The sequence below is a fragment of the Halalkalibacter oceani genome (assembly GCF_023715705.1).
Taxonomy (GTDB): Bacteria; Bacillota; Bacilli; order Bacillales; family Bacillaceae_D; genus Halalkalibacter; species Halalkalibacter oceani_A.
In genome coordinates this window covers 1-230686 of record NZ_JAMBOS010000001.1, presented here as the reverse complement: position 1 = coordinate 230686, position 230686 = coordinate 1, and the positions used below count along the sequence as shown (strand labels likewise).

Here is a 230686-nt window from a genome sequence, read left to right as displayed (position 1 = left end):
GAAGGAGACGAGCGTCACGACGCCGATCATAAAGCCACGGCTTAAAATCTTCCACGTCAGGCCGCGGGCAAACACTCCCTCCGTCGGGCTTCTCGGCGGACGCTTCATCACATCTCCTTCAGCCTGATCCATTCCGAGCGCCATCGCCGGCAGCCCGTCCGTGACGAGATTGATCCAGAGAATCTGAATCGCCACTAACGGCAGCGGCATTCCGAGCATCATCGCAAAGAGCATCACCAGAATTTCTCCAACATTGGACGCCATCATATAACGGATAAATTTGCGGATGTTCTCGTAAATGTTCCGTCCTTCCTTAATCGCCGCTTTAATCGTCGCAAAATTATCATCACTTAAAATGAGCGAGGAGGCTTCCTTCGCGACATCCGTACCAGTGATTCCCATAGCAATGCCGATGTTTGCCGCTTTGATCGCCGGGGCATCATTAACCCCGTCACCCGTCATGGCGACAATATGACCCTTCGCCTGCAGCGCCTTGACGATTTTCAATTTATGCTCGGGCGACACACGTGCGTAAACCGCGACATCGTCAACGACCTGCTCCAGCTCGGCGACGCTCCACTTGGATAGCGTTGCGCCATCAAGCACCTTACCGCCCGCTGTTAAAATCCCGAGCTGCCCGGCGATCGCCGCCGCCGTGCCTTTATGGTCCCCGGTGATCATCACCGTTTTAATCCCGGCTTGGCGGCACTCCCTAATCGCGTCTTTCACCTCCGGTCGCGGCGGATCAATCATTCCCTGCAAGCCGATGAAGATTAAGCCGCGCTCCGCCTCAAATGCCTGGCGGCAATCCTCGGCCTGGTCGAGCGGGCGATAGGCGATCGCAATCGTCCGCAGCGCCTGTCCCGCCATCTGATTCACAACCTGGCCGACTTCATTTTTCCTCGCTGCGGTTAGCGGCTCCTCGGCCGTCCCGTAGACGAGGCTCCTGCATTGGGTAAGCACGACATCGGGAGCCCCCTTCGTTATCACGTAACGCCGCCCGTTACGCCCCTTCACAATGACCGACATCATCTTTCTCGTCGAATCAAACGGAAATTCCTTTTCGCGTGAAAAATGCTGCGAAAGCTCCTCTTTTTCGTAGCCGGCCTTCATCGCCGCGACAACGAGCGCCCCTTCTGTCGGATCACCGTCAAGCACGTATTCCTGCTTCTGCCTGCGCAGCAGACCCTGCTTTTCTGTCCGCAGCTCAAGAGTGGCGTTGTTGCACAGCCAGCCGTAGCTCAGCAGCTGCTGAAGCCTGCGGCTCTGCTGAGGATCAGCCTGCTTGCCATGCTTAAAAAACTTCCCTTCAGGCTCATAGCCGCCGCCCGTCACTTCCCATGCGGCGCCACCGACCCACAGATGGGTGACGGTCATTTTATTTTGCGTTAAGGTGCCTGTCTTATCTGAGCAGATCACCGACGCACAGCCGAGCGTCTCAACAGCCGGGAGCTTTCGGACAATCGCCTTGCGTTTAATCATCCGCTGCACGCCGAGCGCCAGGGCGACGGTGACGATCGCCGGCAGGCCTTCCGGAATTGCCGCAACAGCAAGCGAGACACCCGCTAAAATCATCGTATAAAGCGCGTGACCCTGAACCACTCCGATCAGGACGACTAAAGCGGTCAGCACGAGCGCGACGGCGATTAAAATTTTGCCCAATTGTTCAAGCCGCCGCTGCAAAGGCGTGACAAGCGTCGTCGTTTCCTGCAGCAAATGAGCGATTTTCCCCATTTCTGTCTTCATTCCGGTCGCGACAATGACCCCGATTCCACTCCCCTGTGTTACAAGCGTTCCCATAAAAGCCATGTTACTTTGATCGGCTATTTCAACATTGTCCGGCACGAGCAACTGCTCCGTTTTATAGACAGGAACAGATTCGCCTGTCAAAGAAGACTCTTCAATCCGCAGACCGCTTGTCTCAAGCAGCCGAAGATCGGCTCCAATCCGGTCCCCGCTCGTCAGCTTGACGAGATCTCCCGGGACAACCTGGGTGGAGAGCACCTTGACCCAGCTCCCGTTTCTCAGCACCGTCATTTGCGGCGCTGACAGCTCCTTCAACGCATCGAGCGATTTTTCCGCCTTGCGCTCCTGAACGAAGCCCAAAATCCCATTTAAGAGGACGATCACCATAATCGTCAAAGCGTCGATATACTCGCCCAGCAAGCCTGAGATCAAGGTGGCCGCCAGCAGGACAAGGACCATAAAGTCTTTAAACTGGCCGAAAAAGACGAATAGCGCCGAAGGGCGTTCCTTTTCCTCCAGCTTGTTTCCGCCATATGTGCGAAGCCGCTTCTTCACCTCCTGCTCTGACAGCCCGTCATGCTTATCCACTTGTAATGTGTGCAGTACGTCATTTTCCGGCATTTGATACCACTTCATTGCGACACCTCTGTTTCCCCATGATAGAACGGCTCATGTTTTTTCTGTTTTTGTTGTGAAGCTGGCCTTATACAAGCCATCTTATTCAGTCAAATTGAAAAACATGCTATACTCGGATAAGCAATTCATTATCGCAATTTATATGCTGCTTACATAAGGAAGGATGAAGAAGCCATGTCATTTGATGGATTTATGACAAGGGCGATCACAAACGAGCTCTCCCATTTGTTGACGTCAGGAAGAATTTCTAAAATATATCAGCCGTTTAAAACGGAACTGCTTTTTACGATTCGCGCCCAAGGAAAGAATCACCAGCTCCTGCTTTCGGCCAATGCCAATTTCGCGCGCATTCATGTAACGACCGAGAAGTATGACAATCCGGCGGTACCGCCGATGTTTTGCATGCTGCTGCGCAAGCATCTTGAAGGAAGTCTGATTGAAAGCATCGAACAGCTTGAAATGGAACGGATCATCATTTTCACCGTGCGCAGCAAAGACGAGCTTGGCGATGAATCATTCAAAAAGCTCTATGTCGAAATTATGGGGCGGCACAGCAACATTACGCTCGTTGATGCCGAGTCGGGACTTATTTTGGACAGCATCAAGCATATCAGCTTGTCTCAAAGCAGCTACCGGACCGTGCTTCCGGGCCATTCGTATAAGCTGCCGCCCAACCAGGAGAAAGCCGATCCATTTGCACTGGATGAGGAGCAGCTGTTACGTCGAATGGATTTCAACGCCGGGAAAATCGACCGCCAGCTCGTCGAACAAATTGCCGGCCTTTCCCCGCAGCTCGCTGCTGAAATGCTGTACCGCACCGGCTCTGTCGTTAATAAAACCACGTTGCCACAAGCCGTGCTTGAGGTCATTTCCATGGCACGCGAGCACCGTTATCAGCCGGAAATGCTCGTCACAAAGCAGGGAAAGGAACTGTTTTCACCTTTTTCTTTGCAGCATGTTGACGGCGAGAGAAGACACTTCGCCACAGTCAGTGAACTGCTCGACCGCTTTTATTTCGGCAAGGCCGAGCGCGATCGCGTCAAGCAGCAGGCCCATGATCTCGAACGCTTTCTCCGCAACGAAAAGCAAAAAAATGAGAAGAAAATCAAGAAGCTCGAAAAAACGCTGAAACAGGCCGAGCAGGCCACGCTCTATCAAAAGCTCGGCGAACTGCTGACCGCTAATCTCCACCTCGTCCCGCGCCATGCGAAGGAGATCGAGGTGATTGACTATTATGACGAAAATGCGGGCAAGATCATCATTCCGCTCGATCCGCAAAAAACCGCCTCGCAAAACGCGCAAAGCTACTTCAAGCGTTATAACAAGGCGAAAAACTCGCTGAAAGTCGTCGAAGAGCAAATCAAAAAAGCCGAAGAGGAAATCGTTTATTTTGATCAGCTCATTCAGCAAACTGAATCAGCCGCGCCGCGGGATATTGAGGAAATCCGTGAAGAGCTAATGGAGGAGGGCTATCTTCGCCGCCGTCACGCGCCGAAGAAGAAAAAGAAAGAGACGAAGCCGCAAGTCGAGCAGTACCGCTCTTCCACCGGAATTGATTTTTTTGTCGGCAAGAACAACAAGCAAAATGACTATGTGACCAACACGCTCGGCCGCCAGGATGAGATTTGGCTTCATACGAAGGACATCCCCGGCTCTCACGTGCTGATCCGCAGCACCGACCCTGACGAGAGGACCTTGCAGGAAGCGGCCACCGTCGCCGCCTACTTCAGCAAAGCGCGCCAGTCAAGCGCTGTGCCGGTTGACTATACGCGCATCCGCCATGTCAAAAAGCCGAACGGGGCCAAGCCGGGCTTTGTCATTTATGAACAGCAGACAACGCTGTTCGTCACCCCCGATGAAGATCTCGTCCGATCATTGCGGAAATAAAGAAAAAAAGCTTGAGACAAAACTAGCTTTGGACCTACTGGCAATGGCTTCACACGTCACAAGCCCGTTGTGAGAAACCCACTCACAACGGGCTTTAAAAGATCGTGGCGGTTCCACTCATTGCTTAAAGGCTGTGACAAAAAGGTAAAAAAGCAACCTTTTGTCACAGCCTCTTTGATAGAAGGATTTGTCACGATCCAGAGCCTCGAACCCGCTCCGGGCATGGGGGGCCCACTTTCCGCAGGAGGGCGTAGAACGAACCGGCACGCCGGTGGATGTCAACCTGCCCTCTCCTCCTGCAGGAGTCGACCCTCCCATCCCGTCCGCTTTGTCTAGTTGAAAAACAGGAAAGTTTCCTTCTCTTCAAATAAGAGACAGATGTCCAGTTTTTTTACAATATAAGTGAAAAAAGGACAGGAGTGAATGAGAAATGAGGTCAAAAAAGCCGGAAGATTAACTCTTATTTATTTTTTTGAAGGTATACCGATAATAGAATGTAATTCCACTATATATTCCGTGCTGTTTCGGACATAAAAAAAGAGGAACCTTTTTTGATTCCTCCTAGTCAGTCTTCTCCAAGGAGACAGCGGCTTCGGCTTACACGCGCGACAAGGAAAGAAACCCATTTCCGGCTCGCTTTAAAACCCTGTGCTGCCCCGCTCGCTGCTTCAGAAATAAAAAAAGAGGAACTGCCCCTCTTTTTTTATTTCCTTACTTTAATCCAGTCTGTAGAGGCTGGGTCTTTGCGCCATTCAGCAAGGCGTTCCTTTTCTTCTTCGGTCAGCGTGCCGTTTTCCATCGCGACTTTCAGCAGCTCAGAATAAGAGGTGAGAATGTACGTTGGCAGCTTGGCTTCCTTGAGCGCCTCTTCCGCTTTTTTGAATTCATATGTAAAAATAGCGACTACACCAACGACTTCGACACCATTCTCCCGCAGTGCTTCGGCGGCCTGAATGACGCTGCCCCCGGTTGAAATCAAATCTTCCACAAGGATCACTTTCTGTCCCGGCTCAACTTTTCCTTCAATTTGATTCTGCTTGCCGTGTCCCTTCGCGCTTCCCCGGACATAGATCATCGGTAGTTCCAATGCTTCACTTAACAGGGCAGCGTGTGGAATGCCGGCTGTTGCGGTGCCGGCAATGACATCGACATCCATCTTTTCTGTTTTCACATAGTCGACAAAGCCTTGAATGATCGTCCGGCGAACTTCCGGGTACGAGAGCGTCAGGCGGTTGTCACAATAAATCGGCGACCGGATACCCGATGTCCATGTAAATGGTTGATTTGGGCGGAGATGAACCGCTTCAATGTCTAATAAATAACGGGCAATACGTTCTCTCATGCTTTTCCCTCCCACTCGTTTTTCATCTCTTGGTAGACTTCATACGGGCGCTCTGCCGTCGTGATGCTTCTTCCGACCACAATTGCCGAACTTCCAAGCCGGTACGCTTCTTTCGGGGTGACGATCCGGATCTGGTCACCGGCCGCATCCTCTTTTCTACGGATGCCGGGGCAGACCGTGTAGAAATCCGGGCCACAGGCTTCATGAATCAGCGGCACCTCCTGCGCCGAGCAGACGACACCTTCGATTCCGCTCTCTGCGGCTGATTTTGCATAAGCGCGGACAACATCCTGCAAAGGCTCGCCAATTAGCAGCTCTGTCGCAAGCATCTCCGCATCCGTGCTTGTCAATTGAGTGACGGCGATCAAAAGCGGTCGTTGCTTGCCGGCAGGCGTCCCTTGCTCCAGTCCTTCACGCGCCGCCGCCATCATTTTCTTTCCGCCGGCCGCATGGACATTGACAACATCGACCTCAAGCTCAGCAAGGCTTCTCATCGCCCGCGAGACCGTATTCGGAATATCGTGCAGCTTCAGGTCTAGAAAAATCTGATGCCCTGCCTGTTTCAGCTCTTCTACCACTGCGCGTCCTTCACGGTAAAATAATTCCATTCCGACTTTCAAAAAAAGCCGCTCATCACCAAACTCAGCTAACAGCTGATGACGTTTTTCCTTACTATCAATATCTAACGCGATCATAAGGGGACGTTGCATGCTTCCTTCCAGCTCCCTCCAATAAGATCTGTGATGTGTTCGACTCCAAGCTCATCTAAGCGAAGGGGGAGTTGCTCAATAATCGTCGGACATACTAACGGGTCGGTGAAATTCGCCGTTCCAACGGCGACTGCGCTCGCTCCAGCCAGCATGAATTCAATCACGTCATCGGCCGTTTGAACGCCGCCCATGCCGATAATCGGTAGATCGACGGCCTGACTCACCTGGTGAATCATCCGGATCGCAACAGGCTTGACGGCCGGTCCTGACAAGCCGCCATAGCCATTGGCTAAAATCGGCCGGCGTGATTTCAGATCAATCCGCATCCCCAACAATGTATTAATCATGGAAAGCCCATCCGCTCCGGCAGCCTCCACCGCCTTGGCGATGCTGACAATATCAGCGACATTTGGCGATAGCTTGACATAGACAGGCACAGCTGATACATTCTTTACTTCACGGGTCAACTCCGCGGCCACCTCGGGAATCGTTCCAAAGGCAATCCCACCCTGCTTAACGTTCGGACAGGAAATATTCAGCTCGATCGCGGCGACGTTGGCGGCTTCAGAAAGCCGGGCCACTGTTTCTACATAATCATCAATATTCGTCCCGGCAACATTGGCGACGATCGGCACATCATAGCGCTCAAGCCACGGCAGCTCATTGGCGAGCACGGATTCGAGCCCCGGGTTTTGCAGGCCGATCGCATTCAGAATTCCACTGGCGGTTTCGGCGACACGCGGCGTCGGGTTACCGAAGCGCGGCTCCAGCGTCGTCGCTTTGATCGCGATCGCCCCTAATTGAGCTAAATCAAAATAGTCCGCATATTCTTTTCCGAAGCCGAAGCAGCCTGATGCCGGCATGATCGGATTTCGCATCGTTAAACCAGGCAAATTGACAGCTAAACGGTTCATAGCACTACCTCCCCTACAGCAAAGACAGGTCCATCCGTACACACTTTCCGGTAGCTTGTACCCGCTTCATCCCCTGCAACATGACAGACGCAGGCAAAGCAGGCGCCAATCCCACAGCCCATCCGTTCCTCAAGCGATAAAAACGCCCGTTGATCGGCATATAAAGTCGAAAGAGCCTCAAGCATTGGCGTCGGTCCACAAGCATAAAGTGTATCACATTCCAGCGATTCGCGCGAGATCACATCTGTGACAAATCCTTTCGTGCCCCGCGTTCCGTCAACGGTCGCGACATAGGTCGGTCCCAGTTCTTTAAATTCCCGCTCATAAAAGACATCATCCGCCGACTGAAAGCCGAGAATATGAATCACATTGACGCCACGTGCCAGCAGCTGCTTTGACAAATAATAGAGAGGAGGGACGCCTACCCCTCCACCAATCAACAAGGCTGTTTCCCCGCGCTCTGTCGCCTCAAGTGGAAACCCATGACCAAGCGGTCCAAGCACGTCGAGCGCCGTCCCCGCTGTCTTGGCTGCGAGGCGCGCTGTTCCTTTCCCTTCAATCCGGTAGAGCATTTTGACCTGCTTCCGTTCAAGGTCGACATCGCAAATACTGACCGGTCTGCGCAACAGTAAATCGTCTGTTTCACTGACGCGAAGATGAAGAAATTGTCCAGGTTCTTTCATTAAGCCGGCAAGCTCACCTTCACATGTTAATTCGACGACATTTCTTGTCAGCTCTCTTTGATTGATGATTGTTAGTATGCCTTTTTTCATCGTTGTCCCTCCTCTAGTATTCTCACATCTGCATTTGCGGCATGCATTCTGACGAAAACGTAATCGATTCAAGCACGCGGAGCAGCGCCTCTGCCGTATCAATTGACGTTAAGCAGACGATGCCGTTTTCTACCGCTTCCCGACGGATGCGGAAGCCGTCCCGCGCCGGCTGTTTTCCACGCGTCAGCGTATTGATGACAAACTGCGCTTCCCCCTGCTGGATCACATCGAGCAAATGCGGCTTCGCTTCGCCAATTTTGTTGACGACCGTCACCGGAATGTTTTTCTCCTTAATATAGCCTGCCGTTCCAGCCGTGGCCAGAATATCAAAGCCAATCTGGTGGAATCTCTCCACGAGACTGAGCGCCTCTTCCTTGTCTTTGTCGGCAATCGTAAATAAGACTGAACCATGGGTAGGAATCGCCATTCCTGAGGCAATCAGGCCTTTATAGAGCGCCTTTTCAAGCGTCTGGTCACGGCCCATGACTTCCCCGGTTGATTTCATTTCCGGTCCGAGCGTTATATCAACGCGACGGAGCTTGGCAAAGGAGAATACCGGCACCTTCACCGACACCTCACTTGCTTCTTCCTGATAGCCTGTTTCATAGCCAAGCTCCGGCAGGCTTTTGCCGAGCATCACCTTCGTCGCAATATTCGCCATCGGCACGCCGGTAATTTTGCTTAAAAACGGCACGGTCCGGCTTGAGCGAGGATTAACTTCAAGCACATACACTTCGTCACGGTGCCAGACAAACTGAATGTTCAACAGGCCGACGATGCGCAAACCCCGCGCAATCGCAATTGTCCGCTCGATCACCTTCTGCTTCAGATCATCAGGAACGGTTTGCGGCGGATAGACGGCGATTGAGTCGCCTGAATGCACACCCGCACGTTCAATATGCTCCATCATTCCCGGAATAAAGACGTTCTCACCATCGGAAATTGCATCGACTTCGAGCTCTTTCCCGGTTAAGTAGCGGTCAATCAATACAGGATGCTTCGGATTGACGTTGACGGCATTCGTCATATAGTTGAGCAGCTCTTCTTCCTTGTAGACAATTTCCATCGCCCGGCCACCAAGCACATAGGATGGCCGCACGAGCACCGGATAGCCGATTTCCGTCGCAATCGCCACCGCTCCTTCGACCGACGTCGCAGTTTTTCCCAGCGGCTGTGGAATATCAAGCGCCAGCAGCGTCTGCTCGAACTTGTCACGATCCTCGGCGCGGTCCATGCTTTCCAGCGACGTCCCGATAATTGGCACGCCTCGGGCCTCAAGATCAGCGGCAAGATTAATCGCCGTCTGGCCGCCAAACTGAACGATCACCCCTTCCGGCTGTTCGAGCTCAAACACATGCATCACATCTTCAACGGTTAACGGCTCGAAATACAGCTTATCTGACGTGCTGAAGTCCGTTGAGACGGTTTCCGGATTGTTGTTCATAATAATCGCTTCATAACCGGCTTCCTTGATCGCCCAGACTGTATGGACGGTCGCATAATCAAATTCGATCCCCTGTCCGATCCGGATTGGGCCGGAGCCGAGGACGAGAATGCTTTTCTTGTCCGTCCGCACCGATTCATTTTCCTCTTCGTATGTTCCGTAAAAATAAGGGGTTTCCGATTCGAATTCCGCCGCGCATGTGTCAACCATTTTGTAAACAGGACGAAGGCTGTTCGCCGCGCGAAGCTCGTAAACCGCGCGTTCCTCCATCTGCCAGAGGCGGGCAATCGCCAAATCGGAGAATCCACGTTCCTTCGCTCTCTGCAATACGTCGAGATCGCCTTTTTTTCCGGCCAATTCCTCCTCAAGCTTCATCATCCGCGCCAGCTTCTGAATGAAAAAGCGGTCAATTTTCGTCCGTTCGATCAGCTCTTGTACGGTTTCTCCGCGGCGCAGCAGCTCAGCAAGCGTAAACAGCCGTTCATCATCGGCTTTTTCAATCCGCTGCAAAAGCGCCTCCGTTGGAGCTTCAGCAAGCTTCTTATTATAGAGATGGTCATAGCCGGCCTCCAGAGAGCGAACGGCTTTTAACAACGACTCTTCCAAATTGCGGCCGATCGCCATTACTTCACCGGTTGCTTTCATTTGCGTACCGAGCGAACGGTTGGCAGCATCAAATTTATCAAACGGCCAGCGTGGAATTTTCGTTACCACATAGTCGAGCGCCGGCTCAAAGCTGGCATAGGTTTTCCCGGTAATCGGGTTCATCAGCTCATCGAGACTGTAGCCGACGGCAATTTTCGCCGCCATCTTAGCAATCGGGTAACCGGTCGCCTTTGAGGCGAGCGCCGAGGAGCGGCTGACGCGCGGATTGACTTCGATAATATAGTACTGATCGCTGAACGGATCATGGGCAAATTGCACATTACAGCCGCCTTCGATACCGAGCGCGCGGATAATCGTCAATGACGCGTTACGGAGCCGCTGATAATCGCGGTCGGTTAACGTCTGACTTGGAGCAACGACGATCGAGTCACCTGTATGGACGCCGACCGGGTCGATATTTTCCATATTACAGACGACAATCGCCTGATCCTTCGCGTCACGCATCACTTCATATTCCACTTCCTTGAAACCGGCGATGCTTTTTTCAATCAGACATTGCGTGACAGGACTGTACTTCAATCCACTTGTAACGATCTCTTTCAGCTCTTCTTCCGTATGGGCAATCCCACCGCCCGTGCCGCCGAGCGTATAAGCCGGCCGGATAATAACAGGGAAGCCGATCTGCGCGACAAATGCTTCCGCCTCGGCAAGAGTGTGGACGATTTCGCTTTCCGGTACCGGCTGCTCCAGCTCATTCATCAAGGTGCGGAAGAGGTCGCGGTCCTCAGCCTTTTGGATCGCCTCAAGCTTCGTTCCGAGCAGTTCAATTCCGTAATCGGCCAGAATTCCTGATTGCTCCAGCTCCATCGCCATATTCAGACCTGTCTGTCCGCCAAGCGTCGCGACAATTCCGTCCGGACGCTCTTTACGGATGATCCGGCTGACAAATTCAAGCGTAATCGGCTCAATATAGACGCGGTCGGCCATCGTCGTATCCGTCATGATCGTCGCCGGATTTGAATTGATCAAAATAACCTCATAGCCCTCTTCTTTAAGTGCCTGACAAGCCTGTGTTCCAGCATAATCAAATTCCGCCGCCTGCCCGATGACAATCGGTCCCGAACCAATCACTAATATTTTCTGAATATCTTCACGCTTCCCCATTGCTCCCTCTCCCTTCTCTATTACGCAAGTACTCGTGTTTTCTTTTCCGTTTCCATCATTGTCACAAATTGATCAAACAACGTGTTTGCATCCTGCGGACCCGGTGAAGCTTCCGGATGATATTGGACGCTGAACGCCGGTGCGTCAAGATGCTTGACTCCTTCGACCGTTCCGTCATTGACAGCGACATGCGTCAGCTCAAGACGTGTATTGACTAATGAATCCGGATCAACGGTATAGCCGTGATTTTGCGCGGTAATATCAATTTTGCCTGTCGCCAGCTCACGTACCGGATGGTTCGAGCCGCGATGGCCGAAGCGCAGCTTGCTCGTTGTCGCGCCGCACGCCAAAGCGAGCAGCTGATGACCGAGACAAATGCCGAAAATCGGCACGCGGCCAAGAAGCTCCTGAATCATCGTAATCGCACCGGGCACATCGACCGGATTTCCCGGACCGTTGCTCAGCATCACACCATCCGCACCGAGGCGGATGATTTCCTCTGCGCTCGTATTGTACGGAACGACGACGACATCGCACTGTCTGGCAATCAGCTCCTGTAAAATGCCGTGCTTCATCCCGAAATCGACGAGAACAACGCGATTTCCGCGTCCGGGCGCATGATAGGCATCCTTTGTTGAGACGAGCGCAACCTGATTGGTCGGCATCGCCGTCTGGCGCAGCTCGGCGGCAATCACCTGTGGATCGACCTCCAAGGAACAGATCCGTCCTTTCATCGTTCCATGCTCGCGGATCAGTCTCGTCAGCTTTCTCGTATCGATTCCGGCAAGACCTGGAATTCCCTTTGCTTCAAGGAGCGTGCCAAGTGATTCCTCCTCCTTCCAATGGGAAGGTTCCGCTTCATATTCCTTTACGACCAAGCCGTGAATCGCCGGTGTGATCGATTCAAAGTCATCGCGGTTAATGCCGTAGTTTCCAATGAGCGGGTAGGTCATCGTCACAATTTGCCCGCAATACGACAGATCGGACAAAATTTCCTGATAGCCTGTCATTCCCGTGTTAAAGACCACCTCACCGCTCATCTCTTTGTCAGCCCCGAAGCCTTCACCGATAAAAACGTGTCCATCCTCTAAAATAAGCTGCTTTCTCATGCTTTCACCTCTTCCTTATGAAAGACAAGCTTCCCGTCAACAAATGTATAAAGCGGCCAGCCTTGGCACACCCAGCCATCAAACGGCGTGTTTTTTCCTTTTGAGAAAAACGCTTCCTTATCAATCGCTTTTTCAGTCGTTACATCAATCACCGTGACATCGGCCACACCGCCATCTGTCAGCACCCCGGCAGGCAGAGAGAACGCTTCGGCCGGTTTCACCGTCAACCAGTCAATCAGCTGCTTCAACGTTGCTTTTCCGCTTTTTACCATGTGGGTATACAAGAGCGGGAAGGCGGTTTCCGAGCCGACAATGCCAAGCGGGGCCCGTTCCATTCCAGCTGCCTTTTCCTCCTCGCGATGAGGGGCGTGGTCGGTCGCGATGAAATCAATCGTCCCGTCAAACAACCCTTCCCACAGCGCCGCCTGATCCTCTTTCGAACGGAGTGGCGGATTCATTTTAAAATTCGGGTCAAGGCCTGGAATATCATCCTCGCACAGCAGGAGGTGATGCGGTGATACCTCGGCCGTGACGCGAATGCCAGCGCGCTTCGCATCGCGGACAACGCGGACGCTTTCCTTCGTGCTAATATGGCAGACATGATAATGGGCGCCCGTCGCTTCAGCGAGCAGGACATCACGGGCAATATGTACAGATTCACAAATCGACGGGATTCCTTTCAAGTTATGCTTGGCGGCATAGTTACCATCGTGAACATAACCGCCGTGAATCAGTGTATCCTCTTCACAATGGGCGACGATTGCCATGTCAAGCTCGGCCGCGCGTGTCATCGCCTGCAGCATCTGATCAGCCGATTGAATGCCTACACCGTCATCGGTAAAAGCGAACGCCCCGGCTTCCTTCAAAGCGGCAAAATCGGTCAGCTCCTGACCAAGCTGTCTGATCGTGATCGAGGCATACGGGAGAACGCGGACACAGCCCGTTTCTTCCATCTTTTTGCGAATTTGACTAAGCGTTTCCGCATGATCCGGGACAGGGCGTGTATTTGGCATCGCACAAATCGTCGTGAAGCCGCCCGCCGCTGCCGCTTTCGATCCGGTTGCGATTGTTTCCTTCGCCTCTCCGCCCGGCTCACGCAAATGGACATGGACATCGACCAGACCCGGCGCGACGAGCTGACCTTCCACATCAATCACTTCCTCCGGCTCACCCGGCTTTTGAAAATAAGTCCGTCCTTCCGTAATAAAAACATCCTGCTGCTTTAATGAACCGTCCTGCTGTAATACGAAACCGCCTTTTAATTGAATTGTCATGTCATTTCCTCCTCTTAAATTAGGTTAACGTGTCAGCGCCCGCTTCAATACAGCCTGGCGAACAGCGACCCCATTTTTCATCTGTTTAAAAATCCGCGAACGCTCTGCTTCGACAAGCTCACTCGCCAGTTCAACATCGCGGTTGACTGGACCCGGATGCAGAATAATTGCTTCTTTTTTCATCCTTGTCTCCCGCTCCAGCGTCAATCCATATTGCCTGTGATACTCCTCCTTCGACCAGCGCATCCCGCCATCGTGGCGTTCATGCTGAATCCGCAGCAGCATCATTACATCGGCCTGCACGAGCGCCTCATCAAATGGAAGATGGTCATACTCTTCAGTAAAGCCAGCCATCCATTCCACAGGTCCGGCGATGCGAACATCGGCGCCAAGCCGCTTTAATGCACGCGCATTTGAACGCGCGACCCGGCTATGGCGCAAATCCCCGGCAATGACGACTGTCAGACCGGCAAACTGACCAAATTCCTGCTGGATTGTCACTAAATCAAGCAATGACTGCGTCGGATGATGCCCGCTGCCATCGCCGGCGTTAATGATCGGGATCGCTATGTGCTCACGCAAGTCATGGTAAAATTCATTTTCCGGATGGCGAATCACGACGGCATCAACGCCGATCGCCTCAAATGTTTTAACTGTATCGAGCAATGTCTCGCCTTTTTGGACACTTGAATGCTTGGCGTCGAAGGAAAGTACCTCCAGACCGAGCTTCTTCTCAGCGACCTCAAAGCTGTAACGGGTCCGCGTACTCGGTTCAAAAAACAAGTTTGCGACAAACTGTTCTGGCTCGCCCCGCCATGACTTTCCATAGGAAAACTGCTCGGCTTCCTCCAGCAATGTTGTAATTTCGCTAACCGGGAGAAGATCAAGTGACAGCAATTCCTGACGCAGCTGCGGCTCATTCCTTTTCACGGTGATCATCGACATCAGCCTCCTTGAATTTTTTTATTTGAGGAAAGGGGCAATGGCTTCATTTGCTACTCGCCCACAACGTGAAAAACCCTGAGAGCGATCTCTCAGGGTAGCTCGAAGCAAACAGCCGTGGCTGCACATGCCCCAAGCACCCTTTGAGGTCTCTCTGAACCACATTAAAGGGGCTTCCATATTTGCTTTAGGCGACTTCCTCATTTTCCTCTTCTTCCTGGAACATCGGCTTTTTGCTGTAGCTTGCTGCTTTATCCGGCAGCACAAGATGCAGGATGATCCCGACAATTGTCGCCAGCGCCATTCCCGGAATTTGCATATCCTCAGAAACCTGGATAAACGCTCCGCCAACTCCGAGGACGAGGATCACAGAAGAAATGATCAAATTCCGCTTCACGCCAAGATCAATCTGGTTATCGATCAGCATCCGTAAGCCGGAAGAAGCGATCACCCCAAAAAGCAGGATCGACACACCACCCATTACTGCTGTCGGAATCGTCGAAATAATCGCCGATATTTTCCCAATAAAGGCAAAGCAGATCGCCATTACAGCGGCGCCGGCGATGACGAACACACTGAACACACGGGTAATCGCCAGAACGCCGATATTTTCTCCATAGGTTGTATTTGGCGGACCACCGATCAGGGAGGCGATCATCGTCGCTACACCATCGCCCAAAATTGAACGATGCAGCCCAGGCTTTTCGATAAAGTTTTTGCCGACGACCTTGCTAAGCACCATTTGATCGCCGATATGCTCGGCGATAGTCACAACGGCAATTGGGGCGATAATCGCCACGATTTGCCAGTTGAATTCTGGAACATACGTCACAAACGGGACAATCACTCCCGGCATCGCCAGCCAGCTCGCCTCGCCAATCGGCGTCAGATCGACAATCCCGAAAAAGTAGGCTGTCACATAACCGCCGATAATTCCGAACATAATCGGGACGAGTCCGAAGAAGCCTTTAAAAAACATCGAAGCGATGACGGTAATCGCGAGCGTGATCAAGGCTACGGTGAAATGGAGCGAGCTGTAGGCTCCATCAACATTCATCGCCATATCAATCGCCGTCGGCGCCAGGCCGAGCCCGATCACAATAATGACGGGACCAACGACAATCGGTGGTAAAATTTGCAGGATCCATTTGACGCCACTTTGCTTAATTAAAAGCGCAACGATCCCGTAGACCAGACCGGCAAAGAAGCTTCCAATCATTGCTCCCTCAGGACCCCCGAGCGCTGTCGCTGAGATGATCGGAGCGATAAAAGCGAAGGACGATCCGAGATAGGCCGGGATTTGGCCTTTCGTAATCAACAGATAAGCAAGTGTCCCAAGCCCGCTTGAAAGCAACGCAACGGCCGGACTTAAATCAACTAAAAACGGAACAAGAATCGTCGCGCCGAACATCGCGCATAAGTGCTGAAAGCTTAAAATAAACCATTTATCGACTCTCGGTATCTCACGAATTCCTACATTTTCCTGGTGTTTCATGTTCCTTCCCCCCACTTTTTCTCTCTCCTTCTCACAAAAAACCCCTCTCTGCAGCAGACAGAGAGGGGTTCGCGGTCTTCACTAAGGCACAGCAAGACCAGGGAACGCACTCTTGTCAGCCTCACAGGACTGAGTTAAAGAGAACATTACGTTTGTTATTGTTTTTCTTCAATTGTTACTTGATCAAGCTCATCGACTTCGCTCAGCTTGGCGACAATCAGTTCACTCTTTGAAGTCGGGACGTTCTTCCCGACATAATCAGGTCGAATCGGCAACTCCCGGTGGCCGCGGTCAATCAGGACAGCCAATTGAATCTGTTCAGGTCTTCCTAAATCAATCAGCGCATCAAGAGCTGCGCGCACGGTACGACCGGTATAAAGAACATCATCGACCAGAATGACCTTCATTCCACTAATATTGACTGGAATATCCGTCCCTTGGATGATCGGTTCCTCGCTTTTCGACTTTACCGTTAAATCATCGCGATAAAGCGTAATGTCGATTTCACCGACCGGGATCGACGCCCCTTCAATTTGTTCAATTCGTTCAGCTAGACGCTTCGCCAAGTAAATTCCTCTCGTTTTGATGCCAACGAGGACGCAATTCTCAATACCTTTATTGCGTTCAATAATTTCATGGGCGACGCGGGTAATCCCGCGGCGGATCGCCTGTTCATCTAAAATGATCCGTGTCATGTTCACACCTCCAGCTTACCTCAGATCAGAAACGAAAAAACCTCTCATGTCCAAAAGACATGAGAGGTGAATGTACGTTACCTACGCTACCTGTACGTTCGTTTCCTTCTCAGCCTCACGGGACTGTAGTTAAAGGACATTTAGTTCTCGTTCAGTATGCACGATCTCAACCGTGATGTCAATCCTTTTTTCAGCAGGCTCCCGCAAAACATGACAAATTGTCACATCGAGCGCAAATAGCGGAGCACTTCTTCCATTTCCGGCGGAATAGGTGCTTCAAACTCCAGCTCCTGCCCTGTCCGGGGATGGACAAAGCCAAGCACCGCGGCATGAAGAGCCTGTCCTTCAATATCGACCGTTTTCTTCTTCGGCCCGTATTTCGGATCGCCGACTAATGGAAACCCAATGTACTTCATATGAACGCGAATTTGATGCGTCCGCCCTGTTTCCAGCTCACACTGCACATAGGTGTGATTGGCGAAGCACTCCAGCACGGTAAAATGAGTAACGGCTTCACGGCTGTTCTCATCCGTTACCGCCATACTTTGACGGTCCTTTTTATCTCGCCCGATCGGCGCATCAATCGTCCCATGCTGATGAGGAATCACTCCATGGACGATCGCTTTGTAAAGACGTTTCGTTGTTTTCGCCTTTAATTGCGAAACCAACGATTCATGGGCACGGTCATTTTTCGCGACCATCAGCAATCCTGACGTATCCTTATCAATCCGGTGAACGATCCCCGGGCGGATCACCCCGTTGATCCCCGATAAATCCTTGCAATGATACATCAAAGCATTCACGAGCGTCTGTGAGTAATGCCCGGGTGCCGGATGCACAACCATCCCGCGGGGCTTATTGACCACAATCACATCTTCATCCTCAAACACAATATCGAACGGAATGTTTTCCGCCTTAATTTCCAGCGGCTCGGGTTCGGGTACCGTTAACGCAATCTGATCGCCCTCCGTTACTTTGTAATTGCTTTTTACCGCTTGATCATTGATCGTCACTGCGCCTTCTTTAATCCACTGCTGTACTTGGGAACGCGACCACCCTTCGAACGTCGTCAGCAGCTTGTCAATCCGCTCTGCTTCCTGTTCGGCCGTCACTGTCCAATTGTAAACTTCCATTACTTTTTCTCCTTCTTCTCGCGGCGCTCATCACCGATCATCTTAATAAACAGCAGCCCTACACCGATACATAATGACGCATCGGCAACATTAAATATCGCAAAGTCATAACCGAAAATATATGTATCGACAAAGTCAACGACCTCACCGCGAAAGAGACGGTCAATAAAATTGCCAATCGCCCCGCCAAGAATCAGCCCTAAAGCTGTCCCGAACAAACGGCTGTTTTTCGCTTCCTTTTGCATATAGTAAATAATACCGATTACGACGATCGTCGTAATAATATAAAAAAACCACATCTGGCCCTGCAAAATTCCAAAAGCAGCACCTGCATTGCGATGCGACGTGAAATAAAGCACATTTTCAATAATGGTCAACCGTTCCCCAATTTCCATTCGTGTATCAACGATCCATTTTGTCAGTTGATCAATCAGTATAACCGCGACTGCTAAAAGGTAATATTTCAAAGCTGGTCCTCCTGTCCATGTCTTTCCACCCTATAGCATTATAGCACAAAAAGGTTGGAACCAAAACGCTTAAGAAAAACGCATAGCGTTCTTTCTTAGAAGCGGCGTGCGGAGCCGTTCCATCATTTAAGGACGGCTGAAAACAGGGTTCTTTCCGCCATCCGCGTAACGCGTGAAGCCGGCGCTTTAGCACAAATCATCCCGAAAATTTTTATAAAGAAAGAGCAGAGGCTGAGGGACAATCATCGCCTCAGCCCTGCTTCCTTCATTTGTCGCCATTTACGTAATGATTTAAATGGACATTGTGCTGGACGTCAACCTTATCACTTCCGGTATAGCCCTCAATTCCAGTTGACAAAAATCCTTCGATTTCTTCGACATACCCAATCGATTCATCTTCCTCGTCTAGCGAGGCATCCTCATAAGTCATCGCATTATCATTAAAACGGGCCACCGATTGATACGCATCCTCGGCGTCAAATTCGGTCTCGTCGTCGCGCCCGTCAAATTGATAAGCAGAAAACCCTTTTACTACATCCTCTTCAGCTGGACGGCCACGATTTTCCTGCGTGGCGGCGGTCACAATGGTCCGCGCTGTCGGATTTGCCTCAAGTCGCTCGAGCGGAATCGTTTGTCCTGTCGCTTCACAAATGCCGTATGTCCCGTCGGCAAACTTCTGCAAAGCATGTTCCACTTCTTCATGCTCACGCTCGGCGTGCTCAAGCAAAGCATAATCCTTTTCCCGCTCATATAAATCGGTCGCCGCATCGGCAGGATGGTTATCATATTGCGAAAGCTCCCCTGTCAGATCGGACAATGCCTGATGTGTTTCATCACCAAACTCCTGCTTAATGATTTTTTCAAGTTCCACTTTACGTTCGACTAGCTGCTGTTTGATCTGTCGATAATCCGTCACTGCTGTCTCTCTCCCTTTAAATAGGCCTGAACATCCAACGAGCGAATGCTCTTTTTTAGTGTGACCAACAATCATGCAAATAGTCGTTAAGAAAAGCACATAGCGGCCTTTCTCAAACATCCCCGAAATTCAAGAAAAGAGGCTGGGAAAAAAGGTACAAAAGCAACCTTTTTTCCCAGCCTGATTCAGATGACCAGCGCTGATCTAATTAAACGTTTTGATAATGCGTAGACACCGTTTCGGCACATGACGAACATAAAGTAGGATGCTCGCTGTCAGAACCGACCGTTGTCGATACGACCCAGCAGCGCTCGCATGTTTCGCCTTCCGCCTGCTGAACAACAATCGCCAGATCTTCAAACACCGCTGCTTCACCTGGCGCTTCGCCGGCTTCACCCGCAAGTTTAACCGCTGAGACGATAAACAGCTTTTCTAAAGACGGGATGGAGCTGAGCAGCTGACGGACGGCGCCGCTTGCATAAATCGTAATCGCTGCTGTCAACGATTTCCCGATTTTCTTCTCATTTCTCGCCTGCTCCAATGCTTTTAACACATCGTCGCGGACAGACATGAAATGGTTCCATTTTGCCAGCAACGCTTCGACATCCGTGAACGTTTTGGCCTCAGGCATATCGGTTAACTGCACACTTTCCTCGCTCACACCCGGAATATGTTCCCACACCTCATCGGCTGTATGAGACAAAATCGGTGATACTAATTTCGTTAACGCGACAAGCACGTCATACATCACCGTTTGAATCGCCCGGCGGGCAGGATGATTGGCATGCTCAATATAAAGCGTATCCTTCGCCATATCCATGTAGAAGGAGCTTAATTCAATCGTACAGAAATTGTGGATCGTATGGTAGACAGTCGAAAACTGATAATGCTCATAGCCCTGCTTCGCTTTTTCAACGACTTCGTTGAGCTTAACGAGCATAAACAAATCAACCTCACCGAGCTCCTCCGTCGCCACGCGGTTCACTGCCGGATCAAAATCATGCAGATTTCCAAGTAAGAAGCGGAACGTATTACGGATTTTCCGGTATGTTTCGGAGACCTGCTTTAAAATCTTATCCGATACACGGACATCGGCCTGATAATCAACCGACGCGACCCAGAGGCGCAAAATATCGGCACCAAGCTGCTTCATCACATCGTTCGGCACGACGACATTCCCGATTGACTTACTCATCTTCCGCCCTTCACCGTCAAGTGCAAAGCCATGACTCAGCACGCCCTTATACGGGGCTTTTCCAGTGACGGCAACGCTTGTCGACAAGGAAGAGTTAAACCAGCCACGGTACTGATCCGAGCCTTCCAAATAAAGGTCAGCCGGACGGACGAGGTCGGCCCGTTCCTCTAACACCGCCTGGTGCGAGGAGCCAGAGTCAAACCAGACGTCCATAATATCCATTTCTCTCGTAAAGCTGCCATTCGGGCTATGCGGTGACGTAAAGCCTTCAGGTAGAAGCTGCTCCGTTTCCCATTCGAACCAAATGTTCGAGCCGTGCTCGCGGAACAAGGCGGATACATGATCAATCGTCTCATCCGTAATGATCGGCTCGCCATCCTCTCCGTAAAAGACCGGAATCGGCACACCCCACGCCCGCTGTCTGGAAATACACCAGTCCCCGCGGTCGCGCACCATATTGTAAAGGCGGGTTTCCCCCCATTTCGGCAGCCATTCGACTTCCTCGATCGCTTTAAGCAGCTCAGGACGAAATTGCTCGATCGAAGCAAACCATTGCGCCGTCGCCCGATAAATGACCGGCTTTTTCGTCCGCCAGTCATGAGCGTAGGAGTGAGTGATGAAGGTCAGCTTCAGCAAAGCGCCGATCTCATCCAGCTTTTCGGTGATCGGCTTGTTCGCCTGATCGTAAAACAACCCTTCAAAGCCCGGTGCTTCGTCCGTCATATTCCCTTTGTCATCGACAGGGCAAAGTACATCAAGGCCGTACTTCTGACCGACAAGATAGTCCTCCTCCCCGTGTCCAGGAGCGGTATGCACACAGCCGGTACCGGCGTCGAGCGTAACATGCTCGCCGCACATCACAAGCGAATCGCGCCCGTAAAGCGGGTGCTCGGCCTTGACGTATTCAAGCGCCTTTCCTTTAAACGTCTTCAGCACTTCCACCTGTTCCCATTCCAATTCTTTTTCGAGCGACTCAAGCAGACCGGCAGCGACAACAAACTTCCTGTCTGCGACCTTCACAACGTTGTAATCAAGATCAGGATGAACGGAAATCCCCAAGTTTGCCGGAATCGTCCAAGGCGTCGTCGTCCAGATGACGATCGCTTCATCTCCTTCCAGCACATCATTTCCTTCCTTTACCTGGAACGCTACATAAATTGACGGAGAGCGCTTATCATGATATTCGATCTCAGCTTCGGCAAGGGCTGATTCTGACGAAGGGGACCAGTAAACCGGCTTTTTCCCTTTGTAAATATAGCCCTTTTTCGCCATTTCACCAAACACCTTGATCTGCTGGGCTTCGTATTCTTTTTCCAGCGTCACATACGGATTCCACCAGTCACCGCGTACCCCTAAGCGCATAAATTGCTCGCGCTGACGCTCAATTTGCTTTTTCGCATATTCTTCGCACAGCTTGCGGAATTCAGCGACGCTCATCGCCTTGCGGTTGACCTTTCCGCTCTTCGTCAACGCCGTTTCAATCGGCAAGCCGTGCGTATCCCAGCCCGGCACATAAGGCGCATGGTAGCCGCTCATTGATTTATAGCGGACGATAAAATCCTTTAAAATTTTATTAAGCGCATGTCCCATATGAATATCGCCGTTCGCATATGGCGGTCCATCATGCAAAACAAATAACGGACGTCCTTCGGTACGCTGCTGCACCTTTTGATAAATATCGCTTTCCTTCCAAGTTGCTTGTCGTTCCGGTTCCCGGTTCGGCAGATTTCCCCTCATCGGAAAATCGGTTTGTGGCATTAGCAATGTTTCTTTATAATCCATTCTCTTTCCTCCTGTATCGTTAATCACTTCATTCGGTTCATCGTCGGACTTCACTCATTCTGCGGTTCTGCACTGCGCACAGAATTCCATGCTTAGTTGCTATCTTTCAGATAGCAACTAAAAAAAACTTCCCGTCCCTGGTAAGGGACGAGAAGTTAACCCGCGGTACCACCCTCATGGGAGAATTGCTCCCACTCAAGTATTCGTAACGTGAATGACCCGTTGCAGCCTACTGTCCTTTTCGGTGCAAAACTAAAGGGTGATTTTCCAAAGCGCGTTATGACCGGGCTTCCACCATCCCCGGTTCGCTAGTCACACCTTCGCCTTGTACTCGTCCCTCTCGCTGTTTGTTTCCTATTCGTAATGGATATTATTATATGTCAGCCATTTCAGAAGTGCAAGAAAATCATTCAACTGATTCTTCTTCGGCAACCTCATCCCACTCATCAGCCTTCAGCATTTCCATCTGCGCCTCGATCAGCATTTTAAACCGCATTTTGTAGACAGAGGCCTGCTTTTTCAGCTCCTCCATCTCCATCATGATCTTTCGTGACTTTGCCAAGGCGTCATTGATGATGCGATCGGCATTCTTTTCCGCTTCCTTCACAATTAATTGCGCTTCCTTCTGCGCATTGCGGCGGACTTCCTCGGCGGACTCCTGCGCCACTAATATTGATTTATTCAGCGTTTCTTCGATATTTTTAAAATGCTCAAGCCTCTCATCCAATTCCGTAACCTGTTCAAATAATTCTTTTTTCTCGCGTAGGACAGCTTCATAATCTTTGATGATTTGGTCTAAAAACTCATTAACCTCATCTTCATCATACCCTCGAAATCCTCTGGTAAATTCTTTGTTATGAATATCTAAAGGAGTTAAAGGCACATTCGTCACCTCCGGCTAATCATGAAATACAATGCATTTCTTTGTTGATTCGACAAACTCTTTTCGAAACCCTGCTTCAATAAGAGGTTTACTGTAACCTCTCGTAACGCACTCTGATTTTATCCCTTTTCGTCCGGCCTTCAATCGCTTTCAGCCGGGCCCTTCCAAAACTGCGCATAGATATGTAGTCCCCTTCCTCGACGGGGAAAGACGGCTGATCGACAACTTTCCAATTGACCTTCACCAACCCTTTCTCAATATAGGGAAGGACCTTTGTTCTTGAAAGGCGGTACATCTGGGCGAGCACGACATCGAGCCGTAAAGAGGAAACCGTTGCTGTCGCTTCCTCCCACGTTTCAGCAGGCTTAGTATGCTCAACGACAGGAATTTCTTTCAGCTTTACATTCGCTTTTCCAACGGTAGCAAGATTGGCTTGTACATAGTTGGCGACTTCTGACGTTACAAGCAGTTGAACGGCGTCATCATTCAGATAAATATCGCCGAACTTCTCCCGTTTCAACCCAATGTTCATTAACGCGCCGAGTACGTCGCGATGCTCAAGTGTCACAAATTTAGCCGGATACTCGATTGAAAAAAGCGTTACTTGGTAATCATCGTCGTCCGGCGTGATATAAGGCGGCGTCAAAAGACAGCGGCGGCGTTCCGCCAGCGGATGACCACCTGAAAAAGACAACGACACATCGTCATTGGCGCCGATCACCGATTCAACAATCTTCTGCTGCCTCGGATCAAGAAAGTCGGTCAGCCTTATTTGGTGACGAATTTCTACATCCTCCTGCCATTGCAGTACCTGATCGATAAACGGCTTTTCCTCCGGACGAAAATGCTGATACACCGACATTGCACATCTACCTTTCTACTCTACGTCAGACCGAAGAGAGCCGCCACTCCGGTTCGTGCCAAATTGAGAACGATGATGGCGACAATCGGCGATAAGTCAATCATCCCAAGGGGCGGAACAAAGCGCCGGAACGGCTCTAAATACGGCTCAACCACTCTTCCAAGAAATTGTCCGAGTGAGGATTCCCGAGCATTCGGAAACCACGAGAGCAGAATATAGCCTATGATCAAAAATGAATATAAATACATCAATTGAAGTAAAAGAGCACCAAGTGTTTGCATAAATTCACCACCTTCTCTTAGCCATTACGACTGAAAATGCTCCTGCATCATTTCCGTGATGGAACCTGAGACATCGACATTATCAGGGGTACAAAGAAAAATATTCGTCCCGAGCTTTTGAATATCTCCTCCAATAGCATACACGGTTCCACTTAAAAAATCGACTACCCGTTTCGCCTGCTCATGGGAAATCCGCTGTAAATTAATGATGACCGCCTTGCGCGCTTTCAAATGATCAGCAATATCCTGCGCTTCATCATATGTTCGCGGCTCCAGCAAAATAACCTTTGAAGCCTTTTGCACGCTTTGCAGGCTGACGACGTTTTGGGATGACTGTCCTTTGCCGCGGCTGCGGCTTCTCCCTTCTTCTTCAGGCTCCCCATAGGAATCGTCTACAAGCTCCTCAACTTGCTGAACCTCATCCTCCAATTCAAAAAAACGCTTGAACTTCGACTTCATTCCCATTTTCATTCTCCTCCCTTATCTATCTGCTTCTCTTCCGACCAAGGCAGAACCTATTCGAATGAAGGTCGCGCCTTCTTCAATCGCAACTTGATAATCATTGGACATTCCCATTGAGAGCTCCTGGCATGGAGCATGAGGCAAATTCAAGGCGCTGACTTCTTCCTTCAGCAGTCGCAGTCTGCGAAAAACAGCACGGGTTTCCTCCGGCTCTTCGACAAACGGGGCCATTGTCATCAACCCAACGACTTGCAGGCTTTGATAAGCCTCCAGTTCCCTGATAAAAGGGATAACCTCCGCCGGCGCAAGGCCGGCCTTTGATTCTTCGCCTGACACATTGACCTGGACGAAGCATTTCAATTGTTTTCCATGCTCCAGACGCTTGTCCAGTTCCTTGGCAAGTGAGATTCGGTCAAGGGAATGAAGATAATCGATTTTGTCGATCACCTTCTTTACCTTCTTCGACTGAAGCGAACCGATAAAATGCCATACGGCCTCACCTTGTAAAGAATCCCACTTTTCGCCCAGTCCTTCCGCCCGGTTTTCGCCAATATGAACGAAGCCGGCTGACAATGCCTCCTGGGCAGTTTGCACACTTACATATTTCGTCACCGCGACGATATTGATTTCGTTTGGATCCCGGCCACAACGGGCACAAAGTTTATCTATTTCTGCTTGGATTGCTTCTCCGTTCTGTTTTACCGACACTGCTTCCGTCACTCCTCATCGCCCCGTAGTCCAATAAAGCTCATCATTCTTCCCGTCTTCCCGCCATCAGCCCGATGTGAGAACATCCGGGCATCGCCCGCGGTACAAACTGAGCTCAATGCGATATGCTCGGCACGTACCCCGGCTTCAAGCAGGAGCTGCTTGTTGACGAGCCTGAGATCGAGCATATATTTATCATTTCCGCAAGCTGTATACGTTCGCTCCGCTGTTGACGGCAGCGACTGCCTGACCGCTTCAATCACGCCCCGATCAACCTCATAGGCGCTTTGGCTGATACACGGTCCGATCACGACGTGAACATCAGCAGGGTCCACGCCTTCATCAGCCTGCCAGCGCTTGACCATGGCCGGGGCGATTCTTTTTACCGTACCGCGCCAGCCAGCATGGGCCAAGCCGATCAACCGCTGATCGGGCGCCAGAAAAAACAACGGTACGCAATCGGCGTACAAGCTGGTCAACAAGAGATTTTCATCTGCGGTATAGAGCGCATCCGTTCCGGCAATCGCGGTTTCCAATGCCGTCGCCCCCTTGCCGGCATCAGCCAGGCCGACCTTTTTCACGCTTGCCTCATGCACCTGCTCGCTGCCGACCCAGCGCGTAAGGGGAAATGCCAACTGTTCGGCCAGCCTTTGGCGATTTTGTTTAACTGCTTCCTGATCGTCTCCAACATGAAAACCAAGATTAAGGCTGCTGTAAGGGCCGGTACTGACCCCGCCCTCCCTCGTGGAAAATCCAGCAATCAGGGAAGGGATCGTTTGCTGCCAAGGTTCAATGATGAAGTGCATGACGGATTGTTGAACAAATGGTTCGATGTCCATCCCTCCCTGCTATTGATGTCATAGTCTTATACCTCTTATCTTATCACAGGTTGAAGCTTACAAGAAACGACTTTCTTCCCAATCAGAGCTTACGGACTGTCGAAGACTGTTCAAATGTATACCTTTTTTTCCCAAACCCGCTCGGTGCCTCGACAAGAATCACATCCGATCCAATGCGAATGATATTTTCCCACGGAATGGTGACCTCCGCTGATTCCTTGCCAAACAGCCCCATCATTTTCCCGGTTCCATTAATAACGAGCGCCTCAATTTGTCCACTGTTTAAATTGATCTCCAGATCAGTCAGCTGTCCCAAGCGTTTTCCATTTTCCATATTGACAATATCTTTCACTTGCAATTCTGAGATTTTCATCATGCCGCTCACTCTCCTTCATTGTCCATACCCTACTATATGCATGGTTAGCAGCGATTTATGATCCAGAGCTGAATTGACTCAAGCCTGCGCCGACCGTGATCTATTCGGCGCCGACCGCTTTTCCCCATTTTCCCACCGCGACAAAAAGGCAGCCCCTCCGCGAAAACCGGACTGAAGCTGCCTCGTAAACATTCTATTCGTTAAATTTGCGCGTGTTTATTCATTTGTTGAATGGCGCCCTTTTCCAAACGGGAAACCTGAGCCTGGGAAATGCCGATTTCCTCGGCTACTTCCATCTGGGTCTTCCCCTGGAAAAATCTCATGTTCAGAATCATTTTTTCCCGGTCGTTCAACCGGACCATTGCTTCCCGTAATGCAATTTCCTCAACCCAGTTGACATCCTTATTGCGCTCATCACTAATTTGATCCATGACAAAGATCGGGTCGCCGCCATCATTGTAAATCGGCTCAAATAAAGAGACCGGGTCCTGAATCGCATCAAGCGCGAAGACAACATCCTCTTTCGGCACATCCAGCACCTTGGCGATCTCCTGGACGGTCGGTTCTTTTTCCCGCTTTTTTTCTGCCATCAGCTGGTCGCGCACCTGCAGCGCCTTGTAGGCGATATCACGGAGGGAGCGTGAGACGCGAATCGGGTTATTATCGCGCAAGTAACGCCTGATTTCCCCGATAATCATCGGAACAGCATATGTAGAGAACTTCACGTTTTGACTCAAATCAAAGTTATCAATCGACTTCATTAATCCGATGCAGCCGACTTGAAACAAATCATCAACATACTCTCCCCGATTGTTGAAACGCTGAATTACACTAAGGACGAGACGAAGATTGCCGTTGACCAATGTCTCTCTGGCACTTGTTTCACCACTCTGTAATCGTTGAAAGAGCTCACGCATTTCCGTGTTCTTTAAAACAGGTAATTTTGACGTGTCTACACCGCATATTTCTACTTTGTTTCGTGTCAATTCTTTCCCTCCTAGTCGTGGGAGATGATGTCAAATAAAGTATCTCCGCTGGCAAAAAAAATATGCACGGTCATTCGATGAGAAGAGTTGCTCATCAAGGACCGTGCACGTCGTGACAAGAAAAAATACAAGGAAAAAATTTCTCGAACCCGTTTAGACCATTTTATTAAATTCTTTTTGAAGCCGCTTAATAATCCGTTTCTCCAGCCGGGAAATATACGATTGGGAAATCCCTAATAAATCAGCGACATCCTTTTGTGTCTTTTCCTCTTCGCCAGCTAGTCCAAAGCGCATCTCCATAATCTGCTTTTCGCGGTCATTAAGGGTGTGCAGCGCTTTTACGAGCAGCTTGCGGTCGACTTTTTCCTCAATTCCTTTCGTAATAATATCGTCTTCTGTTCCGAGCACATCGGAGAGCAGCAGCTCATTTCCATCCCAATCAATATTCAGCGGTTCATCGAATGAGACCTCGGAGCGCGTTTTGTTATTTCTCCGCAAATACATCAGAATTTCATTTTCAATGCAGCGCGAGGCATATGTAGCCAGCTTGATTTTCTTTTCCGGGTTGAATGTGTTCACCGCTTTAATCAGCCCGATCGTGCCGATGCTGATCAAGTCCTCGATATTAATCCCGGTATTTTCAAACTTACGCGCTATATAAACAACAAGCCGCAAATTTCGTTCGATCAGCATCGAGCGGACCGCTTTGTCGCCTGAAGGAAGCTTTTTTAAGAGGATCGCTTCCTCCTCCTTTGATAGCGGCGGCGGAAGAGCTTCACTTCCCCCTATGTAATAAATTTCATCCGCCTTCATTCCGAGCTTATACATGATTTTGTACCAAAGTAATGTTGCTTTCAGCTTTAACATGACGAGCCTCCTCTATAGTTTCATTATGCTAGTTTCTCCCTGTCGCCTCCGACAACCAACCTCGGATGGACAATACATTGAAAAGCTCCTTCAGCAGACAGCTCCTTATCTTGTATGCCCAGCAAAACATTAGTTGTGTCATAACGCTTTCCTCCCTGGGTAACGACGACTCGATCGGGTCTGATTCCGGTTAAAAAGGGAGAGGACTGTCCAATAACCCGGTATGGAATGATGCAGGCGCGCTCCAACAGCCGGCTGTCGCCTTCCGCAGTGGAAGACTGTTCATGAAAATGAAGCAGCTGGGCGAGTGCCTCCCGGGAAAAAAAAGGCTGCAACAGCTTGGCCTCGATGATCATCACCGGCTTTTTTGTCAGCGGATCGGAAAGCTGGTTGCCGCTGTCAACAAGACCCGTGGCCGTAAACGTATGGCCCGCTACTGTCATTTCCACTTCCGCCAGCTGATCGTAACGGACTTGCTGCCATTCCGCTAGCTCAAACTGCTTCTTCGAAAACCACCAAACGAGCGGAAAGCCAATTATTACAAAAAACCAGCTGATTCCGCTGCCGGCGTACCCTTTTGAAGCGGCAACCGAAGACAGCAGGTCGATTTCCGTCTGCCAAAAGAAGTGAAGGGCAAACAGACCGCCGCCGGCCATGAATGTGACAAAATAAAACATAAGCAGCGATTGCAAAAACGTCCGCCACCGTTTATAGCCGAAAGCAATCAGCACGATCAGCGCCGAATAAAGAGCCTTCATCCACGGCTGGTAAAACAGGCTGGTCCAAGATGTAAACATAAGAAACACAACGAGTGACGCAAATAGCGCGGCGAGAATAAGCCGTTTTTGCCTATACCGCCTTTTTAGAAGCAGAGCGGTTAGCATCAGCAGCAAATAATCGATACAGAGGTTAAGAAACCAAATGGCGTCAAGATATAAGGTCATGGCCACCCTCTCATCCTAAAACATTCTCTTTAAGCGAGTATATCTACATCCTATTAAAAAGTCTGTCATTTCATGACAAGCTGACGGTTGTTATTTTCAGAGATTTTTAATAAATTTGTCAGCATTTTTCTTCACCGGGAAATGATCAGCAGATGACAGCTATCTTTGGAAAGGGAAAGGGTCAGACGTAAGCACAGCTAAAAGAGGGCGGGATAAAAGGTAAAAAACTGCCTTTTATCCCGCCCTCTAAGCAATGAGCGGAGCCGCCGCTATCAGATAAAACCGAGCGAATTCTTCCTGCTCCTTGCCTCATGAATCGAGCAACTGTCCAACGTTCCGTTCCTTTTCGTCAAAGGCGGCTACACGCTTTGACGCGAATTGTCTTTCAACTCCCTGATCGTCCTCGTCACTGAAATTTGGTCAGGATCAGTTCGCAGCTCAATCAGACAAGGGGTCTCAAATGTCAGCGCTCGCCTTATCGCCGGGAGAAACTCTTCATTATTCTGAACTAAAATGCCTTCGCCGCCAAACAGCTCCATCAGCTCGGCAAAATTAGGATTGGACAGATCGGTGGCGATGACCCGCTCCGGAAAATTCTTCTCCTGATGCATTCGTATTGTCCCGTACATATTATTGTTGAACACTAGAAAGATAATCGGAATCTTGTTCCGCACGGCTGTTTCAAGCTCCTGAATCGTCATCATCGCCCCGCCGTCCCCGGCAAAAGCAATCACAGGTCGTTCCGGACAAGCCAGCTTCGCCCCGATGGCAGCCGGAAGGGCGTAGCCCATCGCCCCGGAGGTCGGCCCAACAAATGTCCCTTCACGCTTATAGCGGTAATACCGATACATCCAGCCAAAGAAGTTTCCAGCGTCACTCGTTAAAACCGCCTCGTCCGGGAATGTCCGGCAAATGTCGTACATAACGCCTTCCAAATTGACAAACTCCTCTTCCCTGACCGGCTTTGGCGTCGAAAACTCCACATAGTTTCTCCTCCCGTCAGCAAGAAAGTCAGGATCGGCGTTCGCCTGGTAGTCCTGTTCAATTTCAGACAGTAGATCGGTCAAAAACTGCTTGGCATCACTGACAATTCCGAGCGTCGGACGATAAGATTTAAACAGCTCCTCTTCTGAAATGTCAACATGAATTAATCGTTGTTTGTCAGTTAGCAAGGTATAATTTTGCGTTGTAATTTGTGAAAAGCGTGTTCCTACCGCCAGAACGAGATCAGCTTCTTGGACAAGCCTGATCAAATAATCTGGTGTGCCAAGACCGAGCGAGCCGACATAGTGGGGATGTTGATTTGGAAAGGCATCGAATCTCCGAAATGACGTGACGACCGGACAATGAAGTACTTCTGCTACTTTAACGAGTTCAGCGGCAGATTTCGTATGAGTTACCCCGGCTCCAGCAATAATTACCGGGCGCTTCGCCTGTTCCAAAAAGCGCCTCGTCTCTTTCATCGCCTCAGCAGCAGGCCGGGGCTTTGCCGACACGGATAAACCCGTGAAATTCATGTCCGCCACCTTGTCTAACACATCGACCGGCAGTGAAATCAACACCGGCCCGGGCCGGCCTGATCTGGCAATATGAAAGGCTCTGTGAACAAGCTCAGGCACCCGCTCAGGCTCTCTTAATTCCGTCGTCCATTTTACGACATGCTTAAAATACTCCGCCAAATCAATTTCCTGAAATCCTTCTCTTCCTCTAAAGCCGCTTTCAACCTGTCCGATCAAAGCAACCAGTGGCGTCGAATCCTGATAGGCCGTATGAAGACCAATTGACAGATTTGTCGCTCCCGGACCACGTGTTGCGAGGCAAACCCCGACTTTACCGGAGGCTTTCGCATACCCTTCCGCCATGAAAGCGACCCCTCCTTCCTGCCGGCCGCTGATTAGCTCGATCTCCGAATCATACATGGCGTCCATCACACTCAAATAGCTTTCCCCCGGCACACAAAAAGCTTTCTCCACTCCTTCCCGCATCATCACTTCCACGATTGCTTTTGCAGCTGTCATAGTTTTCGTTTTCGTCACGTTGATCGTCTCCCGTCTCCTATTTTGAAGTCAGTTTTTCAAGCCTCCACCGAGCCAAAACGGCTGATTCCTCTTTCTGTCCTCTTCGTTTCATCGCGCGACCGGCGCTTGTTCATCGACTTAGTTCACTCCCTGTTTCTTTGTCTGGTTAATATATTCTGCAAAGCTTTGGTTTATCAGGGATGTCACCGTGAGACATACATAATCGGCTCCCCATTCTTTGCGCATGACCGCTCCTTTCACATCCTTCGTATGAATCCCTACCTTAATTCCTTGTTTGCGCGCGGCTTCTTGAATCACATCAACCGCTTTCAGCAATTCCGGATGGTCGATACTCCCCTCATAACCAAGGGAAACCGATAAGTCAGTCGGTCCGATATAAACGAGATCAATTCCGGCGACGCTAAGAATGTCGTCGATATTTTCCAAAGCTTTTTTACTTTCGATATGAATGCATACGAATGATTGCTCGTTAGCATGCCGCAAATAATCGGAGACAGGAACAGTCCCATACCGGGCCGCCCGCATCGAAAAAGCGGCACCTCGTTTTCCAAGCGGTGGATATTTCACAGCCTGAACAACCTGCTCAGCCTCCTCCCTCGTATCCACTTGCGGCACATGAACCCCGTGAGCTCCCCGGTCCATTGCCTTTAAAATTTCCTCCGGGCTGCTTGACACTACCCGGACGATCGGCGTTGCGCCGGCATGCTCGGCAGCGATAACCATCTGTTCAATATTCTCTGCTGACAGCATCCCATGTTCATTGTCAATGACGACGACATCAAACCCGTTATAGGCTGCCATTTCTACCATTGAAGTCGCAGGAAAGCCGATGAATACCCCAAATGCTGTTTGCTTTGTGTGACGTAACTGAGCTTTTAATTGATTTTGAAACATCGAATCTACTCCTTTTTTATGAGGTTAGGTCATTTTCAAGTTTTTTCTCTATGCCGGAGCGGTGAACCCTCTTCGTTCTCCTCGATTGTAAAACGACGACTGTGAGCAGGAGCGCGATCCCGGCAAGATCCGTCCACAGCCCGGCAAAAATTAACGTAAACGAGCAAGCGAGCAAAAGAATTCTCTCAAACCATCTCGTATGATCCATAAAGTAGCCAACGACCGCCGTGCCAAGCGCAAAGACGCCGATTACAGCGGTAATAAAGGCTAAAATTGCCGATAAATACTCATCTGTTTGCAGAAGCAAGACCGGCGAATAGACAAAAATATACGGCACGATAAAGCCGGTTATCCCAAGGCGAAAAGCAGTCCAACCGACTTTAGACGGGCTTTCCCCTGCTATACCTGCTCCAGCATAAGAGGCTAGCGCGACCGGTGGTGTAATCGCTGATAAACAGGCGAAATATAACACGAAGAAATGTGCCACAATCGGTTCTACGCCCAATTGCGTAAGGGCGGGAGCAGCAACAGTCGCTCCAACAATATAACAGGCGGCCGTCGGCAGTCCCATTCCAAGAATGATCGCGGTCAGCATTGTCAGCACTAACGTTAAGAAAAGCTGTTCATTCGAAATGACCAGAATCAAGTTGGCTAATTTCAGACCAACTCCGGTTAGTGATACGACGCCAATAATAAAGCCGACAACAGCGGTTGCTATCGCGACAGAAATCGCCCCTTTCGCCCCCATTTCCAGCGTTCTCACTAATGATTTCATATTCATTCTCGTAGACTTTCTCAAAAAACTAACAGCATAGGTAGCGACGATGGAATAGAAAGCCGCATATACGGGGGTATAGCCGGCAAACAGCATAAATAAGAGTAAGCCAATCGGCAGCAAAAGATGTCCCCGCTCCAAAACTATCTTTTTGACATCGGGCAGCTGCTCCTTCGGCACACCACGCAAGCCTGACTTAAGCGCTTCAAAGTGCACCATAAACCAGAGAGCAGTGAAATATAGAATAGCTGGTATAATCGCCGCAATGATAATACTCGTATACGGGATTCCGAGAAACTCAGCCATAATGAAAGCCGCCGTCCCCATAATAGGTGGTGTAAACTGTCCGCCTGTTGAAGCAGTCGCTTCCACTCCGGCTGCAAATCGCCTTTTATAGCCGATCTTACTCATCAGAGGAATAGTAAAAACCCCGGTCGTGGCTACATTGGCCACGGCACTTCCATTGATCATTCCCAACGATCCGCTCGTCAATATCGAAACCTTGGCCGGACCGCCTGCCCGATGGCCGGCAAGCGCCATAGAGGCATTGGTGAAAAACGCCGACAGCCCCGTGCCATTCAGAAACGCGCCAAACAGGATAAATAAGAAAATATAGGTCGCCGACGTTCCTAACGCAATCCCGAAAATCCCTTCACTGCCGATATACATATGCTCGATTAAAGTTGTCAAACTGTAGCCACGGTGAGTCAACCCTCCCGGCAAATAAGGGCCCAGATAGGCAAAACCTAGAAACAGTAGGGCTAAGACAGGCAGTTCAATCCCAATACACCTTCTTGTTGCTTCAAGAACAGCGACCATTGTAATAAAGCCCATCACGAGATCAAGCGTCGTCGTGGACATCCCCCTGATCGCGATCGTTTCAAACATCACGACTAAATAACCGGTGGAGACAGCAGCGACTATCGCAAAAAGATAATCAAAAACAGTCGGTTTATCTTTTCTTGATTTCTTTCTTCCCGGGTAAAGCAAAAAAATCAACACTAACGTAAAGGCTAAGTGCATGGCGCGATGCTGGGTGCTTACCATCGGAAAAGCAGCCGTAAATAAATGAAAAGCTGACATCGCCACTGCGATTGCGGTGATGAGCAAACCTGCTTTTCCTTTTATATCGCGGTAGCGTGTTTCGATATCAAATTTTTTCGAGATGGCTTCAATATCCACTTTCCCGTTCTGATCAGGGTTCTTCTCACCTTGTTCCTTTAGCCTGTTTTGATCCATTCTTTCACCTCTTTTCCACTCATTTCTGCTTGATCAGTAGATTCATAAGTGCTCAAAGCCATTTCGCCAACCCTGAGCACCGAACAGTGAGAATGTAGTTATTGATTTACTTCTAAGCCATGTTCCTCAAAAAATTTAACGGCACCGTCATGGAGAGGAATCGTCTGGCCTTCCAAAGCGTCGTCTAAATCAATATGACTGGCGACACTATGCGTCTCCTCCAGGAAATCAATATTGTCATAAATGACGGTTAACATTTCATAAACAAATTTATCAGACAATTCGGCACTTCCATGCAGCCAGTTCGCCACGGCAAACGTTTCAATTGGCTCCGGCTGGTTCGGATACGTATCTGCCGGGATCGTGTATGGATAATACGCTTCGTTCACTTCTGCCAGCTTTTCAACGGTTGCTTTATCGATTTCAAGAATTTGATAATCGCCGGTACTTAATATATCGAGCATATTGGAACTGCCTAACGCGGCGATCAGATTGGCACCGTCCGCCTGTCTGTTCCTCATCAACTCAACTGCCTGCGACTCACTGACATATTCAGGAGTGATGTCATCATAGGTTAAGCCAACGGCTGCCACGAGATCCTGACTGTTTATCTCGGTAGCGCTGCCGGCAGCTCCGACGGCGATTGTCTTACCGGCAAAATCCTCGACCGAATTAATTCCCGCATCACTTCGTACAACAAACTGCATAACATTTGGGTAAAAATAAGTGATTTGCCTAATGTCCGTTAAAGCGTTCCCTTCAAATTGACCGGTGCCATTATACGCTTCGGCCGCCACCCCTGCTTGAGCGATGCCTAATTCAGCCTCCCCTTTTTGAATATTTTCAAGGATTACCGGGGAACCTGGGGTCGACTGGGCATTCGTATCAATATCAGGAAATTCATTTCCCATTAGCTGAGCAATGGCGTTAGCCAGCAAAAAATACGTTCCTCCGCTCGTCGCTCCGGCCACCGTCAAAAATTGCGGATAGTCATGTGAAGCGCTTTCATTTTCTGAATTACCATTTCCCGCTTCACCTTCACTAGCAGATTCATTTCCACCACATGCAGCCAGGAAAACACTTACTACGAGCATCATAACAAGCAAAAAAATCGATTTCTTTTTCATTAAAAGACCTCCTTGTATGATCATGTTTTTTCAGGAAATGGTAAACTATTACGGCTTAAGATGTCTGTTGGCTTATCACCCCCATCTCAGGTTGAATCGCAGTTGTCTTTTTGCTTTAAGACATTGGCTGCTGTCCTCATAATGTGTTTTTTCATTACTTCTTCTGCGGCGTCGGGATCTCGTTCCTTAATCGCCTGATAGATGTCATAATGCTCGCTGAATCCTTCTGCGACTTCACTGTCATGCTTTAAAGCTCTTTTTCGAAAGGCATTATCAAAGGCTCTGACATTATTAACGGTCTGCAGCAAAATTGGATTTTTTGCGGCTTCCCTGATCTTCATGTGAAAGTTAAAATTCACCTTCAGCAATCTTTCCGCTTCCTTTGCTTCTGTCAGTTGCTTCATAATCGCTACTTGCGCTTCCAATTCCTTTAATTCATCCTCTGTGATCTTTAATGCTGCCAGCCTCGAAGCCAATCCTTCTAAAATCGCTTTTAACATCATAAACTCCTCGATCGACGTATCCACCAATTCGGATACATACGTCCCTTTGCGCGGGACCGTTACGACTAATCCTTCATAGCTCAGTACTCTAAGTGCTTCTTTTACAGGGGTGGTACTGATCCCTAGCATTTGCGAAAGCTCCCGTTCCTTGAGATGATCTCCCGGTTTGCAATGTCCGGAAAAAATCGCTTCCCGTAAAAACTCCAGGGCAACATCCCGTAACGATTTAATGTTTCTTGTTTTTAAATTGGCCTGTTTTATCATTTCTTCAAAGCGCATCCTCCACCACTCCTATGTACCTTCTAAAAAATTTCATATCTGATATATCAGTGTTCACCCTTTTAAGCAGCTGCTAAAAATCGTTCTGTAAAAAAGGAACTTGATAGTTCTTCCCAAGCTCGGACAACTCATGAAAGATCGCTTCACTGAGGGTGATTCCTTCCTGATCGGCCCTCTCTTTTTTCATCTGTTCAATATCGCCCGGCATCAACACCTGCTGAAATCCCTCTGCCGGCGAACCCTCTCTTGTTTGTCTGATCCGTTCATCCATCAGCTTCTTAAATGAAGCAATATCCATAAACCGTTCAATATCAAATACGATAAAAATATGACCTAGCTGTTGCGGTTCACTCCCGCTGTACATGAGCGGTATATCTTCCCCAAACAGGGACCCTGTCATCACGCCGGTCATAATGTCAATCATCATCGCCAGTCCAGAGCCTTTGGCACCGAATGGCAATAAAAAACCGTCCAATGCATCCTGCGCGTCAGTAGTTGGTTTTCCGTCTTTCGTGATCGCCCACCCTTCAGGGATACTCTCTCCGTTTTTGGAAGCGAGCGTTATTTTCCCCCTGGCGACGGTGCTCGTTGCCATATCGAGGACAACAGGATGCTCATTCGTTGGTACAGCGATACATAGCGGATTTGTTCCTAATGTCGGGTTTCGCGCCCCCCAGGCAACCATTAAGGGAGAAGCGTTTGTCATGACGATTCCGAGGCAGTTTGCTTCCGTCGCCATTTTTGCAAAAAAGGAGGCGGTTCCAAAATGATTCGAATTTCTGACTCCGCTTATGCTGAATCCGTACAATTTTGCTTTTTCAATCGCTTTTTCCATCGCGATTTTGCCGGCATATTGTCCCCAGCCGTTATGAGCATCATATAAAGTTGTCGCTTTGGAGTCTTTGATCACTTCTAGATTTGTTTTATTCTCAATCAACCCTTTTTCCAACCGTGTAAGATAGTCTGATAATCTCGTTACTCCATGAGAGTCAACCCCAATTTCATTCGCTCCTACCAGACTTTCTGCAATCACCGCCGCCTCGCTCTCCGGCAAAGAGGCGGCAATAAGTACCTCCTTGCAAAAGGCTGTCAGCTCCTTGGCGCTAATACGGTACATAGGCATTCTCCTCACTTATTTTCTCGTTTTTTCATATATGATATATCACAATGGTCAATTTGACTCCTTCCTGCTCAGCTTATACCCCTTCAAATGAGGTCAGCTGGTCTCTACATGCCGTACTAAAATGTCAATTCTTCAGGTTCCGATAATATTTCGATTCCATTCTGCTGTTTTGCTTCAGGCAGCATGCTTTCTGAAATCCAGATATCCTCGACATCGAGCGTATTGTTAATCCGGACAAGCCGGACCTGCGACAGATCGAACGCATTGCACGTTTTAATCCCGGCCTGAACAGCTAACTTTTCAGTCCGAAGAAACATCGGTATTTTGACTGCTTTGACGACCGTGCTTGTCAACGCATTAAAGTAGCCTTTTTCCCAGCAGATTTGATCAAAAACGTTCTTTGTCGTTACGTCGGCGTACCCGATTCCATTCACATTTCCATGTGTTTTTTCCGTTAAATCAAGCACCACAACCCGGCTAACTCTTGTACCGGTTGGACTTTTTTTAAACGGTGTAGGATAGCGTCCGGTAATTTGCGGATCCATCCCGCTTCCGGAAATATCCTTGCCTATTTCATTGACGACAAGAACATCAATTGGGTTCAGCAGCAGCCTCGCCATCAATGATTTGGCCTCAAGCAAAAGCTCCGGTTCGACCTCCACCAGCTTTTCTGCCGGCACGACCACGATCCGGGCCGGACGATCATAGGCATTTTCAATCGATGCTACCCCAAAAATAATCGGTGCCTTCCTCAGGACAATTTCCGCCATTTCCTGAACATGCTTTGCCATATGGCCGAACCCAAACTGGTGAGCGGAATCTGCTCCCTTTCTCTTCCCAAGTCCGATCGTGATCATCTTCATTAAACCACTTTCAAAGGGGCCGTCAAACGCTGTATGGGCCTTAATCCGGTTTATTACTATGATTTTATCAGCGTTGTAAGCAAGCTTATCTGTATAAATCTGCAGACCGTTCGCTAATTCCCCAACTTCTACCACTTCCATACTTGAGCGGATTGGCGCCCCGACAGTCTCCTCTGTGATGCCTAAATCAGCTAATACTTCTTTCTGCCCTTCAGCGGTCGCTCCGCCGTGACTTCCCATCGCCGGCACAATAAAAGGAAATGCCCCTAAGCTTTCGACCAATGTGACGATGGCTTTGACAATTGCAGGAAGTTCCGCGACACCGCGGCTGCCGACCGCGATCGCAACTTGATCACCCTGCTGTATCCGCCCGCTGACTTCCGCCTTGGCGACAGCATCATCGACGGCCTTGGCAATCTCTTTTATCTCTGGCGCTTCAAAATGCTGCCTTATTTTCACCATTCGTGGTAATGGCACTTGATCTAGCAATTCCTCTATTTCCTTCATGACTCCCCTCCCAAAAAAGCGCTTTCATTCTATTGCGGATGGTGGCAATTTTGCTATTGTGCTTCTCCTGCCAAACAGCCTCTGCCGATTCTACTTAGATCGTTCCGCTCCTTTCCTGTTTTATTATATTACATTTATATTGTAAGACGAATAAAAGATGTTTGTCAATTCAAAAAATTCATTTCTCTTCCATTTTAGGTCGAAGCCTCCATAAACCCGCAAGCCTTCTTTCAAGCGGCCTCCATACAAAAAAACGCAACTTCGACGGATAATCCCGTAAAGTTACGCTTTTGCCGGCCTGCTTTATCGAAGTGCAGCCATTTGGAAAAATGATTAAGAGCCTGAAATCATATTATCTATAAGAGAAAAAAGCTCCAGCTAAGCAGGCGGAGCTTTTTCCTCTTCACCGTGTCCATCCCGTTTTCTTTAACGGTTCCGGTTGCGGCGGTTGCGTAAAAAGGTTGGTATATCAAGCGTGTCTGTCGGCTCAGGTGCCGGCTGACTTGGCTGATTGAAGCGGTTTTCCTTTACTCCTTCATCATGTGATGAGGATGGCGTGCCTTTCACCGGCTTCGGAGCGGAAGGTCGCTGATGCGGCTTGCTTTCTACTTCTTCAAAGCCCGTTGCAATAACTGTAACGAGAATTTCATCCTTCAAATTCTCATTAATAACCGAACCAAAAATCATGTTCACTTCAGAATCAGAGGCTGCCGATACAATTTCCGCTGCTTCATGCACTTCGTATAGAGACAAATTGGAGCCGCCAGTAATATTCATCAGCACACCTTGGGCGCCATCAACCGACTTCTCAAGCAACGGACTGGAGATGGCCTTTTTCGCCGCCTCACTGGCACGGTTTTCCCCAGTGGCAATACCGATTCCCATTAAGGCCGAGCCTTTATCGCTCATAATCGTCTTTACATCGGCGAAATCAAGGTTAATCAATCCAGGTGTTGCAATCAGGTCGGAGATCCCTTGTACCCCTTGACGCAACACGTTATCAGCTTCTCGGAAAGCTTCCAGCATCGGTGTATTTTTATCGACAATCTCTAAGAGACGGTCATTCGGGATCACAATTAGTGTGTCAACCTTTTCTTTTAAAGATGCAATTCCGGCAGCAGCCTGAGTCGAACGCTTGCGGCCTTCAAACGTAAACGGACGCGTGACAACCCCTACTGTCAGCGCGCCGAGATCCTTGGCGACCTCTGCAATGACAGGAGCAGCACCCGTACCGGTCCCACCGCCCATTCCGGCTGTAATAAATACCATATCAGCACCTTGTAATACTTCTTCAAGCTGCTCGCGGCTTTCCTCGGCAGCCTTCTTGCCAATTTCAGGGTTTGCCCCGGCACCAAGACCTCGCGTCAGCTTTCCGCCAAGCTGCAGCTTTGCCTCAGCCTTTGATAGATGAAGAGCCTGGGCATCCGTGTTCACAGCGATAAATTCGACGCCCTGCAAACCGTTCTCAATCATTCGGTTGACGGCGTTGCTGCCACCGCCGCCAACGCCAATTACTTTTATCTGTGCTAATTGATCCATATCCATTTCGAACTCTAACATATATAAGGTCCTCCTAATCAGACTGTGTATCTGTCGTCACTACTCAAAAAAGACTTTAAACCAGTTTTTCACTTTTCCTTTAGTTTTTTGTTTTGCTTGTGAAGGAGCTGACGTCTCCTGCTTCTCCCGCTTTGGAGGAGGCGTGGAGTCGGGAGAACTGACAGCTGCTGCCACTTCCCGGCCCTGCACTTTGAAATTTTTATAAGCAAACTGAATGAGGCCAACCCCCGTTGTATACTGGGGCTCTCTGACACCGAGATAATCAGGCATGGCCATTCGTACATTGCCCTGGAAAAGCTCACTGGCAAGCTCCAGTATTCCTGGCATCATCACCGTTCCTCCTGTCAGCACATAGCCGCTCGGAAAATCACGGTAACCAAGACGGTTAATTTCACGGTAAATCAATTCAAAAATTTCTTCGACTCTTGGTTCAATGATATGAGCCAGCTCATACTGCGTACAATCCTCCGCTTCAGCACGGCCGATCGCCGTCATTTGAAAATGCTCGTCCTCTGAAGCATCATCAATATACGCATGACCATGCTTGACTTTAATGCGCTCTGCTTCATCTGTCGAAACTCGTAAACCGATGGCAATATCATTTGTAATATGGTCTCCACCAACCGGAATAACGGATGTCGCCTGCAATGTACCTTGTTCAAATATTGAAATTGTCGAAGAACCTCCGCCTATGTCAACCAGGCAGACACCGAGGCTCTTTTCATCCTTGGAAATAGCAACCGTACCTGTCGCCAACGGCTGTAAACAAATATCAGCGACCTGCAGCCCTGCCCGCTCAACACAGCGAAGAAGATTATGTAATATCGTTTTCGATCCGGTAATAATGGTTCCTTCCATTTCAAGCCGTACACCGATCATCCCGCGTGGGTCATTAATTTCATCCAAGCCGTCCACGATAAATTGTTTAGGGATGACATCAATGATTTCTCGTTCGGGTGGAACGGATACAACTTGGGCGGCGTCAATGACGCGTGCAATATCCTCGTCGCCGATTTCCCGATCCGAGTTTGAAACAGCCACCACTCCATGACACGGTTGGAGCTGCACATGATTGCCATTGATGCCGACAATCACCTGTTTAATAGAAAGCCCCACCATCCGCTCCGCCTGATCAATCGCCTGACGTATCGAGCGCACTGTTTCATCAATATCAACAATGGAGCCTTTCTTAATACCGGTCGATCCGGCTTTTCCGACTCCAATGATGTTCATTGTTCCATTTGACATTTCCCCAATAATCACTCTGACATTGGATGTACCGATGTCCAAACTTACGTAAATCTCGTTGTTGTTCAATCTGTGGCACCTCCTTGTGTACTCACGTTCATTCCATCAAGCTCTATATGATTTCGTCTTTTCGTTTTACATGTACCTGCGTGACTAGCTAAAATCCGCGAGGTTACTAGACTTATTCAACATAGAACTCTGTTATCCTTTTCAAAACGTTGATTTTCTTAATTTTTTGTTTTTATGCTCACTTTTCTATTTCATTACTCATTATGATGCTGCTTTGTCTGCCAATTCGCCAGCAGCATCCGTCGAATTACTGCAAGATTGTTAAAAAGACGAACACCGAAAGCAAAAATAGCTGCTAAGTATAAGTCTACACCAAGATGAACACCTAGAAAAGCTAAACCTGCTGCCAAGAGAATGTTAAAGAAAAAACCTGTCACAAACACATTTGAGTCAAATGTCTCTTGCAAATAAGCGCGGATCCCGCCAAATAATGTATCCAACGCCGCCAAGACAGCAATTGATAAATAGCTCGTGTATTCAGCTGGCACGCGAAAATCCGTCATAAGACCTAAAATAATCCCAATTAAAAGCCCAATGATTGGCAACCACATTCTTCTATTCCTCCTTCACTTCCTCCATGTAGCGCACCCTTGGTGTTTGATCGTAGGCTGGCAGCTCCAACTCTTCTACTATTTCGAACGTCACCGAGAAGCCTTCTATCTCAAAATATTCGACTGATTCGGAAACAACCATCTGATTTTGGAGCGTTTCCGCCTTTTCAGATAGTACTTTTACTTCAATTGGAAGTGGTGGAAGACGTCTGCTATTTAAATGAGTCATGTTGTTCACATCGCGAAAGGCCGACGTTGAGATGATTCGCTCATTTTCAACCGCGATGCTTTCGGCGCCGTAAATATTTAATTCATTGATTAAAAAACGGAAAACATCCGCAGGAGGCGTTCTTCTCGCCTGTCCAAAAAACTGCTCGTGATAAAGTGAATCAATTGTGACAATCAGGCCGGGTCCGACCGTTTCTTCCAGGCCGGCCTCCTTGCGCAAGGCGGCAATTTGTTCGGACAGCACATCCGAAATATCGTCCTCCCGATTGTGAAGTGTCTGTTCATATTGCGCAAGCAGCGCCTGCGCTTTCTCGATTTCACTATTTAATTGCTGATGTCTTTCCTGCTCCGCCATCAGCTCGCGGCGCAGCTCCCGGACATCTCGCGTATCTCTGACAACCGGTTCCTGTGTTGTGTGAAACTGAATCGCCAGCATAAAGCCAATTAGAAACGTGATAATCGTAAAGATCCATTTCTGTTGCAACTCATCACCTTCCCTCTGTTAAATGAGGGCTTAACAAGACATAGTCCTTTTTCTGCATCCGCACACTGATTTCATCATTCACTAGCTGATCCTTCACTCCGCCATACAGCGAAAGCGCTGCTTCTAAGTGGTCGGGGTCCCCTATCGCCGTGACGACAAACGGCGCTGACGATGTATGGCCGTCTATACGGATCACCGGGCCAACGCATTGAATGTAGGATTGATGTGAAAGCCGGTACCCGTTTATCGCAATCGCTTCCGCTCCGGCGACATAAAGCTCGTGGACGACCCGTTGAATATGAAACTCATGAACAATATAATCATTCGGATTCGCTCCGTCCGGCATGTAGGAGGCATCCTCCAATGCGACTTCAATCCCCGGCCCTTCAACCGGAACCTGGCCGACAATTTTGCGGAGCCGCTCCAGATCCTCAAGTAAATTTCTCGTCTTCGCCTCTTGTTCTTCATCTATTGACGATAAGCTATACTCCAGCTCCCGCACCTGTTCCTGGTACAAACGTAATTCCTCGGCAAGCGATCTATTCGCTGCCTGTTCCAAAATGATCTGATTTCTCAGATCATCCTCATACTGCCATTGACGCTCATAGCCCGGTATAGCAGCAGAACGGCTTTCAGATGTTAATTCATAGCTTAAAGCGATGATAAAACCGGTCACAAGTAAGACGAAGGATAGAATAATATGTTTACCCTTCACCTTCACTGTCGTCTTCCTCCTCCTCTACCACAAACTCCTCGAAATAAGGACTCATCCGCATATGAAGAATTCCTTTTTTTTCTGGATCAAGATCACTTACAATGGAGGGATAAGGGGCAATTTTTTCTGAAAATCCCCTGATGGTGGAATGAACCTCATTCCCATCAGTCATATATAAGACAAGAGCAAGCGGATCACTTTCATTCGGTGTTAAAAAAATCTCCGAAATGCGCTCAATCAATTGCGGAGGAACTTTGGACAGTTCGGCCGCCATTTCCGCAAGCGCCTCTCCCTGCTCAAAATTCATCAACAGCGGCGCGTCAGCCGGATATTCCTGTCTCGGCAGTTCAGCTAAATAGCGCCCTGTTTCAAGAATCGGATAATAGTGCTCATTCGCATACAAATAGCCGATTCTCGCATGCTCACGCACGACAAGATTGACGGTATTAAACCATTTCCGCTCGACAGACGCTGCCGAAATTTCATCATCGTCCAGCAGCCGGTCGATGATCGCCGCTTTATCTAAATTCCAAATGCTTGTCCCGCCCTTGATTCCACTTAATTCTACTACTTTCTCATCGCTGACAAACTGGTTTCCCTCGACCGTTACATTCTTCACATGGCTAAGAGGCGACTGGAAATAAACCATAACAAGAAGCAACAAAAAAAAGAAGGATAAAAAAAACAGCAGGCGCCTGTTAGCACGCTGTTTCCGCTGTTCTTTCAGCGTAGGAATCCGTTCATTTATCGTTACAACCTTTTCCTTACTCATGATTCACTCCCCGTTCTGTCCCTTCAGCCGCTTTTTGTCTCGTTGAGCTCACACCTATTGTAACATATCCTTACGCTTAAAAAGTGGACTTTTCATTTCTTTCATTGCGCCCGATCATTTCCACTTCGGTATGCAGTTCAATCTGATAGCGCTCTTTAATTGTCGCCTTCACATGAGCAATGAGATCAAGGACATCCTGTGCTGTCGCGTCTCCCAAATTGACGATGAAATTAGCGTGCATCGTTGATATTTGCGCGCCGCCGATTTGATAGCCCTTCAAGCCCGATTCCTCAATCAATTGCCCGGCATACTGCGGGAGCGGATTGCGGAACACACTGCCGCAAGTCGGATGCTTCCATGGCTGGGATTCACGGCGATAATCTTTATTCGCCTGCATTTTTTTCACAATTTCCGTTTTTTCTCCGCGCGTTAATGCAAATTCAGCCTCAAGGCAAATTCCTTTTTCCTTTTGCAGCCTTGAAGTCCGGTACGAGAAATCCATCTCCTCATTTGCAATCCATTCCAGCCGTCCATCGGCAAATAAAACCCGCGCTCTCGTCAAAATTTGCGAAATGTCGGAACCGTGCGCACCAGCATTCATGAACACCGCTCCGCCGACTGAGCCGGGAATCCCCCCGGCGAATTCCAGTCCGCTTAACCCTTGACGGCTAATCACAGTGACAAGTTTTATAAGCGGATAGCCGCCCCCAGCCCGGACCAGTTCACCATCAACCGTCAGCTCATCGAGCCCTTTGCCAAGCTTAATCACAACCCCTTCAATTCCGTCATCGGCGACAAGCAGGTTGGAGCCTCTGCCAATGACCCGCCACGGAACGTCATGCTCTGCAATGACCTCCATCAGCCGTTTCAATGCGTCCAGGCTGTACGGCTCAATTAAGACGTCGGCCGGTCCCCCTATTTTCCATGTTGTATGATTGGCCAATGGTTCCTGTTGTTTGATCAAACCAAGCTCTTCCTGCTCCATCAGCTCTATCAGTTGCTTTATCATGTTCATCCCTCATTTCATTCGTCGCACAATCTCTTCTATTTGTATGCTGTTGCCCAGGTTATCGTGAAACCTCGCTCAGGACATCATACAGCCGCCGGGCCGCATCCGGAACACCGAGTTCTTTCGCGGCAGCATGCATACTGTTCCACTTCGTTTCATCGGTCAGAATGCGGTCAATATCTTCAAGCAGCGTCGTTCCGCTCAGCTCCTGCTCCTTGCGAACAAGCGCCGCCTCATTCTCCGCAAGCGAACGCGCATTTTTTTCCTGATGGTTGTTCGTCACATACGGACTTGGGATCAGGATGCTCGGCAGGCCCAACGCCGTAACTTCGGCAAGCGTCGTCGCCCCGGCCCGCGCGACAATTAAGTCAACAGCCGCGAGCACATCGGGCATATTATGAATAAATGGCTTAATGACGACATTATCAGGCTGCTTCCCTTTTACCGCCTCGCCGACAGCATCAAAATGCACGCTTCCGGTTACATAGACAACCTGATATGGCTTTTGTGAAAAGCTCTCAATCACTGACAGAAAGGCGTCATTGATCGGCCGCGCTCCACGGCTGCCGCCGACAATCAGCACCGTCTTTTTTAACGGATCAAGACCGAGTGACTGCTGGCCGGCGCTGCGGTTTACATTCTGGACTTCGGACGCCCGCGGATTTCCGGTAAAGATCACTTTCTCTTTCGGGAAGAACTGTCCCGCTTCTTCAAAGCAGATCGCCACCCGGTCAACGTAGCGGCTTAAAAATTTATTCGTGAGCCCAGGTACACTATTCTGTTCATGGATTACCGCCGGGATGCCCATTTTCGCCGCCGCATAGACAACAGGCCCGCACACATATCCCCCGGTGCCGATCACGACATCGGGCTTGAACGCTTTAAGCATTTTCTTGACCTGCGTCGTTCCTTTTAAAAATCTCATAATCGTTTTGACGTTATCAAATGACACCTTCCGTTTAAACCCCGTTATATGAATCGTCTGAAACGGAATGTTCTCGCGCGGTATAATTTCACTTTCCAGCCCTTTCTCTGTTCCTATGTATAAAATCTCCGCATCGCGATCTTGTTTTTTAATTTCATTTATTAATGAGAGAGCCGGATAAATATGACCCCCGGTTCCACCACCGCTAACAACTACTTTCATCCGTTACCTCCAACTGTATAATTCAAGCACAAAGCAGATTCCCATTGTATCCACTATTTCCATTTTATCACGAACATAACTTGGATTATACCGTGAACCTATGTAATCTTTTCGATTTTCATTGTTTGATGTCAAAAGGCTGTGAACCTGCATCGCGGGCTGCAACCTCATTTCGCTCTCACCGCTTACAGGTGTGGCACAAGGGAAAGCAGCCCTTTTGCCACACCTGTTCACACCCGGATATGCCGGCTGATATTTAGCAGCACGCCTAACGAGACAAGCATCAACGTCAATGATGAGCCGCCATAGCTGAGCAGAGGTAATGTGATCCCTGTTACCGGCATCAGCCCGGTGACAACGCCAATATTAATCATCACCTGGATCGCAACCATCGAAATAATCCCAACCGCAAGGAAGCTGCCAAATAAATCCGGCGCCCCTAAGGCGATCCGAATGCCGCGCCACAGTAAAATTCCAAATAAGCAAAGAACAATTGCCCCGCCGATGAAGCCGAGCTCCTCGGCCAAAATCGCGAAAATAAAGTCGGTTTGCGGCTCTGGTAAATAAAAATATTTCTGCCTGCTTTCACCGAGCCCCATCCCCATCAGTCCGCCTGGTCCGATCGCATATAGCGACTGAATGATCTGAAAGCCGCTTCCTAACGGATCGGACCACGGATCCAAAAATGAAGTGATCCGCTGAATCCGGTAGGGAGCTGAGGCGATCAGGGCGACAAACCCCGCTACTCCGAGCAGGCCAAGCCATAAAAAATGGCTTAACCGCGCTCCGGAAACAAAGATCATGATCACACATGTGCCGACCATCACCGCTCCGGTGCCAAGGTCGGGTTGAAGCATAATCATGCCAAAGGCGAGCAACACAAGAGACAGAGAGGGAAGAAGCCCCTTTTTAAATGAGACAATCTTCTTCTGGTTTTCAGACAGAAATTTGGCAAGAAAGACGATCATCGCCATCTTCATAAACTCCGATGGCTGAATCGAAAATGCGCCTACCCCGAGCCAGCTCCTTGCCCCGCCCCGCACCAAACCGACTCCGGGGATCAGAACGATTACGAGCAGCAAAAAACAAACGATCAAAATCAGCTTGGCCCATGTCCGCCATGTCCAATAGTCGACTTTCATCATGAACAGCATCGCCACAACTCCGACGCTTGAGAAGAAAAGCTGGCGCTTGGCGAAGAAAAATGAATCGTCAAAACGATATGTCGCCCAGGCTTCGCTGGCACTGTAGACCATCACTAGCCCAATGACGAGAAGAGCTATCGTGGTTGCAAATAATACATAATCAGGTGTTGCTTTTGATTTGGCCACTGAAAACACCTCAATCCACCGCAATTTAAGTCAGGTCTCACCTTAAATGTATGCGTGGACAAAGCAAAACATGTCCCATAAGAAAACCCGCTATGCGGGGTTTCTTAGTAGCGGCGTGCGGAGCCGTTACAACGGTTTTTGTTCTTGATGAAAGCTGGGGTCTTTCATCGAGAACGTAACGCGCGAAGCCGACGCCCTTCATTGAGTTATCCCAATAGTTTTTACACGCTATGCGGGGTTTCTTAGTAGCGGTGTGCGGAGCCGTTACAACGGTTTTTGTTCTCGATGTAAGCTGGGGCCTTTCATCGAGAGCGTAACGCGCGAAGCCGACGCCCTTCATTGAGTTATCCCAATAGTTTTTACACGCTATGCGGGTTTTCTTAGTAGCGGCGTGCGGAGCCGATGCTCCTCCTCAAATCCACCTGCAACCTTTTATCCTTTCATATGCGCTGATGCCTAAGAGACCCCTGAAAAATCATGACGAAAAAGCTGCTGAAAAAGTGAAAATCGTACTTTTTCAGCAGCTGCTCCTATAAAGGCTTTTTTCTCCCCTTTAAGAGATCCCACTTCGAATTTAGCCGTGAAGGGCCATAACCGCTTCAGCGAAACGGCTGCCGCGCTCTTCAAATGTTTTGTATTGATCCCAGCTCGCGCAGGCAGGTGACAGCAGAATCACATCATTTTCCTCGGATTGCTGATACGCTTTCTTCACCGCGTCTTCCACCCATTCAGCGAACAGAACCGTTTCGATTCCGGCCGCTTTCGCCGTCTTGGCGAGCTTATGCTTCGTTTCACCGAACGTAATAAGCGTACGAACATTTTTCAACGAAGGAATCAGCTCGTCAAATTCATTGCCGCGGTCAAGACCGCCGGCAAGCAGAATAATCGGCTGCTCAAAAGCCTCCAATGCTTTTTGCGAGGCAAGAATGTTCGTCGCTTTCGAATCATTATAAAAGCGTCGGCCATTCACTTCCCGGACAAATTCAAGCCGGTGGGCGACACCGCTGAAAGAAGTCAGCACCTTAACGACTTGCTCTCTCTGTGCACCCATGCTGAGAGCTGCTCCAATCGCCGCCAAAATATTTTCAATGTTATGCGCGCCCGGTAAGACGATCTCATCGGTATGAATAATCGTCTCGCCCCGATACGAGATGACCTGATTTTGACAGGAGACGCCTTCCGGAAGCTCGCGCTTGAGCGAGAACGGCAGCAGCCGGGCCGTGCTTGTTGCCGCGACCGCCGCGACAAGCGGATCATCGGCATTATAGACAAAAAGGTCCTCTTCCGTCTGATTTGCGGTGATTTTTGCTTTCGCCTGTACATAAGCTTCCTTCGTGCCGTGATAATCGAGGTGAGCATCAAACAGGTTTAACAGGACGCTCACTTTTGGCTTAAAGGATGTCGTTCCCTGCAATTGAAAGCTTGAGACTTCAAGAACGAGAACATCGTCCGCGCTCGCCTGCTCAGCGACTTCACAAGCTACCGTCCCAATATTGCCGGCGATCAACGGTGTGCGCGCTCCGCCCTGCAGCATTTCATAAACCAAGGTCGTCGTTGTCGTCTTACCGTTTGAACCAGAAATTGCAATAATTTCCGCTTCGCTCAATGCGTAAGCAAGCTCAATTTCTGTCACGACTTCTATTCCTCTTGCCTGCGCTGCCTGAATGATCGGGTTCGTATAAGGAATGCCCGGGTTTTTGACGATAAGCTCAAAGCCCTCGTCTAATAACGACAATGGGTGTTCGCCACAAACGACCGACACACCTTCCCGTTCCAATTGCTTCGCCTGCTCATTTTCGTCATAGGGCTTCGCATCATTCACAACGATCTCAGCTCCAAGTCTCAGTAAAAGACGAGCTGCCGCTTCACCACTTTTGGCCAGGCCGAGGATCAGTATTTTCTTTTGTTGAAATTGCTCAGCTGATTTCATGCTACATCCACACCTCTATATAAATTCCAATGACCGCCAAGACCATCCCGACAAACCAGAAGGTGACAACAACCCGCCATTCTGACCAACCCGATAGCTCGTAGTGATGATGCAACGGACTCATTTTAAAAACACGCTTTCCTCTTGTTTTAAATGAAATAACTTGAATAATGACCGATAATGTTTCAATCACAAAGACCCCGCCGATAATAATCAGTAAAATCTCCAGCTTCGTCATAATCGCGATCGCCGCCAACGCTCCTCCAAGAGCAAGCGAACCGGTATCACCCATAAACACTTTAGCCGGGTGAGCATTGAATACAAGAAAGCCCAGCACTGCACCGACAACGGCCGCACTAAAGATCGACACATCTATCAGTTCAAGATTCCAGGCCAAAACGGCAAATGCACCAAAGGCGACAGCTCCTGTACCCGCAAGCAATCCGTCCAGTCCGTCGGTCAAATTAACGGCGTTCGATGCGCCGACGAGCATCACGATGACAAGCGGCAAGTAAAACCAGCCGAAGTCAAGCGAAAGCGACGTCGCCGGAATCGCTACCTCCGTCGACAATCCCATTTGTCTGAGACCGAAATAAAACAGGATGGCAATCAGCAGTTGACCGGCAAGCTTCTGTTTCGAGGTCAACCCTAAATTCCGCTTTTTGACTACCTTAATATAGTCGTCAAGAAACCCAACAAGTCCGAAGCCGACCGTTACGAGCAGAAGAAGGGCGATCTCCTGACTGAACGCCAAAAAGCGCAGCGAAATAAACAAGGAGGCAAACAGAATGGAAAGAACGATCACGATTCCTCCCATTGTCGGTGTCCCGCTCTTCTTCTGATGGGATTTCGGACCCTCTTCCCGGATGCTTTGCCCGAATTTCAACCTTCTTAAAAACGGAATAAAAAGGGGCGATAGAATGACTGCGATGACAAATGATAAAACTAATGTCAGCAATAATACGCGCTCTAGCATTCATCATTCCCCCTTTCTATCGTCTGATAAGCGTCAATCACATCTTCCAATTTCATTCCTCTTGATGCTTTAAACAAAATCGCCGTTCTGGCATCAGCAAGTGTTCGTATGTAAGCGGCCGCTTCATCCTTCGAGCGTGCCCAATGAATGACCAATCCTGCCGTGGTACTTTTGATCGCTTCAGCCGCGATCCACCGTGCTTTTTCGCCAATGCAAATAAGGTGGGTCAGCGGTTCGGAAATCACTTCGGCTACCTTTCGATGCAGCCTTTCCTCATCGGCTCCAAGCTCATACATATCGCCGAGAACGGCTATCCTTTTTTCAAACCCCGGCAATCCTTTGACCGTTTCAATTGCCGCCATCATTGAGGTCGGGCTTGCATTGTACGCATCATTAATAATCAGCTCTCCCAGCTTTCCCCGCTGCTTCTCAAGCCGCATTCCCGTTAAGGCTACAGACTCAAGTCCGCGCCGGATCACCTCCTGTGGCACGCCAATTTGGTGCGCTGCCGCAATGCAGAAGCCGGCATTCTTTACATTATGCTCACCGAGCAACGGCAGTGAAAAGTGGCCAAGATCAGCAAATACAAAAGAATAGCCTGCCTGGCTTCCTTTCACCTCTGTTAGAGTGGCGGCACATTGCTCAGAGAAGCCGACCGTACAAGTCGCCTTTTCCCGGTAAGGCTCGAGCAGCGGCTCATCTCCGTCAATGATCACACTGCCGCCTTTTTTCAGTCCTGTCACAATCTCCATTTTAGCTTTGGCGATCCCTTCCCGGCTGCCAAGCTGCTCTAAATGGGAATCGCCGATATTGGTCACGATTGCCACATCCGGCCGGGCGATTTCACTTAATAAGGCGATTTCGCCAAAGCCGCTCATGCCCATTTCCAAAATGAGGTACTCACATGTTGCTGGCATCGCTAAGATCGTTAATGGCAAGCCAATATGATTGTTATAGTTTCCCTGTGTTTTATATGTGTTCTTGTGCAAAGAAAGAACAGCAAATAACAAATCTTTTGTCGTCGTTTTGCCGTTGCTGCCGGTCACTCCAATCACGACCGGATCAACCTGTTGGCGATAGGCTTTGGCCATCTGCTGCAGCGCGACGAGCGTATCCTTGACAAAATAGAGCTGAAAGTCATCGGGCAGCTGCTCAGGCAATGGATAATCCACTTGCCATAATGACGCTGCCGCTCCCCCTTCTATTGCCTGAAGCAGAAAGTCGTGACCGTTGAAGCGATCGCCGACGAGCGGAACAAACAAGGAGCCAGGCTCCAGCTTCCGCGTATCGGTCGCAACAGAACGAAAGCCTTCTTCCCGCTCCTCTGCCTCTAATCTGGTGGACTCGAACAGCCCTTGTAATAAAGCTGGACTTAACATGAAGACATCCGCTCCTTTATCGCCCGTCTCGCTACTTCGCGATCATCAAAGTGAATCGTTTTGCCATTTAGGATCTGGTATGTTTCATGCCCTTTTCCGGCAATAATGACGATATCTCCCGTCCCGGCTTCCGCCACCGCACGTTTGATTGCTTCTTCCCGGTCCAAAATCACCTCATACGTCCCTTCTTCTACGCCGGTCACCATATCGGCAATGATCGCTGCCGGCTCCTCAGAGCGCGGATTATCAGAGGTGAAAATAGCCTTGCTCGCATAGTCAACAGCGATTCTGGCCATAACTGGCCGCTTTGTCCGATCCCGGTCACCGCCGCAGCCGACGATCGCTATCATGTCTTTCTTCGCAAATTCACGCACGGTTTTTAATATATTTTCAAGACTGTCGGGTGTATGGGCGTAATCGACAATAACCGTATAATCCTGCCCTTCATCCACCGTTTCAAACCGCCCGGCCACGCCTTTCACCTGTTCGAGGCTCGCTTTGATTTTTTCAAGCGGTTCTCCGAGTACGAGAGCGGCCGTCGCAGCGGCAAGCGCATTGTAAACGCTGAACATCCCGATCAGCCGCATCGAAACCGTCACTTCCTCGTTAAAGGCCGTTAACCGGAAGGATGTCCCTGATGCCGAAATACGGATGTCCGTCGCCTTCACATCAGCCTGTTCCTTAATCCCGTACGTGACGACGGTTGCTGCTGTCATTCTGGCAAGCTCCTGTGAAGCGGCATCGTCGGCATTGAGGACGGCAACCTTATCACTGAACGTATTTCCTAATTGAGCAAATAAAAGACCCTTTGCGTATAAATAGGCATCAAGCGTATCATGATAATCAAGATGGTCCGGAGTTAAATTAGTGAAGACGGCGACGTCGAAATCACAGCCGCGCACTCTCCCCTGATGCAGAGCGTGGGAAGAAACCTCCATCATCGCCCGATCGACCCCGGCCTCTGCCATTTCAGCAAACAGCTGCTGAAGCGTAAGCGATTCTGGCGTCGTATTTCTAGTTTCATACTGCTCGTTTCCAATCTTTGTATACATCGTTCCAATTAATCCTGTTTTCTTTCCGTCATCCTGCATGATTTGCTCAAGCAGATGAGTGACCGTTGTTTTCCCGTTTGTGCCGGTGACACCGATCAATTTTAGTTTCTTTGTCGGATTATCATAAAAATGGCAGGCAAGCTGAGCCATTGCCCGCTTCGTATCACTGACAATAATAACGGGAACCGAAACCGGCAACGGCCGTTCCGCAATGATCGCCACCGCCCCGCGCTCCTCAGCCTGCTTCGCATAATCATGCCCGTCAACCGTATAGCCTTTCACACAAAAGAAAGCCGTCCCTGCTGTTACCTTCCTTGAATCCATCTCCAAAGAATGGACAACCGGGTTTTCCGTGATCTCATTGGCCTGAAACCGTAACGGTGCTATTAAATCTTTTAATTTCATCATGTCCAAAACCTCTCAATCCATCATTTCGCACTCTAGTTGGCATGTGCACACTAGGATTATTTTAGACGTTCTCTCTCTATTTGTCACCCATATAAAGGCGGATTGTCGATCCTGTTGTCACTTTTACGCCCGGCTCGGGAGACTGGGCCAGTACATTTTGCCCTTCACCCTCCACTTCGAGCTGCAGCTCATAATAGGAATCGAAGATCTCTCTTTTCGTTCTCCCGATTAGATCCGGCACCTCAATCAACGGTTCATCGCTCCAGACAAGCTCTTTTTCAATTTGTGTTTCACGCGGCTCGACCCCCATCGCTCTCAAGCTGTCGCCGATAATTTTTCCAACAATTGGCGCCGCAACAATTCCGCCAAATTGCAGGGTGTCCTTCGGATTATCAACCGCGACATAGACGACGATTTGCGGGTCATCGGCAGGGGCAAACCCGATAAACGAGACGATATGGTTATTTTCCAAATAACGCCCATCCTTGGCTTTTTGCGCGGTTCCCGTCTTCCCGCCGACGCGGTAGCCATCAACAAAGGCTCCTTTCCCCGTACCAAGCGCGACTACACTTTCCAGCGCGTATCGTAGCTTCTCTGATGTTTCCGCGGAAATTACCTGGCGCTTTGCTGTCGGTGTCTGAGCCTCGACGATTTCTCCTGTCAGCGGATCGATCCATTCCTTCGCCAAATAAGGCTGGTACAAATAGCCTCCATTGATGGCAGCGGACACGGCAGTGACCTGCTGAAGCGGTGTTACAGCCACCCCCTGGCCGAAAGCGGTCGTCGCCTGCTCAAGCGGGCCGACGTTTTCCCGATTAAACAAAATCCCGGTACCTTCCCCCTGTAAATCAATTCCTGTTTTTTCACCAAAACCGAAATCCTCAATGTAATCAAAGAGCCGATCTTTACCAAGCCGTTCTCCCAGGACGACGAAGCCCGGGTTACACGAATTCTGGACGACTTCTAAAAACGTCTGCTGTCCATGTCCGCCTTTTTTCCAGCAGCGCAAATTTCTTCCTGACACTTCAATATAGCCCGGATCATAGAATGTGTCGCGCTCCAGATCGACCTCCCCTTCTTCCAGTGCGGCGGCCAATGTAATAATTTTAAAGGTTGATCCTGGCTCGTACTGCATCCAGACAGGCTTGTTCTGGTTATAAATTTCCGGTGGGACCTCCTGAAATTCTTCCGGGTTATAATGCGGGCGGCTGCTCATCCCAAGTATTTCTCCCGTATTCGGATTCATCGCGATTGCAATCGCCCCGTCCGGGTTATAGGTTGCTTCCGCTATATCGAGCTCCCGCTCGATGATCGTCTGCACCCTGCTGTCAATCGTCAGCCTCATGTCAAGCCCGTTAACCGGAGCCGTATATTCATCAGCTAAATTCGGCATCCGGTTACCTTTCGCTGTCGAAAAAAAGGAAACATGCCCTTTCTCCCCTTTTAATTGTTCATCATAATACAGCTCAAGGCCGGTCAGGCCCTGATTGTCAATCCCGGCAAAGCCGAGCACGTGGGAAAGATAGCTGCCAAATGGATAGTGCCTTTTACTATCTTCGGCAATATAGACACCGGCTAAACGCAAGGCGCGCACTTCACTTGCTTTTTCCTTCGTAATTTTCCGTCCTTCCGGATTGATCCGGACGATTGATTCCTTTTTTGTGACCAGTTCATATGCTTTTTTGTGGTCCATATTCAAGACCGCAGCCAGCTGTTCCGCTGTCTCGACAGGGTCTTGGACTTGGCGCGGCACGACAAGAATTGAGGGAGCACTTACATTTGTAGCGAGCACAACATCATTCCGATCAAGAATTTCTCCCCTTTTCGCTTCAAACGGAACATCGCGGCTCCAGGAGTCCTCCGCCCGATCGGTCAACCAGTCGCCCAGCGCAAATTGCACATATCCAAGTCTCAGTCCAATGATAAAGAAGACAGCAAGTCCAGCAAAAAGCACAAAAATAAGGCGTTTTCGTACTGTTACATTCGACACTCGCACAATGATCCCCCCGTATCTCTGTTCTTGTATCAGCGTATGCTTGTACGCAGATGATTAGAACAGCACGGAGGGACACCTGTCTCGATCAGTTTACCGATTATTCAATTTGACCTTCCAGCTCTTCCTGCTCCCCTTCACTCGTCTCATCTTCCTCACCGGTTTCCTCTGCTTCTACATCCCGACTCGGAGGCGCAAGTTCAATGACAAAGAAATCTCCTTCATTTATCGCTCTTCCAGGCTCAACATTTTGCGTCGTCACAAAGCCGTGACCGAAAATCGTCGGCCGCATCCCCATTACTTCGGCAAACTTTCGCACGTCGCGATTGGACCAGCCTGTCATATCCGGCATCGTCGCTTGTTCACTATCTGTCCGCAGCATTACTTTCTCTCCCGGCAGGATGCCTTTCCCTGCCACCGGCTGCTGGGCAGTAATCGTCCCGCCATTGCCGAGGATGACCGGCTCGATCCCCTCCGCAGTCATTTCCTCTTGAACCTTTGCAAGTGGCTGACCTACATACTGATTCGTCACATAGCCTGTCGCGATCTCTTCTTCGATTTCTTCCAACGTCGGTGTAATGTTTAAATATTGCAGACTGTGCTTCATTATCGTATTGAAAATCATTGCCGTCGGCTCACTGCCAACCTCATAGTTCTCAATATTAGGACGCTTGACAGCTACATAAACCATGACACGCGGATCCTCTTTCGGTGCCATCCCGAGAAATGAGAAAATATTTTCCCCGTGGCCGCGGATGATCGAACCATCCTCGTTTCTGATTTGCGCCGTTCCTGTTTTCCCGACGACATCGAACCCTTCCAAATAGTAAGGGCGGCCTGTCCCCGCTGGTGAGGTGACAACCTGCTCAAGCAAGTCAATCACTTCAGCAGCCGTTTCTGCGGAAATTGGCTCACCGACTACTTTAGGTTCATTTTTTTGGACAACTGTATCCGTATTCGGGTCGACGATCCGGTCAATAATATAAGGCTTCATCATCTTTCCTTCATTAGCAATCGCTGTCGCCGCCTGAATCTGCTGAATCGGTGTCAGCGCAGTCCCCTGCCCTAAAGCGGTTGTTGCCGCGTCAATTCGGTACTGATCAGCTATTAAACTCGTAGCCTCATTCGGCAAATCAATTCCCGTCGGCTCATAGAATCCGAAGCGCTGCCAATACTCATACAGCTTTTCCCTGCCGAGCACCTCGAGCGCGATCTTCGAGAAGGCAACATTCGAGGAACGCAAAAGCCCTTCATTATACGTGATGACGCCCCAGCCGCGGCCGCCGTTATGATCTGGGATTGAATCAGGACCGATCTGATAGCGACCGGACTGGTACGTGTCTTCGCCTCTATATACCCCTTCTTCAATCGCCGCCGCCAATGTGAACATCTTTACCGTTGAGCCAGGCTCAAACCGGTCGGAGACAGCATAATTCGTATAATTTGTAATATCCTCATAATGATTCGGATTGAAGCTCGGCCGATTACTCATTGCCAGAATTTCTCCGGTTTTCGGATCGGCCACAATCGCGATCATCTTCTCCGGGCTGTATTCCTCCTCAACCTTCGTCATGACTTGATCTAGCGCGGTTTGAATGTTGGAATCAAGCGTTAGATAGACATCGTGACCGTTCTTTGCCGGGGTGATGGTCTGCTTAGGATCAGGCAGCGGAATCCCTTTGCGGTCACTTTGATATTGAATCACGCCGTCCGTTGGCCGAAGCTGCTCATCGAGGCTGCGTTCAAGCCCCATTCGCGCCGTCGCCATATCACGCTCTGTATAGCCGATAACATGCGAAGCATACGTTTGTTTCGGATAGTAACGCCGTGGTTCCTCTCTGAAAAATATCCCTTCAAGCTGGAGGGAACTGATTTCCTCCATTCGTTCATGCGTCATATTTTTCGCCCCTGAACCGAGCTCGACCTGAAAGCGGTCGGAGGAAAGTAGGGAGGTCAACTCGTCAACCGGCATATTAATATACGGTGAAAGCTTTTCCGCCGTGGCGCGCGGGTCCTTGACATAGCTTCGCTGCTCCTCGTCCAGAATCGCAAAAGCGGTATAAGAATTCAGCTCCGTTGCCAGCACACCGCCGGAACGGTCATAAATCGTCCCCCGGACCCCTTTTAATACTTGCGAACGCGTCCAACGATCCTTACCGAGAGCCTCCAGATCCGTGCCGTTTACTTCCTTACTTGTTTGAATAAAGATAAACCGGCCCACCAATACAACAAAAATGACCAGCACACATAACAAAAGAACAACCGCCCGCTTATTCATCACATTCCGCTTAATTTCCAAATTACTCACCTCATCCCATAACGTGATGTTCGAAAAACACCTGCGCGGAGCCAGGGCCCTCCTGCCATTCGGCTAAGAGGACCGCTATATTTTATCGATTTCTACATCCGCGCTTCTTCCTTTTACGAGGAAAAACTAGCCCTGTAGCAAGAGCTAGTTATTCACGACTTTCACTTTATTGTCATCCAATGTCATTCCGAGTTCCTCAGATGCGAGATAGAGAATCCGGTCAGGCGCGCTAAGCTCCACTACCTGTAGGGAGAGACCTTCATTCAGCTGGACCTGTTCAGCAATCAACGCTTCCAGCTCGTACACTTCCTGATTCGTCCCGTAAATCGTCGCGTAGTTATGTACAATCATACTTACCATAAGAAAGGTGCAGGCGACTATGAAACCAATGATTAGTTTTTCGCCAAAGGTAACATTCATTCGCACCCGGCGAACACGCGTTTTCGTTTGAACCTGCTGTTGCTTTTGCTCTTGATACTTACGTGCAACCATACTCATCGAACCCCTCCTTGTTATTGTTTTTCTGCTACGCGGAGTTTTGCAGAGCGCGCGCGGTTATTCGCTTGCAGCTCGTCCTCCGAAGCGACAATCGGCTTTTTGTTGACAAGCTTCAGGACCGGTTCATACCCAGCAGGAACAACCGGGAGACCTGGTGGTAAATCAGGGCCTTTGCTATTCTCCTTAAAGATTTCCTTACAAAGACGATCCTCAAGTGAATGAAAGGTAATGACGGAGAGACGCCCGCCTTTGTTAAGCAGCGAAATCGCATCCTCCAGCGCTTCCTCAAATGCACCCAGCTCATCATTCACGGCAATCCTGATCGCCTGAAAGGTCCGCTTCGCCGGATGCCCCCCCTTGCGTCGGGCCGGTGCCGGAATCGCTTCTTTAATGATCTCGACCAGTTCTCCGGTCGTTTCGATCGTTTTTCGTTCCCGATAAGCCTCGATCTTCCGCGCGATCTGCTTGGCAAAGCGCTCTTCGCCGTATCTGGCAATGATCGAATAGAGCCGTTCAAAGGACCACTCGTTCACCACCTCAAAAGCGGTCAGGGAAGCCGTCTGATCCATTCTCATATCCAGTTCAGCATCCTGATGGTAGCTGAAGCCGCGTTCAGCTTCGTCCAGCTGCGGACTAGAAACACCTAAATCAAATAAAATACCGTCAACGCCCGTTACACCATGCTTATGTAATTCCCGCTTCAAAAAGCGAAAGTTGCTGCGGATAAAGGTGACGCGCCCTTCAAATTCCGCTAAACGTCCCTTGGCAACCTCCAGCGCTTTGTCGTCCTGGTCAAAGGCATATAAATGACCCTGCGGTGAAAGCTGCGAGGCGATTAGCGCGGAATGTCCGGCTCCGCCCAGCGTGCAGTCAACATAAATACCATCAGGCTTAATATCCAGCCCGTCTACCGCTTCTTGCTTTAAGACTGTTACATGTAGAAACAATTCATCACCTCCATGACTGAAACCATGATCCTCTTCCTGCTATTTAGAGGTCAAAATCAACAATATTTTCGGCAATTTCGCTAAATGAATCCTCGGATTCAGCGAAATACGTTTCCCAATTTTTCTTGCTCCACACTTCCACCCTGCTTGACACTCCGATAATCACACACTCTTTTTCCAATTGAGCAAACTCACGCAGAGGAGAAGCAATATTTACCCTTCCCTGTTTATCCAGTTCGCATTCGGCTGCGCCTGAAAAAAAGAAACGAGTAAACGCCCGCGCATCTTTTTTTGTAAAGGGCAATTCTTTCAGTTGGTTTTCGAGCTTCCGCCATTCTTCAGGAGGATAGACAAATAAACATCGATCCAGTCCACGCGTCATCACAAATGATGATCCGAGACCTTCGCGAAATTTAGCCGGAATAATCATTCTCCCTTTTTCGTCTACGTTATGGTGATACTCCCCCATAAACATCCCGAATCCAACTCCCCCCACTTCCTACCCTTAAGTTACCACAACCCTCCACTTAGCACCACTGTAAATTTTGTTTTCTCCACAAAAAAAACTTGCTTATAAAAAGCAAGTTTTTTCGTTCTCATTCTTCCGACAGAAAAAAGAAACAATTATTTACAAATAAAAGAGCTTATGTCTCATATCTAAAGTTACATTAGTCGACAATAATCGGCGAAATTCCTCAATCCCGAGCAAATTCACAAATAAAATCGGATGAAAGACCCGCTCCTGCGGATGCTGCAGCGGGAACAGCCACCGCTCTGCCTCGGCAAATTTTTCAAGCATATGTTCATGCTGTTGTCGAACGAAATGTGCCATTCTTTTTTCTAAAAACTTCAGTTGATCCTCAATAATCAGAGCATTTTTTTCACCGAGCGCTGCCAATGTGACATCCATCTCTTCGGCCAACGCCCGCAATGGACGATGATAGCTCAGCATTTGCTCACGCACCTGTTGTGCAACTTCGTGAACCGGATAAGGATTCTGCTCGGCTAACCACGTCTCACGGATCTGCTCCATACCGCCGCTTAAAAATGGTTCAATTTCATAATCAAACTGGTCGAGCCATTTCTGAACTGCGGACGGAACGATCGTTCCCTGATAACGCGGGATGACGGGCGGCACCTTCCAATCAAAATGATGAAAAACTTCCTTTAAGGTAGCCCAATATAATAATTCACCAGGACCCGAGACAAAAGCAAGCACAGGCAGCAGCCATTCCTGCATTAACGGTCTCGTCACGACATTGTTGCTGAAGCGCTCCGGCTCCTGCTGCAAAAGCTCGCGCAGCTCACGCTTTGAAAAACGCAACTTGCTCCCGCGCACGACAAAGCTCTCATCCTGATAATCGAGTCGCTTCCGCTCGCCATTCACTTCGAGAAAGAGATGGGCATTTTCTGCTTCGGTCACAACCGGGGTGCCGTAACCCGCTTCAGCAAAGGCTTGCGCTCCCCTTTTCTGGGCGGCTTGAACGTCCTCAACTTCCTCGATCAGCCGTTCAAAGTAAGGAATCTCCAACCGGCGAAGCAGCGGATCATGAGCATCGAGCAGCAATAACCCTTCATGACCGAAAAACCAGTTCATTACCTTTTGAAAGAAGCTGACATAGGTTATTCCTTCCTCAAGAAACCCTTCAAGCTTCCCAAGGAGTGTCTTTGTATAGGCGGTTTCCGGCAAGGAAGCGACGACCGTCCGCAGCCACTGCCTCAGCTGCTTTTGCTCGAGTCGCAGCTTAGACGCTGAATTAGCCGCCCCACCATCGTCCAGCATATGTTTTTTCCACTTTTTATTTTTTTCAATATAGACATATCGTATTTCGTCAAGGTCATGATCTTCACCGGCAATCCAGAACACAGGGACGACTGGAAGCCCAAGCTCTTTTTCCTGCTGCTTTGCGATAAGCAAAACAGACATCGCTTTATACACAGTAAAAAGCGGTCCCGTCAACAGACCTGCTTGCTGCCCCCCTACGACAACGAGGGAGTTGGCTTGTTTCAGCTTTTCAATTTGTTGAGCGGCCTCTTCGTGATAAGACAGCTGGGCATGAACTTCCGTAAAGTATTCAGCCAACTGCTCCCTGTGAAAAGAACGGGAAAGCAGCTCTGCCGCTCTTTGCTTATACTTTTCTCGATCAAGAAAAGCATAGTCTAAAAAAGGCAAACATCGCTCCTTCCCTTCACGATAATCTTTCAAAAAGCCGGACCCGGATGAAAGATTCACTTCTCCAACTCTCATATGTAAAGACGTCCCTTCGTATTGCTAAATTCTTACCTCATCATAGCAAAAACTTTTGTGATCACCAAACATTATGAACTGGATCAGCTACTCAGGATGTAATCAGGCGCGAGATTAGTCCATAGCCACTCAGTACTAAGTAAAGGAAAAAGAATAGCAGGAAGTTAACGCGCCAGATTCCCTTTAACAGCTTGCGTGTATAAATATCTCCAGCCGCCTGCCAGTGAAGCCAGGTGAAAACCATCGCAATAAAAAAGAAAATCGCCAAAATCATCCATAAAAAAGAGCGCCCCCAAAGCTCGTACATGATAAAATAAACAGCCGCCATAAATAAGACCACACTTCCATCGGAGGCGACCCGTATGGCTCTTGCTTTCTTTTTTGTCAGTTTTACCGTTATCAGATAGAGTACATACCAGCCCAGCAAAGGCAGGGTAATGACTGTCGCGATAAACCATGAAAGAACCTGACTCAATCGTCTCCCTCCCTTCTTGCAGCATCTTCTTTTGCGATAATCGCTTTGTTAACAAAGTCCAGGACCGGCACGGCAAGCTGCTTTTGTCCGGCAAGCCTGACGAGATAGCCGGTAATACTTGAGATTTCTGTCCGACGCCGATTGGAAAGATCAACGAGCATGGACGACGTATTCGCCGCTGTCTGCTCGCAAACACGGACAACGTGAGCCCATCTTTTTTCGTCATCTTCACGCTCCAACACCTGCATTACTTCACTAAATATCGCCTTCATCATCTCTTTCGCTGCTTCGTTTTTAACGAGCTCGCCGTTTTTTACTGCCAGCAACGCGGTCAGTGGATTAATGCAGGCATTGACAATCAGTTTTTGCTGCAGTATATCGAGCCAGTCATCTTCATAATCAATCGGAAACGCCTCTTTATCAGCCCCCGCCACGAACAGTTCATCAAGGAGCTCGGCTCCTTTTCTGACGTATCCCCATCTCAAGCGGCCACGGCCGGTATGGCGGACGGTCTGATCATTTTCCCGTACGGCTCCATGCTCCATTACCCCAACGGCGACAGTCGCAATTGGCAGGTCCGCCAAGTATTCGATATGGGACAGCCCATTTTGCAAAAATAAAATCGCGAAAATCCGCTTCTCCCTCAATTGGAAAAGCACGTCTTTCACACTGTATGATTTCACGGTCAAAATCACGACATCGAGTTGATCGGTTTCCGTTAAATCGGCTAATGCTTGTGCTTTAACCGGTTTCAGCCGGGTCGCCCCATATGAATCGATCAACTTCAGCCCGTGTCTGTTGATTTTTTCCGCTTGTTCCTTTCGCTGTGTCAATAAGGTAACATCGTGCTTGTGGCCCGCCAGATAATAGGCCGCGAGCAGCCCGATTGCACCCGCCCCGACAATCGCAACCTTCATGCGTTCTAAACCCCTTCTTCTATCAACTAGTTTCACTTATGAAAATTGTACCATATTACTAGCCTTTCATGCCTATCGTTTATATTCTGATTATTGGAATTATTCCTGTTATGCTAGAAATTTTTGTTTTTTTAAACGCTTTCCCACCGACTTGTAGTAAAATAAAAGGGTAAAGACATAATCATTGGAAATCGGGAGGAATGCTAAATGGGAAATCATGAAGTGACACGCTTATTGGTGAACTACAAAACATTAGAAGAATTCAAGAACTTCCGAGAGTTCGGGGCTGCTGAACTTTCCATGAAAGATGATTTAGAAGCGAATATTATTGAAAATGATAGTGAATCACCGTTCTACGGGATTTATTTTGGTAAAAAACTGGTTGCCCGCATGAGCTTGTATAAAATCGAAGCGAAATTTGACCGTTATTTCGAACCGCCGCAGGATTATTTGGAATTATGGAAATTGGAAGTGCTTGAACCATACCGCAAGAAAGGGTACGGAAAAGCGCTCGTCGATTTTGCCAAATCGTTCAATTTGCCGATCAAGACGAATGCCCGTCAAGGCTCCGGCGGTTTTTGGAATTATATGGGTTTTGAGCCTGTTACATACCAGCCGGCGCGCGACCGCGGAGAAAGCCCGTATGTCTGGTATCCGGCAGGTGTCCAGGAACAGCAGGAAAACACCTCTCCGGTCAACGTCGAGTCAAACGAAGAGCTTTAAAGAAGTCAGCCGGCCGGCAAAGAGAGAGACGATGACAAAACGGGTTAGCATGTAGTAGCAATCGCTCTACTTTGCCTTCATCCCGTTGCTTAGGGGCCGGGGAAAAAGGTTAAATCACCTTTTCCCCGGCCCCTCTACGTTTCTATGCTCTGTGCACAGATCACTGCCCTACGATTCTGCGGCATGCTGATAGCCCGACATTTTTCTGGCGCGATCCATGATCGACAACAACGCGCGGTAATCTTCAGCCATGATCCGTTTATCTTCTTTTACTTTTTCTAGTTCCTGCTTTAGCGCTTCATTTTCTTTTTGCAGGCTTTCCACATCTTTCGCTACAGCCTGCTGCTGGTTTTGATGATAATCGTGTAAAAAGTCAAGCACCTGCTCCATCGTCAACGGCGCCGGCGCAGCATTTGTCCCGACGGTCACGACCTCGCTCTCCCGCTTTTGCTCCGCCTCTTGTTCTGTCTGCTCAGCTGGGCTCTTTTGAACGGTCAGCTCCTCACTGGCTTCCTCCTGCCATTTGCTCTCCTGGACCGCTTTTCCTTTCTTATTTTTCGTGCGCTGCTTCTTTGCGAGCGCGATTGCCGATTCATATTTTTTCCGGATCGTTGAGTTCCAACGGAAACCGCAAGCCGCACTTGTCCTTGAGAGCCGCTCGGCAATTTCCTCAAACGCGGCAAGCTGAGTGCTTCCTTCCCTGATATGTCTGAGAACAACTTCAGCTAAAATTAAATCTTCATCTGCAGTCCATGCATCTTGTCGGATTGTGGTCATAGAATTAGCCCCTCCCTAAAGTTTCGTTGCTTATACTGTATGCATCTACTAGAGTAGAAAGACGTACAATTAAGAAAAACGCCAAAGGCATTTCCCCGCTCAAGCTGAGTTAGTTTATCCTGTCTGAGTCTTTCAACAAAAAATTATGCCATTCTATTAGAATTATGACCAATTGTTGATAATGTATTCACTTTCTCATAAGGAGGGCTGTTTATCGGCATACAAAAAAGAGGGGATCCAAAAGGTTTCGCTTAACCTTTTGGATCCCCTCTCTAATTGAATCCAATGATCAATTATTTGTTAATAACTTCCTGGCCTTTGTAAGAGCCACACTCTTTACAAACACGGTGCGCAAGCTTTAATTCTCCACACTCAGGACACTTCGTCATGCCAGGTACTGCTAACTTATAGTGAGTACGACGCTTATTCTTACGAGTTTTAGACGTTCTTCTAAAAGGTACTGCCATCATTCCCACCTCCTTACAGAATTCAATTCTTCAATACCAGCATATGACTGGCTTTATGAAATGAAGGCCGAGCAATGCCGGAGCTTCGATTTTCCTATTCCTTATCAAAAAACTTCGCTAAATCAGCAAGCCGCGGATCAATCCGGTTTTTCTGCTGTTCTTCCGTGACAAGCTCCCAATCCGTTCCTGATGGTGGTGCCTGACGCTGCGCCTCATCATCGGCATAAACCTGAATCGGAATTTCAAGCAAAATCCGTTCCTTCACGTAAGGAAGCAGATCGATCGATTCCCCTTCAATCGGGTGAATATCATCATCTTCCTCATCCGCGATCCACTCATCCGCCGAAGGATGAAAGCGTTCAGAAACGTTCAAGTCAATCGGAAAACGGACATCTGCCAACGTTCTTGCACAAGGCAGAATTAATTCACCTGATAAATGAAGCTTAAATGTCCAAAGCGAACGGGAAAACGTCACCTCTCCACGAACGTCAATGGGAGAGACAGCGCGAATTTCCGCATTTTGTTCTTTTAAGCTCGTCAGATCAACGGTTTCCTCAAATGTAAACGGCTTATGCTTAGCAGCCTGAAGCTGCTGAAGAGACCATTTCATGATCAATCACCTCTAAGACAACAAAATTAAGTATAGCTCTCCGCCTTTTTTTTGTCAACCTTTTTTCTTTACAGCGGTTTGTCTATAATAAACATAGCATTTATCCTCTTTCGAGCATGAGGTTTATTGTAGCATGTCCTCCTATGTGTGTAAAGAATAGCGGGAAGAGCGATCCCGAAAGGAAGTGTTGGAATGAAAGCAGTTGGTATTGTCGTCGAATATAATCCTTTCCATAATGGCCATCTCTATCATGTGACAGAAGCAAAAAATCAGACAGGAGCTGACCTTGTCATCGCTGTGATGAGCGGCTCTTTTTTGCAGAGGGGAGAGCCCGCTCTCTGCTCCAAATGGTACAGAACGGAAATGGCGCTGGCCAATGGCGTCGACATCGTCGTCGAACTTCCGTATCTATACTCTACCCAAAAAGCCGAATTATTTGCAAAAGGAGCGGTGACCATTCTCGCGGAGATGGGTGTCGACTTTCTCAACTTCGGCAGTGAAAGTGGGGAAATCGACCGGTTTTATTCATTGGTCGAGACGATGGAGCAGTATGAGGAGGCATTTAACCGGCTTGTGAAAGCGAGGATGAAAGAGGGGCTAAGCTACCCGCGGGCGACAGCCGAAGCATTTAAACAGTTGGAGCTTGATCCTGCTACACTCAGCCTTCAGGAGCCGAACAATATTTTAGGCTATCATTATGTGAAAGCGATCCGCGAAGGGAATTACGCGATTCAGGCTTCGACAACGCCGCGTAAGCAGGCCCACTACCACGAGCAAACACTGCCACAAAGCGCGATTGCGAGCGCGACAAGCATCCGTCAGGCATTGTGTGCGGACAAGGAGAATGGCCTGTCGCAAAGCAAGCATGTGATGCCGGAGGCGACTTTCCGGCTGCTGAGCGACTATCAAAGAACCTACACGCTCTTACATACATGGGAGCATTATTTCCCGCTCCTTCATTATAAAGTGATGGCAAGTCCGATTGAGAGCCTTCGTGCTAGCTATGAATGTGAGGAGGGTCTGGAATACCGGGTGAAGGAAATGATGATGACGGCCGTTTCCTTTGAGGACTGGATGACAAAAATGAAAACAAAGCGTTACACATGGACCCGCCTGCAACGGCTGGCAACCCATCTTCTAACCAATACGACGAAGGAGGAGATGAAAGCGGGACTGGCCACGCCGCTGCCGTATATTCGTCTACTCGGGATGACTGCTGCCGGTCGGCGTTATTTAAACGATACGAAAAAACAGCGGCAGCTCCCGCTCGTCACCCGCTTTCCAAAAGGAGAAGCGGTGATGTCCCGGCTGGAGGAGCGTGCCACTGCCATTTATTTATCTGCCCTGCCGAACCGGATCAAAGCCGAACAGATTCAGCAGGAGTTTAAACGCTCGCCAATCCGCCTTCACTAGGAACGTGCCGGCAAATTTTCCAAAAAGGATAGCGCCTCATCAAATGTATCAATCGGGATAATTTTCATCTCGGTGCCGATATCGGCAGCGGCCGCCAATGCTTCCTGATAATTGGAGTCAGGCGCGCCGTTTTCGTTAGGGGCTAGGAAATACTCCGCCCCTTCCTTATCAGCTGCGACAACCTTTTGAGCGGCACCGCCAATCCGGCCAACCTGCCCTTCTTCATTAATCGTCCCCGTTCCGGCGATCGCATACCCTTTTGTCAAGTCTTCTTCATGCAACTGATTGTAAATTTCAAGCGCAAACATCAATCCGGCCGATGGACCGCCGATCTGGCTCGTATCAATATGAACATCAGGGGTAAACGTCAGTTCACGATCGGTTATAGGCTCGGAAATGCCGATCCCGACCCGCTCTGCGGTCAGCCCGAATTCCTCTGGAAATGGCGCGAAGCCGAGTTCAACCACCTCAACACGTCCCTCACGCTTCACGGACAGCCGGACCTGATCCTCAGCTGTTTTCCCATTGAGCAGTTCAATCAGCTGCTCGGCTGTTTGCACCGGTGTTCCGTCGACTTCGACAATATGATCGCCCCGCCGGAGTACGCCGTCTGCCGGCATTCCTTCAATTAACGTGGTCACCAGTACTCCTTTATGTACATAGTCAATGTCTTTTTCGGCATGCTCATAGGCGACGATTTTCGCCGTTTCCTGTGAATTCGTCATCGCCATTAATTGCCGATGCTCATACTGTTCATCCGTTTCCCCTTCAAAGCGGAGCTGCTCTTCCGGGTACAACATTCGATACGGACTGAAACGGGCCCAAACATAGAAAAATAAATTGGCTTTTCCCATTTGCACCGTTGTCAGCATAAAGGAGCCGTCCTCCCTATAGCCATCCTCCACTTCGATCACCTGATCGAGGGCCAGTGCGCCGCCTGGCTGCGAATAATAATACGGAAGCTGAAAGAAATGGATAAAAAGCAAAGCAGCCAGTAAAAAAATCCATCTTTTCTTAAGTAACGGTTTTGATTGTGTCATTGATGCCTTTCCTCCCACTCGCGAATACATTGTTTGATTGCGGCCATCTTTTCTTTTGTTGCTGCTTCTCCACAGGCAATCAGCTGTTCAACCCCGGAAAAATCAAGCGAGCTTGAATGCTTGATGATCGGCCTGATCATCACGGAGCTGTTCATCTCCTGCGAACGGACCATTTCACGCGCCATAATATCCATGCTCTGCATCATCACATCATAGATGGTCGCGAGCTCCGGGTCCGTGCGGAAATAGGATACATCAACGGCGATCGTAATATCTGCTCCCATTTCTTTTACAACAGATACCGGAACGCGGTCAATCACCCCGCCATCGACGAGCATCCTGCCGTTCCATTCTTCCGGGACGAAAATACCCGGAATCGCAATGCTCGCCCTCACCGCCGTGGCGACGTCGCCTGAACGGATGACGACGCGCTCGCCTTTTTTAATATCTGTCGCGACGATCGCCACGGGCGGTTCAAGCTCCTCGACATGTTTGTGCTTGGCCAGAAGTCTGATCAGCTCTTTGACCTTTACCCCCATCACGAAACCGAGCTTCGGCACCGTTAAATCAAGATAGTATTTCCGTCGAAATAAGGTTGCGAACCTTTCCAAATGGGCCACCGATTGACCAGCCCCATATAAGCTGCCGACCAACGCCCCCATACTGCTCCCCGCTATCATATCAATCGGGATGTTTTCATTTCGAAGCGCCTTCAGGACACCGATATGAGCATAGCCGCGTGCTCCGCCTGACCCTAAAGCGAGACCGATTTTAGGACGCATCTGTTTCACCGCCATCTCCCCACTTTAATCAGAACTTATTTTCAATGATATGGTCTATTATGGGCTTGTATACGTATAGTTAAATGAACGGACATGTTTTCTTATTCATGTCTCACGTATGCTTATGTACATGAAGGAGGCCATATATTGATGTCCTTATCCATCACCAAAACCTTTTTGCTTGCCATGGCGAGCATGATATTAGCAGCTTCGTTAATGCTCTATCCAAAGGAATCGCTCGATGCTTCGATTCGTGGTATGGAGATGTGGTGGGATGTCGTTTTTCCATCTTTGCTGCCCTTTTTTATTGTTTCAGAGCTGCTAATCGGCTTTGGCGTCGTCACCTTCATCGGTTCCCTGCTAGAACCGCTGATGCGGCCTTTTTTCCGTGTTCCCGGCGTCGGTGGCTTTGTCTGGGCGATGGGGCTTGCCTCAGGAAATCCGGCCGGAGCCAAAATAACCGCCCGGCTGCGTCAGGAAAAAAAAGTGACCAAAATTGAAGCGGAGCGGCTCGTCTGCTTCACCAACTCATCCAATCCATTATTTATTTTCGGGGCGATCGCCGTCGGCTTTTTCCACAACGCCTCATTAGGCATCATCCTTGCCCTCGCGCATTACATTGGCAACATTTGTGTCGGGCTGTTAATGCGGTTCCACGGACGCGATGAAGAGGCCAAGCAGTCTGGTGAGCGTCCTCCCTTCCGCGGTCTGTCCCATGCGCTAAAGCTGATGCACGAGGAACGCATCCGCGATGGCCGGCCGATCGGCAAGCTGCTTGGTGATGCTGTTCATTCTTCTGTCCGGACGCTTTTAATGATCGGAGGGTTTATTATTTTGTTTTCCGTATTGAACAAAATTTTAAGCCTCGTCGGAATCCAAGCCGTACTTGCTTCGTTTTGTTCTATTATACTCGCTTTTTTTCAATTACCAAACGATTTGAGCATTCCGCTCATCTCCGGCTTGTTTGAAATTACATTAGGAGCGCAAATGGTCAGTCAAGTGACAAATGTTGATCTGCTACCGCAAATCATCGTCACAAGCTTTTTTCTTGCATTCAGCGGCTTTTCGATCCAGGCCCAGGTCGCCAGTATTTTAGCGGAAACCGACATTCGCTTTAAACCGTTTTTTATCGCCCGCATCTTTCACGGCTTTTTCGCTGCAGTTCTCGTCTTTCTCCTGTGGAAGCCGGTATATGTCAATCAGCAGGCCGGCTCCGATGCCTGGCCGAGTCTGCCCGTTTTTCTCGACGCTTCTTCCGACCAGTGGATTCAAACGGTTTGGCAGCCATTCAGCCAATATGGTTCGCTTTTTACCCTTTTGATGCTCGTCACTTTCATTTTATTAACGGCGTCGCGCTCATTAAAAAGTGAATAAAAGGAAGAGCCTGAGCCAAAAGGGGGTCTATGGTCCTTTTGTCTCAAGCTCGATGCCGCTGCCATATTTATCAACCACTGAATTTCTTCTTTAAGGCAGCCGCGACAACCTCGGGAACAATATCGGAGACATCGGCATCATATTTGGCCACCTCTTTGACAATGCTTGAGCTTAAATACGAATAATTATTGTTCGTCATCATGAAAAATGTTTCAATCTCCGGCCCAAGCTTCTTATTGATCGAAGCAGCCTGCATCTCATATTCAAAATCGGATACAGCCCGCAGTCCGCGAATAATTGTTCGCGCCTTTTTTGTTTTCATGTAATCGATCAACAGGCCACTAAACGCATCGACTTCGACATTCTCAATATGCTTCGTCGCTTCCCGAAGCAGGGCGAGTCGTTCTTCGACCGAGAAAAGCGGCTGCTTGTTACGATTATGTAAGACAGCGACAATTACCTTATCAAACACCGCCGCCCCTCTTGAAATAATATCAATATGTCCTAACGTGACAGGATCAAAGCTTCCTGGACACACGGCAATACTAGTCATCGATACTTCCTCCTTCATCCGTATAATTGTAGATCGTAATCGTAGTGTCTCCATATGTTTCGCTGCGCTGTTTGCTCACATCGCCGATGCAATCAGGCAATTCCAGCGCACGGTCGTGCTCACATACGATCGTACATGCTGGCTCAAGCAGATTAAAATCCTGAAGAATCCGGATTTCATTAACGAGATTCTGCTTCGCATAGGGCGGATCGAGAAACACATGGGAGAAGGTCAGCTCTCTTTTTAATAACGCTTTCAAGGCCCGCGCCGCTTCGTTTCGATACACTTCAGCCTGGTCGGTCAGCTCACAGCTCGCTAAATTCTGCTTGATCACTTCCACCGCTTTACGGTTTTGATCGATAAAAATCGCCTGCTCAACTCCCCTGCTCAATGCCTCAATTCCAAGTCCCCCGCTACCCGCATAAAGATCAAGGGCCCGTCCTTCCGTGAAATACGGTCCAATCATATTAAAGATCGCTTCTTTCACCTTATCCGTCGTCGGTCTCGTCGTACTGCCGGGCACCGCCTTTAAAGGCAGTCCTTTCTTATTTCCAGATATGACTCTCATGCCATCTTCACCTGCTTCTTTTCCGAAATTACCTCTTTCATCCTACCATAAAAAAGAGTCGTTATCCTCTTCTGCACTTCATTCGTTTTTTATGTATGAAGCGGGCGCAATTCGTCCATACTGACAGTAGTAGCACTCTTGTTAGTGTTACGACAACCGCGGAGAAGGCTTACGTTTCCCCATAAGTTCTTCCTCCGGTTTCTCCTCTCCCATAGCCTACAAGCATATGAATATATGCATATAGGCACCTCACAAGGACATCCTTGTGAGGTTTTTTTTCTCGACAAAACCGGCAAAATCTGCTACATTTTCAGCTAGAATCGAAATTGACAGAAAGTAGGCATGAGCATGATTCAACGCTTTATTTTATTAGGAGAAGGCTATACGGACTTATATGAACTGTTTGAAATCGCCCGCACGAACCGGCACCGGCTTGAGCGTCTCGTTCAGCTCGATACGGTCATATCCGGACGGAAAAAGTCTTCGCTGGTCGTCATCTTACAACCCGCGGAACCAGGGAAGCTGATGCCGCTCTATCTATCACTGGAAGGCGTTTATCCGCCGGAAGAAAAAGAAACAGAGCGCTATCAGCTGTTCGAGCAGCTCTCCCGTGAACTTGACGCCCCGATTCATCGCCTTGAAGTTAAGCCTTCCGCGGACTTTAACGAGCTTGAGCTTTATTTTCAATATGTAATCGGCGTTCTTCGCCTCAACCGTTTTATCCCGCCCCTTCAGTAGCAAGGAGGGTCTTTTCTTTCCTCCTACAAAAAAGGAGCTTGAAACAAAAGGGGAACTATTTCCTTTTGTTTCAAGCTCGAAGCAGTGTGCGCAGAATGGAGCCGCTGCCATCTTTTTCTCTCTTTTCAAGTTTTACGAAGAGGACATCACGTATTTACCTACATGAGGGGAGAGCCACCGCTCCTGAAATAGACTTTCCACGACCTTCCTTCTCTGCTACTAATATGTTTTTATGACAATGCTTTTTGATTCCGTTGTTGTTCCGCACGAAAGCGCCGGCTGGCGGGTGGAATCACTTTCTTTTTGACGAGCAGCACATTGCCAAGCAGCAGCAATGCCGAAATCAAAAACAGACCGCGCACTCCCGCCGTGGCGACAATTGAACCGCCAAGTACCGGGCCAAGCATATTCCCTAAATACATCGCGCTGTTTGAAAAGCCGTATGTCCGGCTCTCCATTCCGCCCGGGGCGTGAAGTCGGATGAGCGTATTGGCACAAGGCAAAAGCCCACCTAAACAAAGTCCTACAAAAAAACGTAAGCAGATCAGCTGCCAAATTTCCGTCACGAACGCCAGCGGAATCGAAAAGCAAGCGGCACCAAGCAGAGCATAAATCAACACTTGATGCGCACCGACCTTGTCACCGAGCCTGCCAAGCTGTGAGGATCCGAGCATATTGCCAAAGCCAAGCACGGAAACGGCCAAGCCGGCAAAGAGAGCAGCCTGTTCCGGAGAGGTCAGCTCTTCGACAAAGATCGAAAGCAGTGGGTTAACGCCCATAATCGCCAGCTGAATAAAAAAGATCACGAAATAAATCGCAAGGACGGGCCGATGCCCGGTAATCTGCTTCCATTCCTGCCATGTATTCGTCTTCTCTTTGACCTCTGCCGGGGTAAAGGATTCCCTCACGAAAAAAAGCACGACTAGCGTTGCCAGCAGCAGTCCCGCTCCCGTTACAAAGAAAATCATCCGGAAACCGAAAGCCTGCGCCAGGACCCCGCCGATCAACGGGCCACATATCGCGCCGGCAACTGTTCCCGCCTGCAGAAATCCGAGCGCATGTCCCGCCTTCTCCTTCGGCGTATTCGTCGCGACAAGGCCGATTGAAGCAGGAATAAATCCGGCAATCACGCCATTCGCAAGTCGCAGAAGAAGAAGAGATACCGGCCCTGTCGCAAAGCCTGTTAAGCTGATAATCAAAGCCATGCCGAAGCCGGATCGCAAAATCATCATTTTCCGTCCGTATCGATCAGCTAAGCGTCCCCAAAATGGGGAAAATAAAAATGCCGTCAAGAAGTTCGCTCCGAAAATAACGCCGGCCCATAGCCCGATGGCCCCGGGGTCGCTTACACCGAGCTCCTGCAAATAGAGAGGAAGAAAAGGCATAATCATCGTCATTGCACTCATCACAAGAAATTGACAGATCATTAAAATATATAAATTTCGCTTCCACCCGCTCATTCGAATCACTTCCTTATTTCCATTGTATATTTCGTATGACGAAATATACAACCCGCTTCTCCTATGTTTAGTAAAGAGATTGAGCCGGTTTCCATCCATTTCTTCAATTTTCCTGCCATTTAGGCAACGGTTGATTTTCGGGAAACAACAGTATTTCCATTACATGAGAGCATGTACATCCAGCGCTGCTGACATAGCCCTCGCTCTCCGCGGGAAACTGGTTATTTCATTTCCTCCTGGCTTTTTTGGTATCGGCTCTTCGACCTCGCTGCTGGGATGAGGGGCCCCAGGCGGGCGTTGAACAAAGCTAAAAGGGGCTCGAAAGAAATTCATAGAGACAATAGTTGTTTTTGCTGACATAAATCTGAGAAAACTGGCAACATGGCACCGGAGGAACAGCAAACCGACAGGGCCGTCTCCGGAAAACCATATGAAAAATACAAAAACGACTTTGAGCGTCCTATCTCAAAGCCGTTTTCTACGGATCTGAAGAGTGTCCGTAAAGCTTGGACACTCTTAAATCCCCATTTTATAATCATATTCCTTTGCTCTGTCAGGCTTTGCATTTTGAAACTCCGTCGCAATAAACGGTCGCATTGACGGCTTTACTTCACGAACAAAATGAAAGGATTCCAGCTTCTTGATTGTGTCTTCCACTTTTTCCTGATCGCAATAAAAGACGACATACTTCATTTTTTTTGAGACATAGTGAACATGTCCAAACCGGCGTAATTGTCTGGCGAATTTAAGAGAAGTCAGCCACACGGCAATCCCCTGGCGCTTTGAACTTAGCATAGTTTATCTCCTTTTATTCATCTCTTTCTACTGTAACATGGACCGTTTCTGCTCTTCAATCTTCTTTTTGCCGGCTTTCTTAACCGCCACAGCTGCAGCTGCCGCCGGAACCGCAGCCGCCGCTGCATGACATCGAATCAAAGAAAGGATTGCCAGTCGGTACTTTTATCGTCGGGGATACCGCGCGGGCTATGATCTCACTAACCTCATTCAGCAGTGACTCCAGCTCACGCTCCGCCTTTTTAAAAGCGACTACAGTTGGCATGACATCCATTTCACGCTTCCGCTCGCGAATCTCCGTGGAGATCCGCTTATAGTCAGGATGGTACTTCCCGAAGCGCTGCACATCCTCATACTGCTCTTTAATAGCGTTAAACTGCCGGATGCACTCCTGGGCTTCTTTATCTTCTTGCAATTCATTTTTCGTGCGTTTATACTCTGAAAACGGCTCTGATAAGAGAATCGCTTGACTTAACGCGTCCGTTTCTTCCATTAATTCCAATGTCGACATGGTTACAAGCATCACCACACCTCCTCCCCTGCATTATACCACGTCTTGTGAAAAAAACGAATGATTCAACCAGGCATCCCGACTGATTCCTTTCCCTTTCAAGACCCCTGTCCTTAGCATTGACAATCCGCTTATCTATGACTATAATTCATTCGACTTATGTAAAAATGAGAGAAGAAGGGGCGTACACAGTGAAGATTGTTACCTTTAATCCGTTTCGCACGATCGGCATTCCGGGCATTAAGTATGTCAAGCCTGAGCATATGTTTAAGGAACGTGCCAAAATTGCGGAAGCTGATATTTGCCTTTTCCCTGAAAACTGGCAGGTTAATGCACTCGTTTACGGGATGAAAAAGAGCATTTTTCCAAGCATTCAGTCCATCCAGCTTGGCTTTAATAAAATCGAAGTAACCCGCGCACTTTGGAGCGTCTGTCCGGAGCATGTGCCAAAAACGGTTATCCTTGGCCGGAACGACGACAATATTAATCGCGTTTTCGCTGAATTTCCGTTTCCTTTTGTCGCCAAAGAAATTCGTAATTCAATGGGCAGAGGCGTTTTTTTAATCGAGGATCATCAGCAGTTTTATCAATATGCCGAAAACAACCCTTACTTCTATGTACAGGAATATTTGCCGATTGACCGTGATTTGCGGATTTGCGTTGTCGGTGATGAGGTGATTGCCTCCTATTGGCGGATCAATGAGCGCAATTCTTTCCGCAATAATGTCGCCCAGGGCGCCCGGATTTCGTTTGAGGATATTCCGGAGGATGCGGTAACCCTTGTCCAGCAGACGGCCAAACAGCTTGGCATCAATCATGCCGGCTTTGATCTCATTTCTGCCGGAGGCAAATTTTATTTTCTGGAATTCAACACGCTTTTTGGCAATCAGGGCTTTCAGCAGCTGGGCGTCTCCGTCGAACAGCATATTTACAAGTATATTAGCGCGCTTGTTAAAGAGTAACGGAAAAGGTTGAATCAAACCCGTATGGAGAGCGATCATTTTTCACAGCCGAAACTGTAATGGTATGCTCTCCCGGTGCTAATCCTTCAATGATAAATGCCGCTTCGAACAAGGTCGCAACATGCTCATCATCGACATATAACCGCAAATGGCCTTCACCTTGCTCGTGCAAAGATCCAGCCTTTTCCTCTGAAAGCATAAAATCATTGAGAAAGCATTCGACATAGATCCTTTCATCTTTCACCTGATGGGTCACAACCAGCTCCTGCTCTGACTTAATTTCAATCACTTCAACATTTTGCAATGGTGTGACACGGATCGAAGACGAATGAACCTGCTGATCGGCCGCCTCAACATGAAGACTGACTGCACAGATTGTGCTGAAAATAAGAATTGTTAGCCACATCTGCTTCACTCAGCTCACCCCTTCCCTACTGATAGGGTTCCCTGCCGCAAACGGACTATTCGACGATTTTACTGTCCGGCCTGCGCTTGCGCCACTGTCGCCTGCCCCATCCTCAGCATCTCAATCATCATCATCGCCAATCCAAGCTGATTTTGCATTTTCTCGACCCGCTGCGGCAATGTCCGGCCATAAAAATAGTTAGCTTCTTTCTCCATCGCCTGCAATTGTCCCGGATCTCTCGCTAAGCGGCGATACCAGACCGGATGCTGTCTGACATATTGTCGCAGTTCGGGCGAAGCTTGCAGCACTTGCAGCACATCACGTCTCACTTACTCCCCCTCCTTCTTAATCGCGGCGAAATGAAAATGGATGGTCCTGCGGTTTCTGGGAAGGCTGATTCGTCGGCCGCTGGAACGTCTGAATCACGTTTTGGACATTTGCCAGCACCGAGCTGAATTGAGCCAGATGATTTTGCAAGTCCTGAACGTTCATCCGCCGAATCAGGCCCATCACCTGTCCAAGCGTATCAGAAGCCGTTGAAGCTGAGGCTGTATGTGCGGCCGTTTCTTCTTCCGCTGTTTCCTGGGCATGCGAAGTGTCAGCCTTCACTGAACGGTAGGTTTGCCACTGCTCATGCTCGGCTCCCAATACCGACCATTCTTCAAAAATCGTTTGAAGCGAGCGCCGGTTGGCTTTCACTTCGGTAATGAGCGCCGGATGCTGTTTCATAAACTCTTTAAATTGCTGAACAGAAGGGTGTAATTCCTGATTTTTCTCCATTAAATTCACCTTCTTTTTCCTGTCATACTATAGCTTACAAATGAGCCTAGTCCTTGGTTCGCCCATTTTTTAAATTTTTTTGTGACCGGGACGTGAGAGAATGGATCTTGCCGGCAACGGCTCCGCTCATTTAAAAGAAGATGCTAAGACGAAGGCGAAATTGAGTAGTAGAAACATGGCAGCGGCTCCGTTCTGCGCAAATTTGCACCGAAGAAAATCACTTCGGTACAAATGTTAAAAACTTGCGCAGACTCCGCTCCCTGCTTAAAGAGATGTGACGTAAGGAAGAGCCTTGGTCTTTGCAATGGCTCCACTCGCTGCTCCTCTGCCAGGAGAAAACCATTCCTGGCAGACCTCAAAACCTTGCAGCGGCTCCGCTCATTGCTAATAGAAGCTGCCCCGGTCGGGGCAGCTTCTATAAATCAAAGGGGGTCATGAAGTTTTGGGTGTAGTAATCCTGATAGACGCCGACGCCGAGGTGGGTAAATTCTTCATGGAGCAGTGTCGCCCGGTGGCCTTCACTGTTCAGCCAGCCTTCGACGGCCGCTGCTCCGTCTACATACTTCGCGGCAATATTTTCTCCAACCGCTCTAAAGGGAATTCCCCCGTTTTCAAAACGGTCGCCAAGCTCACCGTAGGTCGGCGATGTGTGGGAAAAATAATTTCCCTGATTCATATCCTTACTGTGCAAATAAGCGACGTTCGCTACCTCGTCATCCCATTCAACTGGAGCGAGTCCATGCCGGTGCCGGATCAGATTGGTCAGATCAAATATTTGTCTCGCCTCTCCTTTTTCAATCTCGGCCCATTGCTGTGCCGACAACTCGGGAGCGACCGGCAAATCTCCGCGATATGTCACAGAATAAGGGCGCTGCAAGAGCAAGACTTCTTCCGTCAACAACCGGACACTTGAAAGCTCTCCAGTAAACGTATCAAAATATAGCTGAAGCCATTGATCATCCAGCTGAATGAGCGGACGCATGCGCAAATCTTCATCCGATAACTGAAAACGGAAGCTCCAGTTGACATCGACTTCCCTGGAAAACGAAAGATCGGCGTTTATTTCAGCGTAGGTTTCACCACTGTCGAGAAAGCCTAAATCCTGTAAAAGGTTGCCGGCGATAAAGGCCGTGACAACCTGCGCCTCGTCGACGCCAATTTGCATGTAGGACAATTCGGATAAAGGATAAATCCACCAATCATAGCCATAGGCGGAAGGATCTATTCGCGCCGGCTCACCATACTGCTGCCTCACTTCCTCCTCTCGCATTCCGATCAGGCCAATCGCATCTATGCTCGGGCTGTGATTTTCTTCTGCTGCTAAAAGCTCTTCTCTATCTCCAGTTTGCTCTTCAGGCTCCTCAACAATCTCTGTCACCTCTGAAGAAGAGCCAAACCATTCCTTGATTTGCTGCGCAAACATCGTTTCAAAAGCAATCAGAAAAACAAATAAACAGATCCCGATTCCAACAACAAAGCCCTTTTTCAAGTCAACCCTCTCCTTTTTGCTGCGGCTACTTCTACCTCTTATCTATTTCGAAGTCTTGGCCCTGACTCCTTTCACTAACAATGTAACCTTCTGTCTTTCTCACGATGACCGTGTCGAATCACCCGGCAGCCGCCTCGTAAAGCCAGATTTCCACCCGAAGGTCTTACCCTTTTTTTCCACATTTCAATCTCCATAAAACATTCACCATTCAAACGTTGCAACCGAAGCTTTTTCATACTATCATAAGTAGAGTACATATAATGAATTGGAGGCGTATTCGTAGTGAAATTCGAGCATATAGGACTTGCAGATAAAGAATTTAAATTTGAAACGGTTCGCTACGCTGCAGAATCGATCGGTCTTGTTCACGCAGGACAGTGGGATTACGAGCGGGTCATGTTTGACTACAAAATTGTAAATCAGGATGACATTTATTACCTGCGTTTGCCGGCTTATGCGATTAAAGGGGATATTCCGCATGATGATACGATTATCAAGCTGATGACACCTATTCTGGGTAAACACTATTACCCACATGGTGTCGAATATGAAGGAGAAACCTTCCCGCAGCCAATCATTGACAAATGCAATAAGAAGCTTGAGCTGTTAAAGAAAATGCTTGAGGAAAACGAGAAATAAGAAAAAGGCTGTCCCGCTTTCATGGGTCAGCCTTTTTAAAAACGCGCGGAACGTTACTGTCTTTCCCTGATTGTAACAATGCGCAGCCCTTCATTTCCACCGCGGATCATCTCGTAACGGACGTTTCTCTCAATTATTTTGTCTTCCGTCCGCTCATGTAAAATAACTTTTTCATACGCATCGGCATGAATTTCATCAATTTCATCGACATACACTTTATCAATACGGAAGCTATCTAACGTTTTCGTCGTCTGTTCACTGTGAAGCTCTTCAACATAGCGGCGTAAGGAATGGTAATAGCTGTTATTCGTAATTAAGTATGACTCCATCCGATTAAAGTCACCTGTATTAACGGATTCAACCATCGTTTCCTTATAAGCTCTGGCAAAAGCCGTCACCTCTGCCGTGAGGTCTTCATCTGCTTCAACCAAATGCTCTGGCTCTGTTGAAAAACAGGCCGTACATAAAATGGATATGGACATAATAAATGATAGTACGAGTAGCTTTTTCACGTTAAAACCCCTTGTTTGTTTATCTCTATTTCTCCAGTCTTGCTGATTATAGCATACATCGAGAGCTTAGGTCCGCAGGAGTGAAGAAAGTAATGTGAACACGAAAAAAATTTAAAACGCTTGTCACTGTTAAATATTTCTGCTTCATACTATAATAAAGATAGCTTGTATTGTGTATGAGAGGAGTCCCAAATTGGCAGCACTACTGACAAAACGAACATTTCTAATATTGCTTTCAATTATCATCTTAGTTGTATTAGCCTACTTTATTTTACCAGTCTCTCTACCGCTGATTACAGCCTTTGTGACCGCTCTGATTTTGTCACCTGCTGTTTATATGCTGCAAAAGCGGGCTAAGGTGAAACGAAACATAGCCGTTATGATTATTTTCACCCTGTTTGTTTGTTTTATCGGATTATCAGGCTATTACTTAACGACGCAGGTTGTTACGCAAAGCACCGCCGTTGTTGAAAACCTGCCGCAATATATTAATGATCTAAATCGCGCCTGGTTAAACATGCAACGCAATTTAGAAAATGAATACGAAAACTTACCTCCTGAAATTGTACAGGAAATTAATATTCAGGTCACGAGAGCACTAAATGAAATGCGGGCGACGATCAGTGACCGTAATTTAATCAATGATATCGCTTCGGTCATTTCCAGTATCCCGGGATATCTTGTTACGTTCCTTGTTTATTTAATCGCCTTATTTTTGTTTATGCTCGAACTGCCAAGCTTAAAAGTAAAACTGTTTGCTTACCTTTCCGACAAAACGAAAGAGAAGGTCAATTTTATGACATCCCGTCTTCGTTATGTCGTCTGGGGCTTCATTAAAGCACAGTTCCTAGTCAGTATTATTATCTTTATTGTTTCGCTGCTCGGTCTTTTGCTCATTGCACCCGAAGTTGCGTTACTGATGGCTTTTATTATTTGGATTATCGACTTTATCCCGCTCATCGGTTCCATTGTCATTTTAGCCCCATGGGCCATTTTTCAATTAGTGGCTGGCAATATCGCGATCGGTACACAATTGCTCATTCTTGCCGCGATTCTGCTTATCATCCGGCGGACAGTGGAGCCAAAAGTAATGGGGCAGCAGATTGGCCTTTCCCCACTGGCAACCTTAATTGCGATGTACCTCGGTCTCATGCTGTTCGGGGTCATGGGCTTTATCATCGGGCCGCTGATCGTGATTGCCTTTACGTCTGCAAAGGAAGCCGGGATTATCAAAATGAACTTTAAAGTATAGGAAAGAAAAAGCTGCTGAAAAAGTATGATTTACACTTTTCCAGCAGCTTTTTCGAGTTCAATGGCCTCTGTGAAGCCATTGCCGATAGGTCCAAAGCTAGTTTTGTCTCAGGCTCTCAATAGTACGGGGAGATCATCAAGTAGACGACGACTCCTGTCAGGCTGACATAGAGCCAAATCGGCATCGTCCAGCGCGCGATTTTGCGGTGGCGTTCATTTTCCAGATTCCATGCCCTGGCGACCGCTGTTAAAGCAAGCGGTACAATAACGGCAGCAAGGATGATATGGGTAATCAAAATAAAGTAATACAGTCCCGCCATGAAGCCTGTCCCTCCATATGGAGTGGAAGGCGAGAGGAAATGATACGTTACATACGTAACAAGAAACAATGTCGTCGTAACAAAAGCGGCATAAATAAAGCGCCGGTGGACGGTGATATTTCTTTTTAAAATCGCTGCAAGAGCCGCTACTAAAAATAAGAAAGTAAAGCTGTTAAAGATCGCATTCATCATCGGCAAAATCGTGACATCGAACGCAGTGAAATTTTCGTATCCAGGCAGTCCGGACAGAATAACGACCAATCCGTTCACAAGAATGGTAATCATAATAATAGCTGGTTTATAATTGCGTTTTTTATGGGGACGGTCGATTGCCGTTTCCTTCATATGAATCACTCCTTTTCTCTTTCTTTCCTATTATACATGACCGGCAGCCGTTGCTAAAATTAAAGCATTTACAATCTTATGAACATGACAGAGGGCATCCAAAAAGCGTTCGCTTTCGGATGCCCTCTAAAATCAGCTTAATATTTCACAACACCAAGAAGTAACATTAGCGCAGCAATTGTCGGCATCGTAACAAAGATTCCAGATACCATAAATGCTGTCGCCCAACCGTGATCCTTATCTTTCAGATGCATGAAGAACAGCAACTGAAGCGCAAGCTGGATAACAGCTAAAATCAAGATGAACGGCACGGCAAATGTTCTTGGAATAATATCAGCACTCACCGCTAAAAAAGCAATAATCGTCAAAAAGATCATTAACGCAAACACAATAATTTGCCGACGAATCTCTTTGTTCGTTTTACGCTTTTCTTCTTCTGTCATTGCACTTTTCTCAAATGGTTGACTTAAGTTATCTGCCATACGATCAACCTCCTACTCCCATAAGATAAACGACAGTGAAGATGAATACCCACACTACATCGATAAAGTGCCAATATAACGAGGCGACATAAAATTTAGGAGCATTTGTTAACGTAATTCCGCTCTTATTATAGCGAATGAGGAGCGTCATAATCCAGAACAATCCAAAGGTTACATGAGCTCCGTGCAGACCAACCAATGTGAAAAATGATGAAGAAAATGCACTTGTCGTATAACCGAATCCATGAAGGACATACTCATAGAACTCAAAAATTTCGAATCCTAGGAAGCCAAGTCCGAGCAGGACTGTAATCCACATCCAGATTTTAAAAGTGCCGAAATTATTTTTCTTCATAGCAAACATTGCCAGCACACTCGTCAAACTACTTGTTAAAAGAAGCATTGTCATAATAAAGACTAAAGGGAGCTGGAACATCTCCTGAGAAGATGGACCATCAGCAATCCCATTTCTTAGCCCTAAGTACGTTCCAAAGAACGTTGCAAACAGAATTGTTTCACCACCAAGGAAGAACCAGAAACCGAGAAACTTGTTTTTCCCTTCCAATGTCGCTCTCTCAGGATGCGAAGGAAGCCCTTTTGAAGTGTCAACTGCACCCGCCATTTCTTAGTTCCCTCCTTTCGACTGCAAATCAGCTTTAATCGTTTCCACAGGAATATGATAGCCGTGGTCTTCTTTGACTGAACGAATAAACATACAACCGAATGTAATCGCCAAACCGCCAACCGCTACAATCCAAGGATTAATAAGCGGATTTTCCATGTTTAGCATGATAAAGCCAAAACCAGCAAAGTAAAGACCAACTGCCATAATTAATGGTAAAATGGAGCCGTTCGGCATATGAATCTCACCTAGCGGTTCAGCCGGCTTCATTGTCCCGTCACCATGCACCTTTTCGTAGAAAAGTGGATCCAAAGAACGAATCTGTGGAGTTTGTGCAAAATTATACTCAGGTACTGGAGTTGGAATTGACCATTCAAGTGTACGAGCATCCCAAGGGTCAGCAACTGTGACGCGCTCTCCTTTGTACGCAGAGTAAATGATGTTAATTACCAGGATAATGACCGCTGTTGACATGAAGAATGTCCCGATCGTACTGATAAAGTTAAAGGCATCAAGCCCTTGGTCGCCAAGATACGTGTATACACGACGCGGCATACCCATTAGTCCTAGCAAATGTTGAACAAAGAATGTTAAATGGAAGCCGATATAGAAAATCCAGAAAAACAGCTTACCAAGCGTTTCATTCAACTTATGACCGAACATTTTCGGATACCAGTAAAATAATCCGGCAAATAATGCAAGAACGATACCACCAACGATAATGTAATGGAAGTGAGCAACAACAAAATATGTGTCATGATACAGGTAGTCGACCGGCGCCATCGCAAGCATAACCCCTGTGACCCCACCAAGTACGAATGTCGGTACGAAAGAAGAAGCAAACAGCATCGCTGTATTAAATGTAATCTTCCCGCCCCACATCGTGAAAAGCCAGTTAAAGATCTTAATCCCGGTCGGAACGGCGATTGTCATCGTCGCCACCGCAAAAATGGAGTTTGCAACAGGTCCCATACCCACTGTAAACATGTGGTGAGCCCAAACCATGAAGCCTAGGAAGGCGATGATCATTGTCGCAAATACCATCGCTGTATAACCGAACAAACGCTTTCTTGAGAAGGCCGGAATAACTTCTGAAATAATACCGAAGGCCGGCAATACAAGAATATATACCTCAGGGTGACCAAAAATCCAGAAAATATGCTGCCAGAGTACAACGTTCCCCCCCATGCTCGGTATGAAGAACTGCCCATCAAAGAGACGGTCAAGCATAAGAAGAGCAAGGCCAGCAGCAAGTGGTGTGAAAGCAAATAAAATCAATGTTGATGTAACAAACGATGTCCAGACAAACAATGGTAAACGCATCATTGTCATACCAGGAGCACGCATGTTCACAATCGTTACTAGAAAGTTAATCGCTGATACAAGCGTACCAATACCCGCTACTTGAAGACCGAGCACGTAAAAATCCAACCCAAGTCCGGCATAATCACGGCTTGATAACGGAACATACGCTGTCCAACCAGCATCCGGACCGCCGCCAAAGAACCAGCTTGTGCTAAGCAAAAGTCCACCGGCCATGAAAATCCAGAAGCCAAGGGCGTTTACAAATGGAAACGCCACATCCCGCGCTCCGATTTGGAGGGGAATCACAAAGTTCATAAACCCGAATAACAAAGGTGTAGCCGCTAAAAAGAGCATGATTGTACCATGCATCGTAATGAATTCGTTAAATGTTTGCCCACTTAAGAAATCCATTTGAGGATACATGAGCTGGATCCGCATAAAAAGCGCCATTACACCAGCTTTAACAAAGAAAAGCGCCCCGGCGATCAAGTACATTATACCAAGTTTTTTATGATCAACCGTTGTTAACCAATCCCAGACGACGCTTTTTTCCTGTTTATGTGTAGCCAAAGGGTTAACCTCCTCTTTTTTCAATTTGTCTTTATTGTTCATTCACAGATAGCGAACGAAGGTAAGCAATAAGTGCTTCCATTTCTTCGTCACTAATTTGCGGGAAAGAAGGCATGTTATTCCCTTGCTTCAATGACGCCGGATCACGAATCCACGCAGCAAGATTTTCATCATCATTTTCAAGATAACCCGCAATAACCTCACGATCAGCAAAGTTCGTCAGCGCCGGCCCAGCAGCAGTACCGGTTCCACCGACAGCGTGACAGCTAATACAGCTTAAGCCGTCAGCGCCGAAAAGCTCGCGACCTTGCTGAGCAAGGGCATCCGTCGGCTCTTCAACTTCAGCCTGCATGTTTGCAACCCATTGATCATACTCAGGTCGCTCCAAGGCGATGACTTTGAAGTCCATCAAGGCATGAGCAGGACCACAGAGCTCGGCACACTTCCCTTTATAAGTGCCTGGCTCATCCGCTTCTAACCAAATAGAGTTCGTAATACCAGGAATCGTGTCAATCTTACCACCTAATGCCGGAACCCAGAAGGAGTGCATAACATCTTGTGCATGCAATTCAAATAGCACCTTCTCACCGACAGGTATGTACACTTCCTGACCAGCAGTAAATCCTTCATTTTCATAATCAAACTGCCACCAGAACTGGTGACCTGTTACTTTAATTTCGACAGTATTCTCCCCAACTTCAGGATCCGGTTCGTCATCTGCCATCATAAATGTTCCCGTAATTGTTGGAACAGCTAAAATGATTAGCAGGATAATGGGAATAACTGTCCATGTGATTTCCAGTGCCGTACTCCCGTGAACTTGTTTAGGAAGCTCATCGTCACCAGCTTTACGACGATACTTTGCAAGGATAATGAAAAAGATTGCAAATACGACAATTGTGACAAATGCCATAATATACAAAGATAAAAGCATTTTGTCAAAAATCCATTGTGACTGCGGCCCCTTTGGATCGAGGGCAGTTAAGTTTGTTTCTCCCAGACAGCCAGTTAGCAAAAAGACTAACAATGAGAGAGGTAGAAAACGCCATACGGTTTTCCTTAGTTTCATCTGACAATCCAACCTCACTTTCATAACGTAGCTCATCACTACAAATAGTTATATCTATAATCATCGTTCCTTCACTTAAAAGAGGTGAACAATGACCATTAGAACAAATAGAATGGTTAAGTAGTTTAATGAGTAGACAAACATCAGTCTGGCCCATTTTATATCATCTTTCATCTTAAAGCCGGCAATGCCAAGAACTAACCAGCCAAGCCCAAGCACAGCGGCCACGATTGTGTAAACAGTGCCAAAGGGATAGAGCATAAGAGAGACAGGCAACAATGCTGCTACATAGACAACTATTTGACGCTTTGTCATCGCAAACCCGGCAACAACTGGAAGCATCGGAATTCCGGCAGCCCGGTACTCTTCGACGCGCTTCATTGCCAGTGCGAGAAAATGCGGCGGTTGCCAGAAAAACATAATAAAAAATAACAGCCATGCATAAGAATGAAGGCTTCCATCAATCGCCGCCCAGCCAATAAGTGGCGGAACAGCACCTGAGAAACTACCTACAATCGTATTAAGGGTTGTCGTGCGCTTTGTCCACATCGTATATAAAACGACGTAAATAAAAAGCCCGATCAGACCAATGACAGCAGCAGTCGGTGTCGTCAAAGCAAGGAAAACAAGTCCAAGAGCCGCCTGCAATAACCCAACCAGTAAAACATGATTGGCTGAAAACCGTCCAGTTACTGTCGGACGTTCTTTCGTTCGTTCCATAATATGGTCAATATCACGATCAATATAGTTATTTAATGTACAGCCTCCTGCCATTACAAGCGCTGCACCTAACAAACCAAAAACCATGGCATCCAAATGTGCTCCGATTCCATTGCTTGTATACACAGCTGCTAAATAAATACCGGCAAATGTCGTAAGTAAGTTGGAAGTTACGATTCCTTGCTTGGCAAGTACTAAATAATCTTTCCACGACCTTTGCTGCGTAGTGGCAACTGGTGGCTCTGACATCACATCCGTTGCTTCAAAAGCAGTATTGGTCTTATTCATCAAATCTTCACCCCCTTTGTAGAATTAACCTTCTTTAATACTCTTCTACAAAAAATAAATTAGGCGAATGTTAGCTCCCCTAATATCTGTCACAATCACATTATATATCAAATTCTACTCCGTTTCATTAAAATCCTGAGTTTCACATTATCTTCACATTTGCTGTAAATGCCATAAAAATTTCACTCAGGCTAAATTGACTTTTATGTCCGATATTCTATAAGATCAATTTGAGCGATCTAATGCCCTTGCCTACTCTAGCATATTTTTCACCAATTTTATAGAGGGTATTCAAAAAGGTTTGTTTTCCTTTTTCGGCTTACATTTCGAAATAGAAAGAAAGGTGGAGTGAATGCATAGAAAATTAAAGATTTATGGCATTCTGACCTCAATTGGTATTCTTATCGTCCTCCTTCAGGGAGCACTTGTTACAAAAACGGGATCCGGTGAAGGATGTGGAGCAACCTGGCCGCTCTGCTTCGGCGAAGTGATCCCGACAAGTCCGGCAATCGAAACGATTATCGAATACAGTCATCGGATCGTTTCCGGCCTGGTTGGCGCGATGATTATCGTCCTTGCCATCTGGTCGTGGAAGCAGCTGAAGCATGTCAAGGAAGCGCGGCTGATGGCCATTCTATCCGTCATCTTAATTATTTTCCAAGGTTTGCTCGGAGCCGGCGCGGTCGTATTCGGTCAATCCAACACGATTCTCGCCCTTCATTTCGGTATCTCAGCGATGTCACTCGCATCCGTCGTGCTTTTAACCATTCTTTCCTTTGAAGATGGAAAGGAGCGGCCAGTGACCGTGCACGTAACTAAACGATTTAAAGCCTTTTTCTTTATTGTCATTACATACTGCTATGCTGTTATTTATACAGGAGCGTATGTAAAGCATACCGAAGCTACCCTATCCTGTGCCGGCTTTCCCCTTTGTAACGGACAACTGTTCCCGGGATTAACCGGTCCTGTCGGCGCTCATTTCATCCACCGTGTTACGGGTATTCTTCTTTTAATCCTTTTATTCGTGATGATGGTCTGGGTGCTGCGTCATTACAAAACGCAGCGGTTGCTTGTCTGGATCAGTGTGATCTGCTTCCTGCTTGTTACAGCGCAGCTCATTAGCGGAGTATCCGTCGTCTTTACACAAAATCAGATTTTGACAGTCGGCTTGATGCACGCTCTCATTATCTCAACATTATTTTCCGCCCTTTGCTACCTTGCAATGATTTTATTTCGCAAGCGGGCGTATTGACCAGTTCCATGAGGATATCCTGCGGCCTGTAAAGCCGAGGGTATCCTCTTGTCATTCATACCCATTATTGTTTATTCTTATACCGCTGGCGAAGGTCGCCTGAGCATGAGAAACGGGTGAGACAAAACTGGCTTTGAGCTACCTCATTACAAAAAAGCTGCTGAAAAGTGAAAATTGAACTTTTTCAGCAGCTTCCAGTTCCGTATATTGCGTAAGAGCTGGGCAAGGATACAAATAACCTTTGTCCCGGCTTGAAGCAAGGCGCAGAGCTTTTCTCCTCTTATTGGACAGGAGTGACTTCGATCAGCAAATCCCCTGTTAAAATCGGTTCACCGCTTTCCACATAAACATTTTCAACGACACCATCAAACTGAGCCTGAACTGTCGTTTCCATCTTCATCGCTTCGGTAATCATCAGGTGATCACCTTTTTTGACTTTGTCTCCTTTTTCAACGAGCGTTTTTACAACCGTTCCCGGCATGGAAGCGCCGATTTGATTTGGATTGCTCTGATCGACTTTTGGACGGGCGATTGTTTTTGTTTCAACATTAAGATCCTTGATCACCACTTCACGCGGCTGACCGTTCAGCTCAAAGTAAACAATCCGGGTGCCATCATCCTTCGGCTTAGAAATCGAAACGAGCTTCACAATCAGCGTTTTTCCTTGTTCAATTTCCACTTCAATTTCTTCCCCGAGACGCAGCCCGTAGAAAAAGGTTGGCGTATCCAACACCGAAACATCGCCAAACTGCTGCCGGAATTGTTCAAAGTCGAGAAATACCTTAGGGTACAGTGCATATGACAGCAGATCATGGCTTGTTATTTGACGGCCGAGCTTCTCAAACAGCTCCTTCTGGATCTGTTCAAAATCAACTGGCGGCATTGATTCCCCCGGCCGGCCTTCCAGTTGTTTGCGTCCTTTTAAAATAATGTCCTGCAGTTTTTTTGGAAAGCCTTGATATGGCTTGCCGAGCTGACCTTGAAACAGTTCCACAACGGAATCCGGAAAGTCGAGTTTATCTCCTTTTTCATACACATCCTGCTCTGTCAAGTCATTTTGCACCATGTATAACGCCATATCGCCGACCACTTTCGACGATGGTGTGACTTTGACGATATCGCCGAACATGTCATTAACCGTACGGTACATTTTCTTTACTTCATTCCAGCGCGAGCCGAGACCAACCGCTTTCGCCTGCTGCTGGAGGTTGCTGTATTGCCCGCCCGGCATTTCATGCTCGTACACCTCCGTATGCGGCGCATTCATCCCGCTTTCAAAGCCGGCATAAAAGGAGCGCGTCCCTTCCCAAAATTCAGCGAGCTGCTCGAGCGCGTCGATATCGACATCAGGCTGGCGCTTCGTCCCGCTGAGCGCATAATATAAGCTGTTCGCACTCGGCTGCGACGTCAGACCGGCCATCGAGCTGACCGCCACATCGACGATGTCCACTCCGGCTTCTATTGCTTTCGCGTACATGTACACGCCATTCCCGCTCGTATCATGAGTATGAAGATGAACCGGGATATCCACCGCCGCTTTCAGCTCCGTAATCAGCTGATAGGCCGCTTCCGGCTTTAACAGACCGGCCATATCCTTGATCCCGAGAATATGGGCCCCGGCCTGCTCCAGTTCCTTCGCCAAATTCCGGTAATAAGCCAAATCATATTTCGGGCGAGCCGAATCGAGAATATCTCCCGTATAGCAGATCGCGGCTTCCGCCACCTTCCCACTGTTACCGACGGCATCAATTGCCAGCCGCATCCCCTCGACCCAGTTTAAGCTGTCGAAAATGCGGAAAACATCAATGCCAGCCGCCGCTGACTTCTCGACAAACTCTTCGATGACATTGTCAGGATAATTCGTGTATCCGACCGCGTTGGAAGCGCGCAACAGCATTTGGAACAACAAATTCGGCATTTGCTTGCGCAGCGTCAATAGCCGTTCCCACGGATCTTCATGAAGGAAGCGCATCGTTACATCGAACGTCGCCCCGCCCCACATTTCCATCGAAAACAGATTTGGCAGCATCCGCGCTGTCGGCTCAGCGATTTGCTTCAAATCATGGGTTCTGATTCTCGTCGCAAGCAGTGATTGATGAGCGTCGCGGAACGTCGTATCCGTCAATAAGACATTGCTTTGCTCCTTGACCCACTTCGTCAGTCCTTCGGCGCCGTGCTCATCAAGCAGCTGTTTTGTTCCGGCCGGAATCGGTTCCGTATATTTGAGCTTCGGCACAACAGCCTTTGTCAGCACCGGCTTTTTCACTTTTTCCAGCCCTGGATAACCGTTGATAATCGTCTCGCCGATAAAGGACAGCATCTTCGTCCCGCGGTCTTTCCGCTTTGGAAAGACAAACAGCTCAGGTGTCGTATCAATAAAAGATGTATTGTATTCGCCCGAAAGGAAATTCCGGTGCGTCACGACATTTTCCAAAAAGGCAATATTGGTTTTAATGCCGCGAATTCTAAATTCCTTCAGATTCCTCACCATTTTCGCCGCGGCGCTTTCGAAGGTCAGCGCCCACGTCGAAACCTTAACGAGCAGCGAATCATAATAAGGCGTAATCACCGCTCCCTGAAAGCCGTTGCCGGCATCAAGCCGCACGCCGAACCCGCCGCCGGAGCGGTACGCATTAATCCGCCCTGTATCCGGGAGGAAGCCATTGCCCGGATCCTCCGTCGTCACCCTTGACTGGATCGCGTAGCCGTGGCAGATGATGTCATCTTGCTGTGGAATACCGAGCCGCGGGCCATGGAGAGGCTCGCCGTCAGCGATAAAAAGCTGCGACTGGACGATATCGATGCCCGTGATCATTTCGGTGATCGTATGTTCCACCTGCACGCGCGGATTGACTTCTATAAAATAAAACTCTCCACTTTCGGTCACGAGAAACTCAACCGTTCCGGCATTCACATATTGGACGTTTTTCATTAATTTTACAGCCGCATCGCAAATATTTTCCCGTACCTCATCAGACAGCGAGACACTTGGCGCTACTTCTACTACTTTTTGATGGCGGCGCTGCACCGAGCAATCGCGCTCATATAGATGAACGATTTCACCATGCTTATCGGCAAGAATCTGCACTTCAATATGCTTCGGATTTTCGATAAACTTCTCGACGTAGACTTCATCATTGCCGAAAGCAGATTTCGCTTCGGACTTGGCTCGTTCATACGATTCCTGCAAATCAGCGGCCGACTTGACGATTCTCATTCCCCGTCCACCGCCGCCAAGCGAGGCTTTAATAATAAAAGGATAGCCGTGTTGATCAGCGAATGCCTGAACATCGGCGATGCTGTTTACCGGTCCGTCACTTCCCGGGATGACGGGAAGGTCGGCTTTGATTGCCTGCTGCCGCGCCTGAACCTTATCGCCAAACATCACGAGATGCTCTAATTCCGGCCCGATAAAAATAATCCCTTCTTCCTCGCAACGTTTCGCAAATTCGATATTTTCAGATAAAAAGCCATAGCCCGGATGAATCGCATCCACTTCCTGCAGCTTGGCAATTTCAATGATCCCCTCAATATCGAGATAGGCGTCGATCGGTTTTTTCCCTTCACCGACCAAATAAGCTTCATCTGCCTTATAACGGTGAAAGGCTCCTGTATCCTCTTTAGAGTAAATTGCCACCGTACGAATATGTAATTCTGTACACGCCCGGAAAATCCGAATTGCAATTTCTCCCCGGTTTGCTACGAGCACTTTCTTAATCGTCGTTAAACCCTCCATAAAGGCCTCCTCTTCTACTCTCTTTTGTCTACCCTGATTGTACAATTGTTTTCTTAATAACTCAAGTAACAGCACTCTTTCCTATGGTATGTCTGTACTTCGAGCTTCTTCTTAGTATAAGTAAGCAGCAGGAAGAATTGCAATCTATTTTTTTATTTTTCTGAATTGTAATCGCTTTCTATCCTCTAACAAAAAAAGAACCAAGCTAGTGAAACAGCTTAGTTCTATCTACGCATGGATGCTTCGTGCAAGTCCGCCAGCTTTCGCTCAAGCTCTCCAAGAATTTGCTTTCCTGCCTCTGGATCAATAAGACCTAGACGAGTGGCGAAATCAATTTCCCGGGACAAACCGAACATCTGTGTATCAAGCACCTCTTCATAAAGAGGACATTGAGGCATGGTTAAATTCTCCAATTGGACTTCAATTAACTGCCGAATCTTTTCCGCATCTGCTTTCAGAAGGGCGAATGCTTTTTCATTTTGTCCAGTCACCATTTCTGCTGACATCTTGACCCCTCCTTCATCTGAAAATATCCTTGTCTTTAATAGTATCTTTTTCCCTACAAAATTGCAATGATTTTCACTGTAAAGGTTGTCTTTTCCCCAATCAGGCCCGTTCATAAGGAACACGCTCAGCATCCCTTCTTAGAAAATACTGAGCTGATATTTCTTGGACAGCTTCTCAAGCAGTTTCATCCCGACTAAACTGTTCCCTTTGTCATCAAGAGCCGGGCTGTAGATCCCGATTCCAAGCCGGTACGGAACAGCCCCGATGATTCCGCCGGAGACGCCGCTTTTCGCCGGAATCCCGACTCTGATCGCAAATTCACCTGAGGCGTTGTACATGCCGCAAGTGACCATAAATGTCTTAACCAGCCTGGCGATATCCCTTTCCATAATCGGCTCTTTTGTATCAGGATGAATCCCGTCATAAGCGAGTGAATAGCCGATTTTCGCCAAATCCCGGCACGCAACCTCGATCGCACACTGCTTCGTGTACAAGTCAAGCAGCTTCTCGACATCTCCTTCAATAATGCCGTGCTGCCGTAAAAAATAAGCCAATGAACGGTTCAAGTCAGCTGATTCCCACTCAGACCGGGCGACCTTATCATTGTATGTAAGCGAGCTGTTTCCAGAAAGAAGTCTGACAAACTCGAGAATTCTCGTCAGCTTTTCATCAACCGACTCTCCTTTGATCAAGGCGGTGACCGCTAAAGCGCCTGCGTTGATCATTGGATTGAGCGGCTTTGATGGAACCTGTGTTTCCAGCTTTGAAATCGAATTAAACGGGTCCCCTGTCGGCTCCATTCCGACTTTGGAAAAAACCGTTTCTTCGCCATGATCGATTAAAGCCAAAGCAAGCGTCAGCACTTTTGAAATACTTTGCAGCGTAAATAATTGCTCATCATTGCCTTCACTAAAACATGTATGTCTCCCGTCATAAATGGCAACCGCTACATCCTCCGGGTTTGCTTCGGCCAAAGCCGGAATATAATTGGCGACTTCTCCGAATTTCGTCAGTTCCTTTGTCTCATTGACCATCTTTCTCAGATCCTCTTCATATTTGCAAAGCAGCTGCTGATCATCCGCCATCGTTGCTCTCCTCCATTCATGAGTTTCCCATTAGCTTTCCCAAAAGTGACAAAAAGCTTGTAACCCTTTATACTTAGGAAATGAATCCGCAAGTTTAGGAGGAGCACTTATGAATGAGTTTGTTTTTTTTATTGACGGACATGTTGGTCATCCATTAACGATAGATCCTTCCGTCTGGATTTTTGATGAACGGAAAATCGATCTTCATACATATTTTGATGAGCTGCAGACGAAAGAGGACGAGGAAACGGCTTACAAAAAGGCGATATCCGCCCAATGGGACAAAGAAATTACAGAAGGCTCGGAGCCGCCAAATCCGAACTCGAATGAAAACAAGATTATGATCGACAAAAAGAAAATAGCGGAAGGCTCGTTTGGCATGCCACTCAAACCGTTCCTTGAAAACGCCGAGCCGTATGCCGGCACCACTCATGTCGATATTCACAAACATGATGGTACGACAGAACGGATCACATTTGAGCAGGCGCTGGCCGCAGTCGCCGGCTTTGCCGATAAAGGTCAGCCATTACGGGAAGATGGTCCTATTCATTTTTATTTTGGAGATGGCTCGAACAAGAACAACCCGATCAAGTTTATTTCCCGCTTTACATTGTTGAAAATATAACGCCTCCAGCCAAAAGCAGCGGCTCCGTTCTGCGCAAATCCCCTGCCGAAGGAAGCCGCCCGGCAGGGGATTTTAACAGCAGGCACTAGCTTCCTACCGGGGTTGTCTAAGAAGGGGATGCCGAGCCTTTGTAGCCTATCCTATAGCAAATCAGCAGCAAGCTGCGCCAGCCCAGAGCGTTCCCCTTTCACCAGTTTCACATGGCCACTCGCCGTCTGATCCTTAAACTTTTCAACGACATAGGTCAGCCCGTTGTTGTATTCATCAAGATAAGGATGATCAATCTGCTGCGGATCACCCATCAGCACGATCTTACTTCGTTCTCCGACCCGTGTCAGAATCGTCTTCACTTCATGCTTTGTCAGGTTTTGCGCCTCATCAATGATAATAAATTGATCCGGAATACTTCTACCACGAATGTAAGTGAGGGCTTCCACCTGAATCGAGCCCATCCCGGCCAAAATATGATCAAGCTCGCCTGGCTTTTTCGTATTAAAAAGATATTCCAGATTATCGTAGATCGGCTGCATCCATGGTCTCAGCTTTTCATCCTTTTCACCAGGCAGATAGCCGATATCTTTGCCGAGCGGCACAACCGGCCTTGCGACGACGAGCTTCTTATACTTGCCCATATCCTCGGTCTGCATCAGCCCGGCAGCCAGTGAAAGCAGGGTTTTGCCCGTTCCCGCCTTACCGATCATCGTCACGAGAGGGATATCGTCGCGCAACAGCAATTCAAGCGCCATCCGCTGCTGCACATTTCGCGATCTGATGCCCCATACTTGATCAATGTCACAGACGAACGGCTTCACCATCTTTCCATCCGGCTCAACTTTCCCGAGCGCCGAGCTTGAGCTGCCGAGCGCGTCTTTCATAATAATAAACTGATGAGGATAAAAAGGATGCTTCGTCAATTCGGAGATCGCCAGCTCACCATTTGTATAGAACGACTGCATCACCTCAGCCTCGACGTAGACTTCGACATAGCCGGGGTAGACATGATCAAGCTCGACGACGCGATCACTGAGATAGTCCTCGGCAGTCAAACCGAGCGCATCCGCCTTTACCCGCACGAGCGCATCCTTACTGACAAGAATCACCTTTCTCCCTTCATTTTTTTCCTGCTCCTCCAGCATAAGATTCAGGGCTACGGCGATAATTCGATTATCATTTGTCATATCGGCAAACCAATCTTTCAGGCGCTGAAACGACTTGTGATTTAATTCAACTCTTACTTTTCCCCCAGGCTCAATTTGGACACCTTCATGCAATTTTCCTTTCCCTCTTAAATTATCTATCAGTTTAGAAAATTGACGTGCATTTCGCCCAATTTCATCCATATAACGTTTTTTCGAATCAACCTCTTCGAGTACGATCGCCGGTATGACCACTTCGTTATCTTGAAATGAAAAGATGGAGTACGGGTCCTGTAAAAGTACGTTCGTGTCCAAAACGTAAATTTTCTTCAATATTTTGCCTCCTGACTAAAGAATCATTATCGACTGCTTATTAGTAAGATATGCAGCAGGGATCACTTAGTACATCAATCCCTATCTATTTTGAATGTATGTGCAAGCCTGATAAGTTAGACGAAGGAAATCGTCCTCCTCAGACAAAAAAAGCCCAGTCGTTCACTGACTAAGCTTTTTTGAGCGCGTTCATAACTTGACGGTCTAATTTCGCTGCCGCCTCTGCATCATATGTTTTGTCATATTGAGGTTCTGTTACCATTTTCGCTCCGTAAAACATCACGTCGCGCACCTCTTCTATTTGAACTTCCACGAGTGCCAGCTTCAAAGGCACAGCTTCTATTTTCTCAGTGACAATCGTCGCTGAGCCAGAAATTGAATAGGTGGAACCGTGGGCAATTAATGAAATGACAATCCCGTTTTCCGCTTTCATATTGGCGAGCATGCGCGAACGATTATCGATCGCAAAGCGGATTGTCTTCATATTTGGCGCGAAGATCCATGAAATAGCGGTCACGTTCGGACCATTTGTTTCGTGATCCGTTGTCGCAACCGTGACATATCTTTCCTTTTGCAGAAGGGGAAACAATTCCTCGGTTAACGCCTGCTCTACTCGATTAGCCATGTACATTCCTCCCATTTCATTCATTTCCCACTTTCACCTTCTACTATACCGATTTTTACCGTCAAAGCAAACTGATTTCTATCGTCTAAGGAAAAAACTTGCCCTTTCTGTCTGGCAGCCCGGTAGAGATAGACTTTTCTTGCCATCTTGCATACAATAGAGAGAGAATGGAGTGAAAAGTATGAGAGTCAAATGTGTGTTATGCGATAAAATTGATACGATTGACGATCACCTTCCGCTCGCCAAGCGGTTGCGTAATCGCCCGATTCATACCTATATGTGTGAAGAATGCCATGAACGAATTACCCGAAGAACAGAAGAAAAGAAAAAAGCGAAGCGCCATATTGGTTAGCAGCCTAATGTAGTCAGCCTGTCGACAAAGTCTCTGAAAACGAGACAGTCGACAGGCTTTTTTATCTAACATGGATAGGGAGGCGATCGTTTGGATTGAAAAGTTGGTGCCGGAAAACCATCTTGTTCGACCGGTAGAACATGCGACTATCAAGCAGTTCCACCTCATCTTATAGTTATTTCTTACCCTTGTTCGTCTTCATTGCTTTCAGCATGTTTACCGAATGATACTCCTTGATAGACTTGTCCATTATCTATTTCATACTTATATTGCTCCTCTAATTCATCAGCAAAAACAACGTAAGCAGTATACAATTCTGGATTAGACGGATCTTCATGAGCCGTTTTCCCCCCCTTAACTACTTCTATAGAATGAATATCTTTGCTGTCATATTCTCTTTCGTTTATTAAATAATGTTCTACCTTTGCTATAACGAAATGAATCGTTTCGTCATCAGTTTTAGCCGGCGTGTTTAACCAATACATCATAAAATAAAATAGATCCCGCCAGCAATTAGGATCGCAATGACGATTGCTAGCGAAAGAACAGTCATGGTACGAGGCTTCAAGGTGTTCATCTCTATCACTCCTTCATAGATTATCATGCTAGAAGCTGTGAATTATCTCGCAAAAAACAAAAAGAAGGGTGTCGCCAAAAGCTAATGCTTCTGGCCACACCCTTCTTGCTATGCCTGGCCGTTCTGTTTCCGATGAAGATGCAGCCGGAAACGGTACGCTCCGAGAAATAAAGCCGATATGATCAGGACGACAATAATCGGTGCCCCGAAAGCAAATTCGAGAATCCACAGGACGAAGCAGCCAATCACGAGCATGATATATATCACGACTTTTTTTAAAATCGGCAACTCCCGGGCAAATCCCAGATTAAAAACGATAATCCCAAGAGCGACGATCGCTAAGAAGGCCCATAACCCATTCCATGGATTTTCCGCTGTTGCCCTCATCAGCCACGTTAAATTTTCCAACTCTTGTTCGGTTAACTGTTGGTCTCCCATTCTCAGCACCTCACCTTTCTAACGTAAAGCATTATGATTTCATGGCGAGCTTTCTCCGCTTTTCTTCACGTTCCCGTTCAGATTTATTGAGAATTTTCTTGCGCAGACGAATCGACTGTGGCGTCAGTTCACAGAACTCATCTTCGTTCAAATACTCAAGCGCTTCTTCAAGCGTCATGATCCGCGGCTTTTTCATCGTGACCGTGTTTTCCTTCGTCGCGGAACGAACATTGGTCTGCTGCTTCATTTTCGTGATATTGACAGACAGATCATTATCACGCGTATGTTCGCCGACAATCTGTCCTTCGTAAATTTCCGTTCCCGGCTCAACAAAAATCGTTCCGCGATCCTCAACCTGCATAATCCCGTATTGAGTTGCCTTTCCGGTTTCCATCGAGACGAGCACACCTTGGCGTCGTCCGCCTACCTGGCCTGGTGTTATAGGTGCATAGCTGTCAAAGGAATGGTTAATGATCCCGTACCCTCTTGTCTGCGAAAGGAACTCTGTCGTATAACCAATTAGCCCGCGGGCCGGCACAAGAAACTCCAGACGAACCTGGCCTCCGCCGTTGTTCGTCATATTGAGCATTTCACCTTTACGCTCGCCAAGCGACTCCATCACCGAACCGGTATATTCTTCAGGCACATCAATTTGAACCCGTTCCATCGGCTCTGACTTTACGCCGTCAATTTCGCGGATAATGACTTCAGGCTTGGAAACCTGCAGCTCATAGCCTTGGCGGCGCATGTTTTCAATTAGGATCGATAAATGCAGCTCTCCACGCCCGGAGACAATCCACACATCCGGAGAATCTGTATTTTCAACACGCAAACTGACATCTGTTTCCAGCTCTGATTTCAACCGTTCCTCAAGCTTTCTGCTCGTGACAAACTTTCCTTCGCGTCCAGCGAAAGGACTGTTGTTAACGAGAAACGTCATTTGCAATGTCGGCTCGTCAATCCGCAAAATCGGCAGTGCTTCCTGCTGATCAACCGGACAAACCGTTTCCCCAACGTTGATTTCTTCCATCCCGGAAACTGCAATCAAATCGCCGGCCTTCGCCTCTTCGATTTCAATCCGCTTTAAACCAAGGAAGCCGAAGATTTTCGTCACGCGATACTGCTTCACAGAACCGTCGAGCTTCATTAAAGCTACTTGCTGACCGACCTTGATCGTTCCACGGAAGACGCGGCCAATTCCAATCCGGCCGACATAATCGTTATAATCAAGCATCGTAACTTGGAACTGCAAAGGCTCATCACTATTATCAACCGGTGCCGGAATCGCATCAATGATCATCTCAAATAAAGATGACATATCTTCATCCTGCTTTTCAGGATCTTTACTTGCCGTACCGTTGATCGCCGAAGCATAGACGACAGGGAAATCCAATTGATCTTCCTCAGCGCCAAGGTCGATAAATAAATCGATTACCTCGTCAACCACTTCAGTAGGGCGGGCGAAGTCGCGGTCAATTTTATTAACAACCACAATCGGTGTCAGCTTTTGTTCAAGCGCTTTTTTCAACACAAAGCGAGTTTGCGGCATACAGCCTTCGTACGCATCGACGACAAGCAGCACACCATCAACCATTTTCATGATCCGTTCCACTTCACCGCCAAAATCGGCATGTCCCGGCGTATCCATAATATTAATTCGTTTATCACCATAGTGAATCGCTGTATTTTTAGCAAGAATCGTAATTCCGCGCTCTTTTTCCAGATCATTTGAATCCATCGCCCGCTCATCGACCTGTTCATTTTCACGGAATGTCCCTGACTGCTTTAAAAGCTGGTCAACAAGCGTCGTTTTCCCGTGATCGACGTGGGCAATGATGGCAATATTGCGTATATCATTACGAGTTTTCATTTTTTTCGCTCCTTATTCGTTCATTAACTGTACAAGTATATCACAAATTAAATTTATTGAAACCATTCAGCAGGAAAAAGTCGAATCTTAGCAGATGAGGTCTTTTTCATCTTACTACTACAAGCATGATGTTTAACGTATTTGTCACATTGAAGGCTTTTCCTTCTGAACAATTCACGGTAAACTGTAAAGAAGTGATTGTTTTTCTAAGGGGGAAAACAAATGAAAAAAGAAAATATGCTATTTCTACTTCTCGCTGTCATTACTGTTCTTTGCATTATGAGTATCGGAGTCGCTATCGCTGAAAGAAGTACTCTTATCGGCTTTTTAGCCTTCATCGGCATCCTCATCGCCATGGGACTCGGCTTTAACCTGCGCAAGAAATTAAGAGAGTCGAGTGAGATGTAAAAGCTGTCGTACAACGACAACTTTGAAGCAGTGGCTAGTTTTGACTCAAGAGCTTGAGTCAACCGTAACAGCAGAGCTCATGACAACGATTCGCCTGCCACGAAGTAAAGAGGGTGTCCCGACTGGGACACCCTCTTTACTGTTCCTCTCCTAAATAGGCAGAGATCATTTCCTTATGTAAATGCGGTTTTCCGACAATGACGGTGCTTGGAGTGAGGAGCATTAACGGCTCGCCCTGGAAGGTCGATGCCTGGCAGCCTACTTCCTCAAGCAAGATGACAGCCGCCGCATAGTCCCACGGTGAGAGATTGACACTGAGATAGCCGTCAAGCCGGTCGGCGGCCACATAGGCAATCTCGATCGCTGCCGAACCATAGGAGCGGACACTTCGCACATCTCTGATTAAAGCGAGCAGCGGATTACGGTAAGGATGCTTCCCATCGACAATCCAGCGGGCATTCAAGCCGATAACGGATTCTTGAAGCGGACGTTCCTTCACCGGCACCAGCTCTTTCCCGTTTACATAAGCACCGTGTCCCTTAACAGCGTGAAACAATTCATCGCTCATCACGTCATAAACAATTCCCACCATGCCGACGCCTTCATGGTAAATCCCTACTGAAATCGCAAAATTATATTTTTGATGAACAAAGTTCATCGTGCCATCAATCGGATCGATAATCCACACCGTTCCTTCGAGGGAATCAAGCTCCTCTGCAACCCCTTCCTCACCGAGAAAATGGTGATCAGGGTAGGTCTTCGAAATTTTATCAAAAAAATATGACTCAATCGCCCGGTCCACTTCTGTCACAAGATCGTTCGGGTTCGATTTTGCTTCGATATGGATTGGCTTCGCCAAAGAATCCTTTATTATACCTGCGGCTTCATACGTCCAATCCTTCGCTACCTTCTCAAGCTCTATCCAGTTCATAGTCATAACCGTGACCCCCTCAACATGAATGACGCTTCCCTTCCCCTTTATTATGACACAGATTAGGTTGGAAGGAAAATCTAACCTTATTTAGTCGTATACAGAGCAGCCTTGTGCAAGCCAAAAAACAGCACAGCGGCTCCGTTATGCGCAAAGCCCGGGGCAAAAGGTGAAAAAAAATCAACCTTTTGCCCCGGGCTCTTTTCTCAATACACCTCTAACTGGAGAAGCTCACACCGTAATTGCTCCAGCCGCTGTTTCGTCTGATTGATTAAGTCAAGGTCTTCTGCAAGTATAGCATCATGTAGAGTCATCAGCTCATAATCGATTTCAAGCCGTAATACAGAAACTCTCTTTTCTCCGTCTTTACGTCTAAAGGTTTGCACTACCGATTCCATATCGCTACACTCCCTTACAGTAATCTGACTCCTCTTTTTTCATGTGTCAATAAACGAAATTTTCAGTTATTTAATATAGCATATGTTATATTTGAAAAAAATGCAATCAAAAAACACCCCGGAGCAGGAATTGCCAGTTTTCAAATGTCTGCTGGTGCATTTATTTAGAGTAATTTTTTCGGGTATGATAGGATAAAAGAAGCTATCAAATTCGCCTTGGCGTATTTGCGCCCAGATTTTTTCGAACTCGTTCGAAAAGCTTCCTTTCAAAATCTGTGGCATCCGCCGGAGGCTTTCACTTGATTCAGACGAGGCCCCGCCCTCCACTGAATGGAACTAAGTTCGCCTTCATCTCACCACTATAGAAGTGGGAGACTTCTCCTGAATAAAGTTAAAAAAGTGAGGGACATAACGATGACATTACCTGGTTTTACAACTCGTGATTTTGATGTGTTTCGAATCGAAGGACTTGAAGAGCGAATGACGGCGATTCAAACCAACATTCAGCCGAAGTTTGAGGAAATCGGTCAGGCGCTGACGAGTGAGCTGTCCATGCTCACCGGCGATGAAATGCACCTGCATATTGCCAGACATGCTCGCCGCAAGGTTAACCCGCCTAATGATACGTGGCTTGCGGTGGCCGAGAATAAGAGAGGGTATAAAAAACACCCGCATTTCCAGCTCGGATTGTTTGACGATCATTTGTTTTTATGGCTGGCACTAATTTATGAACTGCCGAATAAAGCGCCGATTGCCAACCGTTTTCTGGACCATAAAGACCAGCTCTCTCAGCTTCCTGATGATTTCGTTCTTTCCCCGGACCATATGAAAAAGGACGCTTACTTCATCGCGGATTTATCAGAGGAAGAGCTTACCGGGTATCTTACCCGCTTTCGTGATGTGAAAAAAGCCGAGCTTCTACTCGGCCGTCATATTAAGCGCGATGATCCCCTTCTTGCCAACGGACAAGCTCTCACCGCTTACGCGAAGGAGACATACGAGCATCTGCTGCCGTTCTATCGACTGGCGATGCAATAACCGAGAGAAGGCTGGGACAATGGTTGTTTTTTTACCTTTTACCATGCCACTAAGCAATGACGAAGCTGCTGAAAAAGGACGTTTTTCAGCAGCTTTTTTAGTAATGATTACTCTTCTTCAATTTCGGAAAAGGACGCTTTTCTGGGGCCTCGTGGCGAAGTCATTACCCGAGGTCTGAAGCTCCCCTTTGCCTCCGGCTCCCCCTTTATGCTTGCTCCCTGATTTTCTTCAACGTGTGAAAGCAGGATATGCCCAGCTCCTCGTCATATGCTTTAAACAATTGCTTTTCTTCACTTTTGCTCGGGACAATTTCCTTAAAGCGACGGTATTTATCCAACACCTGCCCCCGATCCACGTTTTGCTTGCTCGCTTTCTCAAGCGTTTCAAAAAACTGAATCACATCAATCACTTCTTCTGTTGTCCAATCCAGTGAAATCGGTAATTTCGTCTCCATCCTCTGCACTCCTCTTTATTTACTTCTTACCTCTCCGGCAACGACCATTGCCGGCGAATCGCTTCTGCTTCTTCCATCATTCCGGCGATCAGTTCAGCTACCGGCACAATCTCGTGAATGCGGCCAGCGACCTGCCCCGCCCAGGCAAAGCCTTCCTCCTCTTTCCCCTCATAAATATAGGTTCGGTTTGCTTCCCCGCTAATATACGGTTTTAACTCTTCATATCCCGGCTGATCTGCCTCAAGCTTCAGAATCTGTTCCGTCCATGTGTTGCGGAGAGCCCGCGCTGGAGCGCCCAGTGAGCGTTTGATCACAACCGTATCGTCCTCTGTCGCTGCTACAAGGTTCTGTTTATACACCTGATGAGCATGAACGCATTCCGTCGTGGCGATAAAACGCGTTCCCATTTCAATCCCTTCTGCTCCCAGCGCCATTGCCGCCATTAAACCTCGGCCGTCGCCAATTCCCCCGGAAGCGATAACCGGGATGGTAACAGCATCAACGACCTGCGGTGTAAGAACGATTGTCCCGGCATCCGAGCGGCCGAGATGACCGCCGCCCTCATGCCCGACAACCATCACCGCATCGGCCCCCAGTTCCTCGGCCTTGACCGCCTGCCTTCGCGCTGCTACAAGCACGAGCTTCTTGCACTTCGTGTTTGCGAGCCGCTCCAAAATCGGTGCTGGATTCCCGCCGGTCATCGAAATAACCGGGACCTCCTCTTTGATCGCAACCTCAAGCATCTCTTCATAAGGGCGGCGATGCTGTCCAATCGAGAAATTCACACCAAATGGTTTGTCAGTCTGCGCCCGCACGCTTTTAATTTCCTGACGCAGTGCCTCAGATGAAGAAAGAGACATCGCCGTAATTTGACCAAGTCCGCCAGCCCGTGACACGGCGGCGGCTAAATTCGAATAGGCTAAGTAGGCGAGCCCTCCCTGAATTATCGGATAAGTAATGCCTAATAAGTCCGTTACTCTCGTTTTCCACATGATCTCGACCTCCCACCTTACTCTTTCTTTCCTAATCGTACCATTCCTCTTTTAATCTTCCTATACTTTCTACTCGACATGAGATTGTTTCGGCTATGCAGCAAACGACATTTTTGATATACTCAATTTTGTTTTGATAAAACAAGTCCATGATAAGAGGTGAACATGTTGCAACGACAACATCTGACTCCGTTGTTCACTGGTGTTCGCAAGCATGCCGAAAAACAACCAATTCAATTTCATATTCCTGGTCATAAACAAGGAAAGGGGATGGATCCCGCGTTTCGTGATTTTATCGGCGACAACGCCCTTTCCATTGATTTGATAAATATTCAACCGTTAGACGACTTACACCATCCTCACGGCATTATTAAAGAGGCGCAGGATCTGGCCGCCGAAGCATTTGGCGCAGATCATACATTTTTTTCTGTACAGGGAACGAGCGGTGCGATTATGACAATGATTATGGCTGTGTGCGGGCCAGGAGATAAAATCATCGTCCCACGCAATGTCCATAAATCAATCATGTCGGCGATTATCTTTTCCGGGGCAACGCCGATTTTCATCCATCCTGAAGTCGACCCTGAGCTCGGCATTTCCCACGGGATCACGACAGAGGCAGTCGAAAAAGCTCTCAAGGCTCATCCCGAGGCGAAAGGACTACTTGTCATCAATCCTACTTATTTCGGGATTGCCGGCAACCTGAAGGAAATCGTCACGATCGCTCATTCGTACAGCATCCCTGTTTTAGTTGATGAAGCTCACGGGGTACACATTCACTTTCACGAGCAGCTGCCGATGTCGGCGATGCAGGCGGGTGCCGACATGGCCGCCACGAGCGTCCATAAGCTCGGCGGCTCGATGACACAGAGCTCAGTTTTAAATGTCAAAGAAGGCCTCGTTTCCGCGAAGCGGGTTCAGTCGATTATTAGTATGCTGACAACAACGTCAACCTCGTATTTGCTTTTGTCCTCACTAGACACGGCGAGAAAACGGCTGGCAACCGAGGGGCACGAGCTATTGACCGAGGTGATCAAGCTGGCGGAATCGACGAGAGCGCGCATTAACGACATTGAGCTTCTATCCTGTGTCGGCCGGGAAATTCTCGGGACGAAGGCGACCTATGATCTTGATCCGACTAAATTGATTATTTCTGTTAAAGAGCTTGGAATGAGCGGCTATGAGGTCGAAACATGGCTGCGGGAGCATTATCATATCGAAGTTGAGCTTTCCGACTTATATAACATCCTCTGCCTTGTGACAATTGGCGATACGGAGGAAAAAATGGATATTCTTGTAGAGGCTTTAACGGCGCTTGCGTCGATGCCAACAGTACGGCTGCAGCAGCGCCATAATCAAGTCGTTGTGCCTGATATTCCTACATTGGCGCTTTCGCCACGCGACGCCTTCTACGCTGAAACAGAGGTTATCCCGTTTCAGCAGTCAGCCGGGCGCATCATTGCTGAGTTCATTATGGTCTATCCTCCTGGGATTCCGATTTTTATCCCGGGTGAAATCATTACAGAAGAGAATTTGACATATATTGAAAAAAACATCAAAGCGGGCTTGCCCGTCCAAGGGCCGGAGGATGAGACATTCCAAACGCTGCGGGTCATTAAAGAACATCATGCGATTCAATAATAGCGGCTCAGCCGCGATGCGCTCCCCCTCAGGAGCTTGAGACAAAACTGGCCCGACATTGCATAAGGGGCTGGGAAAAGGTAAAACAACCTTATCCCAGCCCCTCTTTTTTATTTATTCTTCTTATCAGCTGTTTTACAATGTACGCATCCGTTCCCTTTTGCATAAAGTGTCATCACTTTTTCACCTTCAAATACGTCGATCGTCTTGTTGCAAGATTGGCAAATTATTGTCCCCATTATCGGCATCCCCTTTATGCTTTTTATTGAAAGCGTTTCATTACATTTATAATAGTACATACTAATTGTGTTGTCAATGGTTAATTAGTATAACCTAATTAAAAATAAGTGTAATGAATATTAAGCGGGAGCATCGAATGTGGCATGCTGAACTTCGATAAACCGACCGATTTCGCGAATGAAGGCTAAATCATCATCCGTTATTTCATATGTATCCTGCGGCACAAAAAAAATTAAAATCCCAAGCAGATGATGACTCCGGTAAAAGGGAAGAAAGACTTTTTGCAGCTGGCCTTCCATTTGAAAGACAAGTCTCCCTCTTATCGCCACCGTGCTCAATATGTTATCCCCAAACGGGATAACACGATTCAAGTAACTCGTCCCGGCGCATACCCGCATTTTAAATGCGCCCGCTGTCGCTTCATAAATGCTGACTGATAATTGCTTTGACATCCGCCGCGCCAGCTTGCGAGTGATTTCAATATAAAAGCTGGCCAAGGTCTGGACCTTTTCTCTCACACTCCCGACTTCAAGACGCAATTCATCCAAAAGTTGAGACTTCTTTTCCATTAATACCCCTCCATACGAGCAAGCTTTAAAAAGGTGCCTGCAATTCAGGTGGAATGAACAGCAGCCTCCTTTTCCTGTAGCTTATCATAAAAGGACCTGTAAAAGGTTGTAGCGTTACGACTACTATTGTCGATTTTGCTTTATTCTTGAGAGAAGCCTATTGAATCACAGCCGGATCGACAAATTCAAATCCTTCCTTCTCCAGCCCGTTTATGATCGCCGGAAGAGCCTCGAGCGTCCACTGCCGATCATGCATCAGCAAATTCGCTCCATTCGTTAAATAGGGAGTGTCGACCATAATTTCAGCCAGTGCTTCGGCATCCTGATAGTCAGCCTCCCAATCGTAGCCGTATGTCCAATTCATCGCGATCATTTCTTCCTCTTCGACAACGGCTGCCGATGTCTCTGTATTCACACCAAATGGAGCCCGAAAGAATCGCGGTCTCTCCCCGGTCACCTCTTCAATCAGCTCATTTAACTCGACGATTTCCCGTCGCTGCTCCTCGTCTGATCGTTCACTGAGGTTCGCATGATTCATCGTATGGTTACCAATTTCAAAGCCCATTTCATAAATTGTTTTCAGCTTTTCTTTTCCACTCTCATCAGCTAGAAAATGTCCGTTCACAAAAAAAATAGCCTGCTTTTCAAGCTCCTTTAATGTTTCCGCCATCTCGAGACTATGCTGGTCAGGCGCGTCATCAATCGTCAGCAGCACGACTTGTTCTTCCTCATCCGTGACCGGTTCAACCGTCCAGTTCGCCTGATTTATTTGGTAGCTGGCCGTCGGCGCGCTGCTTTCTTCCTGCTCTTCCGCCTCCTGCTCTCCTTCATCTTCAGCATAATCCCGTTCATTCGTGGAATTGTCCTCAGCTGCTTCTTCCCGTTCTTCTGCTGGCGGATTTGCAAGCGGCTCCTCCTCGACAGGCTGTTGACAACCCGTCAAGAGAGCAGTAAGTACCAGCCCCTGTAATAACCTTTTCATCCTTACACACCCTTTCCAACCTCATGATAGCAAACATCTTCCTTTGATGGTAGATGCTCGAATAGTCGATTACGGTTTATTCCATACTAAAGAAAGAAGTATGAAAAGGGGGCGCTTCGATGAAAGCCTTAATCGGACGAAGAATTTTGAAAACCGGTGTATCCGTTTTTTGTACGGCGCTTATCTGCCATCTTCTCCTCCTTCCCCCTACTTTTGCGGTCATTACCGCAATCGTTACGACAGAGCCGACTGCGGCGGATTCATTAAAGAAAGGCTTAATTCGCTTACCGGCGGCGGCAATGGGAGCGAGCTTTGCCGTCGGTACATTTTTCTTTTTCGGTCAAAGCGCGCTTTCCTATGCGCTCGTTGCCATGTTTACGATTATCGCTTGCTCAAAGCTGAAATTGGATACAGGAACACTCGTCGCCACGTTAACCGCTGTCGCGATGCTGCCCGACGCCTCTGACCATTTAATCATTGATTTCCTGACAAGGATTTCAACAACGTCGATTGGCATATTGGTGTCAAGCTTCGTTAATTTCTTTATTCTGCCGCCGAAATTCGGGCCGTTGCTCGTGCAAAAAGTCGAGCAGCTTTTTAAAGAAACCGCTGACCATTTTGCCGAGATCGTCGATATCCATCTCGAAGAAAAACACGAAAAAAGCGGGCTGAATCAGCGCTTTACCTCCTATCATTATTTGCATGGGGAATTAACAAAGGCTTATCAGCTCGCCCGCTTTCAGCATGATGAATGGAAATACCGCCGCTCAACCGCATTTGAGCGACGCTCATTTGATTATTTGCAGAAAAAGCTCGATTACTTGCAGCTGCTCTTGATTCATTTTGGCAAAATGTATCATTTACGTGTTAACCGGCCAATTTCTCAGGAGGAAAAGGAAAAGATTCAACGCTCTGTTTCATCAGTTCGCGAGGTCATGCACGATCATTATCATCAGCTGACAACCGCCCACCTTAGCACGCACAACGTGATCAAGCAGCTAAGTGAAAAACAGGCCCGGCAAAACTGCTTCGTTTCCCAGCTTTGTCACGAGCTGCTTTCCGTTAATACGGTGCTTCAGGAGCTGTCACTGATCACGACAGATGAGCATCGCTTTTCGCTGCAGGAAACTAGGTATCCCTCCTATATCTTTACCAAGGCTAATTCCCTGTTTTAGCAGATCAATTGTTTTCCTTGGTTTAATTATGATATGTTTAAATTTGTGCAAAAAAAATAAAGGTGGAATGTCTAGTGAGAAAAATGACCTCTGTGTTTATCATTTCCGTTCTAATCGCCGTGGCGTTTATCAGTTGGGGTGTGCTGGCCCCAGCTAACCTGGATGCGATTACGACGTCAATCCAAGGATTTATTACAAATGAGCTCGGCTGGTTTTATTTGCTTGCCGCGACGAGCTTTCTTATTTTTTCGGTTTATCTTATTTTCAGCCCTTATGGAAAAATAAAGCTTGGTAAGCCCGACGATAAGCCTGATTATTCCTTCCCGACCTGGTTTGCCTTTCTCTTTACCGCCGGGATGGGAATCGGACTGGTTTTCTGGGGAGTCGCCGAACCGCTGTATCATTTTTTTGAACCGCCATCTGCCGCTCCGGAATCAAACCTTGCTGCCGGAGAAGCGATGCGCTATTCGATTTTTCATTGGGGGCTACACCCATGGGCGATTTATTCCGTCGTTGCTTTGGCCCTTGCCTATTTTAAATTCCGGAAAGAATCTTCCGGTTTGATGAGCAGTGTGCTTGAGCCATTGCTTGGCGAACAGACCAGAGGCGGTCTTGGCATCGCGATCAATGTCCTTGTCGTCTTTGCCACTATTTTCGGGGTCGCCACCTCGCTCGGCTTTGGCGCTGCCCAAATCTCAGCCGGTCTCTCTTATTTGACACCTGGTCTGGCAACAATAAACGGCACGATGCTGCAGCTGATCGTGATCGCCGTCGTCACCGTCCTGTTCATGATTTCTGCGCAAACAGGATTGAACAAAGGGATTCGCATCCTGAGTAAAACAAATGTCTACCTAGCTATATTGCTGCTTTTGTTCGTCCTTTTGTTCGGACCGACCAGCTATATTATGGGTGTCTTCACGCAAGGAGTCGGCAGCTATATTCAAAATCTGATCGGAATGAGCTTTCGCCTCGATATTTATAACCCGGAAACAACATGGGTGGAAGGCTGGACCATTTTCTACTGGGCATGGTGGATTTCTTGGGCTCCTTTTGTCGGCACCTTTATCGCCCGCGTGTCCAAAGGGCGGACAATTCGTGAATTTGTGCTTGGCGTCCTCGGCGTACCGGCTCTGTTTGGCGCCTTTTGGTTCAGTGTTTTTGGCGGGACCGGTATCTATCTTCAACGTGAGGGAACAGCGAACATCATGTCTTCCATGAATGATTTCGGTATGGAAGTGGCCTTATTCGCCGTATTAGAGCAATTTCCGCTCGGCTTCTTCCTGTCGATCATTGCTGTCTTTTTAATTGCCTCCTTTTTCGTCACATCGGCCGATTCAGCCACCGTTGTGTTAGGGATGCAAACCACAAATGGAAGTTTAAACCCGCCTAACTCGGTTAAATTTATTTGGGGGCTGATCATTTCTGCTACAGCCGCCGTGCTGTTATCCTCGGAGCAGGGACTTGAAGCACTGCAAACAGCGGCGATTATTGCCGCGCTGCCGTTTACGATCATCATGATCCTGATGGTGATCTCCCTGATGAAAGCCCTGCGGTCCGAAAAGCCGACCCTGGCAACTGAAAAAGAAAGGATTCGCCAGGAAAGACTGGAACTGAAACAGGAACGGGAGAAATTAAAAGAAGAAAAGCTTGCCTTCAAGAAGCTTAAAGCCGATGAAAAAAGAAAATAAAGCAGGGTGTGTCACAAGGAAAACCAAGCCTTTTGACACACCCTTTATTTCTATTTGATTACATTTCTGTTACCGCCCGTCCATTTGTATTTAATGCGTGCTAAAATAAAGTTCCATAAGCTAGATGGACTTTTATTAAGGAAGTGGTATCGATGAACAAGTACGTCGGAATGATGATTGTAGGCTCTTGCTTGTTTTTAAACGCTTGTGTATCATCGGCTTCAAGCTCTGAAAACCCCTTGCAGCAGCCACCTGATGAGACAGTAACAGTGCTTTTTTCTGACTCATCGACGCTGCAAAATGAAAGCAGTTATTATGATGCTTTGCTTGAAGTTCAGCGAATCTATTCATCTGATTCCGCTGATACGCCCTTCTTTATGATCGTCGACGCCTCAGAGCGGGACCTTATTCGTTATTTTAACATTGAACAATTTCCGACAATGCTTGTCTTAACTGGTGATACAGAAAATTTAAGAATGGAAGGCATCTTCTCAAAAGACGAAATTTTAGCACATTTGATTCAGATTTATCAACTTCAGGGGGATGTCAGCTACAGCTTTCATTCCTCGCTTTCTTAATGCCTTACCAACAAGGGGCTGGACAAAAGGTTGTTTTACCTTCTGCCCAGCCCCTCAGCAATGGCTTCATGTTCATGTTGTCTAAAAGCCTCTTTTGTTCTGCAACTTCCGCCTGCTAAAAATGGGGAACAATACCAAATGGTCTTTCCTCATAATAGCAGTCAACAGCTTTACATTTCATCTCATTCCAATTTGTAAAACCAATTTTACTGTGTAAATGGTTGTGGGCAGCAATCGCCTTTTCCAGTTCGTCTTCGCAAATCGTGCTGACCCCAAGATCCCGGGAAAGCTCCTGCCAGGAAGAATAACTGGTATGCATCTTCATAAAACGGTTCGACAACAACAATGTTATCGGCGGTTCACCTGTCGGTTTTGCGGCATGTGCAAGCAGCTGTTTTATCGAATCAACCATCTTACTCCCTCCCCGTTTCCTGCAAAAAAGGCTGCAGCCCGAAACGTATTCCGGACTGCAGCCTTCAGTTATCTGATCAGCTACCATTTCTTTTCTTTATCTTATTCATATTATTCCTAGTTGTCAACTGTGTTTTGTAAAAAAACAAAAACTGCCTGACAGGAAGCCCTGTCAGACAGCTAGTAAACGAGAATCTTACTTCACAATATGAATCGGCGTACCAAGCGCTACTTCAGCCGCTTCCATCGTGATTTCTCCTAATGTTGGGTGCGCATGGATCGTAAGTGCAATATCTTCAGCGGTCATGCCTGTTTCAATTGCAAGGCCAAGCTCAGCAATCATATCAGATGCATTCGGACCGGCTATTTGCGCCCCGATGACCAAGCCATCATCCTTACGCGTAATCAGCTTCATAAAGCCGTCCGCATCATTTAACGATAGAGCACGTCCATTTGCAGCAAATGGGAATTTCGCTGCAATGACATCATACCCGGCATCCTTCGCTTCTTTTTCGTTGTAGCCGACTGTCGCCAATTCAGGCTCAGAGAAGACAACAGCAGGAATCGCAAGATAATCCACTTCCGCTTTTTCTCCGGCAATCGCTTCAGCAGCTACTTTTCCTTCGTAGGAAGCTTTATGAGCCAAAGGCGGTCCAGGGACGATGTCGCCGATCGCATAAATGTTGCTGACGCTCGTGCGACACTGCTTATCCACCTTAATGATGCCACGTTCGTCAAGCTCAACACCGATCTGCTCAAGGCCGATTTCGTCCGTGTTCGGCTTACGGCCAACTGTTACGAGCACATAGTCTGCTTCAAATACTTCTTCCGCGCCTTTTACTTCGGCCGTAACCTTTACGCCGTTTTCCGTTTCTTCCACACTTTTCGCCATCGCTTCCATTTTGAAGTCAACGCCATTTTTCTTTAAGCGGCGCTCAACAAGCTTCGCCATTTGCTTTTCAAAACCGCCAAGAATTTGCTTTGTTCCTTCAAGCACGACGACTTCCGTTCCCATATTGGAATAAGCGCCTGTAAGCTCAATGCCGATGTATCCGCCGCCGATGACGACCAATTTCTTTGGTACTTCTTTCAGTGCCAACGCGCCGGTTGAGTTAATAACACGCTCTGAATATTTAAACCCAGGGATCTCGATTGGACGGGAGCCAGTCGCGATAATACAATTTTTGAAATTGTACGTTTGCGCACTTTTCTCATCCATCACACGAACAGAGTTTGCAGAAGCAAAATAAGCTTCTCCGCGTACGATCTCAACTTTGTTTCCTTTAAGAAGGCCTTCAACTCCGCCTGTTAATTTCTTTACGACAGACCCTTTCCATTCCTGAACCTTTTCAAAATTGAGCGCGACGTTTTCAGCAACGATCCCCATATCATCAGAATGTTTCGCCTGATGGTAACGGTGTCCGGCTGTGATGAGTGCTTTTGAAGGAATACAACCAACGTTTAAGCAGACACCACCCATTTCTCCTTTTTCAACAATCGTTACTTTTTGCCCGAGCTGTGCTGCGCGGATCGCAGCAACATATCCCCCGGGACCTGAACCGATGACAAGTGTGTCTACTTCATTTGCGAAATCTCCAACAACCATGTTTACCCCTCCATTAATAGTAATTGTGGATCATTTAATAGACGCTTCACGTGGTTAAGTGCATTCTGAGCTGTAACGCCATCAATCAGACGGTGATCATAGCTAATTGATAGAGCCAATACCGGCGCAGCAACGATCTCTCCGTTTTTCACGACCGGCTTTTCCTCGATACGTCCAATTCCAAGAATCGCTACTTCCGGGTGGTTAATGATTGGCGTAAACCATTGACCACGAGCCGAACCAAGGTTGGAAATCGTGCAAGAGCCGCCCTTCATATCATTGCTGCTTAACTTGCCATCACGAGCCTTGACTGCCAATTCATTGATTTCATCTGCCAAAACAAAAATTGACTTCCGATCAGCATCTTTAATGACAGGAACAACAAGACCCTGGTCTGTATCCGCGGCAATTCCAATATTGAAATACTTCTTGTAGACGATTTCTTCATTCGCATCATCAATTGAGGCATTTAACGTTGGGTACTTGCGCAGAGCAGACGTTAGCGCTTTAACAACATAAGGGAGATATGTCAGCTTCGTGCCCTGATCAGCGGCAATTTGCTTATACTCCTTACGGTGAGCAACTAAAGCGGTGACGTCGACTTCATCCATATGAGTCACATGCGGAGCCGTCTGCTTCGAGTTCACCATTGCTTTGGCAATCGCTTTGCGGATTCCTTTTAGCGGTACGCGCTCTTCAAGCTCACCGGCAGGAATAGCTTGCGGCTCTGCTTTCTTAGGAGCAGCGGCAGCCGCCTCATCCGTTGTCGTCGGTGCTTCTGCTTTTTCTTGGCTTGATCCACCTTCTAAGAAAGAATCAATATCTTCTTTTAATACGCGATTATTCTTTCCTGTGCCGTTTACCTTCTTGATGTTCACACCTTTTTCGCGAGCGTACTTGCGAACAGATGGCATGGCAATGACACGCGTCTCATCATCATCTGCAACTTCAGCTGGTTCTTTTGAGCTTGCTGCTTCTGCTTCTTTCTTTTCCGCCGGTTCTTCCGCTTTCGTTTCTGCTTTGTCACCAGCCGGAGCGCTTTCTTCTTCAGCAGGGCTTTCTTCCCCAGTATCGATTGTCACGAGCACATCGCCAACAACACAAACTGTTCCCTCTTCTACTTTAACGTCTAAAATTTTCCCGTCAACAGGAGATGGGATTTCTACCACCGCTTTATCGTTTTGTACCTCAAGAAGAATATCGTCTTCTTTAATTTCGTCTCCTGCTTTAATGAACCATTTTACAACTTCACCTTCGTGAATACCTTCGCCGATATCCGGTAACTTAAATTCATACGCCACTAGAGGTGCCTCCTTTTTCTGCCTAATTTCTAAAACCAAAACCCTTCACAGGTTCATTAAGAAAAGCCGCCGTACGCTTTCTAAAAAGACGACAGGTAACGAACCGGTCTGCCGCATCCGCGAGCGATTTTCCAAAATCACTTCTTTCCCTTCCTTAAATGAAAGACAGCGGCTCGTTCTGCACGCTGCTTCATCGCCTCATCAACGTGGACATGTCCATTTGATGAGGCCTCTCTTCTTTTTTTTACCTGTAAGACCTTCTTGTATAGGCTTATCTATTGTTTAAAATTCAATTACTTTTTTTGCTGTTTCAATAATTCCGTTATAATCAGGAATCCAGTCATCCTCCGCAGCGGCAAAAGGATAGATCGTATCAGGCGCCGCCACGCGAAGCACAGGTGCTTCCAGGCTTAAGATCGCCCGTTCTGTAATCTCGGCAACAACATTTGCCGCGATTCCAGCCTGCTTCTGCGCCTCCTGGACGACAATCGCCCGGTTTGTCTTGTTGACTGATTCAATAATCGTATCAATGTCGAGCGGACTAATTGTCCGAAGGTCGATCACTTCAACGTCAATGTTTTCCTTTTCAAGCTCTTCCGCTGCTTTCAGAGAAGCGTGAACCATTGCCCCGTATGTAACAATAGTTAAATCTTTTCCTTCTCTTTTCACATCTGCTTTTCCAAGCGGGATTGTATATTCTTCTTCAGGCACTTCGCCGCGGAAAGAACGATACAGCTTCATATGCTCAAGGTAGACGACCGGATCATTATCACGGATCGCTGAAATGAGAAGCCCTTTTGCATCATATGGAGTCGAAGGGATGACCACCTTTAAACCAGGTGTCTGTGCCATTAGCCCTTCCAAGCTGTCAGCGTGCATTTCAGGTGTTTTTACCCCGCCGCCAAAAGGAGAGCGGACCGTAATCGGCGCATATTGTTTTCCGCCGGTACGGTAACGAAGACGGTTCATCTGGCCGGCAACAGAATCGAACACTTCGAAAACGAAGCCGAAAAACTGGATTTCCATGACCGGACGGAAGCCTGTTAAGCCGAGTCCGATCGCCAGACCGCCAATCCCTGATTCAGCAAGCGGTGTATCAAAAACACGATCTTCACCGAATTCTTTTTGCAGCCCCTCCGTTGCCCGGAATACACCACCGTTTTTCCCAACATCTTCTCCAAATACGAGTACATCTTCATTATTCTTCAGCTCATTACGCATTGCATCTGTAATGGCTTGAATCATCGTCATTTGCGCCATTGGTTACTTCGACTCCTTTGCTGTGTATTCTTCCATTTGTTCACGAAGATTGTGCGGTAACTCTTCAAACATAAATCCGATCAGATCCGTTACCTTCTGCTTCGGAGCGGCATCAGCTGCCTTGATCGCTTCTTTAATTTCTTCCTTCGCTTTTTCAACTACTTCGTTTTCCTGCTCTTCACTCCATAAGCCTTTGCCCTCAAGGAATTTGCGGAAACGAACAAGTGGATCTTTCTTAGTCCATTCATCATCCAGCTCAGATGAACGGTAGCGTGTCGGATCATCACCCGCCATTGTGTGCGGACCATAGCGGTACGTTAATGTTTCAATTAATGTAGGACCGTCTCCGGCAAGTGCACGCTCTCTCGCATCTTTTGTTGCGGCATAGACAGCAAGCACGTCCATTCCATCTACCTGAATGCCTTCAATTCCGGCAGCTACTGCTTTTTGAGCGATCGTCTTTGCAGCGGACTGCTTTTCAACAGGAACAGAAATCGCAAAGCGGTTGTTTTGCACGACAAAAACAGCTGGAGCATTATAAGCTCCTGCAAAGTTCATTCCTTCATAGAAATCCCCTTGAGAAGCTCCGCCGTCCCCTGTGTACGTAATCGCGATATTTTCTTTTCCTTTGCGCTTAAGTCCCAGAGCGACACCGGCTGTTTGGACAATTTGCGCACCGATAATGATTTGCGGCACCATAATGTTCAAACCATCCGGAAATTGTCCGCCGCCAAAGTGACCGCGCGACCAAAGAAATGCCTGGTGAAGCGGTAAACCATGATAAAGAATTTGTGGAATATCACGATACCCAGGTAAAATCCAGTCTTTTTGATCCAAAGCGAAATGCGAGCCAAGCATTGAAGCTTCCTGTCCAGCGACCGGCGCGTAGAAACCGAGACGGCCTTGACGATTTAATGAAATCGCACGTTGATCCAAGATCCGCGTATACACCATCCGGCGCATAAGTTCTTGTAACTCTTCATCTTTCAAATCAGGCATCGCCGCTTCATTAACAACTTCGCCCTCTTCATTTAAAATTTGGAACGTTTCAAATTGGCTTTCAACTTGCTCTAACGTTTTTGTACTCATTGCCCTTCACCTCTTCCTTTCAATTAAAAAAAGTTTTCTCGTTACTCAGCTTTCATCGAGAATGAGCTTACTTTAAGAATCAATTCATCATCCTATAGGATACCCAAACTACTTTTATCCATAACCTGTCGACAGCTCAATCAAACACCGCTTACCCAAGTAAAACGATGGGTTTACAGAACTTTTGGAACATCCTATCATTTCAAGAAAGGAACCGATGCCGGCTTTCTTGAAAAAATGATCTGTATCAGTTTTTTCTGGATGAAAGTAATACAACATATCCTTCTGGAATTAAGTCTACCCTACTTTGCAGAAATTCGTCAATCCTTTTTACTTAACGTCCTCTTATAAAGATTTCGAATCATGATTTTTGGTTTCCGAACTAAACTGTGTTATAGATCAACTCCACACATTAGTAGTACAGTCTAAATACAAAAAAACAGCCGAATCCGAAGTACTTATTCAAACCGCACTTCGAGATCAGCTGTTTCATAAAAAAGTCTTTTCTTCTCATTGTATTCGTCTGTGTACTGATTAAACTGTTCTTTTTCCTTTGCAACAACTTCATACGAGGCATTCACACCATCAATCTGCGCCTGGAGTTCTTCCATCGTCAGATCTTCCTGCTTCAGCATTGTAAAAAGCGCTTCATCCTCTTTTGCTGCCGTGACATAGGCCTCATAAAGCTTTTGATAATGCTCATATCGATTGTCCATCGCCACGATTAATTCTTCCAGCAGGCTGCTGAGCTGTTCGTCTTCCATCTCGTCCTGAACCGGTTTGATTAACTCAAATTCAGCATAGCTTCGTTCAATGCTTTCTTTTTCTGTTTCAATCATGGCCAGGCGGGAGTCAATCGAAGCCAGCGCTTCATCTGCCAGCTCGGTAATTTTCTCCATATCGCTGATACCGAGGGCGATAATGTCTTCAAATAATTCATTTTCCTTCACCTCTGCTGCCTGAAGAGGCTCCTGCTGCTCTTCAAAAGGTGCTTCCAACTCCACCGCCGCCTCCAGGTGCTGGTAAACGGTCTCGGTTGGTTTTTCTCCACATCCGCTCAGCAGCGCGGCGGTCAAGGCGAGTACGATTACCCATTTTCGATCCTTCACCATTCTTCCCCCTATCTTCTTTTCTCTATACCCAGTTTCCCACCCCACTACACTAAATCAATCAGCAGCAATTGACAATACCCTTTTCCTGATTTCTTGTCCTAATTATTTCTAGTATATGATCGCCCTTTTTTCAATATGTGCTTGTCCACAAAATAAAATGTGAAAGACCAATTGTTTTTAATAAATATAGGCATTCATCCAACCGTCCTTAGTGAAAATGCATATTGTAGTTAGTGAATCGCAGGCAAATGCGGTGTTATCAAAAAGGAGGAATGTAGAATGTACGGATACGGTGGAAATTGTTGTTACGATCCTTGCGGATATGGATATGGCGCTCCAGTAGCAGGCGCAGGCTATGGACCAGGTTTTGGCGGCGGCGGCGGTTGCGGTTACGGTAGAGGTTTCGCTTTAATCGTCGTGCTTTTCATCCTGCTTATCATTGTAGGAGCTTCCCGTTTCGGTCATTGCTAAATAACCGCACGAAGCAGCGGGTGAAGTCTGCGCTATCGTTTCAAAACCGGATGGAAAGCGTTTTTCCTTTCCGTCCGGCTTTGCGCAGGACCGAACCGCTGCCCTCTTTTATTCCTTTTTTGGACAGCCCGTTGCCAAGCGTCGCTTACCGGATGAGATTGCTTCTTTATTTGACCGCAAAAGTCTTGATCTTTCTTGAAAATGTACATAAAGTATGTGGTAAGGGTAAAGGAGTGATTGAGTAGAATGTTAACAATGAAAGATATTGTACGCGAAGGTGATCCGGTCTTGCGGCAAGTGGCCGAGGAGGTCTCCCTACCACTCAGTGAAGATGACAAAGCGACTTTGCAAAAGATGCTTGAGTTTGTCATAAACAGCCAGGATCCCGAGATCGCTGAAAAATACGCGCTTAGACCGGGGGTTGGACTGGCTGCTCCGCAAATCGGCATCTCCAAAAGAATGTTTGCCGTCCATGTGACTGACGAGAACGATAAGCTGTATAGCATGGGAATCATTAATCCGAAAGTAATCAGCCATTCTGTCGAGGAAACTCATTTGGAAAACGGCGAAGGCTGCTTATCGGTTGATCGCGACATTCCCGGAATCGTTCCGCGTTACGCGCGGATTACCGTGAAGGCGACTACGCTTGACGAGGAAGAAGTGACATTACGGCTCCGCGGCATGGTAGCGATCGTCTTTCAACATGAATTGGATCACCTGAACGGGATCATGTTCTACGATCGCATCGAGGACTTTGACGACAAGCTGAAGAAAAGCGTTCCAAGTCATTTGCGTTGAACCTCTGCTATGGCAGAGAAAAGCCCGTACCGAGGTTTCCCGGTACGGGCTTTTTATAAAACGGCGCCGAGGTTGGCTCCTCTCCTTTATAGCAGGCCGGTATAGCGAAGCCCATGAAGGATGCCATCTTCGTCCACTGGCTTTGTGACATAATTGGCGACTGCCTTCGCTTCTTCTCTCCCATCTCCCATTGCCACTCCAGTTCCGACAAACTGAAGCATTTCCAGGTCATTTAACGCATCGCCGAAAGCATATGACTGCTCCTGCGGAATGAATAAATAATCGAGCACCTGCTTGATCCCTCTCGCTTTCGAACCGCCGCCCGGAAGAATATCGACAGAATAAGGATGCCAGCGAATATAATCAAAATGGTTATGCCCTTGGACATACATCTCTTCCTCTTCTTCCTGACAGAATAAGAGTGCCTGATAAATTTTACGCTGGTGATACTCATCTTTTTTCACAGGGGGATACGGGAGCTTAAGCCCTCCCAGACTCTCTGCGATATAATGATCGTCGGCGCGGTTGGCGACCGCTCCATTATGGTCGAGAAAAACCATCGAATGATTCGCCTTCTCGGCAGCCTTTTCCAGGCGGATTAATTCATTCGTCGTCAGCGGGACATCATGAATGACCTTCCCTTCCACGACGACATACGAGCCATTAAAGCTGACATATGATTCGATTCCAAGCTCTTCACGCAGCTCCTTGAACATAAACGGAGCCCGTCCTGTGGCAATCGCCACATAAACGCCTTTTTCCTGCAAGGAAAAAATAGCTTCCTTCGTTGATTGCGGCAATTCCTTCTCTTCATTCAAAAGAGTTCCATCAATATCGAAGAACACAATCGGTTTATTCTTTTCCATTTTTTTCTCCCCACTTTCTATCTCTCGTTCACCCTTCAAAGAAACTTCCAGCCATTTCCTTGAACAGATTAGAATCGGTTCACACATACTAAGCATAACAAAAACCTCTCCGGTTGGACACGTTTGGAACTTAAAATCTTTGTTAAGGAGGGAAGGAAATATGCTAAAAAAACTTCGCAAAAAAATTATTAAAGGCTGCCGGCAGCTTTTACCAAAAAATAGACTTATTGAAGTATAATGTGCGTTGGTTATGTGAAAAATGGCGGTTGAAGCTGCCGTTCTTCCAGGGCGTCAAAAGAAAAACATGAAATAGTGCTATATTTGCTTTATAATGAAAATATAACCAACGGTAAGGAGAGGTAGAACTATGATTTTTAAAGTGTTTTTTCAAGAGAATTTTAAAGAAGTGCCTGTACGGGAATATACAGAAGCAATTTATGTTGAGGCGGAATCAGAAGCTGACGTGCGTAGAAAGCTTGCTCCGCGCAAATACAACATCGAATTTATAACGCCAATCTCTGGTGCGTTTTTAGAGTACGAAGAAAACAAAGAAGATTTCAAAGTGGAGTCGTTATAATAATATGAAGCAAGTTAAAAACAATCAGACAGCCGTCTTTGCACTTGGCGGTTTAGGTGAAATTGGCAAGAACACGTACGCGGTCCAATTTCAGGATGAAATTATTCTAATCGATGCCGGAATTAAGTTTCCAGAGGACGAGCTTCTCGGAATCGATTATGTCATTCCCGATTACACGTATTTAGTGAAGAATGAGGATAAAATTAAAGGTCTTTTTATCACGCACGGACATGAAGACCATATCGGTGGTATTCCCTATCTTCTACGAGAAATTAATGTACCCATTTATGGTGGTAAACTGGCCTTGGGCCTGTTAAAAGGCAAGCTGGAGGAACACGGACTCCTGCGAAAAGCTAAGTTTCATGAAATTCATGAAGATCAGATCGTCAAATTCGCGAAAACATCGGTGACGTTCTTCCGCACGACACACAGTATTCCCGACTCTTATGGAATCGTCGTCAAAACGCCTCCCGGCAATGTCGTTCATACCGGGGATTTTAAATTCGACTTTACTCCGGTCGGAGAGCCTGCCAACCTGACGAAAATGGCAAAGATCGGTGAAGAAGGCGTGCTCTGTTTACTTTCAGACAGTACGAACAGTGAAATTCCTGATTTCACGATGTCGGAGCGAAAGGTCGGCGAGAGCATAGACTCGATTTTCCGCAAGGTCGATGGCCGCATTATTTTTGCGACCTTTGCTTCAAACATTCACCGACTGCAGCAGGTCGTCGAGGCAGCCGTCCATCATGGACGAAAAATAGCGGTGTTTGGCCGAAGCATGGAATCAGCTTTAACAATCGGACAGGAGCTCGGCTATATTCGCGCGCCGAAGAATACCTTTATCGAAACATCGCAGTTGAACAAGCTTCCTGATAATCAAGTCACGATTTTATGTACGGGAAGTCAGGGAGAACCGATGGCGGCACTTTCCCGAATTGCAAACGGCACACATCGCCAAATACAAATCATCCCGGGTGACACGGTCGTCTTTTCGTCCTCGCCGATTCCGGGGAACACCTTAAGCGTCAGCAAAACGATCAATCAGCTTTACCGTGCCGGGGCTGACGTCATTCACGGACCTTTAAACGATATTCACACATCCGGACACGGCGGTCAGGAAGAGCAAAAGCTGATGCTTCGATTAATGAAGCCGCAATATTTCATGCCGATTCACGGTGAATACCGGATGCTTAAAATGCATATTAAATTGGCCAAGGATTGTGGAGTTGACGAAAAGAACAGCTTTATTATGGAAAATGGCGATGTCCTCGCCCTCCATCCTGAGGAAGCCGGCGTTGTCGGAAAGATTCCATCCGGCTCTGTCTACGTCGACGGAAACGGGATTGGCGATATTGGAAATATCGTTTTGCGTGACCGTCGTATTCTTTCAGAGGAGGGACTGGTCGTCGTCGTCGTCAGCTTGAACATGAAGGAATTCAAAGTGACCGCCGGGCCTGATTTAATCTCTCGCGGATTTGTTTACATGAGAGAGTCCAGTGACTTAATTAATGAAGCGCAAAAGCTGTTGGCGGCTCATTTGGACAGCGTTATGGAAAGAAAGACGACGCAATGGTCGGAAATCAAAAATGAAATTACCGATTTACTAGGTCCTTTTTTATACGAGCGAACAAAGCGCAGACCAATGATCCTTCCGATTATCATGGAAGTATAAGCTACGCAACGGACAGGGAGTAACAAAACTCCCTGTCTTTTTTGTCTTCTCTAAAATAAGCGTCCCCATGTTTCCGGACCGACAATTCCATCGACGGTAATTCCCGCCTGCTGTTGAAAGCGGATAACAGCAGCGGCGGTTTGCGGCCCAAAAATTCCGTCGATCGGACCCGGAGAATAACCAAGCTCCTTCAACCGCTGCTGGATCGCTTTCACCTCCGGCCCTGTAGCTCCTCTTGAAAAAAGCAGCTTCAATCCAGCGTTCGTTAATTCGCGACGAAAGTCACTCATCGAAAAAGCGGGACAATCCTTCCATTGGTAGCCCGGAAACTCCTGATGACCCAGCACCTTCTCTTTCGTGATGCCAAGCTCATTCATCAAGCTTTTTGTTAATTCAACAGCCGCAGTCCGTTGAGCCGGCTGCGGCCGTTCCTGCCGAAAATCACCGACGAGACAGATACCGACCGCCGCGCCATTGCTGCGGCCGACATGGTAGCTGATCGTCTCTAGCGGATGACACCAGCTGATTCCACCTTTTTTATCAATGACATAATGATAGCCAATTCCCGGCCAGCCGAGCTGATTGACATGATAAGCAGCAAAAGCCTCTGCACTTCCACTTACAGTCGCACTATGATGAAGCGCGATAAATTGAATCTGCCGTTGCGTTCTCTGTCTGTAACGTCGCGTACCATGAACCGGGAGTGCAGTTCGTTTATCAGTGATCTTCATTTCACCTTCCCCTTTCATTACGTTTTACCTATAAATAGGGAAAAGCAAGAAGAAACGGGGAGACCACTTTGAAAAAAGGAGCTCTACGGGAATCGCGTCACGCAGCAAAGCCCGTTGTGAGGACATATTCACAACGGGCTAAAGAGTCAAAGGCTGGGCAAAAGGTAAATAACCCTTTGTCCCAGCCTCTCGAAACCGATCTTATTCGCTTATTCTTTAATACCAAGCACGCGGTTCACACGCTTTGTCAGCATCTTCATACCGCCACCGCCCGCCTGAAAATGGCGAAGCTGCCCTTCTTCATCAAATACATAGTAAGCTGGAACGTATTCATTTTCAAATGCGTCTGTCAGCTTATGCTCACTGTCGACGAAAATAGGCTGGGAAATATCATGTTCCTCGGCAACCTTTTTAATTTCCTCAAGATCCAAATCCTTTTCAGATCGAGGCATATGAACAGCGACAACATTCAGCTTGTCTTTGTATTGATCACGAAATTCATTGACATTTGGCATTGCTTCCTTACATAAACCACAGCTGATCGACCAGAAGTGAATTAATGTCGGTTTATTTCCGATTAGATCACTTTTTGAATATTCACCATTTAACCAAGTTGTTGCGCCATCAAGTTCAGGCATTTGTGAGCGTAATTTTAGCGCCATCGAAAAAGCCTCCTATTCCTGTATGTTCATTACTTTCTAAAATAGTGCATCCGGAAGGGGAGCGGGGGTGTCCCCAAGGCAAAAACCTTGATGAGACACCCCCCTCTTTCACCTATCTTTTAAACGTTAAGTGTCGCTTGACCTGGCTTCCAGTTCGCCGGGCAAAGTCCACCAGTTTGTAATGCTTGAAGAACGCGAAGTGTTTCATCTACATCACGACCGATGTTGTTGTGGTTCACAACAGAGTACATTAACTCGCCTTCAGGGCTGATAATGAACAGGCCACGAAGAGCAACCCCTTCGTCTTCAATCAATACACCGTAATCGCGTGATACAGTGTGGTTCGTATCCGCTGCCAGTGGATATTTCAAATCACCAAGTCCGTTGTCATCACGGGATGTGTTGATCCACGCTTTGTGTGTGTGAATTGTATCTGTGGAGACGCCGATTACTTCCGCATCAAGGTCTTCGAACTCATCATAGCGGTCGCTTAGCGACGTAATTTCTGTCGGGCAAACGAAAGTGAAGTCCATTGGATAGAAGAACAGGACAGTCCACTTGTCATTTTTCATATTTTCTTCAAGGCTCACCTTACCAAATTCTTTATTCGGTAATACGGCGTCCATTTCAAATCTAGGCGCTTGCTTTCCTACCATTCGCTTATCTGTCATATGTAAAAACCTCCCAAATCAAAATTATTTTTTCCCTTCGCCGTCATTATAAAAGAAGTTTACATGCTAGTCAATATTAGCTAATAATCAATATAAACAACTGCCACAATAAAACGAAGCAATTGTAGTATACCCTTTTTTCCTTTATATAAACGGCGATTCCATCCATTATTATAGCAATGTTTTCCTGAAAAAGCGAAGGATATGCTCGTTGATTCTCATTTACATCTTTGTTACGGTTGAGTGAACACTTTTTTTATGCTAGGATTGTTCGATGTAACGTTTACTGGCAAACAGATCGGTTATAGTTTACATAAGGAGTGATTGGATGACACAATGGTTGAACAATTGGACGGAAGGGGCTTTTCTGCTTGGCATCGCGCTGATCATTGGTCAGGTTGCCCTGGCGGTTATCGCCTTCTTCATTGCCCGCTCAATCGGGACAAGACTGATTCGTGGCACGTTCTCGAAAATGGAAAAACAGAAAAACATGTCGGCAGGACGAGTGCAAACATTACAGAAGCTCTCGGTAAATGCGTTCTCCTACGTTCTTATCTTCGTCTTTATTACGATCGTCATCAGCATCTTCGGCTTAAATCCAACTGGATTGATTGCCGGTGCCGGTGTCGTCGGTCTGGCGATCGGCTTTGGCGCCCAAGGGCTCGTCAGCGATGTCGTCACCGGTTTTTTTCTATTGCTTGAAAAACAAATTGACGTTGATGATTATGTGACGGCGGGCGGAGTCGACGGCGTCGTCGAAGAAGTCGGCCTGCGTACCACACAAATAAGAGGGTTTGACGGCACGCTGCATTTTATTCCTAACCGTGACATTAGCAGCGTCAGCAATCATTCACGCGGCAACATGCGGGCCCTCGTCGATATTAGTATATCCTATGATGATAACATCGATCATGCGATTGCTGTTTTACAGCAGGCGTGTGACCGGATTGCCGCCGAGGATCCAACGATCAAGGAAGGACCGAACGTGATCGGCGTTCAAGGTCTGGGAGATTCGGATGTCGTCTTGCGGATCATCGCCAAAACAGAAAATATGGCGCAATGGGCTGTTGAGCGCAAGCTGCGTAAAGAATTGAAAGAAGAGCTTGATGCAAATAATATCGAAATCCCATTCCCCCATCAAGTGTATATCGAGAAAAAGTAGAAAGAATCTAACGGCAAATGAAATAAGGGTGGGCTAAAAGGTTGTTTTTTACCTTTTAGCCCACCCTTTGTCATGAGCAAAGCCACCACGATCCGGGAAAGCCCGTTTTTCCTCAAGCTCATGTGGAACGGAACTGAACCTTCTGACGAAGCAGTTCGCCGCCCTTCATGACGGTTCGACGGACTTTCGGGCAGTTTCCCTATGCTTGTTGGTTGACCTTCTGTTCGACCATTTGGCAAACTTCCTGCGCACTCATCCCGTGGGCATTAATGACAGAGCCTTGAATAGCGGCATCCTGAACACCCATCATATTCTGATCGCTGCCAGTAATGACGCAGCAGTCGCAGCCATTTGCGTCTGCCTCCTGCTTTAATGGCACGACCTCATACCCCATTTGCTCCAGCTCCTGCTGGACCGCTGTTAATGATTGTTCTACCCCAATTTTCTTCGCCATTTTATATTGCACCTCCGTAAGTAGTGTAGTAGCACTCCTTACGGTTTCCCGTTCAGCGAAAATTATTCACGCCCAGCACTAACGTTTTGATCTCTTTCCTTAAAATAGCTTATAAGCAGGTCGACCGCGACGTTAATCGCCTCTTCCTTTGGCTCAAGCCGCGCATCATGAAGACCATGTTCGCTGTCAACGCCGAGCCAAAACATCATTCCCGGAATTTTTTCAAGAAAATAGCCGAAGTCCTCCCCTGTCATCGCTTCGGGTGCACGGACGAAAGTGACTGCCTCATAGCGCTCGGCAAATTCAATAAAAGCAGCTGTGCTTGCTTCGTCATTGTAAACCTGGCAATAGTTCGCGCCATAATCAATCGAAGCACGGCAAGTAAAGCCGACTTCAATTCCGGCCACCAGCGCTTCGATTCGTGCTTTGATCTGCTTCATTGTTTCGATCGAGCGCGTACGGATTGTGCCTTCAATCGTCGCTGATTCGGCGATGATATTTTGCTTTGTTCCGCCTTTAATGACGCCAATCGTAATCACCCCGGCATCAAGCGGGTTCACATTGCGGGCGACAATCGTCTGGAGCTGGGTTACAAGGTGACTCGCCGCGACGACCATATCATTTGCCGTATGCGGATAAGCGGCGTGTCCTCCCTTTCCCTTCAACGTAATAAACAGCTCCGACGTATTGGCAAAAAGCAGGCCGGGCTTTGTCGCCACCGTGCCAACCGGATACTCCGGTGCAATATGCAGCGCCAACATTTCATCAGGCCACCATTTTTTGAACGTCTCAGCTTCAAGCATCGGCAGTGCACCGCCCGGTCCTTCCTCGGCCGGCTGAAACAAAAAGAGCATATTTTCGCGCGGCTGCTGCTCAGCGAAATAACTTAATAGACCAAGTGCAATCGTCATATGGAAATCGTGACCACAGGCATGCATCGCCCCTTCATGCTGCGAACGAAAGTCATGATAGCTCGTCTGCTCCTCAATCGGCAATCCGTCAATGTCAGCACGGTAAGCGAATGTTTTTGTGCCGACAGTCCCTTTGACATGGACGAAAATCCCTGTTTTCCATGCTTCAACCGTCAAGAAATCCTGACGCAATTCGCTGATTCGTTCGAGCAAATAACGCTGAGTCTTGAATTCCTGATACCCGAGCTCCGGAATTTGATGAAGCTCGCGCCTGATTTTTACTAATTCGTTTGCGGCAATCATGACTGACCTCCAACGGCAGCCAGCTGTTGCTCCAGCTTCGTGATAAAGACCTCGATGTCCTCTTTCGTCAAGGTGAGTGGTGGCAGAAGGCGGATAATCGTTTGCTGCGTGACATCGACCATCACGCCCTGCTCAAGCAATCCACGTTGAACCGACTTTACTTGCGCCGCTTCAAGCTCCAGCACAATTCCGAGCATCATCCCTTTTCCTCTCACTTCATTAATATAATGCGGGTAGCGCTCTTTCAGCTCATAAATGCTCGTCTGCAACAGGGCCGCCGCCTCTTTCCCCCGCTCGAGCTGGTGCTGCTCGATCAGTACCTCAATTACGGCATTGCCTAAAGCCGCGCTTAACGGAGACGGCGCGAAGGTCGTCCCGTGATCGCCGGGCTTAAATAAATCAGCAAGCTTCTCGGCGGCAATAATTCCACCAAGCGGCAGACCGCCGCCAATCCCTTTCGCAAACAAAATCACATCCGGCTCAATCCCGGCATCCTGATAAGCAAAAAAAGTGCCGGTACGGCCGACGCCTGTCTGAATTTCATCCATGCATAAAAGGACGCCGTACTGCCTGCAAAGCGACTCCATTGCTTGCAAGTAAGAGCTGCTTAGCGGCACGATTCCGCCCGAACCAAGCAGAGGCTCAGCAATGATGGCCGCTGGCTGATGCTGCTGGAAAATCGTTTCGAGCGCCGCTGAATCGCCCGGCTCGACTTCGTATACCGGGACATCCGTCACCGGGAAATCCTGATAAACCCCCGGCTGCCGCGTGAGCTTCAGCGCTCCGAGCGTCCGGCCGTGAAAGCTTTTCTTCATGACGACAATCCCTCGTCGCTCTTCCCCTTGCTGCTTCGTCCATTTGTGGATCAGCTTGACCGCCGCTTCAGTCGCCTCGGCTCCAGAATTCGTAAAGAAGACCTTTCCGGCGATTGAGAGCTTTGTCAGCTTTTCGGCAAGCGTAATGGCCGGCTTATTGTAAAACACATTTGAAATATGAAGAAATTGCTCTCCCTGTTCATGTAAAGCCTTCAGTACAGCAGGATGCGAATGCCCGAGAATATTTACAGCCAACCCGGTGAATAGATCCAAATATTGTTTTCCTTCTTCATCAATTAAATAATTCCCCTCGCCTTTTGCAATCACAATAGGCAGCCGGCCATAGGTTGACATCACAGCCCGCTGGTCACGTTCAATCCAATTTGCCACAGTCGTTTCCCCTTTCACGCTCTGTAAGGAAATAGGGTTGTCCGAAAAGCCCGGCTTTTGGTCAACCCTTTAAGAAAGGTGAAGCCGCAACGCTTATCCAACCGTCACACAGGCTCCACTTGTTGCTTCGGGGCCGTGTCAAAGGATTTCCCTTTTAACACAGCCCCGTTTGTATGAAATGCTATTTTCCTTTAGTCATTTAAACGACGAAGCTCTTGTCTGATTTCCGTCTTCCCTTTCGTCTTTTCATCGATTTCTTTAATAACGCGAGCCGGTGTACCAGCCACAACTGTGTTCGGCGGTACATCTTCAATCACGACTGCTCCGGCTGCAACAACGGCACCCTTGCCGACAGTCACTCCTTCAAGCACGACACAGTTCGCGCCGATAACGACATCATCCTCAACTATAACCGGCTTCGCGGAAGGCGGCTCAATGACACCAGCCAGCACAGAACCCGCGCCAATATGGCAGTTCTTTCCAACTGTAGCTCGTCCTCCGAGAACAACGTTCATATCGATCATCGTCCCTTCACCGATCACAGCGCCAATATTAATGCTTGCTCCCATCATAATAACGGCATTTTTTCCGATTTCCACCTGGTCACGGATGATCGCGCCAGGCTCAATGCGCGCTTGAATGTTTTTCATGTCAAGCAATGGGATTGCGGAATTGCGGCGGTCATTTTCGACAACTACATCTTCAATCCGTGATTCGTTCGCTTTCAGTGCCGGCTCAATATCGCTCCATTCGCCGAATAGAACACCGACATTCCCTGTAATAAACGTTTTTGTATTCGCACCGAAATCAATGCCGGCTACATCGCCTTTAATATGTACTTTTACCGGGGTTTTCTTTTCACTTTCTGAAATAAATTTGATAATTTCATTTGCATCCATCATCTTCATCGTTATATTCCTCCTCAACAATTAAACAATCTCTTCATTATGATAAAGATATCACGATCAAATTGCAATCAAAACAGCGACTTTTGTCAGAAAGAAAGAGTGGTAAAAAGGACGAACGCCCCTTCTCCCACTCCCCAAGTTTTCTATTTCGTCAAATAATTGACCACTGCTGCCAGTGCCTCCTCGCAATCCTCGCCGACAGCCCGGACGTTGACCGTATCGCCGTTGTGAATTTGCAATGTAATGAGGCCGAGAAAGCTTTTAATATTGACTTCGATCACTTTCCCTCCGACAATTTTCTTGATGTAGACCTCTGAAGAAAACGGCTGCAAATCTTTACTGAGTTCGACAATCGTTTGCTCCTCCGAAATGTTAATCTCGATATCCTTTGTCACTGTTTTCACGATAATCGCTCCCTTCCTGTCATTTGTATAGTCTTACCTGTCCTGCTCTGATTATGATTCTGCTTTGACTACTTCATGCCCGCCGAATTCATTGCGGAGAGCGGCAACTACTTTTCCTGTGAACGTATCCTCCTCCTGTGAACGATAACGCATCATCAGTGACAGTGCAATAACAGGAGCAGCAGTTTGCAAATCAAGCGCGGTCTCGACCGTCCATTTTCCTTCTCCGGAAGAGTTCATTACCCCGCGGATCTGTTCAAGCTTCGGATCCTTGGAGAAAGCATTCTGCGTCAGCTCCATCAGCCAAGAGCGAATGACTGAGCCATGGTTCCAGACCCGCGCCACTTCTTCGTAATCATAATCAAACGGACTCTTTTCAAGGATGTCGAACCCTTCGGCAATCGCCTGCATCATCCCGTATTCAATCCCATTGTGAATCATTTTCAAAAAATGTCCGCTTCCAACCTCACCGCAGCCAAGATAGCCATTCTCGATCGTCAGCGCCTCAAACACCGGCTCCAGCAATTGAAGGGCTTTCTTACTCCCTCCTGCCATGATACACGCTCCATGGCGGGCACCATCTACTCCACCGCTCGTTCCAACATCGACGAACTCAATTCCTTTTTCACGGAGCGTTGCCGCCCGGCGGAGTGTGTCTTTGTAATTTGAATTGCCGCCATCAATGATGATGTCTCCTTGCTCAAGATGTGGCGCTACGCCGTTGATCACCTCTTCTGTAATATCCCCGGCTGGCACCATCAGCCAAACGACACGCGGTTTTTCCAGCTTGGAGACAAGCTCCTCGTAAGTATAAGCCCCGCTTGCCCCATGCTCCGCAATTTTATCCACTTGCTCTTTATTCACATCACTGGCAACCACTTTGTAGTGATGATCCAGTAAATTTAACGCCAGGTTAAAGCCCATTTTCCCAAGGCCGATCATTCCAATATTCATTTCATACAGCTCCTTTGATAAATTTAAATTGACAACGAAAAATATTTCTTTATTATGACATTAGGGTGAAAAATTATTTTTACCTCTCTATTATAAGATAGATTTTTTCTTTTTCAATATTTTAATAGAAAAAAAATTCTGTATTGATATACTGGAATTAAGGAATGAATGCGCTTTCTTAAAAAACGATGTCAAATTTGCTTTTATTTTTTATCCATTTATCATCTAGATTGGAGGACACCCTTTGTGAAACAATCGCTCCCTTGTTTAACCAAAATACGAGCAGCCTATTCTTCGTTAAGTGAAAAGGAAAGAAAAGTAGCTAATTATATTTTACATGATCCGAAAAGAATCATCCATTCGACGATTAATCAGGTCGCCGATGATCTCGATATTGCTGATGCTACGGTTTTTCGCTTTTGCAAACGAATTGGCTTTTCGGGCTTTCAGGCGATGAAAATAGCGCTCGCTTCTGAGATTGTCACTCCCGTGCAGGATATTCATGAAACCATTCAGGAGGATGACGACGAAAAGGCGATCACCGAAAAAGTATTTCGATCCAATATTCGTACGCTCGAAGACACATTACTCGTTATGGAATCAGCGGTTTTCCAACAAGCTGTGCAGGCATTGGCCCATGCAAGGAAAATTGATTTCTACGGCAATGGCGGATCCGGGATTATCGCTCTCGATGCCCATCACAAATTTATCCGGACCGGCCTGCCGTCCGCCGCCTACCGGGATTCTCATTTTCAGGCGATGTCAGCCTCGCAGCTGACTAAAGATGATGTAGCTGTGTTTATTTCACATTCAGGTACGAATCGTGATTTGCTTGAAGTACTTGAGGTCGCCAAAGACAATGAGGTGACGACGATCGGCATTACAAATCTGGCCAAGTCCCCTTTAAGCAAAGGTGTCGATCACGCCCTGTTTACTGTATCTCAGGAAACAGAATTCCGCTCTGAAGCCCTGGCATCAAGACTGGCTCAATTATGTATTATCGATGCCCTTTATGTTAATGTCAGTATGGCCCGGAAAGAAAAGATGAAAACATCACTTCAACGAATGAGAAAAGCTGTTTCCATGAAAAAAATGTAGGAAAGAAGGATGACATCACGATGAAATCATATGTAATTGGTCTTGATATCGGGACCACGTCAGCAAAAGCGGTCCTGTTCAAGCGCTCCGGCTATGTTGTCGCCGAGCATGAAGAGCTTTATCCGACCTCTCAGCCTAAAATTGGCTGGTCGGAGCAGGACCCTCTTCAAATTGAGCTGGCGACGATTCAGGCGCTAAAGATGCTGATTGAGAAAGCGGCCGTGCCCGCAGCCGATATTGCCGCCGTCGGCCTATCATCAGCCATGCATTCGATCGTCTGTTTAAATGCCGATAACGAGCCGTTGTCCCCGCTCATTACCTGGGCGGATCAGCGCAGCGTCAAGCAGGCTGAAGAGCTGCGTTCGATGCCGGGTTCAACCATCTATTTAAAAACAGGCACGCCCCAGCATCCAATGACGCCGCTTGTTAAGCTCCGCTGGATGAAGGAAAACGACTACGAGCCTTATCGGCAGGCAACGAAATTTAAATCAATGAAAGAGTTTCTCCTTGCCCGCTGGTTCCGCGAGGATGTCGTCGATTATGGCGTCGCCTCGGCCTCCGGACTGTTTAATATTACCGAAAAAGTGTGGGAGAAGGAAGCTCTTGCTGCGGCAGGGGTAACAAAAGACCAGCTTTCGACTCCAGTCCCGCCGACTTATCTATGTCAAGGGCTGCCACCGGCGCTTGCCGACGAAATCGGTATCGACAAAAAGCTCCCCTTTGTTGTCGGCTCAAGCGATGGTCCGTTGGCCAATATCGGAACAGGAGCGATTCACCATGGTGATGTAACCGTCACGATCGGCACAAGCGGGGCGATCAGGCAAATGAGTACATCGCCACGTACGGACGAGCAGCAGGAAATTTTTTGCTACAGTGTCTCAGATGAGCTGTGGGTGATGGGTGGCCCGACGAATAACGGTGGCAATGTGCTTCACTGGATGAGAGAGGTGTTAGGAGAGGAGCAGCAACGAATAGCTGCTCAGAAGCAGATGTCAGCTTACGAATTGCTCACCGAGCTGGCGGAGACATCCAGTCCCGGGGCCAACGGTCTCCTCTTTCTTCCTTACTTGAATGGTGAACGGGCACCAATTTGGAATTCCCGGGCGCGCGCTAGCTTTATCGGTTTGACACCGAGCCACACAAAAGCCGATATGCTCCGCGCCGGTCTGGAAGGTTCGATTTACAGCATCTATCATATCGGTACCGCGCTGAACCGGCTGGCGGGTCCTCCTAAGACAATGCTGGCAAGCGGTGGGTTTTCCAGATCTGCACTCTGGCTGCAAATCCTTGCCGATGTATTCGGACAGCAGGTCCAGCTGCCGCTTAGTCATCAAAGCTCGGCATGGGGAGCAGCCTGGATTGCGTTACTGGCGACCGGAGAAGAAGCACGGCTTGAGGATATTAAAGAATCGATTCCGATGAAAGGAACGATTGAACCAAATGAGCAGGCGCATCAGCGCTATAAGGAAATGTTTGCGATTTATCAACAGGCCATTAATGAACTTACCTCTACGTTTCAGCGTTTATCAGCCTTGCAGGCAGACCTTAGATGATTGTGAAAACGGACACTCTATGATACGCTAGTAGCAAGATCATACATAGAACCACTGGGGGTGCTATATGCTGAGAAAGGCCTTGCCTTAACCCTTTTTTACCTGATCTGGATTATGCCAGCGGAGGGAAGTGGGCTTGATGCAGACTCTGTATTCCAGTCATCTGGTAAAGCCAGCAAATCACTTCCGTACGCGAAGTGATTTTTTTATTTGCAAAGACAATAAGAGAAAAAGGAGAGGATCTTCATGACATTTACAGACCACTTGTACGAAACAGCAAAGCCAATCTGGGAGAAAGGCTATCAGCACCCGTTTGTCCAGGGAATCGGCGATGGCACACTCGACCCTGAGCGTTTTTCCTTTTTTATGTGTCAGGATTATGTTTATTTAATTGAATACGCGCGACTCTTTGCCCTGGGCAGCTTAAAGGCTCCGGATTTGTCGACAATGTCGACCTTTGCCAAGCTGCTTGATGCCACCTTAAACATGGAAATGGAGCTTCATCGGCAATATGCCGAGAAACTGGGAATTTCCCGCGAAGAGCTGGAAGCAACTGAACCAGCTCCGACTACGCTTGCCTATAGCAGCTATATGCTAAACCTTTCACAGCGCGGTTCTTTAGCTGAATTAATTGCCGCCCTCCTGCCGTGTGCCTGGAGCTATGGAGAAATCGGCGAACGGCTGGCGCAAATCCCCGGGGCCGTCGACCATCCCCTTTACGGAGAATGGATCCGAATGTATGACTCGGAGGATTTTAAAGAATTGGCGACATGGCTCATTGATCTTCTTAATGAACTCGCCGAGGGGAAATCAGAAACGGAAAAGAAACAGCTTGAAACAATCTTTATTCATACGAGTAAGTTTGAATATTTATTTTGGGACATGGCCTGGGAACAGGCTGGCTGGACGATTTAACAAAAAAGCCGCCTGTCAGGAGAACAACTCCCGCAGGCGGCCATTTTCACTCGGCAGCTCCGTTACTGTACTTCCCTCAGCCAGGCAAACAGTAAAGGACCTCCTTCTGTCTTCGCTTCAAATATCAGCTCATAGTCATCGAGCTGATAAACGTACATCCAATAGTCTTCCATCATATTTTTCTCGCTTCGGTCAAACGTCCCAAGTTCACGCTTTAAATCGTCCTCCGTCAGTTGATACGCTTCAATGTCCAGCGCGACAGCCACGGTTCGGCCGCTCATTGGATTTATAAAAAAAGTATGAGGATCATATTGCAAAAACTCCCCGCCTTCATAAGACCCTTTTTCCCGCGGTTGCCCATAAGCCGAAATGATCTGTTCACTTGATTGACCAAGCTCAATCGACAACGGTTCAAACAAACCATTATAGCCCGCTTCAATCCATTCAAATGTAAGAAAGGCAGCCTCGTCCGTTTCAGCTTTTACCTCGGATTCACCTACTGCTTTTCCACAACCGGTCATAATGAAAATAAGCCCGATGATCAACAGATATTTAGCCTTCATCTTTCTCACCTTCCTTTTTTAGCCAAGCTTTTTCATTATATGTAGCCTGTTCAAGATTATATGAGACCATACCCTTATTTTTTTGCGATTAATCTTTTTTATTCCCTTTAGTGCGCAGCTCTTTTTCAACTCAATACTTCCTGTTATGTTAAAATTCAACTGATAGCGGGAGGGGGAGAAACGTTTTGAGAAGTGACAGTCGAAATCGGAATGTGGGACGGGACGACTCATTTGACCGGACCTTCGTCGGCAAACCCGGCTGTATGGTTATTTTCCTGCTGGTGATTATTATTGGCTCCATCGTATACATTAATTGATTTTGAAAAATTCAGAAAACTGAAAGGCTGTGTCAAGACTTCATGCTTAAGGCAAAAGGGACAAACCGCCCTTTTGTCTTAAGCTCCTTTCTCTACGATAAAACTTCTTCAATAAAGACCGTCGTTTCCTTGGCTAGGTCAATATGCTTCACATCAAAGTCTTCAGAAGCCGAACCGACCATGTGAAAAACGCGAATAATCGGACGCTGTGGCAGTCCTGGATTTTGATCGACAACGATTCCTGTTTCCTTTGTCGATAATTTCACCTGGCTTCCTGTCGGATAAAAAGCCACCGCCCGTAAAAAACGCCACATCACCTCATGGGAAAACTGAATATTCGTTAGCCCAAGCAAATACTCACACGCTTCATACGGGAACATCCCCTTACCGCCATCTTTCGGCGACAGCAGGCGGTCATATGTATTTGTCACCGCGACAATTTTAGACAGGACATGAATTTCTTCATCTTTTAGCTTTCGCGGATAGCCGGTTCCATCCATATTTTCATGATGAGTAAGAGCGATATGAGAAGAAAGCGTACTAATTTCTTTATTTTTCCGCAGCAGATTAAACCCTTTCCACGTATGATCATTCTTCATTGGCTCAAGTTGGCCAGGTGCATCATCGACCACTTTTCCAATATCATGAAGCAATGCTCCTATCGCTAATTCCTGAAGTTTGGTTCGGTCCAAACCCATTTTAATTCCGACAATCGTCGAAAGTATGCAGACATTGACAGAATGAACGTAAAGCTCATTATCCTCCGTGCGAATATCCATAAGAGCGAACAATGTCTGCTGGTTTTGCAATACTTCATCAATGATGGTTGAAATTACCTTCCGAACAGCTTGAAAATCAATATTTTTTCCCGTTTGCACAAGCTGAAAGGAGTCCTGGAGCGTGGAAATGGTTTCTCTTTTTACTTTCTCCGAAACAACCTCTTCCACTTTAATATCGTTTACCCGCTCGTCCTTAATATAAATCGCTTTCACACCCATGCGCCGCAGTCGCGAAAGAATCCCGACAGTTAATTGCACATCTTCCTGTAGCAGCACCCGTCCATCACTTGCAAAAATATGCTTCGCCAACCGTTCCCCATGCTGAACATGATCAATTAATGTATATTTCATTCGTTACTCCCTTAACATTCTTTTCCTTTTATTATAGTGGAAGCCTCTTCTGTATACTAGGGATGACTGCAAAGCTGGCAGAGTTTAGTAAAAAAGAGACGTGCCAAAAGGTGGAAAAAGACCTTTTGGTACATCTCTTAAAGATACTGCTCCTGCAAAAAAACAGTAACGTAGCTTGCTTACTCTTTCTTGGCGGGATCATCTTCCAACTCGACTGGACGCTCTTCTTTTTCAAAATAAACAGTACGGCTCGGAAAAGCTACATGAACGTTTTCTTCCTCCAGTATCTTCAGGATCTCAAGATTAATATTCTCTTTAATCCGATACCATTCAGCCCATACGGTTGTTTTTGTAAAGAAATACAAAAAGATTTCAAGACTTGAATCGTTGAATTCACTAAAGTGAACCATAATGACATCTGGATCAACTTCTTCATGCGATCGCAGCAATGCATCAATTCTTCTCACACAGCGCTCCAGCTTTTCCCGTGGTGTTGAATACGTCACACCAAGCGAGAACGTAATCCTCCGCTTGTTCATTTGCGACCAATTGGTAATGGGTTCATTGGCGAGTGTTGAATTCGGAACGGTAATGACCGAATCCTCAAACGTACGGATTTGCGTACTTCTAAACGTAATATCTTCTACTGTTCCTTCCACAGAGGGCGTCTTGATCCAATCCCCCTTTGAAAATGGCTTTTCCGTAATAATAATGACGCCGCCAAAAAAGTTTCCGATCGTATCCTGTGCCGCAAGGGCAAAGGCGAGGCCGCCGAGCCCCAGTCCGGCAACGAAGCCACTGATGCTGTACCCCCACTCACCGGCGACGACGACGATCACAAGCGCGACGACAGTAAAGCGTAAAATTTTCGACAAAAAAGGGACAAGCATGCTGTCCTCATCAATATCGACCTTACGCGCCATCCGGACAAAGACCATCGACTGCGTCGATGTATAATTATAAAGCCCCCAGCCGATTAAAATAATAATAATCGATCGGTACAGATGCTTGACAAACTCAACCGTCGTCCAGTTAAACGGTAAGTACACAAGCGCCAAATATGTACCGAGCACGACCCAGAACAGCCGGAGCGGCGCTTCAAAAGCTAAGAGAACATTCGTAAAGACCTCCGTCGGAGTCTTGCGTGACATTTTGACAACCATTTTAAAAATATAGCGTGTAAACAGCTTACGAAACAAGAGAAATATAAGGAAGATTGCGAAGGCAATCGCATAATCATTCCATTCCATTCTCTGCACTGAACGGACAAACGCGTCCCATCTTTCCATGTCGATCCCACCTTTGTTATATCGACAAATATTTTAACATAGGTGGCAGCGGCTGAATAGCAGACCCGCAGGATTTTCACAATGCGCATTCTTCAATTTCAAACCCAAGATCTTCAATCATTTGGTAGTCCAGTTCCATCTGCTGGCCCGGCGTCGTCAAATAATCACCGACAAAAATGGAATTCGCCGCGTACAAGGCAAGCGGCTGCAACGTGCGAAGATTCACTTCACGCCCTCCGGACACTCTAATTTCCTTCGTCGGCAGAATAAAGCGCAGCAATGCTAATATTTTCAATGCACGCAGCGGCTTTGTTGCCGGCCTTCCTTCAAGTGGAGTTCCGGCAATCGCATGTAGGAAATTGACCGGCACCGAATCAGCATCAAGCTCTTTTAACGCCCAAGCCATTTCAACAATTTGCTGATCCGACTCGCCCATCCCGATAATCACCCCTGAACAGGGGGACATGCCGCTCTGCTTCACATGCTGCAATGTTTCGATTCGATTCTGGTATGTATGCGTCGTCGTAATAGCCGGGTGAAGCTCTTCATGCGTATTAATATTATGGTTGTAGCGCTCAACGCCAGCTTCCTTTAGCTTCGCTGCCTTTTCCGCAGATAATGCACCGAGACAGGCACAAATTTTTAATGGCATCGTCGCCCGGATCTCTGCGACGGCATCGACGACCTGCTCAACCTCGTGGTCAGTCGGGCCCCGGCCACTCGCGACAATGCAATAGGTTCCGGCTTTTCGCTTCAATGCTTCCCTCGCCCCAGCCAGTAACGTTTCCTTTTCAAGCAAAGTATACTTTTCCACCGGCGCATTGGACACAATAGATTGAGCGCAGTAGCCACAATCTTCCGGACATAGGCCACTTTTCGCATTAATAATCATATTCAGCTTAACCTTCTTGCCAAAAAACGTTTGCCGTACCGCAAAAGCAGCATGCAAAAGCGGTAACACTTCGCTGTCAGCAGCGGCTAGAACAGCAAGTCCCTCCCCGATTGAAATCTCCTCCTGCCTGATCGCCTTTTCCGCCAGCTTTCCCCAATCGTTTCCTCTCATAAGTTACCAGCCCCTTTTTGTTAACCTAATTAATAATTAAGTTAACAATAAAACAAGAAAAGCACAACCCTTTTTTCATCCAAAAAACCGGTCCACCTACAGTCCAACTTGTGACAAGCTTTTTTAAAAGAACGTCAAAAAAGGCTCTGAGGAACAAATCCTCAAAGCCTTTTCTTTATGTCTGTGTAGCTCTTAGTAGCTTTTCTTAACGTTAGAAGCTTGGTCGCCACGGTCGCCTTGAACGACATCAAATGTTACAGCTTGACCTTCGTCAAGTGTTTTGAAGCCTTCGCCAGTGATAGCAGAAAAGTGAACGAATAGATCGTCGCCTTCTTCACGCTCGATAAAACCAAAACCTTTTTCTGAGTTGAACCATTTTACTGTACCTTGTTGCATGTTGTTTCCTCCTGTCGTGTGGTGAACCACACATTTTAATGATTATTCTTGATAATTCGTAATAATGAAGAGGAAACATCTAGCGGATCCATCTTTATTCTAAAAACGATCAAAAATAAGTTAACACAAGTATAACACTTCCAGTTAGAAAAAGCCAGCTAAAGAATAACGATTCTTTTATTCCTTATCATGATGATGTTTTCGCTTTTCCCAGCGTGGAATAAAACCGTTCTTTTCAAGCTTGCTGTAATGCTCTTCCATCTTCTTGATGATGTGGTTTCCTTTCTCTTCAGAGAACACGCCAAATTCCACATACTTTGCAATGACTTCTTTTTTCTTTTCGAGAATCTCCTGCTGGATTTCCGCAATTTCCTCCTGCTGCTGCTTCGTTAGTTCCACCTTATTTTCACCGTCTGCCGCGAATACATTGCTGGAAAGCACCAAGCCGCAAACAAGCGCCGAAACAAGCAGCAAAAACAGCTTATGTGACCATCGCATTTTTCTTCCCTCCTTTATGTACCTGTATTCTTAACTTGTACTGCCTTTAGGAAAATATACAAAAAAAGCCCGGACAAAAGATTGGTTGTTTCACCTTTTACCCGGACGTAACCTTATGATCAGCGTTTCTTCTTTTTTTGTTTGGCACGGTCGTCAGCGGCCTGCATCCGGGCCATCGCATCCCGGTCAGCGCCATCCGCCAGCTCCTCAGAAAATTCCACTTCATCATATGGTCCCTTTTGCTGTTGTGCTTTCGGTTTTTTTGCCATGTTGATCCTCCTTTTTGGATGTACTGCTATCTTTATTTGTAGTATGAACCAGTTAGGTGGATCTCATGACAGTTGATTTTATGAATAACGTTGAAGCAAATCAATCAAAAAGCCATCTGATTCCGAACGGTCTACGATGAAGTCCACCCCGTAAAACGTCAGAATCCCGGTCACTGTCGCCCAGCAGACGAGACTGATCATCATCCAGACCGCAACGGCCTTCCGCTCCCCGCCAAATGACATGCTTAAAAAAGCGGCTAAGTGACTTCCGACAAGGATCGGACCTAAAAATGCCAACCCAGGCAGGCCATATTTCTTCCAGATTTTTTCCGCGCGGGCTCCCCGTTTGTTCGGTGCTTTTCCTTTCTTTTCTCTTCTCCGCTGAAGCCATGCCTTGATCTGATCCATCAGAACAATGACAAGCAGGACCGTTACGACATTTCCAAGCAACCCGATAATGACAACGAGCCATGTTTGCAAACCGGCTAAAGCTCCGAGCGGTATAACGGCAACCACTTCAAAAAAAGGTGTAGCCGCCAGTAAAAAAACAATTGCATAGGCAATGATATATCCCATTTTCATTCTCTCCTTTTTATTTTAAATATCGTCTTGTTTCATACCAGTAAATTGTATACTGCGTGCTTGAGAGCACAAAAAGAATGAGCAGAGGTACCTCCGGAAAAAACGGAAACAGAACCATGAGTAAAGCTGAATACGGAATCGCAAAATAGAAAAAGATGTACACTTTTCTGCAGGCCCGGTTTGTCACCCATTGCTGCCCTTCATCTTCCTCGTTAAATTCATATGGAATAAAGGAAATCAGCTTAATGCTCCGTTCCGGATGACGGAGGTTGTGAACGATCAGAAAGAGAAAGAGCCCTGCTGTCACAGTGAGCACTACGATCCCTAATGGGTACACCCAGCCCTTTTGCTCAAAGCTGGCGTAAACAAAAAGCAGCATAAGACCCGTATATACGACCATAAAAAACGGTGATCGGATTGTCCTTTCAATCATTAAGCTTCGCCTCACTTTCGAGCCAAAATACTTCTTCTAAAGAAACGGAAAAAACATGGGCAATTTTTAATGCTAACGTGACAGATGGTGCATAGTCCCCTTTTTCAATCATCCCAATCGTCTGTCTTGTTGCTCCGATCCGTTCAGCCAAATCAGATTGGGTCCAGTGATGCTTTGCTCGCAATTCTCTCACTCGGTTTCGCAACATCCCTTTTTCCCTCCTTGCTCGTTTATTGTAAGCCATCCTTGACATAATGTAAAGGATAATTAACATTTTGTCAGGAATTATTAACATCGAGCAAAAATAGTGACTTCTGCAGAGACGTTTGCTATATTAAAGTATTGTTGGAGATAGAAAAAAAAGGAGGATACGCTTGTGAATGGAACAATGGCTGGTGCCGCCAATTCAGCACAGACAGAAATAAAAAAAGCACCTATTATGATTTCTTTAATCATTGGCGCATTTTTTGCCATTTTAAATGAGACTTTACTAAATGTCGCTTTTACTGATTTGATGAATGATTTACAAGTCTCTACCGCTACCGTTCAATGGCTTTCTACCGGCTTCCTGCTCGTTGTTGGAATTTTGATCCCGGTAACAGCCCTGCTGCTGCAATGATTTTATTTACAATTGGAACGCTTATTTGTGAAATTGCGCCGACCTTTTCGTTTCTCCTGATCGGCCGGCTTATTCAGGCGAGCGGAACTGGACTTTTAATCCCAGTTATGATGAATACGGTACTCGTCCTTTTCCCACCTGACAAACGCGGCGGAGCGATGGGGATGATCGGACTCGTCATTATGTTTGCGCCGGCAATCGGCCCTACTCTTTCCGGAGTGATTGTCGAATCACTAAACTGGCGTTGGTTATTCTTTATCGTCATTCCATTTGCGCTCTTTTCGATCGCTTTTGCTGCAATTTACTTAAAGAACGTAACGGATATTACGAAACCGAAAGTCGATATTACCTCGATTATCCTTTCCACCGTCGGTTTTGGCGGAATTGTCTTCGGCTTTAGCAGCGCCGGAGAAGGGTCACATGGCTGGGCTAGTCCTGAAGTATACCTTACGATTATTGCCGGGGTGACCGCGTTAATTTGGTTTGTTATCCGACAGCTGCGCCTTGAAGATCCGCTTCTCGATATGCGCGCTTTCTTATCACCGATGTTTTCTCTGGCGACCGTTTTAGTCATCATCGTTATGATGACGATGTTCTCAACGATGATTATCCTGCCTTTGTTTTTACAGGGTGGTCTGGCTTTAAGTGCCTTCGTCGCCGGTCTGGCGCTATTGCCTGGTGGTATTTTGAACGGCTTTATTTCACCAATTTGCGGAAGGATTTTTGATAAATTCGGACCAAAGGTGCTGCTCATCCCGGGCGGGGCGTTACTCGTGATCGTAATGTGGCTGTTCACGAATGTCTCAACCTCAACTTCCGTCTTTCAATTCATTGTGCTGCACTCCCTACTGATGATTGCTGTCGCGATGATTATGATGCCAGCGCAAACCAATGGATTGAATCAGCTGCCGCGGAAATATTACCCGCACGGCTCGGCGATTATCAATACACTTGTCCAGGTTGGCGGAGCGATCGGAATTGCGCTGTTTATCAGCATTTTGGCCTCAGGTCAGGCCCGCTATTTATCGTCGGTTACAGACACACCTGCAAATATTGAAGCAGCGGCCTTAACTGCCGGGGTTCAAAGCACATTTTCAATCGGCTTGATTTTTGCGATACTCGCTTTTATTCTTACTCTGTTTATGAAACGGACAGTTGCTCCGGAAGAAGTAACAGAGCAGTAAACATGTTGCAACACAAGCAATGAGGCTGCGTGACACGGATAGTTCCGTGTTACGCAGCCTCTTCATTTATCACGTTTTATTGGCTTATCAATCGAACAAAACAACCCATGTCAGAAACAGTAGCGAGAACACACCTGGATTTTTTAATGGCTTTTTCGTCATTTTTCATCCCTCCCAGCTTTTCCTGTACTGACAGTGTAGCATGAATCTGACAAGCAGTACGGGAATCCGGAAGGTTATCTGACAAGCTTTCTAACGGCCTTGTTCGTTCGGATCACTGGAAGAGCGATCTTTCGTTTTTTCCTTTTGCCGCTCCTCTTCCGCCTCCTGTTTAATATCTTCAAGCGGAAGCTCGTCGACCGGCATAATCGTCTGGTCGCGTTCCTTTTGTTTTTCCTTGTCTTTCTTAAACGCTTTCTCTTTATCGTTACGTTCTTTCAACACTTTTTCCTTTTCCGAGTTCTTCAAGGCAATCCCTCCTTATTGCCCTGTACCCGGTGTCAGAAGGAACAAAACCTTCATTTCAACCTGGCACTCCCCCAAACAGGTCTACTTAACCACTGAAAAAGACCTGTACTTCGTTCAGGCTCCTTCCAGCAATGAAACAACTTCTTTTAACGTCGTTACTTCCCCAACATTTCCCGGGAAAATAACATATGGGATAAATGGAAACGTGCTTTCGGCTCCTGTTTTCCAAACAGGAATTCCCGGTGCCACCTGACCGGCGACGGTTGCTTTTTTCACCTGCAGCCCTTTTGTCCCGATGTCACTTGACGTGATGCCTCCTTTTGCAATTAAATACGAAGGACGCACCGCAAAGCCAGCGACAATACTTGTCACAGCATCAGAAATCTGGACAGAAAGCTTTAGCTCTTCTTCCTCCATCCCTTTCCCGAGGTCAAGCCGCTCTCGTTTCGTATAAATGACAGTCGTCTGCCCGGCCGTAACCCGTGCTTCCGCTTCTTGTTTCACTCGTTCGACTTCAGCGAAAAAAGCGTTTTTATCGCGGACGAGATGACAATCAAATTCAATGAAATGCAGTGTCGTCAGCTCCTTCAGCGCTTCAAGCTGATCGGTTGTTTTCTGGACATGAGAGCCGACGATAATCAGGCCGCCATTCGTGGAAGCCGGATCAATCAGCTCCTCCCGTTCAAGAAGGGAACGGCTTGAAATATTTCCGATTACTTTCGTAAAGGTTGCCGCTGTACGAAACAAAAATCGCTTTCCTTTATTTAAAGCGTTCATTAGGGCGATTGAAAAGACACGTACATCATCTTCTTCTAAAGCATTAACAACCACCTTGCCAAAATGAGAGACTTGCATCAGGTTTTCTGTAATCCTCTCAATCTCAAGGGCGCGCAACTGCTCAAGGGAAATGAATGTTACCTCTTCCGCCGCAAAAGCGCCTGCTGTTTTTTCTTCGATCCACTCGCCCATATCACTGGCGCGGTAGCCGAAAGTTCGATCCTTGGCAAATTCTGTTTCTCCGGCCGGAACGAGCCGATTTCCATCCTGAACATAGTGAATATTTCTGGCTGTTAAGCGGCCGCCTTCTTTAAAAAACGGCAAAAGAATTTCCCCGTCCACCTTTGTACCACTGTGCTCTTCAATTGTCGTGCGCATCACCTCGGTTTCAAGCGGGTAGTGTCCCCGCAAAGTCGAGTCGCCGCGGCTGATGATCATGTATGGGCGTCCGTACTTTTGTGAAATCCGCTCGACACGTTCCGCAATCAGCCGGTGCTCAGCCTCCGTTTCTTTACGGGTAAAGGCCCTGGAATTTGTCAAAATAAAAAAGATTTGCGCCTCCTCTAAAAAACCTCTCTCAATCGTTTCCTCGCTCCAATCGGTGTATACCGAGACATCATGAACGGTTTGCACTCCTGTCGGATCATCGTCGAGAACGATAATTTTATGAGTGAAAGAGGGCTGCACCTCATTCCAGCGTGCCTCTACGGCTTCTTTGTTTACAGGCGGATAAGCAGCCAACAGTTGTTCCAGCTCTACGCTAGCCATGAGCAACGCCGCCTTTACCTACTTCAATCTGATGATGCTTTTCATAATATTGAACTAACCCGCAATGATCCAAAGTCGCCTTTCCGTCCTCGATTAATTCCTCGAACATCTCCGCCACTTTGCCTGATAAAGGCAGTGGCATCTCCAGCGACTCTGCGGTTGCCAGGACATTGCGTAAATCCTTCGCATTAATATCAATTCTTCCCCCTGCTTTAAAGTCCCGCGCAAGAATCATCGGCACTTTCGCGTCAAGCACCGCGCTGCCGGCTAAGCCGCCACGTATGGCCTCGTACATCTTTTCAATATCGATTCCGGCTTTCGTCGCCAGAGCCAGTGCCTCAGCCATCGCAGCGATATTAACATTGACAATAATTTGATTCGCCAGCTTCGCTGTCGTTCCCGAACCATGGTCGCCAACCAGTGTGATATCCTTCCCCATACATTGCAAAACAGGCTCCACCTTGGCAAAGATCTCTTCTTTTCCACCGACCATGATCGAAACGGTGCCGTCAATCGCTTTCGGTTCTCCGCCACTGACCGGCGCATCAAGCATCTCTACTTGATGAGCGGCAAGGCGTTGGGCAATTTCCTGCGAAACGACTGGCGAAATGGAACTCATATCAACGATAATGCTTCCAGCTTTCAGCCCTTCAATGAGACCGTTTTCATCAAATATAACGCTTTTGACGTGCTCCGAGTTAGGGAGCATCGTGAACGTCAACTCACTTTTTGACGCCACCTCTTTTGGTGACTCAGCCGCTGCTGCTCCGGCTTGCGCGACTTCACGAACCGCTTCTTCATTAATATCAAAAACAGTCAGCTTATATCCCCTGTTGATTAAGTTAAGGGCCATTGGCTTCCCCATAATGCCTAACCCGATAAACCCGATGTTTTTCATCAAATGCCACCCCATTTAACCGATTTTCATTAATCGCTTTTATTGTACACAAAAATAATAATTTTGCATACAATTTTTTATGTTATGTCTACATTTTTTGCCGTTCCTCTACTAAAAAGACCCGAGAACCTTTATACTAAGCATAGAACACCATCATTTCCGCTGAAAAAAGGAGGTAGACCGCCATCGTCTGATGGCAGTCATTCACATTGGCAAAACAAACATCAGCTTATCAGCTCGCTTATGAGCGCTTAAGGGATTATATTTTAAATGGAGAGCTGCCGCGCGGAGAAAAAGTAACCGAGGAAAAGTGGGCAGAAAGACTGGGTGTCAGCCGGACGCCGATAAGAGAAGCGATCCGCAAGCTCGAACAAGAAGGATTAATTAAGGAGAAACGGGTCGTCAATCCAAGTGAAACCGACCTGCGTCATATTTTTCAGGTACGAATTTTGTTGGAGGGCTATGCAACGAGATGTGCCGCTACCTATATGAGCGAAGCTACGCTGCGGCAGATGCACCATTGCATTGAAACCGCCAAAAACGGGGAAACCGAGGAAATTATGGAGGCAAACGAAGAATTTCACAACATTATCATTCAGGCAAGCAACAATCCAGTGATGATTGACACGATTGACCGGATGCAGTCGATTATTTATCTTTTCCGTCGGACGGTCGTCTACTACAAAAGGCCGTTTTTAATCGACGAGCATGAACACATTTATCAGGCAATTCTCGCCCATGATGCGAACCGGGCCGAACAGCTGATGAAAGACCACCTGCAGGCTGACCTTGAATTCTGCCTCCATCTGCTAAAGCAGTGAAAAAGACGAGGCCGAGTCAAAACAAGTTTTGTCTCAGTCACATCATCAAAACAGCAAAACGAGGGGAAGGAGGGAAACAAGCTCCCCCCTTCTTCCTTCCTCTACAGGCCGCGATACCGCTCGATAAAACGGGCGATTCGCCGGGCAGCTTCATAAAGTTCACCATCCTCCGTCGCAAAGGAAATTCTCAGCATTCGCTCCGTAGTTGAACCGAATGTAGTGCCTGGCGCCGCCGCTACCTGCTCCTCCTCCAACAGCTTCAAGGCAACCTCTTCCGCCCCAAGGCCGAGCTCCGCACAATCGATCAGCATATAAAAGGCGCCTTTTGGCGGAATGACAGGGACATTTGCCTGTCGGAAGATGGCCAGTAAGCGATCCTTCCGCTCACGGTAAATTTCAGTCATTTCAGCAAGGAATTGATCCGAGCCGGTCAAAGCCGCTTCAGCTGCCTTCTGTGATACAGAAGACGCACAGGAAACCATCGGCTCCAGCAGCTTGGCCGTCACCTCCGCAATCGGCAGAGGCGCGACGGCGTAACCGACCCGCCAGCCCGTCATCGCATAATTCTTTGAAAATCCGAATATACTGATCACTCTGTCGTCTTGATCAAACTTTTTCACCGTAAGATGCTCTCCTTCAAAAAGAATGCCATCATATACTTCATCAGAAATGACATATAAATCATGCTTTCTCGCAAATTCGAGCACATTCTGAATATCCTGCCCGGTCATAATCGAACCAGCAGGATTACTCGGTGAATTGATAATTAAAAGCTTTGTCTTCTGTGTCACCTTTTCTTCCAATGCTTCCAACGAAAGCGCAAAATCATTCGCCCGATCCAATTCATAGCGAATCGGGACAGCTCCTTGCCCGAGCGCAATCTGTTCATAGTTCGGCCAGCTCGGATCAGGTATCAGCACTTCTTCTCCTCTGTTCACTAGAGCCAGCATCGTCGCGTTTAAAGCCGTCACCGCTCCCGGCGTAACGACGATTTGCTCCGGATCAACCTGCCATTGATAAGTACGCAGCAAATGCTGACAAATTTGCTCCCTCAGAGAATCAAATCCAGCATTGGCCGTATAATGAGTCATGCCGGCGTCCATCGCCGCTTTGGCGGCTTCACGAATATGTATCGGGGTCGTAACATTCGGCTCCCCTATTTCAAGATGAATCGCTCCCTCTATTTTTGATGCCGCTGTCATAATTTCCCTTACCCCGTGGCGCGGAATGTTCAATCCTACCTGTGATATGTTATGCATCAGTTACCTCCCGATGTCTATATTGCTGTTATTGCTGTCTCGTTAAAATACCGGCCAATTTTTTTTGATCAATATTTCCACCACTCGCCAATAATACGGTTTCCTGAAGATCTGGTATCTTCCCTTCAATTGCGGCCGCTAAGGCAACAGCTCCTGCTCCTTCGACAACAAGCTTCCCTTGCAGCAGCATCATTTCTATCGCATCGTGAATAGTCGATTCTTTTACTTGGACAATATCATCGACCCATTCCTCAATAAGCTTTAACAAATACGGCTCGATTTTTTTTAAGGCTAACCCATCAGCTAGTGTATTAACTTCTGTAAGTTCGATTGATTTTCCTGCTTTGTAGCTGCGAAAATATGCATCAGATCCTTCCGGTTGAACAGCAATTACTTTAACCGACGGGTCGACACTTTTGACAGCAATTGCAATCCCTGAAACAAGTCCCCCTCCACCTAATGGTACGATAATTTGCTTGACCTGCGGCAATTGCTCTAAAATTTCAAGGCCGATTGTTCCCTGACCTGCGATAACATCTGCATCTGCAACCGGATGAATGTACGTTTTGTCAGAACTAGCTTCTATCTGTCTTGCTTTGGAATAAGCCATGTCATAAACAGTCCCGGCTTCTATGACATTTGCCCCAAGTGCTTTACAGCTTTCTTTTTTCATGGACGGTGCCGTAGTCGGAACGACAACCGTAGCCTTTGTTTGAAGCCATTTGCTGGCAAGTGAGACACCGAGCGCATGATTCCCCGCAGAAGCTGTTATGACACCGTGCTCTTTTTCCTTTGGGGTTAATGTCGCAATTTTATTATAGGCACCGCGCAGCTTAAAAGAGCCGACCGGTAGTAATGTTTCGGCTTTAATATGGACGTTTTGCTGTAGGCTCGATTGTAACGCTACCATTGCATAAAGAGGTGTCGGTTTAATCACACGATACAACCGTTTTTGAGCTGATTCTATATCGTGCAACGTTACTTCGGCAATACGCTGTCCTGCCATTTTTTGTCCTCCTTTTTCTTTAAAAAGGTAGCCACTTCATCTACAGTGCTTATAACAGGGGGCTCTTTCGCTTTCAAGCAGCTCATATCCTTTAAGCCGTGACCTGTTAATACGACCACCGCCCGTTCTGTCTTTTTCATTCGTCCTTCTTTTACGCTGGTGATTAGACCAGCAAGAGCTGCCGCTGCTGAAGGCTCGACAAACAACCCTTCATACTGAGCAAGCCAGCTCTGCGCCTGGAGAATCTCCTCATCAGTTACTGCTAAAGAAAAGCCTTTTGATTGACGGATCAAAGTTAACGTATGAGTGCCGTCCTTGGCATAGCCATCTAATCCGTCCCCAATCCCTCCTGCAAGAGTATGTGGATGTGCAACAGATTGAACTTCATTTCTTTCTTCTAAAAAAGCTCTGGCAATCGGGTTGCAGCCTTCAGCTTGAATTCCTGCCATTCTTGGCATTCTATTCGTTGACTGAAACTGATTGTACTCTTCATATCCTTTATATATACCGGCTAGTAATGGTCCGGCACCAATTGGAATGAAAATAATGTCAGGTACCTTTCCTTCAAGCTGATTAATCAGCTCATAGGCGACTGTTTTATCTCCTTCGACCGTATAAGGATTCAGAAACGTTGTCGTCAGGTTACACATTTGCAGCTTTTCTCCTGTTTCTTTCGCGAGTGAAAAGCAATGGCTATAAGGACCGGGAACCTTTATAACAGAGGCACCATAAAACTGAGCCTGCCTGACCTTTTCGATCGGTGTTGATTCTGGTACTAGAATCACCGCCTCCATGCCGGCGCGGGCAGCATAAGCAGAAACCGAACCTGCCCCATTTCCACTTGAAGCTACAATAACTCTTTTATAACCAAACTTTTTCGCCATACTTATTCCGATAGAAACAGGTCGATCTTTAAACGATCCGGTCGGATTCATAAATTCACATTTAAAAGACAGATGCTCCAAGCCGATTTCCTTGGCAATCCGTTGTGATGGAATTAATGAAGTCATCCCTTCTCCTAGACTGATGAGCTCTTGCTTATCTAAAGGAAGAAACGGGCTAAATTCCTTGCCACCACTTCCTTCCACCTTATAGGAAACTTCAAGAATACCTCCACATGCAGGACATTCATAATGCTGCTCTATCGGCCATTCACTTTGACAGGAGACACATTTCAATCCAATTTCATTCATTGGCTGTACCCTTCTTTTGTCAGCTCGATAATAAGCCCCAGAAAAAAACGGGCTGCTTCCACGACCTCTTTCACTTCTACATACTCATCAACGACATGAGCCTGCGACAATCCACCTGGCCCTACAACAACCGTAGGAATTCCTTTTTCGACAGAGAAAAAGGGAGCTTCACACGTTGCTTCAAATACTCTGATTTCGCTCTGTTTGTCTCTGATCCGCTCAGCCGTGTTCAATGACGCCTTGACAAATGGATGAGATTTAGGAATAAAGCTTGCCGGTAAGAAGAGATAGCATTCAAGCTCATATTGAAAAGAATGTAAAGCCGAGATTTGATCAAGCTGCTTTACAATTTCTGCTGTCACCTCTTCCTCTCGTTCACCCGGCAACGTTCGACGGTCAATCTCAATCTCACAAAAATCCGGCACGATATTAGGGGCAACCCCGCCTTGAATCTGCGATACCGTTAAGGACGCAGCTCCCATCTCTGGATCGATTCTTTTTTTGATATCAAAGCTTAGTTTTTCAAGTCCGTCAATTAATTTGGTCATCTTATAAATTCCATTATTAGGCTCACGTACAAAACTCGTATGCCCTGCTTCTCCCCGGGTTCTGACCCTGTAACGGGCACACCCCCGGTGACCGATGCAAATATCAAGATTCGTAGGTTCACTGATGACAGCGTAGTCTGCTGTGATTTGATCCTCAAGAAACTTCTTCATCCCAAGATTCGTTCGTTCCTCGTCACTATTAAAAAATAGAAGGATTTCTCCGGCAAATGGATTCCCTGCTCTTTGCAATAAAATAGCGGCATAGATCATCGCTGCTAGCCCCGATTTCATATCGGCTGCGCCTCTTCCATACAGCTTTCCGTCCTTTATTTCGCCGAGAAAAGGATCGAAGGACCAACCTGGTCCCGCGGGAACAACATCAAGATGACCATTATAAATAATCCGGGGACCGGGCTCACTTCCCTTTAATCTCGCGTAAATGTTCGGCCTGCCTTCGACCGCCCAGGACACCTCAGTCTTAATGCTGTTTTCCTCCAATAAATCTCTAATATAAAGGCCAATCCCCTCTTCGTTCTGCAATGGGTTTTCACTTTTATGCTGGATGAGCTTTTGCAAAATTAAGATCAATTCATCTTCCTGAAATAACAGATCCAGCTCCGGATACTCAGCTATAGGCTCTTTCAAAATGTCAGCCTCCTCTATCAATAGTTCATTCCTCTCGCTTCTACTGTCAATTCTCTTTCTAATGCTTCCCCTCTGAATCCATAAATACGGTGGTTAAGATTGAGGATGACGCAGCTATGATTTGGGATAATCTCAATCTGATCACCAACTTCGAGCTCATCCTCATTCGGATCATACCGCAAAAACCCGTGCTCCTCATTCAGCTTTACAATTTTTACACCTGGCCGGCCAACCACATAACCAAAGGTTTCGTCCTTTAAAGATCCGTCTGACGTTAATGTTTTCGAGCCGGCATCAATTGAGGCATAGCCAGGCAAAGGCACACTAACAACTTGACTTCGAATCCTCAATGCGCATCTTTCTATTGGAATAACCCCCAAATGAACAGCGTTCATATCGTAAAAAATATAATTACCTGCTCTTGACTCGGTAATTCCGCTCAGTTGCTCGTGATGAATGGAGGAAGGTGTAGAGCCACCAGATAAGACCGAAAGCTGAAAGCCATGCTCTTCCAGCAGTTTTTTTGCCGATTGCAATATCTCCGCTTCACTTGCTGCTGTTTTCTGCATGCCCTCTTTTGTTGTTTCGCCATAAATTTGCCCCATATAAGTAAATAAGCCGTTTATCTTTAAACCCGGAAGTGCTTTAATTTGGTTCGCAAATTGCAATACCGCTTCCCCCGGTTGTACGCCACCACGGTGGATGCCGCCATCAATCTCTATTAAAACGTTAATTTTCTGGCCTAGCATTTCTCCAGCCTTTGATAAACTTTCTGCACCGACTAAGCTATCAATAATACATGTCAGCTTAACCCGTCCGGCAAGCTTTATGACTCTTTCCAGGTTCTCCTTACCGATAACAGGAAATGCTAATAAAATATCATCAATCCCTGCCTCAGCCATAACCTCTGCCTCTGAAAGTTTCGCACAAGTAATTCCCTTTGCCCCAAGTTGAATTTGCAGTTTAGCCAAATCAATCGACTTATGCGGCTTTATGTGCGGCCGGTGAGCAATTCCTGAACTCTTTAACCCATTTATCATATCTTTAATATTTTTCTCGACCTGATTTAGATCAATTTTTACATACGGAGTTGTGATGTTCATATTATCCCTACTTCCCCTATCACTCTGAATCTACTTCTACAATCATCTCAATTTCCACCGGTGTATTAAAGGGAAGTTCATTTGCTGAAATCGCCGATCGTGCATGCTTCCCCTTCTCGCCGAAAACTTCTTCCAGTAGTTCCGAGGCTCCATTTATGACATACGGCTGTTCAACAAAGCCATCTGCCGAATTGACAAAAGCCAGCAGCTTAACAACCTGCTTTACCCTGTCAAGATTACCAATTTGCGCTTTAAGGACGGCCAGACAGTTGATCATTGTTTGCCGGGCTGCATCATACCCTTCCTCAACAGTCAAGTCAGAACCAACCTTTCCTTTATACTTCAGCACTCCGTTTACTCGGCAATCCTGACCCGATGTATAAACCAGATTTCCAGTTTGCTTGGAGGGGATATAGATAGCTGCCGGTTTTGGCGCATCTGGCAATACAATTCCCATTTCTTTCAATTTATTTTCGACAGAATATACAGTTGACATATTATTATTCACCCTTGTTGTTAAATTTTGAAGCACGTAAACCTTCTATTAATCAACTTCTACTTCCACGATCATCTCAATTTCCACCGGGGTATTGAAAGGCAGCTCATTCGCTGAAATCGCCGATCGTGCATGCTTCCCCTTCTCACCAAAGACCTCTTCGAGCAACTCCGAGGCACCGTTAATAACATACGGCTGTTCAACAAAACCATCGGCCGAGTTAACAAAACCGAGCAGCTTAACGACCTGTTTCACTCTATCTAAGTCACCGATTTGTTTTTTCAAAACAGCAAGGCAATTGATCATCGTTTGTCGGGCTGCATCATATCCTTCTGAAACACTCAGATCCGAACCAACCTTTCCTTCATACTTCAGTACACCATTCACTCGACAATCCTGCCCCGATGTATAGATAAGATTTCCTACTTGTTTTGCTGGAACAAATGGTAAATTCAACTTTTGTGGTTCAGGGATTTCAATCCCTAATTCTTGCAATTTCAATTCAACCTGAGACATATTTATCATCCTTCTAATTTAGTTTTAAAATAAGCTTGGTATCCAAAGGGTTAAAGCAGGAATAAAGGTAATAAGTAAAATAACGACAACCCCTGCAATAAAATAAGGAATTAAATCCTTATACGTATCCTCTATGCCAATTTTGGCAATGTGACACGAAATAAAAAGCGTTGTACCAACCGGTGGAGTAAACAATCCTAATGCAAACGAACAAAGCATCACAATCGAAAAATGAATCGGATCCATTCCTAATCCCTCAGCAATGGGAAAGAAGATCGGAATAAAAACAAACAAATTTGGTACTAAATCCATCACCATACCGGCGACCAGCATAATAGCCACAAGCACTAAAAGTAGAGTCCAGTCAGATAATCCAAGACTTAACAATGTGTCGGAAATTAACTGTGGAACCCCTTCCCTGATCAACACCCATGTGAAAATCGAGGAGCTACAGACAATCATCATAACGACTGTTGTCGAATAGACACTCTCCCGTAAAGCAGCAATCGTCTGCTTCCAATTTAATGATTTATAAATGAAAACACTAATTAAGAAGGCATAAACAGCTGATAAAGCAGCAGCCTCCGTTGCTGTTGCAATCCCAAAAACAATTGCACTGATTAGAAAAATAGGAAGGATCAAAGCCCAGAAAGCTCTTCTAACCGTTATTAAAAATTCTTTTAATGTCGCCCGTTTTTCACGTGGGTAGTCTCTTTTAACAGAAATAATAATTGTAACGACTAAATAAGTAAGACCAATTAACACACCCGGAATGATTCCGGCTAGAAACATCTCAGCCACTGACAAATTGGCTAACCAAGCGATAATAATCATCGTACTGCTTGGCGGGATAATAATGCCGACTACAGAGCTAGAAGCATTAATAGCAGCGGAAAAAGAGGAAGTATACCCTTTTCTTTTCATTTCGGGAATCAATACACTTCCCGTTGACGCTGCATCAGCAACAGAAGAACCTGAGACTCCGGCCATCCCCATACTCGTTACAACAGAGACACAACCAAGCCCACCCGGTAACTGTCTAACCATCGAATCCGCTAAATCAATAATCCGTTTGGCAATATTTCCGTGAACCATTAAATTTCCCGCTAAGATAAAAAAGGGGATTGCTAAAAAGGCAAAAGACTGGCTATTTGAAAAAAAGCGCTGTGCAACCATCGAAAGTGGAATATTTTCAATCATGATATAAAGAAGTGCCGATGAACCCATTGCAAAAGCAATTGGCATCCCGAGAATGATCATGAGGAAAAACCCACCTATCATCAGCCAAATCATTGCAGTTCCCCCTTTGCCCATGTCTCTTTATCTAAGATAATCATAATAATTTGATACAAAATAATAATCGAAACCCCTAAGAAGGCAACTGTTAATGAAGAATAGAGCCAGGCTTTTGATATCCGTAAGACAGGCATTGGCTGGTTAATAACTGCTTGCGCCAATTCGTAGCTTGAAATAAACATGAAAATGGTAAAAAAAAGCATGATTGCTTTCATAGAGACAACCACAATTTTTTGCAATCCTTTCTTCAACTTGTTTCGAAAATAATGAATGGCTAAGTGATCATCATTACGCGTAACAGCGATCGTGGTCATAAAGACAAGCCAAGGAAAAATTAATTGTGTCAGCTCTCCTGTGATCTTGATTGGAAAATTAAAAATATAACGACTCAATACCTCTGCAAACACGACCAATGTCAACCCCACCATTAGTACATTAGAGAAAGTATCAATTGCCCTCATAATTTGATCAACTAGCCTTGCTCCAATTTGCTTTTTTTTGCTCACAGCGATTTCCCCTTTATCGGGTGTTCCAAATCAGTGTTACCAATTTGAAACACCCCTTAAGCTTAATGGTTAATTCCCACGGTATTCTTCAAGAAAGTCTACAGTTTCCTGAATAAACTCAGCCGGGATAACATCCTCAAACTCTGACAACTGTACAGCTTCTCTAAAAGCATCGAGGTCCGGTGTCGTAATTTCTTCAAACTCACCTTCAAGGACATCGAGCATATCTCGATCCATCTGCTGAGTGAATTCTCTTGAAGCATCCCGTGCTTCATCAGCTGCTTCCTGAATAATAGTCTGCAATTCAGGGTCAATGCTGTTCCATAAGTCAAGGCTCATAATGAAGTTAACATGGTAATAAAAGTGATTTGTTAACGCCAAGTAATCTTGAACCTCATGCATGTTATTTTCATAGATTGCATCTAAAGGATTAAATTGGCCATCAACAACACCTTGTGACAGGCCTAAATAAACTTCGGTGAAAGGCATTGTTGAGACTGACGCTCCTAGTTGTTCAAAGGTTTTAATGGAAGTCACTTCATTAGGGCTTCGCATTCTGACTCCCGATAAATCTTCTGGACTTTGAATTGGACGAACATTGTTTGTAATTTGCGCAAATCCTAAATCAGTGTGAGCTAACACTTTAAATGAGCTTGCTTCTGCTTTTGCCTTTAACTCATCACCGATTGGACCATCCAGCACAGCGTAAGCTTCTTCAAAATTATTTACCATGAACGGTAGAGCAAGAATCGAATATTCCGGAATAATGTTTGACATTCCACCCATACCGGCTAATTGAAAATCTAACGCCCCTACTTGCACTTGCTCGACCATTTCTTGCTCTGTTCCTAACACTTCGCCTGCAAAGACTTCGATTGTTACATTCCCATCTGTTTTGCTTTCAACAACTTCTTTAAACTTCTGAGCAGCTACATCTCGTACGGAGCCTTCTGGCGTATTAAAACCGATTCGCCATGAAAACGACTCTCCCTGATAACCTTCAGAACTTCCTCCACTTTCTGAATATTGGGAATTTTCTTCTTCTGAATTGTCATTTGCCTCTTCACCAGAGGTAGTATCATCACTTCCACATGCTGCAAGAAATACAATAATAGCAATCAGAAGCATTCCCAGTATCCACTTACTTTTTAATTGTTTCACCTTAACCCCTCCATTTTTTAATCAGCTTTTTCAAACGAATTTTTTCCTGCTGCAAATTACCTCCTTTCCTTAATTTCTGAATCCATCATAAGAATTAAATGAGTCTCCAGCAATACATTTGTCAGATTTCCTACCCGGAAAAATAAATAATTTTTATATAAGCTAAAAATTATTTATTTTTATTATAAGGTGTTATTTTGAATTGTCAAACACTTTTTTTGAAGCGCTTTCACTGTTTGATAAAGCTGAAAAGAGGGAGTCCCTAATTTGTAGGGACTCCCTCTTTTCAAAAATTTCTTTATGATCGGATATCATCAAGATAGTTATACAACGTGAATTTCGAAATATCAAAAAATTTACAGACCTTATCACCGGCTTTTTTGATTAAAAATGCCCCTCTTTTATCGAGAAACTCTATTGCCTGCATTTTTTCTTCTTTGGACATGTGAGAGACCGGCTTGCCGATTTCATTTTGACATTCCTGTAATAAAAAATCGAGCAGCTCATTGACGTCGTTGACAAACACCTCTTTCACTTCCTGGTCTGTGTCACGCAGAGTCAGCGATTTAATGGCATTTTCCGCCATCATAAAATCGGATATATCAAAGTTGATGCAAATAGATCCTATCGTCTCCTGCTTACTGTTACGCAAGTAAATCGTACTCGACCTTAATAATTTTCCGTCCTTCGTTTGTGTCAAATAATTATACCGGTCCCCTTCTTTCACGGTCCCTCTTAACACTTCCAAGCCTAAATTACTTCCCGGATCGCCAACCTTTCTTCCTGTAACATGACCATTTTCAATCGCCACAATTGTACTGTCATAATCTCCTGTTAAATCATGCAACACCACTTCACACCGGTTGCCAAACTGTGCTGCAATTCCACGAATTAGCGATGTCAGAAATTCAAAATCATCTCTTACGTTTTCCAATTTACTACCACGTCACTCTCTATAAATAGATTATAATTTTTTTTATTTATTTATTATAAAATTTATTTAGATTTATTTCAATATCAATAAAAGAGGATATGCCAAAAAGGTGATTCTCCCTTTGGCATATCCTCCAACAGCGACAGCGGCAAGACACGCTCCTGTCTCTTTAAAGCATTCTAGTTACCTATTAACCGCTTCCTCCAGCCGGTCGGTCGGTGGTGCCGGCGCCGGAGATAATTGTGAAATCTCATTGCGCTGCTCCTCCGTCAGTTGAATCGTCAACGCTTCAAGGGATGGTTCCAACTGCTCCAGATTACGCGCACCGATAATCGGCGCGGTCACCGCGGGGTGAGCCATAACCCAAGCTACCGCGAGCGAAGCAGGTGCCACTCCATGATCATTTGCATATTCATCAAAGCGATTGGCAATTTCAAAATAACTTTTTTCTCCGTAGCGGATTCGGTATTTATCCTGTTCGACAAGGCGCCCGCTTCCGCTTGGATTCCGGTACTTCCCGGTTAAAAGACCGCCTCCAAGTGGGCTGTATGTAATCACACCCATTTGTTCGGATTGAGCCAATGGTAATATTTCAACCTCTGCCTGGCGCTTCACGAGGTTATACATCGGTTGGATGCATTCAAAGCGGGCCAGATGCTCCTTGGCCGACACACCTAACGCTTTTGCAATCTGCCAGGCAGCCCAGTTGCTGACCGCGGGATATAAGATTTTCCCCTGACGTTGCAGATCATCCATCGCTGATAGCGTCTCTTCAATTGGCGTATCTGGATCAAAGGCATGAACAAAATAAAATTCGACTCGATCTGTTTTTAAACGGCGCAGGCTGTCTTCAATCGCCATCGTAATATGGCGCCGCGACAATCCCCGGTTGTTGACTCCTTTTTTGACGGCACCGTTTACCTTGGTTGTCAAAATCAGCTCGTCGCGGCTTCCTTCGATACAGCGACCAAGAATCTCCTCTGCCGCACCATCGTTATAAACATTTGCACAGTCAAAAAAATTAATTCCGGCTTCACGACAACGCTTAAACATTGCTTTCGACGTTTCTTCGTCCGCTACGCCACCAAATGACATCGTACCAAAGCATAAGCTTGAAACTTTAATCCCCGTTCTGCCAATTGTTTGATATTCCACCAGCTTCACCTCTCCTTATTCACAGCAGTTTTATGCAATATCATTATACAACATATGTAAGGGGTTACAAGCGATTAGCGTCTGCCTTTGCGACTTTATGATTAACAAAATGATAAATCGGTTATATCTACTTCAAGAGCGAAATAGAAACAATGACAGTCAGGAGGCAGGAAAATGAAACTTGTAGCCGTGAATGAATATACCGTGCACCGGCAGCATGAGACCAGCAGCGATCGACAACTAATTACCATTCGTTCGATGAAGCCGAAAAAGGAATTTGAAGAAGAATATCTCGCCGGCATCCCGTCCGATCAGCGCCATGAAATCCACATTACAAAATCACAGATGAATCTCTTTTGTGTGTATGCGGTCATCTGTACTGAAGCCTTGGAGAAAAAACGAGAGGTCTTCCGGCAGAAAGCCGTTCGTGACCAACTTTCCATTCGGGAGGCTTCTTTTTATACCATTGAAGAAGTGATCAATCACCAGCACTCCACTTCCGATCTTATTTATGTATTTGGCTTTGGCTTGCTCACGAGGGAAAATCTTGACGCCTTTAAAATGAAATATAATCGAATTCTCGCCAACTTTTTAAACCCGCATTCCGAGCTCGTTTAATCATGATTCCAGGCCTTTAGCAAACGTTTAAGCGCTTTTGAAATCCGGGTATAGAAAGAAAAAGGAGGTGATTGATTATGAGACAACCGAATAAGCACCTGTTTTACAGTCTTGTGTATTTCATCGCCGCCCTCGCCTGCGGGATCAGCTCGTATGTAAATGAAAATGCCTTCCGTATTTTCTTCACCGTGCTTTGCGGGGTATTCCTTATCCTTTCGATCCTTTCCTTAATCAAATACCGGATGAACCGACCGAGGCAAATATAGCAAGTGACGTTACATGCGGGCAGAAAGCTGCTTCCTTCCTGCTCGCATAATTCTGAGCCGGGCTTGCGGCCGTCTGTTTACGAGGCAATGTCCGCTTCCTTCCCGATATGCTGCTCAATTTGCTGAACATCCCGGCGCAGCTGTTCAAAAAGAGCTCGGACACCGCGCCACCAATTTTCGTCCTCGGCGTACTTTCGATTAATCCACTGAATCGGATCGATATCCGGCGGTCTGTTTTCACTCAAATTGACGACGGTTCTTGCCGCTATTTCACTTGATTCTTTCACATCTGTATTAAAATCCTGCCAGCTATGAAACACATTAAACGGATTATTGGCGATTGTCTCCGCTCGTTCATGCGTTCGCGGAACGAATCCCTGCTCCTGGCCGGTGATCGCAAACAATAACAGCGGATGAACATTGAATTCTTGAGCCGTTTGTAAAATCGCCGAGAAATAAGGTTCGTCCGCCAGCAGCGAGTCGCGGCCGGTAAGCCATTCGTGTAGCATGTTTTCATTGATTAGCTGAAACTGCAAGTTCGCCGGCAACGCATTTGGCGGCCCTGTCACCGCCTCTTCCTCCAAAGGCGGCTCCGCCACCACCGTCTCCCCTTCAAGCTGGTGAGAAACGTCCGCTGCATCCTCCTTCAAAAATGGCGATGAAAAGAGATAAAAAACGAGCAAGAGTCCCGCTATCACGGTACAAACGGAAGCGAGCATCTTTGGCTGAAGCTTCTTCGGACTTTTCTTTTCACGGATAGGCGGAGGTGGCGGCTCCTCACTGGCTGCTGCTGGCTCTTCAGGAAGGGATTCCACCAGTAATTCCTCTACTAAGCTTTCGAGCAGTTCACCTTGGATAGGCGTTTTTTCTTTTAGCCATTGGAGAAGCTCCGCTTTCGAGTCAATGGCCGGGACGACTTCAAGACTCGCTTCAAGGATATGTAAGGCAGTAAGCTGAAAGGACGACGCTGACATATGGCGCTGCAGCAAGCGCGAGCGAATAAGCACTTTGGCTTCTTCGTCATAATCTGGAAGGGATTGCTCAATCATTTGCTGGAGAGCCTTTGCAAAAACCCGCGCTCTCTCCTGGGAAGAGTATTGAGGGTACTTCTTGTGGATGTATTGTTTCACATGTTGAATAATCGCCGCGTTAATAATCTCTTTTTCTTCTAATGCTTCCGAAATTCGTTTCATCGATCTCAACCATTTCTTTGCCTTTTAATCGGACAGTCGCAACAGAGCGTATACTATGTCTAGTATAATCGATCACCGGCAAATCGACTACTATTCTAGCAAAAACATTTTCCCCTTCTTCCCCTTGCGCCGCATTAGAATCCTGCTATATGATCAATAGGACAGGAAAGGAGTTATCGCTCATGAAAAACATTCCCCCATTAAGCATCGGCTTGTTTCTCGCAGCCGTTCTTTGGATCAGCGGCGGTTTTGTCGCCGGGTCCTCTTCCTGGCTGTTTATCATCGTCGGGATTATCAACCTCGGCATCGCTGCCTGGATTTATTTGCGCAGCCGCCCGGTTGAATAGCAAATGGTTGTGCGGGTCGTAACGAACTCTCCCACTCGCTTAACAAATGAATTCCGGCTGGAACCCAATCCTACCTTCAACCGGAAAGGTAAAGCCGCTCGTTCTCATCGACATTTCGTACTATTCTTTGCGTTTCACACATAAATTGATAGAGCCAGTCCAAAAAACGTAAAGGATGTTTTGTTATGGAACGACTTCGCTCTATCTCGATTGATCCTCTTGGCGGGAAGAATGATTGGACCGATGAATAATCTGAAAATATACAGTCTCGTGGCATGTGGAGGGATGCTGCAAGGCGTGGCGATGAGTATCTTTTTATTTCCTCACGCCGTCCCTTCCGGCGGTGCCGGCGGTCTGGCGGTTTTATTGCATTATTGGTTTCACATTCCTTTAAGCTTTGCGCTCTGGTTTGTTAATTTTTCGATGCTGGTTGTCGCGATTAAGTGGCTCGGCAATGCCAGTGCAATCGGCACGATGTTTAGCATTTCCGTCACCTCCCTGACGATGTATATTCTTGAAAAAACGATGACCTGGCAGTCTCCGTCAGGCAATGTCTGGCTGGATCTGTTCATTGGGTCCCTTCTGCTCGGCTGTGGGGTCGGTCTTCTGCTGCGGCAAAATGTATCCAACGGCGGAATGGGCGTTCTGGCGCTGATTGTCGCCAATCACCGCAATATTCCCCCGGGTAAGCCGTTGCTTTTGTTTAATGGTTCGATTTTTATTCTGACCGCTTCGATCATCGATTGGCTGATTATTATTCAGGCCATCATTTCTCAAGGATTATCGACCAGGGTCGTTGACCTTATTTATAATATCCGGCTTCCTGCTGCGACCAAGCCGCTATCCCCGGCCCTCCGAAAAAAAAGATAACAACAGCGGCAAAATTACAAAGAGACAACTTGTAAAACAGAGCGCTCACACATACTTATCAATGATGAAATCATCGATAAAGGATGTGTAGTGATGACGTGGAACAAGCTACTCCTGTCTCTTTTTTTCTGCGCTGGTCTTCTTTTCGCGGCCGGCTGTACAGAAGAAACGACCTCTGATTTTCCAACTAAGAGCATTCAGTTGGTTGTTTCCTTTTCACCCGGGGCTGCAACGGACACGCAGGCTCGAATAATGGCCAAATATGCAAACGACTATTTAGGACAAGAGCTTGTCATCGTTAATAAACCAGGCGGAGGCGGTCAGGTTGGCTGGAACTATTTTTCGACCGTTCAACCGGATGGCTATACGTTGGCTGTCTATAACCTCCCACATATTATCACCCAGCCACTCGTTGGCCAGACTTCCTTCGATGCCGGAACGTTTGAACCGCTTGTGAACTGGGGCGGTGATCCAACCGTCTTTGCCGTAAGAAACGACGGCTCCTTTTCCAGCCTTGACGACCTGATCAGCAAAGCAGAAGCCGCCCCCGGACAAATTACGGTCGGCAACGCCGGGAAGTTCGTTGGGCAGCATTTAGCTATTTTGCTGTTGGAACAGGCCGCTGGCATCGATGTCGAGGATGTCCCCTTTCAGGGAGCCGCTGACGCGATTGCATCGTTATTAGGTGGTCATACCGACGTCGTCGCTGGGAATCTCTCGGATATTTACCGGCTCGGTGATGACGTTTTGCCACTGGCGATCGCGACAGAAGAGCGCCACCCGTTCGCCCCCGATATCCCGACCTTTAACGAGTTGGGCTTTCCTGATGTCATGATGAGCACGGATCGCGGCATCGCCGCCAGGGAAGGTACACCGCCTGAGATTATCACGATGCTGGAGGAAGCTTTTTTGCAGCTTTTGCAGGATGAACAGTTCTTAAAGGAAATGGAAACAGCCGGGGCCGACATGCTGATTATGGATCGCGCTGAGGTTGTTTCGGAAATGGAGAAAAGAACAGTTGAGTACACCGAGCTGATTGACCGGATCAATATCGAATAGAAGACCCGTTGGAGAAGGCCACTGACTCGAAGAAGAGTAATGGCTCCGTGCGTTGTGCCTTGGTTCCGAGAAACCCACTCGCAGCTCATTACGAAAAAGCTGCTGAAAAAGTGCAGCAGCTTCCTCACAACGGGCTTGTGCCATTGTCCCGAAACCATGCCGATTTACAGTTGAGGAATGACAGGGATAGGCACTTTAATAAAAAGAGTAAAAACAGCGTAGAGCGCCACAGTGAACAGGCATGAGACGAATAAGAAATGGAGTGGCCGCAGCTTCTCCCATTTTCGCAGATGAACGAAAAGTGGCACGAGAAGCATTAATAAAAAGGTTTGGCTATAGAAGCCGAGCAGATTCGTCAGAAAACAAAGAACGGTGACGAGAGCGAGGCAGATCACCACAGAGTAATCTAGTGCGAACGATCTTCTCGTTCTTGGACGTTTCACCACCTGAACGGCTTTGTAACAAAGAAACCCGAGCATCGCAGCAAATGTCAGCTGAGGAAACACCCGCAGCTCAAACGGCAGGCTGTTAAGCTGAACCAGAGACACCGTCACCACAGCAACCGCTGTGAACCAGCCGCTGATAGCCCAGTAGTCACGCCCCTGATTTGCCTCCCGTGCTGCCTCTTGAGTGGATTTGTTTTTCAGCCCACGATAGATAGCGACTCCCACTGTTACCAAAATAAAGCCGCAAAGTAAGGCATTCCACGTTCCACTAAAAAAGTACAACCAGGGAGAGCCTTGAGCCGCGCCGATTTGAATCCCTTGAAGCAGCCCTTCTTCAGCAATTTTGCCAAGGATAAACCCTAAGGCGATCGGTGCGGGTGAAAACTGGAACTTTTGCAACACGAACATCATCAGTCCCAGCACAACAGCCGTATAAACATCAAACATGCTATTCTGTGTTGTGAAGGCTCCGATGATTGACAATGACAAAATAGCCGGGGCGAGATAATAGGCCGGGATGCTCGTTAGCCTGGCGATATGGGTCACTAACAATAAGCCGAGAACGAGCAAAAAGAACTGGGCAAGAATCATGCTGTAAATAAATGTATACGCCACATCGGCATGTTCGACAAACAGGCTTCTCCCCGGCCAAATGCCATGAATTAACAAGCCGCCAAGAAAGATCGCGGCTGTTGGTGAGCCCGGAATACCCAATGTCAGTAACGGAATTAATGAACCGCCGACCATCGCATTGTTGGCACTTTCCGAAGCGATAATCCCCTGCTTTTCGCCTTTTCCAAACGTGTTTTTCTGTTTGGAAAAACGCCTCACCTCATTATAAGCAAGCACGCTCGCTACATTGCCACCCGCGCCCGGAAGCATTCCGATAAGGGCGCCGACTCCGCTTCCGATTGTCACTGCTTTCGGCCGCTTTAACACATCGCCAAATGACTGACGGATAGACGAAGCGGTTGTCTGTTTATGTCGTTTGATTTTTTGATTACCTTCTGACAGGTCTTCAATCATTCGGAAAGCCTGAGGAATAGCAAATAAGCCGATCAGCACCGCGACAACATGAAACCCGCCAACAAAGCTATCGATTCCAAAGGTAAAGCGGGCCGTTCCGGTCACAGTACTAATTCCGACGAAGGAAAGGACAATGCCCAGGCAACCGCCGAGCATATTCTTCGCCGCTCCCCCCTCTGAAATGACAGCGATGACCGTAATGCCGAACAGGGCGATCCAGAAGCTTTCCGTCGGGCCAAAGGCTAAAGAAAATTCCGTTAAAACAGGGGCAAAAAATACGAGCAGGATCATCCCGATCACACCGCCGGCAAAGGAAGCAATCGTCGCCAGCTCCAACGCCTTTCTCGCCTTGCCCTTTTGCGCCATTGGATAGCCATCAAACGTAGTCGCCACCGATGCAGGCGCGCCGGGCACATTAAAAAGAATGGCCGGAATCGAGCCACCAAACACGCTGCCGCAATAGATCCCGCCAAGCAGAATCAAGCCATCTGTTGCCCCGAGTGAAAAAGTAAAGGGGATCGTTAAAGCCACTCCCATTGTCGGTGTCAGGCCAGGTAAGGCTCCCACGGCGATCCCGAGACATAAACCGAGTACGAGCATCAAAAGATGCCGAATGTCAAACAATTGCAGTAAAATATCCATACCCTGCCTCCACTTCTCAAGACTAGGGTATGATATTCACCCAAAAAGCGATGTGTGCTATTCCTCCTTATCGTCCGGCTTTAATTCAAGCTGTTTTCCGCCAACGGTCAAGTAAGACATCACTTCCAGCTCCGGCTTTAACTTGGTCAACCCTTGAATATAGGGCGTGACCAGATCTTTAAAATCCTCGCTGACCCCTTCTTCGGCAAGCTGCCCGTACACATACATTTTCTTTTTGTCCTGCTCCAGTAAAAACGCCAAATAGCCAACTGGTTTATTTAAATCAGTCACGACATTCAATACTTGAGCATCCTCTTTCACAAATTCCGGAGAAAAGTAAAGCTGCATGTAATAACCCCCTTTATTCAGTCGTCAATTGAAATTTTTTAAATAACGTATGAGCTGAGTCATCTGACTTTGCTGGCTTTGTTTTTTTCACATGAATGAATAGTAAACAAAGGAGCCCCAGCAGCAGCGTCAGCCCCGCCGTCAACAAAAACATTCCGGTACGTGACCAGTTCATTAACATTTCAAACAAAGGCGGACCCGCCGCCACTCCTAAAAAACGGACCGAGCCGTATAACGACGTAACAAACCCGCGCATTTCCTGCCCGACCGAGCCGGTTATCAGGCTGTTAAGGCATGGCAGGACAAGCCCAGTACCGACGCTGCTGATCACAAGTATGGCAATAAACGGCACAAGCCTGTGAAAAAACACCAATGTTGAAAATGAAATCGTCATCAGCAGGAAGCCAATCATAATGCAGAGCTTCATTCGCGGCAGATGCTTTCCGATTTTACTTCCTGTAATGAGCGAGGTCGTCATCATAAATAAAAGAGGAATCGCCAGAATACATCCTTTTAGCACGCCATCAATATGATACGTTGTCTCCAGCACGTCCGATAAATAAAATAAAATCCCGAACAATGTAAGAAGACAGGTTGCTCCTGCTAAATAAGCGGTAAAAAGCCAGCGTCCTTCATGCTTAAAGACAGAAAAAAGTCCTTTCACATATGTACCAAAAGGCATTGGCTCTTTTTTCTTTTTCTTCTCTTTGATAAAGAACGCCGTTAACAACAAAGAGACAAGAACAAAGACAGGGAAGCCCCAAAACGGTCCGTACCAGGCAAGCAGCGCCAATAACGACCCAACAATTGGCGAAAGGACTTTTCCAAATCCATTTGATGCCTCGACAAGACCTAATACTTTACTTTGCTGCCCGCCTTTAAATAGATCGCCGGTTAAGGCCATCGCAATTGGCGTCGTTCCCGCCGCACCGATTCCTTGCAGAACGCGGCCTGCCATAATCCAGATAAAAGGATTGGCAAACCACGCCGCAGCCGCACCCGCCAACAGTCCGCCAATGCCATACAAGCTCAGAGCCGGAATAATGATCCTTTTCCGTGTTAGGCGGTCAGACAAATACCCGAAAATCGGGATGAAAATGGCAGCGGCGATGGAGAAAACTGTGATCGTCAAGCTCGCTTGAAATGCTGAAATATTCAGCTCGGTTTCCATTTTTGGCAAAATAGGAATAAGCATAGAATTACCTAACGTCATAATTAAAGGAATGGAGCCAATCGCCACGACCAGCATCCCGTTATGCTTTTTTTCGACCACCCGTCACCCACGCTCCTTACAGCTCACTTGTTGTCTTCCTTTCTACTTTGTCCCTTTTCGCGTAAACGTTACGTCCAAATAATTTCCAGAAGCATGATTGGTAAGGACCTCCAGTGTAAAGAAGCGGATTTCAGACAAACTAGTGAGTAGAGTAGTCTGTTGATTACTTACTTGTAAGAAGGAGCTGATGTCATGATGTTTGAAATGAGAAAAAACCATAAGATGAAGAGCGGTCAAGCTCTTATGTATTCATTAGTCGGAGTAGGAATCGGGGTTGGGGCGGCTTACGGATTGATGAAAGGACGCCATAACGGGCAGCATCATTCGACAACATCTGATACGTTGCAGCAGACATTAAACGCCTTGCAGGACTAATCGGTTAAAAAAAGCTTGAGACAAAACTAGCTTTGGACCTACTGGCAATGGCTTCACACGCCACAAGCCCGTTGTGAGAAACCCACTCACAACGGGCTTTAAAAGATCATGGCGGTTCCGCTCATTGCTTGGAGGCCGGGCAAAAGGTTAAAAAAACAACCTTTTGTCCAGCCTCTCTAATAAGAAATTTTTTCACCCAAATTATTTAGATCCCTGGTTATATTAAGAATCACTAAAACCTTTCTGTGTTCCTGATCCATACTGGACAGAGGTAAAACTTGATGGACGAGAACCTGATCATTCGCATATTCGCGTTCATATAAAATCGTCTCGGCCAGGATTGAAGAAAAATTGGTCGATTCATTATGATCGAATTCAAGCTCAAGAAATGTTTGCTTTACTTGAATGTTTCCCATCGTAAACTCCTTCCTTCAATACAAAACCAGATTTGATATTTAGTTCTCTATTGGCGTTTGATCAGATACAGGAACGGCATTCATGTATTCCTCAAGCGTGACGCCGAGTTTCGTGATTTCCTGCGCCATTTCGACCCCGACATAACGCAAATGCCACGGTTCATATTTGAAGCCCGTCAATTCCTCTTTCCCTTCCATATAGCGGATGATAAAACCGTAGTCGGCAGCGTTCTCCTCCAGCCATTTTGCTTCAACTGTATCAGCAAAGCAGTCTTCCACTGCGCAGCTTAAATCCTCTCCGACGACGTCAATCGCCAAACCGGTTTGATGTTCGCTTGTTCCGGGCACAGCGCTGTATGTACGCGCGAGCTCCTCCCCGTCTTGAGCAACATAATAATCAAACAGGCTCTTTTGCGTTTGATACGAGCGGTAAGCCGAGACACCAAGCAAGGTCATGCCATCGTCTTTTGCGGCGGCGAACAATTGCTCAACAGCGTCCGCTGCTTCCTGCCGCATTAAGCGTTTTTCCACTTTCTCTTCAAAGATAAATGGGATATCAGGATAAACCAGGTCGTCCGGTTCATAGCCATCCATTAATGCATATTCCTCATTAACAAGTACTGCCACACTTTGCGGATCGGTTACTACCTCGATTCCCGGCTCCTCGTTCTGCTCGGAGTCCGGTCCCGCAGAGGCTTCCCCTGCTTCATTACCCTCTGCTTGCTCAGTATGAGAGGAGAGCATCGGGGAATCTTGATCGGTCGTGGATTGCTGCTGATCACAAGCTTGTCCAACAAACAAGCTGATAATCCCTATTATTACGATCAGTGGCTTTTTCATATGATCCTCCCTCCACAAATTCAAACTATATTCTATACTACCTCTTTTTTAGCTGTTTTTAAACTCTCTATCCAAAACTCGTCCTAACAACCTAAAAAAGAGGCTGCGCCAAAAGGTTGATTTTCCCTTTGGTACAACCCCCGAAATGACCACAATTGTTTCCTTGCTCTTTATCCTTCCGGAACCGGACGTTTTTTTTGGCTTTTCACTTGCACCGGCTCCTCTTTTGGCTGTTCTTCGTCTTGTTTTTTGATGAAGAAGGCAAGAATTAAACCGATAAGCGACAGCACAGTTGCCGCCATAAAGGAGACATTGACACCGTGGATCATTGCCATGTCGACATCGCCAGTCACTTGCGGATCCAACGCCGACATCGTCATAATCGTAATCAAAATCGCCGTTCCGATCGCCCCGGCAATTTGCCGCATCGTATTATTCATAGCTGTACCATGCGGAATCAGTCTCCGTGGCAAAACATTAATTCCCGCTGTTGTGACAGGCATCATGACCATGGCCAGTCCGACCATCCGCAGCGCGTAAATAATGGATAGATAGGCAAAGCTCGTCGTCGCTGTTAAGTTGGTAAATAAAGCCGTCGTCACAAAAATAACCGCCAAGCCGCCAATCGACAGTGCCCTTGCTCCGATCTTATCAAAGATCCTTCCGGTAATTGGCGACATCAGCCCCATTAAGACCGCTCCAGGCAATAGCATCAGCCCCGTATCCAAAGCCGTGAAATGATGCATATCCTGCATATAAATCGGCAGAATCGTCGAGCCGCCAATCAGCGACATAAAGACAACCATGCCGATAACGGTCGTCAACGTAAAAACCTTGTATTTAAATACACGAAACTCCAGGATTGGCTGTTCCAGCTTCAGCTGTCTGAAAATAAACCAGACAAGTGAAATGACTCCCACAACCGTTGGCAGAATAACGGATGCACTCATCCAGCCGTGTGCCCCGGCATAGCTGAACCCAAACAGCAGACCGCCAAATCCGAAAGTCGACAAAATGATTGAAAGCATATCGACCTTCGGATTGTGAAGTGTCGTCACATTTCGCAATACAAAATAGGCGGCGATCATATCAATGACGATAACCGGCAATACAACCCAGAAGAGACTTGACCAGTGATAATGTTCAACGAGCCAGCCTGAAAGCGTCGGTCCGAGGGCCGGGGCAAAAGAAATGACAAGACCGACCATCCCCATAGCAGCCCCTCTTTTTTCAACTGGAAAGATCAGCAAAAATACGGTTTGCATTAAAGGCATCATAATCCCCGCTCCGGCGGCCTGGAGAATTCTCCCGACCATTAAAAAGGAGAAAGTCGGAGCAAGCGCGCACACCAGCGTTCCTAACGCAAACAGGAACATCGACGTCAAAAATAACTTTCTCGTCGTATATTTTTCAATTAAAAAGGCCGTGATTGGGATCATAATCCCATTGACGAGCATAAAGATCGTCGTCAGCCACTGCCCTGTATTCGCTGTAATCTGCAGATCGTTCATAAAATGAGGCAAAGCTGTTGTCAGCAATGTCTGATTTAAGATTGCTAGAAACGAACCGACTAACAATACAATGACTAATGGTTTTCTATTTATCTTTTCTACTGATACTTGGGCTGTATCCATTTTTCTACACCTTCTTTAGTTAAATCCCGCTCTCCCACCAGCTCAAGAATCCTCGACATTTCCTGTTTGATTTCAATCCGGCTGTTAATGAACAGGCAAAGCGCCTCAATTAAATATGGCTCAGGCTCATCCACTGTTAATTCCTTTCTCAGCGAATCATACGCAGCCTTTGTTTTTTCCATTTCCGCCCGACTTATCTCCGCCTTAACGATCTTATCCTGTATGCGCATCAGCGCTTCAGCGATTTGCTGATCCGTCGATTTCGCCTCCATTCCGGGCTGAATGCTTTCATAATCATGCATCAGCACCTGCGACAACGCCGGGCGCGGCTTCTCTTTGGCCGTAATAATCTGATCCAGATAAGTCGCCAGCAAAGTCGCGACATCCTCTTTGTTTACCGGCTTCTGCTCGTCCTCCAGCAAATGAATATACTCGCGAATCGCTCCTTGTAACAACATCACAAGATCCCAAAGATATGGTTTTACTTCTTCCCCGTAGGCGTCGAGCAGATAGTCGCGGTGAAGATGAAAAAAGATAGCCTTCGTCCGCTTCATTAAGGCCATCACACGCGGGTTTTGACGGATCGGCATCACCTTGAAAATCACATTCAAAAAGGCTCGATACTCTTTGTTTTCTTGCAGTTCCACCAGAATGCGCTGCCGCAAACGCTCTTTTTTCGGCAAGGAATGATCCAGCTGAATGCCTTTTTCTCTTTCCAGCATTTGAAGCAACGTAAATTCAAATACCTGCAGCAAAAGGTCTTCTTTCGATTCAAAATATTTGTAAAGCGTTGCCTTCGACATCCCGCACTCTTCGGCGATCCGCTGCATCGACGTCGAGAAAAAACCTTCATTTGAAAAACAATCAATCGCCGTTAAAATGATTTTCCTCTTCATCTTTTTTTCATTACCTTCCTTGCTGTTTATCCGGAAAAATCCCCGTCAAAAAACTAAACAGTTTCCAAAAAACTTATTGGTTTTACCATGCTGATTATATAAGGAACGTCTCTTCTTGTAAAGTAATTACATTTATTTTTCTTTAATGACTGAGATCGGATTGGCCAATTTGATTGCTTGTTCTTCCGCATCAGAGCAAGTAAAAGCCAATTCCCATAATGATGTAGGCTGCAAGCAAGGTTGCTCCTTCAAACCAGTTCGTCTCGCCGTCATTCGAAATGACGGTCATTAATAACACGGACGAGACCATCGCGATCAGCTCAGGCAGCGTAAAAACAAGAGGCATTTTCTCAGGCAAAAACAAAGAAAACAGGACGAGAACCGGTGCGACGAACATCGCAATCTGCAAAGTAGAACCGATTGCGATCTCAACCGCAATGTCCATTTTATTTTAAAAGCAAAAATAATAGCAGAGGCATGCTCAGCGGCATTCCCGACAATCGCGACAATAATCACGCCGATGAACAGCTCCGTCCAGCCGAATGTTTCCGCCACTTCTTCAAACGTATGAACAAGCGCCTCAGAGACGTAAGCTACCGCCGCTGTGGCAAAAGCGAGGACGATCATCGCCTTCCCCTTTTTCCACTCGGGTTCTTCATGCTCGCTATTCTCCGGCTCCGTTGGCTGGTAAACCCCACGATGGGTCACTAAGCGGAACATCAGGGCGGCCACGTATAAGAGAATTAAAATGATGGAGATCCCAACACTTAAAGACAATGTTTTAGGAAGCTGCTGAAAAAGTACAATTTTAACTTTTTCAGCAGCTTTTTAGTAATGAGCGTAGCCGTTGCCTGATTTTGAAAGCCTTGCTACGAGTGGGTTTCTCGAAGCAAGGCGCGCAACGCGCGGAGCCATTACTCTTCTTCGAGTTACGAAAAAGGAAGTTTTCAGTGGCCTCTGTTTTAGCCGGGTTCATCGTCATCGAAAAAACCTCGGGTATGACAAAGGCAACGATTACGGCAAACATCAGGAGTCCGGAGTTATGACGGGCATCATACACATTATAATTCTGACGCTTTCGTCTCCATCCCAATTAGTATTTAACCTGTCCCTCCTTTTTTATCCATTCGGGCTTCCCTTTTGAAATAAAAAAGCGCATAGGAAAAACCCGGGTTAAAAGGCGATCATCAACCTTTTGACCCGGGCTCCTGAAACAGCGTCCGCTCCGTTATACGTTTCCTAGAGGGCTTTGCCGATTTTCGGCTTTATCTTCACCCGGTTTTCCTGGGCGCTTTTCCTATTCACAATCCATATCCCTGCAAGTACGAGTGATATTCCAGCTAACGTGCCGACGCTTAAGCTTTCGTCTAAAAAGATATAGCCGGAGATCACACCGACGATAGGTACGAGCAGCAAGGAAATGGAAGCCTTGCTCGCTTCCGTCCGTCTTAATGCATGGTTCCACATGACGAAAGCAAGCGCCGAGGCAATTACGCCAGAAAACAATATATAGACGACCGGCATTAGACCCCACTGCGCTTCCCCATGTTCAAAGGAAAGCGTGTATAGGAATAAACCGACAGACCCGATTACCATTTGCCAAGTCGTATATTGCACCGTATCACAATGCTTTAATTTCAATTTAAAAAGCAAATTAGCAACTGCCCAGGAAATAGCCGAGCTTAACGCCAGCAGCATAATCCAAAATGAGCCCCCAACATGAACATTCATAGCAAGACATAAACCGGCAATGCCTATTATAATGCCGAAAGTCTTGCCCGTTGTTAATCGTTCACCGGGAAGCCACTTATGCGCCATAATTGATAAAAAAAGCGGCATACTGTAGGTCATAACCGATGTTAGACCGGCACTAATGTAGGTAAGCGATATTTGAATCGCGATATTGAAATAGGCCGTCTGGAACAGCCCACATAGAACAAGCCATTTTAGATCCGCTTTATTCGGAAGGGGGATTTTTTTTAACAAGCACACCCCTATCAGCACGAAGGAGCCAGTCAAAAACCTCAATGCCGCAAACTCTCCTGGAGGAAAGACGCCATTTCCCAACTTCATTACAACAAAATTAAATCCCCATATCAGACATAACAGGGCCATCGTGGCATTCAAATGATCCTCTCCCCTCATTTCCCAGAAATCCAGAGGTAATTCTGTCGCCAATCTTGCTCGCAGATTTTGACAAACGTCTTCTTCCCTCTACCGCCTTCCTGCCTTATAAAAAACTTTACAATGAGAAACAAGTGGTGTCTAATATATAAAAAACGTGTTTTTAAGTCGATAAACGACTTAATAGAAGGGAGTAATTGAGTGGAACTGCGTCAGCTTCTCTACTTTACGGTTGTTGCTGAGGAATTGCATTTCGGCCGGGCGGCGATGCGTTTACAGATGACGCAACCCCCGCTGAGTCAGCAGATTTTACAGCTTGAAAAAGAACTAGGAGTCAAGCTGTTTGAACGATCAAAAAGACATGTCGAGCTGACAAATGCCGGACATGTTTTCTTGCAGGAAGTTCGCCAGGTCCTGACGAGATTAGATGAGGCAAAGGCTGCGGCGATCAGAGCGCAAAGCGGGATGACCGGGCGCCTCGTAATCGGTTTTATCGGTTCGGCTACGTTTGATATTTTGCCAGTCATTGTCCGCGGTTTTCAGGAGCAATTTCCGGCGATTGATTTAATCCTTCACGAAATGCATACACCGAGGCAAATTGAGGCCTTTCATAATAAAGAAATTGACATTGGCTTTGTCAGACCACCTATTTTTGATCCGTTGCTATCACTTTTATCGGTCTATCAGGAGACCGGAATCGCTGTCGTTCCGAAATCGCATCCTTTTGCGCAGCGAGCATCCATCTCGATGAACGAACTGAGTTCGGAGCAATTTATCATGGTCGAGCGGGAGATTTGGCCGAGCTGGCACGATGATATTATCGCAAAATGTCACGAGGCGGGGTTTAGTCCGATCACCCGTCAGGTCGTAAAGGAAATCCAGACAGTGATCGGACTGGTTGCCTCAGGATTGGGGATTAGCATCGTCCCGCGATCAACCTCAAACTTTCACACACATGATGTCACCTATGTAAAGATTAAGCAGGAGGCGCCACGGGTAGAGATGAGTCTGGCATGGCGCACGGATAACCATTCAACAATTGTGAAACAATTTCTCACTACAGCGACTGAGCTGATTAAAGCCAACGAGCGCCTGCCGAAAAATTGAATTCCCTCTATTACCGCTTATCCATGAGTGAACGGCTAAACTCAGCTGACCTGTTCCGCCGTCCACTCATGACCTCTTACTTATTCACGCTGAACTGTTCCCAGGCGATTGTAAAGGAAGGCATCCCCGCCGCGTATGGGGCAATTTCATATTCGCTGAAATAAATCGTCACCCCTTGATCGGAGACATAAAACTGTTTTGTAGCCGGGTCAATCCCATGAAAATCAAACACATCATTGAATTCAAGCTGAAAGCCCGCATCCGTCACGCCCTGAGAAACAGTTTCATTGATTATCGACAAATAATCGGTTCCTTCAGGGAACAGGTTCTTTAAGGCCAGCAGTTCACCACTTGCAGGATCGAACGTATAAGCGGCTTGCCAGCTCCCGCCGTGCGCGCCTCCTGTATAGTGATAGCCTTCAAAGACAAGGCTCAAGTAATCGGCATCTTTCTGTTCAATCCGGTAGCTCTCACCAAACGCATACCGCTCGGCGATCATTGGATCCTCTTCGGCTTCCGCACGAGCAAACAGCTCTTCTCTCGCCTCTACGGAACGACCCGCATGCTCGGCGAGTATCTGATTGACTCGTCCTTGAGCCGCTTGATCAAGTCCGATTACGCGAGGAAAGTAGACATTTTCAGCAGCCCGCTGTGGAAGAACAGCAACTTCTTCACGAAAGGATTCTTCTGTTGCCCTTGTTAAGAAAACAGCGAATTCAGCCCTGGTTACATGCTCACCGGGACGAAAAGTCAAATCATGATACCCCGTTGTCAGGCGATGTTCCGCCAGTTTGCTGATGCTCTCATACGCCCAGTGCCCGGATGACACATCACGAAAATCGACAGGCTGGCTGCTGTTTAGCTGCGAAGAGCGCGCTAGAATGATCGCCATCTCTGCCCGCGTTAACGTATCATTCGGACGAAACTCAGTTCCATCAGCAAAAAAGCCTGCTTCCACCGCAGCGGCAATGCCGGAATAAGCATAGTTCGTCTCCGCTACATCCGTGAATGAGACAGGCTGCGGCTGTTCCATGTCCAGGCCGTGCATGCGCGCCAGCGTTACCGCAGCCTGCGCTCTTGTCACATCATCGCCGATACCAAAAGCTCCATCCTGATAGCCAAGCATCACTCCCTGCTCAGCCAAAAAATGAATCTCCTCCACTCCCCAAAATTCATTTGAAACATCCGAAAATGAGACCTCGGCTTGAACGGGACCAGCCGCAAACAACAAAGCTGCCAGTCCGGCAGCCGCCATGATCCTTCTCATCATCATAACCCTTCTTTCTCTCTTTATTATGTAACGTCCCTATCCAGTATAAAGTAACGAAGGCTTGCTGAATAGTTTTGGCGTCAGCCTTTTGCCCAAGGGAAAGTGCCATTAGAGGAGCGGTTTATCGCACCCTACCATGACACGGAAAAATAACCACAGAATAAGTCTCCATAAATGTGAAGCTGCTGAAAAAGTGAAAATCGTACTTTTTCAGCAGCTTTTTTAGTAATGAGCGTAGCCGTTTCCTGATTTTGTAAGCCTGCTACGAGTGAGTTTCTCGAAGCAAGGAGCCATTACACTTCTTCGCGTTACGAAAAGGAAGTTTTTCAGTCGGCTCCGTCATGCCATAGATTTGTTTTATTATTGATTCCTCATATCCTGCTGTCACAACAGCCTTCTCTATCGCTTATTAACATCACGCTAAAAAGAAGCATCATTAAAAATAGAAATCGAAAACATATCCCTCGATCGTGTTTTCAATATTCAGATATTGATTAATACAGTTTGCTAGTTTACTTCCTCAATCAAGGTGCCTCTTTCAATTTTCGTATTATTTAATTCCTCTAAGAACTTACAAATGGCCGTGTGATCTTCACTGCCTAAATCGTGGGAACGGGCACCGTTATAAATTTGACAAGTCATAGAGCCAATTAATGACGTTAAACCGTATTGCTTAATCGCTTCTTGAAAAAGCCCGACATCTTTATGCATTAAACCTAAGGCAAAAGTAGGCGTTGAATATTCCCCTGTAACAAGATGTTCACCGAAAACGTCCAACGTTTTACTGCCTCCGACGCTATTCTCTAAAATTTCTTTTAGTTTAGCGGGCTTAATCCCTCCGGCGGACGCTAATATGAAGGCTTCACTTAAAATAGAGGTAGTCGTCGCGACGACAATATTGTTACATATTTTTGCAATCGACGCTGTCCCAATCGCCCCCAGATAATAAATATTCTTTCCGATATCATTCAAAATCGGTTCAGCTTCCTTATAATCGTTTTCTTCTGCTCCGACAATGATCGAAAGCGTTCCAGCTTCAGCACCGCCCGGTCCCCCGCTAACCGGTGCCTCGATATAGCGCAGACCGTTCCCTTTACATCTCTTACTAGCGTCAATCGCTGTTTGCGGGTCTATCGTGCTTAGATCAATAACTAAAGACTGATGAGACCGATTGAATGGAACCATTTTTTCTGTCATCTCTTTAACTTGAACCGGTCCCGGCAGGCTCATAATGATGACGCTATGCTCTGCAAGAGACTGATTAATATCTTCAACCGCTTCTGCTCCGATATGTGTCGCCCGACTGACTGCTTCGTGAGAGGGATCACTCACCGATACTTGATAGCCTTTTCTAATCAACGTTTGAGTAACGCCAAAGCCCATTCTGCCCGCTCCGACAACAAGTACTTTCCTTTCCATCACACCCACTCCCTTTATCATTAAAATTGTTCACTTGAGTTAAAGCGCCTTCATAGAGGGATTTAGGATAAGGCTGTAACTTACGTTGTACCTGTTACAGCCTTATATTTCGATACATTACCCGAATCTGTTAATCGTTGAAATCGATCATAATACTCTTCACCTGGGTATAGCTATCGAGCATTCCTTCTAAAGAAAACTCGCGCCCGATACCGCTTTGTTTGTAGCCTCCATAGGAAAGACCTGGCATTTGCGCGCCTCCCCGGTTTACCTGAATCCAGCCTGATTCAATTTTGCCTGCTGTTCTTAACGCTTTCTTCGTGTCATTCGTCCAGACAAAAGCAGCTAACCCATATGAGCTGTCATTAGCAGCTTTAATGACTTCTTCCTCATCGCTCCATGACATAATTAGAAGCACCGGACCAAAAATTTCCTCCTTGGCAAGTCTCGTATTGTCATTTTTACAAGCAAACAGGGTCGGCTGGTGGTAATATCCTTCTGCTAACGGTCCTTCCTCAGGGGGAAGCCCGCCGATGAGAAGCTCTAAATTCTCATCATTCATTCCTTCTTCGATAAACCTGGTCACTTTATCAAATTGCTTCTTATTTATGAGAGAGCCCATATCTGATTCCTCAGCCAACGGGTGCCCTACTTTAAGCTCCGCTAAGCGGTTGACCAGCTTTTCAACAAATGAATGAAAAATCGATTCGTGTAAAAATAACCGGGTACCAGCGGAGCATGACTGACCTTGGCGGGCGAAGCGCATCGCTGAAATAATTCCTTCGACCACTTTGTCGTTGTTTGCATCCGGAAAGACGATTTGCGGACTTTTCCCACCCAATTCCAAAGATACAGGAACAATTCGTTCCGCTGCCTTACGCATAATTGTCTTCCCTACGGCTGTTGATCCGGTGAATGTTAATTTATTGACCAACGGATGACTCGTCAAAGCTTCGCCGCATTCCTGTCCATAGCCGGTGATTACGTTTACGACGCCGGCCGGCAAATATTGCGCGCAAATTCTCGCCAGTTTAAGCACTCCTAATGGGGCGTCTTCGGCGGTTTTTAACACGATCGTATTCCCTGCCGCAACGGCGGGAGCGATCTTTAATGATGAAAGCTGAACCGGGGCATTCCACGGGACTATCGCACCAACGACACCATATGGTTCACGCTGTGTATATGCCATTAAATTGTTGTCAACCGGGCATGTACTGCCCCGGATTTCACTGACAACACCGGCGAAGTAACGAAAAATCTCGACGACACTTTTCACTTCACCTCTCGCTTGCGTGCGAATCGCATTTCCAGTTTCAGTAGCGATCGTTCTTGCGATATCCTCTGCCTGCTCTTCCACAGCATCGGCGATTTTCCATAATAGCCTCCCTCTTTCTTTTGCGGGAACCTCTCTCCACGAGGCAAAGGCTGTATGTGCCGCTTTTACGGCAAAGTCGACATCTTCAGCTGAAGACCTTGGCACTTCCGCTATGACAGAACCTCTCTCGGCCGGGCTTTCAATTGGAAAAAACTCTGAGCTGACACTGGCTCGCCATTCCCCATTAATAAGCATAAGTTGCTGTTCAACAGACACTGGTTTCATGTAAACACCTTCCTTATCTGATTATCTATAATGTCTTATCAAGTCCATTGCTTTACATGCAGGAGACTTAATAAGTCATTTACAAAGAGCCCTTCTCATGTAAATTTTGCTATGATGTTATGAATTTCAATATAGCGCTGCAAGGCTTCCTCTACATGAGCTGCCGCTTTTTTCCCGGCATTTTCTTTATCGTTCAGCAGAATATACGTAAGAATGTCCCGGTGCTCCTCAATCGACCTTTCCATTTGCCCCGGCAATGTCAGTGTTCTCACCCGCGATAAATAAGACTTTTGATTTAGTAATTCAATGAACCTTTCTAATTCTTTATTCGTTGAGGCTTTCACAATCGCATGATGGAACTCCTGATCGAGATGAATGTACTCTTTCACATCTTTTTTATCGATTGCTGTTTGTTGATTCCTGATGATATATTCCAGCTGTTCACCGACCGTTTCATCAGTCGACTCACAGCATATTTCAACAGCAAGCTTTTCCAGTACCGCTCTAAGCTGCGTTATCTCTCTAAAATCTTCAATCGTTAAATCTTTAATAAAGGCTCCTTTATAAGGAATAAATTCCACCAGACCTTCCATTGATAACTGCTGCAGCACCTGCCTGATTGGCGTACGGCTCACATTGTATCTTTCGGCCAGCTCCCGTTCAGGTAAGCGTTGGCCCGGTTTAAGGTCCTGATCGATAATATCCTGCTTGATGACCGCATATAAAGTTTGGATACTGCTCACTTGATCAGTCATGTATGTACCCCCAAAATGGTATACCAAATTCACAAATTTAGAATACCATATGATAACAATCCTGTATATCCTTTTTAAACAAATATTCTGAAAAGTTAAATCATATTGCTTTTGGAACTATAAAGCTTGAGACAAAACTAGCTTGAGGCTGGGCAAAAGGTAAAAAAACTACCTTTTTCCCCAGCCTCTTTCATGCTGAAACCGTTTAACCCAAAGGCTTTATCACAAAGCCACTGTTTGGGAGTGTCGGCATTTTGTTCATGCTGTATTGTACGTCCTGCTCGGGAACTTCGTAGCGCAAATGCACAAGAAATTCAACTGTTGCTTTCATGACTTCGACCGTAATGCCTTCCCCTGGGCAGCGATGACCTTTTTCCGGCTCTCCCCCTCCTTGCGGAATGAAAGAAAAAGGGTCCACTGACCAATTGCGGAACCGCTCCGGATTGAACTCCTCGGGACGCTCCCAGAGCCGCGAATCATGATTGGTTCCGTACATGTCAAGCAACACAAGCTGCCCCTCCTTAAAATCACACTGCTTCCATGTGAATGCCTTTTTCACCCGTGCCCCAAGAAAGGGGCCGAACGGATAATAGCGTCTGACTTCCTGAACAAACATTTCACGAAAAGCTTCATCATCCTTTAGCTTCTCCCGATAGGCCGGATATTCATATAAAGCCAGCGCGGCGAACGTAATAAAGGTCGCGATCGCAACAATCGGACGCAGCACATTGATTAGTTCGACCGCGGCCATGTGAGCATCAAGCCGGTTTCCTTCATCATCCTTATAAAACGCCAGCTGATAAAGAGCCGTATCTTTTTCGACGATTATCGTTTCGGCTCGGACTTTTTCGATGATGCCTTTGATCCATTCCTCCGCCCTCGTTCGCGCCCTTCTTCCTTTCCAATGACGCGGTCCGACCGCCCCAAAGGCGTCAACCATCGCGCTAAAATCCTTCGCCCGTTCATCAAGCTCCGATTCTGCCAGCGGAACCACGGCCCAATCACAGGCGGCCCGGCACAGCACTCTTTCCGCTTCTTCAAAAAGGACGACCTTTTCTTCGTCTTTCCAGCGTTTGTGGGCGTGACGCCAGCCTTTTGCGACCATGTCTGCCAGTTGCTTCTCATGGTCAGGAGTCATCAGTGACATAAAGAGCAGCTTGCGATGAAGATGCTTTTGACCGTCCATTGTCTGAATCGCGTTGACGCCAAACAACGACTTCTGAATCCGTTTTGGGGCGGCACCCTTCCGCTGAAAAAGCTCCTGGTCGTAAAATAGCTGCGCCGCCTCTTTTCCGCTCATGCAGATGACCTTTTGCCCTAAGAGGCGCGCTTCAAATAAGTCGGACTGATAGCGGTTCACTCGATTCTTAATAAACAGATAGCCTTCCTGCATCAAGGCCAGGCTGTTATCAAGCGCTTTGTCTTGCGGGATGTTTTCATTCATCTTATCTACTCCTTTGTCGCTCTCACTATGTTTTCTTTCTACCTCTATTAACGGAAAACGTTCAAACGAAACCTATATAAGATAAAGTATGGACAACACGAGAATATTTATGAAACGCCAGCAGAAAATTCCTGAATGGCCGCCGCCACCTTTCCAACAACAACTGTGAAAAATGCACGGTTATCTCGAAAGATCCTTAGTCGCTTCGTTAATCTCCCCTCTCTTTAAAACGTCGTCTCCCCTTCCTTCACAAGATCATATATAAAAAGGCTTGCGTCCGGATGATATTTTTGAAATAATATATATGAACATATATTCATATATTGAAGGAGGATATTTTTATGGGACATTCACATCACCATGATGGTCACCATCATCATCAAAGCAAAAATAAAAAAGCCTTAAAGCTGTCATTCTTTCTGATTGCGTCCTACATGATTGTTGAAGCCATCGGCGGATTGATGACGAACAGTCTTGCCCTTTTGTCCGATGCCGGACACATGCTGAGTGATGCCGCTGCGCTCGGACTTAGCTTTCTAGCTTTGAAGTTTGGTGAAAAAAAAGCGACCTTATCAAAAACGTTTGGCTACAGACGATTTGAAATTCTGGCGGCTTTTATAAACGGACTGACCTTGATCATTATCTCGCTTTATATTTTTTGGGAGGCTTATCGCCGGATTCTCGCTCCTCCTGACGTGATCAGCTCCGGGATGCTCATTATTGCTTTCGTCGGGTTATTGGTCAATATCGCCGCGGGTTATCTATTAAAGCGGGGAGACAAAGATGAAAATTTAAACGTCCGCAGCGCCTTTCTCCATGTCCTTGGGGACCTTCTTGGTTCCGTCGGAGCGATTGTCGCAGCGCTCTTAATTCTCTTCTTCGGCTGGAATCTTGCCGATCCAATTGCCAGCGTATTCGTTGCCCTGCTCATTACAATTGCGGGCTTTCGCGTTATTAAGGATGCCGTGCATATTTTGATGGAAGGCGCGCCGCCGCAAATTGATGTCGCAAAGGTAAAGGAATCACTACTTGCACTGAACGGTGTCCGTCACGTCCACGATCTGCACGTCTGGTCGATCACTTCTGATTTTCCGGCCTTGAGCTGTCACCTTGTAACGGAGCCGGCTTTTTCCGAGCAAGACCTGTTAGCCGAGGCGAAAAAGAGGCTCCTTGACTTTCATATTACCCATACAACGATCCAAATTGAAACGGACAAATGTCAAGGAGATGCTTGCAATTAAGAGGCTGCTGAAAAAGTGCAGCTCCGTCCAGCTTGTTTTTTCCGGTTCATGTATGGCGGGCATGGTCAATCGTTTGCTTTAACAAATCGATGACGTGCTTATCGTCATGGGAGTAATAAATTGACGTGCCCTCTCTCCGAAATTTCACCAGGCGGGCATTCTTTAATAAACGAAGCTGATGGGAAACCGTTGATTGCAACAACGAGAGCTTTTCAGCGATTTCGTTAACAGAATGTTCGCCTTTTAATAATAAGTGAAGAATGCGCAACCTGGTCGGATCAGAAAGAGCTTTAAAAGTTTGTGACACAATAAAAAGCGTTTCCTCGTCAAGCGACATATCCTGAGTGTCGAACTCTTTTTCTTCCATAAGCGAAAACATCCCTTCTTTCCTCTACCTGCCTACTTCACTCCCAGCTGGCAAATTGTCCATTATACATTAGGATAACCGATGTTGGCCGTTTTTTCGATATTTTTGTCCTGTCATTTCTATTGGTGCAACAAAAAAGAGAAAGAGGCTTCCCCTTTCTCGAAAATTAGTGATGGAGGTAACGCACTAGCTGGATTCCCGCTGTTGATATTCACCGTCCGTCCCCACCCGTATCGCATCGTCACATATCGCGGCAATATCATCTTCATCATGGGAGACAAACAGACACGTCATCTTCGCCTGCCGTAAAATGGCTCTCAACTCCCGCCGGATCGTGCCCTTCAGCTCTGTATCAAGGTTGCTGAAAGGCTCATCCATTAAAAGAAGCGATGGTTGCGGAGCGAGCGCCCGGGCCAAGGCAACCCGCTGCTGTTGTCCACCACTTAACTCATGGGGGTAACGCCGGACAAAAGATTCAAGCTGAACGAGCTCAAGCATTTCCTTCAACCGTTTCTTGCGTTCCGCTCTGCTCCAGCGCTGAAGGCCAAAAGTGATGTTCGCCGCCACAGTCAGATGAGGAAATAGCGCATAATCCTGAAACACCATGCCAATTTCTCGCTTTTCCGGCGGAATACATACTTGAGCATCGACGATCGTTCGCTCATTGATTACGATTTCTCCCTGTTCCGGTATATCCAAACCTGCAACAAGCCGCAAAATTGTACTTTTCCCACTGCCGCTTTTACCGAGCATGCCCATGATTTCACCTTTGGCGAGCTGCAATGAAAATTGGTTAATCACAGGTGGCCTACGCCTCTCATAACGAAAGACCAAATTCTTAATCTGAATAAAGCTCATTACGCTCTCTCCTTTTCCCATTTATAGATAATCAAGACCGAAATCATACTGATCAGAATCAGCAAGATTGAAGGTAGAGCTGCTTCGTATATACGTTCGTCCATCGCATACTGGTATGTTCTGGTCGAAAGTGTCTCATGGTTAAAGGGCCGGAGAAGAAGGGTTAAAGGCAGCTCCTTGACCACCTCGACAAACGTTAGCACAGCACCGGTTAAAATGGTTCCTTTGATCAGTGGCAATTCTACACGGAAAAATGTGCGCAACGATCCCTGTCCTAAAAGCTGTGAAGCTTCGGTATAAGAACGGGGCGTTTTTTCATACCCTGCTTCTATCGCATTAAAACCAGTGGCCATAAAGCGGATAACATAGCCAATGATCAGCATGGCGAGCGACATACTTAGCACAAGACTATCCGCCGGCTTCCCTGCCGCTTCATATAGCGGGGAAAGCCAGTCATCTGCCTGAATGCAGACAGCCAGCACGCCAACAGCAATAATCGCACCTGGAATCGCGTACCCCGCTGTCATCAGCCTTGAAACCGTATACGCCAAAGTAGACGGCAGCATTCGTACCGTTCTGGCCGCAAGCAACGAAAACAGCAATACAAAAACAGTCGCAAGTAATGCTGCCCGAATACTATTTTGAATTAAATCAAAAAAGTCAGCGCGCCACACGTTATCAAACGTCCAACTGCTCCAGATGAGTAATTGGGTAAAAGGCAGGAGAAAGGCTAAGCAAAATATGACGGTACATAATGTGAAAGCGAACCAGCCCCGTGCACCTTTTAATTGCTGTCGTGATAAGGGCTTTTGCTGAGTAGTCGTTACCGCATATTGACGCTTTCGGCGCAGAAAACGTTCAACAACAAAAAGACTAACGACAATCACCATCAACCAGGCGGCCAAGCGTATGGCAGAATCGACATCATACAACCCAAACCAGGTTTGGAAAATCGCTGTGGAAATCGTCTGAACGCCGAAGTAGCTGGCAACTCCAAAATCACTGAGCACTTCAAATACGACTAACATCATCCCTGAAATAATCGCCGGCCTGGCAATAGGTAATACAACCCGAAAAAACAAAGAAAATCCATTATGTCCGAGCAGCTTGGCATTCTCCACATACGAAGCACTTTGCCTTGCCAAAAAGCTGTATGTAATCATAAAAACATACGGAAATAAAAAGAAAGTCAGAACAAAAATTGCTCCTCTTAATGACATGACTTCTATCAAGCCCGGAGGCAGACGATAATCAAAGGAATTGCGCAATGTCGCCTGTACCACCCCTGTATAGCTTGTCATCGTCTGATAGGTATAGGCCGCTATATAGGGCGGGATCGCCAACGGCAGCAACAGCGCCCAACGAAAAAAAGCTCTCAACGGAAAATCGTACGCTGCAATCAACCAGGCAAGCACAACTCCTAAAAAAGTTGCCAGCAGCCCGACACTACTGACCAGTTTAGCGGTCCCTATAATATAATCGGCAAGCAAATACTGTCTGACCGTCTCCCAATTTTCACTGGACTGCCTCAGCAAGGCAGTCATCACATAGAGGATGGGCAACAGGATCCCTGCTGCCCCTACTAGAGTGACAATGAGCCAGCCATTGACATACCGTTTGTAGTGATGACGGTAGTAGCTCGGAATCACTTATTTCCAGCCTACCTTATTTGCAATTTCTACAGCCTTCGGGTTATGCTCGCCATAAGCGGCAAAATCAATCTCCTGACGACGGAACTCTCCCCATGAATTGAGGATTTCCACCCATTCAGCCTCCTCATTAACTGGATATTCATAATTAGCCTGCGAGATAATTGTCTGGGCTTCCGGCGCCGTCAAAAATTCAATCAGCTTAATCGCATTTTCGCGATTCGGACTATGCTTGACCAGTCCGGCTCCACTTATATTGATATGTGTTCCCGTCGAATCCTGATTTGGGAAGAACACACCGATCTCCTCAGCAACCTTGACTTCTTCCGGATCATCAGAGACGCTCATTTGCCCAACGTAATAGGTGTTCATAATCGCTATATCGCCTGCCCCAGCGACTACTGCTTTCGCCTGGTCACGGTCACCGCCTTCTGGATCGCGGGCCAGATTAGTAGCAATTCCAGCGGCCCACTCTTCCGTCGCTTCTTCTCCGTTCAGTTCAATTAGAGAAGCCATCAAACTTTGGTTATACAAATGCGACGAGGAACGTGCCAACAAGCGCCCTTCCCATTTGTCCGATGCGAGATCTTCATAGGTGGACAACTCGGATGGATCTACCCGGTCCTTTGCATAGACGATGACTCTGGCCCGCGTGGATAAGCCGATCCAATGATCATCAACATCGCGCAAATCTGCAGGCACCTGCTCATCAATTACCGCAGAGTCAACTTTCTGTAACAAGTCTTCTGTTTTGGCAGTATTTAAAATACCGCCATCTACCGTAATAAACAAATCGGCCGGTGAGTTCGCTCCTTCCCGCTTCAAACGCTCAATCAACTCTGGTGCGGTGCCTTCTATAACATTAACTTCAATCCCGGTTTCCTCTGTAAATTCAGCATAAAGCTCCGCATCGACATCATAATGACGGGCGGTATAAATATTTACTTCTCCACCCGCCTGCCCTTCCGCAGTCTCATCTGTCACTTGCTCACCTTCTGCTCCAGTCTCTGCCTGTGTGTCATTAGCCTGATTTTCTGCTTCCCCGCCGCTTTCATTTCCTGAGCCGCAAGCCACTAATATCGTGACAAGCCCAATCAACATTACGACTGTCTTCCACAGTGTTACCTTTCTCATTGTATCGTTCCTCCTAATATGTATGAAAGTCAGCACCGATAATAATATTCATTCTCATTGTCACTTTTTTAAAAAAACCTTTTGAAGAAAGGTCTGGTTTCCCCTTATTAGCTTTAGTGATAATGAAAATCATTATTACGAGCCGTTCATCGTCAGTATAGCGAAGAAAAATGAGAATACGCTGTGAAAAAATACTTTTTAATATTTTTTAGTTCCAACCAGCTTGTTCAGTAATCGTTTTTACAATATTATGATGCTTGTACAATTGTTCAAACGAGTAAGACTGCCTGTGAAAACCATCCCATTCATCAAGCAATGGTGGCTTGTCGGCTGCATTGTTGATCGGAAATTCGAAACTGCCTTGTGTCAAAAGTGTCTGACCTTCAACCCCTGTCATAAACTCAATTAGCTTGACTGCTTCCTCCCTGTTAGGCGCATGCTGAACAAGGCCTGCTCCGCTAATGTTCATATGCGTCCCTGTTGTCTGCTGATTTGGAAAGAAGACTCCCAGATTTTCGGCAGCTCTTACCTCTTCCGAATTGGCGGATGCGAGCATTTGACCAATATAATAAGTATTGACAATCGCGACATCTCCAACACCATTGGCCACTGCTTTGGCCTGTGCTCTGTCGCCCCCTTCTGGCTGACGGGCGAGATTGTGAACAAGCCCCTCCGCCCAGTGAAAGGCTGACTCCCTCCCGAGTGATTCTACCATAAAAGCAAGTAAAGACTGGTTATATAGATTGGATGATGAGCGGACTAAAAGACGCCCTTCCCATTTGTCGTCAGCCAATGCCTCATACGTCGACAGCTCCGATGGGTCAACTCGATCTTTCGCATACACAAGTACTCGCGCTCTTGTTGTCAGTGCCACAAACTCATCATCCGGATCTCTCCACTGCTCAGGAACCTGTTCTCGAATCGTTTCCGAATCAAAGGGCTGCAATATTCCCCGCTGCTTGGCATCATAAAGAATGCCTCCATCAGCCGTGATAAACAAATCCGCATTCGTATCTTCCCCTTCTTCCACGAGACGTTGCACCAATTCCTCCGCCGTGCCTTTAACCTCAAGGACCTGAATACCTGTTTGATCTGTATAGGCCTCGAACACGTCAGTATCTGTGCCATAATGCCTTGCAGAATAGACCGTAATAACCTGTTCAGCAGATTCCTCAGACAAAATTGCCTTTCCTTCTATACCGCCCTGGAAACGGCAGCCGAAAAACAGCAGGGAACTTCCCAATAAAATCACACAAAGCAACGCTGTCCTGCTCAATTTTGCTTCCTCCTGTTCCCTCAATCTGGCAGCGCAATCGAAAACGGCCAGACTTATGATAACGAAAATCATTATCATTTTAAAACATACTAGGAGTGAAAATCTACCCTTTCGTGCAATTGTTGAAATTGCAGCTCCACTGTCGTCCCAATTCCTACCTTGCTATGAATCAATATTGAGCCGTTGTAGCGCTCGATCAGGCTCTTTGCTATCGCCAGTCCCAAACCGCTTCCCCGTTGGCTGCTGCGGGCCCGGTCCACACGATAAAATCGGTCCATGACAAGCGGCAGATCTTCCTTAGAAATGCCTATGCCTTCATCACTCACTTGGATAACGAGCATGCCCTCTTTGCAACTCCCCGTTACCTTAATGCATCTGGAGTCGCCGCTATACTTAATGGCGTTATCAAGAACAATCAGCAGCATTTGCTCAAAATGAACCGGGTCCAGCAAAAGCTGTTCTCCTTCAAGCAAACGAAGATCAAGTTCAAAGTAATAATCACAGTGGACTGGTCTCAAGCTCTTTACGACCTTTTCTATCTCATTTTTCACAAGCAATGATTCTAAGGAAACGGACAGTTCAGTATTTGACAGCTCCGCCCGGGTTAGTAGTAAAAGCTCTTGAACGAGCCGTTTTAAACGGGTCAGTTCCTCCCGTGAAATTTGCAGTGATTCTTCCACACGTTCAGGATGCTCCTTCCCCCAACGTTGAAGCATCGCCAAATGACCTTCCAAAATGGAAATAGGTGTCCGCAATTCATGCGAAGCATCTTGGACAAATTGTTTTTGCCGAGAAAAAGAACGCTCCACCTGGTCCATCATTTCATTAAACAATTGCATCAATTCGGATAATTCATCATCGTGATTGGGTGGTTTCATTCGTTCCTGTAATCCGCTTTTCTTAATTTTGCGGATTGTATCAGTCATCGCCTGCAACGGTTTTAACAATTGCCATGACAGCAGTCCGCCGCCAAGAGCGCATAACCCCAGACCTCCCAACCCGAATATCAGCATCGCATGAAAAATCGCCTCTTTCCATTCTGTCAACTCCTGCATACTATGGGCAATTTCGATCGTGCCGCTAAATTGATGGATCGTCAGTGGACTTCTTATAATGAGCAGGTCAAGCCCTCTACTCTGTCTCAGCACTTCCGTTTCCGTGACCGGCTTGGGCTGAAGTCCTTCATCTTCCAGTTCATTGTTGACGCTCAACAGCACCTCTCCTTCACTATCCAACACACGGATCAACTGATTGGAACGGGTGAGATTGTTCAAAAAAGCCTGAAGCGCCCCCATCTCCTGTTCGTCAAAGGATGATTCCCGCTCAAGAAAATAATTAAGCGTATCGTTCATTTGCTGCTCGATATTCACCCTTTCCTTGGATACCATCCACCTCTCTAAATAGATAAACTGCGCCACGTTATAAAAAGCAAACAATAAAAATAAAAGTAAAGCGGACGACAATGTCAGCTTCCATTTTATCGTGAGACGGGCAATCCATGACAACGGCCACACATTCCTCATCTTTTCATCACATACCCAACTCCACGCAGCGTTTGAATATAACTCTTTGCCTTGCTGCGGTCAATTTTATTCCGTAAATAACGAACATACACATCCACGACGTTCGTATCGACCGCTGCTTCAAATCCCCATACGGTGTCAAGCAGCAGTTCGCGGCTCATCACCCGGTTCGGATTGTTCATGAATGCAAGCAACAAATCATATTCTCGCTTGGTCAGTTCCACCGGCTCTCCGTCACGCCAAACCTCCCTTGAATCAAGGTTGACTTCCAGATCAAGAACCATAAGTCTCCGGCTTTCCTCCTTTTTGTTATCCTCTTGTCTACGCAAAATAGCCCTGATGCGGGCCAATAATTCTTCAATGGCAAAAGGCTTGGAGAGATAATCATCCGCTCCGCAGTCCAATCCACGCACCCGTTCATCGACACTGTCTCTGGCCGTCAGCATCAAAATCGGTGTTTTCTTATTCTCTCTCAGCTTTTTACAAACTTCTATTCCATCCAATCCGGGAAGCATCAGATCAAGCAAAATGATATCCCATTCCTCACTCATCCCGAGCTGTAAACCGTCATTTCCGTTATAAGCTACGGAAACCGAATAATTTTCATGCGTCAATTCCAATTCAACAAAGCGGGAAAAATTCTTCTCATCCTCAATCAGCAAAATGCGCGGCACCCTTCTCACCCTTTCTCATTTTCAAAGGAAGCTGCTAATCGTATACGTCTTATCTGCCCTTATCCAGAGATTCAACTGGGGGAACGCTTTCAAAGTTTCCCAGTCTCCGCCCCGCATATTGGTACATTAAGCAAGCTCCCCTAATCGGGAAAAATTATATCACACCGCTCATTGCCGGTCGAATGAGTCTAGCAGCAGGCTGAATATTTACTTATTCTCCCGGCTTTTATATTCAGCAAAGAACTTACGAGATTTCCAAGCTAAACTCTTTCCATCTTACAAAGTCATCATGGAATTAAGCACCTGTCCTAATTGATTCGCCGTTTCAATCAGACAACCGCAGGCATTTAATGTATAAGAATTTCAAGGAGGTGACCAACAACATGTGCCGACGTCCCCAACCTATTGTTTGCCCTACGCAATATGTAGTGAACGATCAATTTATTCGTCGTGAGGTTCCAATCATCCATCCTGTCGTCTTTATTAACCGTCGCAACATTATTGATGTTCCACGCCATATCACTGCTCCTGTCCAAAGAGAGGTCGTGGTTAACCACGGATTTAGCCCTTATGGCAGATCCTGTGGATGTAGACGATAAAGACTACTCATTCCACAAGCGGCGGCGTCAAAAGGAAGTAACTTCTTTGACACCGCCTTCTCCATTGGGTATCAAAACCATCATAAAAAATCTCGCAAAAGATCAGAAATGACCCTTTGCGAGATTGAAATTAATCCACAATTCTTAATGACGCGGCGCGCATTGCCGCTTCTGTCACAGGATCAAGCTCTTCTTGCTCTCCACCTTGATCCGGCATCAGTTCATCGGCGATCATGTAAACCGGCACGGTCAATAGCGACCATAAAATTGCCGCCTCTTCCTCATTTGTTAATGGTTTGGTTGCGAGATAATCCGCTCCACTGTCCCCGACAGTGACTTCGGGACCGTGATAGCCAAAGGCGACCATCATTTTAATCGCTGGGAGCGCCCATTCACTCACTTCCCCGGTTACTTCAATATCCGCAAAAAGTTGATCCGGAAATTGCTCCCGGTAGCTTCTCCATAGCATCACAGCCGCCTCCTGGCGCGTAATTGCTTCATCGGGTCTGAAATTCCCTTGTCCATCCCCATTAATAAGTCCCAGTTCATACGCCATCTGCACATAGCCCGCGCTCGGATGTCCAGCAATGTCGTTGAAAGCGAGCTGTTCGGTGTCACTGCCCGGCAGGTTGCTGATGACAAGGATGTTTTCGATAAACGCCGCTCTCGTCACCGGGCGCTGCGGGTCAAACGCCCGAACCGCGTCATTTGGATAATAGGCCAATGACTGGAGCGGGAAAATATAATCGGCATAAGGATGATCATCAGAAATATCGCTGAATCCGACCGGCTGTTCCCCCTTTTGCGCATAGCCTAGCGGATTCAAGTTCGGTTCACTCAAATAGCTGACATCTCCAGCTTCATTTACTTCAAAGCCGATCAATTGATTAGTCAATGAATCGACGAATAAGCGCTCCTCGACTTGAATAAGCGGTCTTGGCCCGAGGAAGCTGTCAGAAATCGTTAATGCTCCATCTTCTCCAAGTGCGACTGTCGAGATCAAGATATTGAGGCGCAAGTCCTGATACACCCCGGCAAACGCTGCAAGCTCTTCTTGCAGCAGCGGCTCAAAGTCATCGAAGTTCGCCGGCGCCACATGTTGCGGGAAAAATGTACTCATAAATTGGCTATAAAACAATTCACGTAATGCTCCGTTTTGATTGTAGGTCAAAAAGACACCGGTCTCCTCATCCGGAAGCATGAACAAATAGGAGCTAAAGCCAGTCAGATCCCCTGCTTTCGTAATGACATGGCTGCTGCTGCCGGCGCCTGGAAGCTGCATCGGCGCCTCAAATCCGTAAGTTGTATTCGGGATCAGCGGGTGAATGCTAGATTGATATTCTTCCATCAGGCTGATAGACTTTTCCGATAAAAATTCACCATCGGCTGTCCGGCCGCCTTCAAGAAAAGCAAGCATAAACTTCCCGATATCCTCTGCGGTGGAAAGCATTCCGCCGTGTGGCATGATCGTCGGCGTCACGGTGTAAAGCGGGAGTTCTCCGCCGAGCTGGTCATAGCCTGTTGCCAGCTGCCCGATCATCCGGTCACTTAATTCATAGCTGCTGTTTTCCATTCCAAGTGGTTTAAACAGATGGGTTTGCATATACTCCTCAAACGGCACCCCGCTTACCTTTTCGACAAGCAAGCCCGCCAGGAGGGAGGCGAAATTATCATACATATACGAAGTGCCCGGCTCTCTGACAACAGGAGGCATATGCTCGTGCACATAGTCTTCTATTTCTACGAGTCTAGCAAAATCCTCATGTAAATCACTTGCCTGCGGATCACGAATTTCAAATCCTGTCGTATGCGTCAGCAAATGTGCCACGGTCACAGGAGTCGCATATGGATTCGCAAACTGTAGTTCCGGTAAATATGTACGAATATCCTCTTGAAGGTCAATTTTTCCCTGTTCGACAAGCTGCATGACCGCGACGGCCGTAAATAATTTCGAAACAGAGGCGACCCTAAAGACCGTCTCTTCCGGATTAACCGCGGTTTCCGTCGCTTGATCCGCATAGCCGAATCCTTCCTGCCCAATCACCTCTCCGTCTTTCACGACAACGACCGAGGCGCCAATATAATGGGGTTGGACATGCTCGTCGGCAAAAAATTGCTCGAGAAATTCATTCAAGCTTTCCTCGGTTAATTCGCGTCCTTCCGTTGATGTTTGCGCTGCTGCACCTGGCGCAAAGCTAAGCGTCAGCAAAGCCAAAACAAGCAGCATCCTCAGATAAACTGCAGCAGTATAGCTTCTTTTCATCATCATTCCTCCTTATGTAAGCATGTACCAGATTATACGGATGAAATGACGATAGGTTGCAAAAAAAAGAGGTCGAGAACAAAAAAACTGCTGAAAAAGTGAAATTCATCCTTTTCCAGCAGCGTTGCCATGTTATTTCGCGTACCTTCTACTTCAGTCCTGTGCCTTGATTCTTCTTACTTCAGCAAAAGTTATCCTGCAAGCTCGTAGCAGGTCTTAGTCCGAAAGGGCAAACCATCCTAAATCGTCCATTGATCCTGAATCATTCCGACGAGATACCATTGACCGTTCCACTTTTCGAACGCCATAATCAGACTCGCCCAATCCATTCCCGCCAGTTCCTCCGAACCAGGGAGATGAAATTCCACGAAATGAGCGTCAGGATATATTTCGGCGGCATTGTGAAGCGTATTTCCCCTCTCAGTAAGCTGATCGAAATGGATTTCCTCAGCCTGGGCGAAATCTTTTTGGTAAAGGAACCGTTCGTAATATTCCGCCGGTGTTAGTTCAATCGCGTTTCCGCTGCCGTCATACGTCCCCCAGAAATACACGGTTGAATCGCTCATCATCTGTCTGACACTTTCCCGTGTGAAACTCTGGTGATCCTTTTCCACATAAGCATATGGGGAAAAACGGACACCCTTTTCCGGATGGACATAATCCGCCACAGTGGTGAAGTCTTTCTCAGCTAAAGCGTCGACGACCGTTTGGGCGTGCTTCGTAATCAATTGTTCTCCTGTTTCACCCGGCAGTGAGACCGGTTGACGTGATTCATGGTCTCCCGTCATGATTTGCCGGACAAGAAGTTCGGATGCAGCCGGGGCAGACTCTGCAGCCGTCAGACCCGGTCCGGCGACGAACAGGCAAGCGGTACAGAGCACCATCATTTTTTGCAGAATATGACTTAAGCGATTCATCATAACCCATCCTTTCAAAAAATTGATTCAGCGGTTTTCCTGTTTTCTTATAAGACGCCGGCATGAGCGAAAAGGTGGCAGCGAACAGCGGACGAATTTTTTCCGATCTTTTTAGACCACTAGCCGAAGAACTCCGTTGAAATCAGTACTGTAAATAAGAGAGCGAAAAAGACAAGTTCACCGGCCGTAGCCAGATAAGCGTTGCGATTTTCGGCATACTTCCATTCCATAATCACCTGAACGATACCAGGGATAAAGATCACGAGCAGGAATGGAAAGGAAGGCCCAAACAACAAGTCATGTTCGAGATTAAGCGTGATGATAAACCAGGTGATGGTCAAAACGACCGTGATCCCCCTGGCTATCCAATCTGCTTTTTTATGCTTTTCGTTCACATGGTTATAGGAAAACCATTTTGGCTTTTCAACCTTCAACCATTTCCTCAGTAACGTTTGAAACAATAAAATCAAAGTAACAGTTGCAACAATCAGGACGCTCAGTTCGATCCAAAAGCCTGCATCAACCCCACTATACACCCATGTTCCCCCTCACTCAAAAGGTTATCCTATGCCTCTTTGTGGCATGTAGCGATAACATTAATTTCCTTTTCATTGGAAACCATTATAGTATAAATGGAGGAATATAGCGACCGTCGATATCGGTAAACTGGTATTCTTTCGCCAAGTCACCGACTTTCACGACCTGACCGCTTTTTTTCATTACATTGCGATCCGCGGCTAACGCTTTGATCCCACGGCCAATGTAATAGGGTGTTTCCGATGTCTGCAATTCTTTTACCTCCTGCCAATGCGCTTCATCGGTACGGAAATGCTGTAAAACAAGCTCGGTCCGCATAAACCCCGGTGATACAGCGACCACAGCAATATTATCCGCTTTTAGTTCAAGTGATAACCCATATGCCATGCGAATCAGGGCATTTTTCGCCAGATCGTAATAAAACTGGCCGGTGTATTTGTCATGATCCCAAAAAGTCGTATGAACAATCAGCGCTTGTTTATTCTCACGCAGTAATGGGACGGCAAAATGGTTTGTCGCCAGCTGGGCCCGGACACCGGCGGTAAACATCGTATCCCAGTGCTTCAGCGGCAACTCCCAAAACGCCCCGGGCTCCACGCCAAGATCATGAGCACCCCAGACGTTATTGACGACGATGTCAAGCTTTCCTTGCTCACGTCGAATTTGTGCAATAGCTGCTTCCGTTTCCGCATCGTTCGTATGATCGCACCGCAGCGCGATCGCTTTGCCACCGGATGCTTCAATCTCCGAGACGGTGTCATCAATTGACCCCGGCCATTGATTTGTGGCACGCCCTCTCGTACTGCGGCCGGTTACATATACGGTTGCTCCGGCTTTCCCCAGCTCAATCGCGATCCCGCGCCCCGCTCCTCTGCTTCCTCCTGTGACGAGTGCTACTTTTCCAGTTAATTGTTTCATCTGTTTCATCCTTTCCTCGTTGAAGTTCTTCAATTATAATGACCCATTGTTGACATCAATTGTCATCTTTCATTAAATAAAAGTAGCGAAATCAGAAAGGGTGAGCACAATCAGAGCTGACCGCTTACTATCGATCCTTTTACTATTGCAATCTCAGCGCCAACTAACCGCTAAAGAGCTCGCGGAGAAACTCGAAGTATCCAAGCGAACCATTTACAGGGATATGGAAGCGTTAAGCGGGATTGGCATTCCGGTATTTTCCGAGCGCGGACAAAACGGCGGCTGGTCATTAGTAGACGGCTTTCAAACCCGCTTAACAGGAATGACAGAGACAGAACTGCGTACGCTGCTCGTTTCTCCTTCTATTCAGTTGCTTGATGACCTCGGGCTGACTCGCTCTTCCGAGGAAGCGCGGCATAAACTGCTCGCTTCCCAGCCCTTAGCCAATCGGGAAAAGGCGATGGATGTCTGGAACCGTCTTCATATTGACACGAGTGGCTGGCGTCAACAAAAGGAAACGGTCACAGCGTTTGATGTCTTGAAAGAAGCCATCTGGAGCGATCACAAATTAAGCATCATTTACGAGCAGGCAGACGGGAAAACAGCTGAACGGGTTGTTTCACCACTTGGACTTGTGGCGAAGGGAGAGCGCTGGTACTTAATTGCGCAAAAAGATAATGGTGCCATCCGCAATTACAGAGCCTCGCGCATTCATTCCGCAGCCTTGGCTAACGAATCATTTAAACGGCCGGAGAACTTTGACCTCGTCAATTACTGGAAAGCATCGACAGCCGCCTTTCTGGCAACATTGCCGACATTTGAAGTCACCGTTGAGGTGACAGCGGCGATATGGCCCAGGCTGCGTTACAGCGGGCGGTTCGTTCGCGTCATCGAGCTTGGAACAGAACGAGAGCAGGATTGGATTCCCGTCAAGCTCGCCTTCGATACGAAAGAAGAAGCAAGAGGATATATTCTCGGATTCGCCGATCAAATAAAAGTGATCGAGCCAAAAGAACTGCTCAGCGACATTCTTCAGCAGGCCGAAGCTGCCGTCGCCTTTTATAAACGCATATAAAAAAACTGCTGAAAAAGTGAAACTCATCCTTTTTCAGCAGCTTCTCTTTCGACTGTCCGCTCTCTACTCAAATTTTTTTAAAATAATCGTGGAATTATGACCGCCAAACCCAAATGAATTGGACAGGCCGATGGAAAGCGGCGTCTGCCGCGCTCCTTCTGCAACATAATCTAAATCGCAGCTTGGATCCGGATTTTGTAAGTTGATCGTTGGCGGGACGAGATTTTCCTGAAGACTTTTGACGAGGGCAACCGCCTCCACACCTCCTGCCGCGCCGAGCATGTGGCCGAGCATCGACTTATTGGCCGTAACCGGTATTTGATAGGCTGCATCGCCGAACATCTGCTTGATCGCCATCGTCTCCGCCTGATCGCCCGCCGCTGTGCTTGTCGCATGAGCGCTAATCAGATCAATATCAGCCGCGGCTATCTTTGCTTTCTTCAGCGCGCGCTTCATCGCTAAATAAGCGCCCTTTCCTTCGGGATGCGGCGCGACCATATGATGAGCGTCGGAGCTGGCCCCGTATCCGATCACCTCTGCTAAAATCGGCGCCTGACGCTTCAACGCATGCTCATAGGATTCCATCAGCAATATGCCGGCACCCTCGCTCATCACAAACCCGTCTCTTTCCGCATCAAACGGCCGGCTGGCGGCCTCCGGCTCCTCATTTCTTGTTGAGAGCGCCTTCGCATTTCCGAAACTGGCCAGCGATAAATTCGTAATCGCCGCTTCCGTTCCACCGGCGAGCATCATATCGGCATCATCGTTTTGAATCGTATGATAGGCCTCGCCGATTGCCGTATTGCCGATCGAACACGCCGTTACCGGAGACATCGAAGGACCATGCGCGCCAACCATTATGCTGATTTGCGCCGCAGCCGAGTTGGCGATCATCATCGGCACAAGCTGCGGGCTGACCCGTCCGGCACCACGTTCATTTAATAAATTGACATTATCAATAAACGTCTGAATTCCGCCGATCCCCGAGCCGACGAACACGCCAAAGCGCTCACGGTCTACCTCCTCCGGTCGGAACCGTCCCGCGTCCAAAGCGGATTCAGCCGCTGCAAGGGCAAACTGTACAAACCGGTCGAGCCGACGCGCTTCTTTTCTTCCCCACCGTTCTTCCGGATTGAAGTCACGCACAAGACCGGCAATTTTTGTTTTCGAGTCAGACACATCAAATGTATCAATCGGTGAAATACCTGATTTCCCTTTAACTAAGTGGTGCCAGAACGTCTCGACATCATGACCAAGGGGCGAGATGACCCCCATTCCGGTAATCACAACTCTTTTCATTTCCCAGCCTCCCATCACGTTTTCTTTATTTTACCGTGTTACTATCCTATTACAAGTTGTTGTTTATCATAGTATAATAAGTACCATCATAAGCGAATGGGAGGGAAACAGCGATGAATCGAGAAACAAGACTGCAAGCACTGTCTGAATTTTTAAAAGGAAAACGGGCCAAGCTCAATCCGCAAATGGTCGGACTGCCAACGGGCATTCGCCGCAGAACCCCGGGGCTGCGGCGGGAAGAGGTTGCCCAGCTGGCTGGCGTCAGCACGACGTGGTATACATGGCTCGAGCAAGGACGAGATATTCATGTCTCCACCTCTGTGTTAGAAGGCATTTCAGCAGCGCTGCAATTGAATAAAGATGAAAAGAAATATTTGTATGGCCTAGCGCTGGAAGAAGGGATGGAGCGCGCGACCGCTGCCCCGGAAGAGATTCAGATCAATCCCCCCCTGAAAAAAATTCTTCAGGAACTCAGAAACTGTCCTTCGATCATCACCGACCGTCGCTGCTTTATCGTCGGCTGGAATGAGGCTGCGGCCAATGTGTTTCTCGATTTCGCGCAAATCCCGCCAACGGAAAGAAACCTGATCCGGCTGCTGTTTGCGCGTAAGGAATTCAGAAGCCTGGCAGTCAACTGGGTCGAATTCGTCAGAGGGTTTATCGCGATTTTCCGGACGTATTACGGGCAATATGTTGCTGATCACTGGTACATTGATTTCATTGAAGAAATGGAAAACGACTATCCGGAGTTCCGGCAATTGTGGAATGAAAGCGAAGTCAGCTCGGCGCCGGACATTCAAATTGAATTCCGTCATGCCAAGGCCGGGAAAATGGTTTTCAATCTGACCTCTTTGCAAGTCCAGGGCCATCATGATGTACGATGCAGTGTCTACACCCCTGTTGAAAACACGGGAACCGAGAAGAAGCTGAAGCGCTTGATGAATGGAAATGAACTTGCCGCCAAAGGCTGAGGACAGGTTTGTGACTCGAGCAGTAGGAGTCCTTGTCATCAAACTGATCGCGGCACAAAATCAAGGGGCCGGACCAAGGTAATAAACTCCCTTTTGGCCCAACCCCTTGTTCCCTATGATAATTCACGGTACCATTGAGCGGCGGCTTCTACTTCGGCAGCGGTTAATTGATGACCGCGATCCTCCCAATGAAGCTTGACCGACGCATTGGCCTTCTCCAACAATGACTGCAGCTCAGTCGATTCTTCCGGTGCACAAATCGGATCATTCGTGCCGGCGGCGATAAAGACCGATGTCCCGTTCAAATCGGGCAGCTCGATTCCTCTTCGCGGCACCATCGGATGATGAAGAATTGCCGCTTTCAACGCATTCTGATAGTGAAACAATAAGCTCGCGGCGATATTCGCTCCGTTCGAGTACCCAATCGCAACCACATTTTGCCGGTCAAAGCGATACTGCTCCGCTGACTGATCAAGAAATTGCTTCAGCTCCGTCGTGCGGAAAATCAAGTCTTCCTCATCAAAAACGCCCTCTGCCAGTCTGCGAAAAAAACGCGGCATGCCGTTTTCCAGCACATTTCCCCGTACACTTAACACAGACGCATCCTCATCAATCATTCCGGCAAGCGGCAGCAAATCATTTTCATTTCCACCTGTTCCGTGCAGCAAAAGCAATGTCGGCTTTGTTTGATCTTTTCCTTTTTGAAAAATATGTTTCATCCTGTTTAGCTCCCTTCCAGCTTGCGAACCTCAATTGGAGGCAATCGTTGTTCTAGTTCTTCTCGTTTTTCTTCCAGCCATGCAGGCAGCATCAGCCTTTCACCAAGCTTATCCCTATGCTCATCGACAGTAAAACCAGGAGAGTCAGTGGCGATTTCAAATAGGATGCCACCACCCTCATGAAAATAAAGTGCTTTAAAATAAGTCCTGTCATGAATCTCCGTCGGATGATAGCCTCTGTCGTTAAGGAGCGTCCGCCAGTCATTAAGCGCAGCTTCATCGCCCGTCGCCAGGCAAGATGATGAATCGTACCGGCTCCCATCAGCCCTCGAACTTCGGCAGTAAGATCGATGTCAATACGATTTCCGGCTTCTGCTCCCCCTTGAAAGCGGAGAACGTCGCGCTCCTGGCCAAATTTTTTCAAGCCTAACACCCCTTCAAGCATAGCGGCTGTTTGCTCCGGCTGGCGTGACAGTAGCGTCGCCCCGGCTAAACCGGTAATCGCCACCTCCGGATCAAGCGGACCAAAGCCCATCAGATCGCGCGGCCCCTCTCTTTGTTCAACCAATTCAATCGGCAGACCGTCCGGATCGTCGAACTTAATATACCTTTCGCCAAAACGGAGTGAGGTCGTAAAGGCAATTTGAAACCTGGCTAAGCGCTTTTCCCAAAACGTTGATGCTCCCTCAGGGATTTGAAAGCTGATCCCTCCGACCTGACCTGTGCCAATCCGCCCTCTCAGCTGGTTAGCCGACGGAAAAAATGTGATGATGCTGCCGGGTTCACCTGCATCATTTCCAAAATAAAGATGATAGCCGTCCGGCCGGGCATAATTGACCGTCTTTTTCACTAACCTTACTCCTAAAATCCCCGTGTAAAAAGTAACCGTCCGCTGCGCATCGTTGACCATTGCTGATATATGGTGAATCCCCGCCGTTTCTAGCATCTTACCCACTCCAGTTCCATTCAGACGACCATTACTGAGGTCTTTTTATCGAAAAAATGTCACCAATCTCCGCATAATCTTGACCGGCCAGGCGGCTGACGGCACCTAAGCCGTGCGGATCAATTCGGCCGTTTTCATAAATTTCCTCTGCTATATGAAAGTGGACAACCTTGCCGATAATGAAATCACAGCCTGTCGTCCCCTCCGCTCCTTCAAGCTCCAATCGATGCTCCAGCACACACTCCAGCCTCATCTTTGCTTCTTTCACGCCCGGAACGGTAAGCTTTACGCTATTCACCGCTGTCAGCTTTGCCAGCTCAATTTCGCTTTGATCGGACGGCAGACTTGCTGCTGTTTGATTAACTTGCCCGACATTTTGCTGATCGACAAGATGGATGACAAATTCGCCAACAGCTTCTATGTTTCTCGCTGTGTCCTTCTGTTTCCCTGCCGCCCGTTGAATCGCCAAGGAAATTCTTGGTGGACTGGATGAGACAACATTAAAAAAACTAAACGGCGCCCCATTAACCGTCCCCTCCGGCGATAGTGTCGTCACAAACGCGATTGGTCTTGGAATTATCCCGCCTGTTAACAGCTTATAATTGTCTTTCTCGCTATTTCCTGCTGGATCAATTGAAAGCAATACGATCAGTCCTTTCGAATAATGAAGTCTACCTGCCTCACCTTAAATGGTAGCACAATTTGCTCGATTTTCTCCCGATCGGGCTCATACTGAGCGGGCAGCATTAATTTCTCGCCCATCGTCTCCAGCGACTCATCATGAGCAAACCCTGGCGGATCAGTAGCAATTTCAAATAAAATACCGCCATATTCCTTGAAGTAGATCGCGTTAAAATAGTTGCGGTCCCGAACCGGCGTGACCCGGTAGCCGGAATGTTCCAGCAGTTTCTTCCAATCAAGCTGATCCTTGTTATCCTCTGCCCGCCAGGCAATATGATGGACCATTCCTACCCCGATTTGTCCACCTGGTAGGACGCTCTTTCTTAGATCAATGATATTGCCAATTTCACCGGTTGCCCGGAACCGGATCATCTCGCCTTCTTCGGCTACTTTCTCCAGCCCCATCTCACGCTCAAGCAATTCGGCTGTTTGCTCCGGCTGCTTCGACAATAAGGTCGCACCGGCAAAGCCTTTAATCGCGACCTCTGGAGTGACATCGCCAAACTGCCACGTATTGATCGCCCCTTCTTCTCTTTCCACCAATTCTAATGGTAGGCCGTGCCGGTCTTCAAACTGCACATATACCTCACCGAAGCGCTCTGCTTTCGAAAAAGCTATCTTGAACGCCTTGAGTCTCTTTTCCCAAAATCCGAGCGCTCCCTGTGGTACAGCAAACGCCGTGACCCCCACCTGACCCGCGCCAATTTTCCCGCGCTGTGCATTCGGCCACGGAAAAAAGGTCATAATCGTCCCCGGCTGTCCCCCCTCATCGCCAAAGTACAAATGATACGTCCCCGGATCATCGAAGTTCACTGTTTTCTTCACTAAACGCAGCGCCAGCACGCCTGCATAAAAATCAACATTTTCCTGTGGATGCCCGACAATCGCCGTGATGTGATGAATCCCTTTTGTTTTTTTCGGCATACCTGCTCACTCCAATTTAATTTAGGTTTTGGCTCATATGTAGCTCACAAATTCACTGACCGGCTTGCGGTAGCCCCGTGGTCTGCGGCTTTCTCTTTTTTCTTTTCCTATTGTAACCAGCATGACCACCTCGTATTGATCATCGATGTTCAGCACGTCCTTCACCTGCTCAGGATCGAAGCCGATCATCGGACATGTATCCCAGCCTTTTTCCTTTGCCGCCAGCATAAACAGCATCGCTGATAGCGAGGCATTCCGTATCGCTTCGTCCCGGTGGAACGCCGTCCCTCTCGTTTCATAAAACGAAACCGTATCCTGCACCATCTGCTCGTATTCCTGCTTGCTGACAATACCAAGCAGCTTCAAGCCTTCATAGATTTCCGACGCCTGCCGGAATGCCTGCTTATCACCAAGAACGGCAATCACAGCCGAGGAGCTGATCACTTTATGCTGCCCAAACGCGGCCTGCTGCAGCCTCTCTTTCGTCGCCGAGTCGATCACGGCTACATAATTTGTATGCTGAAGATTAAACGCGGAAGGTGCCAGCTTCACTATATCAAAAATCGCATCTAAGTCCTGCCTTGTAATCGGGTTATCCGCTAAAAAATTACCCGCAGAACGTCTTTCCTTGACCAATTGGTTAAAATCTGTCATCTTCCCCTCATCCTTTCATCCACCCTTTATCACAAATTGATATATTATCAATTCGAGATATCTGATTTTAAAAAAATTCTCTTTTATGGAGGTACTATAAAGATATGTACTTATCTCGAATTCGAGGTAATTATATAACAGGTGGAATTCTTTTGTCAACTTTTTTATTTCGAGGGTTCTTACTTATAACAAAGGTGAGACATAACTAATAACAGGCTTCACTCGCCGCTAGCCCGTTGTCCCCTCACAACGGGCTTTAACAGGTCGTAGAAATTCCCACGCTTAGAGACTGGCGGCGCGTTAGCCTTTTGCTATAGCTTCTACCGATTAAGGAAGCTATCAATCAGTAAATAGATTACTCCTCCACTTCTAAAGAGAATTTCAATCAGCTTCAAAGCTTGTTGTTGATAAAAGCGTTTTTGCTCCTGCTCGCTTAGTTCATTTTTTAACAAGTCGTATAGCAACCTTTGTGGGCACTCCTCCTGAGTACCGTGTTTCGTTACCCTTGCTAACTCCTGCTTCAGCTCGCTGTTTAATCGTTTCTGCTCTTGTCTGTCTTGTTCAAGGATACGTAGGCGCGATTCATGAACGCCGATTACCTTTTTTAGTTTCTCTCTCTCTTTTTTCTCAATGGCAGTTGGTGCCCTGCTCCTCAACTGCAACGGACATACCCGCCCATCCAATCGCCATAGACAGTTGCGGCAATACTCCACTGATCGTTGATGATTCTTCATCATTTCCTCCTTTAAAAATAAAAGAGGACATCATGTAATGAATGCTTCATCACATGATGTCCTCCAGTGTACTGGTAGAACAAATGATAGGAATTAAACGACTTTATTTAAAAGTCTTCCCCTTCATCAAACTTAACTCTTTTCACCTTGCCCTGATAGGTCACAACCTTTGTTTCCCCATGATCCGGAAGCACGGTCATCCGCGCGCGACCCTCTGAGACCACAATTACGAATGGCTTGTCCTGCTCTTCAACATTGATCAGTAGCTGGCCGCCAGATAAAGAATCGGCTTCCACCGGTTTCAGCCTCATTTTCTTCCCTCCCATCTTTAATCTCACATAAAATTAACCTGGTGTTAACAACAAGTATAGTTAACATCAAGTTAACTGTCAACCAATAAATTTCCTTTAGTTTAGTATGAGGACCTGATGAAACTATGAAGAGCACACTTTTCCTTCGTTCCCTTTACGTTAACAGCAAGTTAATTTATAATGAATATGAGAAACTAGATTGGAGGAAGGATCCAAATGATCCCGCAGAGGCTAAAAGCATTGCGTAAAAGCAAACAGCTGACCCAGGAGCAATTAGGACAGGAAATCAACGTCACGAAAGTATCCGTATCCGGATATGAAAATGGCAACAGAACTCCTGACACGGCCACCTTGCAGCGTATTGCCGACTTTTTCGCCGTATCGGTCGACTACCTGCTTGGCCGCACCGACAAACCGACAAGCATTTTGACTCCGGCTTCAAGCCAGGAAAATTTATTTTTTCTGGATGAGGAGAACATCACGCCGGAAGAAGCAGAAGAGCTGAAAAAGCACCTCGAATTTCTGCGCTTTAAGGCTAAAGAAGTCAATAGAGAAGAAACGGAATAAGCATTTCCTTAAAGAGGGTTTGATCTGTGAGAGTTAAGAGCAAGCCGTGGCGGCAGCCACTCTTTTTCAGTGTGAGTGACTGCTCCTTCTCTTTTTTTGTTTACAAAGCGAACACATGTTTGTATAATTGGCACAAGAGGTGACGTTGATGAACTACTATCCAACGCCGTTAGAAAGCTGGGTCTCCAAGCTGTATCTCTCGCTTGGTGTAAATGAACCGGCTGACATTGATGTCAAAAGGCTGGCCCGCTTTTTTCGAGTCTTTCTTTACTATAAAGATGTGAAAACGATGTCCTATGAAAATGGACGGTTTCGCTCGATTACGATCGATTCCCGCCTGTCATCCGCGGAGCAGCATGAGGCGTTCTTTCATGAGCTGTGCCATCTGATCCGCCATGCCGGCTGGCAAGCGGGGATGATGCCGGCGGCCTTTCAGGAGCTGCAGGAATTTGATTCGCGCAATTTCACCCGCTATGCGGCAATTCCCTATCATATGCTGCCGGCATTTGATTTGCGTGACCCCGATATTATCGTCAATCTCGCTGACACGTTTCGGGTGACACGACAGCTTGCTCAGGATCGGCTCGAGCGGATCAGTTATAGCTCGGTTGCAAGAATCAGGGAGAGGCGAGCGGATTATAACTATCTTGACTAGTAATAATTCGACTCCCGCTCGCACCGGGCGAAACATTAGGCTCTGAAAAACATCACACCTTTGTTTTACCTTCAGCCGACCCAATTCAGACTCAAAAAAAATGGGATTGAACGATTAGAGCAGGCTTCGCAGAAATGTCTTAAAAGTCGATCTTAGTATTGGAAATGTTCGCCAAAAAAGGGGGACTTCGTGGTATACTATTTCTTGTACAATAGGATAGGCTCTCTCAAGGACGGTCTGGCTCATCCCCTGCCGAAAGGGGGTGAGGCCAATGACAGTATACGAAGCACTTACATTGATGATTGCTTTTGGCGTTCTTGTCGCCATACTGTCGCAAGATAAACAGAAATAGACCTCCCTTGAGCCTCAGAAACTTACGGGATGGTCTATTTCATCAGATTATGGAGCCAGCCGCTCTTTACTGAGCAACTGTTGTACATGACCGGAAGTGTTCGCGCACTTGCGGTCTTTTTTTAGCTTACTCTTAATTAACGCCATTATAACATATTCCACCATTTTCCTAAAGTCATTTTTCATCCTCTAATAAGCTCTTCCTGTACAAGGGCGATCTGGCTCATTCCCTGCCGAATGGGGGTGAAAGCTTATGGCGGTATTCATACTGTCGCAATTTCAACCTTTACATTTGTTTACTTCCATTCAGGAAAGCTCCAATTGATAAAACATTTTGTCGACAGGCAGCAGTGGAAATGTTTCAGGCAAATCATCAGGGACGACTTTCATAAAGCCGTTTTTTTCGTAAAATCGGTGAGCTGCTAAAAACTGCGGCGTCGTGCCGAGATAAATTGCCTTGACTTGCCGTTCTTTTGCCCAGCTGATAGCCGTCGCTAATAACAAGCTTGCCGTTTTATAGGTTGAGCCTCTGAACTCTTTTGCGACAAACATTTTCCTTAATGCAACCCGATTGTTTCCTACCTATTACTTTCTTCAAAGAGATAACCCCCTAGTCATTTTTATACAGTACGATTATACTGCTTTACTACTGGAATGAAATAGATTCGACATAATTCGTGCATTTCAAACAAAAGTAGCAGGACTGGGAACCATTTCATCGATAGAAGGATTGGCACGCTTCTTTGTTGAAAGTATTGAATAAGAAAAAATGAGTCGAGAACGAAGCAGAAGAAAGGGGACTGACTGGTGTATTACAATAAAGAGCGTTTAGAGGAGCTGCGAAAAGAAGGGGAAGAAAAGTATGAAGAAATGGAAAGAGAAAGGAAACGAAGAACGATCGGGCAAAAATATAAAGCAAATGACATCGAGGTAAGATGTGTCCACTGCAAGCATGACAAATTTGAATTGGATGAGACGTTACTCAACACAAGAGTCATGACTTTTTTTGATGTAGAATGGCTTAATGACGCAGCAAAAACATTAATCTGTAAAGAGTGCGGCTACATTCACTGGTTCGCGAAAGAGGTCGTAGAAGTAAGCGAATGATCCTCTAAGCCGATTTCAAACAGAGTGTTTGCCCTGTTACAGTGTAATGGTAAGATTGATTGATGCCGACATTATCAGCCGAGCCCTCCTTACAAGCTGTGTCTGGAGTCAAATCAAGCAATTTGACACCCGTATCAGACCAGGAGGACTCTTTTTTGCTTCCTTGTAAAACGAATTGCTTCTAAGCTGGAAACTTCTTTAATCAAGTGCTTATCTTACTCACATCTTACTCCACGGCTAAGAGGCTAAATCGGCGATAGAAGAAAAAACGGAAAAATAATTTAATCAGCTTGTACAGGCGAAGGGATTCTGGCGTTTCCATTCAATTGCTTTTCGTTCCAATTCTTGCACAAAATCACTTTTACCAATACTATAGCCCTCAATGTCTTTAGGGAACAGCCTCGCAAGCCGTTCTTTTAAACGTCCATATTCCTTCATATCTTCTTTCTTAAATAATCGCGCACTGCAAGATGCCGTTCAATTTCAAATGTATTACTATCTTGAAAGAAGTGGACTTGGTGGGTTCTGTTTTCGCCACCTTTACGAAAATACCTTCTTCCTTTCATCCCCAATTCTCCTAGTGGCTCATAGCCTATAGCACATCACACGATTCACCATTATAAAACATCCCCACCCTTTATTTAACATTTATTGCCGATCAAGGCTCTAGTCACTTCTTGATTATCCTCCATTCATTTCAACTATACACGAGAAAAAAACTTCAATATCTTTCCTATGCAGTTTGACTTCCACCTTCAACTGTGATAGCATTAATCAAATCCCTTAATGAATTTGTAGTCCTCTCGTCAGTGGTCGCCACTTCTTTTCCACACCAAGAACTCACCTTCATTTCAGCAGCTTCACAAAGCATTATTTCTTACGTTATCCTGCTAAGGTAGTAAATTTCTGAAATAGCTTTTTTCAAACTTACCTGCCGGACTCATCAAGTCAGCAAAAGGGCGGGGCAATGTTTTTATTCACTGAATGGAATATTTAACCTTATTCGCCAAAATTTAAGCTCATTTAAAAGGAGGGATTTAATGGGATTATCTCTAACTCTGATTTCATCCGGTCTGATCATCGGATACATCAACTATGAATATACTGGTGCTTTAATCGGTTTGTTCGCCGCACTGCTAATCGGCATGTTATTTAACTCAAGAAAACAGACGAATTAATAACTTACTCTCCTCGGTACTTCTTCTTTTTTGCTATCTTCTCCCTTACCAGGTGTGAAGTTGTTTCACTACCGCCAATTGGAGCTCAAAGTAGCCGCAATAGTCGCCCTTCTTTCACAAAATAAATAGAATAAACCTCCCTAAGCTGTTCATCGTTAGGAGAGGTCTATTTCTACGGCATTTACAATGTGAGTAGAACAATGGTGCTTGAACGTATCAGCACGTGCTATCTTTTCTTACTAATTTGTTGATAATGTGAGAAGAGAGCCAATTTATTAGGTTGTTCTGGATGTTGGACAATCGCAGCCTGCTGAACATGGGCAACATCTTGTGCATGCGGATTGCGAATGATAATATAAACGATTTCTCCAGGTCCATAACCTCGTTCCATATTCATTATTTCACCTTATTTCTTTATTGTTTACTCCTAGTTTTCCATCAAAAGAGTAAATTATGTTCAACTTATTATGTTTATAAATTGAAATGCATTATTAACAAAGATAAAATAACTTCTATTACCTGGAACTAAGGACAACCTTGATGAGAACTATTTTTTATGATTCCTCCTAATCATATAGGCAAGTCAGGCGTAATAAACTGGGAAAAGTCCTCTTACTTTTAGTGGTGATGCAAACTCTCTTCTGTGTCATTGGACGGTCCTCCAGAATTTAGAAAAGCTTCTATATCTTCATTTGGTACCTCACCAGCGATGATCATTTTTTTAGGCATCACATGCATGTCACGGGCTGTTACATGTGTTTGCAAAATATAAATGCCCTCACTTTCAAATGTGTAGTCAATTTCATATAAACCGTCTTCAGTCCATTCACCCTCGATTAGCTCTCCGCTTTCTCTTTCTTCGTTTTTCCAAACTTCAAACATCACTTCACGGGCATCATCCACTGCTTCTTCACCCTGGTAGACAGAAGTCGATAAACGGACCCTCTCATGAATGTCAACTTGCTCAGGGGCGTTAATATTGACAGTGATGACCTCAGGAACCTCTATGTGATTTGCCTGATTTTCTTTATCACTCGAACATCCTATGATGATTAAGCTGCTTATCAAGCCTATAAGAGGTATAATTGCTTTCTTTTTCATCTTATTCACCCTTTAATCTTGTTATATTCCTTAATTACCTAACGCAATTTGACAAGTAGAGGCCTTAGCACTTGATCGAGAATAAACATAACGAGTAAGGAGATTCCGACAAGCGGCATTAAAAAGCCGAAAACAAGTAAAATTAACCAGACAACAATATTGACTTTTGTATTCTTGGATTGAGAAGGAGCGCCAAAGCCCCCTTGTGGTTTTCTTTTTTTCCACATGAAAAATGAGCTAACCACAATTAGCATAAGGCCTAAACAAGTAAGAAGCCCTAACAATTGATTGAGCCAACCAAATAACCTTCCTTCATGCAAAGCAATGCCACTTTCAATTACTTTTGCAGCGAACGAGAAATCATCAAATCTGACATCACTTAAAAAGACACCACTATACTGGTCCAGATGGATGGTCGCTAAGTTTCTTGGTGAGTCCACATGTGAGGCTGTATAGACGCCCAATTTACCAACAGGTAGTGTGATCGTAAATGGATAGGCCAAACCTTGTCCGTCTACCAATGATTCCACTTCATCAATCGATAAAGGTAAATAAGTAGATGGTAGCGAGGAGGGAACGTCTAAATTTTCAGTTGCCCATGGCACATCCTCAACAAGATCTTTAGTCAGCGTTACCGATTCAGGCTTCTCTCCATAGCTGTATGCATATTGTGGTGCAGCAGCCATGTCTTGAATTTTAGGTCCAAGAACTCCAGACCACGGTAAGCCTGTAGCAATCAGGATCAGAATAAATAATGATAGCCAAAAGGCTGGCACAGCATGCAAATCTCTCCAAAAGACCCTTCCCCTTTTGTTTAATCGAGGTAATAACGTTCCCCACATAGAATTTCGGTTTCTTGGCCACCACATATACAACCCTGTGACGATAAGAATGATTGCCCATGATGCGGCCAGTTCCACAATACGGTTACCAATTGTACCTGCGATCCAAAGCTCGCTATGTAGTTTCTTAAAGATCTCCGTTACTTTTTGATCATTTTCCAAGGCTCCCTGAATTTGCCCATTATAAGGGTTTACAAAAACAGATGCTGCTACTCCTGATTCCCTGATCGCAAATTCAATTGTCCGTTCTTTATCTTCCGGTATGGTGACAGAAGATATTTGAGCATCTGGGTATTGTTCACGTACGCGATTCATTTGATCTGTATACGATAATCGTGTATCCTCTACTTCGTTGACCTTTATCAAATCTTGATAAAGGTAGGCTTCAATCTGCGGTTTAAATAAATAGACTCCCCCACTAAACGCGAGAATAAAAATAATCGGGGCAAAAATGACTCCTGCATAGAAATGCCAACGCCATACTGTTTGATAAATAGAAGTTTTTGTCTTTTTACTTTTTTCTGACTCATTCATAAACCACCCTCCATTCAAGTCCACTATAAATGAAGGGTGTTAAATAACTGTGAAGTAAACACATTTTTAACCTCAGAGAATAAAATCGACTCGTTTTCTCCATCCGGAAATTTAAGACAAAACAAAAAACCCTTGAATATCAAGGGTTTTGCGGTATGACCTGTACTGGGCTCGAACCAGTGACCTCCACCCTGTCAAGGTGGCGCTCTCCCAACTGAGCTAACAGATCGCATATGTAATTTGTTATTGACGATGTCTACCCTGCGACATTTATAAATATACAGCAAATTCTTCAGGTTGTCAACATTATTTTTCACAGAGGGGGACTGGCGGTCAACGGGGCTTCGGATCGGCCAGTCCTGGCAGTTCGATATGTGGATTGATCGCCGTAACAGCTTTTATAAATTCGTCTTGCTGCTGCGGCGAGATTTCGACGAGAGAGTAGCCTGCGCCGTAATGAATGATGATCCGTTTCAAGGAGAGCCCTAAAGAAAAAGTAGTAACAAGTGTGCGTGTCGCTTCTATCCGTTTGATTTCAGCGATTTGCACACGCTTTCGGAAAGGGCCGCAGCGAATCCCGATTTCGGTACCTTCAACCGTGTAGTCGGTTTGGAACCAGCACCAGAGCAGCATGGCGCAAATCGGTGTAATGATGAAAAAGCTGATCAGTTCCCTTGTAAACACCGGGAGGAAGATCAAGCCGGCAGTCAGCCAAATTGCAATCGTTGTGATCGGGTCCCTTCTTGATTTGAATTTCATTGGCGCACCTGCCGCAAGATTAATCATTAAACAGCGAGGTCAAGAAGTTTGACGGCAAATGGATTTTTTCGTTTTTGTTGATCATTTGTTCAATCTCATCGGCGTCGTCCTGATCTTTCAGCTCCCCGACTTCCTTATGCAAATCCTCCATCTTTTTATCGAGAACGGCAGCCAGGTCGGCGGCATTTTTCAGTTCCAGGAGGAGGCGCTCCGGGATTTCTTTATTGTATTTGTAATAAATTTTGTGTTCAAGACTCGCCCAGAAATCCATCGCGATCGTCCGAATTTGGACTTCGACACACACACTGCTTTGACGGTCAGACATGTAGACCGGCACCTCGATGATTAGATGAAGGCTGCGGTAGCCGTTCGGCTTCGGATCGCGCAAATAATCCTTCACCTCGAGTACTTTGATATCTCCCTGCTTTTGGATCATCTCGCTCAGCTGATAAATATCGGTCAGAAACGAGCAGGTGATCCGGATGCCGGCGACATCTTTTATGTTTTCTTTAATGCTTTCCAATGTAATTGGATAGTGCTTCCGGTGAAGCTTTTTTAAAATACTTTCCGGTGATTTTAAACGCGAGCTAATATGTTCAATCGGATTATAATCATGAATAAGCTGGAATTCTTCCTGCAAAATTTTAATCTTCGTATTCATTTCGTCTAAAGCGAATTTGTACGTCATCATAAAACGGGTCGCTTCAGTACGATAGGCTTTTAATCGTTTTAAATCAATTGTTGTGGCGGGATTCACGTTATTCCTCTCCAGTTCAATATGATAGTAGAACTCACTTCTTATTGTGAGCGATTGTGCAGGGAAAGTCAATTTCTAAAAAGGAAGGTTTGATGACCGTAACGGCGTACTCTTTTACTACTACCCCGTCCCTCCCGCTGCCAAACACGGTCGACCTCTCGACGGTATTTCAATGATTATCGGAGAATAGAAAAAAAGCTATTCTCCCAAAGAGGAAAAATGCTTTTGGATAGGTACATTTGGTACGCTTAGTAGGACTTGAACCTACAACGCGAGAACCGGAATCTACATGGCAGAGCTTCGTACAAAAGTCTTCCCCTGAATCGGACGTCTCTACTCGTATATACTAAAATGTAACGCAAGATAGCCGTAATTTTCATTTTAAATAGGCAAATATAGAAACATAAACCTTTAGCAGGCTTGGCGGGAATCTGTTCAAAATCCATTTACGCTTATTTTAAAGCTTTTTGTATTCTTGATAATGCCTTTTCGATATCCTTGCTGGTTACGTCATAGTGTGTGACTAGTCTAATTGTTTCTGGCCCGAAAGCTCCTGCGAGAATTCCTTGATTCCTTAATTCAATTAAAAATTGCGCTGCATCGTATTTCGTCTTACTAACATCAACCATGACAATGTTTGTTTCTACTTTATTTATCACAGATAAACCTTTGACACTCTCTAAGCCTTCTGCTAGTTTTTTAGCATTGTCATGATCTTCAGCTAATCTTTCCATATTCTCAGTTAAGGCAATAAGAGCAGGTGCAGCAATTATTCCTGCCTGCCGCATCCCACCGCCAAGACGCTTTCTCCATTTACGGGCAGTGCTAATAAATTCTTTTGAACCAGCTATAATCGAACCGACCGGTGCCCCTAGTCCTTTCGATAAACAGAATTGCAATGTATCTGTGCATGCTGCATATTCCTTTAAGGAAATCCCAGTCGCAACTGAAGCATTGAATAATCGCGCACCATCTAAGTGAACAGGAATATGATTCATCCGGGCTATTTCGAATATTTCCTTCATATTTGATAGGGGGATTATCGCCCCACCTGCTTTGTTATGTGTATTTTCTATACATATTAACCCAGTTTCCGGATAGTGAATATCCGTACCTCGTATCGCTGCTTTTACTTCTTCCGGGTTCATAGCGCCACGATCACCAACAATCGGTCTTGATTGAACACCTGCAAAAACAGAAAATGCCGCTCCCTCATACATAAAAATGTGTGAGTTCGCTTCAAGTATAACTTCGTTTCCTGGCTTACAATGTGTTAACGCCGAAATTTGATTTCCTTGTGTTCCACTCGATACGAATAAAGCTGCTTCTTTTCCAACAAGTTCAGCAGCAGTTTCTTCTAATTTGTTTATCGTTGGATCTTCCCCATAGACATCGTCTCCAACAACAGCCTCAAAAGAAGCTTGGCGCATCGCATCAGTTGGCTTTGTTACAGTGTCACTCCGTAAATCTATCATATCCATATCTCCTTTATTTCTTTTTGATTAAATCGTGATTCTATTTTCCAATTGTTATCTGTTTCAACTATGGAAACGTCAAAATCAAAATGATGCAAAGCCGCTTCTGAAGTAACATAGCTATTTGCAACATCCTCTACGAATCTTTTTCGATCTCGTTCTTTTAAGATCCCCCATTGCCGGCTTCACTCTCGAAGCTGCAATGTTATCACATCTTCAGGAGGTTAAATCAAAAAAACTTTTGATTGCTGCGATTTTTTCCATTCACATACACTTCTCCACTTCCACCTTGTTTTCCTCCAGCTAATACTCCGGTTGCTTTAAAAGAGCGTTAATCTGACTTACCGCAGACATATGTTAATCTCTGGCTTTTCCCCTCTAATTCATCTGGCTCTAACCTGTTTTTTGCACACAAAAAAGACGTCCTCTCTCGCATTTGAGAAAAGACGTCTATTCCACAAGATTTGAACAGGTAGTCTCACAATGAAACCGACCGTTAAACCCTCGTCATATGTACATTTGGCACGCCTAGTAGGACTCGAACCTACAACGCGAGAACCGGAATCTCGTGTGATATCCCTTTCACCATAGGCGCACATTGCTAAGCAACATCTTCTATTATAAAGCAAGAAAGAGCAGATGTCAACATCTTGCTTCTTTCTTACTATCATTACGATTGATTGACCGGAGCCTCTTCTTCAAACATTTTATTGAAGCGTTCATTAATATCCTCTTCCGTATAACCAGCTTCAGCAAGACGACCGCCGAAATTCTTCGCCCATAGCTCTAAACGCTGCGCCATTTTCGCATATTTCTTAGCTTCGGCACCTTTGCCCTGCTTCGCGCGGCCTTCGGCATTCGACATGACATTTTCGACGACAAACAAATGCTTCCACACTTCTTCTTCATCAAATGTTTCGTGATTTTGACCAAGCTCATCAAGCAAGCGCTTGTAATAGTCGTTGAATTCTTTAAACGAGATCTCTTCCTCCATGTTTAAATAAACCTGGATTTGATCATATAATGATAACATTTCGCCTACACTCCTTTTTCAAACTCTGGGCTATTATAGCATACTTCGCCAGTAAGAGTGAATACTCAAAGTTGAATGCAGAGATTTGAATAAGAAAGGCGGCTAGCGCTTTTCTTATGAGCGACGTGCGGAGTCGTTACAATCTTTTAAGAATACCTGAAAAAAGCCGGGAGCGAAACATATCGCCCCCGGCTTTGAATTCTTTATCCGCAATATTCGTCAAACGCTTTTTCAAGCTTTTGAACGACCTGAATCGGTTCATGGCCTTCAATCTCGTACCGTTCGACCATCGTTTTGATTTCGCCGTCCTTGATTAACGCAAATGATGGTGATGATGGCGCATAGCCTTTGAAGTATTCACGCGCTCTTGCTGTCGCTTCTTTATCCTGTCCCGCAAAAACGGTCACAAAACGGTCAGGCTTTGTTTCGTAATTTTGCATATAGGCTGCCGCTGGACGAGCAATGCCGCCTGCACATCCACAGACTGAATTGATCATGACAAGCGTTGTCCCTTTTTGTTGAAGCACTTGATCGACTTCCTCAGGCGTCGTAAGCTGCTCATAGCCGGCAGCGTCCATTTCCTGACGCGCAACCTTTACGACATCATTCATTAAAAAGTTAAATTCCATCCTTCTTCACCTCACTACTCTTTGCTCCTATTGTAACCCGTTTCACGAAGAAAACCAATTCTTTTGCTTCGAGCACTGCAATCATTGAGGTGGTCACCTGATTTAAAAGACTGTCTTTTTATCCCGCTCTTCTTTTAAAATTTCTACTGCTTCACGGAAACGCTGGGAATGGACCACTTCCCGTTCACGTAAAAATTTCAATCCGTCATTTAAATCCGGATCATCGGACAGATTGATAATCCACTGATAGGTCGCCCGTGCTTTTTCCTCAGCGGCAATGTCTTCATATAAATCGGCAATTGGATCGCCCTTCGCCTGAATATAGGAGGCCGTCCATGGAACCCCGCTCGCATTGTGATAAAAGAGAGCTTCACCATGATTTACATAATGATCACCGAGCCCAGCTGCCTTCAGCTGCTCAGGTGTCGCGTCCTTTGTCAGCTTGTAGACCATCGTCGCGATCATTTCGAGGTGAGCAAATTCTTCCGTACCGATATCAGTCAGCAGGCCAATCACTTTATCCGGAATCGTGTAGCGTTGGTTTAAATAGCGGAGTGCCGCCGCAAGCTCTCCATCCGCCCCACCGTATTGCTCAATTAAAAATTTGGCAAGCATCGGATTACATGTACTCACTTTTACGGGATATTGCAATTTTTTTTCATAGATCCACATAATGGTCCCCCTTTTTTTATATCTGCCACGGCCACGGCGCGTCATCCCAGTTCCACGGATAGCCACTGTAGCTGTTGCCAAATTGCTGCAGCGGTCCGTAATACTGCTCCACCTGGTACTTCACATGATGCCGGTATTCGGCCATCTCGTTGAATTGCTGAATCGCCGCTTGGTCATTCGGATGCGTATCAAGGTATAATGTCAGCTCAACAAGGACAAAATCGACAGCCTGGAGCTCCTCCATTAATGGATAAAATTCTTCCGGAAGCTGTTTCTGTGCCATTACGTTCACTCCCTCCCCTGCTCATAAGGATTGTCATAAGGAGAATAAAGCGCCGGCCATAATGTTCCATAGCGTAATGCTTCCTGAGGCGAAAACTGTGGCAGACCGTACGGCTGAAAGCCTAAGTACAATTGCGGCGGTGTTTCATACGACTTCACTAAAATCGGCGGGCACGGATCAAATGGACTGACATAAGGGTGGTAATACTTTCGCTGAGAAAACTCCTTCACTTTCAACACCTCCAGTTATGTCGCACACTATTTAACCATATTCACCTATCTGTTCGTTTAGAATGACAAGATCAGAAAAGTGGCATTTTTTGTGTTAGAGTTCCCTCTATGCTGCTTGTTCATCAGCCGACTCAGACCCTTCCTTAATTGATCCCTTTCCTTCCATAAAAAAAGCCGTCGCAAGAGGGGAACCCCTATGCAACGACTTCTTCGCTATTTATCTTACTGCAGTGCGGTGCGCAATGCTTCAATATTTTTTCTCATCAGACTGAAATAGTCTTCCTCCTGTTGCACATCCGCTTCGACAAGCGCTTCAAGATTATGAAGATATAATGGCTCCGCGCCAACTTCATTTGTCACGACTTCAGCCACCTTAGTGGATATGTTCTGCTCAAACATCACATGCTGAAGATTGTTTTCCTTTGCAAACTCAATGATTCGTTGCAGCTCGCGTTGTGACGGCTCACTTGTTGGTGAAATGCCCGCGATGCCAATTTGCGTCAAACCGTAACGGCGTTCCCAATACCCATAGCCAGCGTGCGAAACAAGAAACGTATCTTTCTCGACTTCCTCGACCATCGCGGTAAACTCAGCATCCAATGCTTCGAGCTCGGCCTTCAACTCTGCAAAATTACTTGAAAATGCCTCTTCCTGCTCCGGCATCAGCTCGATCAGTGCATTCTTAATTTCTTCGGCCATTGAAATAGAAAGAATCGGATCAAGCCATACGTGTGGGTCCTGATCATGAGAATGACCGTGAGCATCTTCTCCTTCATGGGCGTGCTCTTCCTCATGCGCATGAGCATCTTCTTCATGAGCATGCTCTTCTTCGTGCGCATGGGACTCGCCTTCCTCATGAGCGTGCCCTTCTTCACTTGGTTCAGTATCGCTCGTATCGATTAGGTCTATATTTTTTGCCGCTTCCACAATGGCGACGGTTTCGCCGTTTATCGTGTCAATCAGAGCTGCAGCAAAGCCCTCCAGTCCCGCTCCATTATATATGAAGGCATCTCCTTCTGCGACGCTGATCATATCCCTTGCCGTCGGCTCAAATGTATGGGCGTCCGCCCCAACCGGGACAAGATTCGTGACATGAACATACTCTCCCCCGATTTTATTAGCGAAATCCTCAAGCGGAAATATAGTCGTGTAAATCTCAAGAGCCTCCGTAGCGCCGTCTGTCTCTTCCTCTCCTTGTTCCTGATCGCCCGCCTCGTTTTCATTGTTGCTGCAAGCTACAATTAGAAAGAAAAGCGCGCTTAGCAGAACAAACCGATATCCATTCTTTTTCATGGTCTTCCCCTTCCGTAACCATTACGCTTTATCACAAGTAAGAAGTATATCGGAATTCTTCTGATCTGTAAACCGGCAGCCCTTGCTTCATTTTATTCCATCTCGACCGAATAATGACCTCTCCAGCAGCTCCACGACATCTAGTGTCTCTACGGTTTCTTCCACCTCTTTCGCCTTCGTGCCGTCGGCCAGCATCGTTAAGCAATACGGACAGCCACTGCTAATAATACTCGGGTCCACGGCGAGAGCCTGCTCCGTCCTGGCGACATTGATCCGGCTTCCTGTTTCTTCTTCGATCCACATCATACCGCCGCCGGCTCCGCAGCACATCGCATTCTCCCGATTGCGGCTCATTTCGACCAGTTCAAGCCCGGGAATTGCTTGTAAAATCTCACGCGGCGGGCTGTAAACATCGTTGTATCTCCCTAAATAGCAGGAATCGTGATAGACGACGGTTTCTTTTACTTCATAGGTTGGCGCAAGTCTCCCATCACGAATCAGTTCCGCTAACAGCTCTGTATGATGAAATACTTCCACGCCATTCAGACCAAAATCAGGATATTCATGAGTAAATGTATGGTACGCGTGCGGATCAATCGTCACGATTTTTTTCACTTGATAAGCGTTAAATCGTTCAATTGTTGCTGTCGCCAGTTCCTGGAACAAAAATTCATTCCCGAGACGGCGCGGTGTATCGCCGGAATTTTTCTCTTCGTTTCCAAGAATCGCAAACGTCACCCCGCTTTTATGCAGCACACGGGCAAACGACTGGGCGATTTTTTGGCTCCGTTTATCGAATGATCCCATTGAGCCGACGTAAAATAAATACTCAACCTCGAGCCCTTGCTGTTGGCATTCTTTCATCGTCGGGATTTGCAGCTCTTCCACGTCAAGCCGCCACTTTTCCCGTTCCTTCCGATTCAATCCCCACGGATTTCCCTGGCGCTCAATATTCGTCATCGCCCGTTGCGCTTCCGCAGGTAATTGGCCTTCTGTCAGTACCAAATAGCGCCGCAGATCGATGATTTTATCAACATGCTCATTCATAACCGGACACTGATCTTCACAGTTACGACAGGTCGTACATGCCCAAATTTCCTCCTCCGTTACAACGTTTCCGATAATCTGGTCGTCATAAGCGACGGCAACTTCCTCTTGTCCGGCCGCCTGCCGCGCGAGTTGATTGGCTGTAGTCCCAGAAAAGGCATAGCTGGGCAGCCAGGGGGAACGCGAGGTGAGGGCCGCTCCTTTTTCCGTTAAATGATCGCGCATATTGACGATTAAATCCATTGGGGAAAGCAGCTTCCCTGTCCCGGTTGCCGGACACATTGACGTACAGCGGCCGCATTCGACACAGGCGTACAAATCGAGCAGTTGTTTCTGATTAAAGTCCTCGATGTTGTTGACACCAAACGTTTCCTGTGTCTCGTCCGCAAAATCAATCGGAACGAGCTGGCCAACTTGATGGGTTTGCCCGAGAAAGACGTTTAACGGTGCGGCGAGCAGGTGGGCATGCTTCGACTGCGGAATATAGACTAAAAAGACGAGTAAAAATAATAAATGCAGCCACCAGAAAAAATAAAAGCCGGCCCCGGCAGCGGCATGTGGCAATTGGGCGGCGACAGAAGCGATCGCGGAAGCCAGCGGTTCAAAGCCTGACAACGGCTTATCGAGCCACACTTTTTCCATTCCTTTGGCGCCGAGCTTCGATAACATCAAACCAGCTATAAACAATAGTACAAGCCCTGATTTCCAGCCTCGCTTCAACCGCGCTAGCTTTTCGATATATCGACGGTGAAAAGCCCAAAGCACGGCAAGTAAAATGAGGAAAACGATCACTTCTTGGATGAACGTGAAATAAGGATAAAAGCTTCCCAGCGGCAAATGAGCATTCGGCTTCAATCCTTTCATGATAACATCGAGCGCACTGAACTGAACGAGCAGAAATCCGTAAAAAAAGACGAGATGAATCAACCCGCTTTTTCGATCCTTTAACAGCTTTTTTTGTCCAAAGACATTAACGATCACCGCCCGAATCCGCTCTTTCATTGTCTGTTGGAAGTCAGGCTTTTTACCAAGCTTGACAAATTGGTACCGTGTTTTGACAAGCGAGGCAAATAAAAAAAGAGCATAGCCCGTTATCATAACAAACAAGATTCTCGTGATAACTAGAAAAACGTCCACCTTTCCCACTCCTTTTCGTGATGACGTTTGTATTAGTGAGAGTGTACGGGTGCCAAATGGGCTGTTTTCCTTTTGGCATTTCCCGTCTTTTTTAGCCACTCCCTGTCTATGTTTTACGCTTTACTAGCGACTACCTTTCTGCATTCTTCCGTTAAAACGGGAAGCACTTCAAAAAGGTCGCCGACGATGCCGTAATCTGCAATCGAAAAAATCGGTGCTTCTGGATCTTTATTTATCGCGACGATCACTTTCGAGTTTGACATTCCGGCAACATGCTGAATCGCTCCGGAAATCCCGCAAGCGATGTAGAGGTCAGGGGTCACGACCTTGCCGGTTTGCCCAATTTGCAAGGAATAATCGCAATAGTCGGCATCGCATGCTCCGCGGGAGGCACCGACGGCTGCCCCAAGTACATCGGCAAGCTCTTGGAGCGGGTGGAATCCGTCCTTGCTTTTGACACCGCGCCCGCCGGCGACAACAATGTTAGCTTCCGTCAGATCGACACCGCTCGTTGTTTTTTCCACAATATCTTTAATCGTAGTGTGAAAATCTTTTATGTCCGGATAAACCGTTTTTATTTCGCCGCTGCGTGACGGATCGCTTTCTGCCGCCTGGATGTTATTCGGACGAATCGTCGCCATGATCATTCCTTCCTCGATTATCTTTTCTTCAAATGCTTTTCCAGAATAAATCGACCTAGTGAATACGACTTGATCATCGACAAGCTCGAGCTTGACAACATCCGAGATTAGACCGTTTTTCAAGCTTGCGGCGATTCTTGGCGCAAGGTCTCTCCCCTGGGATGTATGGGCAAAAAGGAATCCATCCGGTCTCTCCTCTTCAATAATCTGAAGCAGCGCCTGCTTGTATGCCTCTGGCCGATAAGCGTCTAAGTCCGGATGCTCAGCGATGATCACACGGTCGGCCCCGTACTGAAACAACGGCTCTGTGAATCTTTCCACCTTTTCCCCAAGCAGCACCGCCGTTACTTTGCCGTTTGTGGTCAGTTTCTTTGCCGCCGCAATCGCTTCAAATGAAACGTGGCGCAATGCACCGTGACGAATTTCAGCGAGAACAAACATGTTTTGGCTCATTGTCTCCACTCCTCCTATAAAATGTTCTTTTCAGTCGTTAAGCGCGAGACTAATTCGGAAACCTGCTGCTGAATGTCTCCGTCAAGCATCACCCCGGTCTTTTTCTCCGGTGGAAGATAGCGCTTGATTGTTTTCGTTTTTGCTTTTAGCGCTTCGACTGCTACTTCAAGCTCCTCCGGCTCAAGGACTGTTAATGGCTTCTTCTTTGCTTTCATGATACCTGGCAGCGACGGGTAGCGCGGCTCGTTCAGTCCTTGCTGGGCGGTAATGAGGGCCGGGAGAGGAACTTCAACAATTTCCAGATCTCCTTCGACATCGCGCTCTACCGTCGCCTTGTTTTCGTTGACCGTAAGCTTCGTCGCCGTTGTCACAGCCGGAATCGCCAATTCCTCAGCCAAACGGGGACCGACCTGGCCTGATCCGTTGTCAATTGAGACATTTCCGGCTACAATCAGGTCATATTCGCGGTCTTGAAAATAGGCGGCGAGCAGCATGCTTGTCGCCGCAGAATCGAGTTCGGTTTGCTCGTCGACCTCAATCAGATCAGCTTTATCAGCTCCGATGGCTAAAGCGGTTCGCAAGGCGCTTTCCGCTATACTGCCTCCCACTGTTACAACCGTTACGTCCCCACCGTGCGCTTCTTTTAGTTGCACCGCTTCCTCAATCGCGTATTCATCATACGGATTAATGATCAGCTCCGCCCCTTCGGTGACAATTTGTTGCTGATCAATCGCGATCCTTTCTTCTGTATCAAGAGTCTGTTTCATGACGACGTAAATGTTCATTTGCTTCTCCACTCCTCTTTACTGTAATCGTTCACAATAAAACTTCTGCTTTTCTCTTTTCGGCTTTTATAAAGCTTGATATAACACTTCTTCAACCTCTTTAGCTACTGCTGTTCGCGGATTTAAACGGACGAGACGTTCAAGCGGAAGCGCCTTCGCGACAATCCCGGGAATATCGTCATGCTCAATGCCGATTTCCGACAGCTTCGTCGGTAAGCCGAGATCGGCGACGAGCTGAAAAACAGCTGAAATGGCCTGCTCAGCTTTTTGCCCGGCGGTCTCCCCGCCAGTAGTCACCCGAAGCAGCTCGGCAATTCGCGCAAACTTCTCTGTACAGACGGAAGCATTATATTGCATGACATATGGGAGCAACAAGGCGATAATCTCGCCATGAGGCCGTTCACTGATTTCATAGATCGGATAGGCGAGAGCGTGAATCAGTGATGTCCCCGAGTTTGTAAATGCCAATGCGGAAAAAAGATTGCCTAACATCATGTTCGCTCTCGCTTCAAGATGACTGCCCTGATGAACAGCAAGCTGAAGATTGCGGCCAATTAATTCAATTGCTTTTTCGGCTAACTGATCGGAAAGCGGGTTTCCTCCTTGATAAATGACGTTATCTCCTGCTTCGATATAGCGATGATCCTTGGCGAAGTAAGCTTCAATCGCCTGCGATAACGCGTCCATCCCCGTACATGCTGTTAAATACGGAGGCAGCTTCAGCGTCAGCTCCGGATCGAGAAGCGAGACAGCGGGTCGCAAATTCTGATCGGAGATGCCGATTTTCAGCTTTGTCTCATCGTCTGTCACGACCGCGACCGGCGAAACATCGGCGCCTGTCCCGGCTGTCGTTGGAATGGCGATGACTGGACGTATCGCTCCCGGTACACGATTCTCTCCATAATAGTCTGAAAGCGGTCCTCCATGGGAAAGCAATAAAGAGGTCATCTTCGCCAAGTCGATGCTTGAACCGCCGCCCAGAGCGATAAACAGCTCCGGGCTGCTTTTTTTGAGCTCAGTAAAACAGGCTGAAACGGATGCGACGGACGGCTCCGTCGTTTCCTGCTGATAAACCGCCGGTTGAATGTCCGCCTGCTCAAGCACAGTTAGCAGCGGTTGAAGCAAACCGGCTTGAATGATTCCCTTGTCGGTTACTACCGCTACGCGCGTCACCTTGAAGCGTTCAACAATTCCCGGAAGCCGTTGCAATGATCCGTTGCCAAAGACAATTGACCCGGCACTCGTAAATGTCCATGCGTTTCTCACTCAAAGCCCCCACCTTTTTACGAATTCGTTCGCCTCGTATATAAATCATCTAGCTCCATCAGAGCGGATCGTCCTTCGACGATAACTTTTTCATCCTGGTTTGTCACAACTGCCTCAAGCACAAGAATCTTCTTTTTTGGCTTTTTTTCAACGACCGTTAGCGTCACGGTAATCGTATCACCGATAAAAACAGGCGCTTTAAAGTTCAGCTCCTGCCCGACGTACACATAGCCCGGATCAGTCAAATTCGTATGGGCTGTCGAAATAATCGCAGCCGTAAACATCCCGTGAACGACGCGCCTTTGAAAAATCGTTTTCGTAGCGAATGCTTCATCCATATGAAGCGGATTCAAATCACCGGAAAGCCGGCCAAAGGTATTGACATCCTCCTTTGTAATCGTTCTCATCTCAACATGAGTCGTGCCAATCTCCATTTGGTCAAATGGTTTTCTCGTATGTCCCATCGCTGCTCTCTCCTCACTTTCCAGCTATTACACGTCGGGAAATAATCAGCCGCTGGATTTCTGATGTCCCTTCGACAATTTCAAGCACCTTCGCATCACCGAACGCTCGGCTAACCGGATATTCAGACATGATGCCGTAACCGCCATGGAGTTGAATTGCCTGATGCGCAGCTTCCATCGCCTTTTCTGTTGAGAACAGCTTCGCCATTGATGACTCCTGTTCAAATGGCTTGCCTTCATCCTTGAGCATCGCCACCTGATAGAGCATCAGCCGCGCCGCATGGGCATTGGTCGCCATGTCCGCCAATGCAAATTGCAACGATTGATAGTCGGTTAACGGCTTGCCGAACGTTTTTCTTTCCTGCATATATTGCAGACTGCGATCAATCGAACCTTGGATGATTCCAAGCGCCATCGCTCCGATTAAAATCCGCCCTGTGCTGATCGTGGATAATGTTTGTTTCAATCCCTTTCCTTCTTCACCTAATAAATGGTCTTTCGGAATGCGCACTTGATCAAAGAACAATTCTCCGGTGCTTGAAGCACGCCAGCCAATTTTGTTCAGCTTTCTGCCATACGTAAATCCGGCCACACCATTCGGGATGACAAAGTTCGAGATTTGATTCCGTCCGTCAGGCTTTTTCCCGGTCACAGCCGCAACGACGACAGGCCCCGTTATGTCATTATCGGAGTTGCTGATGAAAATCTTTGAACCGTTGATCACCCACTCGTCCCCTTCAAGCCTGGCTGTTGTTTGAATATTGGCGGCATCGGAGCCGGCATTCGGTTCGGAAAGGCCGATCGCCCCGACTTGCTCACCGGTCAAAATCGGCGGCAAGTAGCTTTCTTTCAGCTTTTTTGAACCATAGTTGTTAATCAGGCTAGCGGCCGACGAATTCGCCATAAAGGCATTCGCCACGGCACAATCCACTCGGGCCAGTTCCTCTAAAATAATCGTAAAGGAGAGCCAGTCACCTCCGGCTCCTCCTACTTCCTCAGGGTACGGGAAGCCGGCCAAGCCAAGCTCCCCGCCCTTTTTCCAGATGTCATACGGAAAGGCTTGCCCTTCCCACAGCTTTTCGGCAACCGGAGCAATTTCCGCTTCCGCAAATTCGCGCACCATTTTACGAATCATCTGCTGCTCTTCTGTTAATTGTATCGCCATCGGTATCATCTCCACCTTTCTTCCTCATTCCATACTTTGAAATCGTTTACAATCAAAGCCGTGCTTCCCCTATTTCGGACGAACCTGCTTGTTCACTTGATCGTGATACGAGGTAATGACGTTTTTCTCCTTGAAGCTGGCAATCTCCTCATCCGAGTACCCGTAGCTTTGTAAAATTTCTGCGGCATGCTCACCTAAACGCGGCGGATAGCGCTTGACGGGCGGCGCCTCGCCATCGTAGCGAACTGGATGACTTAATAGCTTTACTGTGCCGACGTCAGGATGCTCCACCTCCATAATCATTTTGTTCCAGCGGACCTGTGGATCCTGAACGACGTCCTCATAATCATTAACCGGCGCGTACCAGATCTGATTTTCTTCAAAAATATCAAACCATTCTTCCGTTGTTTTCTTTTTGATTTCGGCACAAACGCTCTTGTTGATTTCCTCGCGCCTGCTCATTTGCTCCTTATCTGAAAATTGAGCAAGAACCGCGCTGTTACAAACCTTTGCCAGCTTTTCAATCGAGGTAAGGGAAATCGCAATCCAGCTGTTTGCTGTTTCATAAATGCCGTAAGGAGCCTGGTGAAAGCGGCTGCCTAAGCCTGTTGGACTGCGTTCATCAAGCGGGCCGGTATTTAAATAATAGGTCAATGGCTCGATTTGTAAATCAAGGGCGGCGTTTAATAAATTGGTCTCGACCTTCCGTCCTTTCTTTGTCCTTTCACGTTCATAAAGCGCGGCGACGATTCCAAAGGCAGCCAGAACCGCCCCGTGCTGATCGACGGCAGCTGTTCCGACCGGCACTGGCGCATCGTCTTTTTTACCGCTCAAGCTCGCCAGTCCGCTCATCGCCTGAAGAAGCAAATCCTGTCCCGGACGCTGCTGATAAGGGCCATCCGAGCCGTAACCAGTGCAGGAGCAGTAGACAATCCGTGAATTAATCGCGGCCAGCTCCTGATAGCCAAAGCCGAGTCGCTCCATGACACCCGGTCTAAAATTTTCGACGACAACATCGGCATCTTTGACGAGGCGGTAAATAATCTCTTTGCCCTCATCTGTTCGCAAATCAATGCTCAAGCTCCGCTGATTGCGGTTGCCGAGTAAGAAAAACACGCTTACGTCATCAAGATAAGATTCAGCTCCGGCCCAATGACGTTCAAACGCTCCTTTAGGTGATTCAATTTTAATGACTTCTGCTCCTAAATCAGCTAGCATCTGGACAGCTGACGGTCCCTGTAAAAAATGAGTAAAGCTGAGCACCTTGATATTTTCCAGCATGACCTAACCTCCTCGTATTTTATTTCGTGCGGGTGAGAAATTTCGCAAATCCTTCCTCTGTGTGCGGGGCGCTGTAATTGACAGCATAAGCGTGGGCTTCAAATTGGAAGCCGTCTGAAAGATTGAGTTCTGCTCCTTTATTGATCGCCTCCTTTGCTATTTTTAAAGGAAATGGCGCTTTTTCAGCGAGCTGATCCGCTAAAGCCATCGTCTCTCTTTCCAGCTGTTCATGTCTGACGATCCGGTTTAGAAAACCAAACTCCGCGCAGACATTTGCCGGGTAATATGCTCCCGTTAAAATCATTTCCTTCGCCCTATTCAAGCCGAGCTTCTTGGCGGCAAGCTGTGTTCCTCCCCAGCCAGGCATCGTATTTAAGTTAATTTCCGGAAATCCGAACGTCGCTTTTTCAGATGCAACGATCAAGTCGCAGGAAAGCGCCAGCTCAAAGCCACCTCCGAGCGCGTAGCCATTAACCATCGCGATCACCGGCTTCGGAAATTCATGAATCCGTAAAAAAGTCCGTTGGCCAAGGCGCATTTGCTCATAGGCTGCTACTGGGTCGAGCTTAGCCAATTGCTCGAGATCATTGCCGACGACAAATGCTTTTTCGCCGGCTCCGGTTATGATGACGACCTTGAGCGTCTCCTCCTTCTCAATCCGGTCAAGCACCTGATTCAGCTCACTCAAAACCTCCGGGTTAAACGCATTCAATTTATCAGCGCGGTTTACCGTGACGGTAAATACCGCATCTTCTCTTTTGGTCAGCAACGTGTTAAGCGTGGACAATGTCATACGGGAACCTCCTTACCGTCTCAGGATCACTGGCGATTTTCCGGTGCTTGATCTCCTCTCCCTCCAGCCTTGTGGCGATCCGGTATAAATGCTGCTCATCATCGCGCTTTTGATAATCAACTCTGAAGTGGCTGCCGCGTGTTTCTTTTCTCATCCGCGCCACCCGTGAAATAATTTCACCGATTAACAGCAAGTTTTCCGCTTCAATCGCGTGCGTCAGCTCTTTGCGATTGTTAACGACGATATCCGTTTCAAACGTCCGGCGAAGTTCCTGCAGCTTTTCAATCGCTGTCGTTAAGCTTTCCTCGCTGCGCGTCACGAGGACATACTTCCACATAATTTCCTGCAATTGCTTTTTAAGATGATGCGGCTTTACCGTTCCTTGTTTGTCAAGAAGCATTTGCAGGCGCTCGGTTTCTCCTGTTACCTGCTCGGCCGGCACAGGCAATGCCTCAACCTGTTTGATGAATTCAGCCGCCGCCAGTCCTGCACGCTTCCCGTAAACCTGACAAGTCAGCACCATATTTCCGCCCAGCCGGTCGGCTCCATGCGGTCCACCCGATGTTTCTCCGGCGGCGTACAGTCCTTTGATCGTCGTGCATCCATGTTCATCAATCAATAAACCGCCATTGATCGCATGCCCTAATATCGCCACCTCAACCGGGGTCGTTCGCAAATCGAGATCGCGATTTTCAATCAGCCAGTTTACCGTAATGTTCCATGACTTGCGAATCTCCTCGCCGCGGGCATTATGCGGCAGTTTATCCAAATCAATCTTTGTAAAGTCAACGATCACCCCGCCATGCGGCCCCCCCCTGCCTTCCTTGATCTCAGTCTGAATCGAGACATCAATCCATTGCGAACCGTCATAGCTTGAAAATGGATAGTGACCTGAACGTAAATCCATACAGCGTTCAACCGTCATTCCTTCCGGCAAATAGTTTCGTATAAAATGTTCGCCCCGGCCATTTGTCACCTCTGGATGAAGCGCCCACAGCCATGAATTAAACATATTTTTGCACGGATAGATCAACCCCGGTCCGGCCTGCATAAATTCCATGTTAATCAGCTCGGCTCCCGCTTTAAACCCAAGTGAATAGCCGTCGCCGGTAATATCGGACGGATTAATATTATAAGAGAATAATTGCCCGGCACCGCCTGTGCCCATAATAATCGCCTTCGCCTGAAAGACAACGGTTTCCCCCTGGCGATTAAGACCGACCGCCCCGCAAACCTGGTTGTTCTCGACGAGAAACTTCGTTAACATCGTCCATTCATATACCGGAATGCCCCGCTTGTAAATCTCCTCCTTTTGCGCATGAACGATCGGTTCAGCATGCCCGGGAATTAAATGCATTCGCGGCTTCGTCGCAAAGCAGCCTAACACTTCAAAATAACTGCCATCTTCATTTTTATGGAAGGGAATGTTTAACCTTTCCAAATCCCGCAGCGTTTCAATTGATTCATCCGTCAACACTTTCGCCAGCTCAGGATCAGCCATTCCGGCCGCCGCCCGCATAACATCGGCGTAATGGACTTCCGGTGAGTCTTCAGGGTCGGCTTGCCCATCAGCAACGTTATAACCTAGAATCTCCGCTATTTTGTAGGCACTTGCCCCGCTCGTTCCAAATGCGCCCTTCATGACAACGGCTACCGAAGCCCCGCTGTCATGCGCAGCGATCGCCGCTTTTCCGGCTGCGGCTCCACCGCCGATGACAAGCACATCGCATTGAATATCTTTTCTCATTGATCTCCCTCCTCTTCTCTCCTTTTTTCCTATAATACTTTCAAGTACGTGTTTCCTTTCAGAACGACGGTTCCATCCTGTTTTGTGACGACCGCATCAAAGATGCACGTGTTTTTTTCCTCGTCTTTTTCTTTTAAATCGAGCCGGGCCGTTACCGTATCACCAATCAGAACGGGCGCGGTAAAGGTCACGTCATAACGATACGAGACCGCGCCCGGATCCGGAACGCGCTGAGCCATGAACCCCATCACCGTCGCGATATATCCGACAGAAAGCGCTCCTTGGGCAATCCTTGTGCCGAAACGGGTTTTCTTTGCATATTCCTCATCGACATGCACCCCGTAAAAATCACCGACAATCCCGGCAAATCCATATACATCATATTCGCTGACCGTTTTCGAAAACTGAGAATTGTCTCCAATTTGAAACACATCCATATTGGCACGCTTAGCCATATGTTCACTCTCCTTCACTTAGGTGGCAGCTGGCCGCATCTGGATCTTTGGACTGGCTCCAAATGCTGGCAGGCTGCTCCTTTCTAATTGTTGCGGTTATTCTTTTTGAGCCTGAATGGCTTCATATAGCTCCTGTCCATTTGGAATTCCATTTAACAAGTCATCATAGATCGCTGAAGCCTGCTCCTGCATACCTGCAGTGTCACTCTCAATGACGGTGACGCCTGCTTCCTGCATCTCGGCAATCGATTCATCAAACGACTGATAATAGTAATCCATTCCTTCGGCCAATGCTTCCTCCGCAGCTTCTGTTAACGCCTGCTGTTGATTTTCACTTAATTGCTCCCAGACCGCTTTCGAAATAATTAGCGTTGCTGGTAAATAATGGACTTTTGTAATATTGTAATAATCGGCTACTTCTACAAAACGGTCCATTACAAATTGGTCCGGAGATGTATCAGCGCCATCAACGACGCCTTGTTGTAATGCTGTATACACTTCTGAATAAGCCATCGCGGTTGGCTGGGCTCCCAATGCTTCGTATGCTGCCACATACCCGGGAGCCTCCATCACGCGAACGCGAAACCCATTAAAATCATCAGCTGTGTCAAGCGGTTTAGAAGAAAACACATTTCGCTCCATCGCCGATAAGAAGCCAAGTCCTATTAAATCGTGCTCATCAAGCATCTCCAAATATTGATCTCCTACTTCACTTTGTAAAATCGCATTCGCTTCATCCAGGTCATCAAACAAGTACGGCAAGTCAAACATCGACCATTCCGGCACCATATTTGTCAATGGAGCCTGCGCTGTAATAAGCATTTCCTGATTTCCGGCCTGCGCAGCTTGAATCATCGCTACTTCCCCACCAAGCTGTGATTGAGGGAAGACATTAATTGTAATGCTACCGCCTGTCTTTTCCTCGACAAGTTCAGCCAGTCTTTCCGAGACGACGTGATAATGACTGTCCGGAGCAAGCGTATGTCCGATATTAAATTCAAAGCTTTCCTCTTCCCCGGCTGATGCCTCTCCATTTTCTCCGCCTCCGGTTCCACCAGACGTATCAGAAGCTGCCGTATCCTCTCCTCCACATGCAGCTAATCCAATGCAAACGGCTGTAAGTAAAGCAACTAAGATTAATAATGACTTCTTCACTGTTTTCACTCTCCTCTTTTGATTCTTATGATAACTTTCAACCAGCGACCGGCTTCCTTTGTTTACCCTCCCTCCGCTATCATGTATAGGTTTTACAGATTTGGAAGCCATAGTGTCAGAATTGGGAGATAAGTTATTAATAATACATTGGTGATTAGGACTGCCAAAAAGATCGCCAGTGGTCTAAATAGTTGATCTATTCTAAGCCTCGCAATCTGACAGGCAACGAATAGATTAACGCCTACAGGCGGGGTGACCATCCCAATAGCCAAGTTGACAACCATGATAATTCCGAAATGAATCGGATCAACACCAAACTGGATGGCGATCGGCGCGAGAATTGGTCCTAAAATAATAATTGAAGCCAATGTTTCCATAAACATTCCTGTAATAAATAAAAGAATATTTACTAACAGCAAGAAAACAACCGGACTATCAGAAATTTGTGCGATTGATTCTGCTACCATATGAGGCACTTGATTAATCGTCAAAATATAACCGAAAATCGATGCAAAACCAACTAGTAGAAGAATAATCCCCGTCGTAATAGCTGCTTTTCCAAAAATATCCGCAATATCTTTCAACTTTATTTCTCGGTAAATAAAAAACCCGACGATAAACCCATAGACGACTGCCACGACTGCAGCCTCAGTCGGTGTAAACAAACCAAAATAAATTCCACCGAGAATAATGATTGGCATAAGCAGTGCCCAGAAGGCATCCTTAAATGCTCTCCATAATTCCTTAAACCAACTCCCCTTATCGATTTTCGTGACTTCATCAAACCCTTTTATTTTGGCAACAATTGAAACCGTTATCATTAATGACAAACCGATTAAAATACCAGGAATGATACCAGCCAAGAACAATCCACCAATGGAAACATTGGCTACTAGCCCATAAACGATCATCGAAATAGAAGGAGGAATAATGACACCCAATTCACCAGATGCTGCCGTCAGAGCAGTTGCGAAATTTCGCGGATAGCCTTTTTTCTCCATTGATGGGATCATGACCGAGCCAATTGCCGCAGTCGTTGCAGACGAAGAACCTGACATCGTCGAAAAGAACATCGTCGTTAGGACTGAGGCAGCACCTAGCCCTCCTCTGAACCATCCGACTAAGACATTTGCTAAGGCAAGCAACCGTCTGGCAATACCGCCTTTCTGCATCAAGGCACCCGCAAGAATAAAGAACGGAACAGCCATTAATGAAAACTTATCTAGCCCTTCAAAGACCTTTTGGGCAACAACCCCGATCCCTTTCCCTTCCAATTGTAGAAGGAAAATTGAAGAAAGTCCGAGTGAGATCGCGATCGGTACACCGACTATAAATAAAACACCAAGTAATAAAAACAATTTTAATGTCATGATTGTAACCCTCCTTTACGCTTGCGTTAATCTAGAGATTCAAAGGTTTCATCTTCCATCGATACAAATCGTATATCGCTTTTTCTAAGAAAGACATCTGTAAATAACGTAATCAAGTTCAATGCTCCTAATAAGGCACCGACTGGCATCGAAAGATAAACAGCCAGCATCGGGATTCCCATGACAGGTGATGTTTGTCTCTCTCCCTGATTCAGCGCAAATTCAAAGCCTAAGTAAAGCAAATAGCCAAAAAAGACCATTGTTAACAAATGAGACCCTATTTTGAGTATTTTCCCTAAACGGTCAGGAAGTGAGTGAACCAATACCTCCAAGGCAATTAACTTATCAGTCCGGACCGCGACAGCTCCCCCAATAAAAACGGACCAAATCATTAAATATCTCGCCAGTTCTTCTGTCCATGGCACTGAAAATTGAAAATTCATTGCCGTGAACACAAAACGAACGAGCACTTGTAAAAAGATCGATAATGTCATAACGATAAACGCGGCACTAAGAGAGACGACAGCAAAACGATTTAAACGGTCGACCAATCTGACAAACCCCATACTTTCCCTCCTCTTTATTTACCCTGAACATTGGCGCCACACGTTTTTCGGATAATCAACTGTGGACTTAATTTAATTTGCCATGCATTCAATTCAGATGATGGCAAATTATTTTCCTGTTCATCAATTTTCTGCATCAGCCTTTCCACTGCCAGCTTTGACATTTCCTCTACGGCCTGATTAACCGTCGTCAGACCGATAAAGCTGTGACCAGACAGGCGAATGTTATCAAAACCGACAATTGCGACCTCTTCAGGAACGCGATAGCCGAGCTCCGACAGGCCTTCCATTGCCTCCATTGCGATGAAATCGGCCGAAGTAAAGATTGCAGTCGGCTTGATTTTATCACTGTACATCACCCGGATCGCCTCTTTAACCTTTGGTTCAATGTTTTTAAAGCCCACCTCATGCATCAAATGCGGATAAGCTTTCAAGCCATTGACCGCGAGCGCCTTATGATAGCCTTCAAGCCGGCTCTCGACCGTTTCTGATTCACTTGAACCATAGACCATACTGATTCGTTTATGGCCAAGGCGTATTAAGTGGGTTACCGCTTCAAAGGCTCCTTTATAGTTATCCTGGACGATATAATCAACCTGCTTCCGCTTGTTCTTCCGGTTGTACAGCACATATGGAATATGACTGTGATCAAGCTGTTCAATGAGCATATGATCATCCTTGTACATCGAGCCGATAATAATGCCATCGACCCGTTTCGCGATCAGAAAGGCAATATATTCAGCCATCTTGCTTGATTTTTCCTCATTGACATACAGCATGACATGGCTATCAAACTTTGAAGCCTCCTTTACAATGCATTCTGCACTTTCAGCAAAAAATGGATTATCGAGTCCTCCGACAATGAGTCCAATTGTAAACGTTCTTTTTTTGATCATGCTTCTTGCGATGAGATCAGGGTAATAATTGAACTGTTCGATCACCTCCTGAACTTTCTTCTTCGTCCTTTCTTTCACGAAAGGATAGTTGTTAATCACTCGTGACACAGTAGCTGTCGATACGCCTGCTTTTTTAGCAATGTCCTTCATCGTTGGTTTATACATTGTGACACACTCACTTTTTTGTTTCTCCCCTTTTTCCTGTAATCGTTTACAATTCTATTTATAATTTGTAAACGTTTACAAATACACCGGTTATTCTTGTTGTTTTAACCTCCTTTTCTCCTACAGATGGTTATTTTTTCTTCTTTTTCAATTTTGTAATCGTTTGCAAAAAAGGCTTCTTTTTCGTAAATTCAGAATATTATAAGATGACGTAATAGTCAAGTTCTTTTTTTTATGTTTTTTCAAGAAAATCAAAACCACCCGTGAGAACGGGTGGTTTGTTCTACGGCTGGAAGCCTTTGTTGCTGACCAGACCCTAAAGGGCCACTGAACGGTTCGCCATTTGTACTTCTTCTACTGGCCAGACCTCAAAGGC

230 protein-coding genes, 2 tRNA genes, 6 pseudogenes, 1 riboswitch and 1 other annotated feature (1 of these 240 cut by a window edge) are annotated in these 230686 nt (G+C 47.0%); of the genes and pseudogenes, 43 read left to right on the top strand and 195 right to left on the bottom strand.

Going from position 1 to position 230686, the window contains the following annotated elements; translation table 11 throughout:
- Positions 1-2382, bottom strand: the 5' portion of a protein-coding gene (locus M3212_RS01180) for a calcium-translocating P-type ATPase, SERCA-type (protein WP_251192095.1). Its footprint begins 351 nt before the window's first position; 2382 of the gene's 2733 nt are visible here — the first part of the coding sequence; the start codon lies at positions 2380-2382; its stop codon lies off the left edge, out of view.
- Between the two features lie 174 nt (positions 2383-2556).
- Here M3212_RS01180 and M3212_RS01175 point away from each other — a divergent pair, with 174 nt between their 5' ends.
- Positions 2557-4269 (top strand): Rqc2 family fibronectin-binding protein, encoded by a 1713-nt coding sequence (locus M3212_RS01175; RefSeq protein ID WP_251192094.1) that lies wholly within the window; start codon positions 2557-2559, stop codon positions 4267-4269.
- A 703-nt stretch (positions 4270-4972) separates the two neighbouring features.
- Here M3212_RS01175 and pyrE read toward each other — a convergent pair.
- The 52 genes from pyrE to M3212_RS00915 form a co-directional block, all read right to left on the bottom strand.
- A complete protein-coding gene (gene pyrE, locus M3212_RS01170; protein ID WP_251192093.1) occupies positions 4973-5611 on the bottom strand; it encodes an orotate phosphoribosyltransferase in 639 nt (212 codons plus the stop codon).
- A complete protein-coding gene (gene pyrF, locus M3212_RS01165; RefSeq protein ID WP_251192092.1) occupies positions 5608-6321 on the bottom strand; it encodes an orotidine-5'-phosphate decarboxylase in 714 nt (237 codons plus the stop codon). The genes pyrE and pyrF overlap by 4 nt, the downstream gene beginning before the upstream one ends.
- Positions 6303-7235: a dihydroorotate dehydrogenase gene (locus tag M3212_RS01160; RefSeq protein WP_251192091.1), complete on the bottom strand. Its 933-nt coding sequence runs from the start codon at positions 7233-7235 to the stop codon at positions 6303-6305. Before M3212_RS01160 ends, pyrF begins: the two co-directional genes overlap by 19 nt.
- Positions 7232-8008 (bottom strand): dihydroorotate dehydrogenase electron transfer subunit, encoded by a 777-nt coding sequence (locus M3212_RS01155; RefSeq protein ID WP_251192090.1) that lies wholly within the window; start codon positions 8006-8008, stop codon positions 7232-7234. Before M3212_RS01155 ends, M3212_RS01160 begins: the two co-directional genes overlap by 4 nt.
- 22 nt (positions 8009-8030) lie before the next feature.
- Complete coding sequence (gene carB / locus M3212_RS01150; protein ID WP_251192089.1) at positions 8031-11222, bottom strand: carbamoyl-phosphate synthase large subunit; 3192 nt, start codon at positions 11220-11222, stop codon at positions 8031-8033.
- Positions 11223-11242: 20 nt separating this feature from the next.
- Complete coding sequence (locus tag M3212_RS01145) at positions 11243-12331, bottom strand: carbamoyl phosphate synthase small subunit (protein ID WP_251192088.1); 1089 nt, start codon at positions 12329-12331, stop codon at positions 11243-11245.
- Positions 12328-13605 (bottom strand): dihydroorotase, encoded by a 1278-nt coding sequence (locus tag M3212_RS01140; protein ID WP_251192087.1) that lies wholly within the window; start codon positions 13603-13605, stop codon positions 12328-12330. Before M3212_RS01140 ends, M3212_RS01145 begins: the two co-directional genes overlap by 4 nt.
- Before the next feature lie 24 nt (positions 13606-13629).
- A complete protein-coding gene (locus M3212_RS01135) occupies positions 13630-14544 on the bottom strand; it encodes an aspartate carbamoyltransferase catalytic subunit (RefSeq protein WP_251192086.1) in 915 nt (304 codons plus the stop codon).
- Positions 14545-14734: 190 nt separating this feature from the next.
- Positions 14735-16042: a solute carrier family 23 protein gene (locus M3212_RS01130; protein ID WP_251192085.1), complete on the bottom strand. Its 1308-nt coding sequence runs from the start codon at positions 16040-16042 to the stop codon at positions 14735-14737.
- A gap of 155 nt (positions 16043-16197) precedes the next feature.
- Positions 16198-16737, bottom strand: a complete 540-nt coding sequence (gene pyrR / locus M3212_RS01125) for a bifunctional pyr operon transcriptional regulator/uracil phosphoribosyltransferase PyrR (protein WP_251192084.1) — start codon at positions 16735-16737, stop codon at positions 16198-16200.
- 221 nt (positions 16738-16958) lie between these two features.
- Complete coding sequence (locus M3212_RS01120) at positions 16959-17870, bottom strand: RluA family pseudouridine synthase (protein WP_251192083.1); 912 nt, start codon at positions 17868-17870, stop codon at positions 16959-16961.
- Positions 17870-18337 carry a signal peptidase II gene (gene lspA / locus M3212_RS01115; RefSeq protein ID WP_251192082.1) on the bottom strand — a complete coding sequence of 156 codons (468 nt, stop codon included), beginning with the start codon at positions 18335-18337 and terminating at the stop codon, positions 17870-17872. Before lspA ends, M3212_RS01120 begins: the two co-directional genes overlap by 1 nt.
- A gap of 265 nt (positions 18338-18602) precedes the next feature.
- Positions 18603-19253, bottom strand: coding sequence for a TraR/DksA C4-type zinc finger protein (locus M3212_RS01110; RefSeq protein ID WP_251192081.1), 651 nt, complete (start codon positions 19251-19253; stop codon positions 18603-18605).
- 208 nt (positions 19254-19461) lie between these two features.
- Positions 19462-22230, bottom strand: a complete 2769-nt coding sequence (gene ileS, locus M3212_RS01105; RefSeq protein WP_251192080.1) for an isoleucine--tRNA ligase — start codon at positions 22228-22230, stop codon at positions 19462-19464.
- 140 nt (positions 22231-22370) lie between these two features.
- Positions 22371-22583 (bottom strand) — a binding site (T-box leader).
- A gap of 53 nt (positions 22584-22636) precedes the next feature.
- Positions 22637-23113: a DivIVA domain-containing protein gene (locus tag M3212_RS01100; RefSeq protein WP_251192079.1), complete on the bottom strand. Its 477-nt coding sequence runs from the start codon at positions 23111-23113 to the stop codon at positions 22637-22639.
- A gap of 88 nt (positions 23114-23201) precedes the next feature.
- Positions 23202-23975, bottom strand: coding sequence for an RNA-binding protein (locus M3212_RS01095; protein WP_251192078.1), 774 nt, complete (start codon positions 23973-23975; stop codon positions 23202-23204).
- 20 nt (positions 23976-23995) lie between these two features.
- On the bottom strand, positions 23996-24256 hold the full coding sequence (locus M3212_RS01090) for a YggT family protein (protein ID WP_251192077.1): 261 nt from the start codon (positions 24254-24256) through the stop codon (positions 23996-23998).
- A gap of 24 nt (positions 24257-24280) precedes the next feature.
- Complete coding sequence (locus M3212_RS01085) at positions 24281-24721, bottom strand: cell division protein SepF (protein ID WP_251192076.1); 441 nt, start codon at positions 24719-24721, stop codon at positions 24281-24283.
- A gap of 15 nt (positions 24722-24736) precedes the next feature.
- A complete protein-coding gene (locus M3212_RS01080) occupies positions 24737-25426 on the bottom strand; it encodes a YggS family pyridoxal phosphate-dependent enzyme (protein ID WP_251192075.1) in 690 nt (229 codons plus the stop codon).
- Positions 25427-25434: 8 nt separating this feature from the next.
- The gene (pgeF, locus tag M3212_RS01075; RefSeq protein WP_251192074.1) at positions 25435-26265 is read right to left on the bottom strand and encodes a peptidoglycan editing factor PgeF; all 831 of its coding nucleotides are present in this window, start codon (positions 26263-26265) and stop codon (positions 25435-25437) included.
- 82 nt (positions 26266-26347) lie between these two features.
- Complete coding sequence (locus M3212_RS01070; RefSeq protein ID WP_251192073.1) at positions 26348-26641, bottom strand: YlmC/YmxH family sporulation protein; 294 nt, start codon at positions 26639-26641, stop codon at positions 26348-26350.
- 200 nt (positions 26642-26841) lie between these two features.
- Positions 26842-27627 carry an RNA polymerase sporulation sigma factor SigG gene (sigG, locus tag M3212_RS01065; RefSeq protein ID WP_251192072.1) on the bottom strand — a complete coding sequence of 262 codons (786 nt, stop codon included), beginning with the start codon at positions 27625-27627 and terminating at the stop codon, positions 26842-26844.
- 153 nt (positions 27628-27780) lie between these two features.
- Positions 27781-28494 carry an RNA polymerase sporulation sigma factor SigE gene (sigE, locus tag M3212_RS01060; RefSeq protein ID WP_251192071.1) on the bottom strand — a complete coding sequence of 238 codons (714 nt, stop codon included), beginning with the start codon at positions 28492-28494 and terminating at the stop codon, positions 27781-27783.
- 23 nt (positions 28495-28517) lie between these two features.
- A complete protein-coding gene (gene spoIIGA / locus M3212_RS01055) occupies positions 28518-29438 on the bottom strand; it encodes a sigma-E processing peptidase SpoIIGA (protein ID WP_251192240.1) in 921 nt (306 codons plus the stop codon).
- Positions 29439-29797: 359 nt separating this feature from the next.
- Positions 29798-31474, bottom strand: a complete 1677-nt coding sequence (locus M3212_RS01050) for a thiamine pyrophosphate-dependent enzyme (RefSeq protein ID WP_349774160.1) — start codon at positions 31472-31474, stop codon at positions 29798-29800.
- Positions 31475-31594: 120 nt separating this feature from the next.
- Positions 31595-32371, bottom strand: coding sequence for an HpcH/HpaI aldolase family protein (locus tag M3212_RS01045; protein ID WP_251192070.1), 777 nt, complete (start codon positions 32369-32371; stop codon positions 31595-31597).
- Positions 32372-32387: 16 nt separating this feature from the next.
- Positions 32388-34385, bottom strand: coding sequence for a TRAP transporter permease (locus M3212_RS01040; RefSeq protein WP_251192069.1), 1998 nt, complete (start codon positions 34383-34385; stop codon positions 32388-32390).
- Positions 34386-34483: 98 nt separating this feature from the next.
- Positions 34484-35512 (bottom strand): TAXI family TRAP transporter solute-binding subunit, encoded by a 1029-nt coding sequence (locus M3212_RS01035; protein WP_251192068.1) that lies wholly within the window; start codon positions 35510-35512, stop codon positions 34484-34486.
- An 86-nt stretch (positions 35513-35598) separates the two neighbouring features.
- Positions 35599-36294, bottom strand: coding sequence for a GntR family transcriptional regulator (locus M3212_RS01030; RefSeq protein ID WP_251192067.1), 696 nt, complete (start codon positions 36292-36294; stop codon positions 35599-35601).
- 73 nt (positions 36295-36367) lie between these two features.
- Positions 36368-37411: an Ldh family oxidoreductase gene (locus tag M3212_RS01025; protein WP_251192066.1), complete on the bottom strand. Its 1044-nt coding sequence runs from the start codon at positions 37409-37411 to the stop codon at positions 36368-36370.
- Between the two features lie 122 nt (positions 37412-37533).
- On the bottom strand, positions 37534-38787 hold the full coding sequence (locus M3212_RS01020) for a lactate racemase domain-containing protein (protein WP_251192065.1): 1254 nt from the start codon (positions 38785-38787) through the stop codon (positions 37534-37536).
- A 426-nt stretch (positions 38788-39213) separates the two neighbouring features.
- Positions 39214-40347 carry a cell division protein FtsZ gene (gene ftsZ, locus M3212_RS01015; protein WP_251192064.1) on the bottom strand — a complete coding sequence of 378 codons (1134 nt, stop codon included), beginning with the start codon at positions 40345-40347 and terminating at the stop codon, positions 39214-39216.
- 39 nt (positions 40348-40386) lie between these two features.
- Positions 40387-41664, bottom strand: coding sequence for a cell division protein FtsA (ftsA, locus tag M3212_RS01010; RefSeq protein ID WP_251192063.1), 1278 nt, complete (start codon positions 41662-41664; stop codon positions 40387-40389).
- Between the two features lie 194 nt (positions 41665-41858).
- Complete coding sequence (locus M3212_RS01005; protein ID WP_251192062.1) at positions 41859-42215, bottom strand: small basic family protein; 357 nt, start codon at positions 42213-42215, stop codon at positions 41859-41861.
- 4 nt (positions 42216-42219) lie between these two features.
- Positions 42220-42927 (bottom strand): DUF881 domain-containing protein, encoded by a 708-nt coding sequence (locus tag M3212_RS01000; protein ID WP_251192061.1) that lies wholly within the window; start codon positions 42925-42927, stop codon positions 42220-42222.
- 4 nt (positions 42928-42931) lie between these two features.
- Entirely contained in the window at positions 42932-43648 is a 717-nt protein-coding gene (locus tag M3212_RS00995) for a DUF881 domain-containing protein (RefSeq protein ID WP_251192060.1), read from the bottom strand.
- Positions 43632-44414, bottom strand: a complete 783-nt coding sequence (locus M3212_RS00990) for a cell division protein FtsQ/DivIB (RefSeq protein WP_251192059.1) — start codon at positions 44412-44414, stop codon at positions 43632-43634. Before M3212_RS00990 ends, M3212_RS00995 begins: the two co-directional genes overlap by 17 nt.
- A gap of 76 nt (positions 44415-44490) precedes the next feature.
- Positions 44491-45420 carry a UDP-N-acetylmuramate dehydrogenase gene (gene murB / locus M3212_RS00985; RefSeq protein ID WP_251192238.1) on the bottom strand — a complete coding sequence of 310 codons (930 nt, stop codon included), beginning with the start codon at positions 45418-45420 and terminating at the stop codon, positions 44491-44493.
- Between the two features lie 61 nt (positions 45421-45481).
- Positions 45482-46570, bottom strand: coding sequence for an undecaprenyldiphospho-muramoylpentapeptide beta-N-acetylglucosaminyltransferase (gene murG, locus M3212_RS00980; RefSeq protein WP_251192058.1), 1089 nt, complete (start codon positions 46568-46570; stop codon positions 45482-45484).
- A 230-nt stretch (positions 46571-46800) separates the two neighbouring features.
- Positions 46801-47901, bottom strand: coding sequence for a stage V sporulation protein E (gene spoVE, locus M3212_RS00975; RefSeq protein WP_251192057.1), 1101 nt, complete (start codon positions 47899-47901; stop codon positions 46801-46803).
- 574 nt (positions 47902-48475) lie between these two features.
- Positions 48476-49831, bottom strand: a complete 1356-nt coding sequence (gene murD, locus M3212_RS00970) for a UDP-N-acetylmuramoyl-L-alanine--D-glutamate ligase (RefSeq protein ID WP_251192056.1) — start codon at positions 49829-49831, stop codon at positions 48476-48478.
- A 1-nt stretch (position 49832) separates the two neighbouring features.
- The gene (mraY, locus tag M3212_RS00965; protein ID WP_251192055.1) at positions 49833-50807 is read right to left on the bottom strand and encodes a phospho-N-acetylmuramoyl-pentapeptide-transferase; all 975 of its coding nucleotides are present in this window, start codon (positions 50805-50807) and stop codon (positions 49833-49835) included.
- On the bottom strand, positions 50801-52186 hold the full coding sequence (locus M3212_RS00960; protein WP_251192054.1) for a UDP-N-acetylmuramoyl-tripeptide--D-alanyl-D-alanine ligase: 1386 nt from the start codon (positions 52184-52186) through the stop codon (positions 50801-50803). The genes mraY and M3212_RS00960 overlap by 7 nt, the downstream gene beginning before the upstream one ends.
- Positions 52180-53643, bottom strand: coding sequence for a UDP-N-acetylmuramoyl-L-alanyl-D-glutamate--2,6-diaminopimelate ligase (locus M3212_RS00955; RefSeq protein ID WP_251192237.1), 1464 nt, complete (start codon positions 53641-53643; stop codon positions 52180-52182). Before M3212_RS00955 ends, M3212_RS00960 begins: the two co-directional genes overlap by 7 nt.
- Positions 53644-53722: 79 nt before the next feature.
- On the bottom strand, positions 53723-55642 hold the full coding sequence (locus M3212_RS00950; RefSeq protein WP_251192053.1) for a stage V sporulation protein D: 1920 nt from the start codon (positions 55640-55642) through the stop codon (positions 53723-53725).
- A 97-nt stretch (positions 55643-55739) separates the two neighbouring features.
- Positions 55740-57938 carry a penicillin-binding protein gene (locus M3212_RS00945; RefSeq protein WP_251192052.1) on the bottom strand — a complete coding sequence of 733 codons (2199 nt, stop codon included), beginning with the start codon at positions 57936-57938 and terminating at the stop codon, positions 55740-55742.
- 153 nt (positions 57939-58091) lie between these two features.
- Positions 58092-58445, bottom strand: a complete 354-nt coding sequence (gene ftsL, locus M3212_RS00940; RefSeq protein WP_251192051.1) for a cell division protein FtsL — start codon at positions 58443-58445, stop codon at positions 58092-58094.
- Positions 58446-58459: 14 nt separating this feature from the next.
- Positions 58460-59392, bottom strand: a complete 933-nt coding sequence (gene rsmH / locus M3212_RS00935) for a 16S rRNA (cytosine(1402)-N(4))-methyltransferase RsmH (protein WP_251192050.1) — start codon at positions 59390-59392, stop codon at positions 58460-58462.
- Positions 59393-59435: 43 nt separating this feature from the next.
- The gene (gene mraZ, locus M3212_RS00930; RefSeq protein WP_251192049.1) at positions 59436-59867 is read right to left on the bottom strand and encodes a division/cell wall cluster transcriptional repressor MraZ; all 432 of its coding nucleotides are present in this window, start codon (positions 59865-59867) and stop codon (positions 59436-59438) included.
- Between the two features lie 153 nt (positions 59868-60020).
- Positions 60021-61640, bottom strand: coding sequence for a bacillithiol biosynthesis cysteine-adding enzyme BshC (gene bshC / locus M3212_RS00925; RefSeq protein WP_251192048.1), 1620 nt, complete (start codon positions 61638-61640; stop codon positions 60021-60023).
- A gap of 91 nt (positions 61641-61731) precedes the next feature.
- On the bottom strand, positions 61732-62115 hold the full coding sequence (locus tag M3212_RS00920) for a DUF3397 domain-containing protein (protein ID WP_251192047.1): 384 nt from the start codon (positions 62113-62115) through the stop codon (positions 61732-61734).
- Positions 62112-63032, bottom strand: coding sequence for a 2-dehydropantoate 2-reductase (locus tag M3212_RS00915; RefSeq protein ID WP_251192046.1), 921 nt, complete (start codon positions 63030-63032; stop codon positions 62112-62114). The genes M3212_RS00920 and M3212_RS00915 overlap by 4 nt, the downstream gene beginning before the upstream one ends.
- A 207-nt stretch (positions 63033-63239) precedes the next feature.
- Between M3212_RS00915 and M3212_RS00910 the strand changes: the two genes are divergently transcribed.
- A complete protein-coding gene (locus tag M3212_RS00910) occupies positions 63240-63755 on the top strand; it encodes an N-acetyltransferase (protein ID WP_251192045.1) in 516 nt (171 codons plus the stop codon).
- A 168-nt stretch (positions 63756-63923) separates the two neighbouring features.
- On the opposite strand, the gene M3212_RS00905 is transcribed toward M3212_RS00910, so the two are convergent.
- The 3 genes from M3212_RS00905 to M3212_RS00895 all read right to left on the bottom strand — a co-directional run bounded on the left by M3212_RS00905 (position 63924) and on the right by M3212_RS00895 (position 65609).
- Positions 63924-64532 carry an RsfA family transcriptional regulator gene (locus tag M3212_RS00905; protein WP_251192044.1) on the bottom strand — a complete coding sequence of 203 codons (609 nt, stop codon included), beginning with the start codon at positions 64530-64532 and terminating at the stop codon, positions 63924-63926.
- A gap of 293 nt (positions 64533-64825) precedes the next feature.
- Positions 64826-64999 carry a 50S ribosomal protein L32 gene (rpmF, locus tag M3212_RS00900; protein ID WP_251192043.1) on the bottom strand — a complete coding sequence of 58 codons (174 nt, stop codon included), beginning with the start codon at positions 64997-64999 and terminating at the stop codon, positions 64826-64828.
- A 94-nt stretch (positions 65000-65093) separates the two neighbouring features.
- A complete protein-coding gene (locus M3212_RS00895; RefSeq protein WP_251192042.1) occupies positions 65094-65609 on the bottom strand; it encodes a YceD family protein in 516 nt (171 codons plus the stop codon).
- Between the two features lie 192 nt (positions 65610-65801).
- Between M3212_RS00895 and M3212_RS00890 the strand changes: the two genes are divergently transcribed.
- Positions 65802-67022: a nucleotidyltransferase gene (locus M3212_RS00890; protein ID WP_251192041.1), complete on the top strand. Its 1221-nt coding sequence runs from the start codon at positions 65802-65804 to the stop codon at positions 67020-67022.
- Here M3212_RS00890 and M3212_RS00885 read toward each other — a convergent pair.
- Positions 67019-68062 (bottom strand): SepM family pheromone-processing serine protease, encoded by a 1044-nt coding sequence (locus tag M3212_RS00885; RefSeq protein ID WP_251192040.1) that lies wholly within the window; start codon positions 68060-68062, stop codon positions 67019-67021. The genes M3212_RS00890 and M3212_RS00885 overlap by 4 nt on opposite strands.
- Positions 68059-68844, bottom strand: coding sequence for a patatin-like phospholipase family protein (locus tag M3212_RS00880; protein WP_251192236.1), 786 nt, complete (start codon positions 68842-68844; stop codon positions 68059-68061). Before M3212_RS00880 ends, M3212_RS00885 begins: the two co-directional genes overlap by 4 nt.
- A gap of 150 nt (positions 68845-68994) precedes the next feature.
- On the opposite strand from M3212_RS00880, the gene ylbJ reads away from it, so the two are divergent.
- Positions 68995-70218: a sporulation integral membrane protein YlbJ gene (gene ylbJ / locus M3212_RS00875; protein WP_251192235.1), complete on the top strand. Its 1224-nt coding sequence runs from the start codon at positions 68995-68997 to the stop codon at positions 70216-70218.
- Between the two features lie 70 nt (positions 70219-70288).
- Here the strand turns inward: ylbJ and coaD are convergent, their stop codons facing one another.
- Together coaD and rsmD are read right to left on the bottom strand one after the other, a co-directional pair.
- Entirely contained in the window at positions 70289-70771 is a 483-nt protein-coding gene (gene coaD / locus M3212_RS00870; protein WP_251192039.1) for a pantetheine-phosphate adenylyltransferase, read from the bottom strand.
- On the bottom strand, positions 70764-71339 hold the full coding sequence (rsmD, locus tag M3212_RS00865; RefSeq protein WP_251192038.1) for a 16S rRNA (guanine(966)-N(2))-methyltransferase RsmD: 576 nt from the start codon (positions 71337-71339) through the stop codon (positions 70764-70766). The genes coaD and rsmD overlap by 8 nt, the downstream gene beginning before the upstream one ends.
- Positions 71340-71687: 348 nt before the next feature.
- On the opposite strand from rsmD, the gene M3212_RS00860 reads away from it, so the two are divergent.
- Entirely contained in the window at positions 71688-72077 is a 390-nt protein-coding gene (locus M3212_RS00860; RefSeq protein WP_251192037.1) for a DUF7147 family protein, read from the top strand.
- A 230-nt stretch (positions 72078-72307) separates the two neighbouring features.
- Here M3212_RS00860 and M3212_RS00855 read toward each other — a convergent pair whose 3' ends face one another.
- The 3 genes from M3212_RS00855 to M3212_RS00845 all read right to left on the bottom strand — a co-directional run bounded on the left by M3212_RS00855 (position 72308) and on the right by M3212_RS00845 (position 74855).
- Entirely contained in the window at positions 72308-73537 is a 1230-nt protein-coding gene (locus M3212_RS00855) for an MFS transporter (RefSeq protein ID WP_251192036.1), read from the bottom strand.
- Between the two features lie 516 nt (positions 73538-74053).
- Positions 74054-74332 (bottom strand): YlbG family protein, encoded by a 279-nt coding sequence (locus tag M3212_RS00850; protein WP_251192035.1) that lies wholly within the window; start codon positions 74330-74332, stop codon positions 74054-74056.
- Between the two features lie 79 nt (positions 74333-74411).
- Positions 74412-74855, bottom strand: coding sequence for a YlbF family regulator (locus M3212_RS00845; protein ID WP_251192034.1), 444 nt, complete (start codon positions 74853-74855; stop codon positions 74412-74414).
- 179 nt (positions 74856-75034) lie between these two features.
- On the opposite strand from M3212_RS00845, the gene M3212_RS00840 reads away from it, so the two are divergent.
- Entirely contained in the window at positions 75035-75805 is a 771-nt protein-coding gene (locus M3212_RS00840; protein ID WP_251192033.1) for an ATP-grasp domain-containing protein, read from the top strand.
- Here the strand turns inward: M3212_RS00840 and M3212_RS00835 are convergent.
- The 4 genes from M3212_RS00835 to M3212_RS00820 form a co-directional block, all read right to left on the bottom strand.
- A complete protein-coding gene (locus M3212_RS00835; RefSeq protein WP_251192032.1) occupies positions 75795-76220 on the bottom strand; it encodes a hypothetical protein in 426 nt (141 codons plus the stop codon). The two genes, M3212_RS00840 and M3212_RS00835, sit on opposite strands and share 11 nt — an antisense overlap.
- 59 nt (positions 76221-76279) lie before the next feature.
- Positions 76280-76540 carry a YlbE-like family protein gene (locus M3212_RS00830; RefSeq protein ID WP_251192031.1) on the bottom strand — a complete coding sequence of 87 codons (261 nt, stop codon included), beginning with the start codon at positions 76538-76540 and terminating at the stop codon, positions 76280-76282.
- 16 nt (positions 76541-76556) lie between these two features.
- The gene (locus tag M3212_RS00825) at positions 76557-76991 is read right to left on the bottom strand and encodes a YlbD family protein (RefSeq protein WP_251192030.1); all 435 of its coding nucleotides are present in this window, start codon (positions 76989-76991) and stop codon (positions 76557-76559) included.
- A gap of 415 nt (positions 76992-77406) precedes the next feature.
- Positions 77407-78480, bottom strand: coding sequence for a CAP domain-containing protein (locus M3212_RS00820; RefSeq protein WP_251192029.1), 1074 nt, complete (start codon positions 78478-78480; stop codon positions 77407-77409).
- A gap of 282 nt (positions 78481-78762) precedes the next feature.
- Between M3212_RS00820 and M3212_RS00815 the strand changes: the two genes are divergently transcribed.
- Positions 78763-79119, top strand: coding sequence for a YugN family protein (locus M3212_RS00815; protein WP_251192028.1), 357 nt, complete (start codon positions 78763-78765; stop codon positions 79117-79119).
- Between the two features lie 53 nt (positions 79120-79172).
- Here the strand turns inward: M3212_RS00815 and M3212_RS00810 are convergent, their stop codons facing one another.
- Positions 79173-79631, bottom strand: coding sequence for a TcaA NTF2-like domain-containing protein (locus tag M3212_RS00810; RefSeq protein ID WP_251192027.1), 459 nt, complete (start codon positions 79629-79631; stop codon positions 79173-79175).
- A 193-nt stretch (positions 79632-79824) separates the two neighbouring features.
- Here M3212_RS00810 and ytvI point away from each other — a divergent pair, with 193 nt between their 5' ends.
- Complete coding sequence (gene ytvI, locus M3212_RS00805) at positions 79825-80883, top strand: sporulation integral membrane protein YtvI (protein WP_251192026.1); 1059 nt, start codon at positions 79825-79827, stop codon at positions 80881-80883.
- 115 nt (positions 80884-80998) lie between these two features.
- On the opposite strand, the gene M3212_RS00800 is transcribed toward ytvI, so the two are convergent.
- The 6 genes from M3212_RS00800 to cyoE all read right to left on the bottom strand — a co-directional run bounded on the left by M3212_RS00800 (position 80999) and on the right by cyoE (position 86603).
- Positions 80999-81547 carry a DUF420 domain-containing protein gene (locus tag M3212_RS00800; RefSeq protein WP_251192025.1) on the bottom strand — a complete coding sequence of 183 codons (549 nt, stop codon included), beginning with the start codon at positions 81545-81547 and terminating at the stop codon, positions 80999-81001.
- Between the two features lie 137 nt (positions 81548-81684).
- Positions 81685-82029, bottom strand: a complete 345-nt coding sequence (locus M3212_RS00795) for a cytochrome C oxidase subunit IV family protein (protein WP_251192024.1) — start codon at positions 82027-82029, stop codon at positions 81685-81687.
- Between the two features lie 4 nt (positions 82030-82033).
- Entirely contained in the window at positions 82034-82651 is a 618-nt protein-coding gene (locus tag M3212_RS00790; RefSeq protein ID WP_251192023.1) for a cytochrome (ubi)quinol oxidase subunit III, read from the bottom strand.
- 3 nt (positions 82652-82654) lie between these two features.
- Positions 82655-84526 carry a cytochrome c oxidase subunit I gene (gene ctaD / locus M3212_RS00785; protein ID WP_251192022.1) on the bottom strand — a complete coding sequence of 624 codons (1872 nt, stop codon included), beginning with the start codon at positions 84524-84526 and terminating at the stop codon, positions 82655-82657.
- A gap of 31 nt (positions 84527-84557) precedes the next feature.
- A complete protein-coding gene (coxB, locus tag M3212_RS00780) occupies positions 84558-85595 on the bottom strand; it encodes a cytochrome c oxidase subunit II (protein ID WP_251192021.1) in 1038 nt (345 codons plus the stop codon).
- A gap of 75 nt (positions 85596-85670) precedes the next feature.
- Entirely contained in the window at positions 85671-86603 is a 933-nt protein-coding gene (cyoE, locus tag M3212_RS00775) for a heme o synthase (RefSeq protein ID WP_285873890.1), read from the bottom strand.
- A 352-nt stretch (positions 86604-86955) separates the two neighbouring features.
- Between cyoE and M3212_RS00770 the strand changes: the two genes are divergently transcribed.
- On the top strand, positions 86956-87855 hold the full coding sequence (locus M3212_RS00770; RefSeq protein ID WP_251192020.1) for a COX15/CtaA family protein: 900 nt from the start codon (positions 86956-86958) through the stop codon (positions 87853-87855).
- A 280-nt stretch (positions 87856-88135) separates the two neighbouring features.
- Here the strand turns inward: M3212_RS00770 and pyc are convergent, their stop codons facing one another.
- The 3 genes from pyc to glsA form a co-directional block, all read right to left on the bottom strand.
- The gene (gene pyc, locus M3212_RS00765) at positions 88136-91591 is read right to left on the bottom strand and encodes a pyruvate carboxylase (RefSeq protein ID WP_251192019.1); all 3456 of its coding nucleotides are present in this window, start codon (positions 91589-91591) and stop codon (positions 88136-88138) included.
- A 224-nt stretch (positions 91592-91815) separates the two neighbouring features.
- Positions 91816-92097 carry a YlaN family protein gene (locus M3212_RS00760; RefSeq protein WP_251192018.1) on the bottom strand — a complete coding sequence of 94 codons (282 nt, stop codon included), beginning with the start codon at positions 92095-92097 and terminating at the stop codon, positions 91816-91818.
- A 138-nt stretch (positions 92098-92235) separates the two neighbouring features.
- Positions 92236-93165, bottom strand: coding sequence for a glutaminase A (glsA, locus tag M3212_RS00755; RefSeq protein WP_434084030.1), 930 nt, complete (start codon positions 93163-93165; stop codon positions 92236-92238).
- A 127-nt stretch (positions 93166-93292) separates the two neighbouring features.
- Here glsA and M3212_RS00750 point away from each other — a divergent pair, with 127 nt between their 5' ends.
- On the top strand, positions 93293-93808 hold the full coding sequence (locus M3212_RS00750; protein ID WP_251192016.1) for a peptidyl-prolyl cis-trans isomerase: 516 nt from the start codon (positions 93293-93295) through the stop codon (positions 93806-93808).
- Between the two features lie 140 nt (positions 93809-93948).
- On the opposite strand, the gene M3212_RS00745 is transcribed toward M3212_RS00750, so the two are convergent.
- Positions 93949-95277: a PhoH family protein gene (locus M3212_RS00745; RefSeq protein ID WP_251192015.1), complete on the bottom strand. Its 1329-nt coding sequence runs from the start codon at positions 95275-95277 to the stop codon at positions 93949-93951.
- 169 nt (positions 95278-95446) lie between these two features.
- Entirely contained in the window at positions 95447-95902 is a 456-nt protein-coding gene (locus tag M3212_RS00740) for a pyridoxamine 5'-phosphate oxidase family protein (RefSeq protein ID WP_251192014.1), read from the bottom strand.
- Between the two features lie 181 nt (positions 95903-96083).
- On the opposite strand from M3212_RS00740, the gene M3212_RS00735 reads away from it, so the two are divergent.
- Positions 96084-96254: a YlaI family protein gene (locus tag M3212_RS00735; RefSeq protein ID WP_251192013.1), complete on the top strand. Its 171-nt coding sequence runs from the start codon at positions 96084-96086 to the stop codon at positions 96252-96254.
- Between the two features lie 182 nt (positions 96255-96436).
- Here M3212_RS00735 and M3212_RS00730 read toward each other — a convergent pair whose 3' ends face one another.
- From M3212_RS00730 to typA, 3 genes are all read right to left on the bottom strand, one after another.
- A complete protein-coding gene (locus M3212_RS00730; RefSeq protein WP_251192012.1) occupies positions 96437-96742 on the bottom strand; it encodes a hypothetical protein in 306 nt (101 codons plus the stop codon).
- 197 nt (positions 96743-96939) lie between these two features.
- Complete coding sequence (locus M3212_RS00725; protein WP_251192011.1) at positions 96940-97269, bottom strand: YlaH-like family protein; 330 nt, start codon at positions 97267-97269, stop codon at positions 96940-96942.
- A 31-nt stretch (positions 97270-97300) separates the two neighbouring features.
- Positions 97301-99139: a translational GTPase TypA gene (gene typA / locus M3212_RS00720; RefSeq protein WP_251192010.1), complete on the bottom strand. Its 1839-nt coding sequence runs from the start codon at positions 99137-99139 to the stop codon at positions 97301-97303.
- A 222-nt stretch (positions 99140-99361) separates the two neighbouring features.
- Here typA and M3212_RS00715 point away from each other — a divergent pair, with 222 nt between their 5' ends.
- Positions 99362-99547, top strand: coding sequence for a DUF5325 family protein (locus M3212_RS00715; protein WP_251192009.1), 186 nt, complete (start codon positions 99362-99364; stop codon positions 99545-99547).
- Positions 99548-99683: 136 nt separating this feature from the next.
- On the opposite strand, the gene M3212_RS00710 is transcribed toward M3212_RS00715, so the two are convergent.
- On the bottom strand, positions 99684-100484 hold the full coding sequence (locus M3212_RS00710) for an inositol monophosphatase family protein (protein WP_251192008.1): 801 nt from the start codon (positions 100482-100484) through the stop codon (positions 99684-99686).
- 200 nt (positions 100485-100684) lie between these two features.
- Positions 100685-100876 carry a hypothetical protein gene (locus M3212_RS00705; protein ID WP_251192007.1) on the bottom strand — a complete coding sequence of 64 codons (192 nt, stop codon included), beginning with the start codon at positions 100874-100876 and terminating at the stop codon, positions 100685-100687.
- Between the two features lie 414 nt (positions 100877-101290).
- Between M3212_RS00705 and M3212_RS00700 the strand changes: the two genes are divergently transcribed.
- Positions 101291-101914, top strand: coding sequence for a YktB family protein (locus tag M3212_RS00700; RefSeq protein ID WP_251192006.1), 624 nt, complete (start codon positions 101291-101293; stop codon positions 101912-101914).
- Positions 101915-102119: 205 nt separating this feature from the next.
- On the opposite strand, the gene M3212_RS00695 is transcribed toward M3212_RS00700, so the two are convergent.
- Positions 102120-102368 carry a UPF0223 family protein gene (locus M3212_RS00695; protein WP_251192005.1) on the bottom strand — a complete coding sequence of 83 codons (249 nt, stop codon included), beginning with the start codon at positions 102366-102368 and terminating at the stop codon, positions 102120-102122.
- Positions 102369-102394: 26 nt separating this feature from the next.
- On the bottom strand, positions 102395-103363 hold the full coding sequence (locus M3212_RS00690; protein WP_251192233.1) for an NAD(P)H-dependent flavin oxidoreductase: 969 nt from the start codon (positions 103361-103363) through the stop codon (positions 102395-102397).
- Positions 103364-103525: 162 nt separating this feature from the next.
- Here M3212_RS00690 and M3212_RS00685 point away from each other — a divergent pair, with 162 nt between their 5' ends.
- On the top strand, positions 103526-105001 hold the full coding sequence (locus M3212_RS00685; protein WP_251192004.1) for an aminotransferase class I/II-fold pyridoxal phosphate-dependent enzyme: 1476 nt from the start codon (positions 103526-103528) through the stop codon (positions 104999-105001).
- Positions 105002-105111: 110 nt separating this feature from the next.
- Here the strand turns inward: M3212_RS00685 and M3212_RS00680 are convergent, their stop codons facing one another.
- From M3212_RS00680 to M3212_RS00670, 3 genes are all read right to left on the bottom strand, one after another.
- Positions 105112-105240 (bottom strand): GapA-binding peptide SR1P, encoded by a 129-nt coding sequence (locus M3212_RS00680; RefSeq protein WP_251192003.1) that lies wholly within the window; start codon positions 105238-105240, stop codon positions 105112-105114.
- A 120-nt stretch (positions 105241-105360) separates the two neighbouring features.
- A complete protein-coding gene (locus M3212_RS00675; RefSeq protein ID WP_251192002.1) occupies positions 105361-105810 on the bottom strand; it encodes a hypothetical protein in 450 nt (149 codons plus the stop codon).
- Between the two features lie 157 nt (positions 105811-105967).
- Positions 105968-106792 carry a polysaccharide deacetylase family protein gene (locus M3212_RS00670; protein WP_251192001.1) on the bottom strand — a complete coding sequence of 275 codons (825 nt, stop codon included), beginning with the start codon at positions 106790-106792 and terminating at the stop codon, positions 105968-105970.
- A gap of 119 nt (positions 106793-106911) precedes the next feature.
- On the opposite strand from M3212_RS00670, the gene M3212_RS00665 reads away from it, so the two are divergent.
- The 3 genes from M3212_RS00665 to M3212_RS00655 all read left to right on the top strand — a co-directional run bounded on the left by M3212_RS00665 (position 106912) and on the right by M3212_RS00655 (position 110233).
- Positions 106912-107967 carry an FUSC family protein gene (locus M3212_RS00665; protein ID WP_251192000.1) on the top strand — a complete coding sequence of 352 codons (1056 nt, stop codon included), beginning with the start codon at positions 106912-106914 and terminating at the stop codon, positions 107965-107967.
- Between the two features lie 74 nt (positions 107968-108041).
- The gene (locus M3212_RS00660) at positions 108042-109655 is read left to right on the top strand and encodes a glycine betaine uptake BCCT transporter (RefSeq protein ID WP_349774159.1); all 1614 of its coding nucleotides are present in this window, start codon (positions 108042-108044) and stop codon (positions 109653-109655) included.
- A gap of 152 nt (positions 109656-109807) precedes the next feature.
- Positions 109808-110233 carry a hypothetical protein gene (locus tag M3212_RS00655; protein WP_251191999.1) on the top strand — a complete coding sequence of 142 codons (426 nt, stop codon included), beginning with the start codon at positions 109808-109810 and terminating at the stop codon, positions 110231-110233.
- A gap of 115 nt (positions 110234-110348) precedes the next feature.
- Here M3212_RS00655 and M3212_RS00650 read toward each other — a convergent pair whose 3' ends face one another.
- The 6 genes from M3212_RS00650 to M3212_RS00625 all read right to left on the bottom strand — a co-directional run bounded on the left by M3212_RS00650 (position 110349) and on the right by M3212_RS00625 (position 117009).
- On the bottom strand, positions 110349-110645 hold the full coding sequence (locus M3212_RS00650) for a hypothetical protein (protein WP_251191998.1): 297 nt from the start codon (positions 110643-110645) through the stop codon (positions 110349-110351).
- Positions 110646-110840: 195 nt separating this feature from the next.
- Positions 110841-112250, bottom strand: a complete 1410-nt coding sequence (gene lpdA / locus M3212_RS00645) for a dihydrolipoyl dehydrogenase (protein WP_251191997.1) — start codon at positions 112248-112250, stop codon at positions 110841-110843.
- Positions 112251-112252: 2 nt separating this feature from the next.
- Positions 112253-113551, bottom strand: coding sequence for a dihydrolipoamide acetyltransferase family protein (locus M3212_RS00640; protein WP_251191996.1), 1299 nt, complete (start codon positions 113549-113551; stop codon positions 112253-112255).
- Between the two features lie 282 nt (positions 113552-113833).
- Positions 113834-114811: an alpha-ketoacid dehydrogenase subunit beta gene (locus tag M3212_RS00635; RefSeq protein ID WP_251191995.1), complete on the bottom strand. Its 978-nt coding sequence runs from the start codon at positions 114809-114811 to the stop codon at positions 113834-113836.
- Between the two features lie 3 nt (positions 114812-114814).
- Entirely contained in the window at positions 114815-115900 is a 1086-nt protein-coding gene (gene pdhA, locus M3212_RS00630; protein ID WP_251191994.1) for a pyruvate dehydrogenase (acetyl-transferring) E1 component subunit alpha, read from the bottom strand.
- 458 nt (positions 115901-116358) lie between these two features.
- Positions 116359-117009 carry a YkyA family protein gene (locus M3212_RS00625; RefSeq protein ID WP_251191993.1) on the bottom strand — a complete coding sequence of 217 codons (651 nt, stop codon included), beginning with the start codon at positions 117007-117009 and terminating at the stop codon, positions 116359-116361.
- 390 nt (positions 117010-117399) lie between these two features.
- Between M3212_RS00625 and M3212_RS00620 the strand changes: the two are divergent.
- Positions 117400-117483: pseudogene (locus M3212_RS00620) on the top strand (YjcZ family sporulation protein); the annotation flags it as partial.
- A 246-nt stretch (positions 117484-117729) separates the two neighbouring features.
- Positions 117730-118281 (top strand): peptide deformylase, encoded by a 552-nt coding sequence (def, locus tag M3212_RS00615; RefSeq protein ID WP_251191992.1) that lies wholly within the window; start codon positions 117730-117732, stop codon positions 118279-118281.
- 86 nt (positions 118282-118367) lie between these two features.
- On the opposite strand, the gene M3212_RS00610 is transcribed toward def, so the two are convergent.
- Entirely contained in the window at positions 118368-119147 is a 780-nt protein-coding gene (locus tag M3212_RS00610) for a Cof-type HAD-IIB family hydrolase (RefSeq protein WP_251191991.1), read from the bottom strand.
- A 367-nt stretch (positions 119148-119514) separates the two neighbouring features.
- Between M3212_RS00610 and M3212_RS00605 the strand changes: the two genes are divergently transcribed.
- On the top strand, positions 119515-119724 hold the full coding sequence (locus M3212_RS00605) for a DNA-dependent RNA polymerase subunit epsilon (RefSeq protein ID WP_251191990.1): 210 nt from the start codon (positions 119515-119517) through the stop codon (positions 119722-119724).
- 4 nt (positions 119725-119728) lie between these two features.
- Positions 119729-121396: a ribonuclease J1 gene (rnjA, locus tag M3212_RS00600; RefSeq protein WP_251191989.1), complete on the top strand. Its 1668-nt coding sequence runs from the start codon at positions 119729-119731 to the stop codon at positions 121394-121396.
- A 50-nt stretch (positions 121397-121446) separates the two neighbouring features.
- Here the strand turns inward: rnjA and M3212_RS00595 are convergent, their stop codons facing one another.
- The 3 genes from M3212_RS00595 to M3212_RS00585 all read right to left on the bottom strand — a co-directional run bounded on the left by M3212_RS00595 (position 121447) and on the right by M3212_RS00585 (position 123460).
- A complete protein-coding gene (locus tag M3212_RS00595; protein WP_251191988.1) occupies positions 121447-122127 on the bottom strand; it encodes a peptidoglycan recognition protein family protein in 681 nt (226 codons plus the stop codon).
- A 209-nt stretch (positions 122128-122336) separates the two neighbouring features.
- On the bottom strand, positions 122337-122789 hold the full coding sequence (locus M3212_RS00590; RefSeq protein ID WP_251191987.1) for a TlpA disulfide reductase family protein: 453 nt from the start codon (positions 122787-122789) through the stop codon (positions 122337-122339).
- A 119-nt stretch (positions 122790-122908) separates the two neighbouring features.
- Positions 122909-123460: a peroxiredoxin gene (locus M3212_RS00585; RefSeq protein ID WP_251191986.1), complete on the bottom strand. Its 552-nt coding sequence runs from the start codon at positions 123458-123460 to the stop codon at positions 122909-122911.
- Between the two features lie 328 nt (positions 123461-123788).
- On the opposite strand from M3212_RS00585, the gene M3212_RS00580 reads away from it, so the two are divergent.
- Positions 123789-124622, top strand: a complete 834-nt coding sequence (locus M3212_RS00580; RefSeq protein ID WP_251191985.1) for a mechanosensitive ion channel family protein — start codon at positions 123789-123791, stop codon at positions 124620-124622.
- A gap of 199 nt (positions 124623-124821) precedes the next feature.
- On the opposite strand, the gene M3212_RS00575 is transcribed toward M3212_RS00580, so the two are convergent.
- The 6 genes from M3212_RS00575 to gnd all read right to left on the bottom strand — a co-directional run bounded on the left by M3212_RS00575 (position 124822) and on the right by gnd (position 129770).
- The gene (locus M3212_RS00575; RefSeq protein WP_251191984.1) at positions 124822-125076 is read right to left on the bottom strand and encodes a YkuS family protein; all 255 of its coding nucleotides are present in this window, start codon (positions 125074-125076) and stop codon (positions 124822-124824) included.
- A 62-nt stretch (positions 125077-125138) separates the two neighbouring features.
- Positions 125139-126287: an N-acetyldiaminopimelate deacetylase gene (locus tag M3212_RS00570; protein WP_251192231.1), complete on the bottom strand. Its 1149-nt coding sequence runs from the start codon at positions 126285-126287 to the stop codon at positions 125139-125141.
- Positions 126287-127495, bottom strand: a complete 1209-nt coding sequence (locus tag M3212_RS00565) for an aspartate aminotransferase family protein (protein ID WP_251191983.1) — start codon at positions 127493-127495, stop codon at positions 126287-126289. Before M3212_RS00565 ends, M3212_RS00570 begins: the two co-directional genes overlap by 1 nt.
- A gap of 191 nt (positions 127496-127686) precedes the next feature.
- Entirely contained in the window at positions 127687-128403 is a 717-nt protein-coding gene (gene dapD, locus M3212_RS00560; RefSeq protein ID WP_251191982.1) for a 2,3,4,5-tetrahydropyridine-2,6-dicarboxylate N-acetyltransferase, read from the bottom strand.
- Positions 128404-128546: 143 nt separating this feature from the next.
- Complete coding sequence (locus tag M3212_RS00555) at positions 128547-128807, bottom strand: HPr family phosphocarrier protein (RefSeq protein ID WP_251191981.1); 261 nt, start codon at positions 128805-128807, stop codon at positions 128547-128549.
- Between the two features lie 51 nt (positions 128808-128858).
- Complete coding sequence (gene gnd, locus M3212_RS00550) at positions 128859-129770, bottom strand: phosphogluconate dehydrogenase (NAD(+)-dependent, decarboxylating) (RefSeq protein WP_285873935.1); 912 nt, start codon at positions 129768-129770, stop codon at positions 128859-128861.
- Between the two features lie 237 nt (positions 129771-130007).
- Here gnd and M3212_RS00545 point away from each other — a divergent pair, with 237 nt between their 5' ends.
- The 3 genes from M3212_RS00545 (at position 130008) to tenA (ending at position 133327) form a co-directional block, all read left to right on the top strand.
- Entirely contained in the window at positions 130008-130859 is an 852-nt protein-coding gene (locus M3212_RS00545) for a MurR/RpiR family transcriptional regulator (protein WP_251191979.1), read from the top strand.
- A 20-nt stretch (positions 130860-130879) separates the two neighbouring features.
- A complete protein-coding gene (locus tag M3212_RS00540; RefSeq protein ID WP_251191978.1) occupies positions 130880-132412 on the top strand; it encodes a gluconokinase in 1533 nt (510 codons plus the stop codon).
- A gap of 46 nt (positions 132413-132458) precedes the next feature.
- A riboswitch (TPP riboswitch) is annotated at positions 132459-132558 on the top strand.
- A gap of 100 nt (positions 132559-132658) precedes the next feature.
- Positions 132659-133327: a thiaminase II gene (gene tenA / locus M3212_RS00535; protein ID WP_251191977.1), complete on the top strand. Its 669-nt coding sequence runs from the start codon at positions 132659-132661 to the stop codon at positions 133325-133327.
- A 62-nt stretch (positions 133328-133389) separates the two neighbouring features.
- On the opposite strand, the gene M3212_RS00530 is transcribed toward tenA, so the two are convergent.
- On the bottom strand, positions 133390-133890 hold the full coding sequence (locus tag M3212_RS00530; RefSeq protein WP_251191976.1) for a hypothetical protein: 501 nt from the start codon (positions 133888-133890) through the stop codon (positions 133390-133392).
- A 185-nt stretch (positions 133891-134075) separates the two neighbouring features.
- Between M3212_RS00530 and M3212_RS21960 the strand changes: the two genes are divergently transcribed.
- Positions 134076-134207: a hypothetical protein gene (locus M3212_RS21960; protein WP_285873882.1), complete on the top strand. Its 132-nt coding sequence runs from the start codon at positions 134076-134078 to the stop codon at positions 134205-134207.
- Positions 134208-134299: 92 nt separating this feature from the next.
- On the opposite strand, the gene M3212_RS00525 is transcribed toward M3212_RS21960, so the two are convergent.
- The 9 genes from M3212_RS00525 to M3212_RS00485 all read right to left on the bottom strand — a co-directional run bounded on the left by M3212_RS00525 (position 134300) and on the right by M3212_RS00485 (position 140075).
- The gene (locus M3212_RS00525; RefSeq protein WP_251191975.1) at positions 134300-135337 is read right to left on the bottom strand and encodes an HD-GYP domain-containing protein; all 1038 of its coding nucleotides are present in this window, start codon (positions 135335-135337) and stop codon (positions 134300-134302) included.
- A 179-nt stretch (positions 135338-135516) separates the two neighbouring features.
- Positions 135517-136626, bottom strand: coding sequence for a mechanosensitive ion channel family protein (locus M3212_RS00520; protein ID WP_251191974.1), 1110 nt, complete (start codon positions 136624-136626; stop codon positions 135517-135519).
- A 76-nt stretch (positions 136627-136702) separates the two neighbouring features.
- Positions 136703-137689 (bottom strand): biotin synthase BioB, encoded by a 987-nt coding sequence (gene bioB, locus M3212_RS00515; protein WP_251191973.1) that lies wholly within the window; start codon positions 137687-137689, stop codon positions 136703-136705.
- Positions 137690-137881: 192 nt separating this feature from the next.
- Positions 137882-138085, bottom strand: coding sequence for a cold-shock protein (locus tag M3212_RS00510; protein ID WP_251191972.1), 204 nt, complete (start codon positions 138083-138085; stop codon positions 137882-137884).
- Positions 138086-138262: 177 nt separating this feature from the next.
- A complete protein-coding gene (locus tag M3212_RS00505) occupies positions 138263-138583 on the bottom strand; it encodes a YckD family protein (protein ID WP_251191971.1) in 321 nt (106 codons plus the stop codon).
- A 119-nt stretch (positions 138584-138702) separates the two neighbouring features.
- The gene (locus M3212_RS00500) at positions 138703-138852 is read right to left on the bottom strand and encodes a YfhD family protein (protein WP_251191970.1); all 150 of its coding nucleotides are present in this window, start codon (positions 138850-138852) and stop codon (positions 138703-138705) included.
- A gap of 78 nt (positions 138853-138930) precedes the next feature.
- Positions 138931-139428, bottom strand: a complete 498-nt coding sequence (locus M3212_RS00495) for a small multi-drug export protein (RefSeq protein ID WP_251191969.1) — start codon at positions 139426-139428, stop codon at positions 138931-138933.
- Positions 139429-139444: 16 nt separating this feature from the next.
- Positions 139445-139867, bottom strand: coding sequence for a hypothetical protein (locus M3212_RS00490; RefSeq protein ID WP_251191968.1), 423 nt, complete (start codon positions 139865-139867; stop codon positions 139445-139447).
- Positions 139860-140075: a helix-turn-helix transcriptional regulator gene (locus M3212_RS00485; protein ID WP_251191967.1), complete on the bottom strand. Its 216-nt coding sequence runs from the start codon at positions 140073-140075 to the stop codon at positions 139860-139862. Before M3212_RS00485 ends, M3212_RS00490 begins: the two co-directional genes overlap by 8 nt.
- Positions 140076-140255: 180 nt before the next feature.
- Between M3212_RS00485 and M3212_RS00480 the strand changes: the two are divergent.
- Positions 140256-141670, top strand: a pseudogene (locus M3212_RS00480) (DHA2 family efflux MFS transporter permease subunit).
- A gap of 252 nt (positions 141671-141922) precedes the next feature.
- Here the strand turns inward: M3212_RS00480 and M3212_RS00475 are convergent.
- The 3 genes from M3212_RS00475 to garR form a co-directional block, all read right to left on the bottom strand.
- On the bottom strand, positions 141923-142138 hold the full coding sequence (locus M3212_RS00475; protein ID WP_251191966.1) for a hypothetical protein: 216 nt from the start codon (positions 142136-142138) through the stop codon (positions 141923-141925).
- A gap of 114 nt (positions 142139-142252) precedes the next feature.
- Entirely contained in the window at positions 142253-143683 is a 1431-nt protein-coding gene (locus tag M3212_RS00470; protein ID WP_251191965.1) for a four-carbon acid sugar kinase family protein, read from the bottom strand.
- A complete protein-coding gene (gene garR / locus M3212_RS00465; protein ID WP_251191964.1) occupies positions 143676-144584 on the bottom strand; it encodes a 2-hydroxy-3-oxopropionate reductase in 909 nt (302 codons plus the stop codon). Before garR ends, M3212_RS00470 begins: the two co-directional genes overlap by 8 nt.
- 206 nt (positions 144585-144790) lie before the next feature.
- Between garR and M3212_RS00460 the strand changes: the two genes are divergently transcribed.
- Positions 144791-145402, top strand: a complete 612-nt coding sequence (locus M3212_RS00460; protein ID WP_251191963.1) for a GntR family transcriptional regulator — start codon at positions 144791-144793, stop codon at positions 145400-145402.
- A gap of 101 nt (positions 145403-145503) precedes the next feature.
- Here the strand turns inward: M3212_RS00460 and M3212_RS00455 are convergent, their stop codons facing one another.
- The 12 genes from M3212_RS00455 to M3212_RS00400 form a co-directional block, all read right to left on the bottom strand.
- Complete coding sequence (locus M3212_RS00455; protein ID WP_251191962.1) at positions 145504-146661, bottom strand: pyridoxal phosphate-dependent aminotransferase; 1158 nt, start codon at positions 146659-146661, stop codon at positions 145504-145506.
- 28 nt (positions 146662-146689) lie between these two features.
- Positions 146690-147667 carry a threonine ammonia-lyase gene (locus M3212_RS00450; protein ID WP_251191961.1) on the bottom strand — a complete coding sequence of 326 codons (978 nt, stop codon included), beginning with the start codon at positions 147665-147667 and terminating at the stop codon, positions 146690-146692.
- Entirely contained in the window at positions 147640-148860 is a 1221-nt protein-coding gene (gene thrC, locus M3212_RS00445) for a threonine synthase (RefSeq protein ID WP_251191960.1), read from the bottom strand. Before thrC ends, M3212_RS00450 begins: the two co-directional genes overlap by 28 nt.
- The gene (locus M3212_RS00440; RefSeq protein ID WP_251191959.1) at positions 148857-150053 is read right to left on the bottom strand and encodes a M20 family metallopeptidase; all 1197 of its coding nucleotides are present in this window, start codon (positions 150051-150053) and stop codon (positions 148857-148859) included. Before M3212_RS00440 ends, thrC begins: the two co-directional genes overlap by 4 nt.
- 17 nt (positions 150054-150070) lie before the next feature.
- A complete protein-coding gene (locus tag M3212_RS00435; RefSeq protein ID WP_251191958.1) occupies positions 150071-151156 on the bottom strand; it encodes an alanine racemase in 1086 nt (361 codons plus the stop codon).
- A 19-nt stretch (positions 151157-151175) separates the two neighbouring features.
- Positions 151176-151652: a RidA family protein gene (locus M3212_RS00430; protein ID WP_251191957.1), complete on the bottom strand. Its 477-nt coding sequence runs from the start codon at positions 151650-151652 to the stop codon at positions 151176-151178.
- A 48-nt stretch (positions 151653-151700) separates the two neighbouring features.
- Positions 151701-152168: a RidA family protein gene (locus tag M3212_RS00425; RefSeq protein WP_251191956.1), complete on the bottom strand. Its 468-nt coding sequence runs from the start codon at positions 152166-152168 to the stop codon at positions 151701-151703.
- Between the two features lie 24 nt (positions 152169-152192).
- The gene (locus tag M3212_RS00420; protein ID WP_251191955.1) at positions 152193-153461 is read right to left on the bottom strand and encodes a TRAP transporter large permease; all 1269 of its coding nucleotides are present in this window, start codon (positions 153459-153461) and stop codon (positions 152193-152195) included.
- Positions 153458-153970, bottom strand: coding sequence for a TRAP transporter small permease (locus M3212_RS00415; protein ID WP_251191954.1), 513 nt, complete (start codon positions 153968-153970; stop codon positions 153458-153460). The genes M3212_RS00420 and M3212_RS00415 overlap by 4 nt, the downstream gene beginning before the upstream one ends.
- Positions 153971-154039: 69 nt before the next feature.
- Positions 154040-155131, bottom strand: coding sequence for a TRAP transporter substrate-binding protein (locus M3212_RS00410; protein WP_251191953.1), 1092 nt, complete (start codon positions 155129-155131; stop codon positions 154040-154042).
- 298 nt (positions 155132-155429) lie between these two features.
- Positions 155430-156065, bottom strand: coding sequence for a helix-turn-helix transcriptional regulator (locus tag M3212_RS00405; RefSeq protein WP_251191952.1), 636 nt, complete (start codon positions 156063-156065; stop codon positions 155430-155432).
- A gap of 183 nt (positions 156066-156248) precedes the next feature.
- Positions 156249-157220: an aldo/keto reductase gene (locus tag M3212_RS00400; protein ID WP_251191951.1), complete on the bottom strand. Its 972-nt coding sequence runs from the start codon at positions 157218-157220 to the stop codon at positions 156249-156251.
- 174 nt (positions 157221-157394) lie between these two features.
- Here M3212_RS00400 and M3212_RS00395 point away from each other — a divergent pair, with 174 nt between their 5' ends.
- Positions 157395-157838, top strand: coding sequence for a hypothetical protein (locus M3212_RS00395; protein WP_251191950.1), 444 nt, complete (start codon positions 157395-157397; stop codon positions 157836-157838).
- A 77-nt stretch (positions 157839-157915) separates the two neighbouring features.
- The gene (locus tag M3212_RS00390; protein ID WP_251191949.1) at positions 157916-158104 is read left to right on the top strand and encodes a hypothetical protein; all 189 of its coding nucleotides are present in this window, start codon (positions 157916-157918) and stop codon (positions 158102-158104) included.
- Between the two features lie 77 nt (positions 158105-158181).
- On the opposite strand, the gene M3212_RS00385 is transcribed toward M3212_RS00390, so the two are convergent.
- Positions 158182-159297 carry a hypothetical protein gene (locus M3212_RS00385; RefSeq protein ID WP_251191948.1) on the bottom strand — a complete coding sequence of 372 codons (1116 nt, stop codon included), beginning with the start codon at positions 159295-159297 and terminating at the stop codon, positions 158182-158184.
- A 182-nt stretch (positions 159298-159479) separates the two neighbouring features.
- Here M3212_RS00385 and M3212_RS00380 point away from each other — a divergent pair, with 182 nt between their 5' ends.
- The 3 genes from M3212_RS00380 (at position 159480) to M3212_RS00370 (ending at position 161573) form a co-directional block, all read left to right on the top strand.
- The gene (locus M3212_RS00380; RefSeq protein WP_251191947.1) at positions 159480-159644 is read left to right on the top strand and encodes a hypothetical protein; all 165 of its coding nucleotides are present in this window, start codon (positions 159480-159482) and stop codon (positions 159642-159644) included.
- A 231-nt stretch (positions 159645-159875) separates the two neighbouring features.
- Positions 159876-160514: a YitT family protein gene (locus M3212_RS00375; RefSeq protein ID WP_251191946.1), complete on the top strand. Its 639-nt coding sequence runs from the start codon at positions 159876-159878 to the stop codon at positions 160512-160514.
- Between the two features lie 93 nt (positions 160515-160607).
- Positions 160608-161573, top strand: a complete 966-nt coding sequence (locus M3212_RS00370) for a tripartite tricarboxylate transporter substrate binding protein (RefSeq protein WP_251191945.1) — start codon at positions 160608-160610, stop codon at positions 161571-161573.
- 164 nt (positions 161574-161737) lie between these two features.
- Here M3212_RS00370 and M3212_RS00365 read toward each other — a convergent pair whose 3' ends face one another.
- Genes M3212_RS00365 through M3212_RS00355 form a run of 3 tightly spaced genes read right to left on the bottom strand, consistent with a single transcriptional unit; the run spans position 161738 to position 165284 of the window.
- Positions 161738-163687 carry a tripartite tricarboxylate transporter permease gene (locus M3212_RS00365; protein WP_251191944.1) on the bottom strand — a complete coding sequence of 650 codons (1950 nt, stop codon included), beginning with the start codon at positions 163685-163687 and terminating at the stop codon, positions 161738-161740.
- A 57-nt stretch (positions 163688-163744) separates the two neighbouring features.
- Entirely contained in the window at positions 163745-164035 is a 291-nt protein-coding gene (locus tag M3212_RS00360) for a hypothetical protein (protein WP_251191943.1), read from the bottom strand.
- A 13-nt stretch (positions 164036-164048) separates the two neighbouring features.
- Entirely contained in the window at positions 164049-165284 is a 1236-nt protein-coding gene (locus M3212_RS00355) for an MFS transporter (protein ID WP_251192230.1), read from the bottom strand.
- Positions 165285-165500: 216 nt separating this feature from the next.
- Between M3212_RS00355 and M3212_RS00350 the strand changes: the two genes are divergently transcribed.
- Positions 165501-165683 carry a hypothetical protein gene (locus tag M3212_RS00350; protein WP_251191942.1) on the top strand — a complete coding sequence of 61 codons (183 nt, stop codon included), beginning with the start codon at positions 165501-165503 and terminating at the stop codon, positions 165681-165683.
- Between the two features lie 176 nt (positions 165684-165859).
- On the opposite strand, the gene M3212_RS00345 is transcribed toward M3212_RS00350, so the two are convergent.
- The 7 genes and pseudogenes from M3212_RS00345 to M3212_RS00315 form a co-directional block, all read right to left on the bottom strand.
- On the bottom strand, positions 165860-166099 hold the full coding sequence (locus M3212_RS00345; protein WP_251191941.1) for a hypothetical protein: 240 nt from the start codon (positions 166097-166099) through the stop codon (positions 165860-165862).
- Between the two features lie 39 nt (positions 166100-166138).
- Positions 166139-166939, bottom strand: a complete 801-nt coding sequence (locus M3212_RS00340) for a M15 family metallopeptidase (protein ID WP_251191940.1) — start codon at positions 166937-166939, stop codon at positions 166139-166141.
- 170 nt (positions 166940-167109) lie between these two features.
- Positions 167110-168573, bottom strand: coding sequence for an MDR family MFS transporter (locus tag M3212_RS00335; RefSeq protein ID WP_251191939.1), 1464 nt, complete (start codon positions 168571-168573; stop codon positions 167110-167112).
- Positions 168549-169469 (bottom strand): TetR/AcrR family transcriptional regulator, encoded by a 921-nt coding sequence (locus tag M3212_RS00330; RefSeq protein WP_251191938.1) that lies wholly within the window; start codon positions 169467-169469, stop codon positions 168549-168551. The genes M3212_RS00335 and M3212_RS00330 overlap by 25 nt, the downstream gene beginning before the upstream one ends.
- A gap of 190 nt (positions 169470-169659) precedes the next feature.
- Positions 169660-170246, bottom strand: a pseudogene (gene cax / locus M3212_RS00325) (calcium/proton exchanger); the annotation flags it as partial.
- A 193-nt stretch (positions 170247-170439) separates the two neighbouring features.
- Positions 170440-170559 (bottom strand): annotated as a pseudogene (locus tag M3212_RS00320) (calcium/proton exchanger); the annotation flags it as partial.
- 149 nt (positions 170560-170708) lie between these two features.
- Positions 170709-171584 carry a DMT family transporter gene (locus tag M3212_RS00315; RefSeq protein WP_285873930.1) on the bottom strand — a complete coding sequence of 292 codons (876 nt, stop codon included), beginning with the start codon at positions 171582-171584 and terminating at the stop codon, positions 170709-170711.
- Between the two features lie 210 nt (positions 171585-171794).
- On the opposite strand from M3212_RS00315, the gene M3212_RS00310 reads away from it, so the two are divergent.
- On the top strand, positions 171795-172700 hold the full coding sequence (locus M3212_RS00310; RefSeq protein ID WP_251191937.1) for a LysR family transcriptional regulator: 906 nt from the start codon (positions 171795-171797) through the stop codon (positions 172698-172700).
- A gap of 76 nt (positions 172701-172776) precedes the next feature.
- Here M3212_RS00310 and M3212_RS00305 read toward each other — a convergent pair whose 3' ends face one another.
- The 5 genes from M3212_RS00305 to M3212_RS00285 all read right to left on the bottom strand — a co-directional run bounded on the left by M3212_RS00305 (position 172777) and on the right by M3212_RS00285 (position 179188).
- Positions 172777-173970, bottom strand: a complete 1194-nt coding sequence (locus M3212_RS00305; RefSeq protein ID WP_251191936.1) for an S-layer homology domain-containing protein — start codon at positions 173968-173970, stop codon at positions 172777-172779.
- Positions 173971-174477: 507 nt separating this feature from the next.
- Positions 174478-175389: an NAD(P)-dependent oxidoreductase gene (locus M3212_RS00300; protein ID WP_251191935.1), complete on the bottom strand. Its 912-nt coding sequence runs from the start codon at positions 175387-175389 to the stop codon at positions 174478-174480.
- Positions 175390-175519: 130 nt separating this feature from the next.
- The gene (locus M3212_RS00295; protein ID WP_251191934.1) at positions 175520-176989 is read right to left on the bottom strand and encodes an aldehyde dehydrogenase family protein; all 1470 of its coding nucleotides are present in this window, start codon (positions 176987-176989) and stop codon (positions 175520-175522) included.
- A 95-nt stretch (positions 176990-177084) separates the two neighbouring features.
- Complete coding sequence (locus M3212_RS00290; RefSeq protein WP_251191933.1) at positions 177085-177744, bottom strand: GntR family transcriptional regulator; 660 nt, start codon at positions 177742-177744, stop codon at positions 177085-177087.
- Positions 177745-177949: 205 nt separating this feature from the next.
- A complete protein-coding gene (locus M3212_RS00285; protein WP_251191932.1) occupies positions 177950-179188 on the bottom strand; it encodes a cytochrome P450 in 1239 nt (412 codons plus the stop codon).
- Between the two features lie 341 nt (positions 179189-179529).
- Here M3212_RS00285 and M3212_RS00280 point away from each other — a divergent pair, with 341 nt between their 5' ends.
- On the top strand, positions 179530-180429 hold the full coding sequence (locus tag M3212_RS00280) for a cation diffusion facilitator family transporter (RefSeq protein ID WP_251191931.1): 900 nt from the start codon (positions 179530-179532) through the stop codon (positions 180427-180429).
- 46 nt (positions 180430-180475) lie between these two features.
- Here the strand turns inward: M3212_RS00280 and M3212_RS00275 are convergent, their stop codons facing one another.
- The 11 genes from M3212_RS00275 to M3212_RS00225 form a co-directional block, all read right to left on the bottom strand.
- On the bottom strand, positions 180476-180796 hold the full coding sequence (locus M3212_RS00275; RefSeq protein WP_251191930.1) for an ArsR/SmtB family transcription factor: 321 nt from the start codon (positions 180794-180796) through the stop codon (positions 180476-180478).
- Positions 180797-180982: 186 nt separating this feature from the next.
- Complete coding sequence (locus M3212_RS00270; RefSeq protein ID WP_251191929.1) at positions 180983-181654, bottom strand: ABC transporter ATP-binding protein; 672 nt, start codon at positions 181652-181654, stop codon at positions 180983-180985.
- Positions 181654-183303 carry an ABC transporter permease gene (locus M3212_RS00265; protein WP_251191928.1) on the bottom strand — a complete coding sequence of 550 codons (1650 nt, stop codon included), beginning with the start codon at positions 183301-183303 and terminating at the stop codon, positions 181654-181656. The genes M3212_RS00270 and M3212_RS00265 overlap by 1 nt, the downstream gene beginning before the upstream one ends.
- The gene (locus M3212_RS00260; RefSeq protein ID WP_251191927.1) at positions 183304-184437 is read right to left on the bottom strand and encodes a Fe(3+) ABC transporter substrate-binding protein; all 1134 of its coding nucleotides are present in this window, start codon (positions 184435-184437) and stop codon (positions 183304-183306) included.
- Positions 184438-184645: 208 nt separating this feature from the next.
- Positions 184646-185713, bottom strand: coding sequence for an extracellular solute-binding protein (locus tag M3212_RS00255; RefSeq protein ID WP_251191926.1), 1068 nt, complete (start codon positions 185711-185713; stop codon positions 184646-184648).
- 89 nt (positions 185714-185802) lie between these two features.
- Positions 185803-187236, bottom strand: coding sequence for a sensor histidine kinase (locus M3212_RS00250; RefSeq protein WP_251191925.1), 1434 nt, complete (start codon positions 187234-187236; stop codon positions 185803-185805).
- Positions 187233-187910 carry a response regulator transcription factor gene (locus M3212_RS00245; protein ID WP_251191924.1) on the bottom strand — a complete coding sequence of 226 codons (678 nt, stop codon included), beginning with the start codon at positions 187908-187910 and terminating at the stop codon, positions 187233-187235. Before M3212_RS00245 ends, M3212_RS00250 begins: the two co-directional genes overlap by 4 nt.
- Before the next feature lie 729 nt (positions 187911-188639).
- Positions 188640-190772 carry a beta-lactamase family protein gene (locus M3212_RS00240; protein WP_251191923.1) on the bottom strand — a complete coding sequence of 711 codons (2133 nt, stop codon included), beginning with the start codon at positions 190770-190772 and terminating at the stop codon, positions 188640-188642.
- Positions 190773-191011: 239 nt separating this feature from the next.
- Positions 191012-191689 (bottom strand): hypothetical protein, encoded by a 678-nt coding sequence (locus M3212_RS00235; protein WP_251191922.1) that lies wholly within the window; start codon positions 191687-191689, stop codon positions 191012-191014.
- Between the two features lie 119 nt (positions 191690-191808).
- Positions 191809-192225: a DUF4181 domain-containing protein gene (locus M3212_RS00230; RefSeq protein WP_251191921.1), complete on the bottom strand. Its 417-nt coding sequence runs from the start codon at positions 192223-192225 to the stop codon at positions 191809-191811.
- Between the two features lie 85 nt (positions 192226-192310).
- A complete protein-coding gene (locus tag M3212_RS00225; protein ID WP_251191920.1) occupies positions 192311-193144 on the bottom strand; it encodes an SDR family NAD(P)-dependent oxidoreductase in 834 nt (277 codons plus the stop codon).
- A 109-nt stretch (positions 193145-193253) separates the two neighbouring features.
- Between M3212_RS00225 and M3212_RS00220 the strand changes: the two genes are divergently transcribed.
- Positions 193254-194219, top strand: a complete 966-nt coding sequence (locus tag M3212_RS00220; protein ID WP_251192228.1) for a helix-turn-helix transcriptional regulator — start codon at positions 193254-193256, stop codon at positions 194217-194219.
- A 63-nt stretch (positions 194220-194282) separates the two neighbouring features.
- Here M3212_RS00220 and fabF read toward each other — a convergent pair whose 3' ends face one another.
- The gene (gene fabF, locus M3212_RS00215) at positions 194283-195518 is read right to left on the bottom strand and encodes a beta-ketoacyl-ACP synthase II (protein WP_251191919.1); all 1236 of its coding nucleotides are present in this window, start codon (positions 195516-195518) and stop codon (positions 194283-194285) included.
- Positions 195519-195631: 113 nt separating this feature from the next.
- Here fabF and M3212_RS00210 point away from each other — a divergent pair, with 113 nt between their 5' ends.
- Positions 195632-196489: a helix-turn-helix transcriptional regulator gene (locus tag M3212_RS00210; protein ID WP_251191918.1), complete on the top strand. Its 858-nt coding sequence runs from the start codon at positions 195632-195634 to the stop codon at positions 196487-196489.
- Positions 196490-196602: 113 nt separating this feature from the next.
- On the opposite strand, the gene M3212_RS00205 is transcribed toward M3212_RS00210, so the two are convergent.
- From M3212_RS00205 to M3212_RS00175, 7 genes are all read right to left on the bottom strand, one after another.
- Positions 196603-197208 (bottom strand): alpha/beta hydrolase, encoded by a 606-nt coding sequence (locus M3212_RS00205; protein ID WP_251191917.1) that lies wholly within the window; start codon positions 197206-197208, stop codon positions 196603-196605.
- 91 nt (positions 197209-197299) lie between these two features.
- Positions 197300-198154 carry a VOC family protein gene (locus M3212_RS00200; protein WP_434084028.1) on the bottom strand — a complete coding sequence of 285 codons (855 nt, stop codon included), beginning with the start codon at positions 198152-198154 and terminating at the stop codon, positions 197300-197302.
- Between the two features lie 31 nt (positions 198155-198185).
- Positions 198186-198797, bottom strand: a complete 612-nt coding sequence (locus tag M3212_RS00195) for a flavin reductase family protein (RefSeq protein WP_251191916.1) — start codon at positions 198795-198797, stop codon at positions 198186-198188.
- A gap of 5 nt (positions 198798-198802) precedes the next feature.
- Positions 198803-199759 (bottom strand): ring-cleaving dioxygenase, encoded by a 957-nt coding sequence (locus M3212_RS00190; RefSeq protein ID WP_251191915.1) that lies wholly within the window; start codon positions 199757-199759, stop codon positions 198803-198805.
- 33 nt (positions 199760-199792) lie between these two features.
- A complete protein-coding gene (locus M3212_RS00185; RefSeq protein ID WP_251191914.1) occupies positions 199793-200413 on the bottom strand; it encodes a nitroreductase family protein in 621 nt (206 codons plus the stop codon).
- 320 nt (positions 200414-200733) lie between these two features.
- Positions 200734-201147: a hypothetical protein gene (locus tag M3212_RS00180; protein ID WP_251191913.1), complete on the bottom strand. Its 414-nt coding sequence runs from the start codon at positions 201145-201147 to the stop codon at positions 200734-200736.
- A 107-nt stretch (positions 201148-201254) separates the two neighbouring features.
- A complete protein-coding gene (locus M3212_RS00175; protein ID WP_251191912.1) occupies positions 201255-201458 on the bottom strand; it encodes an XtrA/YqaO family protein in 204 nt (67 codons plus the stop codon).
- Positions 201459-201674: 216 nt separating this feature from the next.
- Here M3212_RS00175 and M3212_RS00170 point away from each other — a divergent pair, with 216 nt between their 5' ends.
- The 3 genes from M3212_RS00170 (at position 201675) to M3212_RS22365 (ending at position 203032) form a co-directional block, all read left to right on the top strand.
- Positions 201675-202025: a helix-turn-helix domain-containing protein gene (locus M3212_RS00170; protein ID WP_251191911.1), complete on the top strand. Its 351-nt coding sequence runs from the start codon at positions 201675-201677 to the stop codon at positions 202023-202025.
- 148 nt (positions 202026-202173) lie between these two features.
- Complete coding sequence (locus M3212_RS00165; protein ID WP_251191910.1) at positions 202174-202680, top strand: ImmA/IrrE family metallo-endopeptidase; 507 nt, start codon at positions 202174-202176, stop codon at positions 202678-202680.
- Positions 202681-202951: 271 nt separating this feature from the next.
- On the top strand, positions 202952-203032 hold the full coding sequence (locus M3212_RS22365; protein ID WP_354572822.1) for a putative holin-like toxin: 81 nt from the start codon (positions 202952-202954) through the stop codon (positions 203030-203032).
- Positions 203033-203337: 305 nt separating this feature from the next.
- Here the strand turns inward: M3212_RS22365 and M3212_RS00160 are convergent.
- A pseudogene (locus M3212_RS00160) lies at positions 203338-203613 on the bottom strand (GNAT family N-acetyltransferase); the annotation flags it as partial.
- A 225-nt stretch (positions 203614-203838) separates the two neighbouring features.
- Here M3212_RS00160 and M3212_RS00155 point away from each other — a divergent pair.
- Positions 203839-204138: a hypothetical protein gene (locus M3212_RS00155; protein WP_251191909.1), complete on the top strand. Its 300-nt coding sequence runs from the start codon at positions 203839-203841 to the stop codon at positions 204136-204138.
- Between the two features lie 285 nt (positions 204139-204423).
- Here the strand turns inward: M3212_RS00155 and M3212_RS00150 are convergent.
- A pseudogene (locus tag M3212_RS00150) lies at positions 204424-204704 on the bottom strand (GrpB family protein).
- Between the two features lie 474 nt (positions 204705-205178).
- Here M3212_RS00150 and M3212_RS00145 point away from each other — a divergent pair.
- Positions 205179-205316 carry a hypothetical protein gene (locus tag M3212_RS00145; RefSeq protein WP_251191908.1) on the top strand — a complete coding sequence of 46 codons (138 nt, stop codon included), beginning with the start codon at positions 205179-205181 and terminating at the stop codon, positions 205314-205316.
- Positions 205317-205542: 226 nt separating this feature from the next.
- Here M3212_RS00145 and M3212_RS00140 read toward each other — a convergent pair whose 3' ends face one another.
- From M3212_RS00140 to M3212_RS00005, 28 genes are all read right to left on the bottom strand, one after another.
- Entirely contained in the window at positions 205543-205707 is a 165-nt protein-coding gene (locus M3212_RS00140; protein ID WP_434084027.1) for a transcriptional regulator SplA domain-containing protein, read from the bottom strand.
- 227 nt (positions 205708-205934) lie between these two features.
- On the bottom strand, positions 205935-206417 hold the full coding sequence (locus M3212_RS00135) for a FixH family protein (RefSeq protein WP_251191907.1): 483 nt from the start codon (positions 206415-206417) through the stop codon (positions 205935-205937).
- A gap of 38 nt (positions 206418-206455) precedes the next feature.
- Positions 206456-207793 (bottom strand): PepSY-associated TM helix domain-containing protein, encoded by a 1338-nt coding sequence (locus tag M3212_RS00130; RefSeq protein ID WP_251191906.1) that lies wholly within the window; start codon positions 207791-207793, stop codon positions 206456-206458.
- Positions 207794-207949: 156 nt separating this feature from the next.
- Positions 207950-208022: transfer RNA gene (locus tag M3212_RS00125), tRNA-Val, on the bottom strand.
- 104 nt (positions 208023-208126) lie between these two features.
- Positions 208127-208552 (bottom strand): PH domain-containing protein, encoded by a 426-nt coding sequence (locus M3212_RS00120; protein WP_251191905.1) that lies wholly within the window; start codon positions 208550-208552, stop codon positions 208127-208129.
- 19 nt (positions 208553-208571) lie between these two features.
- Positions 208572-209309, bottom strand: a complete 738-nt coding sequence (locus tag M3212_RS00115; protein ID WP_434084026.1) for a GTP pyrophosphokinase — start codon at positions 209307-209309, stop codon at positions 208572-208574.
- 452 nt (positions 209310-209761) lie between these two features.
- Positions 209762-210784 (bottom strand): low-specificity L-threonine aldolase, encoded by a 1023-nt coding sequence (ltaE, locus tag M3212_RS00110; protein ID WP_251191904.1) that lies wholly within the window; start codon positions 210782-210784, stop codon positions 209762-209764.
- 520 nt (positions 210785-211304) lie between these two features.
- Positions 211305-211379: transfer RNA gene (locus M3212_RS00105), tRNA-Arg, on the bottom strand.
- Positions 211380-211454: 75 nt separating this feature from the next.
- Positions 211455-211817: a hypothetical protein gene (locus tag M3212_RS00100; protein ID WP_251191903.1), complete on the bottom strand. Its 363-nt coding sequence runs from the start codon at positions 211815-211817 to the stop codon at positions 211455-211457.
- A 203-nt stretch (positions 211818-212020) separates the two neighbouring features.
- On the bottom strand, positions 212021-212446 hold the full coding sequence (locus M3212_RS00095; RefSeq protein WP_251191902.1) for a BrxA/BrxB family bacilliredoxin: 426 nt from the start codon (positions 212444-212446) through the stop codon (positions 212021-212023).
- A gap of 102 nt (positions 212447-212548) precedes the next feature.
- Complete coding sequence (gene cotJC / locus M3212_RS00090; RefSeq protein WP_251191901.1) at positions 212549-213118, bottom strand: spore coat protein CotJC; 570 nt, start codon at positions 213116-213118, stop codon at positions 212549-212551.
- A 16-nt stretch (positions 213119-213134) separates the two neighbouring features.
- Positions 213135-213401 (bottom strand): spore coat protein CotJB, encoded by a 267-nt coding sequence (locus tag M3212_RS00085; protein WP_251191900.1) that lies wholly within the window; start codon positions 213399-213401, stop codon positions 213135-213137.
- A 5-nt stretch (positions 213402-213406) separates the two neighbouring features.
- On the bottom strand, positions 213407-213631 hold the full coding sequence (locus M3212_RS00080; protein WP_349774157.1) for a spore coat associated protein CotJA: 225 nt from the start codon (positions 213629-213631) through the stop codon (positions 213407-213409).
- A gap of 222 nt (positions 213632-213853) precedes the next feature.
- Positions 213854-214924, bottom strand: a complete 1071-nt coding sequence (locus M3212_RS00075) for a metal ABC transporter solute-binding protein, Zn/Mn family (protein ID WP_251191898.1) — start codon at positions 214922-214924, stop codon at positions 213854-213856.
- 87 nt (positions 214925-215011) lie between these two features.
- Positions 215012-217108 (bottom strand): (Fe-S)-binding protein, encoded by a 2097-nt coding sequence (locus tag M3212_RS00070; RefSeq protein WP_434084025.1) that lies wholly within the window; start codon positions 217106-217108, stop codon positions 215012-215014.
- 113 nt (positions 217109-217221) lie between these two features.
- The gene (locus M3212_RS00065; RefSeq protein WP_251191897.1) at positions 217222-218202 is read right to left on the bottom strand and encodes an electron transfer flavoprotein subunit alpha/FixB family protein; all 981 of its coding nucleotides are present in this window, start codon (positions 218200-218202) and stop codon (positions 217222-217224) included.
- A gap of 14 nt (positions 218203-218216) precedes the next feature.
- Entirely contained in the window at positions 218217-218987 is a 771-nt protein-coding gene (locus tag M3212_RS00060) for an electron transfer flavoprotein subunit beta/FixA family protein (protein WP_251191896.1), read from the bottom strand.
- 66 nt (positions 218988-219053) lie between these two features.
- Positions 219054-220253 (bottom strand): hydroxyacid-oxoacid transhydrogenase, encoded by a 1200-nt coding sequence (locus M3212_RS00055; RefSeq protein ID WP_251191895.1) that lies wholly within the window; start codon positions 220251-220253, stop codon positions 219054-219056.
- 17 nt (positions 220254-220270) lie between these two features.
- Entirely contained in the window at positions 220271-220717 is a 447-nt protein-coding gene (locus M3212_RS00050) for a MaoC family dehydratase (RefSeq protein ID WP_251191894.1), read from the bottom strand.
- Positions 220718-220730: 13 nt separating this feature from the next.
- Positions 220731-221882: an acyl-CoA dehydrogenase family protein gene (locus tag M3212_RS00045; protein ID WP_251191893.1), complete on the bottom strand. Its 1152-nt coding sequence runs from the start codon at positions 221880-221882 to the stop codon at positions 220731-220733.
- 69 nt (positions 221883-221951) lie between these two features.
- On the bottom strand, positions 221952-223163 hold the full coding sequence (locus M3212_RS00040; RefSeq protein WP_251191892.1) for a CaiB/BaiF CoA transferase family protein: 1212 nt from the start codon (positions 223161-223163) through the stop codon (positions 221952-221954).
- Positions 223164-223182: 19 nt separating this feature from the next.
- On the bottom strand, positions 223183-223956 hold the full coding sequence (locus M3212_RS00035) for an enoyl-CoA hydratase/isomerase family protein (protein ID WP_251191891.1): 774 nt from the start codon (positions 223954-223956) through the stop codon (positions 223183-223185).
- Positions 223937-225703 carry an FAD-binding protein gene (locus M3212_RS00030; protein ID WP_251191890.1) on the bottom strand — a complete coding sequence of 589 codons (1767 nt, stop codon included), beginning with the start codon at positions 225701-225703 and terminating at the stop codon, positions 223937-223939. Before M3212_RS00030 ends, M3212_RS00035 begins: the two co-directional genes overlap by 20 nt.
- Positions 225704-225732: 29 nt before the next feature.
- Entirely contained in the window at positions 225733-226158 is a 426-nt protein-coding gene (locus M3212_RS00025) for a MaoC family dehydratase (RefSeq protein WP_251191889.1), read from the bottom strand.
- Between the two features lie 96 nt (positions 226159-226254).
- A complete protein-coding gene (locus M3212_RS00020) occupies positions 226255-227313 on the bottom strand; it encodes a TRAP transporter substrate-binding protein (protein WP_251191888.1) in 1059 nt (352 codons plus the stop codon).
- Positions 227314-227405: 92 nt separating this feature from the next.
- Positions 227406-228683 carry a TRAP transporter large permease gene (locus M3212_RS00015; RefSeq protein ID WP_251191887.1) on the bottom strand — a complete coding sequence of 426 codons (1278 nt, stop codon included), beginning with the start codon at positions 228681-228683 and terminating at the stop codon, positions 227406-227408.
- A 26-nt stretch (positions 228684-228709) separates the two neighbouring features.
- Positions 228710-229249 carry a TRAP transporter small permease gene (locus M3212_RS00010; RefSeq protein WP_251191886.1) on the bottom strand — a complete coding sequence of 180 codons (540 nt, stop codon included), beginning with the start codon at positions 229247-229249 and terminating at the stop codon, positions 228710-228712.
- Positions 229250-229263: 14 nt separating this feature from the next.
- Positions 229264-230310, bottom strand: a complete 1047-nt coding sequence (locus M3212_RS00005) for a LacI family DNA-binding transcriptional regulator (protein WP_251191885.1) — start codon at positions 230308-230310, stop codon at positions 229264-229266.
- Positions 230311-230686 lie beyond the last annotated feature (376 nt).

Excerpts from the sequence above, each read along its gene's own strand:
- M3212_RS00180 (WP_251191913.1), bottom strand. The coding sequence starts at position 201,147 with ATGAAGAATCATCAACGATCAGTGGAGTATTGCCGCAACTGTCTATGG.
- ftsZ (WP_251192064.1), bottom strand. The coding sequence starts at position 40,347 with ATGTTAGAGTTCGAAATGGATATGGATCAATTAGCACAGATAAAAGTA.
- M3212_RS00485 (WP_251191967.1), bottom strand. The coding sequence starts at position 140,075 with ATGTTGCGAAACCGAGTGAGAGAATTGCGAGCAAAGCATCACTGGACC.
- rnjA (WP_251191989.1), top strand. The coding sequence starts at position 119,729 with ATGAAGCAAGTTAAAAACAATCAGACAGCCGTCTTTGCACTTGGCGGT.
- M3212_RS00705 (WP_251192007.1), bottom strand. The coding sequence starts at position 100,876 with ATGGAATCGGTAGTGCAAACCTTTAGACGTAAAGACGGAGAAAAGAGA.
- M3212_RS00955 (WP_251192237.1), bottom strand. The coding sequence starts at position 53,643 with ATGAAATTAAAAGATTTAATAGCACCGTTACGGTTTCAGGCCAATGAG.
- carB (WP_251192089.1), bottom strand. The coding sequence starts at position 11,222 with ATGGGGAAGCGTGAAGATATTCAGAAAATATTAGTGATTGGTTCGGGA.
- M3212_RS00210 (WP_251191918.1), top strand. The coding sequence starts at position 195,632 with ATGAATCGAGAAACAAGACTGCAAGCACTGTCTGAATTTTTAAAAGGA.
- M3212_RS00580 (WP_251191985.1), top strand. The coding sequence starts at position 123,789 with ATGACACAATGGTTGAACAATTGGACGGAAGGGGCTTTTCTGCTTGGC.
- M3212_RS00250 (WP_251191925.1), bottom strand. The coding sequence starts at position 187,236 with ATGAGGAATGTGTGGCCGTTGTCATGGATTGCCCGTCTCACGATAAAA.
- M3212_RS01095 (WP_251192078.1), bottom strand. The coding sequence starts at position 23,975 with ATGTCGGTGTATCAGCATTTTCGTCCGGAGGAAAAGCCGTTTATCGAT.
- M3212_RS00470 (WP_251191965.1), bottom strand. The coding sequence starts at position 143,683 with ATGGCTAGCGTAGAGCTGGAACAACTGTTGGCTGCTTATCCGCCTGTA.
- M3212_RS00895 (WP_251192042.1), bottom strand. The coding sequence starts at position 65,609 with ATGAAATGGTCTCTTCAGCAGCTTCAGGCTGCTAAGCATAAGCCGTTT.
- coaD (WP_251192039.1), bottom strand. The coding sequence starts at position 70,771 with ATGACTAGTATTGCCGTGTGTCCAGGAAGCTTTGATCCTGTCACGTTA.
- M3212_RS00825 (WP_251192030.1), bottom strand. The coding sequence starts at position 76,991 with ATGGAGAAAAATCAGGAATTACACCCTTCTGTTCAGCAATTTAAAGAG.
- M3212_RS00675 (WP_251192002.1), bottom strand. The coding sequence starts at position 105,810 with ATGGAAAAGAAGTCTCAACTTTTGGATGAATTGCGTCTTGAAGTCGGG.
- rpmF (WP_251192043.1), bottom strand. The coding sequence starts at position 64,999 with ATGGCAGTACCTTTTAGAAGAACGTCTAAAACTCGTAAGAATAAGCGT.
- M3212_RS00650 (WP_251191998.1), bottom strand. The coding sequence starts at position 110,645 with ATGGTTGATTCGATAAAACAGCTGCTTGCACATGCCGCAAAACCGACA.
- M3212_RS00140 (WP_434084027.1), bottom strand. The coding sequence starts at position 205,707 with ATGGAACGAGGTTATGGACCTGGAGAAATCGTTTATATTATCATTCGC.
- tenA (WP_251191977.1), top strand. The coding sequence starts at position 132,659 with ATGACATTTACAGACCACTTGTACGAAACAGCAAAGCCAATCTGGGAG.
- M3212_RS00910 (WP_251192045.1), top strand. The coding sequence starts at position 63,240 with ATGGGAAATCATGAAGTGACACGCTTATTGGTGAACTACAAAACATTA.
- M3212_RS00095 (WP_251191902.1), bottom strand. The coding sequence starts at position 212,446 with ATGGAATTTAACTTTTTAATGAATGATGTCGTAAAGGTTGCGCGTCAG.
- M3212_RS01135 (WP_251192086.1), bottom strand. The coding sequence starts at position 14,544 with ATGATCACCGTGAAAAGGAATGAGCCGCAGCTGCGTCAGGAATTGCTG.
- M3212_RS00960 (WP_251192054.1), bottom strand. The coding sequence starts at position 52,186 with ATGTTAAGTCCAGCTTTATTACAAGGGCTGTTCGAGTCCACCAGATTA.
- M3212_RS00060 (WP_251191896.1), bottom strand. The coding sequence starts at position 218,987 with ATGAACATTTACGTCGTCATGAAACAGACTCTTGATACAGAAGAAAGG.
- M3212_RS00590 (WP_251191987.1), bottom strand. The coding sequence starts at position 122,789 with ATGGCGCTAAAATTACGCTCACAAATGCCTGAACTTGATGGCGCAACA.
- pyrF (WP_251192092.1), bottom strand. The coding sequence starts at position 6,321 with ATGCAACGTCCCCTTATGATCGCGTTAGATATTGATAGTAAGGAAAAA.
- M3212_RS00575 (WP_251191984.1), bottom strand. The coding sequence starts at position 125,076 with ATGGCGAAGAAAATTGGGGTAGAACAATCATTAACAGCGGTCCAGCAG.
- def (WP_251191992.1), top strand. The coding sequence starts at position 117,730 with ATGTTAACAATGAAAGATATTGTACGCGAAGGTGATCCGGTCTTGCGG.
- M3212_RS01070 (WP_251192073.1), bottom strand. The coding sequence starts at position 26,641 with ATGATGAAAATCTCAGAATTGCAAGTGAAAGATATTGTCAATATGGAA.
- thrC (WP_251191960.1), bottom strand. The coding sequence starts at position 148,860 with ATGAATGAAATTGGATTGAAATGTGTCTCCTGTCAAAGTGAATGGCCG.
- bioB (WP_251191973.1), bottom strand. The coding sequence starts at position 137,689 with ATGAGAGGAAACGATTGGGGAAAGCTGGCGGAAAAGGCGATCAGGCAG.
- M3212_RS00050 (WP_251191894.1), bottom strand. The coding sequence starts at position 220,717 with ATGGGACATACGAGAAAACCATTTGACCAAATGGAGATTGGCACGACT.
- cotJC (WP_251191901.1), bottom strand. The coding sequence starts at position 213,118 with ATGTGGATCTATGAAAAAAAATTGCAATATCCCGTAAAAGTGAGTACA.
- M3212_RS00225 (WP_251191920.1), bottom strand. The coding sequence starts at position 193,144 with ATGAAACAATTAACTGGAAAAGTAGCACTCGTCACAGGAGGAAGCAGA.
- M3212_RS00205 (WP_251191917.1), bottom strand. The coding sequence starts at position 197,208 with ATGAAACATATTTTTCAAAAAGGAAAAGATCAAACAAAGCCGACATTG.
- M3212_RS00525 (WP_251191975.1), bottom strand. The coding sequence starts at position 135,337 with ATGAAATATACATTAATTGATCATGTTCAGCATGGGGAACGGTTGGCG.
- M3212_RS00100 (WP_251191903.1), bottom strand. The coding sequence starts at position 211,817 with ATGTTATCATTATATGATCAAATCCAGGTTTATTTAAACATGGAGGAA.
- M3212_RS00490 (WP_251191968.1), bottom strand. The coding sequence starts at position 139,867 with ATGATTGAAAGGACAATCCGATCACCGTTTTTTATGGTCGTATATACG.
- M3212_RS01140 (WP_251192087.1), bottom strand. The coding sequence starts at position 13,605 with ATGACAATTCAATTAAAAGGCGGTTTCGTATTACAGCAGGACGGTTCA.
- M3212_RS00280 (WP_251191931.1), top strand. The coding sequence starts at position 179,530 with ATGGGACATTCACATCACCATGATGGTCACCATCATCATCAAAGCAAA.
- M3212_RS00065 (WP_251191897.1), bottom strand. The coding sequence starts at position 218,202 with ATGAGCCAAAACATGTTTGTTCTCGCTGAAATTCGTCACGGTGCATTG.
- M3212_RS00330 (WP_251191938.1), bottom strand. The coding sequence starts at position 169,469 with ATGAAGAGGAAAATCATTTTAACGGCGATTGATTGTTTTTCAAATGAA.
- M3212_RS00750 (WP_251192016.1), top strand. The coding sequence starts at position 93,293 with ATGAATGAGTTTGTTTTTTTTATTGACGGACATGTTGGTCATCCATTA.
- pyrE (WP_251192093.1), bottom strand. The coding sequence starts at position 5,611 with ATGAGAGAACGTATTGCCCGTTATTTATTAGACATTGAAGCGGTTCAT.
- M3212_RS01005 (WP_251192062.1), bottom strand. The coding sequence starts at position 42,215 with ATGTGGTTGCCAATCATTGGGCTTTTAATTGGGATTATTTTAGGTCTT.
- M3212_RS00500 (WP_251191970.1), bottom strand. The coding sequence starts at position 138,852 with ATGGCAAAAAAACCGAAAGCACAACAGCAAAAGGGACCATATGATGAA.
- M3212_RS00520 (WP_251191974.1), bottom strand. The coding sequence starts at position 136,626 with ATGGAAAGATGGGACGCGTTTGTCCGTTCAGTGCAGAGAATGGAATGG.
- M3212_RS00635 (WP_251191995.1), bottom strand. The coding sequence starts at position 114,811 with ATGGCGCAAATGACGATGATTCAAGCCATTACAGATGCAATGCGTAAT.
- M3212_RS00685 (WP_251192004.1), top strand. The coding sequence starts at position 103,526 with ATGTTGCAACGACAACATCTGACTCCGTTGTTCACTGGTGTTCGCAAG.
- M3212_RS00845 (WP_251192034.1), bottom strand. The coding sequence starts at position 74,855 with ATGCTTGTAACCATGTCGACATTGGAATTAATGGAAGAAACGGACGCG.
- M3212_RS00740 (WP_251192014.1), bottom strand. The coding sequence starts at position 95,902 with ATGGCTAATCGAGTAGAGCAGGCGTTAACCGAGGAATTGTTTCCCCTT.
- murG (WP_251192058.1), bottom strand. The coding sequence starts at position 46,570 with ATGAAAGTAGTTGTTAGCGGTGGTGGAACCGGGGGTCATATTTATCCG.
- M3212_RS00510 (WP_251191972.1), bottom strand. The coding sequence starts at position 138,085 with ATGCAACAAGGTACAGTAAAATGGTTCAACTCAGAAAAAGGTTTTGGT.
- M3212_RS00665 (WP_251192000.1), top strand. The coding sequence starts at position 106,912 with ATGAAAGCCTTAATCGGACGAAGAATTTTGAAAACCGGTGTATCCGTT.
- pgeF (WP_251192074.1), bottom strand. The coding sequence starts at position 26,265 with ATGGACATCGAACCATTTGTTCAACAATCCGTCATGCACTTCATCATT.
- pyrR (WP_251192084.1), bottom strand. The coding sequence starts at position 16,737 with ATGACACGGATCATTTTAGATGAACAGGCGATCCGCCGCGGGATTACC.
- M3212_RS00700 (WP_251192006.1), top strand. The coding sequence starts at position 101,291 with ATGACATTACCTGGTTTTACAACTCGTGATTTTGATGTGTTTCGAATC.
- M3212_RS00760 (WP_251192018.1), bottom strand. The coding sequence starts at position 92,097 with ATGTCAGCAGAAATGGTGACTGGACAAAATGAAAAAGCATTCGCCCTT.
- M3212_RS00850 (WP_251192035.1), bottom strand. The coding sequence starts at position 74,332 with ATGCTAAGTTCAAAGCGCCAGGGGATTGCCGTGTGGCTGACTTCTCTT.
- M3212_RS00390 (WP_251191949.1), top strand. The coding sequence starts at position 157,916 with ATGAGACAACCGAATAAGCACCTGTTTTACAGTCTTGTGTATTTCATC.
- pyc (WP_251192019.1), bottom strand. The coding sequence starts at position 91,591 with ATGGAGGGTTTAACGACGATTAAGAAAGTGCTCGTAGCAAACCGGGGA.
- M3212_RS00905 (WP_251192044.1), bottom strand. The coding sequence starts at position 64,532 with ATGACCACAATCCGACAAGATGCATGGACTGCAGATGAAGATTTAATT.
- M3212_RS01155 (WP_251192090.1), bottom strand. The coding sequence starts at position 8,008 with ATGAAAAAAGGCATACTAACAATCATCAATCAAAGAGAGCTGACAAGA.
- M3212_RS01030 (WP_251192067.1), bottom strand. The coding sequence starts at position 36,294 with ATGCGCTTTGAAGAAATGATAAAACAGGCCAATTTAAAAACAAGAAAC.
- M3212_RS01160 (WP_251192091.1), bottom strand. The coding sequence starts at position 7,235 with ATGAACCGTTTAGCTGTCAATTTGCCTGGTTTAACGATGCGAAATCCG.
- M3212_RS00130 (WP_251191906.1), bottom strand. The coding sequence starts at position 207,793 with ATGAATGAGTCAGAAAAAAGTAAAAAGACAAAAACTTCTATTTATCAA.
- M3212_RS01145 (WP_251192088.1), bottom strand. The coding sequence starts at position 12,331 with ATGAGAAAGCAGCTTATTTTAGAGGATGGACACGTTTTTATCGGTGAA.
- M3212_RS00360 (WP_251191943.1), bottom strand. The coding sequence starts at position 164,035 with ATGCAGCTTTACTTTTCTCCGGAATTTGTGAAAGAGGATGCTCAAGTA.
- M3212_RS00670 (WP_251192001.1), bottom strand. The coding sequence starts at position 106,792 with ATGAAAAGGTTATTACAGGGGCTGGTACTTACTGCTCTCTTGACGGGT.
- M3212_RS00285 (WP_251191932.1), bottom strand. The coding sequence starts at position 179,188 with ATGAATGAAAACATCCCGCAAGACAAAGCGCTTGATAACAGCCTGGCC.
- M3212_RS00790 (WP_251192023.1), bottom strand. The coding sequence starts at position 82,651 with ATGGCGGGTGCAGTTGACACTTCAAAAGGGCTTCCTTCGCATCCTGAG.
- M3212_RS00735 (WP_251192013.1), top strand. The coding sequence starts at position 96,084 with ATGAGAGTCAAATGTGTGTTATGCGATAAAATTGATACGATTGACGAT.
- lpdA (WP_251191997.1), bottom strand. The coding sequence starts at position 112,250 with ATGGTTGTTGGAGATTTCGCAAATGAAGTAGACACACTTGTCATCGGT.
- M3212_RS00395 (WP_251191950.1), top strand. The coding sequence starts at position 157,395 with ATGAAACTTGTAGCCGTGAATGAATATACCGTGCACCGGCAGCATGAG.
- M3212_RS00175 (WP_251191912.1), bottom strand. The coding sequence starts at position 201,458 with ATGAGGCTGAAACCGGTGGAAGCCGATTCTTTATCTGGCGGCCAGCTA.
- M3212_RS00350 (WP_251191942.1), top strand. The coding sequence starts at position 165,501 with ATGATGTTTGAAATGAGAAAAAACCATAAGATGAAGAGCGGTCAAGCT.
- M3212_RS00425 (WP_251191956.1), bottom strand. The coding sequence starts at position 152,168 with ATGTCTCAGGTTGAATTGAAATTGCAAGAATTAGGGATTGAAATCCCT.
- M3212_RS00885 (WP_251192040.1), bottom strand. The coding sequence starts at position 68,062 with ATGACACAATCAAAACCGTTACTTAAGAAAAGATGGATTTTTTTACTG.
- M3212_RS00795 (WP_251192024.1), bottom strand. The coding sequence starts at position 82,029 with ATGGCAGATAACTTAAGTCAACCATTTGAGAAAAGTGCAATGACAGAA.
- bshC (WP_251192048.1), bottom strand. The coding sequence starts at position 61,640 with ATGAGAGTTGGAGAAGTGAATCTTTCATCCGGGTCCGGCTTTTTGAAA.
- M3212_RS00990 (WP_251192059.1), bottom strand. The coding sequence starts at position 44,414 with ATGAGTAAGGAAAAGGTTGTAACGATAAATGAACGGATTCCTACGCTG.
- M3212_RS00430 (WP_251191957.1), bottom strand. The coding sequence starts at position 151,652 with ATGTCAACTGTATATTCTGTCGAAAATAAATTGAAAGAAATGGGAATT.
- M3212_RS00085 (WP_251191900.1), bottom strand. The coding sequence starts at position 213,401 with ATGGCACAGAAACAGCTTCCGGAAGAATTTTATCCATTAATGGAGGAG.
- M3212_RS00680 (WP_251192003.1), bottom strand. The coding sequence starts at position 105,240 with ATGGGGACAATAATTTGCCAATCTTGCAACAAGACGATCGACGTATTT.
- M3212_RS00375 (WP_251191946.1), top strand. The coding sequence starts at position 159,876 with ATGATTGGACCGATGAATAATCTGAAAATATACAGTCTCGTGGCATGT.
- M3212_RS00045 (WP_251191893.1), bottom strand. The coding sequence starts at position 221,882 with ATGGCGATACAATTAACAGAAGAGCAGCAGATGATTCGTAAAATGGTG.
- M3212_RS00345 (WP_251191941.1), bottom strand. The coding sequence starts at position 166,099 with ATGGGAAACATTCAAGTAAAGCAAACATTTCTTGAGCTTGAATTCGAT.
- pdhA (WP_251191994.1), bottom strand. The coding sequence starts at position 115,900 with ATGAGTACAAAAACGTTAGAGCAAGTTGAAAGCCAATTTGAAACGTTC.
- M3212_RS00005 (WP_251191885.1), bottom strand. The coding sequence starts at position 230,310 with ATGTATAAACCAACGATGAAGGACATTGCTAAAAAAGCAGGCGTATCG.
- M3212_RS00120 (WP_251191905.1), bottom strand. The coding sequence starts at position 208,552 with ATGAAATTCAAATCAAGAAGGGACCCGATCACAACGATTGCAATTTGG.
- M3212_RS00450 (WP_251191961.1), bottom strand. The coding sequence starts at position 147,667 with ATGGCAGGACAGCGTATTGCCGAAGTAACGTTGCACGATATAGAATCA.
- M3212_RS00075 (WP_251191898.1), bottom strand. The coding sequence starts at position 214,924 with ATGAAAAAGAATGGATATCGGTTTGTTCTGCTAAGCGCGCTTTTCTTT.
- M3212_RS01175 (WP_251192094.1), top strand. The coding sequence starts at position 2,557 with ATGTCATTTGATGGATTTATGACAAGGGCGATCACAAACGAGCTCTCC.
- M3212_RS00240 (WP_251191923.1), bottom strand. The coding sequence starts at position 190,772 with ATGAAAAGAAGCTATACTGCTGCAGTTTATCTGAGGATGCTGCTTGTT.
- M3212_RS00035 (WP_251191891.1), bottom strand. The coding sequence starts at position 223,956 with ATGACATTGTCCACGCTTAACACGTTGCTGACCAAAAGAGAAGATGCG.
- M3212_RS00385 (WP_251191948.1), bottom strand. The coding sequence starts at position 159,297 with ATGAAACGAATTTCGGAAGCATTAGAAGAAAAAGAGATTATTAACGCG.
- M3212_RS01035 (WP_251192068.1), bottom strand. The coding sequence starts at position 35,512 with ATGAAAAAGAAATCGATTTTTTTGCTTGTTATGATGCTCGTAGTAAGT.
- M3212_RS00270 (WP_251191929.1), bottom strand. The coding sequence starts at position 181,654 with ATGAGCTTTATTCAGATTAAGAATTTGGTCTTTCGTTATGAGAGGCGT.
- M3212_RS00370 (WP_251191945.1), top strand. The coding sequence starts at position 160,608 with ATGACGTGGAACAAGCTACTCCTGTCTCTTTTTTTCTGCGCTGGTCTT.
- M3212_RS00890 (WP_251192041.1), top strand. The coding sequence starts at position 65,802 with ATGAAAGCAGTTGGTATTGTCGTCGAATATAATCCTTTCCATAATGGC.
- M3212_RS00530 (WP_251191976.1), bottom strand. The coding sequence starts at position 133,890 with ATGAAGGCTAAATATCTGTTGATCATCGGGCTTATTTTCATTATGACC.
- M3212_RS00355 (WP_251192230.1), bottom strand. The coding sequence starts at position 165,284 with ATGCTGGTCGTGGCGATTGGCTCCATTCCTTTAATTATGACGTTAGGT.
- M3212_RS01090 (WP_251192077.1), bottom strand. The coding sequence starts at position 24,256 with ATGCAAACACTTGGTGCTCTTTTACTTCAATTGATGTATTTATATTCA.
- M3212_RS01020 (WP_251192065.1), bottom strand. The coding sequence starts at position 38,787 with ATGAAGGAAATAGAGGAATTGCTAGATCAAGTGCCATTACCACGAATG.
- fabF (WP_251191919.1), bottom strand. The coding sequence starts at position 195,518 with ATGAAAAGAGTTGTGATTACCGGAATGGGGGTCATCTCGCCCCTTGGT.
- M3212_RS00295 (WP_251191934.1), bottom strand. The coding sequence starts at position 176,989 with ATGAAACCAGTGTCTGTTGAACAGCAACTTATGCTTATTAATGGGGAA.
- rsmD (WP_251192038.1), bottom strand. The coding sequence starts at position 71,339 with ATGAGAGTCATATCTGGAAATAAGAAAGGACTGCCTTTAAAGGCGGTG.
- typA (WP_251192010.1), bottom strand. The coding sequence starts at position 99,139 with ATGAAAACTCGTAATGATATACGCAATATTGCCATCATTGCCCACGTC.
- M3212_RS00605 (WP_251191990.1), top strand. The coding sequence starts at position 119,515 with ATGATTTTTAAAGTGTTTTTTCAAGAGAATTTTAAAGAAGTGCCTGTA.
- M3212_RS00290 (WP_251191933.1), bottom strand. The coding sequence starts at position 177,744 with ATGACTGATCAAGTGAGCAGTATCCAAACTTTATATGCGGTCATCAAG.
- M3212_RS00770 (WP_251192020.1), top strand. The coding sequence starts at position 86,956 with ATGCATAGAAAATTAAAGATTTATGGCATTCTGACCTCAATTGGTATT.
- M3212_RS00305 (WP_251191936.1), bottom strand. The coding sequence starts at position 173,970 with ATGATGAGAAGGATCATGGCGGCTGCCGGACTGGCAGCTTTGTTGTTT.
- M3212_RS00595 (WP_251191988.1), bottom strand. The coding sequence starts at position 122,127 with ATGAAGATCACTGATAAACGAACTGCACTCCCGGTTCATGGTACGCGA.
- M3212_RS00275 (WP_251191930.1), bottom strand. The coding sequence starts at position 180,796 with ATGGAAGAAAAAGAGTTCGACACTCAGGATATGTCGCTTGACGAGGAA.
- M3212_RS00340 (WP_251191940.1), bottom strand. The coding sequence starts at position 166,939 with ATGAAAAAGCCACTGATCGTAATAATAGGGATTATCAGCTTGTTTGTT.
- M3212_RS00915 (WP_251192046.1), bottom strand. The coding sequence starts at position 63,032 with ATGAAGGTTGCGATTGTCGGGGCGGGTGCAATCGGGCTGCTCGCGGCC.
- sigE (WP_251192071.1), bottom strand. The coding sequence starts at position 28,494 with ATGTTAAAGCTGAAAGCAACATTACTTTGGTACAAAATCATGTATAAG.
- mraZ (WP_251192049.1), bottom strand. The coding sequence starts at position 59,867 with ATGTTTATGGGGGAGTATCACCATAACGTAGACGAAAAAGGGAGAATG.
- M3212_RS00655 (WP_251191999.1), top strand. The coding sequence starts at position 109,808 with ATGAACAAGTACGTCGGAATGATGATTGTAGGCTCTTGCTTGTTTTTA.
- M3212_RS01025 (WP_251192066.1), bottom strand. The coding sequence starts at position 37,411 with ATGTACCGTATTAGCGCCAAGGAGCTGACAGCCTTTTGCAAGGAGGTA.
- M3212_RS00420 (WP_251191955.1), bottom strand. The coding sequence starts at position 153,461 with ATGATTTGGCTGATGATAGGTGGGTTTTTCCTCATGATCATTCTCGGG.
- M3212_RS00200 (WP_434084028.1), bottom strand. The coding sequence starts at position 198,154 with ATGCTAGAAACGGCGGGGATTCACCATATATCAGCAATGGTCAACGAT.
- M3212_RS00300 (WP_251191935.1), bottom strand. The coding sequence starts at position 175,389 with ATGGAAAGGAAAGTACTTGTTGTCGGAGCGGGCAGAATGGGCTTTGGC.
- M3212_RS00715 (WP_251192009.1), top strand. The coding sequence starts at position 99,362 with ATGAAAAAAGAAAATATGCTATTTCTACTTCTCGCTGTCATTACTGTT.
- M3212_RS00185 (WP_251191914.1), bottom strand. The coding sequence starts at position 200,413 with ATGACAGATTTTAACCAATTGGTCAAGGAAAGACGTTCTGCGGGTAAT.
- mraY (WP_251192055.1), bottom strand. The coding sequence starts at position 50,807 with ATGCTAGAGCGCGTATTATTGCTGACATTAGTTTTATCATTTGTCATC.
- ltaE (WP_251191904.1), bottom strand. The coding sequence starts at position 210,784 with ATGATAGATTTACGGAGTGACACTGTAACAAAGCCAACTGATGCGATG.
- ftsL (WP_251192051.1), bottom strand. The coding sequence starts at position 58,445 with ATGAGTATGGTTGCACGTAAGTATCAAGAGCAAAAGCAACAGCAGGTT.
- M3212_RS00365 (WP_251191944.1), bottom strand. The coding sequence starts at position 163,687 with ATGGATATTTTACTGCAATTGTTTGACATTCGGCATCTTTTGATGCTC.
- M3212_RS01085 (WP_251192076.1), bottom strand. The coding sequence starts at position 24,721 with ATGGGAATGAAGTCGAAGTTCAAGCGTTTTTTTGAATTGGAGGATGAG.
- M3212_RS00540 (WP_251191978.1), top strand. The coding sequence starts at position 130,880 with ATGAAATCATATGTAATTGGTCTTGATATCGGGACCACGTCAGCAAAA.
- M3212_RS01130 (WP_251192085.1), bottom strand. The coding sequence starts at position 16,042 with ATGAAACACCAGGAAAATGTAGGAATTCGTGAGATACCGAGAGTCGAT.
- M3212_RS00505 (WP_251191971.1), bottom strand. The coding sequence starts at position 138,583 with ATGCGATGGTCACATAAGCTGTTTTTGCTGCTTGTTTCGGCGCTTGTT.
- M3212_RS00235 (WP_251191922.1), bottom strand. The coding sequence starts at position 191,689 with ATGAATCGCTTAAGTCATATTCTGCAAAAAATGATGGTGCTCTGTACC.
- M3212_RS00015 (WP_251191887.1), bottom strand. The coding sequence starts at position 228,683 with ATGACATTAAAATTGTTTTTATTACTTGGTGTTTTATTTATAGTCGGT.
- M3212_RS22365 (WP_354572822.1), top strand. The coding sequence starts at position 202,952 with ATGACAGTATACGAAGCACTTACATTGATGATTGCTTTTGGCGTTCTT.
- M3212_RS00190 (WP_251191915.1), bottom strand. The coding sequence starts at position 199,759 with ATGCCGAAAAAAACAAAAGGGATTCATCACATCACGGCGATTGTCGGG.
- M3212_RS00335 (WP_251191939.1), bottom strand. The coding sequence starts at position 168,573 with ATGGATACAGCCCAAGTATCAGTAGAAAAGATAAATAGAAAACCATTA.
- M3212_RS00860 (WP_251192037.1), top strand. The coding sequence starts at position 71,688 with ATGATTCAACGCTTTATTTTATTAGGAGAAGGCTATACGGACTTATAT.
- ileS (WP_251192080.1), bottom strand. The coding sequence starts at position 22,230 with ATGGATTATAAAGAAACATTGCTAATGCCACAAACCGATTTTCCGATG.
- M3212_RS00695 (WP_251192005.1), bottom strand. The coding sequence starts at position 102,368 with ATGGAGACGAAATTACCGATTTCACTGGATTGGACAACAGAAGAAGTG.
- M3212_RS00800 (WP_251192025.1), bottom strand. The coding sequence starts at position 81,547 with ATGAAGGAAACGGCAATCGACCGTCCCCATAAAAAACGCAATTATAAA.
- cyoE (WP_285873890.1), bottom strand. The coding sequence starts at position 86,603 with ATGAATAAGACCAATACTGCTTTTGAAGCAACGGATGTGATGTCAGAG.
- M3212_RS00010 (WP_251191886.1), bottom strand. The coding sequence starts at position 229,249 with ATGGGGTTTGTCAGATTGGTCGACCGTTTAAATCGTTTTGCTGTCGTC.
- coxB (WP_251192021.1), bottom strand. The coding sequence starts at position 85,595 with ATGAAACTAAGGAAAACCGTATGGCGTTTTCTACCTCTCTCATTGTTA.
- M3212_RS00455 (WP_251191962.1), bottom strand. The coding sequence starts at position 146,661 with ATGCATAACATATCACAGGTAGGATTGAACATTCCGCGCCACGGGGTA.
- ylbJ (WP_251192235.1), top strand. The coding sequence starts at position 68,995 with ATGTCCTTATCCATCACCAAAACCTTTTTGCTTGCCATGGCGAGCATG.
- M3212_RS00170 (WP_251191911.1), top strand. The coding sequence starts at position 201,675 with ATGATCCCGCAGAGGCTAAAAGCATTGCGTAAAAGCAAACAGCTGACC.
- M3212_RS00730 (WP_251192012.1), bottom strand. The coding sequence starts at position 96,742 with ATGATGTATTGGTTAAACACGCCGGCTAAAACTGATGACGAAACGATT.
- murD (WP_251192056.1), bottom strand. The coding sequence starts at position 49,831 with ATGAAATCAGCTGAGCAATTTCAACAAAAGAAAATACTGATCCTCGGC.
- M3212_RS00380 (WP_251191947.1), top strand. The coding sequence starts at position 159,480 with ATGAAAAACATTCCCCCATTAAGCATCGGCTTGTTTCTCGCAGCCGTT.
- M3212_RS00260 (WP_251191927.1), bottom strand. The coding sequence starts at position 184,437 with ATGAGAAAGGTAACACTGTGGAAGACAGTCGTAATGTTGATTGGGCTT.
- M3212_RS00145 (WP_251191908.1), top strand. The coding sequence starts at position 205,179 with ATGGGATTATCTCTAACTCTGATTTCATCCGGTCTGATCATCGGATAC.
- M3212_RS00495 (WP_251191969.1), bottom strand. The coding sequence starts at position 139,428 with ATGGGATATATCATTGCCTATGCAATTGTTTTTTTACTGGCGGCTACA.
- M3212_RS00025 (WP_251191889.1), bottom strand. The coding sequence starts at position 226,158 with ATGGCTAAGCGTGCCAATATGGATGTGTTTCAAATTGGAGACAATTCT.
- M3212_RS00165 (WP_251191910.1), top strand. The coding sequence starts at position 202,174 with ATGAACTACTATCCAACGCCGTTAGAAAGCTGGGTCTCCAAGCTGTAT.
- dapD (WP_251191982.1), bottom strand. The coding sequence starts at position 128,403 with ATGAAGATGATGGATGCAAATGAAATTATCAAATTTATTTCAGAAAGT.
- M3212_RS00610 (WP_251191991.1), bottom strand. The coding sequence starts at position 119,147 with ATGGAAAAGAATAAACCGATTGTGTTCTTCGATATTGATGGAACTCTT.
- M3212_RS00855 (WP_251192036.1), bottom strand. The coding sequence starts at position 73,537 with ATGAGCGGGTGGAAGCGAAATTTATATATTTTAATGATCTGTCAATTT.
- M3212_RS00880 (WP_251192236.1), bottom strand. The coding sequence starts at position 68,844 with ATGCGTCCTAAAATCGGTCTCGCTTTAGGGTCAGGCGGAGCACGCGGC.
- M3212_RS00315 (WP_285873930.1), bottom strand. The coding sequence starts at position 171,584 with ATGGCCCTGTTATGTCTGATATGGGGATTTAATTTTGTTGTAATGAAG.
- M3212_RS01120 (WP_251192083.1), bottom strand. The coding sequence starts at position 17,870 with ATGGAAGTTTACAATTGGACAGTGACGGCCGAACAGGAAGCAGAGCGG.
- M3212_RS00135 (WP_251191907.1), bottom strand. The coding sequence starts at position 206,417 with ATGAAAAAGAAAGCAATTATACCTCTTATAGGCTTGATAAGCAGCTTA.
- M3212_RS00710 (WP_251192008.1), bottom strand. The coding sequence starts at position 100,484 with ATGACTATGAACTGGATAGAGCTTGAGAAGGTAGCGAAGGATTGGACG.
- M3212_RS00725 (WP_251192011.1), bottom strand. The coding sequence starts at position 97,269 with ATGGGAGACCAACAGTTAACCGAACAAGAGTTGGAAAATTTAACGTGG.
- M3212_RS00030 (WP_251191890.1), bottom strand. The coding sequence starts at position 225,703 with ATGAGAAAAGATATTCAATGCGATGTGCTTGTCATCGGCGGTGGAGCC.
- M3212_RS00435 (WP_251191958.1), bottom strand. The coding sequence starts at position 151,156 with ATGAACATCACAACTCCGTATGTAAAAATTGATCTAAATCAGGTCGAG.
- M3212_RS01040 (WP_251192069.1), bottom strand. The coding sequence starts at position 34,385 with ATGGATCAAAACAGGCTAAAGGAACAAGGTGAGAAGAACCCTGATCAG.
- M3212_RS00040 (WP_251191892.1), bottom strand. The coding sequence starts at position 223,163 with ATGCTGGAAAATATCAAGGTGCTCAGCTTTACTCATTTTTTACAGGGA.
- M3212_RS00585 (WP_251191986.1), bottom strand. The coding sequence starts at position 123,460 with ATGACAGATAAGCGAATGGTAGGAAAGCAAGCGCCTAGATTTGAAATG.
- M3212_RS01045 (WP_251192070.1), bottom strand. The coding sequence starts at position 32,371 with ATGTTTCAAAATCAATTAAAAGCTCAGTTACGTCACACAAAGCAAACA.
- spoIIGA (WP_251192240.1), bottom strand. The coding sequence starts at position 29,438 with ATGACCTTATATCTTGACGCCATTTGGTTTCTTAACCTCTGTATCGAT.